This is a genomic window from Pedobacter chitinilyticus (assembly GCF_003313385.1).
GTDB classification, from domain to species: Bacteria; Bacteroidota; Bacteroidia; order Sphingobacteriales; family Sphingobacteriaceae; genus Pedobacter; species Pedobacter chitinilyticus.
Window position 1 is genome coordinate 60,202 of sequence record NZ_QMHN01000004.1, and the last position, 230,686, is coordinate 290,887.

209 protein-coding genes (2 of these 209 running past the window's edge) are annotated in these 230,686 nt (G+C 39.0%); 121 read left to right on the plus strand and 88 right to left on the minus strand.

Annotated features, from left to right (window positions below):
- The 27 genes from DUT70_RS12980 to DUT70_RS13110 form a co-directional block, all read left to right on the plus strand.
- On the plus strand, positions 1 to 169 hold the 3' portion of the coding sequence (locus DUT70_RS12980) for a MotA/TolQ/ExbB proton channel family protein (RefSeq protein ID WP_113647784.1). It extends 716 nt beyond the left edge of the window; the window shows 169 of its 885 coding nt (coding positions 717-885); its start codon lies beyond the left edge, outside the window; its stop codon occupies positions 167 to 169.
- 84 nt (positions 170 to 253) lie between these two features.
- Positions 254 to 871 carry an ExbD/TolR family protein gene (locus DUT70_RS12985; protein WP_113647785.1) on the plus strand — a complete coding sequence of 206 codons (618 nt, stop codon included), beginning with the start codon at positions 254 to 256 and terminating at the stop codon, positions 869 to 871.
- Between the two features lie 10 nt (positions 872 to 881).
- Entirely contained in the window at positions 882 to 1,427 is a 546-nt protein-coding gene (locus DUT70_RS12990) for an ExbD/TolR family protein (protein ID WP_113647786.1), read from the plus strand.
- Positions 1,428 to 1,456: 29 nt separating this feature from the next.
- Positions 1,457 to 2,272 (plus strand): energy transducer TonB, encoded by an 816-nt coding sequence (locus DUT70_RS12995; protein WP_113647787.1) that lies wholly within the window; start codon positions 1,457 to 1,459, stop codon positions 2,270 to 2,272.
- A gap of 6 nt (positions 2,273 to 2,278) precedes the next feature.
- Positions 2,279 to 2,518 (plus strand): hypothetical protein, encoded by a 240-nt coding sequence (locus tag DUT70_RS13000; RefSeq protein WP_113647788.1) that lies wholly within the window; start codon positions 2,279 to 2,281, stop codon positions 2,516 to 2,518.
- The gene (locus DUT70_RS13005) at positions 2,515 to 3,426 is read left to right on the plus strand and encodes a PstS family phosphate ABC transporter substrate-binding protein (RefSeq protein ID WP_113647789.1); all 912 of its coding nucleotides are present in this window, start codon (positions 2,515 to 2,517) and stop codon (positions 3,424 to 3,426) included. The genes DUT70_RS13000 and DUT70_RS13005 overlap by 4 nt, the downstream gene beginning before the upstream one ends.
- Positions 3,427 to 3,511: 85 nt before the next feature.
- A complete protein-coding gene (locus tag DUT70_RS13010) occupies positions 3,512 to 5,239 on the plus strand; it encodes a tetratricopeptide repeat protein (protein WP_240432112.1) in 1,728 nt (575 codons plus the stop codon).
- A gap of 78 nt (positions 5,240 to 5,317) precedes the next feature.
- On the plus strand, positions 5,318 to 5,689 hold the full coding sequence (locus DUT70_RS13015; RefSeq protein WP_113647791.1) for an NADH-quinone oxidoreductase subunit A: 372 nt from the start codon (positions 5,318 to 5,320) through the stop codon (positions 5,687 to 5,689).
- A gap of 123 nt (positions 5,690 to 5,812) precedes the next feature.
- On the plus strand, positions 5,813 to 6,355 hold the full coding sequence (locus DUT70_RS13020) for an NADH-quinone oxidoreductase subunit B (RefSeq protein ID WP_097133603.1): 543 nt from the start codon (positions 5,813 to 5,815) through the stop codon (positions 6,353 to 6,355).
- Positions 6,355 to 6,855 (plus strand): NADH-quinone oxidoreductase subunit C, encoded by a 501-nt coding sequence (locus DUT70_RS13025; RefSeq protein WP_113647792.1) that lies wholly within the window; start codon positions 6,355 to 6,357, stop codon positions 6,853 to 6,855. Before DUT70_RS13020 ends, DUT70_RS13025 begins: the two co-directional genes overlap by 1 nt.
- Before the next feature lie 2 nt (positions 6,856 to 6,857).
- Positions 6,858 to 8,072 (plus strand): NADH-quinone oxidoreductase subunit D, encoded by a 1,215-nt coding sequence (locus tag DUT70_RS13030; protein ID WP_113647793.1) that lies wholly within the window; start codon positions 6,858 to 6,860, stop codon positions 8,070 to 8,072.
- The gene (locus tag DUT70_RS13035; protein ID WP_113647794.1) at positions 8,065 to 8,577 is read left to right on the plus strand and encodes an NADH-quinone oxidoreductase subunit NuoE family protein; all 513 of its coding nucleotides are present in this window, start codon (positions 8,065 to 8,067) and stop codon (positions 8,575 to 8,577) included. The genes DUT70_RS13030 and DUT70_RS13035 overlap by 8 nt, the downstream gene beginning before the upstream one ends.
- Positions 8,577 to 9,941, plus strand: a complete 1,365-nt coding sequence (gene nuoF, locus DUT70_RS13040; protein WP_113647795.1) for an NADH-quinone oxidoreductase subunit NuoF — start codon at positions 8,577 to 8,579, stop codon at positions 9,939 to 9,941. Before DUT70_RS13035 ends, nuoF begins: the two co-directional genes overlap by 1 nt.
- Before the next feature lie 94 nt (positions 9,942 to 10,035).
- The gene (locus DUT70_RS13045; RefSeq protein ID WP_113647796.1) at positions 10,036 to 11,046 is read left to right on the plus strand and encodes a 2Fe-2S iron-sulfur cluster-binding protein; all 1,011 of its coding nucleotides are present in this window, start codon (positions 10,036 to 10,038) and stop codon (positions 11,044 to 11,046) included.
- On the plus strand, positions 11,046 to 12,083 hold the full coding sequence (gene nuoH, locus DUT70_RS13050) for an NADH-quinone oxidoreductase subunit NuoH (RefSeq protein ID WP_113647797.1): 1,038 nt from the start codon (positions 11,046 to 11,048) through the stop codon (positions 12,081 to 12,083). The genes DUT70_RS13045 and nuoH overlap by 1 nt, the downstream gene beginning before the upstream one ends.
- 6 nt (positions 12,084 to 12,089) lie before the next feature.
- Positions 12,090 to 12,602 (plus strand): NuoI/complex I 23 kDa subunit family protein, encoded by a 513-nt coding sequence (locus DUT70_RS13055; protein ID WP_113647798.1) that lies wholly within the window; start codon positions 12,090 to 12,092, stop codon positions 12,600 to 12,602.
- 86 nt (positions 12,603 to 12,688) lie between these two features.
- The gene (locus tag DUT70_RS13060) at positions 12,689 to 13,195 is read left to right on the plus strand and encodes an NADH-quinone oxidoreductase subunit J family protein (protein WP_113647799.1); all 507 of its coding nucleotides are present in this window, start codon (positions 12,689 to 12,691) and stop codon (positions 13,193 to 13,195) included.
- Positions 13,188 to 13,517: an NADH-quinone oxidoreductase subunit NuoK gene (gene nuoK / locus DUT70_RS13065; RefSeq protein ID WP_113638474.1), complete on the plus strand. Its 330-nt coding sequence runs from the start codon at positions 13,188 to 13,190 to the stop codon at positions 13,515 to 13,517. Before DUT70_RS13060 ends, nuoK begins: the two co-directional genes overlap by 8 nt.
- An 18-nt stretch (positions 13,518 to 13,535) precedes the next feature.
- Positions 13,536 to 15,434 (plus strand): NADH-quinone oxidoreductase subunit L, encoded by a 1,899-nt coding sequence (nuoL, locus tag DUT70_RS13070; RefSeq protein ID WP_113648150.1) that lies wholly within the window; start codon positions 13,536 to 13,538, stop codon positions 15,432 to 15,434.
- A gap of 18 nt (positions 15,435 to 15,452) precedes the next feature.
- Positions 15,453 to 16,919, plus strand: a complete 1,467-nt coding sequence (locus DUT70_RS13075) for a complex I subunit 4 family protein (RefSeq protein ID WP_113647800.1) — start codon at positions 15,453 to 15,455, stop codon at positions 16,917 to 16,919.
- A 4-nt stretch (positions 16,920 to 16,923) separates the two neighbouring features.
- Positions 16,924 to 18,297: an NADH-quinone oxidoreductase subunit N gene (locus DUT70_RS13080; RefSeq protein WP_113647801.1), complete on the plus strand. Its 1,374-nt coding sequence runs from the start codon at positions 16,924 to 16,926 to the stop codon at positions 18,295 to 18,297.
- Positions 18,298 to 18,343: 46 nt separating this feature from the next.
- On the plus strand, positions 18,344 to 19,003 hold the full coding sequence (locus DUT70_RS13085; protein WP_113647802.1) for a DedA family protein: 660 nt from the start codon (positions 18,344 to 18,346) through the stop codon (positions 19,001 to 19,003).
- Between the two features lie 7 nt (positions 19,004 to 19,010).
- A complete protein-coding gene (locus tag DUT70_RS13090) occupies positions 19,011 to 19,553 on the plus strand; it encodes an inorganic diphosphatase (protein WP_113647803.1) in 543 nt (180 codons plus the stop codon).
- 105 nt (positions 19,554 to 19,658) lie between these two features.
- Positions 19,659 to 20,978: a hemolysin family protein gene (locus DUT70_RS13095; RefSeq protein WP_394342354.1), complete on the plus strand. Its 1,320-nt coding sequence runs from the start codon at positions 19,659 to 19,661 to the stop codon at positions 20,976 to 20,978.
- A 116-nt stretch (positions 20,979 to 21,094) separates the two neighbouring features.
- The gene (locus tag DUT70_RS13100) at positions 21,095 to 21,802 is read left to right on the plus strand and encodes a 16S rRNA (uracil(1498)-N(3))-methyltransferase (RefSeq protein WP_113647805.1); all 708 of its coding nucleotides are present in this window, start codon (positions 21,095 to 21,097) and stop codon (positions 21,800 to 21,802) included.
- A 10-nt stretch (positions 21,803 to 21,812) separates the two neighbouring features.
- The gene (locus DUT70_RS13105; protein WP_394342355.1) at positions 21,813 to 22,520 is read left to right on the plus strand and encodes a DUF4159 domain-containing protein; all 708 of its coding nucleotides are present in this window, start codon (positions 21,813 to 21,815) and stop codon (positions 22,518 to 22,520) included.
- A 3-nt stretch (positions 22,521 to 22,523) separates the two neighbouring features.
- A complete protein-coding gene (locus DUT70_RS13110) occupies positions 22,524 to 23,024 on the plus strand; it encodes a biotin/lipoyl-containing protein (RefSeq protein WP_113647806.1) in 501 nt (166 codons plus the stop codon).
- A 123-nt stretch (positions 23,025 to 23,147) separates the two neighbouring features.
- Here DUT70_RS13110 and DUT70_RS13115 read toward each other — a convergent pair whose 3' ends face one another.
- Complete coding sequence (locus DUT70_RS13115) at positions 23,148 to 24,722, minus strand: SUMF1/EgtB/PvdO family nonheme iron enzyme (RefSeq protein WP_113647807.1); 1,575 nt, start codon at positions 24,720 to 24,722, stop codon at positions 23,148 to 23,150.
- 442 nt (positions 24,723 to 25,164) lie between these two features.
- Here DUT70_RS13115 and porV point away from each other — a divergent pair, with 442 nt between their 5' ends.
- On the plus strand, positions 25,165 to 26,328 hold the full coding sequence (porV, locus tag DUT70_RS13120) for a type IX secretion system outer membrane channel protein PorV (RefSeq protein WP_113647808.1): 1,164 nt from the start codon (positions 25,165 to 25,167) through the stop codon (positions 26,326 to 26,328).
- Positions 26,328 to 26,807 carry a 2-C-methyl-D-erythritol 2,4-cyclodiphosphate synthase gene (ispF, locus tag DUT70_RS13125; RefSeq protein WP_113647809.1) on the plus strand — a complete coding sequence of 160 codons (480 nt, stop codon included), beginning with the start codon at positions 26,328 to 26,330 and terminating at the stop codon, positions 26,805 to 26,807. The genes porV and ispF overlap by 1 nt, the downstream gene beginning before the upstream one ends.
- Before the next feature lie 73 nt (positions 26,808 to 26,880).
- Here the strand turns inward: ispF and DUT70_RS13130 are convergent, their stop codons facing one another.
- The 10 genes from DUT70_RS13130 to DUT70_RS13175 form a co-directional block, all read right to left on the minus strand.
- Positions 26,881 to 27,756, minus strand: a complete 876-nt coding sequence (locus tag DUT70_RS13130; protein ID WP_113647810.1) for a pirin family protein — start codon at positions 27,754 to 27,756, stop codon at positions 26,881 to 26,883.
- Between the two features lie 18 nt (positions 27,757 to 27,774).
- Positions 27,775 to 28,305 carry a YceI family protein gene (locus DUT70_RS13135; protein ID WP_113647811.1) on the minus strand — a complete coding sequence of 177 codons (531 nt, stop codon included), beginning with the start codon at positions 28,303 to 28,305 and terminating at the stop codon, positions 27,775 to 27,777.
- Between the two features lie 93 nt (positions 28,306 to 28,398).
- Positions 28,399 to 28,986, minus strand: coding sequence for a Crp/Fnr family transcriptional regulator (locus DUT70_RS13140; RefSeq protein WP_113647812.1), 588 nt, complete (start codon positions 28,984 to 28,986; stop codon positions 28,399 to 28,401).
- Complete coding sequence (locus DUT70_RS13145; RefSeq protein WP_113648152.1) at positions 28,987 to 29,151, minus strand: FeoB-associated Cys-rich membrane protein; 165 nt, start codon at positions 29,149 to 29,151, stop codon at positions 28,987 to 28,989. It abuts the gene before it with no gap.
- A 90-nt stretch (positions 29,152 to 29,241) separates the two neighbouring features.
- The gene (locus DUT70_RS13150; protein ID WP_113647813.1) at positions 29,242 to 29,802 is read right to left on the minus strand and encodes a type 1 glutamine amidotransferase domain-containing protein; all 561 of its coding nucleotides are present in this window, start codon (positions 29,800 to 29,802) and stop codon (positions 29,242 to 29,244) included.
- Between the two features lie 101 nt (positions 29,803 to 29,903).
- On the minus strand, positions 29,904 to 30,485 hold the full coding sequence (locus DUT70_RS13155; RefSeq protein WP_113647814.1) for an NAD(P)H-dependent oxidoreductase: 582 nt from the start codon (positions 30,483 to 30,485) through the stop codon (positions 29,904 to 29,906).
- Positions 30,486 to 30,543: 58 nt separating this feature from the next.
- Positions 30,544 to 31,110 (minus strand): Crp/Fnr family transcriptional regulator, encoded by a 567-nt coding sequence (locus DUT70_RS13160; protein ID WP_113647815.1) that lies wholly within the window; start codon positions 31,108 to 31,110, stop codon positions 30,544 to 30,546.
- Complete coding sequence (locus tag DUT70_RS13165; protein WP_113647816.1) at positions 31,103 to 31,852, minus strand: glycosyltransferase family 2 protein; 750 nt, start codon at positions 31,850 to 31,852, stop codon at positions 31,103 to 31,105. Before DUT70_RS13165 ends, DUT70_RS13160 begins: the two co-directional genes overlap by 8 nt.
- 305 nt (positions 31,853 to 32,157) lie before the next feature.
- Complete coding sequence (locus DUT70_RS13170) at positions 32,158 to 32,454, minus strand: GIY-YIG nuclease family protein (RefSeq protein WP_113648153.1); 297 nt, start codon at positions 32,452 to 32,454, stop codon at positions 32,158 to 32,160.
- A 271-nt stretch (positions 32,455 to 32,725) separates the two neighbouring features.
- Entirely contained in the window at positions 32,726 to 34,000 is a 1,275-nt protein-coding gene (locus tag DUT70_RS13175) for a glycosyltransferase (protein ID WP_162926635.1), read from the minus strand.
- 75 nt (positions 34,001 to 34,075) lie between these two features.
- Here DUT70_RS13175 and DUT70_RS13180 point away from each other — a divergent pair, with 75 nt between their 5' ends.
- From DUT70_RS13180 to DUT70_RS13190, 3 genes are all read left to right on the plus strand, one after another.
- Positions 34,076 to 37,252 carry a S41 family peptidase gene (locus DUT70_RS13180; RefSeq protein ID WP_113647818.1) on the plus strand — a complete coding sequence of 1,059 codons (3,177 nt, stop codon included), beginning with the start codon at positions 34,076 to 34,078 and terminating at the stop codon, positions 37,250 to 37,252.
- A 144-nt stretch (positions 37,253 to 37,396) separates the two neighbouring features.
- On the plus strand, positions 37,397 to 38,149 hold the full coding sequence (locus DUT70_RS13185; protein ID WP_113647819.1) for a class I SAM-dependent methyltransferase: 753 nt from the start codon (positions 37,397 to 37,399) through the stop codon (positions 38,147 to 38,149).
- A 15-nt stretch (positions 38,150 to 38,164) separates the two neighbouring features.
- Positions 38,165 to 39,715: a rhomboid family intramembrane serine protease gene (locus tag DUT70_RS13190; RefSeq protein WP_113647820.1), complete on the plus strand. Its 1,551-nt coding sequence runs from the start codon at positions 38,165 to 38,167 to the stop codon at positions 39,713 to 39,715.
- Here DUT70_RS13190 and DUT70_RS13195 read toward each other — a convergent pair.
- The 11 genes from DUT70_RS13195 to DUT70_RS13245 form a co-directional block, all read right to left on the minus strand.
- Positions 39,704 to 41,161: an alpha-L-fucosidase gene (locus DUT70_RS13195; RefSeq protein ID WP_113647821.1), complete on the minus strand. Its 1,458-nt coding sequence runs from the start codon at positions 41,159 to 41,161 to the stop codon at positions 39,704 to 39,706. The two genes, DUT70_RS13190 and DUT70_RS13195, sit on opposite strands and share 12 nt — an antisense overlap.
- Before the next feature lie 204 nt (positions 41,162 to 41,365).
- The gene (locus DUT70_RS13200; protein ID WP_113647822.1) at positions 41,366 to 42,268 is read right to left on the minus strand and encodes a glycosyltransferase; all 903 of its coding nucleotides are present in this window, start codon (positions 42,266 to 42,268) and stop codon (positions 41,366 to 41,368) included.
- A 41-nt stretch (positions 42,269 to 42,309) separates the two neighbouring features.
- Positions 42,310 to 42,957 (minus strand): class I SAM-dependent methyltransferase, encoded by a 648-nt coding sequence (locus tag DUT70_RS13205; protein ID WP_113647823.1) that lies wholly within the window; start codon positions 42,955 to 42,957, stop codon positions 42,310 to 42,312.
- Positions 42,954 to 44,285, minus strand: a complete 1,332-nt coding sequence (locus DUT70_RS13210) for a flippase (protein ID WP_113647824.1) — start codon at positions 44,283 to 44,285, stop codon at positions 42,954 to 42,956. The genes DUT70_RS13205 and DUT70_RS13210 overlap by 4 nt, the downstream gene beginning before the upstream one ends.
- 18 nt (positions 44,286 to 44,303) lie before the next feature.
- Positions 44,304 to 44,828, minus strand: coding sequence for a DinB family protein (locus DUT70_RS13215; protein ID WP_113647825.1), 525 nt, complete (start codon positions 44,826 to 44,828; stop codon positions 44,304 to 44,306).
- Positions 44,829 to 44,843: 15 nt separating this feature from the next.
- Complete coding sequence (locus tag DUT70_RS13220) at positions 44,844 to 45,836, minus strand: DUF4476 domain-containing protein (RefSeq protein WP_113647826.1); 993 nt, start codon at positions 45,834 to 45,836, stop codon at positions 44,844 to 44,846.
- 62 nt (positions 45,837 to 45,898) lie between these two features.
- Entirely contained in the window at positions 45,899 to 46,588 is a 690-nt protein-coding gene (locus tag DUT70_RS13225; protein ID WP_113647827.1) for a YjjG family noncanonical pyrimidine nucleotidase, read from the minus strand.
- 29 nt (positions 46,589 to 46,617) lie between these two features.
- Entirely contained in the window at positions 46,618 to 46,932 is a 315-nt protein-coding gene (locus DUT70_RS13230) for a low molecular weight protein tyrosine phosphatase family protein (protein WP_113647828.1), read from the minus strand.
- 9 nt (positions 46,933 to 46,941) lie between these two features.
- A complete protein-coding gene (gene upp, locus DUT70_RS13235; protein ID WP_113647829.1) occupies positions 46,942 to 47,586 on the minus strand; it encodes a uracil phosphoribosyltransferase in 645 nt (214 codons plus the stop codon).
- Positions 47,587 to 47,618: 32 nt separating this feature from the next.
- A complete protein-coding gene (locus DUT70_RS13240; protein ID WP_113647830.1) occupies positions 47,619 to 48,932 on the minus strand; it encodes a polysaccharide deacetylase family protein in 1,314 nt (437 codons plus the stop codon).
- A 154-nt stretch (positions 48,933 to 49,086) separates the two neighbouring features.
- Positions 49,087 to 51,960 (minus strand): ligand-binding sensor domain-containing protein, encoded by a 2,874-nt coding sequence (locus tag DUT70_RS13245; RefSeq protein ID WP_113647831.1) that lies wholly within the window; start codon positions 51,958 to 51,960, stop codon positions 49,087 to 49,089.
- 178 nt (positions 51,961 to 52,138) lie between these two features.
- On the opposite strand from DUT70_RS13245, the gene DUT70_RS13250 reads away from it, so the two are divergent.
- The 5 genes from DUT70_RS13250 to DUT70_RS13270 all read left to right on the plus strand — a co-directional run bounded on the left by DUT70_RS13250 (position 52,139) and on the right by DUT70_RS13270 (position 60,303).
- Positions 52,139 to 52,972 carry a hypothetical protein gene (locus DUT70_RS13250; RefSeq protein WP_128353364.1) on the plus strand — a complete coding sequence of 278 codons (834 nt, stop codon included), beginning with the start codon at positions 52,139 to 52,141 and terminating at the stop codon, positions 52,970 to 52,972.
- Between the two features lie 44 nt (positions 52,973 to 53,016).
- On the plus strand, positions 53,017 to 56,064 hold the full coding sequence (locus DUT70_RS13255) for a SusC/RagA family TonB-linked outer membrane protein (protein ID WP_113647833.1): 3,048 nt from the start codon (positions 53,017 to 53,019) through the stop codon (positions 56,062 to 56,064).
- Between the two features lie 39 nt (positions 56,065 to 56,103).
- Positions 56,104 to 57,789, plus strand: coding sequence for a RagB/SusD family nutrient uptake outer membrane protein (locus DUT70_RS13260; RefSeq protein ID WP_162926623.1), 1,686 nt, complete (start codon positions 56,104 to 56,106; stop codon positions 57,787 to 57,789).
- Between the two features lie 75 nt (positions 57,790 to 57,864).
- Positions 57,865 to 59,169, plus strand: a complete 1,305-nt coding sequence (locus DUT70_RS13265) for a glycoside hydrolase family 2 TIM barrel-domain containing protein (RefSeq protein WP_162926624.1) — start codon at positions 57,865 to 57,867, stop codon at positions 59,167 to 59,169.
- A 33-nt stretch (positions 59,170 to 59,202) separates the two neighbouring features.
- Complete coding sequence (locus DUT70_RS13270; RefSeq protein WP_113647836.1) at positions 59,203 to 60,303, plus strand: family 16 glycosylhydrolase; 1,101 nt, start codon at positions 59,203 to 59,205, stop codon at positions 60,301 to 60,303.
- 275 nt (positions 60,304 to 60,578) lie between these two features.
- Here DUT70_RS13270 and DUT70_RS13275 read toward each other — a convergent pair whose 3' ends face one another.
- Positions 60,579 to 61,094: a DUF6702 family protein gene (locus tag DUT70_RS13275; protein ID WP_113647837.1), complete on the minus strand. Its 516-nt coding sequence runs from the start codon at positions 61,092 to 61,094 to the stop codon at positions 60,579 to 60,581.
- A 77-nt stretch (positions 61,095 to 61,171) separates the two neighbouring features.
- On the opposite strand from DUT70_RS13275, the gene DUT70_RS13280 reads away from it, so the two are divergent.
- The 6 genes from DUT70_RS13280 to DUT70_RS13305 all read left to right on the plus strand — a co-directional run bounded on the left by DUT70_RS13280 (position 61,172) and on the right by DUT70_RS13305 (position 68,455).
- On the plus strand, positions 61,172 to 61,756 hold the full coding sequence (locus DUT70_RS13280; protein WP_113647838.1) for a HupE/UreJ family protein: 585 nt from the start codon (positions 61,172 to 61,174) through the stop codon (positions 61,754 to 61,756).
- 12 nt (positions 61,757 to 61,768) lie between these two features.
- Positions 61,769 to 64,135, plus strand: coding sequence for a M1 family metallopeptidase (locus DUT70_RS13285; RefSeq protein WP_162926625.1), 2,367 nt, complete (start codon positions 61,769 to 61,771; stop codon positions 64,133 to 64,135).
- A gap of 291 nt (positions 64,136 to 64,426) precedes the next feature.
- Positions 64,427 to 66,466, plus strand: coding sequence for an excinuclease ABC subunit UvrB (uvrB, locus tag DUT70_RS13290; RefSeq protein WP_113647839.1), 2,040 nt, complete (start codon positions 64,427 to 64,429; stop codon positions 66,464 to 66,466).
- A gap of 1 nt (position 66,467) precedes the next feature.
- On the plus strand, positions 66,468 to 67,757 hold the full coding sequence (locus tag DUT70_RS13295) for a DUF3472 domain-containing protein (protein ID WP_113648155.1): 1,290 nt from the start codon (positions 66,468 to 66,470) through the stop codon (positions 67,755 to 67,757).
- 30 nt (positions 67,758 to 67,787) lie between these two features.
- Positions 67,788 to 67,991 (plus strand): YwbE family protein, encoded by a 204-nt coding sequence (locus DUT70_RS13300; RefSeq protein ID WP_113647840.1) that lies wholly within the window; start codon positions 67,788 to 67,790, stop codon positions 67,989 to 67,991.
- A 209-nt stretch (positions 67,992 to 68,200) separates the two neighbouring features.
- A complete protein-coding gene (locus DUT70_RS13305; RefSeq protein WP_113648156.1) occupies positions 68,201 to 68,455 on the plus strand; it encodes a DUF4834 family protein in 255 nt (84 codons plus the stop codon).
- 8 nt (positions 68,456 to 68,463) lie between these two features.
- Here the strand turns inward: DUT70_RS13305 and DUT70_RS13310 are convergent, their stop codons facing one another.
- The 4 genes from DUT70_RS13310 to DUT70_RS13325 form a co-directional block, all read right to left on the minus strand.
- A complete protein-coding gene (locus DUT70_RS13310) occupies positions 68,464 to 69,393 on the minus strand; it encodes a TIGR01777 family oxidoreductase (RefSeq protein ID WP_113647841.1) in 930 nt (309 codons plus the stop codon).
- A 1-nt stretch (position 69,394) separates the two neighbouring features.
- Positions 69,395 to 70,213: a thiol-disulfide oxidoreductase DCC family protein gene (locus DUT70_RS13315; protein WP_113647842.1), complete on the minus strand. Its 819-nt coding sequence runs from the start codon at positions 70,211 to 70,213 to the stop codon at positions 69,395 to 69,397.
- Between the two features lie 81 nt (positions 70,214 to 70,294).
- Positions 70,295 to 70,801, minus strand: a complete 507-nt coding sequence (locus DUT70_RS13320) for a GbsR/MarR family transcriptional regulator (protein ID WP_113647843.1) — start codon at positions 70,799 to 70,801, stop codon at positions 70,295 to 70,297.
- 53 nt (positions 70,802 to 70,854) lie between these two features.
- Positions 70,855 to 71,928 carry an acyltransferase family protein gene (locus DUT70_RS13325; protein ID WP_113648157.1) on the minus strand — a complete coding sequence of 358 codons (1,074 nt, stop codon included), beginning with the start codon at positions 71,926 to 71,928 and terminating at the stop codon, positions 70,855 to 70,857.
- 460 nt (positions 71,929 to 72,388) lie between these two features.
- Between DUT70_RS13325 and DUT70_RS13330 the strand changes: the two genes are divergently transcribed.
- The 13 genes from DUT70_RS13330 to rfbA all read left to right on the plus strand — a co-directional run bounded on the left by DUT70_RS13330 (position 72,389) and on the right by rfbA (position 85,548).
- Positions 72,389 to 73,240: a UDP-2,3-diacylglucosamine diphosphatase gene (locus DUT70_RS13330; protein ID WP_113647844.1), complete on the plus strand. Its 852-nt coding sequence runs from the start codon at positions 72,389 to 72,391 to the stop codon at positions 73,238 to 73,240.
- Between the two features lie 29 nt (positions 73,241 to 73,269).
- The gene (locus DUT70_RS13335; RefSeq protein ID WP_113647845.1) at positions 73,270 to 74,256 is read left to right on the plus strand and encodes a glycosyltransferase family protein; all 987 of its coding nucleotides are present in this window, start codon (positions 73,270 to 73,272) and stop codon (positions 74,254 to 74,256) included.
- 29 nt (positions 74,257 to 74,285) lie between these two features.
- Positions 74,286 to 75,263, plus strand: a complete 978-nt coding sequence (locus DUT70_RS13340) for a DUF6427 family protein (protein WP_113647846.1) — start codon at positions 74,286 to 74,288, stop codon at positions 75,261 to 75,263.
- Positions 75,264 to 75,517: 254 nt separating this feature from the next.
- Positions 75,518 to 76,258, plus strand: coding sequence for a type III pantothenate kinase (locus tag DUT70_RS13345; protein WP_113647847.1), 741 nt, complete (start codon positions 75,518 to 75,520; stop codon positions 76,256 to 76,258).
- The gene (locus tag DUT70_RS13350) at positions 76,239 to 77,570 is read left to right on the plus strand and encodes an outer membrane protein transport protein (RefSeq protein WP_240432114.1); all 1,332 of its coding nucleotides are present in this window, start codon (positions 76,239 to 76,241) and stop codon (positions 77,568 to 77,570) included. Before DUT70_RS13345 ends, DUT70_RS13350 begins: the two co-directional genes overlap by 20 nt.
- Positions 77,571 to 77,639: 69 nt before the next feature.
- On the plus strand, positions 77,640 to 78,251 hold the full coding sequence (locus tag DUT70_RS13355) for an LptA/OstA family protein (protein WP_240432116.1): 612 nt from the start codon (positions 77,640 to 77,642) through the stop codon (positions 78,249 to 78,251).
- Positions 78,252 to 78,391: 140 nt separating this feature from the next.
- On the plus strand, positions 78,392 to 80,491 hold the full coding sequence (locus DUT70_RS13360) for a peptidylprolyl isomerase (protein WP_113647848.1): 2,100 nt from the start codon (positions 78,392 to 78,394) through the stop codon (positions 80,489 to 80,491).
- 120 nt (positions 80,492 to 80,611) lie between these two features.
- Positions 80,612 to 81,127 (plus strand): DUF2480 family protein, encoded by a 516-nt coding sequence (locus tag DUT70_RS13365; protein ID WP_113647849.1) that lies wholly within the window; start codon positions 80,612 to 80,614, stop codon positions 81,125 to 81,127.
- Between the two features lie 128 nt (positions 81,128 to 81,255).
- Positions 81,256 to 82,029, plus strand: a complete 774-nt coding sequence (locus DUT70_RS13370) for a DUF3108 domain-containing protein (RefSeq protein ID WP_113647850.1) — start codon at positions 81,256 to 81,258, stop codon at positions 82,027 to 82,029.
- 78 nt (positions 82,030 to 82,107) lie between these two features.
- Complete coding sequence (locus tag DUT70_RS13375) at positions 82,108 to 82,674, plus strand: DUF3109 family protein (RefSeq protein ID WP_113647851.1); 567 nt, start codon at positions 82,108 to 82,110, stop codon at positions 82,672 to 82,674.
- A gap of 78 nt (positions 82,675 to 82,752) precedes the next feature.
- Positions 82,753 to 83,805: a dTDP-glucose 4,6-dehydratase gene (gene rfbB, locus DUT70_RS13380; protein ID WP_113647852.1), complete on the plus strand. Its 1,053-nt coding sequence runs from the start codon at positions 82,753 to 82,755 to the stop codon at positions 83,803 to 83,805.
- Entirely contained in the window at positions 83,805 to 84,668 is an 864-nt protein-coding gene (rfbD, locus tag DUT70_RS13385) for a dTDP-4-dehydrorhamnose reductase (protein WP_113647853.1), read from the plus strand. The genes rfbB and rfbD overlap by 1 nt, the downstream gene beginning before the upstream one ends.
- 19 nt (positions 84,669 to 84,687) lie before the next feature.
- Positions 84,688 to 85,548, plus strand: a complete 861-nt coding sequence (gene rfbA, locus DUT70_RS13390) for a glucose-1-phosphate thymidylyltransferase RfbA (RefSeq protein ID WP_113647854.1) — start codon at positions 84,688 to 84,690, stop codon at positions 85,546 to 85,548.
- A 149-nt stretch (positions 85,549 to 85,697) separates the two neighbouring features.
- On the opposite strand, the gene DUT70_RS13395 is transcribed toward rfbA, so the two are convergent.
- The 4 genes from DUT70_RS13395 to nagA form a co-directional block, all read right to left on the minus strand.
- Positions 85,698 to 87,437, minus strand: coding sequence for an ABC transporter ATP-binding protein (locus DUT70_RS13395; protein ID WP_113647855.1), 1,740 nt, complete (start codon positions 87,435 to 87,437; stop codon positions 85,698 to 85,700).
- 89 nt (positions 87,438 to 87,526) lie between these two features.
- Positions 87,527 to 88,090: a ribosome recycling factor gene (gene frr / locus DUT70_RS13400; protein WP_113647856.1), complete on the minus strand. Its 564-nt coding sequence runs from the start codon at positions 88,088 to 88,090 to the stop codon at positions 87,527 to 87,529.
- A 46-nt stretch (positions 88,091 to 88,136) separates the two neighbouring features.
- A complete protein-coding gene (gene pyrH / locus DUT70_RS13405) occupies positions 88,137 to 88,844 on the minus strand; it encodes a UMP kinase (RefSeq protein ID WP_113647857.1) in 708 nt (235 codons plus the stop codon).
- A gap of 39 nt (positions 88,845 to 88,883) precedes the next feature.
- Positions 88,884 to 89,981, minus strand: a complete 1,098-nt coding sequence (gene nagA / locus DUT70_RS13410) for an N-acetylglucosamine-6-phosphate deacetylase (RefSeq protein WP_113647858.1) — start codon at positions 89,979 to 89,981, stop codon at positions 88,884 to 88,886.
- 81 nt (positions 89,982 to 90,062) lie between these two features.
- Between nagA and DUT70_RS13415 the strand changes: the two genes are divergently transcribed.
- A complete protein-coding gene (locus DUT70_RS13415; RefSeq protein ID WP_113647859.1) occupies positions 90,063 to 91,268 on the plus strand; it encodes an FN3 domain-containing metallophosphoesterase family protein in 1,206 nt (401 codons plus the stop codon).
- 63 nt (positions 91,269 to 91,331) lie between these two features.
- On the opposite strand, the gene tsf is transcribed toward DUT70_RS13415, so the two are convergent.
- The 7 genes from tsf to DUT70_RS13450 all read right to left on the minus strand — a co-directional run bounded on the left by tsf (position 91,332) and on the right by DUT70_RS13450 (position 96,858).
- Positions 91,332 to 92,177, minus strand: coding sequence for a translation elongation factor Ts (gene tsf / locus DUT70_RS13420; protein WP_113647860.1), 846 nt, complete (start codon positions 92,175 to 92,177; stop codon positions 91,332 to 91,334).
- A 107-nt stretch (positions 92,178 to 92,284) separates the two neighbouring features.
- Entirely contained in the window at positions 92,285 to 93,109 is an 825-nt protein-coding gene (rpsB, locus tag DUT70_RS13425; protein ID WP_113647861.1) for a 30S ribosomal protein S2, read from the minus strand.
- A gap of 18 nt (positions 93,110 to 93,127) precedes the next feature.
- Positions 93,128 to 93,514: a 30S ribosomal protein S9 gene (gene rpsI / locus DUT70_RS13430; RefSeq protein WP_113647862.1), complete on the minus strand. Its 387-nt coding sequence runs from the start codon at positions 93,512 to 93,514 to the stop codon at positions 93,128 to 93,130.
- Positions 93,515 to 93,530: 16 nt separating this feature from the next.
- Positions 93,531 to 93,974 (minus strand): 50S ribosomal protein L13, encoded by a 444-nt coding sequence (rplM, locus tag DUT70_RS13435; RefSeq protein WP_113647863.1) that lies wholly within the window; start codon positions 93,972 to 93,974, stop codon positions 93,531 to 93,533.
- 368 nt (positions 93,975 to 94,342) lie between these two features.
- Positions 94,343 to 94,912, minus strand: coding sequence for an ORF6N domain-containing protein (locus DUT70_RS13440; RefSeq protein ID WP_240432118.1), 570 nt, complete (start codon positions 94,910 to 94,912; stop codon positions 94,343 to 94,345).
- Between the two features lie 106 nt (positions 94,913 to 95,018).
- Complete coding sequence (locus DUT70_RS13445; protein ID WP_113647864.1) at positions 95,019 to 95,663, minus strand: DUF1579 domain-containing protein; 645 nt, start codon at positions 95,661 to 95,663, stop codon at positions 95,019 to 95,021.
- A gap of 109 nt (positions 95,664 to 95,772) precedes the next feature.
- A complete protein-coding gene (locus tag DUT70_RS13450; protein ID WP_113647865.1) occupies positions 95,773 to 96,858 on the minus strand; it encodes a DUF4407 domain-containing protein in 1,086 nt (361 codons plus the stop codon).
- A gap of 176 nt (positions 96,859 to 97,034) precedes the next feature.
- Here DUT70_RS13450 and DUT70_RS13455 point away from each other — a divergent pair, with 176 nt between their 5' ends.
- Together DUT70_RS13455 and DUT70_RS13460 are read left to right on the plus strand one after the other, a co-directional pair.
- Positions 97,035 to 97,352 carry a rhodanese-like domain-containing protein gene (locus tag DUT70_RS13455; protein WP_113647866.1) on the plus strand — a complete coding sequence of 106 codons (318 nt, stop codon included), beginning with the start codon at positions 97,035 to 97,037 and terminating at the stop codon, positions 97,350 to 97,352.
- Positions 97,353 to 97,436: 84 nt separating this feature from the next.
- Positions 97,437 to 97,637 carry a DUF6358 family protein gene (locus DUT70_RS13460; protein WP_113647867.1) on the plus strand — a complete coding sequence of 67 codons (201 nt, stop codon included), beginning with the start codon at positions 97,437 to 97,439 and terminating at the stop codon, positions 97,635 to 97,637.
- A 57-nt stretch (positions 97,638 to 97,694) separates the two neighbouring features.
- On the opposite strand, the gene DUT70_RS13465 is transcribed toward DUT70_RS13460, so the two are convergent.
- From DUT70_RS13465 to dcd, 4 genes are all read right to left on the minus strand, one after another.
- Positions 97,695 to 98,570 carry an SDR family oxidoreductase gene (locus DUT70_RS13465; protein ID WP_113647868.1) on the minus strand — a complete coding sequence of 292 codons (876 nt, stop codon included), beginning with the start codon at positions 98,568 to 98,570 and terminating at the stop codon, positions 97,695 to 97,697.
- Positions 98,571 to 98,626: 56 nt separating this feature from the next.
- The gene (locus DUT70_RS13470) at positions 98,627 to 99,388 is read right to left on the minus strand and encodes an enoyl-CoA hydratase/isomerase family protein (RefSeq protein ID WP_113647869.1); all 762 of its coding nucleotides are present in this window, start codon (positions 99,386 to 99,388) and stop codon (positions 98,627 to 98,629) included.
- Between the two features lie 67 nt (positions 99,389 to 99,455).
- Positions 99,456 to 102,146, minus strand: coding sequence for a carboxypeptidase-like regulatory domain-containing protein (locus tag DUT70_RS13475; protein ID WP_113647870.1), 2,691 nt, complete (start codon positions 102,144 to 102,146; stop codon positions 99,456 to 99,458).
- Positions 102,147 to 102,332: 186 nt separating this feature from the next.
- Positions 102,333 to 102,869: a dCTP deaminase gene (gene dcd / locus DUT70_RS13480; protein WP_113647871.1), complete on the minus strand. Its 537-nt coding sequence runs from the start codon at positions 102,867 to 102,869 to the stop codon at positions 102,333 to 102,335.
- Positions 102,870 to 102,937: 68 nt separating this feature from the next.
- On the opposite strand from dcd, the gene DUT70_RS13485 reads away from it, so the two are divergent.
- The 5 genes from DUT70_RS13485 (at position 102,938) to DUT70_RS13505 (ending at position 105,791) form a co-directional block, all read left to right on the plus strand.
- Positions 102,938 to 103,585, plus strand: coding sequence for a 4'-phosphopantetheinyl transferase family protein (locus tag DUT70_RS13485; protein WP_113647872.1), 648 nt, complete (start codon positions 102,938 to 102,940; stop codon positions 103,583 to 103,585).
- Between the two features lie 7 nt (positions 103,586 to 103,592).
- On the plus strand, positions 103,593 to 104,288 hold the full coding sequence (lipB, locus tag DUT70_RS13490; protein ID WP_113648161.1) for a lipoyl(octanoyl) transferase LipB: 696 nt from the start codon (positions 103,593 to 103,595) through the stop codon (positions 104,286 to 104,288).
- A gap of 82 nt (positions 104,289 to 104,370) precedes the next feature.
- Positions 104,371 to 104,832, plus strand: a complete 462-nt coding sequence (locus DUT70_RS13495) for a DUF5684 domain-containing protein (protein WP_113647873.1) — start codon at positions 104,371 to 104,373, stop codon at positions 104,830 to 104,832.
- A gap of 35 nt (positions 104,833 to 104,867) precedes the next feature.
- On the plus strand, positions 104,868 to 105,173 hold the full coding sequence (locus DUT70_RS21555; protein WP_162926626.1) for a DUF2752 domain-containing protein: 306 nt from the start codon (positions 104,868 to 104,870) through the stop codon (positions 105,171 to 105,173).
- Positions 105,174 to 105,182: 9 nt separating this feature from the next.
- A complete protein-coding gene (locus DUT70_RS13505) occupies positions 105,183 to 105,791 on the plus strand; it encodes an SGNH/GDSL hydrolase family protein (RefSeq protein ID WP_113647875.1) in 609 nt (202 codons plus the stop codon).
- 53 nt (positions 105,792 to 105,844) lie between these two features.
- Here DUT70_RS13505 and DUT70_RS13510 read toward each other — a convergent pair whose 3' ends face one another.
- Positions 105,845 to 106,585, minus strand: a complete 741-nt coding sequence (locus tag DUT70_RS13510; RefSeq protein WP_113647876.1) for an RDD family protein — start codon at positions 106,583 to 106,585, stop codon at positions 105,845 to 105,847.
- Between the two features lie 166 nt (positions 106,586 to 106,751).
- Here DUT70_RS13510 and DUT70_RS13515 point away from each other — a divergent pair, with 166 nt between their 5' ends.
- The 6 genes from DUT70_RS13515 (at position 106,752) to DUT70_RS13540 (ending at position 112,957) form a co-directional block, all read left to right on the plus strand.
- The gene (locus DUT70_RS13515) at positions 106,752 to 107,726 is read left to right on the plus strand and encodes a stage II sporulation protein M (RefSeq protein WP_113647877.1); all 975 of its coding nucleotides are present in this window, start codon (positions 106,752 to 106,754) and stop codon (positions 107,724 to 107,726) included.
- Positions 107,726 to 108,610 carry a hypothetical protein gene (locus DUT70_RS13520; protein ID WP_113647878.1) on the plus strand — a complete coding sequence of 295 codons (885 nt, stop codon included), beginning with the start codon at positions 107,726 to 107,728 and terminating at the stop codon, positions 108,608 to 108,610. Before DUT70_RS13515 ends, DUT70_RS13520 begins: the two co-directional genes overlap by 1 nt.
- A 106-nt stretch (positions 108,611 to 108,716) precedes the next feature.
- The gene (locus DUT70_RS13525; protein ID WP_162926627.1) at positions 108,717 to 109,373 is read left to right on the plus strand and encodes a DUF4129 domain-containing protein; all 657 of its coding nucleotides are present in this window, start codon (positions 108,717 to 108,719) and stop codon (positions 109,371 to 109,373) included.
- Positions 109,370 to 110,560: a DUF4350 domain-containing protein gene (locus DUT70_RS13530; RefSeq protein WP_113647880.1), complete on the plus strand. Its 1,191-nt coding sequence runs from the start codon at positions 109,370 to 109,372 to the stop codon at positions 110,558 to 110,560. Before DUT70_RS13525 ends, DUT70_RS13530 begins: the two co-directional genes overlap by 4 nt.
- Positions 110,561 to 110,603: 43 nt before the next feature.
- A complete protein-coding gene (locus DUT70_RS13535; protein ID WP_113647881.1) occupies positions 110,604 to 111,581 on the plus strand; it encodes an AAA family ATPase in 978 nt (325 codons plus the stop codon).
- 29 nt (positions 111,582 to 111,610) lie between these two features.
- A complete protein-coding gene (locus DUT70_RS13540; RefSeq protein WP_113647882.1) occupies positions 111,611 to 112,957 on the plus strand; it encodes a DUF58 domain-containing protein in 1,347 nt (448 codons plus the stop codon).
- Between the two features lie 117 nt (positions 112,958 to 113,074).
- On the opposite strand, the gene mfd is transcribed toward DUT70_RS13540, so the two are convergent.
- Positions 113,075 to 116,407 carry a transcription-repair coupling factor gene (gene mfd, locus DUT70_RS13545; RefSeq protein ID WP_113647883.1) on the minus strand — a complete coding sequence of 1,111 codons (3,333 nt, stop codon included), beginning with the start codon at positions 116,405 to 116,407 and terminating at the stop codon, positions 113,075 to 113,077.
- Between the two features lie 226 nt (positions 116,408 to 116,633).
- Between mfd and DUT70_RS13550 the strand changes: the two genes are divergently transcribed.
- Positions 116,634 to 116,942, plus strand: a complete 309-nt coding sequence (locus tag DUT70_RS13550) for a DUF2752 domain-containing protein (protein WP_113647884.1) — start codon at positions 116,634 to 116,636, stop codon at positions 116,940 to 116,942.
- A 2-nt stretch (positions 116,943 to 116,944) separates the two neighbouring features.
- Complete coding sequence (locus DUT70_RS13555) at positions 116,945 to 117,304, plus strand: TM2 domain-containing protein (RefSeq protein ID WP_113647885.1); 360 nt, start codon at positions 116,945 to 116,947, stop codon at positions 117,302 to 117,304.
- 248 nt (positions 117,305 to 117,552) lie between these two features.
- Here DUT70_RS13555 and DUT70_RS13560 read toward each other — a convergent pair whose 3' ends face one another.
- The 3 genes from DUT70_RS13560 to DUT70_RS13570 all read right to left on the minus strand — a co-directional run bounded on the left by DUT70_RS13560 (position 117,553) and on the right by DUT70_RS13570 (position 122,672).
- Positions 117,553 to 118,932, minus strand: coding sequence for a glycoside hydrolase family 30 protein (locus tag DUT70_RS13560; RefSeq protein WP_113647886.1), 1,380 nt, complete (start codon positions 118,930 to 118,932; stop codon positions 117,553 to 117,555).
- A gap of 29 nt (positions 118,933 to 118,961) precedes the next feature.
- Positions 118,962 to 120,398 carry a glycoside hydrolase family 30 protein gene (locus DUT70_RS13565; RefSeq protein WP_113647887.1) on the minus strand — a complete coding sequence of 479 codons (1,437 nt, stop codon included), beginning with the start codon at positions 120,396 to 120,398 and terminating at the stop codon, positions 118,962 to 118,964.
- 369 nt (positions 120,399 to 120,767) lie between these two features.
- Entirely contained in the window at positions 120,768 to 122,672 is a 1,905-nt protein-coding gene (locus DUT70_RS13570; protein ID WP_113647888.1) for a 7TM diverse intracellular signaling domain-containing protein, read from the minus strand.
- A gap of 193 nt (positions 122,673 to 122,865) precedes the next feature.
- Here DUT70_RS13570 and DUT70_RS13575 point away from each other — a divergent pair, with 193 nt between their 5' ends.
- On the plus strand, positions 122,866 to 123,963 hold the full coding sequence (locus tag DUT70_RS13575; protein WP_113647889.1) for a Nif3-like dinuclear metal center hexameric protein: 1,098 nt from the start codon (positions 122,866 to 122,868) through the stop codon (positions 123,961 to 123,963).
- Complete coding sequence (locus DUT70_RS13580) at positions 123,963 to 124,706, plus strand: zinc ribbon domain-containing protein (protein ID WP_113647890.1); 744 nt, start codon at positions 123,963 to 123,965, stop codon at positions 124,704 to 124,706. The genes DUT70_RS13575 and DUT70_RS13580 overlap by 1 nt, the downstream gene beginning before the upstream one ends.
- A 120-nt stretch (positions 124,707 to 124,826) precedes the next feature.
- On the opposite strand, the gene DUT70_RS13585 is transcribed toward DUT70_RS13580, so the two are convergent.
- Positions 124,827 to 125,354: a hypothetical protein gene (locus DUT70_RS13585; RefSeq protein ID WP_113647891.1), complete on the minus strand. Its 528-nt coding sequence runs from the start codon at positions 125,352 to 125,354 to the stop codon at positions 124,827 to 124,829.
- Positions 125,355 to 125,587: 233 nt separating this feature from the next.
- Here DUT70_RS13585 and DUT70_RS13590 point away from each other — a divergent pair, with 233 nt between their 5' ends.
- Positions 125,588 to 127,072, plus strand: a complete 1,485-nt coding sequence (locus tag DUT70_RS13590) for a YfgM family protein (protein ID WP_113647892.1) — start codon at positions 125,588 to 125,590, stop codon at positions 127,070 to 127,072.
- Between the two features lie 79 nt (positions 127,073 to 127,151).
- Here the strand turns inward: DUT70_RS13590 and DUT70_RS13595 are convergent, their stop codons facing one another.
- The 4 genes from DUT70_RS13595 to rsfS form a co-directional block, all read right to left on the minus strand.
- Positions 127,152 to 128,222, minus strand: coding sequence for a 3-oxoacyl-ACP synthase III family protein (locus tag DUT70_RS13595; RefSeq protein WP_113647893.1), 1,071 nt, complete (start codon positions 128,220 to 128,222; stop codon positions 127,152 to 127,154).
- 76 nt (positions 128,223 to 128,298) lie between these two features.
- A complete protein-coding gene (locus DUT70_RS13600; RefSeq protein WP_113647894.1) occupies positions 128,299 to 128,943 on the minus strand; it encodes a LutC/YkgG family protein in 645 nt (214 codons plus the stop codon).
- 75 nt (positions 128,944 to 129,018) lie between these two features.
- The gene (ftsH, locus tag DUT70_RS13605; protein WP_113647895.1) at positions 129,019 to 131,118 is read right to left on the minus strand and encodes an ATP-dependent zinc metalloprotease FtsH; all 2,100 of its coding nucleotides are present in this window, start codon (positions 131,116 to 131,118) and stop codon (positions 129,019 to 129,021) included.
- A 24-nt stretch (positions 131,119 to 131,142) separates the two neighbouring features.
- Positions 131,143 to 131,517 carry a ribosome silencing factor gene (gene rsfS / locus DUT70_RS13610; RefSeq protein WP_113647896.1) on the minus strand — a complete coding sequence of 125 codons (375 nt, stop codon included), beginning with the start codon at positions 131,515 to 131,517 and terminating at the stop codon, positions 131,143 to 131,145.
- 44 nt (positions 131,518 to 131,561) lie between these two features.
- Between rsfS and DUT70_RS13615 the strand changes: the two genes are divergently transcribed.
- From DUT70_RS13615 to DUT70_RS13645, 7 genes are all read left to right on the plus strand, one after another.
- Entirely contained in the window at positions 131,562 to 132,332 is a 771-nt protein-coding gene (locus DUT70_RS13615; RefSeq protein WP_113647897.1) for a biotin--[acetyl-CoA-carboxylase] ligase, read from the plus strand.
- 50 nt (positions 132,333 to 132,382) lie between these two features.
- Positions 132,383 to 132,832 carry a protein-disulfide reductase DsbD N-terminal domain-containing protein gene (locus DUT70_RS13620; RefSeq protein ID WP_113648162.1) on the plus strand — a complete coding sequence of 150 codons (450 nt, stop codon included), beginning with the start codon at positions 132,383 to 132,385 and terminating at the stop codon, positions 132,830 to 132,832.
- A 54-nt stretch (positions 132,833 to 132,886) separates the two neighbouring features.
- Positions 132,887 to 133,330 carry a protein-disulfide reductase DsbD domain-containing protein gene (locus DUT70_RS13625; RefSeq protein ID WP_113647898.1) on the plus strand — a complete coding sequence of 148 codons (444 nt, stop codon included), beginning with the start codon at positions 132,887 to 132,889 and terminating at the stop codon, positions 133,328 to 133,330.
- Between the two features lie 75 nt (positions 133,331 to 133,405).
- Entirely contained in the window at positions 133,406 to 135,115 is a 1,710-nt protein-coding gene (locus DUT70_RS13630) for a protein-disulfide reductase DsbD family protein (protein ID WP_113647899.1), read from the plus strand.
- Positions 135,112 to 136,095 carry a 6-phosphofructokinase gene (gene pfkA / locus DUT70_RS13635; RefSeq protein WP_113647900.1) on the plus strand — a complete coding sequence of 328 codons (984 nt, stop codon included), beginning with the start codon at positions 135,112 to 135,114 and terminating at the stop codon, positions 136,093 to 136,095. Before DUT70_RS13630 ends, pfkA begins: the two co-directional genes overlap by 4 nt.
- A 132-nt stretch (positions 136,096 to 136,227) precedes the next feature.
- The gene (locus DUT70_RS13640; RefSeq protein ID WP_113647901.1) at positions 136,228 to 137,766 is read left to right on the plus strand and encodes a YifB family Mg chelatase-like AAA ATPase; all 1,539 of its coding nucleotides are present in this window, start codon (positions 136,228 to 136,230) and stop codon (positions 137,764 to 137,766) included.
- A 322-nt stretch (positions 137,767 to 138,088) separates the two neighbouring features.
- Positions 138,089 to 138,388: a GIY-YIG nuclease family protein gene (locus tag DUT70_RS13645; protein WP_113647902.1), complete on the plus strand. Its 300-nt coding sequence runs from the start codon at positions 138,089 to 138,091 to the stop codon at positions 138,386 to 138,388.
- A gap of 136 nt (positions 138,389 to 138,524) precedes the next feature.
- Here the strand turns inward: DUT70_RS13645 and DUT70_RS13650 are convergent, their stop codons facing one another.
- Genes DUT70_RS13650 through DUT70_RS13660 form a run of 3 tightly spaced genes read right to left on the minus strand, consistent with a single transcriptional unit; the run spans position 138,525 to position 141,970 of the window.
- The gene (locus DUT70_RS13650; RefSeq protein WP_128353366.1) at positions 138,525 to 138,755 is read right to left on the minus strand and encodes a hypothetical protein; all 231 of its coding nucleotides are present in this window, start codon (positions 138,753 to 138,755) and stop codon (positions 138,525 to 138,527) included.
- Positions 138,755 to 139,015, minus strand: a complete 261-nt coding sequence (locus DUT70_RS13655; RefSeq protein ID WP_113647904.1) for a hypothetical protein — start codon at positions 139,013 to 139,015, stop codon at positions 138,755 to 138,757. The genes DUT70_RS13650 and DUT70_RS13655 overlap by 1 nt, the downstream gene beginning before the upstream one ends.
- A 57-nt stretch (positions 139,016 to 139,072) precedes the next feature.
- Positions 139,073 to 141,970, minus strand: coding sequence for a DEAD/DEAH box helicase (locus DUT70_RS13660; protein WP_113647905.1), 2,898 nt, complete (start codon positions 141,968 to 141,970; stop codon positions 139,073 to 139,075).
- 872 nt (positions 141,971 to 142,842) lie between these two features.
- Between DUT70_RS13660 and DUT70_RS13665 the strand changes: the two genes are divergently transcribed.
- The 9 genes from DUT70_RS13665 (at position 142,843) to DUT70_RS13705 (ending at position 150,019) form a co-directional block, all read left to right on the plus strand.
- On the plus strand, positions 142,843 to 143,502 hold the full coding sequence (locus DUT70_RS13665) for a GIN domain-containing protein (protein WP_113647906.1): 660 nt from the start codon (positions 142,843 to 142,845) through the stop codon (positions 143,500 to 143,502).
- Positions 143,503 to 143,634: 132 nt separating this feature from the next.
- A complete protein-coding gene (locus DUT70_RS13670; RefSeq protein WP_128353367.1) occupies positions 143,635 to 144,228 on the plus strand; it encodes a Crp/Fnr family transcriptional regulator in 594 nt (197 codons plus the stop codon).
- Positions 144,229 to 144,306: 78 nt separating this feature from the next.
- Entirely contained in the window at positions 144,307 to 145,017 is a 711-nt protein-coding gene (locus tag DUT70_RS13675; protein WP_113647908.1) for a hypothetical protein, read from the plus strand.
- Between the two features lie 363 nt (positions 145,018 to 145,380).
- A complete protein-coding gene (locus DUT70_RS13680) occupies positions 145,381 to 145,668 on the plus strand; it encodes a hypothetical protein (RefSeq protein ID WP_128353368.1) in 288 nt (95 codons plus the stop codon).
- 26 nt (positions 145,669 to 145,694) lie between these two features.
- A complete protein-coding gene (locus tag DUT70_RS13685) occupies positions 145,695 to 146,246 on the plus strand; it encodes a hypothetical protein (protein ID WP_113647910.1) in 552 nt (183 codons plus the stop codon).
- Between the two features lie 11 nt (positions 146,247 to 146,257).
- On the plus strand, positions 146,258 to 146,800 hold the full coding sequence (locus tag DUT70_RS13690; RefSeq protein WP_113647911.1) for a hypothetical protein: 543 nt from the start codon (positions 146,258 to 146,260) through the stop codon (positions 146,798 to 146,800).
- An 11-nt stretch (positions 146,801 to 146,811) separates the two neighbouring features.
- A complete protein-coding gene (locus DUT70_RS13695; protein ID WP_113647912.1) occupies positions 146,812 to 147,363 on the plus strand; it encodes a hypothetical protein in 552 nt (183 codons plus the stop codon).
- A gap of 11 nt (positions 147,364 to 147,374) precedes the next feature.
- Complete coding sequence (locus DUT70_RS13700; RefSeq protein ID WP_113647913.1) at positions 147,375 to 148,529, plus strand: hypothetical protein; 1,155 nt, start codon at positions 147,375 to 147,377, stop codon at positions 148,527 to 148,529.
- A 26-nt stretch (positions 148,530 to 148,555) separates the two neighbouring features.
- Entirely contained in the window at positions 148,556 to 150,019 is a 1,464-nt protein-coding gene (locus tag DUT70_RS13705; RefSeq protein ID WP_113647914.1) for an FAD-binding oxidoreductase, read from the plus strand.
- Between the two features lie 489 nt (positions 150,020 to 150,508).
- Here the strand turns inward: DUT70_RS13705 and amaB are convergent, their stop codons facing one another.
- Positions 150,509 to 152,050 (minus strand): L-piperidine-6-carboxylate dehydrogenase, encoded by a 1,542-nt coding sequence (gene amaB, locus DUT70_RS13710; protein WP_113647915.1) that lies wholly within the window; start codon positions 152,048 to 152,050, stop codon positions 150,509 to 150,511.
- A 143-nt stretch (positions 152,051 to 152,193) separates the two neighbouring features.
- A complete protein-coding gene (locus DUT70_RS13715; protein WP_113647916.1) occupies positions 152,194 to 152,658 on the minus strand; it encodes a nuclear transport factor 2 family protein in 465 nt (154 codons plus the stop codon).
- Positions 152,659 to 152,898: 240 nt separating this feature from the next.
- Between DUT70_RS13715 and DUT70_RS13720 the strand changes: the two genes are divergently transcribed.
- The 7 genes from DUT70_RS13720 to DUT70_RS13750 all read left to right on the plus strand — a co-directional run bounded on the left by DUT70_RS13720 (position 152,899) and on the right by DUT70_RS13750 (position 159,138).
- Entirely contained in the window at positions 152,899 to 154,302 is a 1,404-nt protein-coding gene (locus DUT70_RS13720) for a tetratricopeptide repeat protein (protein WP_113647917.1), read from the plus strand.
- A gap of 143 nt (positions 154,303 to 154,445) precedes the next feature.
- The gene (locus DUT70_RS13725) at positions 154,446 to 155,207 is read left to right on the plus strand and encodes a phosphosulfolactate synthase (RefSeq protein WP_113647918.1); all 762 of its coding nucleotides are present in this window, start codon (positions 154,446 to 154,448) and stop codon (positions 155,205 to 155,207) included.
- Positions 155,208 to 155,227: 20 nt separating this feature from the next.
- A complete protein-coding gene (locus tag DUT70_RS13730; protein ID WP_317047820.1) occupies positions 155,228 to 156,034 on the plus strand; it encodes a shikimate dehydrogenase family protein in 807 nt (268 codons plus the stop codon).
- 90 nt (positions 156,035 to 156,124) lie between these two features.
- A complete protein-coding gene (gene gldD / locus DUT70_RS13735; protein WP_113647919.1) occupies positions 156,125 to 156,715 on the plus strand; it encodes a gliding motility lipoprotein GldD in 591 nt (196 codons plus the stop codon).
- Between the two features lie 129 nt (positions 156,716 to 156,844).
- The gene (locus tag DUT70_RS13740) at positions 156,845 to 157,483 is read left to right on the plus strand and encodes an MBL fold metallo-hydrolase (protein WP_113647920.1); all 639 of its coding nucleotides are present in this window, start codon (positions 156,845 to 156,847) and stop codon (positions 157,481 to 157,483) included.
- A gap of 32 nt (positions 157,484 to 157,515) precedes the next feature.
- On the plus strand, positions 157,516 to 158,751 hold the full coding sequence (locus DUT70_RS13745; RefSeq protein WP_113647921.1) for an ABC transporter permease: 1,236 nt from the start codon (positions 157,516 to 157,518) through the stop codon (positions 158,749 to 158,751).
- Between the two features lie 3 nt (positions 158,752 to 158,754).
- Positions 158,755 to 159,138, plus strand: a complete 384-nt coding sequence (locus DUT70_RS13750; RefSeq protein WP_113647922.1) for a hypothetical protein — start codon at positions 158,755 to 158,757, stop codon at positions 159,136 to 159,138.
- Positions 159,139 to 159,429: 291 nt separating this feature from the next.
- On the opposite strand, the gene DUT70_RS13755 is transcribed toward DUT70_RS13750, so the two are convergent.
- From DUT70_RS13755 to mqnB, 3 genes are read right to left on the minus strand one after another with little or no spacing between them, the layout of a single operon-like run.
- On the minus strand, positions 159,430 to 160,284 hold the full coding sequence (locus DUT70_RS13755) for a menaquinone biosynthesis family protein (protein ID WP_113647923.1): 855 nt from the start codon (positions 160,282 to 160,284) through the stop codon (positions 159,430 to 159,432).
- A gap of 59 nt (positions 160,285 to 160,343) precedes the next feature.
- Positions 160,344 to 161,204, minus strand: a complete 861-nt coding sequence (locus tag DUT70_RS13760) for a sulfurtransferase (RefSeq protein ID WP_205529802.1) — start codon at positions 161,202 to 161,204, stop codon at positions 160,344 to 160,346.
- Positions 161,205 to 161,209: 5 nt separating this feature from the next.
- The gene (gene mqnB / locus DUT70_RS13765) at positions 161,210 to 161,836 is read right to left on the minus strand and encodes a futalosine hydrolase (RefSeq protein WP_113647924.1); all 627 of its coding nucleotides are present in this window, start codon (positions 161,834 to 161,836) and stop codon (positions 161,210 to 161,212) included.
- Between the two features lie 360 nt (positions 161,837 to 162,196).
- Here mqnB and DUT70_RS13770 point away from each other — a divergent pair, with 360 nt between their 5' ends.
- The 5 genes from DUT70_RS13770 (at position 162,197) to DUT70_RS13790 (ending at position 171,598) form a co-directional block, all read left to right on the plus strand.
- Positions 162,197 to 162,607 carry a 6-pyruvoyl trahydropterin synthase family protein gene (locus tag DUT70_RS13770; protein WP_113647925.1) on the plus strand — a complete coding sequence of 137 codons (411 nt, stop codon included), beginning with the start codon at positions 162,197 to 162,199 and terminating at the stop codon, positions 162,605 to 162,607.
- Between the two features lie 12 nt (positions 162,608 to 162,619).
- Complete coding sequence (folE, locus tag DUT70_RS13775) at positions 162,620 to 163,252, plus strand: GTP cyclohydrolase I FolE (RefSeq protein ID WP_113647926.1); 633 nt, start codon at positions 162,620 to 162,622, stop codon at positions 163,250 to 163,252.
- A gap of 127 nt (positions 163,253 to 163,379) precedes the next feature.
- Complete coding sequence (fabD, locus tag DUT70_RS13780; RefSeq protein ID WP_113647927.1) at positions 163,380 to 164,264, plus strand: ACP S-malonyltransferase; 885 nt, start codon at positions 163,380 to 163,382, stop codon at positions 164,262 to 164,264.
- 160 nt (positions 164,265 to 164,424) lie between these two features.
- A complete protein-coding gene (locus tag DUT70_RS13785; protein WP_240432120.1) occupies positions 164,425 to 168,153 on the plus strand; it encodes a sensor histidine kinase in 3,729 nt (1,242 codons plus the stop codon).
- Positions 168,116 to 171,598: a hypothetical protein gene (locus DUT70_RS13790; RefSeq protein ID WP_240432121.1), complete on the plus strand. Its 3,483-nt coding sequence runs from the start codon at positions 168,116 to 168,118 to the stop codon at positions 171,596 to 171,598. The genes DUT70_RS13785 and DUT70_RS13790 overlap by 38 nt, the downstream gene beginning before the upstream one ends.
- Positions 171,599 to 171,890: 292 nt before the next feature.
- On the opposite strand, the gene DUT70_RS13795 is transcribed toward DUT70_RS13790, so the two are convergent.
- From DUT70_RS13795 to dctA, 5 genes are read right to left on the minus strand one after another with little or no spacing between them, the layout of a single operon-like run.
- Complete coding sequence (locus DUT70_RS13795) at positions 171,891 to 172,661, minus strand: lamin tail domain-containing protein (RefSeq protein ID WP_113647929.1); 771 nt, start codon at positions 172,659 to 172,661, stop codon at positions 171,891 to 171,893.
- 41 nt (positions 172,662 to 172,702) lie between these two features.
- Complete coding sequence (locus tag DUT70_RS13800; RefSeq protein ID WP_128353369.1) at positions 172,703 to 173,971, minus strand: hypothetical protein; 1,269 nt, start codon at positions 173,969 to 173,971, stop codon at positions 172,703 to 172,705.
- Between the two features lie 19 nt (positions 173,972 to 173,990).
- Positions 173,991 to 175,352: a hypothetical protein gene (locus DUT70_RS13805; protein WP_128353370.1), complete on the minus strand. Its 1,362-nt coding sequence runs from the start codon at positions 175,350 to 175,352 to the stop codon at positions 173,991 to 173,993.
- A gap of 6 nt (positions 175,353 to 175,358) precedes the next feature.
- The gene (locus DUT70_RS13810) at positions 175,359 to 176,246 is read right to left on the minus strand and encodes a hypothetical protein (RefSeq protein ID WP_113647932.1); all 888 of its coding nucleotides are present in this window, start codon (positions 176,244 to 176,246) and stop codon (positions 175,359 to 175,361) included.
- 37 nt (positions 176,247 to 176,283) lie between these two features.
- A complete protein-coding gene (gene dctA / locus DUT70_RS13815) occupies positions 176,284 to 177,531 on the minus strand; it encodes a C4-dicarboxylate transporter DctA (protein WP_113647933.1) in 1,248 nt (415 codons plus the stop codon).
- 346 nt (positions 177,532 to 177,877) lie between these two features.
- On the opposite strand from dctA, the gene DUT70_RS13820 reads away from it, so the two are divergent.
- The gene (locus DUT70_RS13820) at positions 177,878 to 179,035 is read left to right on the plus strand and encodes a hypothetical protein (protein ID WP_113647934.1); all 1,158 of its coding nucleotides are present in this window, start codon (positions 177,878 to 177,880) and stop codon (positions 179,033 to 179,035) included.
- Between the two features lie 34 nt (positions 179,036 to 179,069).
- Here the strand turns inward: DUT70_RS13820 and DUT70_RS13825 are convergent, their stop codons facing one another.
- The gene (locus DUT70_RS13825; protein WP_113647935.1) at positions 179,070 to 180,650 is read right to left on the minus strand and encodes a peptide chain release factor 3; all 1,581 of its coding nucleotides are present in this window, start codon (positions 180,648 to 180,650) and stop codon (positions 179,070 to 179,072) included.
- Positions 180,651 to 181,427: 777 nt separating this feature from the next.
- On the opposite strand from DUT70_RS13825, the gene DUT70_RS13830 reads away from it, so the two are divergent.
- Genes DUT70_RS13830 through DUT70_RS13840 form a run of 3 tightly spaced genes read left to right on the plus strand, consistent with a single transcriptional unit; the run spans position 181,428 to position 183,866 of the window.
- The gene (locus DUT70_RS13830) at positions 181,428 to 181,985 is read left to right on the plus strand and encodes a LemA family protein (RefSeq protein WP_113647936.1); all 558 of its coding nucleotides are present in this window, start codon (positions 181,428 to 181,430) and stop codon (positions 181,983 to 181,985) included.
- Positions 181,985 to 182,929 (plus strand): DUF3137 domain-containing protein, encoded by a 945-nt coding sequence (locus DUT70_RS13835; RefSeq protein ID WP_113647937.1) that lies wholly within the window; start codon positions 181,985 to 181,987, stop codon positions 182,927 to 182,929. The genes DUT70_RS13830 and DUT70_RS13835 overlap by 1 nt, the downstream gene beginning before the upstream one ends.
- Before the next feature lie 16 nt (positions 182,930 to 182,945).
- Positions 182,946 to 183,866: a DUF3137 domain-containing protein gene (locus tag DUT70_RS13840; protein WP_113647938.1), complete on the plus strand. Its 921-nt coding sequence runs from the start codon at positions 182,946 to 182,948 to the stop codon at positions 183,864 to 183,866.
- Positions 183,867 to 184,270: 404 nt separating this feature from the next.
- On the opposite strand, the gene carB is transcribed toward DUT70_RS13840, so the two are convergent.
- On the minus strand, positions 184,271 to 187,168 hold the full coding sequence (carB, locus tag DUT70_RS13845) for a carbamoyl-phosphate synthase large subunit (RefSeq protein ID WP_113647939.1): 2,898 nt from the start codon (positions 187,166 to 187,168) through the stop codon (positions 184,271 to 184,273).
- 321 nt (positions 187,169 to 187,489) lie between these two features.
- Between carB and DUT70_RS13850 the strand changes: the two genes are divergently transcribed.
- From DUT70_RS13850 to DUT70_RS13860, 3 genes are all read left to right on the plus strand, one after another.
- A complete protein-coding gene (locus DUT70_RS13850; protein ID WP_113647940.1) occupies positions 187,490 to 188,809 on the plus strand; it encodes a PQQ-dependent sugar dehydrogenase in 1,320 nt (439 codons plus the stop codon).
- Positions 188,810 to 189,354: 545 nt separating this feature from the next.
- Positions 189,355 to 189,972: a nicotinamide riboside transporter PnuC gene (gene pnuC / locus DUT70_RS13855; RefSeq protein WP_113647941.1), complete on the plus strand. Its 618-nt coding sequence runs from the start codon at positions 189,355 to 189,357 to the stop codon at positions 189,970 to 189,972.
- Positions 189,956 to 190,492 carry an AAA family ATPase gene (locus tag DUT70_RS13860; protein WP_113647942.1) on the plus strand — a complete coding sequence of 179 codons (537 nt, stop codon included), beginning with the start codon at positions 189,956 to 189,958 and terminating at the stop codon, positions 190,490 to 190,492. The genes pnuC and DUT70_RS13860 overlap by 17 nt, the downstream gene beginning before the upstream one ends.
- Before the next feature lie 108 nt (positions 190,493 to 190,600).
- Here DUT70_RS13860 and DUT70_RS13865 read toward each other — a convergent pair whose 3' ends face one another.
- The 8 genes from DUT70_RS13865 to DUT70_RS13900 all read right to left on the minus strand — a co-directional run bounded on the left by DUT70_RS13865 (position 190,601) and on the right by DUT70_RS13900 (position 198,322).
- Entirely contained in the window at positions 190,601 to 191,893 is a 1,293-nt protein-coding gene (locus DUT70_RS13865) for an inorganic phosphate transporter (RefSeq protein ID WP_113647943.1), read from the minus strand.
- Between the two features lie 7 nt (positions 191,894 to 191,900).
- Positions 191,901 to 192,542 carry a DUF47 domain-containing protein gene (locus DUT70_RS13870; RefSeq protein WP_138722375.1) on the minus strand — a complete coding sequence of 214 codons (642 nt, stop codon included), beginning with the start codon at positions 192,540 to 192,542 and terminating at the stop codon, positions 191,901 to 191,903.
- A gap of 146 nt (positions 192,543 to 192,688) precedes the next feature.
- Positions 192,689 to 193,741: a sensor histidine kinase gene (locus tag DUT70_RS13875; protein ID WP_113647944.1), complete on the minus strand. Its 1,053-nt coding sequence runs from the start codon at positions 193,739 to 193,741 to the stop codon at positions 192,689 to 192,691.
- A gap of 46 nt (positions 193,742 to 193,787) precedes the next feature.
- On the minus strand, positions 193,788 to 194,543 hold the full coding sequence (locus tag DUT70_RS13880) for a TIGR03915 family putative DNA repair protein (protein ID WP_113647945.1): 756 nt from the start codon (positions 194,541 to 194,543) through the stop codon (positions 193,788 to 193,790).
- A 145-nt stretch (positions 194,544 to 194,688) separates the two neighbouring features.
- Complete coding sequence (locus DUT70_RS13885; RefSeq protein WP_113647946.1) at positions 194,689 to 195,945, minus strand: putative DNA modification/repair radical SAM protein; 1,257 nt, start codon at positions 195,943 to 195,945, stop codon at positions 194,689 to 194,691.
- A gap of 48 nt (positions 195,946 to 195,993) precedes the next feature.
- Positions 195,994 to 196,641: an HD domain-containing protein gene (locus DUT70_RS13890; RefSeq protein ID WP_113647947.1), complete on the minus strand. Its 648-nt coding sequence runs from the start codon at positions 196,639 to 196,641 to the stop codon at positions 195,994 to 195,996.
- A 146-nt stretch (positions 196,642 to 196,787) separates the two neighbouring features.
- Positions 196,788 to 197,021, minus strand: coding sequence for a helix-turn-helix domain-containing protein (locus DUT70_RS13895; RefSeq protein ID WP_113647948.1), 234 nt, complete (start codon positions 197,019 to 197,021; stop codon positions 196,788 to 196,790).
- Positions 197,022 to 197,134: 113 nt separating this feature from the next.
- A complete protein-coding gene (locus tag DUT70_RS13900) occupies positions 197,135 to 198,322 on the minus strand; it encodes a THUMP domain-containing class I SAM-dependent RNA methyltransferase (protein ID WP_113647949.1) in 1,188 nt (395 codons plus the stop codon).
- A 69-nt stretch (positions 198,323 to 198,391) separates the two neighbouring features.
- Here DUT70_RS13900 and DUT70_RS13905 point away from each other — a divergent pair, with 69 nt between their 5' ends.
- From DUT70_RS13905 to DUT70_RS13915, 3 genes are all read left to right on the plus strand, one after another.
- Entirely contained in the window at positions 198,392 to 198,763 is a 372-nt protein-coding gene (locus tag DUT70_RS13905; RefSeq protein WP_113648167.1) for a DUF3127 domain-containing protein, read from the plus strand.
- Positions 198,764 to 199,013: 250 nt separating this feature from the next.
- Positions 199,014 to 200,864, plus strand: a complete 1,851-nt coding sequence (locus DUT70_RS13910) for a sensor histidine kinase (protein WP_113647950.1) — start codon at positions 199,014 to 199,016, stop codon at positions 200,862 to 200,864.
- 1 nt (position 200,865) lies between these two features.
- On the plus strand, positions 200,866 to 201,561 hold the full coding sequence (locus DUT70_RS13915; protein WP_113647951.1) for a response regulator transcription factor: 696 nt from the start codon (positions 200,866 to 200,868) through the stop codon (positions 201,559 to 201,561).
- A gap of 124 nt (positions 201,562 to 201,685) precedes the next feature.
- Here DUT70_RS13915 and DUT70_RS13920 read toward each other — a convergent pair whose 3' ends face one another.
- Together DUT70_RS13920 and DUT70_RS13925 are read right to left on the minus strand one after the other, a co-directional pair.
- On the minus strand, positions 201,686 to 202,471 hold the full coding sequence (locus DUT70_RS13920) for a GLPGLI family protein (RefSeq protein WP_113647952.1): 786 nt from the start codon (positions 202,469 to 202,471) through the stop codon (positions 201,686 to 201,688).
- Between the two features lie 16 nt (positions 202,472 to 202,487).
- Positions 202,488 to 205,268: an outer membrane beta-barrel family protein gene (locus DUT70_RS13925; RefSeq protein ID WP_113647953.1), complete on the minus strand. Its 2,781-nt coding sequence runs from the start codon at positions 205,266 to 205,268 to the stop codon at positions 202,488 to 202,490.
- 134 nt (positions 205,269 to 205,402) lie between these two features.
- Here DUT70_RS13925 and DUT70_RS13930 point away from each other — a divergent pair, with 134 nt between their 5' ends.
- The gene (locus DUT70_RS13930) at positions 205,403 to 207,229 is read left to right on the plus strand and encodes a DUF4153 domain-containing protein (RefSeq protein ID WP_113647954.1); all 1,827 of its coding nucleotides are present in this window, start codon (positions 205,403 to 205,405) and stop codon (positions 207,227 to 207,229) included.
- 1 nt (position 207,230) lies between these two features.
- A complete protein-coding gene (locus tag DUT70_RS13935) occupies positions 207,231 to 209,522 on the plus strand; it encodes a helix-turn-helix domain-containing protein (RefSeq protein ID WP_113647955.1) in 2,292 nt (763 codons plus the stop codon).
- A gap of 378 nt (positions 209,523 to 209,900) precedes the next feature.
- Here the strand turns inward: DUT70_RS13935 and DUT70_RS13940 are convergent, their stop codons facing one another.
- The 5 genes from DUT70_RS13940 to dapF all read right to left on the minus strand — a co-directional run bounded on the left by DUT70_RS13940 (position 209,901) and on the right by dapF (position 217,349).
- The gene (locus DUT70_RS13940) at positions 209,901 to 211,310 is read right to left on the minus strand and encodes an efflux transporter outer membrane subunit (protein ID WP_113647956.1); all 1,410 of its coding nucleotides are present in this window, start codon (positions 211,308 to 211,310) and stop codon (positions 209,901 to 209,903) included.
- Positions 211,311 to 211,324: 14 nt separating this feature from the next.
- Positions 211,325 to 214,501: an efflux RND transporter permease subunit gene (locus DUT70_RS13945; RefSeq protein WP_113647957.1), complete on the minus strand. Its 3,177-nt coding sequence runs from the start codon at positions 214,499 to 214,501 to the stop codon at positions 211,325 to 211,327.
- A 129-nt stretch (positions 214,502 to 214,630) separates the two neighbouring features.
- Positions 214,631 to 215,806 (minus strand): efflux RND transporter periplasmic adaptor subunit, encoded by a 1,176-nt coding sequence (locus DUT70_RS13950; protein ID WP_113647958.1) that lies wholly within the window; start codon positions 215,804 to 215,806, stop codon positions 214,631 to 214,633.
- 24 nt (positions 215,807 to 215,830) lie between these two features.
- Positions 215,831 to 216,403, minus strand: a complete 573-nt coding sequence (locus DUT70_RS13955) for a TetR/AcrR family transcriptional regulator (RefSeq protein WP_113647959.1) — start codon at positions 216,401 to 216,403, stop codon at positions 215,831 to 215,833.
- 157 nt (positions 216,404 to 216,560) lie between these two features.
- A complete protein-coding gene (gene dapF / locus DUT70_RS13960) occupies positions 216,561 to 217,349 on the minus strand; it encodes a diaminopimelate epimerase (protein ID WP_113647960.1) in 789 nt (262 codons plus the stop codon).
- 236 nt (positions 217,350 to 217,585) lie between these two features.
- Here dapF and DUT70_RS13965 point away from each other — a divergent pair, with 236 nt between their 5' ends.
- Positions 217,586 to 219,139 (plus strand): trypsin-like peptidase domain-containing protein, encoded by a 1,554-nt coding sequence (locus DUT70_RS13965; RefSeq protein ID WP_113648168.1) that lies wholly within the window; start codon positions 217,586 to 217,588, stop codon positions 219,137 to 219,139.
- Positions 219,140 to 219,622: 483 nt separating this feature from the next.
- Here DUT70_RS13965 and DUT70_RS13970 read toward each other — a convergent pair whose 3' ends face one another.
- Positions 219,623 to 220,366, minus strand: coding sequence for a DUF4197 domain-containing protein (locus DUT70_RS13970; protein WP_113647961.1), 744 nt, complete (start codon positions 220,364 to 220,366; stop codon positions 219,623 to 219,625).
- Positions 220,367 to 220,394: 28 nt separating this feature from the next.
- Positions 220,395 to 222,302, minus strand: coding sequence for a vWA domain-containing protein (locus DUT70_RS13975; protein WP_113647962.1), 1,908 nt, complete (start codon positions 222,300 to 222,302; stop codon positions 220,395 to 220,397).
- A gap of 173 nt (positions 222,303 to 222,475) precedes the next feature.
- Between DUT70_RS13975 and DUT70_RS13980 the strand changes: the two genes are divergently transcribed.
- From DUT70_RS13980 to DUT70_RS13990, 3 genes are read left to right on the plus strand one after another with little or no spacing between them, the layout of a single operon-like run.
- Positions 222,476 to 223,054 carry an RNA polymerase sigma factor gene (locus DUT70_RS13980; RefSeq protein WP_113647963.1) on the plus strand — a complete coding sequence of 193 codons (579 nt, stop codon included), beginning with the start codon at positions 222,476 to 222,478 and terminating at the stop codon, positions 223,052 to 223,054.
- Positions 223,044 to 224,327 (plus strand): carboxypeptidase-like regulatory domain-containing protein, encoded by a 1,284-nt coding sequence (locus DUT70_RS13985; RefSeq protein WP_113647964.1) that lies wholly within the window; start codon positions 223,044 to 223,046, stop codon positions 224,325 to 224,327. The genes DUT70_RS13980 and DUT70_RS13985 overlap by 11 nt, the downstream gene beginning before the upstream one ends.
- A 1-nt stretch (position 224,328) precedes the next feature.
- On the plus strand, positions 224,329 to 224,940 hold the full coding sequence (locus DUT70_RS13990; protein WP_113647965.1) for an FMN-binding negative transcriptional regulator: 612 nt from the start codon (positions 224,329 to 224,331) through the stop codon (positions 224,938 to 224,940).
- A gap of 250 nt (positions 224,941 to 225,190) precedes the next feature.
- Here DUT70_RS13990 and DUT70_RS13995 read toward each other — a convergent pair whose 3' ends face one another.
- Positions 225,191 to 226,618: an L-serine ammonia-lyase gene (locus DUT70_RS13995; RefSeq protein WP_113647966.1), complete on the minus strand. Its 1,428-nt coding sequence runs from the start codon at positions 226,616 to 226,618 to the stop codon at positions 225,191 to 225,193.
- Between the two features lie 42 nt (positions 226,619 to 226,660).
- Positions 226,661 to 227,314, minus strand: a complete 654-nt coding sequence (locus DUT70_RS14000) for a LexA family transcriptional regulator (RefSeq protein ID WP_113647967.1) — start codon at positions 227,312 to 227,314, stop codon at positions 226,661 to 226,663.
- A 203-nt stretch (positions 227,315 to 227,517) separates the two neighbouring features.
- Here DUT70_RS14000 and DUT70_RS14005 point away from each other — a divergent pair, with 203 nt between their 5' ends.
- Together DUT70_RS14005 and DUT70_RS14010 are read left to right on the plus strand one after the other, a co-directional pair.
- Positions 227,518 to 228,117: a hypothetical protein gene (locus tag DUT70_RS14005; RefSeq protein ID WP_113647968.1), complete on the plus strand. Its 600-nt coding sequence runs from the start codon at positions 227,518 to 227,520 to the stop codon at positions 228,115 to 228,117.
- Positions 228,118 to 228,130: 13 nt separating this feature from the next.
- On the plus strand, positions 228,131 to 228,946 hold the full coding sequence (locus DUT70_RS14010) for a HEPN domain-containing protein (protein WP_113647969.1): 816 nt from the start codon (positions 228,131 to 228,133) through the stop codon (positions 228,944 to 228,946).
- On the opposite strand, the gene DUT70_RS14015 is transcribed toward DUT70_RS14010, so the two are convergent.
- Both DUT70_RS14015 and groL read right to left on the minus strand, forming a co-directional pair.
- Positions 228,929 to 229,588 (minus strand): MgtC/SapB family protein, encoded by a 660-nt coding sequence (locus DUT70_RS14015; protein WP_113647970.1) that lies wholly within the window; start codon positions 229,586 to 229,588, stop codon positions 228,929 to 228,931. The two genes, DUT70_RS14010 and DUT70_RS14015, sit on opposite strands and share 18 nt — an antisense overlap.
- Positions 229,589 to 230,151: 563 nt before the next feature.
- Positions 230,152 to 230,686: the 3' portion of a chaperonin GroEL gene (gene groL / locus DUT70_RS14020; RefSeq protein WP_113647971.1), read on the minus strand. It continues 1,106 nt past the right edge of the window; 535 of the gene's 1,641 nt are visible here — the last part of the coding sequence; the start codon falls outside the window, past its right edge; its stop codon occupies positions 230,152 to 230,154.

A 230,686-nucleotide genomic window follows, 5' to 3' on the forward strand; every position in this document is an offset into this window, starting at 1 on the left:
TGCAACAGGTATTTCTGAGGCACTTATCAATACTGCAACGGGTATCGGTACTTCAACTTTAGCGATTATCATGTATAACATCCTAACTTCTAAAATTGATAAATTAACTTATGCTATTGATGAAGCTGGTTTCAGCATCATCCAAACTTACGCAAGTACACATAAATAAAATTATTGTTATTTTTCTTTTGCCGGCTTTATGGAAAACCGGAACAAATAGCATCATTAGTTAGAATATTTAATAATTTAGATTATGGGTAAAGCAAAAGTTAAAAGAAGTAGTACCTCGATCGATATGACTGCGATGTGCGACGTATCGTTCCTGTTACTTACTTTCTTTATCTTAACAGCCACCGCTCGCCAGCCAGATCCGCTAGAGATCACGACCCCATCTTCTTCAGTGCAGTTTAAAATGCCTGATAAAGATATCTCTATCGTGAGTATTGGTAAAGGTAAAGTGTTCTTAGAGATCATCGGTCAAGATGTGAAAAAAGCAACACTTGCGAGAATGGGAAACCTTTATGGCCAAACGTTTTCTGAAGAGGAGGCAAAAAAATTCGCAGTAGTTTCTGCTTTCGGTGTACCAATGGGTAATATGAAGCAGTTTTTGGCTATGAACGGAGAGCAACGCACAAAGTCGGGCATACAGTCGGGCATTCCAATGGACTCCACTACGAACAATGAATTGTTCAATTGGATTAAAGAAGCCAGATATGCTACTTCAGAGCTACACGGAATAGATATGCGTTTGAGCATTAAAGGAAATGCCAATGAAGAATATCCGACCGTTAGAAAGGTAGTTGACTTATTGCAAAAGCAAAAAATTAACAAATTTAGTTTAATTACATCGTCAGAAGGCGGTGCACAATAGAGATTAAGCAATGGCAGAATTAGATACCTCCGGTAAGGACGGCGGTAAAGGTGGAAAGGTAAGAAGCAAGAAGGCCTCTACTAAAGTTGACTTAACAGCGATGGTAGACTTAGCGTTTCTTTTGATTACCTTCTTCATGTTGACCACGTCTTTATCAAAACCTCAGGCAATGGATATTGCAAAGCCTGATAAGGATGCAAAGGACGAAAACAGGCTTGAGCTTAGAGAGTCGCAGACGATGACCATTTTATTGGGCAAAAATGATAGAATTGCTTGGTATATGGGAGAAGCTGGAAAATCGGCTCCAACAATTGAAGGTTTTAATGATATTAGAGCTTCATTGTTAAAGAACAAGAAGGATGTAAAAGATGCAAGTGGTAGAGATATTGTGATTATTGTTAAGCCTACTGATGGTGCTACTTACAAAAACTTTGTAGACATCATGGACGAGATCAATATCACTAAAACGAACATCAATGCTCCAGCTGTTGACGATGATCCTAAGCATCTTTTAGATAGCGAAAGAGATTTTATGAAATCCAAAGGGATTTTATAACGAGTTGATAACAAATAAAAAATTGAGCAATGTCTAAAATAGATTTATTTAATAAGGAATGGATTGACGTTGTGTTCGCCAAAAAGAACAAGGCTTACGGAGCATATGAGCTTCGTCAGACCAATTCTTGGAACACCACTAAATCACTGTTTATTGCTTCGGCAATATTCATCTTCCTTTTCCTTGCACCAAGGCTGTATGCTTTGTTGAAAGGGATGGTTCCTGAACCTCCACAGGAGACAGTGACCGAGGTGGTTATGCAACCTCCTCCACCAATTAACCCAGAGGTGAAAACTCCACCGCCAGTAGAGCCACCTCCGCCGAAACAAGATCAGGTGAAGTTTCCACCTCCGATTGTTAAACCCGATAACGAGGTGCGTGACGAAAAACCACCAACCATTGAGGATTTGAAAAAGGCTGATCCTGGGCAAAAAACTATTGAAGGTGACCCTACTGCTGAGGTAGTTCAAATTACTGCAGCAGGTGAAGGTCCGAAACAAGCAGTAGTGGTTGAGGATAATACCGTTTACAGTTTTGTAAGTATGGAAAACCCTCCAATGTTCCCAGGCGGTATCGATAAGTTCTATAAATTTTTGGGCGATAATATTAAATATCCTCCAATGGCTGCAGAGAACAATATTCAGGGTAACGTATTCGTTTCTTTTACAGTAGAGAAAGACGGATCGTTAACTGATATCAAAATCGATAGAAAGCTTGGATATGGAACCGATGAAGAAGCAGTTCGTGTTTTGAAACTGAGTAAGCGTTGGAATCCAGGTATGCAAAATGGTAAACCGGTGCGTGTTAAATATAATATCCCAATTAAATTTAGCTTGCAACAATAGTTAAGCATGTTTAATTCAAATACTTTCAGACAGAAATCGCCTCAACAGCGATTTCTGTTTATTTTAGGGGTTGCGATGATTTTCATCTTTTGTGCATTAGCCGTGGTGGTGATGTTTTGGGGTGAACTTTTGAATTTAGACCCTCAAAGATTCCCTCAAAAATACCGTGTAGCTTTTGGTATCGTGCTAATCATCTACGCAACGATTAGATTTTTTAGAATAATTAGAGACAACGAAACAGAATGAGAAAAGCATCGGTTTTGGCGCTCGCACTCCTCTTGACATTTGCCTGTATTTCGTGTAGAAGAAAAACAAACAAAGAAACAGTTAGCGAGTCGCGGACTTCTGGAAAAACAACGATATTGGTTGATGAGACGTACGCTCAAATCCTAGATGATCAGATCTTCATTTTCAAATCTGATTATCCTTCTGCAACAGTAAATGTTATTGCTGGAAATGAAAACGAAATCATGCCCAAGTTTAAAAAGGGTGAAGTGAAGATGTTGGTGCTTTCTAGAATGCTTAAACCTGGCGAAGATAATTTTTATAAGCAAAAACAAAGTCGTATCTATACGGATAGATTTGCAATTGACGGTTTGGCCTTAATTGTAAACAAGGGCGAAGTAGATAGTACTATTACCGTTGAGCAAGCTTATGATATCATGAGAGGAAACTCAAAAACGGGTAAAAAATTGGTTTTCGATAACGCCTACTCAAGTACGATAAGGTACTTTATAGACTCTGCTGGCATCAAAGAATTGCCAAAAGAAGGTGTCTATACACTTAAAACAACCAGCGATGTGATTAAGTATGTGGCAGAAAATAAAGGCTACATTGGAGTAATAGGGGTAAATTGGTTGTTAAAAGATGTTAAAGTTTCATCGCCCTTCTTGTCGGGTGTAAAAACTTTGGCAGTTAAAAATTTGCCTAATAAAAATGGTGCTGATGGCTATTACAAGCCTACTCAGGAGAATTTGATTAATGGAAAATATCCGCTGCTGAGGAATGTTTACATCATTAACGCAGAAGGAACAAACGGTTTAGGCACGGGATTTGCAACTTGGTTATCAAGCCCCCGCGGACAACTAATAGTGCTAAAATCGGGTCTAGGACCTCATAAAATAGCAGAAAGAGAATTTAACCTTAAAAACTAATAATAAAAAGTAATTTATTTTATCAATTTAGAGAAATAGAGCACACTGTATAACAAGCAGTAATAGTTATTTCTAATTTTAACAAATGGAGACAATGAAAATGATTAAGAAGAACATAGCCTTGGCCACGGGCTTATTATTGATGGGTAGCACTGCCTCATTTGCTCAAAGCTTAGCTGATGCTAAAAAAGCTATCGATGCTGAGCAATATCAGAAGGCTACGTCAATGCTTAAAACCTTGGTGGCAAATCAGCCTAAAGAAGGAGATAACTACTTTAACTTAGGGAAAGTATATCTATTGACCGATGATATCGATTCGGCGAGAGCGGCGTTTACCAATGGTACTACTGCAGATCCTAAAAATGCATTGAACTTTGTGGGTTTAGGTCAAGCAGATTTATCACAAGGTAATGCAACCAATGCTAAAACTAACTTCGATAAAGCAATAGGTTTAAAAACCAAAGATTACGCTACTTATTTAGCTATTGGTAGAGCATATATTGATCAAAAAAATGTAGATTATGCACAGGCCTTGCCTAATTTGCAAAAAGCAGATGAACTCGATTCAAAAGATAAGGATCCAGAAACTTTCTTGGCTTTAGCAGATTACTATGCTTTGCAAAGAAAAAATACCGAAGCTTATCCTCAATATTTGAGAGCTTTGGACATTAATCCTAACTTGTATAGGGCTAACGTACAAATTGGCAAGATGTATAAAGATGCATTCGCTTTCCCAGAAGCTGAAGCTGAAATTAAGAAAGTAATTGCCGCTGATCCTAACTATGGCCCAGCTTATAGAGAGCTTGCTGAAACTCAAATGCAATGGTCTTTCGCTGATCCTAAAAACGGTGCAGCTAAAAAAACAGAGGCATTAGAGAACATGAGAAAGTATCTAGATTTAACAGATAAATCTTTTGATTCTCGCTTACGATATGCACAGTTTTTAGTTTATGCTGGTGATTTTGCAACGTTAGAGAAAGAAGTAGCGACGTTAAATGCACCTGATCCCAAAAACCCTAAAACTTTCGTGGTAACTAGGATGAGAGGCTACTCGGCGGTAGAAAACAAAAACTTCGAGCAAGGGATTAAATACATGAACGAGTTATTTGCTAGAACGCAAGATGCTTCTCGTATTATCGGTTCAGATTACCTTTACTTAGGAAGAGCTCAACAAGCTACAGGACAAGATAGTTTAGCATTTATCAATATAGCTAAAGGCGTAGAATTAGATTCTACCAAAGTAGAAGAGTTAGCAACTATTGGCGCAAAGTATTACCAAGCTCAAAACTTCCCTAAAGCAGCAGAAGTTTATAGCAAAGTAGTGACGGTGAATTCAAAGAACCCTAATCTAGCGATGGCTTATTATTATCTAGGTGCGGCTAACTATTTTACTTATGCATTTGCCAGCAGAGATGGAAAAAATCCAAGTAAGGATATATTAGTTAAAGCAGATACTGCTTTTGCTAGTTTAGCTAAATTGGCTCCAGATTATGAAGTAGCTTATTTGTTTAGAGCACGTATTGGTAAAAACCTTGATGATGCCGAAAACTCAAAAAAATTGGCAGTTCCATATTATGAGAAATATATCGAATTAATAACTGCTAAGCCAGAGAAAGCAGCAGCTAGTAAAACGCAGTTGATTGAAGCATATAATTACTTGGGAGCTGTTGCTGCGGTTACAGATAAAGAAAAAGCTAAAGAATATTTTAATAAAGTTTTAGCTATTGATCCTCAAAATGCACTAGCATTGGATAACTTAAAATTCTTAACTGCACCAGCAACGCCAGTTAAGAAAACACCCATTAAAAAGTAGTTTTTAATGTCATAAAGGAAAGGCAGGATTTGTAATCCTGCCTTTTTATTTTAATTTTGCCACCAAATCATTATTGTTATGCAAGCACAAAGTACAGCACAAGATTTCATTCCTATTATATTTCAGGTAATTGTAGCTTTAGGGTTTGTGGTAGTAACTTTGTTTGCTACACATCTTTTAGGACCTAAAAGAAAAACTAACGATAAGTTAACTACTTTCGAATCGGGTATTAAGGTAATAGGAAATGCTCGTCAGCCCTTCTCTATTAAGTACTTTTTGGTAGCCATTTTGTTTGTGTTATTTGATGTTGAGGTGATTTTTATGTACCCTTGGGCCGTTAACTTTAGAGAGTTAGGTTGGAATGGGGTAATAGAGATGTTTGTTTTTATGGGAACACTTCTACTGGGCTTCATCTATATCCTAAAAAAGAAAGCATTAGATTGGCATTAGAAGCCTGCATTCAAATTATTTAGATTGTTTCTAAATGATGATGATGCCGCCCAAATCCTACTAAATGTTGTAAATTTGCTGCTTGTCCTTGTTATAATTGGACAAGCTTTTTTGTTTATAAACATGAGTGAAATCAAAATAGTTGAGGCGCCTCCAGGCATAGAAGGGAATGGCTTTTTCGCTACTTCTCTAGACAAGGCAATTGGCTTGGCCCGTTCACATTCGTTGTGGCCTTTACCTTTCGCAACTTCTTGTTGTGGTATCGAGTTTATGGCAACCATGGGTTCGCATTATGATTTTGGACGTTTCGGATCCGAAAGATTAAGTTTCTCACCTCGCCAAGCTGACGTTTTAATGGTCATGGGTACCATCGCTAAAAAAATGGGACCAGTCTTGAAACAGGTTTATCTTCAAATGGCCGAGCCTCGTTGGGTGATGGCTGTTGGTGCCTGCGCTTCAAGCGGCGGTATTTTTGATACTTATTCGGTATTGCAGGGTATTGATGAGATTATTCCCGTAGACGTTTACGTGCCAGGATGTCCGCCAAGACCAGAAGCTATTTTAGATGGCTTTCAACGCATCCAAGATTTAGTAAAGAATGAATCGGGTAGAAGAAGACATTCTCCTGAATATAAAGAACTGTTAGCGAGTTACGGAATACAATAATGGCTAAAGCAACAAATACTGAATTAGTTGATCTGCTAGGTGAAAAATTTGGCGAACAGCTTTTTGATGTTTCCGAGCCTTATGGCTTGTTGACCTTTTCCACCACTAAGGATAAAGTTATTGACGTGCTGTCTTTCCTAAAAGAAAATGGCCGAATCAATTTTAACTTCCTTACCGATATCACTGCGGTACATTATCCCGAAAAAGAGCAAATTGCTGTGGTTTATCACTTGCATAGCATGGTAAGTGGTATTAGGGTTAGATTAAAAGTTTTCTTAAACGAAAGGGATCCAAAAATTGCCAGTGCCACTGTTTTGTGGAATGGCGCCAATTGGATGGAGAGAGAGACTTACGATTTCTTTGGTGTAAAGTTCGAAGGGCATCCTGATTTGAGAAGGATTTTGAATGTGGACGAGATGACTGTACACCCAATGCTTAAACAATATCCATTGGAAGACCCTAACAGGGTAGATAAAAAAGACGAATTTTTTGGTAGATAGTTATGAGTCACAATCAACCAGTATATACAGATAACGATCCTCAAAGTGAGTTGGTAACTCTAAATTTAGGGCCTACTCATCCGGCTACGCACGGTGTTTTCCAAAACGTGCTGCAAATGGATGGGGAGCGTATAGTCAGTGGAGTTTCTACCATTGGATATATCCATAGGGCTTTTGAAAAAATTGCGGAACACCGTCCTTTTTATCAAATTACGCCACTAACCGACCGCTTGAACTATTGCTCGTCGCCTATTAACAACATGGGCTGGCACATGACGGTTGAGAAACTCTTGAATATCCAAATCCCTAAAAGGGTAGATTATTTGAGGGTGATTATCATGGAGCTTTCACGTATTGCCGATCACATCATCTGTAATACCATTATTGCCCAAGATACAGGTGCAACCACTACTTTCCTTTATCTTTTCCAATACAGAGAGCATATTTACGAGATTTTTGAAGAGATATGTGGCGCCCGTTTAACGACCAATATTGGACGTATAGGCGGATTAGAAAGGGATTTTAATGAAGTTGCATTTGCTAAAATCAATAAATTTTTAAAAGAGTTTCCAGCGGCATTAAGAGAGTTCGAGAGTTTGCTTAACCGTAACCGTATTTTCATTGATCGTACCAAAGGCGTGGCAGAAGTGACTGCAGATACTGCGTTAAGCTACAGCTGGACTGGCCCATTATTGCGTGCTACAGGTATTGATTATGATGTTCGTGTAAGTGAGCCTTATTCATCTTATCAAGATTTTGATTTCGAAATACCAGTAGGTACTAGCGGAGATATTTTTGATAGATATTTGGTGCGTAACGAGGAAATGTGGCAAAGTGTACGCATTATCGAGCAAGCGCTAGAGAAAATAAAATCAGAGCCTAAAGGTGTTTTTCATGCCGACGTTCCTGATTTTTACTTGCCAGGAAAAGAACAAGTGTATAACAATATGGAAGCATTGATCTATCACTTTAAAATTGTGATGGGCGAAATTGATGCTCCTAAAGCTGAAGTTTACCACGCTGTAGAGGGTGGCAACGGAGAGCTTGGTTTTTATTTGATCAATGATGGCGGTAGAAGCCCTTATCGTTTGCACTTTAGAAGACCAAGTTTTATTAACTACCAAATGTATGCGAAAATGAGCGAGGGCATGTTATTGTCTGATGCCATTATCAACATGAGTAGTATGAACATTATTGCAGGAGAATTAGATGCTTAAAGTAGAAGAAACACAGCCTGTAGAATTTTCATCAGCTTTGCTAGCCAAATTTGATGAAATAGTGAAGCGTTATCCAGAAGGAAAGCAAAAATCGGCTTTGCTGCCTTTATTACATTTGGTACAAGCTGAATATGGTTGGACTAGCGTTCCTGCAATGGATAAAGTTGCAGAATACCTTAAAATTCAGCCTATTGAAGTATATGAAGTGGCCAGTTTTTACACCATGTACTTTTTGCAACCAAAAGGAAAATATGTTTTGGAGGTTTGTCGTACTGGGCCTTGTTGCTTAGTTGGCGCCGAAAAAATTATGGATCATATCGAGCAAAAGTTAGGAGTTAAAGAAGGTGAAGTGACGGCTGATGGTTTATTCAGCTGGAGAGGCGTTGAGTGTTTGGCGGCTTGTGGTTTTGGCCCAGTTTTACAAATTGGTCCTGAATATACTTTCTATGAAAACTTAACCGAGCAATCGGTAGATCAATTAATTGACGATTTACGTAAGAAATAATGGGACGTAAACTATTATTAGAACATATCAATGTGCCTGGCATCAACACGCTAGCCGTTTATCGTGAACAAGGCGGTTACCGAGCGGTTGAAAAAGCATTAAAGACCTTAACTCCTGATGATGTTGTTGAAGAAGTTAAGAAATCGGGCTTGAGAGGTCGTGGTGGCGCAGGTTTTCCTACGGGAATGAAATGGAGCTTTTTGGCTAAGCCAGAAGGCGTGCCTCGTTACTTAGTTTGTAACGGCGACGAATCTGAACCAGGTACATTTAAGGATAGATATTTAATGACGCACATTCCTCATGCTTTAATTGAAGGAATGATTGTTTCAAGTTATGCTTTAGGTGCAAATACCTCATATATCTATGTAAGAGGCGAAATGATGCCTCAAATCAGGATATTAGAAAGAGCTATTGAAGAAGCGAAAGCCGCTGGTTGGTTGGGTAAAAATATCCTGGGCACAGGATATGATTTAGAACTTTATGTTCAACCAGGTGGTGGTGCTTATATCTGTGGAGAGGAAACCGCACTTTTAGAATCTCTAGAAGGAAAAAGAGGTAATCCTCGTATTAAACCACCATTCCCAGCCATTGCAGGTTTGTATGGTTGTCCAACGGTAGTAAACAACGTAGAATCAATTGCGGCTGTAGTTCCAATTATCAATGATGGTGGCGATGAGTACGCTAAAATCGGTATTGGTAGAAGCACAGGAACAAAATTGATTTCAGCTTCTGGGAACTTAGTGAAACCAGGAGTTTACGAAATAGAGTTAGGCGTGCCCGTAGAAGAATTTATCTATTCTGACGAATATTGCGGTGGTATTGCTAACGGAAAAAGATTGAAAGCAACGGTTGCTGGTGGTTCTTCGGTGCCAATTTTGCCAGCTAACTTAACCTTGAAATATGCCAATGGCGAGCCTCGTTTAATGAGTTACGAATCACTTTCTGAAGGTGGTTTTGCTACAGGAACGATGTTAGGTTCGGGTGGTTTCATTGCTTTTGATGAAGATCAATGTATCGTTCGTAACACTTGGAATTTCTCTCGTTTCTACCACCACGAAAGTTGTGGACAATGTTCTCCTTGTAGAGAGGGAACTGGATGGATGGAGAAAATCTTGCACAAGCTGGAGCATGGACATGGTACGATGGAGGACATCGATTTATTATGGGATGTTCAACGTAAAATCGAAGGCAATACCATTTGTCCATTAGGTGATGCGGCGGCTTGGCCAGTAGCGAGTGCAATTAGACACTTTAGAGATGAGTTTGAATGGCACGTGAAAGAGCCAATGAAGAGCCAAAGCACCAATTACGGTTTAGCGAATTATGCTAATCCGATTGAGAAAAAGCCTGAGGAAGTAAAATAGTCTTCAAATCGTCCTCCGAGGCGAGTAAATAAAAATGAGATTGCTTCGTGCCTCGCAATGACGGCATGGAGTATAAAAATAGAAATCATCAATTATGAGTGATTTAGTTAAAGTAACCATAGACGGAATAACAGTAGAGGTAGAACCAGGGACTACCATTTTAAATGCTGCCCGACAAATTGGGGGAGAGATTGTACCTCCTGCCATGTGCTATTATTCCAAATTGAAGGGAAGTGGGGGTAAATGCCGTACCTGCATTGTGAAGGTGAGCAAAGGTTCTGAAAAAGACCCTCGCCCAATGCCTAAATTGGTGGCTTCTTGCCGTACTACCGTAATGGATGGGATGGAAGTGTTGAACATTACTTCTCCTGAAGTTTTGGAAGCCCGTGCAGGTGTAGTAGAAATTTTGCTGATTAACCACCCTTTGGATTGCCCTGTTTGCGACCAAGCTGGCGAATGTGATTTGCAGAACTTGGGTTACGAGCATGGCCTACAAAAAACCAGATACGAGTTTGAGCGTCGTACTTTCGACAGAATAGATATTGGAGATAAAATCCAGTTGCACATGAACCGTTGCATTTTGTGCTACCGTTGTGTGTTTACTGCTGACCAAATTACCGACAAACGAGTTCACGGAATCTTAAATCGTGGCGACCATTCTGAAATCTCTACTTACATTCAAAATGCGGTAGATAATGATTTCTCTGGTAACGTAATCGACGTTTGTCCAGTAGGTGCTTTAACTGATAAAACTTTCCGTTTTAAAAACCGTGTATGGTTTACCAAGCCGGTTGATGCGCACAGGAATTGCTCACACGAAAAATGTAACGGTAAGGTAACGCTTTGGTATAAAGGAGACGATGTATTACGTGTTACTGCCAGAAAAGATCAATTTGGAGAGGTAGAAGAGTTTATCTGTAACGAATGCCGTTTCGATAAAAAGAAAACATCTGATTGGACTTTGGAACATCCAACACACATTCCAGATACTTCAGTGATTGCGTCAAATCACTATGAAACATTTAAACCGCTTCCTGTAATCAAGGAAAACTTGGCTTTACAAGAGGCAAACAAACGAGAACTAGAAAAAACGACTAAAATCTAATGGAAATCGATTTCGTTATAGAGAAGTTTATATTGGTTATCGCACTATTTGCAATTAGTTTGTTAATAGCGATGTATTCTACTTATGCAGAGCGTAAGGTCGCAGCCTTTTTGCAAGACAGGCTTGGACCAGATAGAGCGGGACCTTTTGGTATTCTTCAGCCTTTGGCCGATGGGGTAAAAATGTTCATGAAAGAAGAGATTATTCCTGCCAATGCCAATAAATGGTTATTTATGGTTGGTCCTGGTTTAGCCATGTTATGTGCTTGTATTGGTACCGCGGTTATTCCTTGGGGACAGGATATGATGGTAGGGGATAGATTGGTAAAACTACAAGTAACTGATATCAATGTAGGCTTGCTATATATCTTCGGCGTGATTTCATTAGGTGTTTACGGTGTGATGATTGGCGGTTGGGCTTCTAATAATAAATACTCGTTGTTAAGTGCCATCCGTGCTGCCTCTCAAAACATCAGTTACGAAATTGCGATGGGACTTTCTATCATCGCTTTGCTTTTAGTTACCAACTCACTTAGTTTAAGAGAAATTGTATCACAACAACATGGTTTCAATTGGAATGTATGGTATCAGCCATTAGGATTTTTAATCTTCATGGTTTGTGCTTTTGCCGAAACCAACCGTGCTCCATTTGATTTGCCCGAGTGTGAGGCTGAGTTAAATGGTGGTTATCATATGGAATATTCTTCCATGAAATTAGGTTTTTACCTATTTGCGGAGTATATCAACATGTTTGTGTCTTCAACCGTAATGGCAGCATTATACTTTGGAGGTTACAACTATCCAGGAATGGATTATATGGCTGGATTATTGGGCCCAACTTGGGCACCGCTATTCGGTACAGCAATCTTCTTCCTTAAGATATTTGCGTTCATCTTTTTCTTCATGTGGGTACGTTGGACCATTCCACGTTTCCGTTATGACCAGTTGATGAGCTTAGGCTGGAAAGGTTTAATTCCTTTAGCTATTGCAAATATTGTGATTACAGGTATTGTTATTGCATTGACGAATAATTTTTAAAGAGACATGGAATCATTAAGCAATAAGAAAAAAGTATTGGTTTCAAAACCATTGAATTTTGCGGAGAGAATGTATCTTCCAGCTATCGCAAGTGGTTTAACTACGACAATAGGTCACTTCTTTAAGAAACCAGCTACCGTAAAATATCCAGAACAAGAGCGTGAATTCTCTATCAACTGGAGAGGAATGCACTCGTTGAAAAGAGATGAGCAAGGTAGAGAGCGTTGCACAGCATGTGGCTTATGTGCATTGTCTTGTCCTGCGGAAGCCATCACCATGATTGCTGCTGAGCGCAAGAACGATGAGAAGCATTTGTATCGTGAAGAGAAATATGCATCAGTTTACGAAATCAACATGTTACGTTGCATTTTCTGCGGCTTATGCGAAGAGGCTTGTCCTAAAGAGGCCATTTACTTGGATGGACCAATTGTTCCAGCTGATTATTTACGTAAAGACTTTATTTACGGGAAAGATAAATTGGTAGAAGCTCCTTTGGAGAGCGTTTTGGAGGTAAAATAGTTTGTCATTCAGAGCGTAGCGAAGAATCTCTAGGTTGCTTCGTACCTCGCAATGACGGTAAAATTGAAACAACTAAATAAAAATTAATGGGTACATCGGTATTCTATTTTGTGGCAACATTAAGCGTAATCTTTGCGCTGATGGTGGTTTTTGCAAAAAATCCCATCCACAGTGTGCTATACTTAATCCTTACGTTCTTTACGTTTACGATTCACTATGTGCTATTGAATGCACAGTTTTTGGCCGTGGTTAACTTTATTGTTTACATGGGGGCCATCATGGTACTTTTCCTTTTTGTGCTCATGCTCCTCAACTTAAATAAAGACAACGAACCTAATAAATCAGCGCTGCTTAAAGTAGTGGGTATTATTGCTGGCGGATGTTTGGTCGTTACTTTAATTGGTTCTTTAAAATCAGTAGCCATTGCTAATCCTCTGGTGCTTAAAAATCCAAATTTAGGATTGGTAGAAAATCTAGGTAAGGAGTTGTTTGGGCCATTTATGCTGCCGTTCGAATTATCGTCATTACTGTTATTGAGCGCAATGGTTGGAGCCGTACTTTTAACCAAAAAGGAGGAAAAAGCAAATGGGTAGTTTATTCGAAAATATGCAGTCGGTGCCGTTGAACCATTATATTTGGTTCTGTGCCATTATCTTCACCATTGGTGTGGTAGGTGTATTAACACGTAGAAATGCCATCGTGATTTTTATGTCGGTAGAGTTGATGTTAAATGCGGTGAATTTGCTTTTGGCTGCATTTTCAGTACATCACAATGATCCCTCAGGACAGGTATTCGTATTCTTCATTATGGCTTTGGCAGCTGCCGAAGTAGCAGTTGGATTGAGTATCATCGTGATGGTTTATCGCAACACACAATCAATAGATATTAATGTATTAAATCGCCTTAAGTGGTAATTCTAATAAAATAAAATGATTACAAGTTTACTTTGGTTAATACCTGTTCTTCCGCTTTTAGGCTTTGTGATTAACGGCTTAGGTCGTAATACATTGAGCAAAGGTGCTGTAGGCCTTATTGGCAGTGGGGTGGTTTTAGCTTCATTTGTTCTTAGCGTTTGTTTCTTTTTCGAGCTAAGCTCAAGCGTAGAAAAACAATTCACTGTTAACTTTTTCGATTGGATTAGCGTTGGAGATTTAAAAATTCCTTTGTCATTTTTATACGATCCATTGAGCGCAATCATGCTCTTGATCATTACTGGAATTGGCTTCTTAATCCACATTTACTCTACGGCTTATATGCACGAAGACGCTGGCTTTGGCAAGTTCTTCGCTTATTTGAACCTATTCATCTTCTTCATGTTGATATTGGTATTAGGCTCAAACTACATCGTGATGTTTATTGGATGGGAAGGTGTAGGATTGTGTTCATACCTATTAATTGGCTTCTGGTTCACGAACAGCAGTTACGCAAGTGCCGCTAAAAAAGCATTTGTAATGAACCGTATTGGTGACTTAGGTTTCCTTTTAGGGGTGTTTTTAATGTTCCAAGTTTTTGGAAGTTTGGAGTTTGCAAAAGTGTTCCCGCAAGCGGCTAACATGGTGCCAGGAAACAATACCATGGCGATCATCGGTCTATTGTTATTCATCGGCGCCTGTGGTAAATCAGCGCAATTGCCTTTGTTTACTTGGTTACCTGATGCGATGGCAGGCCCCACACCAGTTTCGGCACTCATCCACGCAGCTACCATGGTAACTGCGGGTATTTATATGATTGCTCGTTCAAGCGTAGTGTTTGATTTGGCTCCAATTACACAAAATATCATTGCTATTGTAGGTGCTGCAACGGCATTAATCGCAGCGTTAATTGCGTTGACCCAAACTGATATCAAAAAAGTATTGGCTTATTCAACCGTATCGCAATTAGGTTATATGTTTTTAGGTTTAGGTGTTGGTGCTTACACGGGTTCATTCTTCCACGTGTTGACCCACGCTTTCTTCAAAGCTTTATTGTTCTTGGGCGCGGGTGCGGTCATCCACTCTTTACACCATGAGCAGGATATGCGCCACATGGGTGGATTGAAAGCAAAACTAAAAACCACTTTTGCCACCATGATGATTGGTACCATCGCTATTGCAGGTATCCCACCATTTTCTGGTTTCTTTTCTAAAGATGAAATTTTAGCACACGCTTATCAACATAGTCCGGTACTTTGGGGAATAGGTGTATTGACCGCATTCTTAACGGCATTCTACATGTTCCGTATGATGTTCTTAACTTTCTATGGCAAGTTCAGAGGTTCGCATCATACTGAGGAGCATATTCACGAATCGCCAAAAGCAATGACTATTCCATTGGTAGTATTAGCCGTTTTAGCAGCAATTGGAGGTTTGTTGAACATTCCACATGCCTTTGGCGGTAACGAGTGGTTGGCACATTGGTTAACGGGAGCAAAGGTTACCCAAAACCATTTGGAATTGAATCACACTACAGAATTTACTTTAATGGGTGTATCGGTATTGGCAGCGGTAGTCGCAATTTTGTTAGCTTATAGCAAATACGTGAAAAAAGGTGAAGTACCTGTGGCTGATGAAGCACCTAGAACTGCTTTAGAAAAATTGTCTTATCACAAATTTTATTTGGATGAGATTTATGATACCATCATCAGAAAGCCTTTAGATGCTTTTTCTACCTTCTTCTACAAAATTATCGACAACAAAGTAATAGATGGTTTGGTAAACGGTTTAGGCTGGACTGCCAGCGAAGGAAGTAAAAGTTTGCGCTTATTGCAGTCGGGTAACGTAGGTTACTACATCATGATGATGGTTATTGGTATTGTAGCACTATTGCTGTACACTTATTTGTCTATCGCTTAAATTGTTCAAACGTTATAAATGGAACTTTTAATACTCATATTTCTACCCCTAGTTGGTGCAATTGCCACCGCTTTATTTGCCAAGCAAAACACAGCTAAGGTAGCAGCATTAGCATTTTCAATTTTCTCATTGGCGGTTGCCATTGGTTTATTGTGCAAGTTTACTCCAGATGCGAGTACACAGTTTGAGGTTAACTTTGAATGGATTAAGCAGTTGGGAATTAATTTCCATCTTGGTCTTGATGGCATCAGTATGATTACGGTATTGTTGACCAATGTACTCACACCGCTAATCATTTTGTCGAGCTACAAACACGAATATAAAAATGCCAATGCCTTTTACGCATTGATATTGTTCATGCAAACTGGCTTATTGTTGGTGTTTACAGCACTAGATGCCTTCTTGTTCTACATCGGATGGGAGGCGGCTTTAATTCCAATTTACTTCATTTGTGCCACTTGGGGCGGTAAAGACCGTATCAAAGTAAATATGAAGTTCTTTGTGTATACCATTGCAGGTTCATTGTTCATGCTTTTGGGGATTATTTACCTATACCTTCAAAATCCAGCGAACAATTTTGAACTGGCTGAATTTTACAAGTTAGAATTAGATAACGTACAACAGGGATGGATTTTCTGGGCTTTCTTTATTGCTTTCGCCATTAAGATGCCGATTTTCCCATTCCATACTTGGCAACCAGACACCTATACCACAGCACCAACTCCAGGAACCATGTTACTTTCTGGTATCATGTTAAAAATGGGTATTTATGGTGTGATCAGATGGTTATTACCTATTGTTCCTCACGGCGTACAAGATTGGAGCTGTGTGGTAATGCTATTGGCGGTTATTGGTGTGGTTTACGCAGCCATTATTGCTTTTATGCAAAAAGATGCTAAGCGTCTGGTGGCGTACTCTTCTATTAGTCACGTAGGTTTAATTGCAGCTGGTATCTTCACTTTAAGCCACCAAGGTTTACAGGGAAGTATGGTTCAAATGTTAAGCCATGGTATCAATGTCATTGGTTTGTTTTTTGTGCTGGATATTATCCAATCGCGTTTGGGAACCAACAAAGTTGATGAATTGGGAGGTTTGGCAAAAGTAGCACCGCAATTAGCGATTACTTTCCTTATCATTTTATTGGGAACGGTAGCTTTACCAGGTACTAATGGTTTTATCGGTGAGTTTTTATTGCTGATGAGCGTTTACAACTACAACGCTTGCTTGGGAGCGGTAGCTGGCTTAACCATTATTTTTGGAGCAGTATATATGTTTAGAAGCTACCAAAAAATTATGCTAGGCGAAACGAACGCACTTACAGCAAGTTTTAAAGATATTAACGGAACGGAAAAAGTAGTGTTGTACACCATTTGTGCATTGATTATTGTGATTGGGGTTTATCCAAAACCTTTATTGCAAATATCAGATGCCTCAGTACAACATTTATTGGAACAGATTAATCATAAATTAACAGGGGTTAACTAAGCAAATGAATATTATTATCACCATTGCCGTAACGGCTTTAGTAGTACTTTATGCAGGATTGTTTAAGGCAAAAAAAGCATTGCTGCCTTTAACTTTGCTTGGCCTTTTGGTTTCTTTGGGCTTCACCGTTTGTTCATGGGACCAGCCAACTGTTCATTTTGGAATGATGCAGATTGACAATTTTGCATTAGCTTTTGCGGGCATTTCCATTATTGGTACTTTCTTGATTTTCCTACTTACGCAACGTTATTTTGCAGAAAATAGTCCAAATGTGGCCGAATACTTCACCCTTATCCTATTTGCGTTATGTGGTATTGTAATTATGGTTTCTTACAAAAACCTTTCGATGTTGTTTATCGGGGTCGAAATCATGTCGGTATGTTTGTATATCCTAGCGGGAATTAGAAAGCTCAATTTTGCTTCTAACGAGGCTTCATTGAAGTATTTCTTAATGGGAGCATTCTCTACAGGTTTCTTGCTATTTGGTATCGCTTTGATTTACGGAGCAACAGGCTCTTTCGACATTGATGTCATCCAAAATGTATTGGTTAATAGCGTGAGCAATGTTTCACCATTATTTTATCCAGGTATTATTTTGATGATGGTTGGACTTTGTTTCAAAGTTGGTGCAGCACCTTTCCACTTTTGGACGCCTGATGTTTATGAAGGATCACCTTCATTAATAACAGCATTTATGTCAACGGTAGTTAAAACTGCTGGTTTTGCGGCTTTCTTAAGATTGTTTGCAGGTGCTTTTGAGCCATTGCACGATTTCTGGATGCCAGCGTTAATGGTGATTGTCATCATCACTCTTTGCTTAGGTAACATCACGGCATTATATCAAAAGAACTTCAAAAGAATGCTGGCCTATTCTAGTATCTCTCACGCAGGGTATTTGTTGTTTTCATTAGTGGTATTAACCGCTAACTCAGCAAGCAACGTTTTGGTTTATGCAGCAGCTTATACGTTTGCCAGTATTGTGGCTTTCGCGGTACTGATCAACGTAAAACAAAAAACAGGCAGCGACGATATCGAAAGCTTTAACGGTTTGGCAAAACGCAATCCTTTAGCAGCACTAGCTTTAACCATTGCTATGCTATCTTTGGCAGGTATTCCGTTAACAGCGGGCTTTATTGGGAAGTATGTGATGTTCTTAAACGTATTAGAGAACTATCAGATCATCCTAGTGGTTATTGCGATATTAAATGCCCTTGTTGGTTTCTATTATTATTTCAGAGTAATCATTGCTGTTTACTTTAAAGAAGGCAAAGAAATTGAATTAGATACACCAATGCAGTACAAAGTAGTTTTAGTCGTTTCTACGATAGTAATCTTACTTTTAGGTGTTTATCCATCGTTTATTTTAAACCTTATATAGCTACCGATGTAGAATATTATTTGTAGTTTTACAAATAATTGTAACTATGGAGCAATTTTGGAACCACCTACAGCATCTTATAGATCCTGAAAAACTGCTGCGCGAAGGTGGTTTCTACTTGGTTGTTTTCGTTATTTTTGCTGAAACAGGCCTCTTCTTCGGCTTCTTTTTACCAGGCGATTATCTGCTTTTCCTAGCGGGAATGTTTGTAGCCACAGGTAAGCTAGATGTAAACATTTATGTTTTGGTGTTTTCACTCATCATTGCAGCCATTTCTGGAAATTTTACAGGTTATTGGTTTGGTAGAAAAACTGGACCAGTGCTTCATACCAGAAAAGACACTTTCTTTTTCAAGAAGAAGTTCCTCAAAACAGCCGAAGAATATTATAAAAAACAAGGTGCTTTCGCCCTAATTATGGGCCGATTTGTTCCAATTGTAAGGACATTCGCACCCATAGTAGCAGGAATCATCCGTATGGACTTTAGGAAGTTTGTACTCTACAATGTTTCAGGTGCAATTTTATGGATTTGTTCCTTAACTTTGTTGGGCTATTTTTTGGGTAAAAGTTTCTCCAAACAAGTAGAAGAATATTTAGGTTATATCATCGTGGGCTTCATTGTAATTACTACAATTCCATTGGTGATTACCTTTATTAAAAATAAAATATCAAAGAATACTAGTAATTTAGAAGACACAGAGATTTAAAGAAAAGATGATTAAAGAGGAAACCCATCCGTGGCACAGTGTATCTCCTGGTGAAAATTTGCCAGAAACAGTTAATGCAATTATCGAAATCCCGAAAGGATCAAAAGCAAAATACGAAATAGATAAAGATTCGAACTTAATAAAGTTAGATAGAGTATTATTTTCTTCAGTTATGTACCCAGCCAATTACGGCTTTATTCCACAAACTTATTGCGATGATAAAGATCCATTGGACATTTTGGTACTTTGTTCAGTAGACGTTTACCCAATGACCATCATTGAAGCTAAAGTAATTGGTGTAATGCACATGATTGACAATGGAGAGCAAGATGATAAAATTATTGCGGTAGCTAAAAATGACCCGTCAGTAAATCACATCAATGATTTAGGGGAATTGCCTCCGCATACCATGAAGGAAATTGTAAAATTCTTTCAAGATTATAAAGCATTAGAGAACAAACAAGTAACCATTGAACATTTATTAGGCGTGAGATATGCCCATAAAGTGATCAATGAAAGTATTGAGCTCTATAATAATACATTTAGATAATCCTTAATGATTTACTCCGTCTGTACGCCCCTGGTGGCTTTTTTAACAAATCTTCCAACATCAATATTAGCAGTGGTAACGCCCGCTGACTCCGATGGTGGATCAATAGGGTGGCGCCTATTGTTTGCTTTGTTTTTAGTGTTTTTAAATGGTTTTTTTGTGGCCGCCGAGTTTGCAATTGTAAAAGTAAGAGCCTCGCAAATTGAAATCAAAGCCAAATCTGGTAGCAGATTGGGCAAAATGGCTAAAAATATTGTTCACAATTTAGACGGATATTTAGCAGCTACGCAGCTGGGAATTACCTTGGCATCATTAGGCTTGGGTTGGGTAGGTGAAGGTGTAATGCACACTATTTTCCTTAACATGTTTAACAGCTTTGATATTGCTGTTAGCGATGCATTCCTACATTCTGCAGCAACAGTGGTTGCTTTTTCAATCATTACGGTAATGCACATCGTTTTTGGAGAGCTAGCGCCAAAATCGTTAGCTATCCAAAGACCAGTGGCTACAACTTTATTTGTTGCAGCCCCATTGCAAGGTTTCTATGTCGTTTTCAGGCCATTTATTTGGGCATTGAACGGATTAGCGAGCATTATATTAAAGCCTTTTGGTATTAATACCTCTGGAGGTCATGATTCGATACATAGCAACGAGGAGTTACAATATTTGTTGGATCAAGGCAAAGAAAGTGGCGCCTTGGAAGATAACGAGCACGAACTGATCAAGAATGTGTTTGATTTCAACGAGCGTGTGGTGAAGAACATCATGGTGCCTCGTACCAAAATATCAGGAATTGAGCTGGATACTTCTAAGGACGAAGTGGTTGAGAAGATCATTTCTGAAGGCTACTCTCGTATGCCTGTTTACGATGATATCATTGATAAGATTATTGGTATTATCCATGCCAAAGACGTTTTACCGCTACTAGCAAGTAAAAAGGACTGGACGTTAGCCGATATCATCAGAAAGCCTTATTTTGTTCCAGAAACTAAGAAAATCAACGATCTTTTAAGCGAGTTACAACAAAAGCGCATCCAAATTGCCATAGTATTGGACGAATTTGGAGGTACCGCTGGGATGGTGACTTTAGAGGATATCGTGGAAGAAATTGTTGGAGAAATCCAAGATGAGTACGATGAAGAGAAGCCAATTGTAGAGAAAATTAGCGATATGGAGTTTGTGGTAAATGCCTACGCAACGGTTTACGATGTGAACGAGCACTTACCTCATGATTTACCAGAAGACGAAGATTTTGATACGGTTGGAGGTTTGGTATCACATGCTTTTGGTAAAATTCCAGAAGTGGGTGATAGCGAAGAGTGCTACGGCTACCTATTTACCATCCTTAAAAAGACAGAACAAAATATTGAAACTGTAAAGCTGGAGATTGTCATCAATAAAAGCGATATGGTGGATTTGCATTAACAGTTGCTTTACTATTTAATCGTTTAGAGGTTAATTGTGGGCTGTTCGCATATGTAAATGCTATGGTTTTATTTCAATGCATTTTTACTTTTGGTTTTTGACTTTTAACTTTAGAGATGCATTTATTCTACACCCCAGATATCACTTCTGATACTTATACCTTAAACGAGGAAGAAAGCAATCATTGTAATAAGGTTTTACGCCTAAAGCAGGGTGATACGGTTCATTTGATTGATGGTGTTGGTGGGTTGTACGTAGCGCAAATTTCCGAAACCACCAAAAAGGCGGTGCGACTGAATATTATTGACAAGCAACAAGGTTTTGGTAAACGAAACCACTACCTCCACATTGCCATTGCACCTACTAAAAATATTGATAGGATTGAGTGGTTTTTAGAAAAGGCTACGGAAATTGGGATTGATGAAATAACACCTATTATTTGCGATCGTTCTGAACGTAAAATCGTTAAAGAGGAGCGTTTGGAAAAAGTGGTGACTTCGGCGGTTAAGCAATCGCTTACTGCGTACCATCCTAAAATAAACACTGCCATTGCCTACAAAGATTTTATTAAACAAAGCGATGCCGAGGTTAAAATGATTGCACACTGCATCGATGAAAATAGTAAACAGGCCATTTCAGAATTGATTAAACCTCATCAAAAATACCTGATTTTAATTGGCCCTGAAGGAGACTTTACGCCCAAAGAAATTGAGCTGGCTTTGCAAAATGGATATAAACCAGTAACTTTAGGCAACACCCGCCTGCGTACAGAAACTGCTGGTTTGGCGGCTTGCTTTGAAGTCAATTTTTTAAATAGGGAATAAGTTGTCAGTTATCAGTTGTCAGTTATCGGTTATCAGTGTATTAGTGGGCGTATTTAGATACACGCTTCGCTTTTTACTTTTTACTTTTACCTTTTTACTTTTCGCTGGATTTACCTTTCCGCCCACATATAAAATAGGCAAACTTAAATATGCTGGAGGTGGCGATTGGTATGCTAACAGAACGGCGCTTCCAAATCTCATCGCTTTTTGTAATAAATCCATCTCTACTAATTTTGCTCCAGATGAGAGTATTGTAGAGGTTGGCAGCGCTGAATTATTCAATTATCCTTTTGTGTATATGACTGGCCACGGTAACGTAGCCTTTAACGCACAAGAAATTGCAAATTTGAGGAAGTATCTAATAGGAGGGGGCTTCCTACATATAGATGATAATTACGGTTTGGATAAATTCATCAGACCGCAAATGAAGAAGGTTTTCCCTGAATTGGATTTTGTGGAACTGCCCGCAAATCATAAGATTTATAACCAGAAGTTTAGATTCGCTAATGGTCTACCGAAAATCCATGAGCATGACAATAAACGCCCACAGGGATTTGCGCTGTTATATAAAGGCAGGGTAGTTTGCTTTTACTCGTATGAGTGCGATTTAGGCAATGGTTGGGAAGATTTCGGAACTTACCCTTCCGATACCCAAGAAAGTAGAAATAACGCCCTAAAAATGGGCGCAAATTTAATTCAGTACGCTTTAACCAACTAACTTATGAATAAAGTAACCGTAAACAACCATTTTCAGTTTGACATGGATTTCGTCCAAGAGGTTTTGCAGGTCAACAATCAGCCCGTTGATTTTGATTTGTTGAAGACAGGGACACAATCTAGCCATATCATTCACGACAAGAAATCCTATACCGTTGAAGTGGTAGATTTTGATAAAGCTGAAAAATTAGCCCATATTAAAGTGAATGGCAATGTTTATCAAGTACAAGTAACCACTCAATTAGATTTACTTTTGAAACAATTGGGGATGGATAATCTTGCCAGCAGTAAAATCCTTCAAATTAAGGCACCAATGCCTGGTTTGGTGCTCAACGTATTAGTGGGCGAAGGAACGGAGGTTAAAAAAGGAGATAACCTTTTGGTACTAGAGGCCATGAAAATGGAAAACATGATCAAATCACCAACGGATGGTGTTATTAAAAAGATAGAAGTTAAACAAGGTGATAAGGTGGAGAAGAATGAGTTATTGGTAGTTTTTAGCTAATCAATAATTCTCTTGTCCCTAAGAAAATATAGCATTCATTTTCTTTTTTAACGATGAAGTCAACAACAAAAAAGTCCCGTAGGCATGATGCTTACGGGACTTTTTTATAAAGCGAAACGCTTATTACTTCACCTTAAACGGTTTAGTTGACTTATTTTTAAATTGAGGTTTGCCAGCAGATTTAACTTCTGGTGCACCAAGCATGGTCATTGCACAACGGAAGCCAATATCAGCAGTCGATTCGTCTTCTTGTAGGAATCTTCTGGCCGCAGGATTTAACCACATGGCTTGATCGTTCCAAGAACCACCTTTGAAAACTCTTGACTTATCGTTATATAAAGCAAGCAACTCACCGTTTGGTAAAGTTTTCTCTGCATCCTTGTAACCACGTTGATCTGCTTTGTAAGTTGAATCTACATATTGAGATTGCAATTGGGCCCAGCTTTGTTTTACACCAGTACCAGCTGGTTTCATTACCGGACGGCCTTTGCCATCTATTTTAATCACACTGCTTTGTGGATCTCTTTCTTTATCAGAATATACGTTACCCCTAAAAGGATTTAAGCCTTCAGTAGCTTCAAAAGTGTTAGGACGGTAAACATCTTGTACCCACTCGTTCACGTTTCCAGCCATGTTGTACAAACCAAAATCGTTAGGAGTAAAACTGTGTACAGACTGAGTGATACTACCTTTATCATTCAGTGAACCACCCACACCCATATAGTCACCTTTTCCACGTTTAAAGTTGGCTAAGATCATACCTCTGGTAGATTTTTTAGGAGAAGTAATTCCTAAGCCGTTCCAAGGGTAAACTTTCTTCTCGTTGATGTTAGCATATTGGGTATTTCCAATTAAGCCTAATGCCGCATATTCCCATTCGGCTTCTGTAGGTAAGCGGTATGGTTGGAAAATTTCACCGTCTTCCAATCTAACGTTTCTTTGTGCTTTGTTTTTACCAGTGGTAGCGCCAGCTTCTGCACTTAAATCTAATGGTGCTTTTTTACCAATATCTTTGATTTGACCATTAAGGTAAACGTCAGTGTTAAAGATCGTATCTGGTTTTTTTACTGGTGTGCCACCTTTTGCAGTAGGTTTGTTAAGATCCTTAAAAGTGGTCATCAAGCCTTTTTCTCTTAAGATCAATTCGTTCACCCTATCGGTACGCCATACGGCATAATCAGCAGCTTGTTGCCAAGTTACGCCTACTACAGGATAATCCCCATAAGCTGGGTGTCTTAAATAATTATTTACGTAAGGTTCATTGTATGACAATGGTCTTCTCCAAACCAAGGTATCAGGCAGTGCGGTATAATAATATTCTGCAAGTTCTGGCTTCCCTCTAAAAGTTGTTCTAATCCAATGTAGATACTCTAACCAGTCGGTGTTTGAAACTTCAGTCTCATCCATGTAGAACGAGCTTACGGTTACCTGACGTTTGTAGTTGTAAGAAGTCATGTCCTGACCCGGGATTTCAATAGCGCTACCACCCATGATAAACTCACCACCTTCAATCTCCATTAAACCTGGACCAGGTCCTCTTTTATAGTTCTTTTTTACTTCGAAACCGCCGTTTTCACGCTTGTTGTAAGCATAGCCAGTTTTTTCAGATACTGCAGATCCGCCTTTAGATCCACCGCAGGAACTTAAAGCTCCAACACCGAATAAGGATACTACTGCGTAAAAGTAAATTTTATTCATATATCGCAAATTGCACTTTAGTCGTTAAAAATACACAAAAAAAGACCGAGAAATAAAAAATCTTTTTTATTTGCCCTTTTTTCGTCAAAAATATTGTTGCCGAAAACGTTAAAACGAAAATGGAACAATCTCTTTTTTAGCAAGTAAACGTAAGAAATTAAAAGATATTGTTAGTATCTTTTCAAAAAAATAAATCAAGGAAAATTTTCCCCAAATTGGGGGATTATTAGGTTTTGGATTATCTCTTTTACTCGTTTTTGAGTACTTTGATAAACTATTGGCGACAATTAATCAGAAGCAGGCTTCCTGTTTTTTAAGCTGGTTAAAATGAGAACAATATTACCCGATGTAAAACGTTAAGGAGTGAGAATGCAATTAGCGTAGCGATAAAGCTTTGAAATTAACGAACTCTATACTAAATTGCGCATATATTAGATGTAAAATGAGATTAAACCGCCTAAGTAGCGCTTTGTTGCTTTTATCGTTGTTAGTTGGAAAAAGTGCGCTTGCTCAACAATCTACCGGAAGTAGTGTAACACAAACCAATGGTGTTTATCCCGATGTCCCGTTTTTATTGATTACCCCTGATGCCCGTGCAGGTGCTATGGGTGAAGCGGGTGTAGCGGTAATGCCTGATGGTAACGCAATGAGCATTAACCCAGCGAAGCTTGCTTTTTTGGAGAAACCTTATGGGGTGAGTTTGTCTTATAGTCCTTGGCTTAAAAATTTGGTTCCCGATATTAACTTGGCCTATTTAAGTGGCTATTATCAGTTAGATGATAGAACCGTAATAGGTGCTTCATTAAGATATTTCTCGTTGGGCGAAATTACTTTGGTAGACGAATTTCGAAATAACCAGGGAACTTTTAGCCCTAATGAGTTTGCGATTGATGCGACTTATTCTCGTCGTTTTGGTGATAATTTCTCTTTGGGAACCACTGCTCGTTATATCCGTTCAAACCTAACTACTGGACAAATAGGCGGAAGCCAGCAAAAAGCGGGAAGCGCTGTAGCGGTGGACGTTTCGGCATTCTTTAAAAAACCAACAGTGCTTTTTGGTAAAGATGCCATCGTATCTGCAGGTTTAAATCTTTCCAATATTGGAACGAAAATGAGCTTTGCCGAAACGCAAAATAAAAGATTTTTGCCAGCCAATATGAAGTTAGGTGGGGCTACCACTTTTATCATCGACGATTACAACCAATTTACGATAGCGCTTGATTTCAATAAATTGATGGTTCCTACCGATCCAATCAGGGATGTCGATGGAAATATCATCTCTGGAAAAGACCCATATCGTTCGGTGCCTTCGGGAATTTTAGGCTCTTTTGGTGATGCACCGGGAGGATTTAAGGAGGAGCTTAAAGAAGTGGCTATTTCTACAGGTCTTGAATACACCTACAATCAGCAATTTGCAGTAAGGGCTGGATATTTTTACGAGAATCCTCAAAAAGGTGATAGAAGATATTTCACTTTAGGCGCTGGATTGAAATACAACATGTTCAACCTTGATTTTTCTTATTTGGTTGCTAACGCTCAAAACAGTCCTTTGGCTAATACCTTAAGGTTTAGCTTGTCATGGAATATCGATAAAGTAGGAAAATAATGCGCATTAAGGTAGGTTTTGGTTTTGATGTCCATCAGTTGAAGGACAATCATCCATTTATTGTTGGTGGTGTTAATCTAGAACATCACAGAGGTGCTTTTGGGCATTCGGATGCAGATGTACTTTTACACGCCATTTGTGATGCTTTGCTTGGTGCAGCAAACTTGAGAGATATTGGCTTTCATTTTAAAAATACCGATCCTAGATGGAAAGGAATCAGTAGCTTGATTTTGTTGCAGGAAACAGTGAAGTTATTAAAGGAGAAAAGTTTTGTGGTGGGGAATATAGACGCCATGTTGTGTTTGGAAGCGCCTAAAATCAATCCACATATTCCGCAGATGCAAGAAAACATTGCAAAAGCAATGGGTATTTCTATCGAAGATATTTCTATTAAGGCCACTACGAATGAGCAGATGGGGTTTGTTGGTAGGGAAGAGGGTGTGGTGGCATACGCCGTTTGTTTGATAGAGAAGGTTTAAGAGTTAACAGTTGTGAGTTGCAAGTTACAGGCTTACTCATCTCATAACCCATAACTCGCAATACACAGCCTAATTACTCTTCCAAATAGCCAAATTTTCCAGTGTTGTAATCTTCAATGGCTTGTTGCAATTCTTCTGGCTTATTCATCAAGAAAGGACCGTATTGCGCTATAGGCTCATTAATCGGGTCGCCAGAAAGATATAATACAACGGCATCTTCACTTGCTTCTATGGTTATAGCGTTGCCTTCGTGAGCAAAATGCACCATTTGATTGGTGGTCGCTTTTTCAGTGCCGTTCACCGTAATGCTTCCTTCAATTATCAATAATGCGGTGTTGAAATGAGCTGGTGTTTCCAGATTGGCTTTTGCCCCAGCTTTGAGACGTAGGTTATATAACTCTATCTCTGTAAATGTTGAAGCACTTCCTTTTACACCTTGGTAGTCCCCTGCAATCACTTCAATTTTCCCCTTTTGATTGGGAAGTTCGAAGTTGGCCATTTCGCTATTTGTAACGGACTGATATTTGGGGGCTGTCATTTTATATTTAGCAGGCAGGTTCACCCAAAGCTGCACCATTTGAAAAGGGCCACCTTTTTTGCTGTAGCTTTCCTCATGGTATTCCTTGTGCAATATGCCGCTGGCAGCGGTCATCCATTGAACATCACCTGGGTAAATGACCCCGCTATTCCCTGCACTGTCATGATGCGCTACAGCGCCGTGATAGGCAATGGTTACCGTTTCAAAGCCACGGTGGGGATGTACGCCTACCCCTCTGGGGGTATTGCTTGGCGAAAACTCGAGTTTAGCATTGTAATCGAGTAAATAAAACGGATCCATTTTAATTTTATATCCGCTTGGGAAGAAATTGTGCACTCTAAATCCGTCGCCAACCATGTGTGGGGCTGTCGGATTTAGAATAGCAGCAACTTTTTTGAATGTTGTAGGCATGTTTGCCTCCTTTCTATATTAAGCTTGTTTTACAAACTGTAGTTCGCCTAAGATTTTTACTTCTTCGCTAACCATTACACCACCAGTTTCTAAGGCAGCATTCCAAGTAAGACCAAATTCTGTACGGTTAATTTTTCCACTTAGGGTAAATCCAGCTTTAGTATTTCCCCATGGGTCAGTTGCAATACCTCCAAATTCAGCATTCAATTTTACCGCTTTCGTCACATCTTTAATGGTCAAATCACCTTTTACAATGTAATCGTCGCCATCTTTTTCAACGCTGTTTGAAGTAAAGTTGATGGTTGGGTATTTTTCTGCTTCAAAGAAATCACCACTTTTTAAATGGTTATCTCTATCAGTGTTACCAGTATCTATAGAACTGATGTCGCCAGAGAAAGAAATTGCAGCATTGGTAAAGTCGTCACCTTCGGCATTTAATTCTGCACTAAAAGATTTGATGCTACCAGTTACTGTGGTAATCATTAAGTGTTTTACTTTAAACTGTAGCTCGCTGTGGGTTGGGTCTAAAGCCCATTTTGTTGTTGCCATAATATTTTAATTTTTAGAAGATTAAATTTTATGCAACAAATTTACGGTGGCAATTTTAGTTAGACATTGATGTATGTTAACTAATTAGCTAATTTATTTGAAGTGTTTTTTAGCAAGATCTTTGCGTACACGGCTCAATGATTCAGGAGTGATACCCAAATAAGAGGCAATCATCCATTGAGGAACCCTTAAAGTTAAGTTGGGATAAAGCTTAATGAAATCTAGGTAACGTTCTTCCGCTGTTGCACTCAATAACATGTTAATGCGTTTTTGCATAAACCTGATGGAGTTGTGCAACATCATGATGTTCAACTCTAAGATATGGGGGAGTAGTTTTTGGATGTCTACAAAGAAATGGCTAGGGACAATCAGGGCTTCGGTATTTTCTATGGCATCGATATAAAACACAGATGCTTCGTTAAACACAGAACTGTTTCGGTCTGAAAGCATCCAATTTTCTGGAGCGAATTGTATGATGTGTTCTTTGCCTTTTTCATCGATAGAAAAATAACGCAAAAGACCTTCGTTGATGAAATAGTTGTCTGACCTTAGATCGCCAGGACTTAATAAAACCGTTCCTTTTTTAATGGTTTTGGTCTTCAAACAGCTTGTAGCCTCTTTTGCTTGCTCGTCGGTAATGGCAAGACGTTCTTTTAGATAGGACTGGAATTTTTCTAACATCTACTTGGTATTGGTGTCAGGAATTTTGCTGAAATCAGCCCCACATTTGCCACAGCCTGTTGCGCATGAACCTTTTTTAGGTGCAACACTACGGTAAATAACCCTTCCCACATAAAATAAGGCAGCAACAAAAAGGGCAATCATTAAGATAAACTGAATATCCATGTTTACAAAGTTAGGATTATTTGTTCTTCGGAGTTCAGCAGATTGTAAAATTTGGTTTTGGACCATCATGTCCAAAACCAAAACCAAGTATTAAGCGTGTTGCTTTTCGTGAATGCCTTCGGCAAATTCTTCTACCATTTTATCATTAAAGGCTGGTAAATCTTCAGGACTGCGACTGGTCACCAAACCTTGGTCCACCACCACCTCTTCATCTACCCAATTTGCTCCAGCATTTACCAAATCCTTTTTGATGGATTTGTAGGAGGTCATTTTTCTACCTTCTACAACTTCAGCATTAATCAATGTTTGTGGCCCGTGGCATATCGCTGCTACAGGTTTTCCTTTTCTGAAAAAATCTTTCACAAAGGCAACGGCATTGTTATTGGCTCGCAGTGCATCTGGATTGATGACCCCACCAGGTAGCACCAACCCATCAAAATCATTAACGTTTACTTCTTCAACAGCGTTATCCACTTCAATTTCTCGGCTCCATTGATGGTCTTTCATTCCTTTTATCGAACCCTTTTTGCTGGAAATAATGCGTACGCTGGCGCCTTCTTCTTTCAACCTGTTTAGTGGTTCAAACAATTCAGATTCTTCGAAGCCATTCTCTGATAGAATGGCGATGTTTTTATTGCTCAACTTTCCCATTTTCTTTATGTATTTAATAAAACAATCTTATTTAATACAAGAAATTTGGAGGGATTGTTTAGATAAAAACCAAATCGGTGTGAGATGCACAGGAATTGCCCTTAAGCCTGACGTTTTCCTAATCTATTGATTTTGTGGAGCCATTTTTCTCGTTGATTAGCATTGGCAGTTTTAATAATTCCTAGGGGTGTGGTTTTTACGGGACTTATTCCGCAAAATTGTAACGTCGACTTTTTCAGTTGATTTATGCTCGGTTTGCCAAAAAACAGCCAATAATACCAGCCAGGTTGATCTAAAGTAGTGATAATCCTTGCTGTTTTCCCATTCAGTAGTTTGTTCCAAAAAACGGAGTTTTCACGATAGCTAAATGCCATGCCAGGCAGAAATAGCCTGTCGATAAAACCTTTTGTAATGGCAGGTAATCCGCCCCACCAAACGGGATGTACCCAAACCAAATGATCGGCCCATTTGATGTCCTCCCAAGCATGTAGTAAATCAGGCTCCAGTTCCATCCGTTTTTGGTAGCCAAATTTTAGGTTGGGATCAAATTTTAAGTTGGCAATAGTAATTTCCCGCACTTCGGCGCCACTTAGTTTTGCACCTTCTTGATAAGCTGCTGCAATTCCAAAATTGAAAGCGTTTGGATTGGGATGGCCATTGATGATGACGATTTTCTTGCTCATAAATATCTTCTTGAAGCAAAGATAGATCGAGCAAGTGGTTTAACTTTAGGACAAATGTCTAAAAAGAAACTTCGCTTCTGATACGGCTTAAATGACGTTGGGTAATGCCCAAGAAAGAGGCGAGGTATTGTAGTGGTAATTTTTGAATGTACGTGGGTTGGTTTTCCATTAAAGATTTGTAGCGATTTGAGGCACTATCTCTCTGAAGTTGAAATATCCGATTTTCAAGTTCTAAGTATTGTTGTTCCGCAACGATTTTCAAAAAAGTAGTCCATTTGAGACTATGGATACTGAGTTTCTGTATCACCTCTTTTTTAATGACGAGTATTTGGGCTTTGGTAATGGCTTGTATGTTTTCTACGCTTGGATTCCCCGTGATGAAAGATGAATAGGCTGCAATAAACTGATTGGGAAATCTAAAGCAGTAGGTAATATCTTTTCCTCCTTCAGAAATATAAAAGGAGCGAAATAGGCCATCAATCACAAAGGCTACTTCATTACTGATTTTGCCTTCATTAATAAAAATATCATTCTTGTTTAAATGTCTGACTTCAAATAATTGGACGAGCTGATTGATTTCTTCATCTGAAAAAAGATCAAAACTTTGTAGGTATTGCTCAATCATTCGTTCGTCTATGCTTTAAAAAATAGAAAGCCAAATTGAACGCAATGACGATGTGGTTAATGATGTTTGAAACTAAACCATAGTAATGATTAAAAATTTGGAAGCGTTCTTTTAGGCTCTCGCGGTGCTTTTTCTTGCTCATGCCGCCCACTAGGTATTTGGCCACATATAAGTGGGTGTTGACAATACTAGAGGCTTTTTTGGCAATTTTGATGATCCAATCAATATCTGCACTGTACTTATACTGCAAGTTATATGGTTCTGTTAGGCTACGCTTGATGTAAATGGCTTGATGGCTGATACTCATTCCATATTTGAAACTTTCCCAAGTAAAATGCTCGGGTGCTTGGTGTCTACGCCTGCCTAAGCTGTTCCAATTTTCGTCGTACATTTCGGTTTCGCCGTAGTAAATGTCGGCATTGGGAGTAGTAGCGAAAATCTTTTCAACGGTTTCCAGTTCATATATTTCATCGCCTGAGTTCATGAACAATACGTAATCGCCTGTGGCTAGTCCTAGACCTTTGTTCATGGCATCATAAATGCCTTTGTCTTTTTCGGAAATGAGTTTTGCTATGCGGTGTTCGTATTGGTTGATGACTTCTAAAGTACCATCACTAGAGGCTCCATCGATTACAATGTACTCTATATTGGAATAGGTTTGGTTAAGGATTGAAAGCATGGTGCGTTCAATATCCTTTACATTATTGTATACGATCGTAATGACAGATAATTTGGGAAGCATGGTACAAGTTTAAGAATTTAGTCTGTCATTTGGAATGTGGATAGCGAATCTAATGTTTTAAGTTGGGAGTTAATACTTTGAAGGGAGGGAAGGCCGCCCTTCAAAGTGACAATAATAGTCACGTCATTGCGAGGAGGAACGACGAAGCAATCTCTGAGGATAATGCTTATTTAATTTAACCCATTATAAAATCTTTAAATAATACTTTCCATTCGATTAACTAGGTCAGAGGCTGCTTCGTGCCTCGCAGTGACGTTGCCATTCCCGTAACTATAAGGCAAGAAATAGTCTCTATCGAATAAGGGTTAAATATTTATCTCATCGTATAAATCTTTCCACTGTGGATTTAAACTTTCTATCAATTTTATTTTAGCTAGTCTGCTACCTGCTTTAATACGTTTTTCCGCATCTATGGCTTCTTCGATAGTGGAATAGAAGCAATAGTAAACTAATTTTTTGCAGTTGTATTTAGAGGTGAAACTATTGGGATAAACATGATTTTTATGCTGCCAGATTCTATAGGCGATATCGGAGGTTACCCCAGTGTATAAAACAGCGTTAGATTTATTTGTTAGGATATAAACTAGTCCACCTCTTTCCATGCTCTTATTCATTAATTACCGTGGAGATTGCTTCGTACCTCGCAATGACGCTATAATCTTCCGTTACTGCGAGGTACGAAGCAGTCTCTAAAATAATCAATAAAGTTTTATTTAGCTGATATGAATATTAAGATACTAAACCAATCTTTTTTTATATCTATTGTGATTATAGTTAGGTAGGGGACTGCTTCGTGTCTCGCAGTGACGGCAGGAGTAGTGCGGTGTTAACTTTTAACTCTCTACTTCTTACTTTCTATTCATCACTTTCAATCTACTTCGGCATGTCATCCAGCAGCTTCAAATAAAGCAAAGCATGCTGTTCGGCAATTACTGGTGGGGCGAAAGTACTTAATATAGTTCTACGGGCTTCTTTTTGGATTTCTTCCCTTTGTTCATGGAGAAATAGCCATTCGATGCCGTCTGCCAAGTCAGCGGCGTCTTCGTATTTCGCTAAATAGCCATTTTGAAGGTGTTTCACCATATCAGGAATGCCGCCAGTGGTAAAAGCAATGACTGGTGTGGCGCAGGCTAAACTTTCCATTACGGTGTTGGGCAGGTTGTCTTCCAAAGAAGGTGTAATGAAAGCATCAGCTGCCGCGTAACATTTAGCCAAGTGCTCATCTTTATTAATGGTTCCTAAAAAAGTTGTTTTGAAAGGAAACTTGGGAATGTTTTCTTCATTCTTATTGCCAAAAATTACCAGTTCTATTTGTTCATTAGGAATTTCTGGTCGACGCGATAGTTCAAACAAGGCATCAATCAAATATTGTGTTCCTTTGTGTTTATCATTTTTTGAAGGCATGAAACCGCTCATCAGCACAAATTTTTCGGGTGCTATTTTGAGGATTTTTTTGGCTTCGGCTTTTACGTAAGGTTTAAAAACATCCACCTCAATGGTGTTTGGAATCACCGAAGTATGTCTTAGGCCCAATAAACTACTTTCTTTCACCGATTGTGCCATCCATCTGCTTGGAGCTACCACATGGAAATTTACTTCAGAATAAGCTTTTTGTTTACGCTTCCATGTCTGGTGGGAGATGTCCTTTGGGCCGCTCATTTTTAGCAAAGGACAATTGCCGCATTGCCTATGAAAATTTTCACAACTATAACGAACATGACAGCCTCCAGTGAAAGCATTGCTGTCGTGAAAAGTCCAAACAATGGGTTTCTCCAATTCATCAAGCTGTGCTAAAAACTTGGGGCTTAAAAAACCATGATTAATCCAGTGGATGTGAATGATATCAGCCTCCTTTACCAGCTTGTTTTTGAGTACGCTTTTGCCAAACCACTGTAAGGAGAAAGGTGTTTTTGCCGATTTTTTGGAAAAAAATTTGGCCAAATATCGTTCGACCATGATGTTAAAAACCGCCTTGGCCTTAGCAAAAGGGCTTTTACTTAAGTTATGGATGCTTGGATTGTTGCCGAATTGGTAATATACCAATACCTTCGAATCAATGCCCGCTTGGTTCAGCGCATCGCTTAAACGTAAACACGCTCTACCAGCGCCGCCGTTGCCATCATATGTGTTGAGGTGTACTACTTTCAAAGCAATCAAAAATACATTTTATTGTTTAGGTTTGTAAAACCGTTACTCAAATTAACTAAACTTATCAGTATAAAAATGAAGAATAAAAACCTATTCAGCAAGCTTGCGTTCGCATTTTTGTCGTTGCCGTTAATGGTAAATGCCCAAAACCAAACTTATTTTGCTAGTTGTCCAGCCTTATCTCCAGACGCACAAACTGTAGTATTCAGCTATGATGGTGATATTTGGAAAGTGCCTGTTAAAGGAGGTTTGGCCTCAAGAATTACCGCCATGCAAGGTGATGAAATCAATCCGAAAATTTCGCCAGATGGCAAATGGTTGGCTTTTTCGTCCAATCAGTATGGCAATTTTGATGTTTATCTAATGCCAATGACTGGTGGTGAAATTAAACAATTAACCTTTAACGATGGTACCGATGAAGTGGATAACTGGAGCTGGGATTCGAAAACCATTTATTTTACTTCTAGTCGTTATAACAACTTTTCGAGCTACAAAGTAGGCATTAACGGCGGCACCGCAGTGCGTTTGTTTGAAAACTATTTTAATACTACCCACAATATTGCCGAGTCTCCAGACGGCAGCTTATTTTTTAGCGATACTTGGGAAAGCAGGAACTTTGCTAACCGTAAGCGCTACAAAGGTGCTTTCAATCCGGACATCCAGTCGTATAATCCTAAAACCAAAGCGTATAAACGTTATACCGATTATATAGGTAAGGATTTTTGGACTAGTGTAGATCAAAAAGGAAATATCTACTTTGTTTCGGATGAAGCTAACGACGAATACAACCTTTACACTTTTGTGGGGGGTAAAAAAACAGCGCTTACTAGGTTTGATACTTCTATTAAACGTCCTTTTGTGGCGGCTAATGGCAATTCGGTTGTTTTTGAAAAAGATTATCAACTGTATGTATATGATGTTGCTTCCAAAAAAGCGGAAAAAATCAACATCAGTTCTTTCAGAAATCAGGTATTGACCAAAGAACAAGAGTATGAAGTGAAAGCAAATATCTTCAACTTCGACGTATCGCCAGATGGCAAAAAAATGGCTTTTATTTCAAGGGGAGAATTGTTTGTGAGCGATGTCGACGGAAAGTTCATCCGTCAGATTAGCAATAGTGGCGAGCGTGCATTGGAACTGAAATGGTTGGCAGATAACAAAACCATCCTTTTCAACCAAACTGTTAATGGTTACCAGAACTGGTTTACGGTAGTAGGTGATGGAAAATCGACCCCAAAGCAGCTTACAAATGACAAAGCCAATAATAGGGCGCTAGCTTTTAACAAAACCAAAACCCAAGCAGTTTATTTAAGTGGTAGAAACGAATTGCGGTTAATGGACCTGAAAACCTTCCAAAGCAAAACAGTCCTAAAAGATGAGTTTTGGGCTATTCAAGAGTCGGCACCTAGTTTCTCGCCAAATGACCAATATTTGCTTTTTACAGTTTACCGTAATTTTGAGCAGGATATTTTGGTACACGACCTTAAGGCCAATCAAACCACTAATTTAACCAATACTGGAGTAACCGAATCGAGTCCAATTTGGTCGCCAGATGGAAAGTATATCTATTTTACCAGTAATCGTACCAAACCTTCTTACCCTTTTGGAATGCAAGATGCGCACGTTTATCGCATCGCCTTGGATTACTACGATGCACCTTATCGTGCAGATAAGTTTGATGAATTGTTTAAGGAAAATCCGCCAGTAGCTCCAAAAGAAACGGCACCAGCAAAAGACGCTAAAAAACCTGTAGATACTGCTAAAAAGAAAGCGGAGACTAAACCTGCCGCTAAGCCGATTACCATCAATACTGAACGTATTTTAGACAGAGTGGAGTTGGTAAGTCCAGCCTTTGGAACGCAATATTTGACCGATGTTTTGGCCAAAGGCGATAAAACCTATGTGTTTTACACTTCGAGCCACGAAGGTGTACCGATGAGTACCTACAGAACGGTTATTGAACCTTTTGAGAACAATAAAATAGAAAAGGTAGCGGCTGGTGGTTTTGGCATTGCCGAAGCTGCTGGGAAACATTTTGTGTTGGCTAGGGGAGTGCTTAACAAATACAATATTGATATGAATAAGCTGGATGCGATGGATTATAGCTACAAATTCAGTAAAAACCTGAATGCCGAGTTTAATCAAATGTTTTATGAGACTTGGGTAGGTTTGGATGAAAACTTCTATGATGACGATTTCCACGGAGTAGATTGGGCGAAAATGAAAACTCGCTATGCGGCCTATTTGCCGTATGTGAACAACCGCTCTGACCTACGTATCTTATTAAATGACATGTTGGGCGAGCTAAATTCTTCTCATTTGGGCTTTAACAGCTTTGGTGCCGAAGAACGTAAAAGCATGAACTATTTTACCAATGAAACGGGGATCATTTTTAATAACGAAAAACCTTATCAGGTAGATAGAATTGTAGCCAAAAGTAGTGCGGCCCTATTGGGAGGTAAAGTTGCCAGCGGAGATATTTTAACGCATGTAAATGGCGTAAAAGTAGATGAAACGATGGATAGGGATTACTATTTCAGCAAACCATCTATTGATAGGGAAATGAATTTAACGTTCTCCCGTAATGGAAAGCCTGTCAATGTGAACGTCCACCCACAAAATACCGTCAACTTAAAATCTAATTTGTATGATGAATGGATTGCCAATAACCGTAAAAATGTAGATAATTGGGGTAAAAATCGCATCGCTTACTCTTATATGAAAAACATGAGTACTGGGGAGTTGCAAACCTTCTTATTGGATATGGTAGAGCAAGAAAATAACAAGGATGCAATTATTTTGGATTTGAGATATAACACTGGCGGAAATGTGCACGACGAAGTGCTGCGCTTTTTATCGCAACGCCCGTATTTGAAATGGAAATACCGTGGCGGTAAGTTAACTACTCAAAGTAATTTCGGCCCTGCCGTAAAACCTATTGTTTTGTTGATTAACGAACAATCGTTAAGTGATGCCGAAATGACCGCCGCAGGATTTAAGCAATTAAAGTTGGGCAAAATTATCGGTACAGAAACTTATCGTTGGATCATCTTTACCTCAGCTAAGGGTTTGGTTGATGGTTCATCTTATCGCTTACCATCGTGGGGTTGCTACACCATGGACGGAAAGAATTTAGAGAAAGAAGGTGTTGCACCAGATATTACGGTGAAAAACACTTTCGAAGATAGATTGGCGGGTAGAGACCCACAATTGGAAAGAGCTGTGGCAGAAATTATGAAAGATTTAAAATAACAGCTTCAATTGTTGGATTGTTTTCTTGTCCGCATCGAAGCAATCCGACAATAAAGCACAAAGAAGCTTACGAAGTTTTTAGTGATAAAGCGCTTGAAAACTACAGGCAATTAACGTTAAACTTCGTAAGTTTACTTCTACAAAATGGCAAACTTACTTACCGACAGAGATTTTTGGGTGAAATATTGGGAAAGCAAAACAGATCTTTCCGTTACCATTCCAGAAAATTATTTATTCCATCAGCAATTAAAGGAAATCGCTAAACAAAATCAGGTTCAAACTGCCATTGAGCTTGGCGGCTTTCCTGGATATTATGCAGTTTTTTTAAAGAAGTATCTCAAGCTTGACGTTACTTTACTTGATTACTTTGTTCATCAACCCATTACGCATCAGCTGTTGCAGGCTAATGGACTAGCCAAAGATGATATTCACATCATTGAAACGGATTTGTTTAATTATGAGCCAGCACAGCACTATGATTTGGTATTGAGCTGCGGATTGATTGAGCATTTTAACGATACTGAAGACATTATTCGAAGACACATTTCATTTCTAAAACCAGGAGGGACTTTGTTCATCACCCTGCCAAATTTTAAAGCGGTTAATGGTTGGTTCCAGAAAAACTTCGATAAAGAAAATTACGACAAGCATAACATTAACTGCATGGATCCTCAACTGCTGAAGCAGATCGTCGAAAATGCAGGGCTTAAAGTTTCAAGTGCCAAATATTTTGGTAAATTTAGTATCTGGTTAGAGAACGAAAAGGAAAAATCGGCAGGGGTGAGGATGTTTAAGAAAGCTTCTTGGCTAATTGGCAAGGTTTTTACCAAAATATTCCCTTTTGATTCCAAACAATTATCGCCTTATATCGTGATCGAAGCCAAAAGGACAAACTAAAAATAATTAACGCTCATGAGTATCAGTTGGGGATATTCTCCCAAAGTTGAAAAGTTTATTCCCTTATCTGATTTTCCTTCAGACAAGTATTTAATTATTGTTAGGCAGGCTTTCGAAAACTTAGGCTGGAAGTTGAGCCATGTCTCCGAATCAGGCATTATTGCTTACACGCCACTTTCATTTCAATCTTACAGTGAAGAAGTAACGGTACGCATTCACGGAAACTTTGCTGTAGTAAAGAGCGAATGTGTGGGCATGCAATTGCTTTTTAACGACTACGGAAAGAACGAAGCCAATTTAGAAAAGCTTTTTCACGAATTTGAGTATGTACAATATCATTTGAGCGATCAATGGGAGGAGCAGGTGCGTGCTTTTCATGAATTTGCGGAAAAGCAAGATGACCACTATTTTGAAAAAGCACCCTTGGCGGTAAAGGATAAGATGAAGAATGTCTTTTATCTGTTTGCTCCTAGAAAAGGTTACATCGCTGCGCCAATTCTACTGGGATTGAATATACTTTGTTTCTTCGCTTGGATTGGCCTACTGATTGCCACACCCATGTTTTTGGTTGCTAGACAAGTACCCCCTGAAGAAATTACCAGGCTCTTTACGGAGCTTAATGTAATGGGCTCACTCAATAGAAAGCTAGTGCTAGAAGGAGATTACTGGCGCTTACTTAGTTACCAGTTTTTACATGGTTCCTTTAGGCATCTTTTCTTCAATATGTATGCGTTTGTTTATTTGGGGCTCATGTTGGAAAACAAAATTGGGTGGAAAAAATTTCTATTGATCTACGTGCTAAGCGGAATTTGCGCAGGTTTAACCAGTATTGCCTACCACGAGAATATTTATACCGTAGGTGCTTCGGGAGCAATTATGGGGCTTTTCGGTGCCATGCTGGCTTTGTTGCTAAACAAATTTTTTGAAAGCAACGCCAACAAAGCATTACTAGTAAGTACTGTTTTTGTACTGGGCATCATGTTAATCAACGGCAGTTTGAGCGCAAGGGTTGATAATGCCTGCCATTTGGGTGGTCTAATTTCTGGCTTTGTTATTACTTATCTATTGGTTTTCGACCATCGATGGAGCGTCAATAGGGTTTATCCTGCAATAAAATACGCTTCGGTGGTTGTGCTGTTCGGTGTGTTTAGTTATGTTATTTTCGCTTTCACTACCGTTTATCAACATGAGGAATTTTTTAAGCTAAAAAAGCAATTTGACATCAATGCGTTTATTTTTAATCGAGTGCTTTGGATGAAGGCCGACTACGCTAAGGACCAAAAAATTCAGCATGTTTATTCCTTTGGCATTAGACCAAGCAAAGCAAATTTGGCAGTGGTAGAAAAAATGGGTAAGCTAAAGCTCAATGATCACCTTACGCTAGATAGAAAACTGAGAACAGCAATTGCCAAGGAAACCTATGAAGCCGCTGAGCTTTTGATGAAAGATGTTAAAAGCGATCATCAATACAGAAAACAGGTGTCTGAGAAGATTACCAACCTCATGAAAATGCAGGCTAAGTTTAGGGACAGTTTGGGGCGTATCTCATCACCGTTACCTCAATAAAAAGAGACCTATTTCGCTCAGCGTAATTGCTACGGGACACTTGGTGATATTTATCCTTATCGACTGCGTAGAGATTAGTTGCTCCAATTTAATTAAACGTTTGGCTCCAATGCTTTCTCCTTTTGCTATTTGTTGCCATTTGCCCTCTATTAAGGCTTCAATATTGTATTGCTCAATCCTTTGGCCCAGTGGAATATATTCTTGAAGGCTAATAATGTCAAAAGTGATGGGGATTTTAAAGTTCAGGGAAATAGTTGCGTTTTTTACACCGTCGGCTGTTGCCCAGTAGGTGCTTTTATGATTATCCTTTAGATAGCTAGTTTTAAATTGTGAACCTCTAGTATTACTGGCTACTATTGTTGCTCGGGAAGCTAAATTATTTGAAAAAGTTTTGGCGAGTGTACTTCCAAATTTATTCAAGGCATTTACATCATCTTCATGCAAAAGCCCTCTTTTGTCGGGGGCAAGACCTAAATCTAATCCAGCACCTCTTCCAACACTTTTTATATACAGGTCAAACAGCTGTTCGGGTGTTTTAGGCTTTTCGTTGGGGTGATAGAACCAGCCTTTTCTTAAAGGCACATCACATTCTGCAGGCATCCAAAACTTTCCATTTCTAATTCCACTTGGGCTTTCAGGATAGTTGGCTTGGCCTGGTACTGCAACATTTTTTCCTTGTGGCGGCATAGGTGTAAAAGTGGCCCAACTCGTTTCCGCAGCTGTTCCGTTTTCGTTACCCACCCAACGTACATCAAGACCAACATCACTAAAAATATTTGCTGTAGGCTGTAGTTTTCTTGTGATTTTCCAAGTATTATTCCAGTCGTAGTAGGTGGTATTATCAATAGAACGTTTTTCCCTTGCACCTCCATAATAGCCATCGCCGCCATTAGCACCGTCATGCCAGCTCATAAAAAGCGGTCCATAGTTAGTATAAAGTTCTCTTAATTGCTCCTGATAAATAGCGAGATACTTTTCTGTTCCGTAATATGGATTGTTTCTGTCCCAAGGCGAACAATAAACCCCAAATTTAAGCCCATGTTTTCTGGCTGCGGTTTCAAACTCCTTCACTACATCGGCTTTGCCATTTTTATAAGGGCTTTTAGAAATGTTATAAGGAGTGGTTTTTGTTGGCCACAAAGCAAAACCATCGTGGTGCTTTGCCACTAAAATAATGGCTCTCAATCCACCCGCTTTTGCCGCTAAAACAATCTGCTCTGCATTAAATGATGTTGGATTGAACATTTCGGGATCGGCGTCGCCATATCCCCATTCTTTGTCCTCAAAAGTAGTGGGAGTAAAGTGTATCAAGCCATAAAGTTCAACATTGTGCCATGCCAATTGTCGTTTAGAAGGGATTGCACCATAGGGCTTAGGTGGAGTATTTTGTGCAAATAAGGTAGTGCACAATATCAAATTCAGGTAGATGATTGTAAATAATTTCATAGTAGGTTTTGGTTAGGTAAAGTTATAGGCACGGCAAGTAAAGCGGAGAAACGGCAGCGTATGTGATTCCTAAGGTAGCGATAAGAATGAAATTTAACAACAAAATTCCTTTTCAAACATCTTGAGCATTAGGGTAGTGTGGCCTGACCCCAAAAGTATCCATACATTGTTTATTAGAAATAGAAGCGTAGGATGGTTACTTAATTATTTACGTAATTTTTCGTTGAGGTAACGTTTGATTCGAGTCCATAGACTACCTTTTCTGCTGGCTAGAAAGCTTTTGATTGCCACATAAGCATTTTTGTCCTCCACAATTTGCTTTGGGAAAACGGTAATGGGTTTTGGATTGATAATGACGTTGTAAATATCGTTAATGCCAGAGTGTACGCCTGTGCCATCATGACCAATATTGTTCACTAAGGATTGAGATGGATTTAGGGTTAAACCTCCCTTTAGGAAGATGGAGGCATACCAACGAATGGCCCAGGAGTTGTTTCTGCCACGTTTAAAATCCTGCATCTGTTTCCAGAAATTCATAGTGCCTTCAATCGAAAACTCATGGATTTTGCGGGCATTAAATTGCTTTAGTAATGTATCGATATTGGGTTCGAAATGTTGCCAAGCCCTTTGCCACGTTGCCCAGCCCCAACTGGTAGCCGCTCTATAAAAGAAACTCTCAGGTAAGTTTTCTTCTTTTAAGTGGTACATGTAAGCCCCAATGTGCATCACTTTTTCTTCATTTCTGTAAATATTGAGGGCCTCGTTAAAATAAGTTAAGGTATGCGGAGAGGAAACCAAATCATCTTCAAAAACAATAACCTGTCCGTAGCTTTGGTTCAATTGGCTAACTCCTTCTATGACCGAATTTGCTAAGCCTTTGTTTACCTTGCTTTCGATAATTTTTACAGATTTAAAACCTTCTACGGTTTTGATGAAGCTTCTTACTTCATTTACTTTTTCCTCATCGTTTGAAGTTTTTGGCCCGTCAGAAAAAATATATAAACGACTGTCGGCCGCAAGCAGATTTTGCTGTAAGAATTTAACGGTACGCTCTGTATGCTGCGGACGGTTGTAAACAAATAGAGCTATTGGCGCCAGATTTTGCATAAATCAAATTAATTCTAAAAAAATACCTGAATGCTTAACGGCTAGATGTCCAAACAGTTTTTTGGTTTGTAAAAAACAGAGGTTGCTTTGTTATAAAAAAGTCCAGGAGAAATACCAGAGAAAGAGAGTTCTTTAAAGCCTTCTGCCTTCAAAAAGGTTCTAGCTTCTTCGTAAACCTCACGTTCCGAATCGTCTAAAACCAATACACCACTTTCAGTTAGTGCACTAATACTGTGTTTGCAACAGTTTACCCGGTCTCTTCCATCCACAATAATCACGTCAAATTTTTCACCTAGTAGTTTGGCTTTTTGGCTATATTCTCCATTCGGTTCAAGCTTGGTGAAAATCATTTCGGCATTTGGGGCTTTTTGGTTCACAATCTTCTTGTACCAAGCTTCATCATGCTCTACTGAAACTACTCGTTTTACATGCTTGGCATAAAAAAGGGTAGAATTGCCCGAGCCATATTCAAATACAGATAAGTTTTTGTTCAATCTGTATTTGATAAAATCGATGAACGAATAAGTTACCCAAGGAATAGGTTGATTGTGCGCATCTACTGCTTGGCGGTTATCAAAAGCTGTAAACCATCCAATACTAGCCAAATAGCCTTTATGGCCATACGATAAAAGGGCAGACAAACGCTTTGGTTTGGATAGAAGTGTTGCTAGTGCTTGTAGTTTGTTCAACGTTTAAAAATTTTTTGAAATAAAGAAACCAAAAATAATGATTTTAACATCATTAAACCTTGTCGGTGTGTTTTTGGGATCACAAGGATAAAGAAAGTTGCGACAAAATAGGCCGCAAGTGTAGCCATTGCTGCACCCATAATTCCAAATTTGGGAATTAGATAGATATTTAGTGCAATATTTACGGCAGCTCCAACGGCAGTTCTGATTAAAGAAATTTTAGTATAGCCTTCTGCAATAAGATATTGGCCACTTGCAGAGCCCAGAAATACGAAAATTCCTGCCCATACATGTACGGAAAGTACATGTGCGCCAGTCCAAAATTCTTCTTTATAAATGATCCTATAAGCCAAAGGCGATATCAAGGTGGTGACTATAGCGATACTTAAGCTCATCCAAACCATTAGATCATACATATTTTGTAACCTCTTTTGGTACCTTTCTGGATCATCACGTTTGGCATTCATAATCGCTGGAAAAACCGATGTAACAATGGCCACTGGGATAAAATACCAACTCTCGCTTAGCTGAACAACAGTGGAGTATATGCCTAACTGTCCTGAGCCTAAATAATTATCTACCATGAGTTGGTCTATTTTCATGTATAATGAAACAAGAATAGCAGAAAATGCTAAAGGCCAAGCGTTAGAAAGTAGATGTTTGGCAATATTTTTTTTGTATTTCCATTTGAACAAACTACCAGCCTTTTTGTGGTAAAAATAGAAATAGCCAAAAGCTAAAATGACGGTATCGAAGAATATAGCCCAAATGAACCAAATCAGTTCTGCATGATTCAAAATCAATAGCAATTTGATTAATGCAGAAATAATATTTCCAAATACTTGTGTAAACGTTACATATTTGGCCTGTACTGTAGCTTGGAAATAACTATCGGTAATATAAAAAGCTTGTGTGATGCCACTTAGTCCAATGATCAAAATATAGCTTAATGGCGTTTGTGTAGGCGTAAAAAAGTTTTGGTTAACGAGATAGCCAATATAGATCAACGGCATTGCTAATAGACCGCCAACTAATTTTAAACTTAATGCGGTTCCTAAAAGTTCATTCTTTTTTTCGGGATGTTTTAAAAGTTCTCTCGTTGTAAAGCCGTCTAGGCCTAAGGCCGCCGCCGCTATGAAAAAAGCGATGAATGCTTGAGGATAATTTAATAAGCCATTTTGATCTTTGCCCAAGTAATTGGCAATAGCAAATCCAACTAAAACTTTGATCAACAAGCTACCAACACGAGCAAGTATTAGCCAGCCTGTATTCTTAAAATACTTGTGTAGGGCATCTTGGTCAAAACCTTTAATGTGGGGCAGCTTCATTGGCTCAAAGATGCAAAATTAGCTTTGTTGCTTAAAACTATTTTCGATACGTTTCAATTGTGCTAGATGATGCTTAAGGTGTATCTCAATAAATCGTAGCCAGTGTTTGGCATTTAGATAACCTATTACTGGATGTTTAGCCTTAATTTTTGGATCAGCATTCTTGATTTTTGGATAGGCTAAGGCGAGCTGTAGCTCAAAATCGGTGATGAACTGCTGTGCCGCTGCGGGACTTATTTTCTTTACCCTCTCGGCCATTTTAGGAGGCGCTTTATATTTCCTGCCTGGTGGAAGCATCCCTAGCCATAAAATGAACTTTACCGCCAGGGCAGTAGGTTTTACTTGACCATCTCCTTTAATACAGTTGTTCATCGCTAATAACGATAGCAAGCTCGAGTCGAAAATATGCGAATAAACCTCGCTATAGCTCCAGCCACTAATGGGCGGCTCTTGCTGAAAATCAGCTGGGCCTAAGTGGTGGAGCATTTGTTGATAGGCATCAACGGTTTTCAAGATAGATTGATATACTTTTTCGACTTTCATGTCATTAATTCGATGCTATTTTTGCTTGCTAATGAAATCTAATAATGCCTGTTTATTACTTTGAAATTTAAATTTATCAGCAAGGGTATAATAATTCTCTTTATCAAAGGTAATCCTGAATGCCCATTTGGCAAAATCCAAGCCTTTGTCTTCAAAACTATAGCAAGCAATCAGTTCTTTCACCTGTTCGCTGGTAAGTTTTATATTTATTAACGCAACTTTAGCCAATTCAGTTTTATTGTCGTCAAAAGCTTCACTTTTAAATCGTTTGTAAAAGGCCGCAAAATCGTTTGCAGACATTGGCCTGTTTCTAACCTGTTCTGTTTTTTGTGCTTCTAAAAACTTCATAAATTCATCCTTGGTGCTCATAAAAGTAAAGGAGTCCTTCAGTAAATAAAATTGATGCGGGTCTACGACATATTGAAACTCCTGCTTGGCGAGGAGTAGTTTACTTTCATCCTTAAAAAACAGCGGTAATAGTTGACCAATTTGCTTGGTACTAAGGGCCGCATAATTAGAATAAGCGGTAATCACTTTCAGCTTTTGGTCATCAAAAGCTTCTTGTTTTACACGGACAACTAGGGCGTCGAAATCATTGCTATATTGCGGCTGACCTGGTCTGTTTGGCGAAACAACAGCGTCTACATATTCATCAAAGTCATCCAAAGCATAAACGTTGTTGATGTAAATGTTGAGTTCTTTTAGGAGGGTTAAGCCACTTCTTCTCGAAAAATTGAAAACAAGCCTTTTGTTGGGAATGACATTAATTTCTCTCGAAAAAACTTTTTCCGAGCCTGCAAGAATCGTAAGTATAGGTCGGGTATTATAAACGTCGTAAAATCGAAATCTTCCAGTGGCGGAACTGATTAATTCATCGTCTAGATAAACTTTGAAATGGCCACGTTCTGCCACTTGTACAAAAACTTCGGCTTTGCCACGGGTTCTTTGTGCAAAGGCAAGGCTAATGGACAGTAAAGCCATTAAACCTAGTAGGATTAACTTCTTCATATGAATTCATTTGTGTGTGGTTTGGTCAAAGCCAAAATCAATCCAATATCTGTTAAGGAAAGTTAAAAATGGTCAAGCAGTTCTTCCAAATGATGAATTTGCTGGGCTACATCGCTGGGTTTAGTAGCTTTAAGAGGGTTAAAGAAAATGGCTTTCATGCCAAAATTTTGTGCACCATAAATGTCAGCTTCAAGGCTATCGCCAATCATGATGCTTTCGTGTTTGCTAGCCTGCGCTAAATTTAAGGCATATTCAAAGATGGCTTGGTCTGGTTTATTGACTCCTACATCTTCAGAAATCACCACATTTTTAAAATAGGGATTGAGGTTGGATACTTTCATTTTGGTAAGTACCGCTTCTTTAAACCCATTGGAAATGATGTGTAAAGGATATTTCTGTTGCAAATAACTGAGCACCTTTTCTGCACTTTCAAAAAGATTGGTTTTGGTGGGGCCTATGCTTACATAATCTTTCTCAAAATTTTCAGGAACAAGCTCTGGACTTAAACCAAGGTCTATAAATGTTTTTCTGAAACGTTCCTCTCGCAGCGCTTGCTTACTGATTTTACCTACATGGTATTGTGCCCAAAGCTGATGATTGTTTACGGTATAAGTGCTGATAAATTGCTCTGCAGAGTTGATTCCAAGTTCTTTGAGCTTATAAGCTTCGTACAGTTCCAACAAAGTTTCATGGGCATTGCGGTCAAAATCCCAAATGGTATGGTCAAGGTCGAAGAAAATGTGCTTAATCATGTATCGAAGTTTAAATGCAAAGGTAAGCATTATAAATAAGGAGCTACCTTGGTTTTAAGCTCATTGATGAGTTCTTCATCCATGTATTGATACTCGTCTTCGATATTTAAAATGACTGTTTTTTGTCTAACGCTATTCCCAAATTTCTGTTCAATAAGCTGCAGGTGCTTTTTCTCCATGACAAAAATAACCTCGGCCCAATCGACATGCTTTTGATTGATTTTTATTCTGGCGGAAGGCGATGTTCCAGCAGACCTGGCAAAGATAGTAGGGTGGTTTTTGTAGATAGCTTCTCCCGTTGGACTTCTCCATTCATTTCTACTGCATACAAAAAGGATATTCATCGAGCTAATTTACTGCTTTATCCCGTAAGCTAAATCTCCAGCATCACCTAAGCCAGGTACGATGTAACTTTTGCTAGTCATTTCACTATCAATAGCGCCTAGCCATAAACTGGCTTTGGGCAAATTGGCTTTTACATGGGCTACACCTTCGGTACTGGCAATGGCCGCAACAATATGCAACTTTTCGATTTTGTAGGAGTTGATGAGCTCTTTTGCGCAAAGAACAATACTTAAGCCTGTAGCTAACATTGGGTCAACTAAAATGACGGTTTTGCCTTCCAAATCAGGCGCTGAGATATGTTCCATTTGAATCACGAAATCGCCATTTTTCTTCGTCTTACGATAAGCCGTAATAAAAGCCGATTCGGCTTGGTCAAAAACACTCAACATGCCTTGGTGCATTGGAATACCCGCCCGTAAAATAGTCGCTAAAACAGGGGCTTGGACCAATACTTGGCTTGTGGCAATGCCTAATGGTGTTTGCGTTTCTACTTCCTGATATTTTAGCGTTTTGCTTATTTCGTAGGCAAAGAAAGCTCCTAAACGCTCCATATTTTTACGGAAACGCATGGCGTCCTTTTGTATTTGCTCGTCTCTTAACTCGGCAATAAAGGTGTTGGCAATGCAATTGTTTTTGCTTAGGTCGTATATCATGTTATAAATATAACCAAATACGCTCTAAATTGTTACGGGTTTTTGGAGAATGCAAGCATTTTTTCGTACACCTGTTTCCAGTCTTTCCAGTGGCCCGTTTCCGAAAGGCTTTCGTTGTGCCACAAACTATAAAAGGTGCCATCTACAATCTTTACGCTTTCCATTAAATCGTGGATAAGCATTACCGCTTGGGTTGGATTTAGCTTGAGGTATTTACGTAAGGTACTGTCCATTACCGCAAACGGATGAATTTTAAGGTGGGATTGCTTATCGAGCTGTAAATCATACCAAAAAAAAGGAGTACATGTCCCAGCTCTAAAACCCACTTGCGAGGCATATCCCATGGTGTAGTCGTGATTAATGCCTACTTTGATAAGTTGTAAATACGTTTTTGGCAAATGTAGTTTAAGGTAATGCTGTCTCGAGCTATCTACGCTTTTATGTAGTACTGATTCTAATAATTCCTTTTCTTCTCTCAACTTAATTACATGACTATTGGAAGCATAGGAAGGATGAAGGCCGACTTTAGCTTCTTTGACCGTATTTTCAATCAGCTGTTGTAACAATTCGTCGTTGGGATGAATGTTCACATCATGTGTTCGATGCCCTTTGTAGGAGAGGAGGAAGAAGAAAATGGCATTCAAACCATGTTTTTGGTGTATTTGATGTAGAAACTGGTAGGTGTCAAACGGGTCCTTTCGTTTGCCCAAACCCGTACGGATAATGTTGCTGAACTTTTCCGTATCGCCTTTGGTCAAGGCTCTTACCAAACGGGCAGCATTTTTAATGATTCCGCTCGATTTGAAATGGTAAGCTCGGTCAATATCGATAGTAGGGATAAATTCAAATTTTCTGCTTCCAAAATGTAAATCCGAAAGCTTGTTGATGAGCAGGTTTTTTAGGATAATTCCCCATTGGTCAATTACTGGGACTTTTAGAAGACCCAATTGAAATTGTAAACTCAATTTGGCGGGAAATCTCAAATGCTCGTCGGGCTCAAAAGGAAGATATTCTTCGTACCTGCTCAAAAAATAGAATGATGCCGCAAAAATATCAAAAGGCAAAGCACTTCCTTTTACGGCAAAGGGCACCCGTTCATTTCCAAAATCAGTAATGTCGATCGTTAAGGGTTGGATGTTGTTTTTGGAAAGTAGGCCATCTGCTTTAAAAAAAAGTTCACCTGCCAAAGGAACTTCCGCATAAGTAAATTTCGGGCCATTGTAATCCACAAATTGTTGGGCTACGCTGGTGAAATCGAAGTCGCAACGCAAAACCTCTCTGAAAATAAAATTAAAGATGTATTTGGTACGTGGAGTAACCTGTGGAGAGAAAACGAGCAGTTGCATATTTACTAAGATAGTGAATATGCATTTTTAAACAGAAAATTTAAGATGTTTTTTGTTTAGGGCACTGTTGATGTGCTGTTGAGCTTGTCGAAACATTGATAGAGGCCTTCGACAAGCTCAGGCTGACAGGTGATGGTTTTGGACCGACAGGTAACTAAAAAGCATTGAAAAACTCAAACAAGTTCACATTCCCATTAATGTTCAGCTTTTTCCTTAGTCGATATCGCCCAATTTCCACACCACGTGGCGAAATCTTCATCAATTTGGCAATTTCCTTAGTAGAAAGATTCATTTTAAGGTAAGCAGAAAGTCGTAATTCGTTGCTGCTAATAGAGGGATAGGCATCTTTCAGATGCTTCAAGAAATCGACGTGTACTTTATCAAAATGAACGGTAAACTGTTCCCAACTTTCGTCTGATTTTTCTTCGGCATTAAGTAACCTGATGATTTTGTTAAAATCGGCAGCCTGCTCATCATCTTTAAGCTCTTTTTTTAGCTTGAAAAGCTCTGTTTTAATCTTCGACATGAGGTCTGCCTTTTGCACTAAGTGCATGGTGTTGGAAGCAAGTTCTGAGTTTTTGGTTTCTATTTCCAGCTCGAGTTTCTCATTTTTTAGTTTGATGATTTCCTTATCCGACTTGTCCATTTCCAATTGGTGCATGTATTTCACATGTTCCTGTTCCCTTTGAAAGGCAATACGCTGGTTGGTGATTTTACGTTGCTGCCTTTTGTAAACAAGGTAGATGATCCCGAAGAAAATCAAGACGTACACCACGTAGGCGACAATGCTTTGGTACCACGGTGGTAAAATGGTAAACTCATAGGTAGCCGCAAGCGATTCGTTGCCCAAATTGTCCTGCGTTTTAACCATAAAAGTATAGTTGCCAGCGGGAAGGTTGGTATAATCCTTTTCGGTTTTTTTATCTAATGCCGACCAATTATCATCAAAGCCTTTTAGGTAGCAAGTGTAAAAGGTGTTTGCCTTGTTTTTAGTAAAGGTAGAAGAATATTCGAAATGGAAGGAATTTAGGCTATGTTTAATACGGTGTTTGACGGTTTGGCTGGCATTTGCATTTACATCGCCAAAGTAGCCGCCAAACAATAAACTATCGGTTTTTCCCGAGGCTTTAACCAAGCTAATGCGTACTTGTTGTTTGCCATATCTGCCCAAATATTTCTCAAAATTAAGATGGTAGAAACCTTTTTGGGCACCAATAATAATGTTGTTCTTGTCGACACAATTGATATGCTCAAAGCCACCAAGGGTTTTGCCATTCAATTCGGGAATGTAGAGCAATCTGTAGTTTTTTCCATCAAACTGTGCCACCCCAAGTTTTTTTTCTTCAATGAACCAAATGTTGCCTTGAGCATCTTCTTTAAGATAACGCACATATCGTTCGCCAAAAATAGGCGTAAAAAAATTCGAGACTTCAAATCGGTCTGTTTCGGGATTGTACTCATAAACGCCTTTTTCCGTACCCACGGCAATACGATTTTTAACACGGTAGATGTGGTTGTTAAAGGTAGAAGGCAGTCCTTTTTTGTTGGTATAAAGCGATACGCTGGTGGTTTTTAATCCCGATAGGGTAATTTTATAAACACCTTTGTAAGGATGTGATACCCAAATTTTGTTCCCATCTGGAATGACAAAACGGGCAGATTCACTGAAATTTGCAATATTGCCTACTACTTTGAACTGACTACTCTGATAGTTGAATATTGAGATTCCGTTATAGTTGCCAGAAAGGATCCAACTATTGGAAGGGTCGGCGGTAGGGAAGTCAACAAAATTCCAATAGCCTCTTCCCGTAGCAATTGGCACCGCTTGATTGTTCACCGCTTCAAAAGCACCCTCGTGTCTGCCCAAAAGTAATTTGTTATTGAGCACGTTCATGCCCCAAGCTTGGCCTCCCGCATTGGCTACAGGTGTAAAATTAGCTTGTGCCAAACTAATGTCGCCGCGATGTGCTAACGGAAGCTTATAAATGCCGTTGGATAGGCCTACGTATAAATTGTTTTGGTAAATGATGGAAGTGTGTCCACCTGCGTTATCAAAAATCGGTGGGTTAATGTGTTTTAGCGCGTTTCCACTGGCAATAAAACTAATACCATCGGCTAGACCTAACCAGATGTTATTGTTGTTGTCCTTAAATAAACTTAATACCGAATTGTTTTGAAGTCCAGCGTTTTTAGACAAATGGTACAGCTCTTTGCCATTTTCCTCCATGAGGAAAAAGCCATTATTTAAGGTGGCAAGGCCAAGGGTGCTTTCATTGACATTGCAGGTATTGGTGATATTAGGAATATGCGCAGCTTCTTTAATCGGTGTCATTTGACCACCGTTAATGACTTGTAAACCGTGCGATAGAGAGCTTACCAGTATGCCGCCATTTCCATAAGGACACATTGAACTAATGGTAAAATAAGGAGAGATAGGTTCTTTAAGTAGTGGTAACCAATTGTTACCGACTAATTTCAGGAGTCCTTTTGTTTTATCGTGCGCAATAATTTCGTTGTTGGCCATTCCTAGGTACAGCCATTTGGAATTGGTGCCAAAAACAGTAATCTCATTATTATACCATCTGAAAATGGCGTTTTCGGTTCTAAAAAATACTGCTTTGCCAGCATACTGTATGTTCCAGATATCGGCAAAAGAGCTATAGCTTTTAGGGATTTTGGGTTTTAAACTGTTGAAAGTGAGCTTTCCGTTCTCGTCTGGAGCAAAATACCCAAAGTCGCCCTGGCCACCTGCGTATATCTTATGATCGGCAGCGATCTTAATTGACCTTACAATGGTTTTGTTCGGAAGAGGATAGATTTTCCAACGGCTACCGTCAAAAGTGAGCAGTCCTTCATCGTTGGCAAAATAGAGCACGCCATTTTTGTCTTGTTGAATATCCCAGTTGTGAGTCCCCCCTCCATAAGTAGTATTGTCATAGTTGACAATGTCGGGCATGCCAATTGGGTTTTGAGCAAAACTCAATAAGCAGCTAAACAAAAATAGAATAAGTGATATTTGGCGTTTCATTAACAAAATAAAAGTAGACAAAATCTGTGTTTCTTCAAATGATGTAGGTGAAATCCTTTATATTGGTGCTTTTTAAGCGGTTTTGATGTAGTTTTGATGGGGTTGTAAATTTGGAGCTTGGTAGCCATCGGTAATACATTTGTGTTAATTAACCCGATAACCAAATAATAAAAATCGTATGAACTACAAGTCGTTTGTAAGGCATCATTGTCTTTTGTTGTTGGCTTGTCTTACACTTTTAAGCTATGGCTGTAAAGATGAAGACTATGCCGATAAATTAGGAACTCCTGCTAAAGCATCTTTTAAGGTGACCAAAGTACAGGGCAAAGTAAATACCTATCTATTAGAAAGCACTTCTCAAAATGCTTACCGTTACCAATGGGATTTTGGCTTGAACGAAGGGCCTAAACCTGCGGGTGCTTCTACCGAAGCTTATTTCATTTCTAAAGGAACCTACAATGTAAAGCTTTATGCTTACGGTGAAGGGGGCTATGACATCGCTACACAGCCAGTGGTGGTAGACCAAGATGATTTTACGCCAACCTTGAACAATCCTATTTTCCAACAGTTGGTAGCACATGCTTGGAAGCTAGACCCAGCATCAACGGCGCCTATTACCGTAGGTACTGAGAACAACCCAGCAGAATATTTTGGTGGCGGCGCTTTGGCCAATTGTCAGGTTGATGATGATTACACTTTCAGCTTTGCTAATAACGCGTTTAAGTTAAGTTACAAAGCCAACGGACAAACCTTTAATGCGGGAAATATTGCTCCAAACTACAGTTGTGCGGCAGATAGATCTTATGATTCTGCTTTTACTTTTAGCACAACGGTTCAAGGTGCAGGGATTGCTACCATCACCATTCCAGGTAATGTGCCAGATAGATTTATTGGTGTAACCGATGTTGCTTCTAATAATTATCGTATCATTTCTATTTCAGCTACTGAAATGGTATTGCGTTCTGGAAAATCAAATGAAACAGTGCACCAAATGCGTTTCGTGAAAAAATAGTGCGCCGTTAACGGTATTGTGAAATTAAAAGACCAAATATAAATATGAAAAAAATTCGACTATTAATCGTATTGCTAATTTGTTCGTTTGCGCTGCAGAGCGCATTCGCACAGAACTTTACTGTTTCTGGTGTGGTGAAGGACAGATTGGGCAAAGAAGTTCCAGGAGTTTCGGTAATCATTAAGGGCACCACTAACGGAGTTTCTACGACGGCAGATGGTAAGTATTCCATTACTGTCCCTAAAGCTGGTACTACCTTGGTATTTTCTTTTATTGGAATGACCACTCAAGAGTTCTTAATCACCAAGTCAGAAACCATTAATGTGGTGCTAGACGAGAGTGCCAACTCACTTAACGATGTGGTGATTGTGGGTTTTGGTACTCAAAAGAGAAGTAATGTAACGGGTTCCGTATCTACTGTAAACAATAAACAATTGGTTCAAACACCAGTTGGAGATTTGAGTAATGCGCTTGCAGGTCGTACGCCTGGGGTAATTACCAAACAACCTTCTGGTGAGCCAGGAGCTGATGGTACCCAAATCTACATCAGAGGTAACTCTACTTTTGGTGGTGGTAGCATGGAACCATTATTTGTCATTGATGGTGTGGTGCGTTCTGGCCGTGATTTCGGTCAGATGGACCCGAATGAAATCGAAAGCGTAAGTATTTTAAAAGATGCTTCTTCGGCCGCAATTTTTGGGGTAAAAGGAGCTAACGGTGTTGTTTTGGTCACTACAAAACGTGGAAAGGCTGGACAAATTACCACCAATTATTCATTCAACTACGGCTTTTCTAAAGTAACCAGACTGCCTGATGCTTTAGGCTCTTATGAGTATGCCGTGTTATACAATGAAGCGAAATTAAACGACAATCCAAACGCAACGCCAGAGTTTTCATTGGAGCGTTTGGAAGCTTTTAAAAATGGAACTGATCCAGACGCAAATCCTAATACCGATTGGATGGATTTAGTACTTGGAGGTACTGCACCAAGAATGCAGCACAACCTATCATTAGCAGGTGGTAGCGAAAAAATCAAATACTTCACCTCTTTCGGTTATTTAAACGAAGACGGTTTGTACAGTTCTTTAAATTATAAGAGATATAACGTAAGAAGCAACGTGGATATCCAAGCTACTTCTACTACAAAAATCTCTATTGATTTATCAGGCAGGTTAGAGAACAAACAATCTCCGCCAGCAAGTATCGATAACATTTTTGAGCACACCATGCGTAACCCGCCAGTGCAACCTGCTAGATTTTCTAACGGTTTGTTAGCGGCGCCAGGTGTATATCCAAATCCACTGGCATTGATTAGTGAAGAAAGCGGCTACAACAGAAATTCTGCGAGTTATTTCATGAGTAATTTTCAAGTGGTACAACAAATACCAGGTGTAGAAGGACTTTCTATTAAGGGAGTTTTAGCTTTCGATAGAAACTTCAACCAAAATAAAATTTGGAATCAGTGGGTGCCACTTTATGTGAGAAATAATGATGGAACTTACACCGTGAACTCTCAATCAAAATCATCGCTTTCTAAAGGATACGGTGAAGGACAAAGCACTGAATTGCAAGGTCACATTAACTACGACAGAAGGTTTGGTAAACACGGTATCTCTGCATTGGCTTTGGTATTACAAAAACAAAATCAAGGCACAGGAATTTATGGCGCTAGAAATTCTTACGAAAGTTCCGCTTTACAGATTTTAAATTTCGGTCCAGCTTTAAATGAGGTATTGAGCGATGGCGAAGATAAAACAGCTTTGCGTAGTGCTGCAGTTCGTGTCAACTATGACTACGATGGTAAATACCTTTTCCAAGCGAGTTTAAGAAGAGATGAGTCAGAGAACTTTGCGCCAAAAGAAAGAACAGGCTATTTCCCTGCATTTTCTGCGGGTTGGTTAATCACCAGAGAAAATTTCATGCAAAATGTAAAGTTTATCGATTTCTTAAAACTGAAAGCTTCTTACGGTACTTTGGGTAGCGACCGTATTCCAAGCCGTTTTGGTTACTACAACCGTTATAACCTAGTGCCTAACGTGTACCCATTTGGTGGTAATTTTGTAACAGGTTTAACCCCTGGAGCTATTGCCAACGAAAATTTAACTTGGGAAACTTCTGTTAAAATGGATGCTGGTATTGAAGCTAAATTCTTTAAAAGCCAACTAAGTGTTGATTTCACTGTTTTTAAAGAAAGAAGAAAAGACATTTTAGCGACAAGGTCATTATCTGTTCCATTGAGTTTTGGAGCTGCTTTGCCTGCTGAAAACTTCGGTATTGTTGACAATAAAGGTTTTGAGTTAGTGTTAAACCATACCAAACAGTTAACTAATGATTTGTCGTACTTCATTGGAGGTAACTTCACTTACGCAAAAAACAAAATTGTAGAAGCGGCAGAAGCTTCTAATATTCCTGAATATAGACGTATTACAGGAAGACCAAACGGTGGGATTTATGGTTACAAAGCAGTAGGCATTTTTAAAGATGCAGCAGATTACGCAGCTTCACCAAAACATACGGCATATTTAAGTTCTACAGGCCCTGGTGATATCAAATATCAAGATATTAACGGTGATGGAGTAATCAATGATGACGACATCACTTATTTAGGCAACGGCTCATTACCACAAATTCTTTATGGTATTAATGGCGGGGTGAATTTCAAAGGTTTTGAATTGAACTTCTTGTTCCAGGGAGCGGCCCAATCTCAACAATTGTACACACAAAATGCGGCATGGGCTTTCCACAATGGAGGTCGTGTAAATGCGGAATGGTTAGACAGATGGACTCCAGCTCGTCCTGATGCACCACTTCCTCGCTTAACCTTAAACACCAACGGTAACAACTATTTGGTAAGCAGTTTTTGGGTGCAAAACTCTAGCTACATCAGGTTGAAAAATGTGGAGTTTGCTTATACCCTTAAAAACAAATTGTTGTCTAAAATTGGGGCCAATAGCCTGAGAGTTTATGCTCAAGGACAGAACTTGTTCACCATTACCGATTTGATTAACCTCGATCCAGAGAATACAAACGGTATCGGTAGATATTATCCTCAACAAAAGACTTACACTTTTGGGGTTAACATACAGTTCTAATTACCAATCGTCGATATGATTACTATTAAAAGAAAAGAAATGAACAAAAGATATAAATGGTTGGTCGGCGTAATGGTAATTACGCTTACAACTTTCTCATGTAAAAAAGGTCTATTGGATATTAAACCAATCGATTTCGTATCTGATGCAGCTGTTTTTCAAGATATCACCCTAACCAATCAGTTTGTTAACGATATCTACGGCTCCTTGTTAAGTGGGTTTGAGCGTAGAGATTTTGGTTACGACCAAGATTGGGCACGTGGTTTCTCTAACTTGGATATGATGACAGATGATATCGAAGGTCACAATGATTTGCCAATGAACAGAGTGCAAGCGGGAGACCTAAACGCTCACTTTTCGGAAGGCACGCAGTTATGGGCGGTTAACTATAGCTTAATTAGAAAGGCAAATACCCTGATTGCCCGTATTGACGGTGTACCTACCACTAATACAGCATTGAGAGACCGTTTAAAGGCAGAAACCAAATTTTTAAGAGCATTTGCTTATGCAGATTTAGTGAAATCGTTTGGTGGTGTTCCTTTGATCACTACAGAGCAAAACGTGAATGATAATTTGGAAGTACCTAGAAATACCTACGACGAGTGTGTGGCATTTATCATTAAAGAATGTGATGAGGCAGCTGCGGTATTACTACCAAGTTATCCAGATGCAGAATTGGGTAGGGCTACAAAAGGAGCAGCGTTAGCCTTAAAAGCAAGAGTATTGCTTTACCATGCGAGTCCATTAAATAACCCAAATAACATTGTTTCTAGATGGGATGATGCCGCAAAAGCAGCGCAACAAGTGATGGCTTTGGCACCTGCAACTTATGATCTTCATCCAGATTACTATCAGTTATTCATGACTAAAGCTGGTAACAAGGAAGTGATTTTTGCAAAAAAATTCGGTCGTCCAAATCGTACACACCAAAGTGCTTGGATGTTGCACATGAGCTTCACCCCAACAGGTTGGGGAGGCTGGGGTGCTTTTCATGCCACACAAAACTTGGTAGATGCTTTTGAAATGAGAACTACAGGCTTACGTCCTGATGAGCCTGGTTCTGGATATGACCCACAAAATCCTTATGCAAATCGTGATACCCGTTTAGACAAAGCCATGTTGATGAATGGTTCACAATTTAAAGGCATTACGGTAGAAACTTTCCAAAGTGCTGATCTTGCAGTTTTTCCTGATGGTAATGCCAATAGCCGTACCAATGGCGATAGAACTAAAACTGGTTATGGTTTGCGCAAGTTCATCGACGAAAAAAATATGACTGCTGATGCGGTGTACCAAGGAGGAGATAACGATTGGATTTACATGCGTTATGCAGAAGTATTGTTAAACTATGCAGAAGCTAAAAATGAGTTTAGTGGACCAGATGGTACAGTGTATGATGCTTTAGACAAAGTACGTTCAAGAGGTGGATTGCCGCCAATTACCAGAAACTTTTCTCAAATCACTTTGAGAGAGAAAATTCGTAATGAGCGTAGAGTAGAGCTTTGTTTTGAAGAACAACGTGTTTATGATGTGCGCCGTTGGAAAACTGGAATGACCTATTTTAACGGTCCAGTTTACAGAATGAATGTGATTAAAAACACCAATGGTTCTATCACCTATACCAAGGCAGTATTAGAGAACAGGGTTTATAAAGAAAGCTATAACCTTTTCCCTATCCCTCAAATAGAAATGGAGAGAAACAGAAAATTAACTCCTAATCCGTAAAAATTTAATAGAAATGGCATTTTATTTCCCCCTGCGATGGGGGAAATTTTAATGCACAGGTTTAATCCTGATAATATGCAGAAAAAACTTTATAGCACTATTGTCATATGTGCGGCAGTCTGTAGCAATCTTTTTGCTGCCGAAAAAAAGCTAAGTAACGAGCCGCTTCAGCCGTTAAAAGTGGAAGTGAAAAAAACCGAAAAAGGTTTCGAGCTACTTAGAGATGGCAAACCCTATTTCGTTAAAGGTGCTGGCGGCACTTCTTATTACCATAAAGTGGCAGCCTACGGAGGAAATTCTGTTCGTACGTGGAGCACCAATGGTGCAAAAAGCATTCTAGACTCTGCTCAAAAAAACGGATTAACCGTGATGATGGGCCTACCTGTTACTGCAGAACGTCATGGTTTTAATTACGATGATCCCGTTGCAGTTAAAAAGCAGTTGGAGCGAGTGAAAGCAGAGGTGCTGAAATACAAAGACCATCCAGCACTATTAACTTGGGGCATTGGGAATGAACTTAACCTATCGTACAAAAATCCAAAGGTATGGGAGGCTGTTAACGACATTGCCAAAATGATTAAGGAAGTTGACCCTAACCATTTGGTGACTACCGTATTGGCAGGTGTCAACAAAAAAGAAATAGAACACATTAAAGCTACTGCACCAGCCATTGAGCTTTTGGCCATCAATACTTATGGTGGCTTGGCAGAGCTTCCTGCAAAAATTAAAGCGGCGGGTTGGAATGGGCCTTATATGGTGACCGAATGGGGGCCTACAGGCCATTGGGAAGGTTTACAAACAGATTGGAATGCTCCCGTAGAAGAAACAAGCACTGAAAAAGCAGCTGTTTATCAAAACCGTTACCAATATGGTATCGAAAGAGATAAAACCAATTGCTTAGGATCTTACGTGTTTTTATGGGGTCAAAAGCAAGAAAGAACACCTACTTGGTATGGTCTTTTTACTGCCAAAGGCGAAGAAAATGAAGTGGTAGACATGATGCATTACCTTTGGAAAGGAGCTTTTCCAAAAAACAAAGCACCGCACTTGTATGGTTTCCTGTTAAACAACCAAAAAGCTAACCAAAGCGTGTACTTAAAACCAGGAGTGAATTACGAAGCAGAAGTAATGGCTACAGATCCAGACAATGACCGCTTGAACTACCGTTGGGAATTACTCCCCGAAGCAACCAAAGTAGGAGAGGGCGGTGATCATGAGGACAAACCAACAGCTTTACAAATGGTGCATACCAATAAAGGCAACGGAAAAATTAGCCTTACCGCACCAAAAACTAGCGGGGCATACCGTTTATTTGTGTATGTAGAAGATGGAAAGAATAAGGTAGCGACTGCTAATATTCCATTTTTTGTGAAAGAGTAATTGCCTAAATTGTTAATATAAAGAAACTGAAAGATGAAAGTAGAGATAAGCTTGTTTAGAAACTGGTTACTTATGGGTTTGATGCTGACCATGAGCCTAAGTTGTAAAAAAGAGGCAAAGGCTGTTGAGCCAAGCAATCTTCAATTGGTGGCCACTGTAAGTACTGATGGCTCAGGTAGAGTTGACTTTGTAGCCACGGCAACGAACGCAGATCGTTACTTCTTTAATTTCGGTCAAGGCAGCAATGAGAGCATTAAGTCTAACGATGGTAAAGCGGTAACCATTTATACCCAAGGAGGAACTTACACCGTAAAGGTAACCGCATATTCATCGAGCGATAAATCGATTGAGTTGACCCAAAAAATAACTGTAGATATAGATGAAGTGATTGATAACACGGGCTATATTTCTCCTGAAAGCTATCCCGGAATGACCCTTGTTTGGCGAGATGAATTTAATGGCGATGCTTTAGATACCAAATTTTGGAACTTTGAAGAAGGCAATGGCGTAGAAGGATGGGGCAACTGGGAGTTACAATACTATCGTAAAGAGAACACCAGAGTACATAATGGTTATTTGACCATTACCGCTAAAAAAGAATCCTATGGTGGAAAAGAATATACTTCTTCAAGATTAACCACACAAGACAAAAAAGACTTCCTTTATGGTCGTATCGATTTTAGAGCGAAATTGCCTAAAGGGCAAGGAATTTGGCCAGCATTTTGGGCTCTGGGCGCAAACATCCGTACTTCGCCGTGGCCGTTTTCGGGAGAAATTGACATCATGGAAATGGTAGGCGGTGGCCCAGGAAAAGACAATACCGTTCATGGTACCGTGCATTATGAGGACGGTGGACACAAATACATTGGAGGTTCAACTACGTTAACTTCAGGAGACTTTTACGATAAGTTCCACGTATTTTCTTTAGTGTGGACCGCTGCTTCTTTAAAATGGTATGTAGACAATGTGGAGTTTTACACGTTTGATACCACTGGTGCAAATAAGGATGAGTTCAGACGTTCCTATTTCCTACTTATTAATCTCGCTGTTGGTGGAAACTGGCCAGGCGCACCAAATGCCAACACCGTTTTCCCACAGAAATATATTGTAGACTATGTTAGAGTTTTTCAATAGAAAAATCATCCGTTAATAGTTAATATTGTTTGTGAAGTCCCGCATTTGCGGGACTTTTTTTGTTAGACTTGTAAATATCAAAGATGTATGGTATCATATGAGGTGCGAATATGGGAAAGAGTTTTTCCTCCCCCTTTAATTCCCCTCCAGCGGGGAAACATAGCGCTTTAAGCATTTTGCATATCCCCCTCTTTGAGGGGGTAGGGGGAGGAAGATAGGTTGAATCTCCTAAAACACTGCCCCATTGGCACTCCCTCTACGAGAGGGAAATTTACTTAAAAAGAAACAGCCATCTTCCTTTCTGGAAAGCTTGCTTTGGTGCTTTTTCTATTGCCATTTTTCTCCACGTGGAGAATATTCATTTGGTCCTCAAACAAATCATACAAAATACTATTGTCAACACTTAGTGTTTTAAAAGCGGCAGAGTTCCCAATTTCAAGATAAACATTGGTGGCTTCGTGATCATTTTCGAAACCTAAATAATTGTACTTCATCGATTTTTCGTCGATAACGAATTTCAAAGTGCTTTCTAAATAATTTTTCACAAAAGCACTCATCTCCTTTTCCTGGCTTTTCGAATACAGATCGATCTTACTTTTAAATCGCTTGCTCAATACATTCTCAAAGTCATCCGTAAAAATTTTACAAGTAATTTCTAGCGATTTATTTTTAGCGTTGTAAGCAACTTCAGTGTTGCTGACGTGAAAAGGATGTTTTTTTACTTCTTCTTTTGGAGAAAAGCTGAAAGGAAGCAGTAAAACAAGTAACAATTTTGAAAATATTGGATTCATTTTTTAAACTAAGCCTTAAAAGTAACAGAAAGAACCTAACTTAGGTTCAATTAACTAGCTAAAATTAAAAATCCTACATGTCGTTTTCCGATTTTCTATTCTATTTTGAGCTGGGTTGGTCGCATATTGTAAGTTTAGATGCTTTAGATCATCAACTATTCATCTTGGCACTTATTGCGGTTTACACCTCTAAACAGGTCAAGCAAATATTGATATTGGTTACTGCATTTACGGTTGGACACTCTATTACATTAGCCCTAAGTACTTTCGATATCATCCGCTTTGATAGCAAATGGGTAGAGTTTTTAATTCCATGCACCATTTTTGTCACGGCAATTGCCAACCTGTTTAAGAACGACAAACGGAAAAAAAATGTACAACTGAATTACTATTTGGCGCTGTTTTTTGGTTTAATTCATGGAATGGGCTTTGCAAATTCGGTCCGTATGATGCTGGCAAAAGACCAATATATAGGTTGGGGTTTATTTGGCTTCAACTTAGGGCTAGAAGTTGGACAGATTATTTTTGTTGTTTTAACCATGTTGATCTCAGGGATCTTCCTGTATTTTTTCAAAGTACGACAAAGAGATTGGGTCATATTTGTATCGTCCGCTGTTTTTGCCTTAGCTTTGCAAATGGCTTTGCAGCGAATACCTTTTTAAAATAAAAAACAAATGAAAAGATTTTACGGTTTCTGTTTAAGTGCTACCTTACTTGCTTCGGCTGCTATGGCACAAAACATCCAAAATAATCCAGGAAGTAACCACGGAAACAAGTTTGAACAGCTAGGCACCATATTACCTACGCCTAACGAACAGCGTACAGCAAGCGGTGCTCCTGGAGTAAAATATTGGCAACAACGTGCCGATTACGACATTAAATGCGAACTGGATGAAAACACGCAAACTTTAAAAGGAAGCGAAACCATCACCTATTACAACAATTCGCCAGATCCACTTACCTACATTTGGATCCAGCTCGATGAAAATCAGCATAACAACCTTAAAAATGCCAATTACCAAAGTGCAACTAAAATGCCTCAAAGCGCAACGGATAAACAGGTGGAGGGTTTCGAACTAAAAACAGCTGACAACGGCTTTGGGTTTAATATCCTAAAAATTACCGATGCACAAGGTAAAAGTCTAAAATACACGGTTAATAAAACCATGATGCGAATTGAAACGCCAGTGCTAAAATCTGGAGATAAATTCGTTTTCAATATCGATTGGAATTACAAAATTGTGGACAGGATTGCAAAAGGCGGCAGGGGTGGTTACGAGTACTTCCCAGCTGATGGCAACTATTTGTTCACCATGGCGCAATGGTATCCTCGTCTTTGTGTTTACAGCGATTTTCAGGGATGGCAGAACCACCAATTTACGGGCAGAGGCGAATTTGCTTTAACCTTCGGCGATTTCAAAGTGCAAATGACCGTGCCAGCAGATCATGTAGTGGGTTCTACAGGCGAATGCCAAAACTACGCCCAAGTACTTACGCCCACTCAACTATCGAGATTTAATACAGCAAAAGCGGCTAAGGCACCAGTGGAAATTGTAACCTTGGCCGAAGCAAAAGCTGCTGAAACGAAGAAGTCGACCGCTAAAAAAACTTGGATTTTCCACGCTAAAGATGTTCGGGATTTCGCTTGGACTTCCTCTCGTAAATACATTTGGGATGCCATGAACCAAAAGATGTCAAACAAAGATGTACTTTGCATGAGTTTCTACGGAAAAGAAGCCTACAATCTTTACAGCAGATATTCTACCAGAGTGGTAGCGCACAGCATCAAAACCTACTCAGATTTTACCATTCCTTATCCATATCCAGTAGCGCAAAGTATTGAAGCTGCAAACGGAATGGAATACCCGATGATCTGTTTCAACTATGGCAGAACCAATGAAGATGGCACCTACAGCGAAACCGTAAAAAACGGAATGATCGGTGTAGTTATCCACGAGGTGGGACATAACTTTTTCCCAATGATCATCAATAGCGACGAGCGTCAGTGGTCGTGGATGGACGAAGGACTGAACACTTTTACACAGTTTATAACCGAATCATCTTGGGACAATAAATTCCCGAGCAAACGTGGCCCAGCTTATGCCATTGTGCCTTACATGCAATTACCAAAAGATCAACTGGAGCCCATCATGTCCAATTCAGAAAACATTGTGCAGTTTGGTCCAAATGCTTACGCTAAACCTGCCACGGGTTTAAATATCCTTCGTGAAACCATTATGGGCCGCGAGCTTTTCGACTATGCTTTCAAAGAATATTCGAGAAGGTGGGCTTTTAAACATCCCACACCAGCCGATTTCTTTAGAACCATGGAAGATGCGAGTGGTGAAGATTTAGATTGGTTTTGGAGAGGCTGGTTTTACAGTACCGATGTTTGCGATATCTCTTTAGATGAAGTGAAATATGCAAAAGCTGATTTTCCTCAACCTGCAAAAACTAAAACAGAAAAACCAATGGTGGGTAAACCTATCTTAACCGATGACGATATTAGCAAGCAAAGAAACAGAGAAGACAAAACAATTAAGTTCTATACCGATCAAGATTTAGAAGCCCGTGATTTCTACTGGAAATATGCCAGAGGTTTGGTGCAGGTAGATAGCAGTAAGGTGAAAACCAAGGAAATAAGATTGCCTGCAGAAGAATTTACGAGTGAAGAAAAAGCAAAATATAGCAACAAACATTTTTATGAACTTAACTTTAGCAATAAAGGCGGTTTAGTAATGCCAATTATTGTGGAGTTTACTTTTAAGGATGGTACCAAAACCGTAGATAGAATACCCGCACAAATATGGAGGCTGAACGAATTGAAAACCTCTAAATTTTATGCTTTAGATAAAGAAGTGGCAGCCATTAAAGTAGATCCTTTTCGCGAAACTGCCGATATCAATGAAAGTAACAACACTTGGGGAGCGGTAGAAGCTGCGCCATCTAAATTCCAAATGTTTAAAGCGGCCCAAGCCGCAGGCCGGGGACAATCGGAAGGCGTTAATCCAATGCAGTTTGAAGTAAAAAAAGGGAAATAATTATGCTTTGATTATACCTGAAGTCCCGCTCCTGCGGGACTTTCTTTTTTGATAACATTTGATCGCGGTAGCTGTTTAGTATTCGTTTTTGCGAGGTTTTGCACTCGTCATTTCGACGATAGGAGAATTGAAAATCAACAGAGTTAAATCTAACAACATATTAATTGCACATCGAAAGATCTCTCCGCTCGCTTAGCTGCGGTCGAGATGACGAAACTTTTATGCAGCGAAAGAATACAAAAACTTACTGCTTATATTTAGGTTAATCCTTAAACCGTATCTTTGTTCATCATGAAGTTCAAACTAATTTCCGATTATAAACCCACTGGCGATCAACCTGGAGCAATTGCCCAACTGGTTGAAGGCGTGAATGCTGGCGACCACTATCAAACCCTTTTAGGAGTAACAGGTTCAGGTAAAACATTTACGGTAGCCAATGTAATTGAACAAACCCAGCGGCCAACGTTGATCCTTAGTCATAACAAGACTTTGGCGGCGCAACTATATGGCGAAATGAAACAGTTCTTCCCCGAAAATGCAGTGAACTACTTCGTGTCGTACTACGACTACTATCAACCAGAGGCGTACATGCCCACCACTAATACTTACATTGAAAAAGATTTACAGATCAATGAGGAAATAGAAAAATTGAGATTGAGATCTACCTCGGCCTTAATTTCGGGGCGCAGAGACGTGATCATTGTATCTTCCATTTCTTGTATTTATGGTATGGGTAATCCCGAAGATTTTTCGAAATCGGTATATCGCTTTGGCGTAGGTACCCGAGTAAGTAGAAATGCTTTTTTACACCATCTGGTGGAAATTTTATATGCCCGTACCATCAATGATTTTAAACGTGGAACTTTCCGTGTAAAAGGAGATACTGTCGATATCTATCCAGCCTACATGGACCATGCCTACCGCATTTCTTTCTTTGGAGATGATATCGAAGAACTGTCTGCCATTGACCCAGTAACGGGAAAAACCATTGAAAAACTGGAGGACATCGCGATCTATCCAGCTAACCTTTTCGTTACACCAAAAGATCGCTTTAACCAATCCATTTGGGGAATACAGGAAGAACTAGAGGTACGTAAAAATCAATTATTGAATGATGGTTTACTTCTGGAAGCTAAACGTTTGGAAGAAAGGGTAAATTTCGACATCGAAATGATGAAAGAGTTGGGTTACTGCTCTGGAATTGAAAACTATTCTCGTTTTTTTGATGGTCGTACACCAGGAATGAGACCCTTCTGTTTGTTAGATTATTTTCCAGACGATTATTTGATGGTGATTGATGAAAGCCACGTAACGGTGCCGCAAATTAGGGCCATGTACGGAGGCGATAGGTCCCGTAAATTGTCGTTGGTAGAATATGGTTTCCGTTTGCCTTCAGCTTTGGATAACCGACCATTAAACTTTGAAGAATTTGAGAACTTAGCCCCTCAAACCATTTATGTGAGCGCTACACCAGCCGATTACGAACTTCAAAAATCAGATGGGGTAGTGATTGAGCAGGTGATCAGACCAACAGGTTTGTTAGATCCAGTAATTGAAATCCGCCCAGCCATTAATCAAGTGGACGACCTTTTGGATGAAATCGATAAAACCATCAAACAAGGAGACCGAGTTTTGGTGACTACGTTGACCAAACGCATGGCTGAAGAATTGACCAAATACATGGACAGATTGAATATCAAATGTCGTTATATCCATTCCGAAGTAAAAACATTAGAAAGGGTAGAAATTTTACGGGGATTGCGTTTAGGAGAGTTTGATGTTTTGGTAGGGATCAACCTTTTGAGAGAGGGGCTAGATTTGCCAGAAGTAAGTTTGGTGGCTATTTTAGATGCCGATAAAGAAGGCTTCTTACGTTCAGATAGAGCGTTGATCCAAACCATTGGTCGTGCAGCCCGTAACGATAGGGGAAGAGTAATCATGTACGCAGACGACATTACCGACTCTATGGAGCGTACCATTACGGAAACTAATCGACGTAGGGAAAAACAAATTGCTTACAATTTGGAGCATGGCATTACCCCTAAAACTGTAGGTAAATCGAAAGCTGAAATTATGGAGCAAACCTCTGTATTGGAAGTTTCGGAGAAACAGAAAGCAAGGGCAAAAGCTTATGTAGAAGTGGACGAAGTAAGTATGGCAGCCGATCCAGTAGTACAATATATGACCAAACCCGAGATGCAAAAAGCCATTGATAAATCTCGGAAGGATATGCAAAAAGCAGCCAAGGAGATGGACTTTTTGTTGGCCGCTCGTTTGCGCGACGAGATGTTTGCACTCGAAAAAGTTTTTGAAGAAAGATTTAGTAAATAAGATGAATAAGAAATTATTAAGCATTGTATTGATTTGTGTAAGTAATTTGCTTTTTGCACAAAGTGAATATCAAATTGTTGTCCCTATGGGTGGTAACGCCTATACCAACATTGAAAATGATAAGACCATTACCCGTAATGGAATTGCCAATTGGAATAATAGCAATATCATTTATAAGGTGTACGTTCGTTTAAAACAGCCTGGAGAACTAAAAGTAGCTTTTGATAAAATAACCAAGGTGGAAGGAAATAGTCAGCTTAGCATGGGAATCAACAACAAATTCCAAACGGTTGAGGTGGCAGAAGGAAAAGATACTCCCAAAGAAATAGGTTCATGGCAAATAAAGGATACAGGTTACGTAGCCATTACCCTTAAAGGACTGAAAAAGACAGGCGGAAAATTCCCTGATATTGGAGGATTGATTTTATCAGGAAGTGCCATTACCGCACAAACATCCTATGTAAAAAATAATGAAGGCAATTTTTTCCATTGGGGAAGAAGAGGCCCATCTGTGCATCTGAATTATCAATTGCCAGCTCAAATCGAAGCGGAATGGTTTTACAATGAATTAACGGTACCAAAGGGAGAAGATGTCATCGGCTCGTATTTTATGGCCAATGGGTTTGGTGAAGGCTATTTTGGTATCCAAGTGAACTCCGCTACCGAAAGGCGAGTATTGTTTTCTGTTTGGAGCCCATTTACCACCGATAACCCCAAAGATATTCCAGATAGCCATAAAATCTTGATGTTAAAAAAAGGGAAAGAGGTGCACACGGGTGAATTTGGGAATGAAGGCTCGGGTGGACAGAGCTATCTTAAATACAACTGGAAAGCAGGGAATACCTATAAGTTTCTGTTGCGGGTTACACCAAGTCCAAACGTTAAAGATAGCACTACCACGTATACCGCTTACTTTTTTGCTCCAGAACTTAACGAATGGCAATTGGTGGCATCTTTTAAAAGACCAAAAACCCAAACCCATTTAAAAAGACCACATTCTTTTTTGGAGAATTTTATTCCAGCTTACGGCGACCGTTCCAGAAAAGTGTTGTTTAACAATCAGTGGGTGTGCGATACTAAAGGCAACTGGATTTCTCTAAATACTGCACGTTTTACTGTCGATAACACAGGCAATGTAAATTACCGTAAGGACTATGCTGGAGGCTTAGATGGCGACAGTTTTTATCTAATGAACGGAGGTTTCTTTAATCATTTTACGCCTGCCAAAACCATGTTCAGCAGGAAAGCAACCAATAAAAAACCTCAAATTGATTTTAGCAAACTCCCATAACCATTGGTCAGGAGTTGATAACATAATAAAATGCAAGGACAGCATAGAAAAGATATTTACCCAGGTTTAGAAGTGGGGATCATCCTTAAAAAAGACCAAAGGAGTGGGAATGTAACTTATGGCGTAGTTAAGAATTTATTGACCTCGGCTACGTTCCATTCAAGAGGGATAAAAGTACGTTTGGAAGATGGGCAAATCGGTCGAGTTTGCGAAATTGTAGAGGAAGACTGTTGATAAGAATTATCCGCTATCAAACACCTATGTGTTTATGTGATTATGTTTTTGGGAATCTAAATGAACCACTTAAGTAATAGGATAAGTTCTTTTTTCGCTATAGTAAAAGTTATATCATTAATTTCGAATTGTAATGAAATTGCAATGAAAAGCGTTATTTGAAACAAAAAGCTGTAGGCAAAGTCTATATTTGTAATAAGAGTAAAAAAATGGGATACATATTAAATTTTCTATTAATAGCGATAATTGTTTTATGGGTAATTAGATTACTGGTAAGGATGATATTCCCTGCTGTAATTAGAAACGCCTTTGGCAATATGCAAAAACAAGCTCAACAGCAGCAACAACAAAGATCTAACCGTCCAGAGGGTTCAATCTCTATAGACTACATGCCACAAAAGGATAAGAAAAAAGGCAACGCCGATAAGTTAGGGGACTTTGTGGACTACGAAGAGGTGAAGTAGTCATCACTTTATTTCCTTAAACTTAGCAAATCTCTAGTCGCTACTCCTATCGTTGGATATTGGAACTTAAATCCACTTTCTTCCAGCACCTTTGGATAAACCCACCTGCTTTTTAAGATAAGTTCGGTTTCAGTGCCAATTAACCATGCGCCAAAAGTTAGCATCCAAGTTGGACAAGGTAAGCCTAGTGAAATTCCATAGGTGGTTCTAATTGTTTTCATCAATTCCGTGTTTTTGATAGCGTTTGGTGCGGTGCAATTTACAATGCCACTGATGCTTTCGTTTTCCAAAATCCATTGTGTGCTTAATGCCGCATCCTGTTCGTGTATCCAGCTTACATACTGCTCTCCATCGCCCTGACGACCGCCTAATCCAATTTTAACAAGGTTGAGTAATCGAGGAAACGCTCCATCAGCTCTACCAAAAACAATGCCCATACGGAGTGCAACTTTTCTAGTTTTGGGCGTTGAGATTCTAAAAAAGCTTTCTTCCCATTGTTTACAAACATCAATAGAAAAGCCGTAACCAATTTCGCCGTCAATTTCGTTTTGCGGCTGGTCTTCAGCATGTCGGTAAATAGTGGCAGAAGTTACATTGATCCAAACCCTAGGCGGATTTTCAATTTTCTCTATCACCCTGTTGAGTAGGAGCGTAGGAGTTACCCTAGATTCGATGATGGCGGTTTGGTTCTTCTGGGTATATCTGCAATTTACATTCTTGCCGCACAAATTAATTAACAAGTCGGCATTGCTCAAGTGTTCGCACCAGTCGCCTACGGTTTTTCCGTCCCAGCTAATGTACATGATATTCCCAGTTCCTTTTTGTTTTCTTCTCGCCAGGATGATAACTTCATTGGCCAAATCACCATAATGTTTCGCCAATACCTGGCCCAGATACCCGCTGCCGCCAGCAAGTACAATTTTTTTGAACTTTTTCATTTTATATATGAGTTATCATTAAACCTAAAACCAAAAGACGATAGACCACCCAGCTAATGCTCAGCAACAAGCCTAATTCCAATATTTTACTTCTTCTTAAGTGTTCTAAAAGCATTAAACCAGCGGTGAACATGAAATAGGCGATGTAGGGCAGAGAACTTAAATTGAAGACACTTCCAATCCATAGCATGGGAAGAAGTAAAAGACTTCCTGCTAATGAAATGGTCATCATGTTACCAAGGTAATCCCAAGTTTTCGCTGGGCGATAAAAGAGACAAATAATGCTTTGAAAAACCAACTGCCCACCACAGATCAGGTATTCTCTATAAGCATTACCCAAAGGCACCGTGGGACTCATTGCTTTGGCATAATGAGTTAGTATGCAAGCTACAGTCAACCAGCTTAAAAAGAGATAAATTAATCTGTATTGAAGTTTGAAGTCTGGTAAATGCTCATTTATTTTAGGTTTGGCTGGAACAATGACCTTCCTGTTAAAGGAAATTAAAGCGTAACATTTGCTCATGAGCCAAATAAATGGTTTGAAACCAAACAGCGGTTTAAATATAGGCATGGTATTGCCTAATATTTTGAAGATGCTGGCAATGCCATAGCTCACCTGCCCTGTTTCCTTGTTTACCAAAGCAATCTCGTTTACAGCTCGGTTCATATCCACATAAGGGCAAAGATTTGTTGGGATTTCCTGATACGGGCTTCTGCCATTAACATCCAACATTTTTGTCTTCACAAAAGCAGCCGTATAGATGTTGCACATTGGACAATTGGCGTCATAAAGAATCACGTGGTTGGCTAAAGGTTTCATGATTTTATTTTTTGAAGTTTCAGTAAAAAATGAAAGTTTGAATTAAAAAATAAAGCTGGTTAAGGCTTTGGTACTGTTTGTTTATTTGAATATTTTAAGGACGGAACCCCAAAACCAGCTCTCTTCTGCTTTTAACATGGTGTCAATCATCCTATCCGCATTGTTGGCCAACTTGTTAATGTCTGTTACCGATTTGTTGAACGTGGCGTAGGCTTTATCATTTTGATCACCCTCAACTGTTGAAAGCTCTTTTAAAACCTTAAGCATGGGTTCTAGTTCACGTTTTTTACGTTCTTTGGCTACCTGCCTCGCTACATTCCAAATGTCCTTATCAGCGGCAAAATATTCTTTTCTTTCCCCTGGTTTATGTTGTTTTTCTACCAGTCCCCAGTTAATGAGGTCACGTAAAGTCATATTGGCGTTTCCTCTGGAAATGTTAAGTTCGTCCATTACCTCTTCCGTGGTAAGGGCATCAGGACTGATGAGCAATAAAGCATGAACTTGCGCCATGGTTCTATTAATCCCCCATTCAGAGCCTATTCTGCCCCAAGCTTCAATAAATTTTTGCTTACCTTCTGCTAATTCCATGCTCAAAGGTAATTTTATTTTCTAAACTTTCAAATATTATTGAAAATAAAATATTATTTCTTCGGTGACAACCATTTCCTAATCGGTAAGTCATAAAATTTCATGGCTAAATAAGCCACTACCAACTGCATGGCAATGAGTGATGGAATAACCCATGTCAAGGTTTGCGTACTTGGTTGGGCTTGTCCGTAATAGTTTCCAAATGACCAAAGCACAAAATAGTGGGTAATGTAAAGTGGGTAGGAAATTTGCCCCGAGAACCTGCAAACGCCTTGATGCGTTGGATTTAAAGTAGCCCCCGCACCTAGAGAAACCAGTAGTGGGAAATAAACCACAATCATCAAAGGTTCGGTAATCAAGTTCCATTCGTCTCTAAAAGGCACAAAAAAGCTGGCGGCTAATAATAACGCCAATAATGGAAAACCTAAGCCATTTTTAATGATGAGCTGGTAGCGGAAAATGTACATACCCGCTAAAAAGGAGAAGGCAACCCTAGCACCACCATGCCAAAAATTATCTTTTGACCAACCTCCACTGATATTCCCTGCTGAATTTGCCACATAGAAAAGGCCAATTGCGGCTAATATAGCCAATAGCAATAACCAAATTCTTTTAAGGCGATGTAACACCAATGCGTAGGCAATGTTGGCTACATATTCCCAAAAAAGTGTCCATGCTGGAGCGTTTAAACCAAAATTATTGAAAGCTCTTTCGCCAATAATAGGATAAGGAATCATCAAAATGGATGCTAAAAAAAGCACCATTAATTTCCAACCGCTATAAGCTTCCCATTGGTTGCCAAAAGGATCGAAAATGAATGCCAGCAAACCCAATATAGAGCCCAATACCACTAGAGGATGCAACCTAACCAACCTTGATTTGAAAAATGTTTTTAATCCCATTTGGGGCAATCTGTCATCGTAGGCATAGGCCACCACAAATCCCGAAAGGCAGAAGAAAAAATCAACGGCTAAATAGGCATGGGCGATTAAATCTTTAGGATGAGGCGTGTACATTTCAATAAAATGGAACACCACCACGCCGAGGGCAGCAATGCCACGCAGGCCATCTAAAATTTCAAAATGTGTTTTGGTTTTTAAGGTCGGTTGCTGGGCAAATGCACTCATTTTAGTTCGGTTGAGTTTCAATATTAAGTATTACTGTTGGTTTGGGCAAAATTTTGGTGTATGTACGTTGTTACATAAACCCGATAGAGGCGTAAATACTTTTTGTTAAACTTTATGCTGTCATTCCGAGGAACGAGGAATCTGCTACTGAACAGCTTAACTAAGCAGATCCTTCGCTAACGCTCAGGATGACACCACCAAACAAAAAGATTGTAGCAAATAGCGGGGCTTTCATTTGCCAAGAATTTCAGACCTGGCTTTTCCAAATCCAAGAAAAACATAATGATGTGTTAACAATCAGTTAATCAGTGTGCTGCAATTTTGTATCAGATAATATTCTCAAAAGATGCTTGAACTATTTCTATTGGTATGCTTAATTGTTTTTGTGGCGTTTTTCTTTAGTCCGTACGAGTTAACTGTTGGCGAAGACGAAGATTAATTACTGTTCCCAAAATAATTTATGGAGAAAAGGAATGTAGAAATTGTGGTTATTTCTGATGTACATTTAGGTACGTATGGCTGCCACGCTAAAGAATTGCTGAAATACTTAAAAAGCATTAGACCCAAAACGCTGATTTTAAATGGCGATATCATAGACATTTGGCAGTTCAGCAAGCGTTATTGGCCCGAAACACACATGAAAATTTTACGCAAGCTGATGAAATTTGTGGTAGAGGGAGTGGATGTGTACTATTTGACGGGAAATCACGACGAATTGTTGCGCAAGTTTGCCGATATGAGCTTGGGATCTTTTTACCTGCAAAACAAACTGATTTTGGAAATTGATGGAAAAAAGGCCTGGTTTTTTCACGGAGATATTTTTGATGTGACCATGCAGCACTCTAAATGGCTGGCTAAACTGGGTGCCATTGGTTACGACAGTTTGATTTTATTGAACAGTATGGTGAATTGGGGCTTGAATTTGTTGGGAAGGGAAAAAATGAGTTTCTCTAAAAAAATCAAAGCCAAGTTTAAGGATGCGGTGAAATTTATCAATAGTTTTGAAGATACCGCGGCAGAACTGGCGATTGAGAACGGTTATCATTATGTGGTTTGTGGACATATTCACCAACCTGAAAAAAGAAATATTTTGGCCGAAGGTGGTGAAGTGATGTATTTGAACAGTGGTGATTGGGTAGAAAACCTTACGGCTTTAGAATACAATCACGGACAATGGGAAGTGTTTAAATACGAAGCCAAGAATTTTGAGAAGGATGAAGTGGAACTGGGTGAACTTTCGGATGGTGAAGACTTACATGGTAAGCTTGACGTGAATATTTTATTGCAAAAAATTAAACTCGGAATTGGCTAGTGCCTAAAAAATATTGATATTAGGAGCCAATGAAGATACTTTACGCGATACAGGGAACGGGCAATGGGCATGTAAGCAGGGCAAGGGAAATTATCCCGCTTTTACAGCAACATGGCGAAGTAGATTTATTGATCTCGGGCACACAGGTTGATGTGAAATTGGCTTATGAGATTAAATATCGCTTTCATGGTTTCAGCTTTATCTTCGGGAAAAAGGGTGGGGTAGATCACTACAAAACATGGAAAAACATGGACCTCTTTCAGTTTAGGAGAGATATGAAATCTATTCCATTGCAGGACTACAACCTTATCCTAAATGATTTTGAACCCATTTCTGCCTGGGCTTGTAAGTTGCAGGGAATCGAAAGTGTATCCTTAAGTCATCAAGCTTCATTTAAATCTAAAAAAGTACCACGCCCTAAAACCGTTGATTGGGGAAAGCTTATTTTGAGCAGGTACGCACCTACTACGCATCATATTGGTTTTCACTTTGACAGATATGACGATTTTATCTATAAACCTGTCATCAGAAGCGAAATTAGACAGTTGGTTGCTTCTAATCAGGGACATTATACGGTTTATTTGCCCGCCATTGATGATAAGGATTTGGTAAATGTGTTGAAACAAATTCCGCAAGTACGCTGGGAAGTCTTCTCTAAACATGCCAAGGTAGCTTATCATGATGCAAATGTGTTTGTAGAGCCAGTGAATAACGAAAAATTTAATGCAAGCATGGCGAGTTGTGAGGGTGTTTTTACAGGTGGTGGGTTTGAAGGACCAGCTGAAGCTTTACATTTGGGCAAGAAGTTGTTGGTAGCGCCAATGCGTTTTCAATACGAACAACAGTGCAATGCCTATGCTTTAAAACAATTCGGATTGCCTGTCATTTGGGGAAGTAACCGTAATTGGGTGCCTATCTTGAAAGAGTTTGTAGCCAATCCGCAAGAGCATCAATTTGATTTCCCAGACGAGACTGCTGCAATTATTGCAAATGCAGTAAACACTTTTGCCAGATAAATTTCTTTACTTTGCCTTCGTAATTTGGCATGATTAATCAGTTTAGAAGCTTACACCCTATTAACCTATTGTTATTGGTTGCCTATACCGTTTTAATGCGGTTGGCTATCTTTTTCAATTTACCTGCCGAACTTAATTTCGAAATACTCGAATCGTACACCAAGTTTTTCATCAACATTCCCAATAATGCGCTATCGCCAGAAGCCAATGTTTTTTTTGCTGCGGTAGTCGTATTGGTGCAAGCCTTAATTTTCAATCGGATTATCAATAACCATGGTTTGTTAAATAAACCGAGTTACCTGCCTGCGTTGATGTACATTTCGGGAACGAGTTTATTTCTGCAATTTTTGGTGCTTAGCCCAGCATTAATTTGCAACTTCCTGATGATAGTGGTGATCGATAAGTTTTTAAAACTTGCCAAAACTTCAAACGCCATGAGCATTATGTTTGATTCGGGGATGGTGATTGCTATTGGCACATTGATTTACTTTCCCTTCATCATGTTGTTGTTGATGTTGTGGCTCAGTTTGTTGTTGTACAGACCTTTTAACTGGCGGGAATGGGTTTCTGGAATCATTGGATTTTTGACCATTTTTATGTTTGTGGCTGTCTTTTACTATTGGAACGATAGCATCGATCGTTTTTTTGATATTTGGCAGCCTTTAACCAATAAGTTTCCAATCAACCTGCAAATTAACTATAACGATTACTTGGTACTTATCCCTGTAGGTTTAATCATGATCATGGCAGTGATTCAGCTGCGGGAAAACTTCTTTAGGAGCTTTATCAGTACCCGTAAAGCTTTTCAAATGCTGTTTTTTATGTTCGTCATCAGCATTGTTAGTTTTTACACCAAAAGAGGCGTTACCGTAGCACATTTTGTGCTGTGTGTGCCATCTGGTGCCATATTGCTTGCCTACTATTTTTCAAACGCAAAAAAGAGGTGGTTTTACGAAACACTTTTTCTGATTTTAGTGGTGTGCATCCAATACTTTTTGTTTGTTTAAACATCACCACAAATACACAGATTAAATAGAAATGTATGGGTAGTTTAAAGGCCCGCATTGGGTTTATTTTTTGAAGTTGAAATTTGAAAATGGGTGTATCTGTGGCTCAAATATATTCTACAAATAATTGGAGTTTAACCTTTTTTAACAAAATGATACCTCGAAACTTGCCAAAGATGGTTAGCTTTGTGACATGAAACTGTTGACAATGTTTCTTTCTATTCGTAATTCGTTGTTGGTAATGTAAATATTTGATGAATAATCTAGTCATAGATATTGGCAATACCTATAGCAAACTAGCAGTCTTTGAGCAAAAAGAACTCCTCTATTTCGAGCAGCTTGAAAAAATAGAAGAGGCTAACCTCTTAAAACTAATTACCGAATATAAGATTGTGAGTTCAACGGTTTCTAGCGTGAGAAACCAGATAGACGATTTGGAAAAACTGCTAAAACAACATACTACTTATGTGCGCTTTAGTACCCAAATTGTAGGCGGAGTAAAGAGTTATTACGAAAGCCCACAAACTTTGGGTTTGGACAGATGGGCAAAAGTAATTGCGGCGCATTGTTTATACGCTAGTCAAAATACACTTATGATTGATGCGGGAACCTGTATTACTTATGATGTACTTACGGCCAACAATGAATACTTTGGAGGAAGTATAAGTTTGGGTTTGAATATGCGTTTTAAAGCATTGAACCATTATACGGGGCGTTTGCCCTTGGTGATTTGGGATAATAAAACGCAGGAAGTGATAGAAGAAGGGACCAATACCCAAAAGGCCATTAAACGAGGCGTATTACAGGGTGCGGTAAATGAAATAGAAGGTTTTATTGCCTTAGAACAGCAAAGAAACCCCAATTTAAAAGTGGTATTAACTGGAGGTGATTCGGTTTTTTTGAACAAGCAATTAAAAAATAGCATATTTGCCGCCCAGATTACTCATGAACCCTATTTGGTTTTAAAAGGATTGAATGAAGTTATTACATTATAAAATGAACAAAAAAATGAAGCATGTTTATGTTGCTTGCTTACTAATGGCTTCTTTCGGAGCTTATGCGCAAACAACCGTGCAGTCGCCATATTCTAAATTTGGTTTAGGAAACCTTAAAGGTTCGGTTTTGCCTAACCAAAGAGCTATGGGTGGAATTTCTGCTGGTGTTTTTAGGTCGAGCTACATCAATAATATCAACATGCAAAACCCGGCTTCTTACGCAGGGATTAATTTAACCACTTTGGATATTGGTATGTCGGGAAGCTTTGCTAATTTAAAAACCAATACCTTAAGCGAAAATAGCTTCAACTCTTCATTGAGTCATTTGGCAATGGCCTTCCCAGTAACCATGAAATCGGCATTAAGTGTTGGTATTTTGCCTTACTCGGAACTGGGCTACAATTTCAGTAACCGAATGACTGTAGGTACAACTACCGACAATACTAAGACGGTAGATTATTTGTATAGTGGCGAGGGAGGTTTGTCCAAAGCCTATATTGGTTACGGTATTCAATTTGGCGACCACTTTAGGGTTGGTGCTAATGCAGAATATCTATTTGGTAACTTAATCCAAAACCGTTCAACAGAATATGTGAATGAGGCGGGCGCCATCAATTCACGTGATCAATTGAAAAATAGTGTTGCTGGTTTTAACTTTAGCTACGGTGCACAATACGATTTTCGCTTGGGAAATAAAACTTCATTAGTGTTGGGCTACTCTGGTTCTTCAGCTTCGAAGTTAAATTCAGAAAAGAGCCAGTACATTACCATTTATCAAAAAGATTCACAAGGTAATGAACTATCAGCCTTAGATACCTTGTCGGCTGTTGAAAATGGAAAAACTAATCTGAAATTGCCTTTGGTACATAATTTTGGATTTACCTTGGTGAAAGAAAATAAATGGTTAATCGGGGCGGATTATCGTACAGGTAAATGGTCAGAAATGTCTATCGACAATGTTAACCAAAACCTGAAAGATACTTACGGATTTTCTGTAGGGGGACAATTTACACCTGATGTTACGGCTATTAACGGTTATTTCAAAAGGGTAGATTATCGTTTGGGCTTTACCTACGACAAGACTTATATCCAGATGAATAATCAAGATGTGAAGCAAATGGCATTAACGGTTGGTTTAGGCTTGCCTTTACAACCTGCTTATGCAAGATCATCATTCTATAAAATGAACATTTCTGCAGAAATTGGAAGAAGAGGAAAAGTAAGTAATGGCTTAATTCAAGAGCGTTACGTAAACCTTCACTTAGGTTTCATGTTGAACGATAAGTGGTTCCAAAGATTTAGGTTCGATTAAGAGGCATTATTCGATTGTTGAATTGTGGCAAATAAAGGTCAAGGTTTAAAGGTTAATAGTCGATGGTCAATGAGCCCTCTTCACTCAAACTCAGGTTTTGCTACTCAACCTTTCCGATTTCCTCTTTTCCCTTCCTATGTTCTGTTTGCCGCTTTATGCTTATTGCTTTCGGCCTGCGAAGGTGACGACCTTAAGAAAGTTTCGGCCATTGCAGCAAATAAAATTACGCTAAGCAGAGAACGTACTTATGGTGTAGAGATCGTTTACAGCGATTCGGCCAAAGTAAAAGCCAAAGGTTATGCGCCTATTTTAGATAAAGTAACACCATCTGCTGGTGCTAATTACAGTGAGATGCCTAAAGGCGTAAAAATTTATTTTTACGACGAATTTATGAAAACCAAGGGTAGTATTACCTCTGGTTACGCGATCAATAAAGAAACCGAAAGGATCACTATTTTTAGGAAAAACGTTATAGTGGTAACCGATAATATGACCTTTAATACAGAGGAATTGATTTGGAATGAGAATACCAAAATGTACAATTCGCCAACAGGGACAGTAACCACCAAAGATGGGAATGTGCTGAGAGGAACCAGTTTTTCGGCCCCCCAGGATTTCAGTACTTATAGCATTACTTTACCTTCTGCGGACGCTTATATCGAGAACGGAAAACTGCCATAGAACCACAAAATTTTCACGGATATCTGCCTAGTTTTCAAGTCGAAAAACAATTGAAATTTAATATTTTCTAATTTGTCGCAAATTTGTATCTTGCGCCCTCTTAAAATTTACTAACAAAATAAAGATTTATAAAGAATAATATGGGTTTAATGACTTTCATGCGTACCAAAATGGGCTACTTTTTAGTGGGTGGTATCGCAGTGGTGCTGGCGTTATTTGTTTTAGAGCCATTGTTGCAACAAGGTTCAGCAATATTTGGTGCGGCATCAAGAACAGTTGTAGGAAGCATTGATGGCGAAGACGTAAAGTATGACGCATTCAATACAAAAGTAGAACAAACTTCTGCTCAGTTTAAACAACAGTACGGTGGCGTGATGAATGCCCAAATGCAATCAATGGCAGTAGACCAAGCTTGGCAAGCCGAAATTGCCAATGTAGTGCTAGGTAAAGAATTCGAACGTGTTGGATTAGCAGTTTCTTCTGATGAGCTTTTTGATTTGGTTCAAGGTAAAAACCCAAGTCCGCTGATTACGCAATACTTTGGTAATCCACAAACAGGTGAGTTTGATAGAACTGCGGTAATGACTTCTTTGAAAAGCAGAGATAAAAATCCTCAGCTAGCACAACAATGGTTGATGTTGGAAAACGAAATCGAAAAACAAGCGCTTCAAGCAAAATATACCAAATTAGTAAGCAACTCTGTTTACGTAACTACTTTGGAAGCAAATGATGAGTATATCAACCGTAACAAGTTGGTAAACTTTAAATATGTAAACCTTGATTATAGCTCTATTTTAGATGCAAATGTTAAATTGACTGATGCAGACTACAAAGAGTACTATGACGAGAACAAAAAACGTTTTGACAATCCAGCAGAAAGAAGAGATTTCAAATATGTTTCTTTCAGTATTTTACCTACTGCTGCAGATAGCGCTATTGTAAAAACCCAAATCGAGAAATTAGCGGCTGATTTCAAAACAACGCCTAATGATTCGTTGTTCGCAGCAAATAACTCAGACGTTAAAGTTCCTTATACTTACCTTTCAAAAGGTAAATTAGATCCAGCAGTTGATTCAGTAATCTTCAACTATCCAGCAGGAAGTTTCTATGGACCAAAATTCTCTGGAAACTCTTATAAGTTGGTTAAGGTGATTGATAGCCGTTTTTCTCCAGATTCAGTTAAAGCAGCGCACATTTTAATTAACCCAGCGCAAGTTGGTGGCGAAGACAAAGCTTTCAAATTAGCTGACTCTTTAAAATCATTAGCTCAAGGTGGTAGCAACTTTGGCGAATTAGCTAAAAAATTCAGTGTTGATGGTTCAAAAGACCAAGGCGGTGATTTAGGTACTTTTGCTCGAGGAGCAATGGTGGCAGAATTTGAAAATGCAGCTTTCAATGGTAAAGCAGGTGACATCAAAGTGGTTAAATCTCAATTTGGTGTACACGTGATCAAAATCGAAAAACAAGTAGGTTCATCTAAAGTGGTGAAATTAGCCTACATCGAGAAAAACTTAGCGCCTAGCCAAAAAACAAGAGATGCAGCTTACAAAAAAGCAACAGCTTTCTTAGCTGAAGTGAAATCTGATAACTTCACCACTTTAGCTCAAAAACAAGGTTACACCGTTGGTGTCGCTGATGCAATTACAGCTACTCAAGGATATGCGCCAGGTTTGGATAATCCACGTCAACTAATTAGAGAAGGTTACGAAGCCGATAAAGGTGATGTATTGCCACAGGTTTACACCATGGACAATGCTTATGTAGTAGCTCAATTAACAGGCATTAAACCAAAAGGTCAATTATCTTTAGAAGATGTGAAGAAACAAATTGAGCCTCAAGTGTTAAATGCGAAAAAAGCTAAAATGTTGACCGAGAAATTTGACAAAGCATTAGCTGGAGCTTCTAGTATTGATGTAGTAGCACAAAAAGTAGGTAAAACAGCTACTCCAGTTCAAAATATGGTATTTGCTAATCCTATTATTCCAGGCTTATCGCAAGAGAATAAAGTGATTGGAACAGTGTTTGGTTCACAAGTTGGCAAACTTTCTAAAGCTGTTAGTGGCGACAGAGGCGTATACGTTTTTGTAGTAGAAGGTTTCACCAATCCAGCACCTTTAGCAAATACATTCAAGCAAAAAGAAGGGATGTTGATGAACATCAGCCAACGTGCGTTAGGCGGAGCATTCCAAGCTTTGCAAGAAAAAGCAGACATAAAAGACAATAGGGTGAAATTCTATTAATCTTATTTACTTAATTTTGTAACCGTCCAAGCTTCAAACTTGGGCGGTTTTTTGTTTTAAAGGAAGTTAGCAGGCTTTAGCTCTTTTAACTTTTGATTTTACACTTTTTGACTTAGCAAAATGGATATTCAAGAAAACATCGTTAATAAAGTTGCCGCTAGCGGATTAATCACTTTTAATTTGGAAGATTATCTAGAAAATGGTGAACGTTTGCTGTACGATATCAAAGACAACCTTTTTCACGGACTAATGTTGAGAGAAAAAGATTTTCGTGAATTTGTAAAGGAACATGATTGGCAACAATATCAGGATAAGAATATCGCTATAACCTGTACCGCAGATGCCATTGTGCCTACTTGGGCTTATATGTTGCTGGCCAATAAAATGAAGCCTTTTGCAAATGAAGTAGTTTTCGGTAATTTGGATACTTTGGAAACCCAGTTGTTTTCAAAAGCCTTGGCAAAAGTTAATTTGGAAGAATATGCAGGACAAAGGGTGGTGGTTAAAGGTTGTGCAAATCCTCAAATTCCAATTTCAGCTTATGTGGAAATTACGGCACTGTTAACACCCGTGGTTAAAAGTTTGATGTATGGTGAGCCGTGCTCTACCGTACCGCTTTACAAAAGGAAAGATTAGCCATTTTGTTTTTGTGAAAGCGTATATTTGCCTAGATTTTATTCTCTGGTTTATGCGTTTTAACAAATGTTAACATCTGCTCTGTTATATTTTTTAAAAATTGGATTACTTTTTGTTTTAACTAGGGCATGAGAAAATTAGCGTTAATATTAGCGATAGTTGCTTGTGGGAAGTTTTCCCTTGCCCAAGAGCTCCCCATTAAAAAGGAAACTGCTTTTAAGGAAGGAGAAGTACTCAGCTATAAACTAAAGTACGGTTTTATCACGGCTGCCGAGGCGACCATTAAAGTAGAAGCTTCGGATATGAAGTTTGATGGAAATCCAACCTATCGTTTGGTGGTTGATGCACGCACATCGGGTACTTTCGATATTTTTTATAAAATCAGGGACCATTATGATTCCTACATCCATAAAACGGAACTTACCCCTTACTTTTATCAGGAGGACGTTAGAGAAGCAAATTATCGTAGGCAAGATAAAGCAAGGTTCTATCAAGATGGCAAAAAGGTAGTGGCTAACAGAGGAACCTTTACTACCCCAACTACACAAACTTTTGATTTAGTTTCTGCCTACTACTTTGCTCGTAGCCTAGATATTTCCAAATTAAAAATCAACGATACCTTTAAGCTCAATTATTTTTTGGGTGATGAAATTTCGTCCCTTGAAATACAATACATTGGTAAAGAAACCATAAAATCTAAACTCGGTAAAATCAACTGTCTTAAATTTAGTCCGTCAATTAAGCCAGGACGTATTTTTAGAAAGGATAGTAAATTGTACCTTTGGATTACCGATGACGGAAACCGAGTTCCTGTAAAAGCACAGGTAGAAATATTAGTCGGTTCGGTAACACTAGAAATTAAATCGGCCGAAGGCCTAAAATACCCAATTGGAAAAGGTTAATTGTTTAATCGTTTAATTGGTATTGATGATTTAATAACAGTTAACCGATTTATACAATGCAACGATTAAACATAAATAATGATTGAAGTTCAAAGTACCTTATTACATGAAGATCTTATTAAAGAAGATTTTGTATGTAATTTAAGCAAGTGTAAAGGAATTTGTTGTGTGGAAGGAGATGCAGGTGCTCCACTTGAGCAAGCAGAAAAGGAAATATTAGAGGAGATATACCCTAAAATAAAGCATTTACTAGCTCCAAAAGGCATTGCTGCCATCGAAGAATACGGTACTTCAGTGTTGGATTTGGATGGAGATTTAACTACCCCTTGTGTAGACGGCCATAAAGAATGTGCTTACGTAACCTTTGAGAATGGCATCACCAAATGTGCTATTGAAAAGGCTTATGAACAAGGTTTGGTAGATTGGAAAAAGCCAATTTCATGCCACTTGTATCCAATAAGAATTACCCAATATCCAGAATTTGAAGTGCTGAACTACGATAGGTGGCATATTTGCAAAGATGCTTGTACTTTCGGGAGAGAACTAAAAGTGCCCGTTTATAAGTTTCTTAAAGACCCTCTGATTAGAAAATACGGAGAAGACTGGTATACAGAACTCGAAGAGAATTTAGCAAACAATAGCTAAATCAATTCCTTAATTATTTTAACTTTAGATAAATAGAGACATTCTTATATTTTTGTAGGAACAACATACATTATTGCTTTGAAGAAAATACTAATCACAGGCGGTGCCGGCTTTATTGGCTCTCACGTAGTACGTAGGTTTGTAAATACCTATCCAAACTATCAAATCGTAAACTTGGATAAATTAACCTATGCGGGGAATTTAGCCAACCTTAAGGACGTTGAAAACCAGCCCAATTATCGATTTGTTAAAATAGATATTATAGATGCGCAGGCCATTAATGAATTATTTGCTGAGGAGAACTTTGATGCGGTAATACATTTGGCTGCCGAAAGTCATGTAGATCGTTCAATTGTTGATCCTACAGCTTTTGTAATGACCAATGTGATTGGAACTGTAAATCTTTTAAATGCAGCCAGAGAGTATTGGAAAGGTGCTTATGATCAAAAGCGGTTTTACCATGTAAGTACCGATGAGGTATATGGTGCTTTGGGAGAAACAGGTATGTTCACAGAAACAACCGCTTATGACCCACACAGTCCTTACTCCGCTTCAAAAGCAAGCTCCGATCATTTTGTAAGAGCCTACCACGATACGTACGGAATGGATTGCGTGATCTCTAACTGCTCTAATAACTATGGTTCGCATCATTTCCCTGAAAAGTTAATTCCTTTGGCTATTAACAATATCAAAAACAACAAACCAGTACCTGTTTATGGTAAAGGTGAAAATGTTAGAGATTGGCTTTGGGTAGAAGATCACGCAAGAGCCATTGATGTGATTTTTCATCAAGCAAAAACAGGTGAGACCTATAACATTGGCGGGCATAACGAATGGAAAAACATTGATCTTATTCATTTGCTTTGCAAAATCATGGATAAAAAGCTAGGACGTAAAGAAGGGGAGTCAGCTGAGCTCATCACTTTCGTTACCGATAGAGCTGGCCATGATTTGCGTTATGCTATTGATTCAACCAAACTACAAAAAGAATTGGATTGGGTGCCAAGTCTACAATTTGAAGAAGGATTGGAGAAAACCGTAGATTGGTACTTGGCTAATGACGAATGGTTAAACAATGTGACTTCTGGTAATTATCAGTCTTATTACGAAAAACAGTACAAGAACAGATAATGGGTAATATCGTTGTGATAGGGGCAGGTGGTCAATTAGGCCAGTGCATCAAAAAAATAGTAGGTTTAAGAGCTGTTGAAAATGTAGTATTTCCTGAGGAAAATACCGCTAACATTTTGGACGTTCCTGCTTTAGAACTTCTATTTGAACAAACCAGCCCTGCTTATGTGATCAATTGCGCAGCCTATACTGCCGTTGATAAGGCCGAAGATGAAGCAGCTATTGCCAAAGCGGTAAATGAAACAGGCGCTAGAAATTTAGCTCAACTTTGTAAAAAGCATCAAGCCACACTCATCCATATTTCTACTGATTTTGTATTTGAAGGTACAGAAGTAAAGCTATTGAAAGAAGATGACAAGGCCCATCCAATTAGCGTTTATGGCGCAACAAAGTTGGATGGAGAACTAGCAATCATCAACGAATTGGATAATCATGTCATTATTCGTACCAGTTGGTTGTATTCAGAGTTTGCCAATAACTTTGTGAAAACCATGTTAAAGCTAGGTGCTGATCGCGATGAGTTGAGTATTATTGCCGACCAAGTAGGCACACCTACGTATGCGATTGACCTTGCCAATGCGATATTTGACATCATTCAATATCCAGAAAAGAAATACGGTACTTATCACTTCAGTAATGAAGGCGTCACCTCATGGTATGATTTTGCAAAAGCGATATTCGACCTGAGTGGCACAAAAGTGAAGGTAAATCCAATACCAACAAGCGCTTATCCAACCAAAGCAAAAAGGCCTCCTTTTTCGGTAATGGATAAAACCAAAATAAAAGCCGACTACGACGTTCAAGTGCCCTACTGGCTAGATAGTTTAAAGGTTTGCATTGAGGCGCTTAAATCTAATCATTAATCAAAAAAAAAGACTCTATATGAAAGGGATAATATTAGCTGGCGGAAGCGGCACCAGATTGCATCCATTAACCTTGGCTTGCAGCAAGCAAATGATGCCAGTTTATGATAAGCCAATGATCTACTATCCATTGTCGACCTTGATGCTGGCTGGGATCAATGAAATTCTGATCATTTCAACCCCTCATGATTTGCCTAATTTTCAGAAGCTGCTTGGCGATGGAACTTCTTTAGGTTGTAAATTTAGTTATGCAGTGCAACCAGAACCTAACGGATTGGCACAAGCCTTTGTAATAGGAGAGGAATTTATCGGTAAGGATAAAGTGGCTTTAGTATTAGGCGATAATATTTTTTATGGCGATGGCATGGCCAAGCTTTTGCAAAGCAGTGCCAATCCAGAAGGAGGTGTTGTTTTCGCTTACCAAGTGTCAGACCCAGAACGATATGGTGTGGTTGAGTTTGATAAGGACAACCAGGTGATTTCTATTGAAGAGAAACCTACGCAGCCAAAATCAGATTATGCGGTGCCAGGTTTATATTTCTACGACAACGAAGTGGTAGAAATCGCCAAAAATATCAAACCTTCTCCCCGTGGAGAATATGAAATTACTGATGTTAACAAGGTTTATTTAGAGAGAGGAAAATTGAAGGTAGGCGTGTTAAGTCGCGGGACAGCTTGGTTAGATACTGGAACCTTTGCCTCGTTGATGCAAGCTGGACAATTTGTGCAGATTATTGAAGAAAGACAAGGTTTAAAGATTGGCTGTATTGAAGAAATCGCCTATCGAATGGGATTTATCACGGCAGACCAATTAAAGGAAATTGCCAAACCCTTAGTGAAAAGCGGTTACGGCGAATATTTATTGAAGATCGTAAAATAAAAGATAAAGGCCACGAGTATTCGTGGCCTTTATCATAACCCGTCATTTCGAAGGAGGAACGACTGAGAAATCTAACGATTAGGATTAGCATGATGCTAGATTTCTCCATTCGCTGCGCTGCAGTCGAAATGACGAATCAATATTAAGTTTTACCTCTCCCCAACTTGCTGTCTCCACATGGCGTAGTACAGCCCTTTTTCTTCCAGTAAATCTTCATGTTTGCCCTGCTCGGTAATCTGACCCTTCTCCAGAACATAAATTCTATCAGCATGACGAATGGTAGACAAACGGTGAGCAATTAAAATGGTAATCTGTTCACTCAATTTAGATACATCTTTAATCGTTGCCGTAATTTCTTCTTCGGTAATCGAGTCTAATGAAGAAGTAGCCTCATCAAACACTAAAATATCTGGATTACGCAATAATGCTCTGGCAATAGATAGTCGTTGCTTTTCACCGCCAGAAACTTTTACACCGCCTTCACCAATAACACTATCTAAGCCTTTGTCGGCTCTGGCCAATAAAGTATGGCAAGCTGCTTGACGAAGTACTTTTAAACATTCCTCATCGCTGGCATTAGGCTTCACAAACTGTAAGTTCTCCCTAATCGTTCCTGAAAATAGTTGGGTGTCTTGAGTGACAAAGCCAATTTTTTCCCTCAATTGGTCAAGGTTGATTTCCTTGCCAGAAATATTATTGTAGAATACATTTCCTTCTACAGGTTGATAAAGACCAACCAACAGTTTCACTAAAGTAGTTTTGCCAGAACCAGACGGGCCAACAAAAGCAATGGTTTCTCCTTTGCTCACACTGAAGTTGATATGGTTCAAGGCATTGTTCTTGCCCGTAAGGTGTTTAAAACTGATATCGTTAAAGGTAAGCTGCTCAATTTTATGGAGCGGTTTCGGATTATCTGGTTTTTTGTCAATAGGAGTGCTCAGAATCGCTTTGAATCTGCCCAATGATACTTCGGCCTCTCTCCATGCTAAAATCACATTACCGAGCTCCTGTAGTGGTCCAAACAAGAAGAACGAGTAGAATAGGAAAGAGAAGTACTGTCCAGGAGAAATAGTATTGTCGAAAATTAGAATTAACAACACAACAATCATCACGCTGCGCACTAAATTAACCGTAGTGCCCTGTACAAAGCTCATGCTCCTTACAAACTTTACTTTTTTAAGCTCTAAACCTAGAATCTTGTAAGTGGTTTTATTTAGCCTTTCAATTTCCTGATTGGCCAAGCCTAAGCTTTTAACCAATTCAATGTTTCTAAGCGATTCTGTGGTGGAACCTGCCAATGCAGTAGTTTCAGCAACAATAGAACGTTGTATGGTTTTGATTTTTCGGCTTAAAAACCAACTGATAAAAGCAATAACTGGAATAGATGCAGTGTAAATTAAAGTCACTTTGTAACTCACCGATAAGGAGTAAACGATCACGAAAACCATTCCGATTAAACTCACAAATAGGATGCTGATGAAGGAAGTGATGAATTTTTCGCAATCAATCCTCACCTTTTGTAAAATACCTAGTGTTTCACCACTACGTTGGTCTTCAAAAACTTGATAGGGTAGTTCCAAAGAATGTTTCAGGCCATCAGCATACATTTTAGCGCCTACTTTTTGTACAATGATGTTGGTGAAATAATCTTGAAAGTTCTTCGCAATTCTGGAAACCATGGCGGCGCCAATAGCCAAGCCCACTAAACCCAGTACGCCCCAGATATATTCCGTACGTTCAAGGTTGTCTTTCCTTTCAATAAAACGGTCAACAATTTGACCTGTAAAATATGGGTCCATAAGGGAGAAGCCGATATTTACTGCAGCTAAAAATAGTGCAAGTACTACCACCCACTTATGCGCTTTGAGGTACTCGAGTAATAAATTCATTTTTGTTTTGTTGTGATTGGGATGCAAAAATAAAAAAAGGGAATGTAGCTGAGTTACATTCCCTTTTATATTACAATTTAACGATATTGTTAAACCGTCATGATGTCTTTTTCCTTCAGTTCTGCGTGTTTGTCTACCTTAAGGATATAATTGTCGGTAACTTTTTGTACTTCTGCCTCACCAACTTTGATTTCGTCATCAGATACGCTCTCTGCTTTCAATTTCTTGATTTTCTCGTTGGCATCTTTACGGATATTACGGATGGCGATTTTCCCTTTTTCAGCCTCTTCCTTCACCTTTTTTACCAGCTCTTTTCTACGCTCTTCAGTTAAAGGAGGAACAACCAAACGGATAATGGAACCATCATTTTGAGGATTGATTCCGATATTAGCTTCCATAATTGCTCTTTCAATAGGAATCAACATGTTTTTCTCCCATGGTTGGATAATCAAAGTACGAGCGTCTGGAGTATTAATTGCTCCAACTTGTGCCAAAGGTGTTGGGTTACCATAATAGTCAACCATAATGCCATCTAACATACCAGCAGAAGCTTTTCCTGCTCTAATTTTAGTCAATTCAGATTCACAGTGTGCAATTGCTTTATCCATATTGGCTTGAGCATCTGTGATCTGTTTCTTTATGAGGTCATTCATTGTTCTGAGTGATTTATATGCAAAAATATAAAATAAAGGGCAACATTTAACCTTTTACCAAAGTGCCAATTTCTTTGCCTTTAGCAATTTTCATGAAATTTCCAGCCTTGTTCATATCAAAGACGATAATTGGAAGATCGTTTTCCTCACACAAAGTAAAGGCCGTCATGTCCATTACATTAAGGTCTTTATCATAAACTTCTTTGAAAGATAATGTTTGGTATTTGGTAGCTGTTGGATCTTTTTCAGGATCGGCAGTGTAAATACCATCCACACGGGTACCTTTAAGCACTACGTCTGCATTGATTTCAATGGCTCTTAATGCCGCTGCCGAATCAGTAGTGAAGTAAGGGTTTCCTGTACCAGCACCAAAAATAACTACACGCCCTTTTTCCAAGTGCCTAACTGCTCTTCTTCTTACAAAAGGCTCGCAGATTTGCTCCATTTTAATGGCCGAAAGTAAACGGGTTTTTAAACCTACTTTTTCCAGTGCATCTTGTAGTGCCATGCTATTGATTACCGTGGCCAACATGCCCATGTAATCTGCTTGAGCTCTATCCATCCCAGATTTTTCAGCACTTAAACCTCTAAAAATATTGCCACCGCCTATCACAATTGCTATTTCTAGTCCTTCGTCGTGTACCGCTTTGATATCTTCTGCGTATTGCTTAACTCTTTCGTTATCAATGCCGTATTGCTTTTCGCCCATTAGCGATTCGCCACTCAGTTTAAGTAAAATCCGTTTATATTTCATAAAAGGCAAAATTATCAAGTTTTTTTAATTTGCTGGTGCTTAATTCAGTTTAATTTCCGCTCCTCTGAAAAATACTTGTTGCAATTCCATTTTTTCGTTTATCCTCACTAAGTTCGCTTCTGCATTAACAACAAGTTGCCCAATTTCGTTTTCTTTTTTGATCAGCTTTGCTGGATTTAAGGTGGCCATGTTAATGGCTTCCGTTAATGAAATGTCGCAATGCTTCACGCAGTTTTTAATGGATTGTAACATCGTCATTGCTGAGCCAGATAAAGTGCCGTCAGGCATTACAAACTTACCGTCTATCGCATGGTGCTGATATGGACCTGAATTACATTCCGCTACCGCATCGGTAATGAGGAACAAGCGTTCTTTCATCATCTTTGCTGCAATTTTTACCACTTCGAAATCTACATGCAATCCGTCTGCAATAATGCTGGCCATTGCTGTTGGATGGCTAAACACAGCGGTAGGAATGCCTGGCGCACGATGTTGGATCGGCGACATGGCATTAAACAAATGAGTAGTAGTTTGTATGCCTTGGTTATAGGCGGTCGTCGCTTGTTTAAAATTGGCGTTGCTATGTCCCAATGAGAGGACCACTTCATGATCTAATAAATATTGGATCACTTCATCATCCTGAAGTTCAGGGGCAAGTGTCATCATTTTGATGGTACCATCGCCAAAATCCAATAGCTGTTTAATTTCATCTAAGCTTGCTTTGCGAATGTATTCTTTAACGTGAGCACCTCTTTTTTCGGGATTGATAAAAGGTCCTTCCAAATGTAAGCCCATACAATTTCTGGAATCTTTCTCGTATTCCTTAATCACCGAGATACATTCATTGAATACTTCTGGCGTGTTTGTCGCTAAACAGATCAGAAAACTAGTTGTCCCCTCTCTTAAAAGTTGGTCTTCTATGATACGGATACTTTCCAGGCTGGGTTCAGCAGAAAAAAGCTTGCCAGCAGCACCGTAAATCTGTAAATCGATAAAACCAGGTAATAACAAGTCTGTGTCCGAATCTTTATTAATGGCATCTGCAATGTACTGTATTTTGCCATTTTGGATTTCAATATGTTGGTGTTTATGGATCTGGCCATTTGTAAAAACATCGATATCATCAAACGTTTGCATGGAAATTCTTAGTGTTTTAATTTTAAAGGTAGCATTTAGAAAGGGTATTATTGTGTTATTAAACTTAAAACAACTATAAAGATGAAAAAGCAAACGGCGGAACACGGTAGACGGGCTTTCTTAAAATCTAGCTTGGCTTTTGGAGCTGTAAGTATGGTTGCTCCCGTCACATCGGTTGCTGCAGTAAGTGAAATTGAAGACGAATTTAAGGTGATTGCAGGACCTTGTCTGCAAACCTCGTTCAACAATGCCATATCTGTGTTATGGGTAACGAATAAAAATGCTGCAAGTTGGGTAGAGTATGGACTGTCTCCCAATAATTTAGATAAAAAAGCCTATGGCAAGTCAGAATTTGGGTTAAAGCCAATTGGTACCATTAATGTTGTGCAATTAAACAATCTACAGCCTGGTGCTAACTATTATTATCGAGTGGTATCTAAAGAAATAAAAGAATTTCAGCCTTATAAGCTCACCTATGGTACTGTTTTGAATGCTGATGTTCAGTCTTTTATAAATACAGACACGAACAAGGCCGAAGTTAATTTCGTGATGCTGAACGATATACACGACCGACCTCAATCTATTCCAACTTTGTTAGATTTAGATAAAGGAACGAAGCATGATTTTGTATTTTTCAATGGAGATATATTCGATTATCAAACTAACGAGCCTCAAATTATAGATCATTTTTTGCAACCCTGCACCAATGCTTTCGCTAAAAATATTCCATTTGTTTATGTTCGCGGAAACCATGAAACCCGTGGTAAGTACTGTCGTGAACTTCCACAATATTTTGCAAGTGTAGGTTATGATGCTTTTACACTTGGCCCGGTAAGATTTGTAATTTTAGACACTGGAGAAGATAAGGAGGATACTCATCCCGTTTATGCTGGTATTGTAGATTTTGATGAATATCGTAGAGAGCAAGCGGCGCTATTAAAAAAGGAAATAGAAAGTAGGGCATTTAAGAAGGCTAAATTTAGGGTAGTAATGATGCATATTCCGCCACGGTTTTCTGGTGAGGCTCATGGCCCACTACATTGTACCGAGGTTTTTGAGCCTTTGTTAAATAGGGGTAAAGTAGATTTGGTGTTAAGCGGACACACACATCGTTACAAAATTCACCAGCCTGGGGAAGGGCCAAATCAGTATCCTTTAGTAATAGGTGGCGGCCCTAAAGAAGGTGCCAGAACGTTAACAAAAGTTAGGATAACCCCTAATGAGCTAACTTTAAAGCTGATTAAAGATGATGGAACGGAGGTAGGCAGTTACTCCATTAAAAAATAAATACCTTATTAAACAAAAAAGTCCCGTATGCACAGGACTTTTCTATATAGATTAAGCTTAAAATTAAGCTCCTAATTGTACGCGTTTGAAAGCAGTAACCGTTAATCCTTTAGCAGTGTTGTCTAAGAATTTACGAACATCTATAGAACCATCTTTTACAAACTCTTGGTTTAATAAAGTACTGTCTTTGTAGAATTTGTTCAATTTACCAGCTGCAATTTTCTCAACCATTTCTTCTGGTTTGCCTTCTTGACGGATCACATCTTTAGCAATCTCGATTTCACGCTCGATTGTTGCAGGATCAACGCCATCTTTATCAACAGCAATTGGATTCATAGCAGCAATCTGCATCGCAACATCTTTACCAGCTTCAGTAATATCAGCACCGTTAGCACCTTCAAATACCACTAAAACGCCCATTTTGCCATTAGAGTGGATATAAGAAACGATTTTCTCGCCAGAGATATTTGCATATTCTTGAATAACGATTTTCTCGCCAATTTTACCAGTTAGTTCAGTGATCGTTTCAGCAACTGTACGTCCATCTTCTAAAGCAATCGCCGACAATTCTTCAGCAGAAGCAGGATTATTAGCAACTGCAGCAGCTAAAACAACTTGAGCTAGATTACGGAAATCTTCAACTTTAGAAACTGGCTCAGTCTCACAAGCTAAAGCAACTAATTTTCCATTTGTGCCATCTGCCGATACATTGATTAATACTAATCCTTCAGAAGTAGCATTACCAGAACGAGCAGCCGATACTTTTTGACCTTTTTTGCGCAATAAATCAACAGCAGCTTCGAAATCGCCATTGGCTTCTACTAATGCTTTTTTGCAATCCATCATGCCGGCACCTGTTTGTTGACGTAATTTGTTTACGTCTGCCGCAGAAATTTGTACTGTAGACATCTCTTTTTAAATATTTTGAATTTCTATAAAATGTTATAAGTTGCAAGTAATAGGTTATAAGGCTGTTTAAAACCTAATAACTTACAACCCACAACTTACAACTTCAATTAAGCTTCTGTGTTATCTTCTGATGAAGTTTCTGCTTCAGCAGTTTCTTTTTTAGCTTTTTTAGCTGGAGCTTCAGGAGCATCAGCAGCAGTTTTAGCCGCTACAGCTTCTTTTTCAGCTTCTTCGTCTTTCTCACGTTTACGCTCATCTAAACCCTCTTCGATAGCTTTAACCATAATGTCAGTAATCAAAGAGATTGATTTTGTAGCATCATCGTTAGCTGGAATAGGGAAATCGATGTTTGAAGGATCAGAGTTAGTATCAACCATTGCAAAAGTAGGAATGTTTAATTTCAAAGCCTCAGCAACAGCGATGTGCTCTTTCTTCACGTCAATTAAAAAGATCGCCGCAGGTAAACGGTTCAAATCAGCGATACCACCTAAAAGGTTTTCTAATTTGATACGCTCACGTTGGATCATTAAACGCTCTTTTTTAGAAAGAATCGCGTAAGTACCGTCTTTAGTCATTTTATCGATGTTAGCCATCTTTTTAATTGACTTACGCACGGTAGCGAAGTTAGTTAACATACCACCTAACCAACGCTCGGTTACGAAAGGCATGTTTACTTTCTTAGCTTGTTCTGCAACAATTTCTTTAGCTTGTTTCTTAGTCGCTACAAATAAGATCTTACGACCAGATTTTACGATTTGTTTAATCGCTGCAGCAGCTTCTTCAGTTTTAGCTAAAGTTTTGTTTAAATCTATAATGTGGATACCATTGCGCTCCATGAAAATGTAAGGAGCCATTTTTGGATTCCATTTGCGGGTAAGGTGACCAAAGTGTACACCTGCATCCAATAAGTCTTGATATGTTGTTCTTGCCATTGTATTGTCTCCTTAAGATTAACGTTTACTGAATTGGAATCTCTTACGAGCTTTCGCACGTCCTGGTTTCTTACGTTCAACCATACGCATGTCACGGGTCATTAAACCTTTAGCACGTAACGCAGATTTTTTCTCAGCATCTAACTCAACAATAGCTTTAGCAATTGCCAAACGAACAGCCTCAGCTTGTCCTTTAACACCACCACCAGCTACATTTACTTGTACATCATATTTACCAGCAACTTCCGCAACTTCGAAAGCTTGGTTAACAATGTATTGTAAAGGTAGGGTTGGGAAATATACTTTATAATCTTTACCGTTTACGGTAATAGCGCCATTGCCATCTTTCAAATAGATACGGGCAACCGCTGTTTTTCTTCTACCAGAAGTATTTGTTGTTGACATTTCTTTTCTCTTTTAATTAAAGTTTGATGGTTTTTGGCGATTGTGCAGCATGAGGATGCTCAGCACCAGCATAAACAAATAAATTAGTATATAATTTTTTGCCTAATTTGGTTTTAGGTAACATACCACGAACCGCTTTCTCTACCACACGTCTTGGGTGTTTTTCCAATAACTCTTTCGGAGAAATAAAACGTTGACCACCTGGGTAACCAGTGTAACGAACATAGGTCTTATCAACCATTTTGCTTCCTGTCAACTTAACTTTGTCTGCATTGATAACAATAACGTTATCACCACAGTCTACGTGTGGGGTATACTCTGGCTTGTTTTTACCTCTAATAATCATCGCGATTTTAGAAGACAAGCGCCCCAAAATCTCTCCTTCAGCATCAACTACAACCCATTGTTTGTTAACGGTTTTAGCATTCGCAGAGACAGTTTTGTAACTTAACGTATTCACTTGCTTTTATTTAATTTGTTAAAAAATTTATTATTCCCAGTTTTTTAGGGACTGCAAAGATACGGAGAATAGTTTAAATACCAAATAGTTGAAAGAAAAAGTTTTGGATTGCGAGTGATGTGTTATAGGATTTTTTTTTGAAAAGCAATTTCAGTAGTTCTTCTGTTCCGAAAGTCCCGCTTTTCGTTACAATCTTTTTGCGAATGTTACTGCGTTAAACCTCGTAGGTTTGAAAACCTACGAGGTTTGGTTAAGGATTACAACAAAAAGTATTTTCACTTCAATCGGGTTTGATCACCGTAGCACATCTGTTAATCGCAAATTTCTAGGACAGCCCTTAACCTTTTGTAATGACAAATCTATTTGAACTACAATTCATCAGGCTTAAAGCCAATTCTTCTTCTCGGTGCCGCCTTCTTTTCTATGAGTTCGTCTAAGTAAGTAAAAACTAGCTCAATATTCTTATCATGGTTTTGCAGGTGCCTTTTAATTTCTGAAATCTCAATTTTCAATTTACTATGGTTATCCAGTAATTTGCGTAAGCGAGAAAAAATCCTAACAATTTGAATGTTGACTTGTATCGCTTGAGGACTATTTAAAACACTTGACAGCATTAATACGCCATATTCAGTAAAAACAAATGGAGGTTTTCGAAGACCCAACTTTTCTCGATTGGATATCACAATTTGTGACTTCCAATTTTCTAATTCTTCAGGACTAAGTTGGAACATAAAATCTTCAGGAAATCGATTAATATTACGTTTTACTGCTTGATTTAAAACTCTCGTTTCAACGCCATAAAGTTCAGCCAAATCACGGTCCAACATCACTTTTTGGTTTCTTATTTCATAAATTTTGTTGACCACAATATCATCAGATATGATGGGGAGTATTTGTTTTGCTGCCATAGGTAAATCAAATATAATAAAATCTAACATGTTTTGAAGCCACAAATTGAGCCCTCAAAAACCGATAATGGGCAGTTACATTAATAAAAAAAGCGTTGACACTGGCCAACGCTTTCAAATAGATTTAAATCGAATTTCACTTTCTTACCAACTTGATTGACATGGTTTTGGCTTCCTTGCCATCTTTGGTATCGTACATTTCCATCAGTTGGTTGTTGTCATCAACAATAGTGAATGTTTCTCTGAATGGAATTTGTTTGCCAGATGCAGCATCCGTAGCAGTTCCTTTAAAAGTCATTACTTTATGATCATTATCGAATTTACCTTCCGCATACATCAATCCTGTGCCCATATTGTCTATCCAAGTGCTGATATAAACTTTTCTAGCATTATCATAGGCCATGGTATTGATTCCTTCGAATGGCATTCCATCCATCATACCTTTATAGTTAGATTGTAAGTAACGTCCTCCCAAAACCATTTTGGTTTCGGCTTTAATGCCAGGACTGGTAGACATGACAGAACCATCTGGCTTATAAAAAGAACATTCGGCTTCCCAATTGCCCGCAGTTTTTGCCATCCATTGATGCTCGTTTCCAGGAGTCATGTAAGCTTCCCAGGCTTTCATCATCTCAGCCGAATCTACTGGTTTAGAAGTATCGTTGTTTTTAGTGATAGAAGTGTCGATGGTAGTGCTATCAGTGGTACTACTTTTTTTCTCGCTATTGCAGGCCGTAGCAAACAATAGCATGAGGCCAGCGGCCATCATTAAATTTTTCATTCGAACTTAAATTAGTTTAATATTTATTTGATTGTCTTGTGATTAACAATATACGATAAACTTTGTTTCAAATGAAAAACGCTTAGAGAAAGAGAAAAATATAGCTAATTTAAACAGATCTTAGTTCATCTATTTTCTGCTGTGCCTTTACACTAATTTTAGTGTCCTGAATTTGATCAGCAACCGTAATGTCTGCATCTCTGTCTTTATCCGAAAGATGAGTTTGCACTTTCTCTGCATTTTCAATCGCATGGTCGTAAGAACCTCTAGCACTCATCAGTTTTACAAAAACAGGCAGACATTCGAAGAAAATAAAGAGTAGTCCAATAAAGGTAACCGCCAAAGATGTATTGAAATCTTTGGAGCCATCTGGATTGAAACTTAGTTGCCCCAATGCCCAGTTTCTATCGGCGAAGCCCGCAATATTAGCTAAACTATCTAGTTGCTTAGAGGTGAATAGCTTTTCGCTCATCAAACCATCAAACTGTTTCCTCCCGTCAACAAATTTCTCCATTTGCCTAACGTCTACATTAAGCGTGTCTAAATTTTGCTCACGTTGTTTCAGTTCAGCTTCCTTGCGTTTGGCATAAGGCCCATAACCCATTACTCCCGAAGTTTCGGTAGTTTTATTGCCGAAAATCTCATAGTTGAGCTTTTGCCTATCGCTTTTAATGGCTGCCGCTAGCGAATCGCGTTGCGCTTTTAGTTCGTTCAGCTTTCCAATTTCAATGGTGTACTTTTTATCAAAAGCTTTATTTAAGGTGTCAATTTTTGAACGCTGGCCATTCAGGTAGCTTACTTTCAGCTTTTCTTTAATTTCTTTATCGAAAATCTTCAATTCCAACGGACGTGAAATCACAATGCCAATCATGATGGCTAGTAGGATACGAGGTGTCGCCTGTAAAAGCTGTTTGTTAGAACTTGCATTCTTATCCAAACTTCCCACAATATAGCGGTCCATGTTAAAAATGGCCAAACCCCAAATTAGACCGAAAAATATAGAAAATAGCCAAGCCAAATCGCCACCTTTAAAAACAAAGTACATGGCATAACCACCCGAAAGAGCCGCAAAGAGACCTGTAAAAAAGATAGTGGCACCAATGCCTATATATTTATTATGATCTGTAGGATGTTTTTCGAGCGTAGCAATGTGAGCTCCAGAGCAAAACCAAAGGAAGCGGGAAACGCGGTTCATATTAACCAAATTTAAAATTCTATAGTTAAACGACTGGCAATCTCAAATGTTACAGTTCTTTGAGAATTAATTATTTCTGTTTAACTGAAGGTAGCAGAAAAGTAAAAATACCGTTTGAGTTTTGCGATGAAAGTAATTAATAACGTAATTCGTATCTTTGATCAAAACACAAAAAAATGAAAGAAGTTACAGTTCAAGACTTAAAACAAAAAATAGATAACAATGAGCCTTTCCAACTGATTGATGTTAGAGAGACTTTTGAATACGAAACCTCTAACCTTGACGGGTTGAATATCCCTTTGGGTGGTATTTTAATAGAGGCTGATAAAATTGACAGAGATAAACCTGTAATTGTACAATGCCGTAGTGGCAAACGTAGCGCTGCTGCTATTATGCAGTTGGAGCAGATTCACGGTTTTGATAACCTTTATAACCTAAAAGGTGGAATTTTGGCTTGGCAAGAGGCTTTTGATCCTAACATGCCAGTGTACTAAAAAATGATTGAATTTCGAATGAGGGAATGATTGGATATTGCAAATTCGATAGTTCAACATTCAGCCATTCTATCATTAATAAATATGAAAAAGAAAATATTTTTAAATGCCTTTTACAACTTGGCATTGATTCTTTGTATCCTTGGAGCCTTTTGGGCTTTTGAGAATAAAAGTCCATTAATTGCCATTTTTCTAATTGCTGCTTTGGCGGCGTTTCTTTTCTTCAAAATAAAATTGATTAAAGAATTAAATAAGGAATTTAGGCAAGGACCGCCTAGAAAGTAAAGCATAAAAAAAGCCATTAGCATTTATACTAATGGCTTTTTTTATGCTTGATTGATATTAACTTCCTTTCGCGGATCTGGTCATTTGCTCCAACATATCCCACATTTCTGATGGGATGGCTTCCAAACCATTCATTTGTCCTGCACCTTGCAACCATTCGCCGCCATCAATGGTAATCACTTCTCCGTTGATGTAATTAGAGAAATCACTCACTAAAAATGCCGCCAAATTTGCCAGTTCCTGATGGTCGCCTACACGTTTTAAAGGAACACGATTTTTAAAGTCAAATTTCTCAGCTAAATCACCTGGTAGCAATCGGTCCCAAGCACCTTTGGTTGGAAAAGGACCAGGGGCAATGGCATTGCTTCTAATCCCGTATTTGCCCCATTCTACCGCTAACGATCGGGTTAGCGCTAATACACCGCCTTTAGCACAGGCTGAAGGAACCACATAAGCAGAACCTGTAAACGCATAAGTGGTCACAATATTTAATACACTCGCGGCCTGTTTTTGCTTGATCCAATGTTTGCCAAAAGCCAAGGTGCAATTAACGGTGCCCTTAAGTACAATATCTATAATGCTAGAAAAGGCATTTGCCGATAAACGTTCGGTAGGGGAGATGAAGTTTCCTGCAGCATTGTTAACCAATACATCTATACTGCCAAATTTGGAGATGGTTTCTGCGAGTACATTTTCTACTTGTTCATATTCTCTTACGTCACACTGTACTGCCAAAACTTTTCCCCCAGTTTCGCTTTCCATTTCCTGAGCGGTTTTTTGCAATACTTCTATTTTTCTGCTGGTGATGACCAAGTTGGCGCCCAATTTTAAAAAGTAGGTAGCCATGGCTTTACCAAGGCCTGTGCCTCCGCCAGTAACAACAATGGTTTTGCCTTTTAAGGCATCATCTTTTAGCATGGGTTGGTTATACATTTGCTCGTATTTAGGGGTGATTTATTAGTGTTTATGGGGATGCTAAATAAAACGAATTACTTTTTCTGTAAGCTATCTACCAATGATTTTAAGATAGCCCTAGTCGCTGGTGCCCACCATTGCTTTAACATTATTTCTAAATCTTTACTTTGATCGGCGCTGGTTGCAGCAATTAGATCTTTGCGCAAATTGAGTTTGCTTTGTTGCCAGGTGTTCGCTTCAAAAGCCATGTATTTTCTAACCTTTCTTTCTGCGGCAGTTAAAATACTTTCTGGCTTTACCACCTCATCCACTAAGCCTACAGCATAAGCTTCTTCTGGAGAAAATAATTTTCCTTCCAACAGATTACGATAAGCATTGGCATTCCCCAACCAAAAGCTGTACAATTTGAAAATGCTATTTGGAACGATAATGCCTACTGGAACTTCATTGAGACCAATGATATATTTCCCTTCTGCCATTACTCTTGCATCGCAGGCTAAAGCGATTACACAGCCACCAGCTGGGCTATGGCCATTAATGGCAGCAACCAGTGGTTTTTTAAAAGCGGTGATTTTTGCAGTAAAATTCAAGAAGAGATGCCAGAAACTAAGTGCTTCTTCTTCGTTATAATGATAAAGTTCTATTAAATCTAGCCCCGCAGAAAAGAAATTTTCCTTGCCAGTAATCAATACACCACCTATGTTATCATCGTTTTCGATGTTGTGTAACATGTCCTGTAATTCGGTAACCATTTCTCGGTTCAACGAATTGGATTTGCCACGGTTTAGGGTAATAATGGCAAGTCTATCTTTAATGGTGGTTGAAATCGTATTCATTCCTCTTAGCTTTACATTTATATTTTTATAAAGCTAAGAGGTTCGAATTTATTATGCAAGCATAAAATTATTTTACTTCGTAGGTCAGTACTTTTCTGGCCAAGCTTCCATTAATATCTATGCCTTCAATCACAATACGGTAAACTCCCGGTACATCGGTATTGAAATAGCTTACTTTAGCCTTTCCATTGACGTCACTTGCCATTTGAGGTTCCCAGAAAACGGTGGTTCTTAAATCAGGTCTGCTATCTGGTTTTACATCGTATTTTGGAGAATAAAACTCCCTTACTACCGCATATCCTTTTGGAGAAAAATTAATTAAACCTGGGGTGTAAGTATTGGTCGATCTTAGGCCGTCACCACGTTTGGTGTTGATCACAATTACGCCTGAACCACCTTGCATACCATAAATAGCCGTAGTGGCTGCACTTTTTAAAATCTCTACGGTTTCAATGTCCTGAACTACGATGTCATCTAGGTTAAAGTCTTCTCCTCCTAGGTTCATTCCGTCAACAATAACAGCCATTGGGGATTGGCTGCCACGAGCGAATGCTTGCCCATTTCTAATTTGTACTCCAGCTATTCGTCCTTGCAGATACTGAGAAAGCGAAAAAGCGGTTTCCAATTCTTTTGCGGTAATTACGGCATCTGCATTGCCTGCCCCGCCTAAATTAGAGGAGTTGTGAGAAGGTTTACGTTTCTCTACAATCGTTACTTCATCTAACAAAATAGTTCTGTTCAATAACCCTCTTTTGGTTTGGTCGTCAAAGTATTTCCCGCTTTCCTGCAAATACGCAGCTAACGATTGGTTGACGTTTACTTCAATGTCTCCTGTATTTGGATTCTTAGTGGTCACTTGACCTGGAACTACATCCATTACAATCTCAACATATTTTTTGTCTTTGTCGGTTCTGGCCTGTACTACGAATTTGGTGCTGTCCAAAAATTCTATCTTATCAAAATTGAAACGACCTTTGTCATCGGTCAAGGTGTCCGTCATAAAGAAACCCCCAGAAAAAGATACTAAAGAAACTTTTCCCTTAACTACTGGTTTTCCTCCTTTGGTAACCGTTCCGCTAATTTGCAATCTTTTTTCTACAGGATATTTAGCAACTGGCTCTGTACCATCTACCACTTGCTTCCAATTGATTTTTCTCCAGCCCTGTGTAAGCAAAAGGTTGTCTAAATCATAGCGGGTATTTCTATCATTGTTGAGGAAATAATAATTCGGTTTTTCTACGTAGCCTACTAAATCCGAAGTAAGTAGCAGCCTTGTAAGGATGTTGGTCTCATTTTCTGGATCGGGTTTAACCGCTGACGTATTGGTTACCGCTACCGAAAAACTTCCTTGCACAGGCTTATTGTCATTGGTAGCTGCTACAGACAAATCTACTTTTGCTCGTTTGCCGTAACTTGGTTTTAAAGTCTCTGGCGTAATTTCAATTTTATCTTTTAAATTGTTAACGAATACAATACGCTCATTTAGCGGTGCAAACGTAGAAGATAATAAGGAGATTTGTACAATTCCAGAAGGTAAGCTGTCTTTAGGAACGGTAAGCGCAACCACCTGTTTGCTGGAAGCAATTTTGGCTGAAAAATAGGTGGCACCATTATGTTGTGCAATGAGATTATATTCTTCTTTGGCGATCAAATCTTCAGAAATATAAACTTTGATCGATATTTTTGTGCTATCAGTATTAGATACTGAAAGTACTAAGCCACTTTTTTCTGCTGCAGGAAGGTTTACGGTCTTTTTAGTGCCATCGGGGAAGCTAAGCATTGCTTTATAAGTCTGCCCTGCAACGGGGTTAAGGAAAAAAGATCCCATTCCTAATTTATTGGTTTCGAATTGAGATATCTCTGTGCCATCATTGGTAATAATCACTCCCTTTGCGCTTTCGCCCAAACCACTGCTATTGATGGCTTTAATACCTACTTTGTTAGGTAGGTTTTCTACCAATTTACCTCCCTCAGGGAAAAACTGTACATCAAACTCCTTAGAAGTCGTTTTCAATGGAATTTCTTTAGCAATTATCTGTTTGTTAGGTAAGGTAATGTTGGCTATAATAGAACCACTTTTTAAAGCATCTGGTTGTTTGTTCGTCGCTTCAATGGTAATTTCACCTTGGTTATTGGTCACACCTTTGCCTCTCTCAATTGTTTTTTGACCAAGCTTTACTTCGTAGTTTACTTGACAGTTGGTATAGGGTGAATTTTGTTTATCTGTAAACTGTATGGTCGTACTTATTTTTTGCTGGTTGTTTTCTGTGCTAAGTACATTGCTTGATTTGGTGAATACCTTGTTTGCCCACGAATTTCCTATCTTGATGGTTTTGTCGAAATAGAACTCTGGTCCAGCGTTTCTCATCCATTGCGTATATGCCCTGATACGATAGTTGCCTTCGCTCAATGAATCGATTAGCTTAAAATCTCCCCAAGTAATGCCGCTCTTCATGGGCAGCTTCAGTTGCTTGGTTACTGAATCTTTTTCGTTGACCAGCTCAACATACAACAGCCCGCTGATGGTCGAAGGTAGTCCAGTCTTTGCATTAATGGTATAAGCCTTAAACCAGATGTCATCGCCCACGGCATAATAAGGCTTGTCTAAGTGTAAGTATACCTTTTCTTGTGCTTGCTTGTTCGTGGATTCGTCTAATTTTTTAAGGAAACTGCTCAAATTGGCGTCTTGTGCCCAAAGAGAAGACGCGCTAATGATGCTTAAAAGAGCAACGCCCAGCGTTAGGAATTTAATTTTCATTGGAGTATTTTCATTTTAATGGCAAAGAAACCTATGAAAAGCTTCCTTACGCTATAGTGGTTCATTTGTGTTAAAGCTTCCTCTTTTGGGTTGATTTATTGAGGTTTATCGTAAGTCAAGATACAAAAAAGCTAACCTTGTAACAAACTATAGACTATTATTTTAGTTACAAGGTTCAAAAGGTGACTAGAAATTATTTTTCCACATCATGCTTTCTACTGGGCGAGTGGTTTTATTGCTGTATTTCGCATTGTCTTTAGTGTTGTACATCTTTTCTATTTGCCCTTCAACTACAAAGTAAATGAGTTGGCCAATTGGCATGCCTGCGTAAATTCTTACGGGTTGTACACACGAAATCTCTAAAGTCCAGGTATTGCAAAAGCCAACATCTCCCTTTCCAGCGGTGGCATGTATGTCAATACCTAAACGGCCAGTGCTGCTTTTCCCTTCTAAAAAAGGGACATGGCCATGAGTTTCTGTGTATTCTACGGTTACGCCTAGGTATAAAGTTCCTGGTTGAAGTACAAAACCTTCCTTTGGTATTTCAAAATGTTCTATTTTATTGTGAGCTTTTGCATCTAATACACGGTCCTTGTAAGTTGCCAAATACTTTCCCAAATGCACATCGTATGAATTGGTGCCCAAACATTCTGGCTTAAAGGGTTCTATAATAATGGTGCCTTTGTCTATCTCCTCAAGTATCCGTTTGTCTGATAATATCATTTTTAAAGTTTTTTGGTCTAAATTATGATTAATTTAAGATACTTTTGTATTGATTTTCTAAATAGAGGATGCCCGTAGTTTTTGATTTAAAAATTGATGCCCATACCGAACTCGCCGTATGGAAAATTGAAGAAAGCCATGATCAATTGATGGCAGGTCTACAACTTAAACAGCACGAACTTGAAATTATCGATTCTTTTAAGAGCGACAAGAGGGCGCTACAGTGGCTAAGTACGCGTTTACTGCTTAGAACCATGCTGGATACCAAGGAGTATATCGATTGCCAAATGGATGACCAAGGGAAACCTTACTTGGTAAACTACGATTATCACATCTCGTTAAGCCATTCTTATGACTATGCAGCAGTAATGATCAGTAGAGACCCGCAAAAGAAGGTTGGGTTGGATATGGAAATAATCAAGCATAAAATCAAATTGATCAGGCATAAATTCCTATCAGATGTAGAATTGGCACAAAAACAAATTGGCGACAATATTCATGGACTTTACGTTTGTTGGTGTGCCAAAGAGGCCATCTACAAATGGCATGGGCGAAAGGAATTAGAGTTTAAACGTGACATACACATCAAGCCTTTTAAATTAAGAGACGAAGGAGAGCTTACCGCGGTGGTTGACTTACCAAAAGGAGTAAAAGAGCTCAATGTAAATTATTTTAAGACAGATGACGGCTACATGCTGGGTTATGTGATTGGGTAAGGAAGATATGAACAAGGAAGTAAAATTTATTGATTGGGGTTTAACAGATTATCAAAAAGCTTGGGATAAACAAGAGCAAATTTTTGAACAAACCGTTGCCCTAAAAGTGAAAAATCGTACGGAAAATACCCAGGAGCCAACACCGAACTATCTCGTTTTTTGTGAGCATCCACACGTATACACACTCGGAAAAAGTGGCCATCTAGAAAATTTATTGCTAGACGATCAGGGACTAAAAGAAAAAGAGGCTACCTACTATAAAATTAACCGCGGCGGTGATATAACGTATCATGGCCCTGGGCAGATTGTAGGCTATCCGATATTAGATTTAGATAATTTCTTTACCGATATCCATCTTTACCTGCGAACTTTGGAAGAGGCTATTATTTTGACTTTGGCCGATTATGGCATTGCGGCAGGTAGGTATGAAGGCTATACAGGTGTTTGGCTGGATGCAGATAATGAAAAGGCTCGTAAAATATGTGCCATGGGAGTACGTTGTAGCCGTTGGGTAACCATGCACGGCTTTGCCTTTAACGTAAATACTGATCTGGATTATTTTAAAAATATTGTTCCTTGTGGAATTGATGACAAGGACGTTACTTCTATGCAGCGTGAACTAGGAATGGTGCTGGATATGGACGAGGTAAAAGAAAAATTGAAAAACCATATTGCCAAGCTTTTTGGAATGCAATTGAAATAGTATTCGAAAAAACTTTAGTTAAGATTTTGATTTTTAGGCATAAGTCCTATCTTTATCTTAACTAAAATTAAAAGCTAAAAACATGGATTACTCATCTGATTACTCTTCTGGAGGCATCGGTATCTTGGCGGGTATTGGTGCAACTTTCTTCTTTATTTATTTGGCAATTCTCATTGTAGCAATAGCTGGTATGTGGAAAACCTTTGAAAAAGCTGGCAAACCAGGCTGGGCTGCCATCATCCCAATCTATAATATTTATATTATGATTGAGATTGTAGGTAAGCCAAGTATTTGGTTGTTATGGTGTATCATTCCTTGTGTGAATATCGTTTTTTCTATTTGGTTGATTAACCTGATGAGCAAAAGCTTTGGCAAAGAAGAAGGATTTACTGTTGGCTTGGTTTTGTTAGGTTTCATTTTTTGGCCAATCTTAGGATTTGGAAGTGCTAAATATCTAGGTCCATCAGCGGCTGAAGCACAGCAAGGAGGCTTTGGCAATAATCAATTCGGTAATCCGAACAATCCGCCATTTAACCAACCTTAAGAAACTTGTTTTTTTTAAATTTATATCAGTCCGCGTTGCTACTTTTAGGCAAGGCGGACTTTTTTTTACTGCCCTGTCCTTTTAAATATCTGTTTGGGATTGATTGTCCAGGCTGTGGTTTTCAACGTTCGGTGTTGGCACTGTTGCAAGGCGATTTTTCACTGAGCTTTAAACTTTACCCGCCAACGGTACCTTTATTAATTTGTTTCTTTGCTGCAGCTTGCACGTGGTTGCTGAAACTTAATCAAAATGCTTTGGCTCTTAAGGTGATGTATTTTGTTACGGGCTTTTTCATCTTCTTCAATTATATTTACAAGATGCTGTTTCAGCATATTCACTAAACAATTAGCATGGCAACACTTTCTTATTTGGCACTTGGCGATTCATATACCATAGGCGAAGCAGTAGAAGCAAATGAATCTTTTCCCTACCAACTAGTGGAGCTTTTAAAAGCGAAGCAGTTTGATTTTGCCGCACCTAAAATTATTGCAAAAACAGGGTGGACTACTGATGAACTGCGTCATGCTATACAACAGGAACAGCTTGCCGATAACTTTGATTTGGTGACCTTGTTGATTGGTGTCAATAATCAGTACAGAGGTTACTCACAAGATACTTATCGCAAGGAGTTTGCTGAACTACTCGAAATGGCTATAGGTTTTGCAGGTGGAAATAGGGCTAATGTGTATGTCGTTTCCATTCCAGATTGGGGCGTAACTGAGTTTGCGAAACAAAGTGGTCGAGACTTAAAAAGCATCAGCAATGAAATAGATGCTTTTAACGAAATCAATAGACAAGAAACCGAAGCTAAACAAGTTACCTACGTGGATATTACACCCGGCTCTAGACAAGCCTTGAAAAAGCAAACACTAATTGCGTCTGATGGTTTACACCCATCGGGTAAAATGTATGCGGAATGGGCGAAACAAATCGCCGAAAAACTTTTGGAAAAGATTTAGCTGATGAAGTCCTCCCGTTGCTTATTTAATGAGTTGTTATGCTAGTTCTTTTTTTAAACTGCTCTAGAGGTCAGATAAATATAATCGGCTGAAATAGTCTTTAAAAATTGCATTTCATTCATTCCTTCTGGAATAGTTGCCCCTAAGTGCCCGGAAACTTTTGCAGCCATTTGATAAATTAACTGAGCGTTTCGAGTGATATAATAAGTTTGAACTACTTCATGAATAAGTTCTATATCTCTATCGTTTAGTATGGTAACATTTTCAAAGGTAGCCGTATACTCCTCATCTTCTACTGGATGAAATGCAATGTGTTGCATTTTAGTTGCAGGAGTGGTTTTAATAAGTGTTGTGCCCGCAACAATATCGCCAATACGTTGTTTTTTGTCAGAAACAGCCACGCTGATGAATCCCAGTAAATTAGCGGTCAGCGAAAAATCAACAATTCTAAATACCCAGCGCATAAAGTATTGCCCGATACTGGCTTGTCCGCCGTCTAAACTCACGACCTTTATTTTTAACAGTTTTTTGCCTAGGCTTTGGCCATTAAATGCGACTTCACATAGCAAGTCGTAAAAGACATAGCAAATTCCAAATATAACAATCAGAATAACCATGGTGCTGTTGTTAAGGCTATTTTCTAATCCTGTAATGGCAAGAGCAATCAGTGCAAAAAAATAGATGATAAGGAACATGCCGAAATCTATGAGATAGGCTGCCACTCGTTCTCCTAAACCTGCTACTGGATAATCTATTTCGATGTGTTGGCTAGTGTTAATTTTGATGGTTTCCATTACCTCAAATATAAATTTTTAACCAAAAAATCTACAAAAATAAATTGTACTCACTTTTGTAAGTAGTTTAAGAAAGTTAAAGTTGTAAAAAAACGATTGCCTATATGGTTATCAATATTTTTTGTTTTATTTTAAGAGCAATTATCTATTGAACCAGAAATTAGCTATGAAAGAAGCGCTCTTTGTTAAGCAAAATGCTGAAAAATGGAAGAACTACGAGGCGCTAGTCACAGATAGTCCCGATGAACTTGCCCAGCGTTTTGTTGACATCACCAACGATTTGGCCTATGCGAAGACTTTTTATCCGAAGTCTAAAACTACGGCTTATCTAAACGGTTTGGCATCTGTGCTGCACCAAGCAATTTACAAGAATAAAAAAGAAGAAAAAGGGAGGTTTTTTAGTTATTGGAAATTCGAATTGCCCTTGTTTTTTTATACCTATCGTAAGCAAATTCTCTACTCATTTATTTTTTTTGTGTTGGCGGTAAGCATTGGTGTACTGTCTGCAAAATATGATGACAGGATGATCAGGTTGGTTACCAGTGATAGGTATGTGGATATGACCAACGAGAATATTGCTAAAGGAGATCCTTTTGGTGTATATAAGCAAACAAACGAGTTCAGGATGTTTTTTGAAATTGCTGTGAATAACATTTTCGTATCCTTCGTCATGTTTGTTAGCGGCGTGCTGTTTTCTATCGGTCCAGTGTTTTACCTGTTGCGTAACGGCGTAATGTTGGGTGCTTTTCAATACTACTTTTTCAGTAAGGGATTGGGTGCAGAATCTATTTTGGTTATCTGGATACATGGTACTTTAGAAATATTATCGATTGTTGTTGTTGGTGGAGCGGGTTTGGTACTGGGGCACGGCCTGCTTTTTCCCAAAACCTATACCCGTTTACAGGCTTTTAAAAGAAGTGGAAAAGATGCGACCAAAATAGCCGTAGGCATTGTCCCAATTATTTTGCTAGCGGCATTTGTAGAAGGTTTTGTTACACGACATACTGGAATGCCTATTTGGTTAAGTGTCTCGATACTAACAACTTCATTAGTATTTATGGTTTGGTATATCGTCATTTATCCACATCAATTAGCTAGAAAATTAACGATACAAACGCAAGAAAATTCAAATCATTTATAATGAAAGAGCATATAGAATTTAGGAAAATAAGAGAGTTTGAAGGAATAATTTCTGGAACGCTCTTGTTTATCAAGCAGAATATGAAGCCTTTATTAAAAACATTCTTCTCTCTCTGCGGCATTTTCATCTTAGGTGGATTGATTTCTAACATTTTTATGCAGTTGCATATGACAGATGTAAGAGAGAATATCCAAGCTGGAAATTATGACGGGTTTGGAGTTTGGAGCTATATGGCAAGTTGGCGTTACCTCTTGGTCATTGTATTTTCGGTACTTAACTATACGGCGATGTATACCGCTGTACTCAGTTTTATTGCTCTGTATATTGCCAAAGGTAATGTAGCGCCAACAGTAGAAGAAGTGTGGAGTTACTTTAAGTATTATTTTTTTAGGGTAATGTGGAGTTGTATCCTCATTTATGTGCTCTGGATCATCAGCGCAATGGCGTGTCTTATTCCAGGGGTATTTGTAACCCCTGCGTTTTCTATCTTTTTCGCGATCATGGTTTTAGAGAATGCTGATTTTGGAACGGCGTTCGGACGTGCCTTTGCATTAGTAAAACAAAATTGGTGGGCTACTTTTGCAACACTTTTGGTGGTGGGTATCATCACCTCTATATTTATGACGGTTGTTTATGCGCCGGCCTACATTTTAATGATGATTAGTGCTTTTTCTGGAGGAGATCTACAGATTTTAAAAGGATACCAGATTTTTACTTCCATTTCACAAAGTCTGTCGCAGGTGTTTATGATTATTCCAATGGTCTCAATGGCTCTCATTTATGCTAATTTGGCTGAACGAAAAGAAAGTCAAGGTTTGTTGAGTAGAATTGAAGCGTTTGGTAATGAAACGGCTCCAGTGTCGCACCCCGACGAAGATTATTAGTATGCGCATATTGCTGTTGACTGTTTTGTTGTTTTTTTCGATGGGTTTGCTAGCGCAGAAGAATCCACGATTTGTGATTGGGAAGCCAACTCAAGATACTATTGCCTTGAAATTAGACAGCAGTAAAACTCAAATCCGTGAATTTGATAATGAAGCTATTCAAAAATACAAGGCAGAAAAGGCGTTTCAATATGGCGAGGAAGACTCAAAAGAGCTTGGTTGGTGGGATAGGTTTTGGCGAAGCTTTTGGGATTGGATAGATAGCCTTTTTGGAGAAAGACAGATCACAGGCTCAAAGGCATCTGTTTGGCCTACGGTTTTAAAATATGTAACTATAGGTGTTTGTATAGGTATTATTGTATTTGTGATATTTAAATTAGCTGGCATAGATTTTAAATGGCTTGCTGGTAAATCTAAAGCCATTGAAGTGCCTTATGATGAAAGCCTAGAAAATATACATGAAATTAGCTTTGATGACGAAATTGAGAACACCCTTCAAAATGGGAACTACCGGCTTGCAGTTCGCTTGCTTTATCTGCAAACATTAAAGCATTTGAGTGATAAAGGTGTCATTGATTGGTTACCAAATAAAACAAATCTTGCTTATGTAAAAGAAGTACAGAAGCAGGGTAAAGGTTACGAAGCGTTTGTAAGCTTAACCAATCAGTTTGAATATATTTGGTACGGTGATTTTAGTGTCGACAAAGCTACTTTTGCTCATATCCAACAATCTTTTCAACAATTTAATGAGGACTTGAGATGAACGGATTGAAAAGATATATGATTTTTGGAGGGCTTTTGTTGGTACTATACCTCATTGCGCAATATACCAAGCCAGCGGAAGTTAATTGGACTACTACCTATTTGCCCGAAGATAAAAATCCTTTTGGGACGTATATCTTACGCCAACATGCAGAAGAGATATTCCCAAAAGCAGCGCAAAAAGTTTATCAAACGAATATCTACAATACCTTAAAAACCCCTCCTCAAGGAAATTCTAACTATTTGATTATTGCTTCAAACCTAGATGTATCCGAGCCAGATTTTAAGGTCATGAGAGAATATATGGAGGCAGGCAATCATATTTTAATTGCGGCTTTTCACATGGATGGTGCGCTGGCCGACAGTCTTAAGGTTCAACTTGGTTCTAATTTTGATGCGCAAAATAAAACCAAATATCCTATCAACTTTACATCGCCATATTTAAAACGAGATATGGACTATTATTTTGAAAAGGGAATTGCAGCACAGTATTTTAGTAGTATAGATACTACTAAAGCGTTGGTGCTTGGTAGAAAATATGACGAACATCCAAATCTTATCCAATATCGTTTTGGTAAGGGAGCCTTGTTACTATGCCCAAACCCACAATTGTTTACTAATTATAGTTTATTGAACGAAAATGGGGCAAATTATGTGGCTAAGGTATTTTCTTATTTGCCACAAAATAAAACACTAATATGGGATGAGTATTACACTAGGCCAGTCGTTAATAGTCAATCGGTATTGCGTGTGCTATTTAGTTATGAAACGCTGCGTTGGGCTTACTATTTGGCACTATTTGGTTTGGTGATATTTGTGTTGTACGAAATGAAACGCAGACAGCGAATCATTCCAGTTTTAGATCCGCTTAAAAACAGTTCGGTAGAATTTGCACAAACCATAGGTAGGGTATATTACCAACAACGAAATCACCACGATATCATCGAAAAAAAGATCAGTTATTTCCTAGAGTACTTAAGAAATAAATACAGAATAAAAACCACTGACCTAGATCAGGAATTTATAGAGACTTTGACCAATATTACTGGCGTTGATCCAGTGCTAATTTTGCAATTGAGAGATTACATATTGGCTTTCAATCAAATAGATAAAAAGGATAAGATTAATGACCAGTACCTCATTGCGTTTAATCAACTCATAGAACAATTTTATAAACTAGACAAATAAAGCTTTGCCTGCTATAATGGGTGAAGATTATAAATGAACATACATGGAACAAGAGATGTTTAACCAACGTACCGATTTAAGCCAATTGAGCCAAGCGGTAGAACAAATTAGGCTACAACTATCGAAGATAATTGTGGGTCAGCAAAACACCATCGATTTGCTCATTGCAGGTTTGTTGGCCAACGGACATTTGCTATTGGAGGGGGTGCCTGGTGTAGCAAAAACTTTAAGTGCAAAATTAGTGGCAAAAAGTATTGATGCTACTTTTTCTCGTATACAGTTTACACCAGACTTAATGCCTTCTGACGTATTGGGTACAGCAGTGTTTAGTCCAAAAACTGCGGAATTTCAATTTAGGCAAGGTCCAATATTTGGTAATATTATTTTAGTGGATGAGATCAACCGAGCACCCGCAAAAACCCAATCGGCCTTGTTTGAAGCCATGGAAGAGCGCCAGGTTACGGTAGACGGGCATACCTACAAACTAGCGGAGCCATTTATGGTATTGGCCACACAAAATCCAGTGGAGCAAGAAGGAACATATCGTTTGCCAGAGGCTCAATTGGACCGCTTTCTGTTCAAGATCGAAATCAAATATCCCACATTAGAAGAAGAAATTGAGATTTTGACCCAACAGCATCAGCAAGATACCCAGCACCAGTTAGAAGATGTTAAACCAGTGTTGGATGTGAAGCAGATTATGGCTTTGCGAGCAGTGATCAAATCGTTGTTTGTAGAACCTAAGCTGTTGGCCTACGCGGCGCAAATTGTGCATGAAACCCGTGAGAACAAGTCCTTGTATTTAGGGGCATCGCCAAGAGCTTCTCTAGCAATGATCAATAGTGCTAAAGCCATCGCAGCCATGGCGGGTAGAGATTTTGTAACACCAGATGATATTGTAAAGGTAGCGACGCCAGTATTGGCACATAGGGTGATGTTGAGCCCAGAAAAAGAAATGGAAGGGCTAACGACGGCAGATATCATTGCCCAAATTATTAAAAAGATAGAAGTGCCGAGGTAAGCGGCAAGCTTAGGGCTTAAAGCAGGAACATGAAAAAACTATTTAGAAAACTCTATACCGATCTGTTTTTAGAAAACAGGCTTTTCATCGCGCTGGGCATTTGCTCGGCCATGTTTCTGTTTGCCTTCTTTTTACCCATCTTGGGTGATTTGCCTTACATCGCTTTTGGCGTTTTACTATTATTGATTTTAATTGATATTTATTTACTTCATTCGTCAAAAAAAGCAGTCTTTTTAAGAAGGGATGTGCCAGAAAGATTAAGTAACGGTGACGACAACGAACTTAAAATCTATCTCGAAAATTTCTATCCTTTTCAGGTAGCTATTGGAATTATTGATGAAATTCCTTTCCAGTTTCAAAAGCGAGACTTATGGTTTAACACCACCTTGAAATCGAGGGAGCAAAAAATCATCAATTACTTTTTACGACCCACCAAACGTGGCCAATACGATTTCGGTTTTACCCGTCTGTTTGTGAAATCGCCATTGGGCTTAGTGAGTAGAAGGTTTAATGTGGCTGGTAAGGAAATGGTGCCTGTATATCCTTCTTTCCTCAAACTCAGAGAATATGAACTGATGGCCATTTCCAACCGTTTAACCGATGTTGGGATTAAGAAAATTAGAAGGGTTGGGCATAGCATGGAGTTTGACCAAGTGAAGAACTATGTAGCTGGTGATGATTTTAGGACCATCAACTGGAAAGCAACAGCTCGTAGGGCCGATTTTATGGTGAATACTTACACAGAAGAACGTTCGCAACATATCTATTGCGTCATCGACAAATCTAGGGCCATGAAAATGCCTTTTGAAGGAATGAGTTTGTTGGATTATGCCATCAATGCCAGTTTGATTTTATCGAGCGTAGCTTTAATTAAACAAGATAAGGCGGGGTTGATTACGATTGCCGAGAAGACCAAAAATGTGGTATTGGCAGATAAGCGTCCAACACAGTTGAATAAAATAATGGAAGTGCTGTACAAGGAGAAAACCCGTTATTTGGAAACAGATATGGAAGCACTTTTTGTAAGCTTACGTTCGGCTTTAAAACAACGCAGTTTGGTCGTTTTCTTCACTAACTTCGAAAGCATGTCGGCGTTAGAAAGACAGTTGCCTTACCTTAAACGAATTGCTAAATATCACTTATTGTTGGTGGTGTTTTTTGAAAATACCACGCTTAGAACTTTGAGCGATGAACAGGCCAAAGATGTGGAAGGTATTTATATTAAAACCATTGCCGAAAAATTTGCTTACGAAAAACGTTTAATGGTAAAAGAGTTAAGCAAGCATGGTATTTTGACACTACTCACCGCACCACAAAATCTAACCGTTAATGTGGTCAATAGATACCTGGCCATTAAGGCAAGGCAACAATTGTAATGCTATTTGTCATGCTGAACATAGTAAAGAATCTATTTTTAGACTAGTAGATTCCCCCTTGCTATATCAAAAAAATGTCCCTTCTCAAGGAGAGGGGATTTTAAAAGCTCCAATGGATCAAATCAATTCCAACATTTCTATCGCTTCATCAATATTGTTGATGTTGTCGAATGAAATGCGCAAGCTATCCTTTACTTCCTTAAGGTTACATAAACGAGGATGTAATTGTGCGAAAGCCAATACACGGTTAAAGGTTTCCGAATCGAAGAACTTTGATTGCTTATCACTCACAAAATAACCACGCAGGATGTTTTTCTTATAACTTACCTTTTCAAAACCTAAAGTTTTAGCAATCCATTGTAGGCGCACTACTTTTAGCATCGCCAATACCTGTGAAGGCACGGGACCAAATCGATCTCGTAAACGTTTCTCGAAATGGCTGATTTGTTGTTCGGTTTCCAGTTTGGATATTTCTGTATACAGGTTGTAGCGCTCGGTAATATTGGTGACATAGCTGTCTGGAATATGCATTTCCACATCGGTATCTACTTGCGTAAAACTCACGTAAGGACGTTCGGGCTGATCTTTAAATAAATCCTTGAACTCATCGTCTTTCAACTCTTGAATCGCCTCATCCAAAATTTTGTTATACATCTCGAACCCAATTTCAGCAATAAAACCGCTTTGCTCACCACCTAATAAATTTCCACTACCACGGATATCCAAATCACGCATAGCGATGTTGAACCCGCTGCCTAGGTCGGAAAACTCTTCAATGGCACTTAAGCGTTTGCGGGCTTCATCTGTTAATGTCGACAAAGGCAAGCTCAATAAATAACAAAATGCTTTTTTGTTGGAGCGACCCACACGACCACGCATTTGGTGCAAATCACTTAATCCAAACATGTGTGCATGGTTAATGATAATCGTGTTGGCATTTGGTACATCCAACCCCGTTTCGATAATGGTAGTGGCCACCAAAACATCTTTCTCACCGTTAATGAAATCGAGCATTACATCTTCCAACTGATCACCATCTAGCTGACCATGGGCAATGCCAATACGCGCCGTTGGTACCAGGGTTTGGATCAAGCCTGCCAATTGTTTTAAATCCTGCACTCGGTTATGCACAAAGAAAACCTGTCCACCGCGGTCTAACTCAAACTGTATGGCTTCTTGTAATAGTTTATCATTAAAAACATGCAATTCGGTCGTTACCGATTGTCTGTTTGGTGGTGGTGTATTGATGATGGACAAATCTCGAGCACCCATCAACGAGAAATGCAGGGTACGTGGAATTGGTGTGGCCGTTAAGGTTAGCGTATCTACACTTACACGTAAGGCACGTAATTTTTCCTTCGCGGCTACGCCAAATTTCTGCTCCTCATCTATTACCATTAAACCCAAGTCTTTAAACTTTACATCCTTGCTTAAAAGACGGTGGGTTCCAATAATGATGTCTATTTTGCCTTGAGCTAATTTTTCCAAGCTTTCTTTAACTTGTTTGGAGGTTTTAAAACGATTGATATAATCTACCGTACAAGGAAAATCCTTCAACCTCGAAGAAAACGTCTTGAAATGTTGTAAGGCTAAAATGGTGGTAGGTACTAAAACGGCTACTTGTTTTCCGTTAGCAACGGCTTTGAAAGCTGCACGAAGTGCCACTTCGGTTTTGCCAAAGCCAACGTCGCCACAAACCAAGCGATCCATGGGGTGAGGGGCCTCCATATCCTTTTTTACATCGTTGGTGGCCTTCATCTGGTCGGGAGTATCTTCGTAAATGAAAGAGGCCTCCAGCTCGGTATCTAAATAACTATCAGGAGCAAATGCAGTACCTGCTTGTGCTTTACGCAAGGCATAAAGCTTAATAAGGTCGCGGGCTATGTCCTTAACTTTTTTTTTAGTGCTTTTTTTTAGCTTGTCCCAGGCTTCAGTGCCTAGTTTATTCATTTTGGGTGGCGTGCCATCCTTACCGCTGTATTTAGCAATACGATTTAGGGAGTTGATGTTCACGTATAGCAAATCATTGTCTGCATAAACCAAACGGATCATTTCCTGCATTTTGCCGTTGGTTTCTACCTTTTCTAAACCCGCATATTTCCCAATACCATGGTCTATATGCGTTACAAAATCACCAGGTTTTAAATCCCTTAGCTCTTTTAAGGTAATGGCTTGGCTACGTTGATAGCCTTTCTTTAACTGGTATTTGTAGAAACGGTCAAAAATCTGGTGGTCGGTATAAAAAGCTACCTTTTGCGTAAAATCAACAAAGCCTTCACGTAAAGGAATATGGATGGGAATAAATTTTACGCTTTTATCAATGTCATCTAAAATGGCATATAAACGCTCTACCTGTTTGGCCGAATTGGTGAAAATGAAATTATTAACGCCCTGCTTTTCGTTCTCCTTGAAGTTGTGGATAAGCAGATTGAAATCTTTGTTGAAAGAAGGCTGCGGTTTGGTGTCGAAGTTAAAAACATCATCCGTCTGGTAGAAAAACTGCTTTCCAAATTCCACAAGGGTGAAATCATGCAGTAGGTCTGAAAGCATTTTTTCGTCTGAAAAGGCAAACTTAGGGTCTAACCAATTCGGATTTTGTTGTTTCTCCGTTGCTGGTAATGCTTTCCAAAGTTCGGTGGCTTTTTTGTAGCCTGTTTTCACTACATCAAGCGCAAAAGCCACATCTTTAAACCAAAGTTGAGTATCTTTTTCAATATAATCTAGCAAACTAATATTGTTCTCGGTAAGGAACTTGGCTTGCACATTAGGGACAATGGTCAGTGTTTTTACATCATCTACCGATAGTTGGCTTTCAATTTCGAAAGTTCTGATGCTTTCTACAGTATCGCCAAAAAACTCGATACGGTAGGGGAGGTCGTGAGAAAAAGAAAAAATATCGACAATACCACCTCTGATAGAGAATTGTCCAGGTTCATAAACAAATTCTGAACGCTCAAAGTCGTATTCGAACAAAAATTCATTGATGAAATCTATTCCAAGCGTGGCACCTACCGTAATTTCCAAGGTGTTTTTCTCCAATACGCTGCGATCAATTACCTTTTCGGCCAAAGCTTCAGGGTAGGTTACTACAATTTGTCCGTATTCCGATTGGTGGTTAAGTTCGTTTAGCACTTCGGCACGGGCCAACACATTAGATGTATCTACCTGTGTGAACTCAAAAGGTTTGCGGAATGAGGAAGGGAATAGTAAAATCTCCTTGCCCAAAATACTTTCAAGGTCAGAAGAAAAATAAGCAGCTTCTTCTCTATTGGGTAATACGAAAAGTTGCGGTTTATGCTGTAGAAAATAGGTTGTAAGTGCAATTACGGCATCAGAAGAACCCACCAATCCCTTGATTTGAGTTTTGCTCTTGCTGTTGTTCAGCGATTTTGCGATAGCAAGAACTCGTTGGTCGGTTTTAAATCTATTAATTAAATCTCTAACGTTCACTATTCAAAGATACACATTGTATTATTGTTAAATTGTCAAATAGTCTTTAAAGTTAGCGAGGCGGGGTAGTTGGTAAGTTTTTGACATAGCGCTCATTTGCTTATGATCAAATCATCATATTCATTTTAGGTTTGGTCGGGATTTATTTCCAGTTTGTCGAAATTGCTTTCATAACAAGTAACATAAAGCTTATAATTGTTTCTTAATATTACAAAACGCGAAACAAATGATGAGTAATAAGGGAAAATATGTAGAATTTGGGTTTTGGGTTTTAGCACTAACGTTACTGGCCACTGCTAATCCTCACGAACATCATTTCACCTTATGTCCCTTAGCTAATCTGGGTTTCGATTGGTGTCCAGGATGTGGTTTAGGAAGATCCATCACGGCCATCTTTAACGCTGATTTTGAAGCGAGTTTTAGGCATCATTGGTTCGGAATTCCAGCCCTTTTGATTATCCTCTACCGCATTTATCAGTTAGGTAAACAATTAATTATTAAACAAAGCAAACAATTAAAATATAAGGAGATTTAGCCATGTTCGATCAAAATTTCATGTCATTGCCAGGCATCACCCCACAAGAATATTCTTACCTACAGTCTGCTACACAAGGTTTAAACGAGCAGCAGCTACGCACTTTCTTGATGATTTATTCGGGAAAACGTAAAAACCCAAGCGATATGTTATTGTTCTGTATCATTGGTCTATTTTTGGTGCCAGGTTTACAACGCTTTATTATCGGTCAAATAGGGATGGGTATTCTTTATTTGCTTACAGGTGGTCTTTGTTTAATTGGTTCAATCATCGACATTGTTAACCATAAAACTTTAGCCTTTGAACATAACCAACGCATGGTTTTTGAAAGCATGCAAATGGTTAGAATGAGCAACTTTTAAATTTTATTAACATAAACGAGACAGCCCCTTATGCTTCGAGCTAAGGGGCTGTTGATTTTTTATAACTTGAGTTCGATTATTATATAGCCATTTTGTAATTGTCTGGCGTATGGCTGACCCTGAAATAAATTTGCTTTGCAGCTACTTCGTGGTCAGGGTGACGCTAAATCAACGTTCCGTCATGCTGAATTTATTTCAGCATCAGTTTTATGGGTTAACCACCAGTAAGTAGAAGTTCAGGTTGATATTTACCACACCAATGTAGCTGCGGCGTTAGGCGCTAGCGAATAAGAAGTTTTCTCATTTTTAAGTGCAACGGTAAAAGCCTTTTGCTCTTTTCCAACGTTGAGTACAATTAAAACTGTTTTCCCTTCTGGAGTTTTAAAAGCAACATTGGCCAACCCATCAATTTCGTTAGAAGCAATTCTAACCGATCCAGGTCTTACAAATTTTGCAGCTTGGGCAATAATGTAGTAAGCAGGATTTCGGGTTACTTTATTACCTTCTATAGTGACGGCTCCCAAACATCTGTCACAACCGCCAGGTGTATGTGGTTTGTAGTTGCCATCTGCTGCCAAGTTCCATTCCAGTACCGTTTTTGCCCAGTTTCTGGTCGCACCAATAATAAGGTGCTTTACATGGAATGGAAAATCGCCAGCCATGTTTCCAGGGGCACCTACCCATTGCTCGGTGAAATAAATGTTCTTATCGGGATGGGCTTCATGAACTTTGCTTAATGCCTCAATTTTGCCGCCGTATAAGTGAAATGCCGAACCATCGATGTAAGGTTTTGCTTCTTTATCATCTAAAATACTGATAGGATAATCGGGTCTATCTGCATTGTGGTCATATACAATAATTTTGGTGCTGATTTTGTGTTGCTTAAAGACTGGACCTAAATGCTTTTTAACAAAAATAGCTTGGTCTGCCGCAAGCATCAATAAACTTGGGTTGTTGCCAGGATGTAATGGCTCATTTTGTACGGTGATGGCATCAATGGTGATCCCATTTGCTTTCATCGCTTGGATATACTTAACAAAGTACAAAGCATAGGCATCATAAAATTCAGGTTTTAAGCTGCCGCCTTTAGTCGCATTGTTGGTTTTCATCCAAGCTGGAGGCGACCAAGGAGAGCCCATCAATTTGACTTTTGGATTAATGGCTAGGATTTCTTTCAATACTGGAATGATCTCTTTTTTATCGGGACCCAAATCAAACTTACTCATCGACAAATCGGTTTCACCTTCTGGTAAATCGTTATACGAAAATACCTGTTCATTAAGGTCAGATGCGCCAATGCTCAAACGAAGGTAACTGGTGCCAATATTGTTTTGGTCGGTCGCAAATAGCTCAGTCAAGATTGCTTTTCGGGCAGATTTTTCCATGGCCAGCAAATGCTGTGCACTTCCACCAGTAAGCGTGTAGCCAAAACCATCAATGCTTTGATAGCTTTTGCTAGGGTCTATGCTAATCGTGTTTTCGCCAGTGGCTAAATTTTCAGCTTTGTTATTCTGCTGTACAAATAGAAGGTTTTGCTTTACATCAGTAAGCCAAACTTGGGGTTGCTTTTGAGCCTGTAAGCTGCCCCAGCAAAGGCAGCTCAAGGTCAAGATAAAGTACTTCTTCATCTGGGTGTTCAAATTGTGCGTTAATTAAATTAGTTGACAATAAAGGTGCTGATAGAATGTGGTTGACTTTGTGTTTTTGCCACTTCTCCGTTTAACCATAGTTGATAATCGAGGTTTTTATCACTCGTATTCATCACCACAATCACAATTTTACCATCGGGATTAAGGAAACCTGAAGTTTGCAAAATATCTCTCGTAGAGGAAGTGATGATGCGTTTAGCGCCAGGTTTAATGAATTTAGAGAAATGTCCTAAGTAGTAATAAGCATTGGTGTAAATCAACTTGCCTGTGCGGGTATCGGCATGGATAGGGGCGAAGCAATAATTCTGTACATGGTTAGGTCCTCCTTTTTCATCTAAAAGGATATTCCAGTCGGTCCATGCGGCGGTTCCGTTATTAAAATCATTGATCATTGAATGACCGTATCGCTCACCTAAAGACCAATTATTGATGCTGTCTAGGCTGAATTTTTCTTTACAACCTTCGGTAAAAATCAATTGCTTGTCTGGAAAGCTCTCGTTTACTTTTCTTAGGTTGTCGAATTGCATTTTGCTGCCTGTCCATGTTTCATACCAGTGAAAACCAATGCCCCAAACATATTTTGAAGCTTGTGGGTCGTTCAAAATGGTGCTGGCCCTGTGGTAGATTAAATCGCGGTTGTGGTCCCAAGCAATTAGCTTTTTATTGGCCATGCCAGATTTATGCAAGGTTGGGCCTAAATAGTTTTTAATGAAATCTCTCTCTTCTTCGGCAGTATAAATGCATGATTCCCATCTTTGCTTAGCCATGGGTTCATTTTGCATGGTTAACCCCCAAATAGGGATATTTCTTTTCTCGTATTCTTGGATAAATTTGATGTAATAATTAGCCCAAGCCTGCTGGTATTCCGCTTTTAACTTGCCGCCTTGTAACATGCTGTTATTGGTTTTCATAAAAGCTGGTGGCGACCAAGGGCTTACATAGGTGGTTAGTTTTCCACCTGCAGCTGCAATGGCTTTTTTAATCAAAGGAATTTTGAATTGCTCATCAGGTGCAACGCTGAAGGTTTTTAAGTCTTTATCGTTTTCCTTTACATAAGTATAACTGCTCGAAGAAAAATCGCAGCTATTGATATTGGTACGTAATAAATTATATCCGATGCCTTTTTCTTTATCGTAATAAGCAGTTAAAAATTCTTTTTGTTGCTCCGCTGGTAGTTTGGCAAAAACCTCAGCAGAAGCATCAGTTATCGCTCCGCCTATGCCGACCATGGTTTGAAAGGTTTTATTGGTGTTGATGAACACCGTAGGCTCGGTTTCCAGCGGTTGGCTGTAAGGGGTGAAATTGAGCTTTCCCTCATTGCTGATACGCAGATTGGTGTTCTCGGCGGTGGTGAACTTCTCCGCTTGTTTGGCGCTGGTTTTTGGCTTATCTGTAGAAACAAGTAGAAAAGCGAGCACTAAGGTAAATAGGTTGGCTTGATACATATTTGATTAATAATGGAATACTTGGTGTTTTCTGATTTTGCCCCGTGTCCGTAAATTATGGTTTAGGTTTTACGGACAAGGGCGTATTTAAGGTTTGTATTTGGTTAGATTAATGGTGCTTTTGAAAGCAGTTTTTTCGCCGTTGCGTTATGCAAAGTAGATTAAACTATTGCTAAAAACCAAGCATTTTAACTTTAAATATTTAATTAAATATCTGTAAAACAGATTGTTGTGTTAATTTTGATACGTTTTGATGCCGAAAGCCCAGAAGATGAAATTCCTTGCCAAGGCTGTTGCCAAGCCTGTTTTTTGGCTAAATTGAGTAAAGGTGTTTGATACGTTTGAGTACCAGTATGATTTTTTCGAATTTTAGCTCAATACGAGCTTGCTCCAGCCCATATCTCCAGCATTTTTTAATTCTTTTTTCCTGCTTTCCATTACTTTTTTGATTTTGTTGCCATAGTTTAAGCAAGTGTTTTGCCTAATGCCCAAAATTTCCGAAAGCTTGTGCGAAGAGATTTTTCCTTGAGAAGAATAGATGAGGAAAACCATGTAGAAGGATTTGGTAATGGAGATGCGGCTATTTTGAAAGATGGTGTCAATCAGTACCGACTCTTCATAGCTACATTTTTTGCAGCGTCTGCTATGGGAAGTGTGCCCAGGAATGTAATCACTAGTACCGCATTTTTTGCATTGATAGCCTTTGCTCCATTTTAAATTGGCCAAAAACTCAAAACAACTTTCCTTATCTGGATAGATCTTACTGAACTCCTCAAAACCTACCTCGGTTGACATTACCCGTGCTCTAGTCACTTTTTCAATATCCACTTTAAGCTCTTGGTTGTCGTTGGTAAGCAAGGCATTCATCTTACTGATTTCTTCTGCCTGTTGTGCCAAACGAAGATTCGATTCTGTAAGCTGTATATTCTGGGCCTCAATCACTGCCGATTTTTCAAATACTTCCTTGGTTCGCTCGGCCACTTTTCCTTCCAGTTCTTTGTTAAGCGTATCCTTAAGTTCGGCATTAATGGTCATTTGTTTGATGGTTTCCTGCTGGGCCAAATCCTTTTGTTGTTTCAGCCATCGCACTTTATCGCCAATAGCTAAAGAAAGAAACATCATTTCCAATACAAAACTGATACTTAGGCCATAATAACTTACTGCACTTACGTTGAGCCAGTCAAAGCCAATTGAAATCAGGAATTTGAGCAAGAAACCCAAAAATAGAAAGCTGTAACCCAACACAAAGTACCTCGCGGGTTTATATCCCTTTGAATAGATGTAAATACCAGTAGCGTAAGCAAGCGTTAAGGGGATAATCTCAATTACCTTGTATTTGAACAAATCTTGATTAAAGAAGAAGGTAGATGTAAACAAGGCAATCCTTAGGATAATTACCAAATTAATGATGCGATATAGGGAGGGCGCTTTCTCTTTTACTTGCAGAAGTCGTTGCGAAAAGAGCAGCGCGAAAACACTGGCAGAACATAAGGCGATGGCATAGGCAATTTGGTTCCATTGTGGACTGTTGGGCCAAAGGTATTGGTAGGCAATACCATCGGTGCTCATCTCATAAATGGCAATGCTAATGTTGTAGAAAACGTAATACAAATACTGCCTTTTCCTAATGTAAATAAACATTAGCAGGTTGTAGAAGCTGAAAATGGCAATCATGCCATAAAAAACACCAAACGAAAAATACTCATTAATGGCATATTGTATAAACCAATGAACCGAGCGTAAAACCAATATGACATCGGCAGTTTGTTGCGACTGTACCCTAAAGTAGAAGACCCTATTCTGATTGGGAATGTTTTCAAGGAAGATTTCGAAATTTTTGTGCTGTAGTGCACGCTCACCAAATGCATAACGGTCGCCTAGCAACAGGCTGTCGTAGCCGCCATGTTGGTTGGGGATGTAAGCAACAATATCATCAATGGTTTGGTCAAAAAATTCTAGCAAAAAACTTTTGTTAAGCGGCTTGGTCTGATTGATGGAAATTCTATACCAATGTGCTGCGGCTTTGTTATTTTTTTTAGGCGTGCTGGAGATACTTGGCTTAAAAGATTGTAAATGCTGGGGCAATAAAATTTCCTCGAAAGTCAGTTTGCCAGTAGGGTCCTCGAGTTGTTCAATTTCTTCAAAAGAGAAGATATGCTGTTTTGTGTTTTCTGTGATCCAAACTGTTTTTTGGGCAAAAGCATTTCCAAAAGCAGTGAAAAAGGCCGCTTGTAAAAGAAACAGTTTAACGTGAAACAAGATTGAATTTCTCATTAATTTGGTTTGGGATAATAAGTTTAACCATACTGAACAGGCGAAAAACTTATATCCTTAGTGTCAAAGATACAATTTGCTTGTGCAAAAGAAATACGTCAGAAAACTTTGAACTGATTGCGATGCCATGTTGAGCTTGTTGAAACATTTTTTGCAATATGTTTTATTAAAAGCTTATGGTTAACTTTAACCAATGAAATTAAAGAAGCTAATTGAAAGTTTAGAGCAATGGGCACCGCTCAATTATCAGGAAGATTACGACAACTCTGGTCTGATTGTGGGAAGCCCAGATGATGAAATCCATGCCGCTTTGGTTTCGCTGGATTGTACAGAACAGATAGTTAACGAAGCCATTGAAAAGAATTGCAATCTGATTATTTCTCATCATCCGATCGTATTTAAAGGTCTGAAGAAGCTGAACGGAAAAAACTACGTGGAACGGGTGGTCATGAAGGCTATCAAGAATAACATTGCGCTGTATGCCATCCATACCAATTTAGATAGTGTGGCGACTGGTGTAAATGCGAAAATATGTGAGCGCTTGGGGGTTGAAAATACCCAGATTTTAGTGCCCAAATCAGGTATTTTAAAAAAACTGGTTACTTTTTGCGAACATAAAGACGCAGAGTCATTGCGTAATGCTTTGTTTGCAGCAGGCGGGGGTAATATCAGTCATTATAGTGATTGTAGTTTTAACCTAGAGGGCATGGGTACTTTTAAGGGTGATGAGCAATCGAATCCAACTTTAGGCAAAGCTGGCGTGAGAGAATATGCCAATGAAACCCGTATCGAGGTCATCTTTAAAGTGCAGGATGAACGCAGGTTATTGTCGGCTTTGTTTGAAAACCATCCTTACGAAGAAGTAGCTTACGATATTTATGCGTTGGAAAATAAATTGCAAAGTGTAGGTTCGGGCATGGTGGGGGAATTACCAGAAGAAATAAACGGTACAGATTTCCTACGTTTGGTGAAAACGCAAATGGGTGCGAGTGTTTTAAGACATACCGACCTGTTGCACAAAAAGATAAAAAAAGTTGCCGTGTGTGGAGGTTCTGGAAGTTTTCTGTTAAAAAATGCCATAGCGGCAGGTGCGGATGCTTTTGTAACAGCGGATTTTAAGTACCACGAATTTTTCGATGCAGAAGATAAAATTGTGATTGTAGATATCGGACATTTTGAAAGTGAACAATTTACATCTAATTTGTTGATAGATAATATTCAAGAAAAATTTCCTAACTTTGCAATCCGTTTAACGGAGCATAACACAAACCCCATAAATTATTTCATTTAATGGAACAAACAGTAGAGCAGAAGCTAAAGGCTTTATACGAATTACAAAACATACATACCAAGATTGATAAAATACGCCAAATTAGAGGCGAGTTGCCAATTGAGGTTGCCGATTTGGAAGATGAGGTAGCTGGTTTGGAAACCCGTATCCAAAAGATTAAAGCAGAGTTGGATGATACGGAAGATGCTATTGTAAATCGTAAAAATATGATCAAGGAAGCTCAAAACTTGATTAAAAAATATGATACACAACTTAAGGATGTAAAAAACAACCGTGAGTACGATGCCTTAACTAAAGAGATTGAAATCCAAAACTTAGATATTCAAGTAAGCGAGAAAAAGATTAGAGAATTTGGTTTCGAGATTAACAATAAAACTGAAATTTACGAAAAAGCTAAAGCTAATCTTGATTTAAGAAAAGGTGATTTAGAAGCGAAGAAAACTGAGCTAGAAACCATCACTTCTGAAACGGAGAAAGAAGAGCAAGCTTTGGTGAAAAAAGCTGAAAAAGCACAAGAAAACATCGAAGAACGTTTGTTGTTTGCTTACGACAGATTGAGAAAAAATGCAGTGAATGGTTTAGCTGTAGTAACTATCGATAGAGATTCTTGTTCAGGTTGCTTCAACAAAATTCCACCTCAACGTCAACTAGATATCCGTCAGCGCAAAAAGGTAATTGTTTGCGAGCACTGTGGTCGTATCTTGGTTGATGAAGCTTTAACGCACGAATTGGCAGAAGCTTAATTAAGTATCCAACCAACCAAATATAAAATTAGCCCCGTACGTACGGGGCTTTTTGTTTTTCTAAAGCCAGGGGTAAACCCAACTTATACATTTTATTTGTCAGTTTGAGCCTGTCCAATACTACTTGAAAGGTACACTAAATGAACCATTCTCCACCGTAATGGTTTCTAGCGTAGTTAGACCAGAACCAATCACAAGCGTGCCTGTAAACTTACCTTCTACAACATTGTTGTCAATTTTGGTGATCTCTAGATTAAATAGGTCTGGCCATACCGTTGCTCTTGATGCAGTATAATTCTTTTGCGTATTGTTTTCGATCAAGGTGTAAGTGGTTAAAAGAGAAAACGGTGTGTTGTCATCTAAGTTGTACTTGCCGATGGGTACCCTCGTGGTTTGGTTTAATACGGTAATGGTAAGCCACTCGTTGCTAGAAACCCTTCCAGTAATTTCTAGGTAATTGCCACCATCTACCCATCTTGCTCTAAGATCGCTGAAGGTCCTATCTTTCGATCCTATTTTGGCATTTAAATGGAAGCTGCCATCATTAGTAGCATCGTCATCTTTCTTACTACAACTGGTAATGGTTAAAGTGGTAAGCAAAACCGTCAGCATCATTAAAAAGGGTTTTTTAAAGTTTAGCATCTGCATATTTATTATATTAAGGTTTAAAATTTCGATATGTCAAAATATTAAGTCCAAAGCGATTGCTTTTGTTTGAATAGAAACATCATTTAGGTGAAATTTATTGTTTTGAAAAATAATGTATTAGCGGAGTTTGGCCAATTTGAGGCTAAAATTTGGCTGGTTTTTAAAAACAACCAATAAATAAATACGTTATATAGCTTTGTTTAGCTAAATTGTCATCTATAACCATAACACCCTTGAAACTGATTTCCCGTCTTTCCATTCTCTTCTTTCTTTTATCCCCATTTGCAGCATCAGCCAATTTTGATTTCAATGCAAATTGCGTAAAAGCCTACCAAAGTATTTTCGAACTAAAACTTACTACTGCAAAACAGCTGATTGCTGCGGAGAAAAAAGTGAGACCTAATAATTCCATCATTCCCCTGTTAGAAAATTACGTAGATTATTTTTACTTACTTACTACCGAGAGCAAGGCAGAGTTTGAAAAACTGGAACCCAATAAGGCCAACCGCTTAGACCAAATCAGTAGAGACGATAAAAATTCGCCTTATTATTTGTATGCACAAGCCGAGATCAATTTGCAATGGGCATTAATTAGAAGCCGATACGGTGCTTATTTTGCCGCTTCACGTGAAATAAACAGGGCCAATGGTTTACTTAAGGACAATCAGAAAAAATTCCCATCATTTCATTTGAATGACAAGGGTTTGGGCTTGATTAACGTGGTGATTGGTGCTTTGCCCGATGGTTTCATGAAGTCTGCCTTGTCTACTTTTGGTGTGAAGGGCGACGTACAAACTGGGTTAGCGCAATTAGATCGTCTAGCGGAAAATCTGCCAAAATCCACCTACGAACCGTTTTATGAGGAGGTGATTTTTTATTATGCCTATCTATTATCAGATGTTGCCAAAAGCCCGCAAGCTTATGCTAAAACCATGAAGTATACCGCTCGTATAGCTGACAGTAGTTTGTTGAAAAGCTACATGCAGGCTTATGTATGTGCTCGAAATGGAAAAAGTGAACAGGCTATTGAAATTTTGGAAAGCAGACCTAAGGGAAGTGCTTACCAGCCTTTTGCCTATTTGGATTATTTGCTTGGAGTGGCACGACTAAACAAGCTTGATATGGGTGCTTCTTCCAATTTTAATCAGTTTTTGCAGCATAATCGAGGGGTTAACTATATCAAAGATACCTATTTGCATATGGCTTGGATTGCGCTGTTGAAGGAAGATACAACGGGCTTTAATCATTTCATCAACCAAGTAAAAAGTAAAGGAAATACTTATGCCGAAAAGGATAAGCAGGCACTTAATGAAGCTAATGCCTCTAGACCACAATTGGTGTTGTTAAAAGCTCGTTTGTTGTACGATGGAGGTTATTTAAATAAAGCGCTTGAAGTGTTAAATGGCAGCAAAGCGGATAATTTTAACAATCATAAAGACAAAACAGAATACGCGTATAGACTGGCCCGTGTAAATGATGATTTAGGGAAGGATGATGCAGCCCTCGTTCAATATCAAAATGCCATTAATTTGGGCAAAGGACTTAAATATTATTATGCTGCGAAATCAGCAGTGCTTGCTGGAAATGTCTACGAAAGGAAAAAGAATTTTGCGAAGGCCAAAGCTTGTTTCCGTTTAGCAATAGATATGAAAGGTCATGAATACGAAAACAGTATTGAGAACGAAGCGAAGCAGGCTTTAAAAAGGATAGAGGAGTAATTAAAGATAAAGGAACAAAGAGCAAGGAATAAAGACTACGAATCGTTATTCCTTGCTCTTTGTTCCTTATTCTTATTCGTTAAAATTTATAAACGATGGCGTTGATGTGCATACCTGCACCTACAGATGCAAATACGGCATGATCGCCTTCTTTAATTTCATATCCGTCTACTTTGTTTTTTAATACCAAATCTATCAAAGTAGGAACGGTGGCCACCGAACTATTTCCCAACCAGGAGATGGTCATAGGAACCAGCTTTTCAGGAATAGTATCTTCTCCATAAAGTTTAAATAGACGTTTCATAATGGCATGGTCCATTTTGCCATTGGCTTGATGGATAAATACCATTTTGATTTGCTTAACATCTACGCCAGACTTGTCTATCGCTTGTTTTACTAATTGCGGAACTGTGACTACTGCAAATTCGTAAAGCTTACGGCCTTTCATTTTAATATAGGTATTGCCGTTGTTTTCTGCTGGATTATTACTACCTCCCATAATGAGCATATCGGCATGGCTGGCGTAAGTTTGTGCCTTGTGCGCTAAAATACCCTTAGACTCGTCATTGGTTGCTGCACTTAAAACAGTAGCACCTGCGCCATCTGCAAATATCATGCTGTCGCGATCGTGAGGGTCTACAATTCTTGACAAGGTTTCAGAGCCAATCACCAATACATGCTTTGCATCTCCAGAACGGATCAAATAATCAGCCTGTATCATGCCCTGTACCCAACCTGGACAACCAAAAATCAAGTCGAAGGCAACACAGTCTGGATTGTTAATGCCCAATTGAAGTTTTACTTTTGCGGCCAGAGCAGGCAGCAAGTCTATACGATTGCTATTGTGTTTTACGTCACCAAAGTTGTGACAGAATATAATGTAATCTAAGCTTTCTTTATCGATTTTGGCATCTTCTATGGCTCGCTGTGCTGCAATAAGGCCAATATCATGGTTGAGTTGGTCGTCATTAATATAACGTCGTTCGTTAATCTCGGTGATATCACTAAACTTCTGGATAATTTCTTCGTTGTCTTTGTCAATCTTTACCCCACCATCAAAAAAGGTATGCTCAAGGAAATGTTTGCCAGAGATAGTTTTTTCAGGAATATAGCTGCCCGTACCGGTAATCACCGATCGAATTTTGTTCATAGTTATTAAATTACACTTTAAACCAATTTGGTATTTAGTATAAATTTAAGACTATTGAATGATTAAACAAAATAGTTTAATTGAAATCATCAATTAGAAATACAAAAAGTTCTTTAGGGCCATGGGCGCCTAGTACTAAAGTTTTTTCAATATCAGCCGTACGGCTAGGTCCTGTAATGGTGCTGACCATGGATGGGATTTGATGCCCATATTTGGTTTTTAACAATTGGAAAGCATCTTTTAGGTCTAAAACCAACTGTCCCGTTCTGGCAATTACGATATGATGGTGAGGGAAAATACTTAACCTTCTGCCTGCTGCATTTTGATTGCTTACCATAACCGAACCATTCCTGGCAATAAGCGCTTCACACATGGTGATGCCCACTTCTGCTTGCTCAAAATCCTTGTCGGTTTGGTAAAAAGGAAACTCGTAATTGCTCAGCAGTGCCTGTAGCTCGGGCTCCCAGCAGTAAATTTTTCGCCATTTAAATTGGTCGGCAAGCACCAGAATGTTTTCAATGAAATCAACACCGTTTTCACAAAAGATGAAATTACCAGAAACGGCTCCCAATTGTTCGGCAAATAAGATTTCTAACTCTTCTTCATTTTGCTGATATAACGGCGTCTCTTCCAGATGAGGATAGGGATTATCTCGTTTTTCGAGCAGCGCCTTCCTAATCTTTTTGAGCATAAGCTCTTTTGGGGTAATATTATCTTTCATCAACGGACTGATTTAAAAACAAAAATAGGCAAGCTTATGATAAAAGCCTGCCTATTTCTTATTAAAAATTAAATCTTATTTGCTTTCTTCTGTTGGATTAATGATGGTAGCACTTTCATCGGTTTGTTCCGTATGGTTTACTACAATTTCCTCTGGTTTGGGCTCAATCACCGTTGCTCCGTTTACAAATTCGTCATAAGTAGTACGGCTGTCAAACGGACGTTTGCCCAAGAGCTCTTCTAAATCTGTTTGGAATAAGATTTCTTTTTCCAATAGTTTCTGAGCAAGTTTCTCTAAACCTTCTTGGTTCGCAATCAACAATTGTTTCGTACGATCATAAACTTCGTTGGTTAAGTTACGTACCTCAATGTCAATCATTTCTGCAGTCCTATCAGAATAAGGTTTGTCAAAATTGTATTCGTTATGCGGATCGTAGAAAGATACGTTACCTACATTTTTGTTCATACCGTAAATCTTCACCATGCCGTAAGCAATACGGGTAATGTGCTCCAAATCGCTTAATGCACCAGTTGAAATTTTATTGAAGATGATATCCTCAGCAACTCTTCCGCCCATGGTCATGCACATATCGTCCATTAACTGTTCAGTGGTATATAAGAACTGCTCTTTTGGCAGATATTGTGCGTAACCTAATGCCGCAACGCCACGAGGAACAATAGATACCTTTACCAATGGATTGGCGTGCTCTAAGAACCAGCCTGCAATGGCGTGACCAGCTTCGTGGTAAGCCACAATTTTCTTTTCTTCTGGAGAGATAATCTTGTTTTTCTTCTCTAAACCTCCAATCACACGGTCAATTGCATCTTGGAAATCTTGCATATCTACCATCTCTTTATTGCGACGAGCAGCAATTAATGCAGCTTCGTTACATACATTGGCAATTTCTGCACCTGCAAAACCTGGTGTTTGAGCCGATAGTTTTTTGGCTTCTACATCAGGAGCAGTTTTAATAGGCTTTAAGTGTACTTTGAAAATTTGTTCACGGCCCACCAAGTCAGGTTTGTCAATAGAAATCTGTCTATCAAAACGACCTGGGCGCATTAAAGCCGAGTCTAATACATCAGGACGGTTGGTTGCTGCTAGGATAATGATACCTGAATCGGTTCCAAAACCATCCATTTCTACTAGTAATTGGTTAAGGGTGTTTTCACGCTCATCATTACCGCCCATCACACTACCTTTACCACGAGCACGTCCAATGGCATCAATCTCATCAATAAAAATGATACAAGGTGCTTTATCTTTAGCTTGTTTAAACAAATCACGTACTCTGGAAGCACCAACACCAACAAACATTTCCACAAAATCAGAACCTGATAAAGAGAAAAATGGTACTTGCGCTTCGCCTGCTACGGCTTTTGCCAATAAGGTTTTACCTGTACCAGGTGAACCTACCAATAGTGCTCCTTTAGGGATTTTACCACCTAAATTAGTGTATTTCTTAGGGTTTTTAAGGAAATCTACAATTTCCATTACCTCTGTTTTTGCTTCTTCTAAACCTGCAACATCGTTAAAAGTGATATTCACTTGGCTCTCTTTATCGAATAAAGTTGCCTTTGATTTACCAATGTTGAAGATTTGGCCGCCACCGCCGCCACCGCCACCGCTCATGCGGCGCATCATGAAGATCCAAAGACCGGCGAACAATAACAATGGCAATATCACTTGAACGAAAATACCTGTCCATGCACTAGATTTAGAGATGGTTTCTACAGGGATTTGGTTTTCAGCAGGAACATTGGCTTGTGATTTTTCCAATTGTTTGCTCAAAATTTCAGGAGATGGCGCATTGAAGGTAACCATAGGTCCCGTATCACGACCAAAACTACTTCTGTTTTTATATTTTTTGTATTTAGGATCTTCTTTTTTGCTGTCCTTAATGTAAACTTCGGCCTTTACAATATCGTCGGCCTTATAGGTTACAATCTTTTGTACATCCCCAGGGATTAGCATTTCTTGCTCAAAAGTTTTGTAGGATATTTGTTGTGCATTGTCTGAGCTAAACAAAAACTGAATAGCTAGCAGACCAATAATGATCGCCGCATAAACCCAAAATATATTGAATTTTGGAGCTTTTTGAGGGCGTTTAGGGATATTTGGCATTCGCTTTCCAGGTTTGTTGGGCTTATCGTTTGAATTATTTTCTTGTTTCATGCTAGTAAAATATTGTTAAGAGGGTTATGCGCTTTTGTATGTGGTTGCTTCAGCGTCTCCCCATAAATCTTCTATTCCGTAAAAATCACGTTTCTCGGTTCTAAATATATGGACAACAATGTCAAGATAGTCTAAAATAATCCATTCTGCATTGTCTTGTCCTTCTTTTCTCCAAGGGTGGGATTGTGTTAATTTATAGATTTCATCTTCTACACTATCGGCTATTGCTTTGACTTGGGTAGAAGAATCTGCATTGCAGATGACAAAATAGTCAGAAACTGAGCTGTTCAGTTCCCTTAAATCCAATCTCACTATATCGCTTCCTTTTTTTTCTTGAATGCCTTGTACGGCTATTTCAGATAGGTATGTAGAAAGGTTTTCATTTTTCTTTTTTACCATTAAAAAAATTAATTTTGGTCTTCAATAAATTATAAAATCAACACTTGCAAAATAACACTTTTTCAACATTATTTGTTGGTCAAAATCTTATCAAATTATCAGCGGTTGATTCTACTAATAATTATTTAAAGAATTTAGCTTCAAATTCCGAGCCATTGCCCGAAGGAACTGTAATAATGGCAGACCATCAATATGCGGGTAGGGGGATGCAAGGTAACGTTTGGTTGGCACAGCCAGGTAAAAGCCTTACATTTAGTTTGTTGTTAAGGCCAACTTTTATCACGGCTGATCGACAGTTTGAATTGAATATGTTGGTCTCAGTGGCCGTAAACAATGTTTTGTCGAAGTATTTAAAAGACAGCCTTAGTATTAAGTGGCCAAACGATGTTTATGTGGGAAATCAGAAAATTGGTGGGGTGCTAATTGAGAATGTCATAGCTGGCAGTCAGTTAAAACAAAGCATTATTGGCATAGGAATAAACGTAAATCAGGGTGAATTTGAAGAAGAATTAGCAGGACGGCCAGTGTCTTTATCGCAAATTTTACATCAAAATGTGAATTTAATGGTGCTTTTAAATGAGATTTGTGTTCAAATTGAGCAACTTTATCTAAAACTGAAGCTTGGGAAAAGTACAAAACTTAGAGAGTTGTACGTTAATAACCTTTACCGCCTTCATAAGGTATCAACCTATGAGCAAAATGGTAGGGTATTTGAAGGAATAATAGAAGGAATCAGTGAAACTGGCTTATTAAGGCTCAGACCTTTGGGTGGAGAAACACTCGAATTTGGATTTAAAGAAGTTGCTTTTATTTAGGAATATTAATGAAACATTGTAATTTTAACAAACTAACTTATAAAAAACAAATGAAAAAAATCACCTTAGTTTTAGCGATGGTTGTAATGGCAACCGTTAGTGCATTTGCCCAACTAGAGAATCCAGTTAACTGGCAATATGCTGCGAAAAAGATTAACAAAAATGAAGCGGTGCTTTATATCAAAGCAACCATCGATCCAAATTGGCACCTTTACTCTCAAAACCTTAAACCTGGAGGGCCAAACAAAACTGAGTTTACTTTCGTGAGTTCTAAAGATTTCTCATTGGTAGGAAAAACTACTGAGCCTAAACCCATTACTAAATATGAAAAAGTATTTAAAATGGATGTAAGCTATTTTGAGGATCAAGTTGTTTTTCAGCAAAAAATAAAGCTGAATAAAGCAACCACAACAGTAAAAGGTAAGGTTGAATTTATGGTGTGCGACGATAAGCAATGTTTACCGCCTAGCGAAGTGAGCTTTAGCATCCCCGTAAAATAATTAAATGAAATAAGGAATGCCAACGGTGTTCCTTATTTTTTATCTAGTGCTATAATGAAAACAAGATTATTCCTCTTTCTTTTATTAAGCAGTTTTTTTGCTCATGCGCAGTTGCTTGAACCAGTCAAATGGTCTTATCTGTCTAAAAAGATCAACAACAACGAAGCCGAAGTTTATATTAAAGCTAGCATTGCTCCTGGATGGCATATTTATGCGATGCAGTTTAACGAGCCACCAATGAGTACGAGTTTTCGTTTTACGCCATCTCCGTCATATGCTTTAATAGGTAAAGTTAGAGAGCCCAAATCTGTAGCGAAATACGATAAGAATTTCAAGAAGAACCTATATTTTTTTGAAAAAGAAGTGATTTTCACACAGAAGGTAAAATTGCTTAAAGGTAAGGGTTCAGTTAATGGCGTTTTGGAGTTTATGGCCTGCAATGATAAAAGTTGTCTTCCTGCGAAAGAGGTTTCTTTTCAGATTCCTGTTTCCCGTTAAGCCCTTATACCCTATGCGTTGAGGTGATAAATAGAAAATTATCGCTAACTTCACGCTCACAACACAAACACACAAATGAAAAAAACTAACTTATTATTGGTGCTTTTAATAGCGCTTTTTACCATCTTTTATTCCTCTGATGGCTATGCCCAGCAAGCCAAGGAAGACACGACTTCGGCCAGTGCAGATATTGGCGATCTTGAATTTACCACTATCGGCTCAAAAGAAGATAGTGTAGCGAACAACATTAAGCCCGATTCTTCAACTGCGGTGAATACTGCTACAGACACCACTAAAAAAGCGGCTGAAGCAGCTCCAGTTTCTTCTCAAAACAAAGAGAAAACACTTTGGCAAACATTTATTGAAGGACTTTTTGGAGGTTTCTTGGCCTTTTTAATGCCATGTATTTTTCCAATGGTTCCGCTAACGGTAAGTTATTTTACCAAGAGAGCAGGCAGCAAACAAAAAGGAATTGCTCAAGCCATTATTTATGGTTTGTCTATTATCGTAATTTATGTAGCCGTAGGTTTATTGATCACTATTTTATTCGGTTCGTCGAAACTAAACGAATTGAGTAGCAGTGGTATTTTTAATATCCTTTTCTTCCTTCTGCTGGTGGTTTTTGCCATGTCATTTTTTGGAGCTTTCGAAATTACCCTTCCAAGTTCCTTTGTCAATAAAATTGATCAAAAGGCAGATAATAGTAGAGGATTGGGCGGGATTTTCTTTATGGCCGCTTCTTTGGCATTGGTTTCATTTTCATGTACAGGACCTATTATCGGAACATTATTGGTGCAAGCCAGTTCTAAAGGTGAAATTTTAGCGCCAGCGGTGGGTATGTTTGGTTTTGCGCTAGCATTAGCCTTGCCATTTACCTTGTCGGCAATTTTCCCAGGCTTCTTAAATAGCATGCCAAAATCAGGTGGTTGGTTAAACAGCGTGAAAGTTTGTTTGGGCTTTTTAGAATTAGCCTTGGCACTTAAATTTTTATCATCCGCAGATTTAGTTTGGCACTGGGAATGGTTTGACAGAGAAATATTCTTGGTATTGTGGATCGTGATATTTGCCATGATGGGCTTCTACCTGCTCGGTAAACTAAGGTTTTCGCACGATAGTAAATTAGAATACATCAGCGTTCCTCGGTTAGTGCTGGCCATTATATCTATTTCCTTTGCCGTTTATATGGTGCCTGGACTCTGGGGTGCACCTTTGAAAGTATTAAGTGGCTTAGCTCCACCAATGCACACTCAGGATTTTATCCTTAGCAATAACGAACATGCAGCACCCGCGGTGTCGTCAGACTTTCCTGCCAAAGTTAAATACGGAGAGGTACTTCCCGCACCACACGGTTTCAAAGTGTTTTTTGATTTAGATGAAGGGGTGGAGTACGCCAAGAAGGTAAATAAACCGATTATGCTCGACTTTACAGGATGGACATGTGTTAACTGTAGAAAAATGGAAGATGACATTTGGGTAGACCCAACGGTAGGAAATATCATTCGTGATAAATATGTTTTGATCCAACTTTATGTGGATGAAAGAAAAGTAAAAATGCCCGCAGATAAAGTACATTATTCGAAATACCTAAAAGGAGATACAGATAATTTAGGTAGGTGGAACCAAGATTTTCAAGCCACTAAATATGGGGCTAATTCTCAGCCTTATTATGTGCTTGTAGATCATCAATTAAACCCATTGGTGCCAGCACAGGGTGCTATTTTCAATGCAAAGGAATATGCTGCTTTCTTGCAAAGTGGTGTAGATAAGTTTAACTTAGCCGAATGAGTAAGATACAAAATATAGGCGTGCTGACTTCTGGTGGTGATGCTCCTGGAATGAATGCCGCAATTAGAGCCGTAGTTAGAGGTAGTTTATATTACAAATTAAAAGTTACTGGTATTTTAAGAGGCTATGATGGTTTAATCAATGCCGATTTTATGCCAATGGATGGTAAATCGGTAGCCAATATTATACAACGTGGGGGAACTATTTTAAAAACCGCTCGTTGCGACGACTTTAGAACAGTGGAGGGAAGAGCAAAGGCCTATCAAAACTTGGTTGATAATGGTATTGATGCTTTGGTGGTGATTGGTGGTGATGGTACTTTTACTGGGGCAGATATTTTCTCGCAAGAATATGACTTTCCCATTATCGGTTTACCAGGAACTATTGACAATGATTTGGAAGGTACAGATTTAACCATCGGTTACGATACGGCTATTAATACTGTGGTTAATGCGGTTGATAAAATCAGAGATACTGCCGAATCACATGACAGATTGTTTATTGTGGAGGTAATGGGTCGTGACTCTGGACTGATTGCTTTAAGAAGCGGGATTGGTGTAGGTGCAGAAGCGATTTTAATCCCAGAAGCCAAAACAACCGTTTCCGATTTGGTTTATCGCATAGAGCACGGACGTAAGGACAAGGCTTCTAAAATTATTGTAGTCGCCGAAGGTGATGAAGCTGGCGGTGCTTACAATGTTGGAGAAACTTTAAAGAAGAAATTTCCTCACCATGATATTCGTGTTTCGGTATTAGGCCATATCCAACGTGGGGGTAAGCCTAGTTGCATGGACAGGGTATTGGCTAGCCGTTTAGGTGTTGCTGCTGTAGAGGGTTTGCTTGAGGGGAAATCAAAGGTAATGGTTGGACAAATCAATAAAGAAATCGTATTTACGCCATTTGCTAAAGCCATTAAACATATTGACGCTGCGCAAATTACACCTGGGTGGTTGCGTTTGGCAGAGATTTTATCTCTATAAGTTCTTTTAGGAGCAAAGCATTTTAAAGCCAGCGAAAGCTGGCTTTTTTGTTGGTGTTGTAATGTATTAGGGTATAGATATTTGTAGAAATGATCGAGGTTTTATAACTTACCTTTGAAAAACATCTGCCTTATGCTTATAAAAACCTATGGAAGCGCCGTTTACGGTGTAGACGCTATTACCATTACTATTGAAATAAATATTGGTCCTGGTAATAAATATTTTATGGTGGGCCTGCCCGACAATGCCGTAAAAGAAAGTCTTTTTAGGGTAGAAAGCGCCATTCGAATTGCAGGCTACCATATGCCACGCCAAAAAATCCTCGTCAATTTAGCTCCAGCTGATATCAGGAAAGAAGGCTCGGCTTATGACCTACCCATTGCTATAGGTATCCTAGCAGCTTCGGGACAACTTGATGCTACTTTATTGGAACAATATGTAGTGATGGGCGAACTGTCGCTGGACGGTGGCTTACAAAGCATTAAAGGTGCACTGCCCATTGCCATACAAGCTAGGAAAGAAGGTTTTAAAGGCTTAATACTACCTGCTGCAAATGCCAATGAAGCAGCAATTGTGAACGACATGCAAGTTTACGGGATGGCAAACTTGCTGGAGGTGATCAATTTCTTTAGCGGAAAGGAAAAGCCACAGCCTGTTTTTGTTGACACCAGAAAGGAATTCTTTAAGCAGATTAATAACTATGAGCAAGACTTCGCCGATGTGAAAGGACAGGAAAATATCAAAAGAGCTTTGGAAATTGCCGCGGCCGGAGGGCACAATGTGATTTTGATTGGTCCACCAGGAGCTGGAAAAACCATGTTGGCTAAACGTTTGCCAACCATATTGCCTCCCTTGAACCTAAATGAGGCATTAGAAAGTACCAAAATCTATTCGGTAGCTGGCCGTTTGTTAAGCAATAATGCCTTAATGACCGAGAGACCTTTTCGTTCGCCCCATCATACCATTTCAGACGTGGCTTTGGTTGGCGGGGGAATGAATCCACAACCAGGAGAGATTTCATTGGCACATAACGGAGTGCTGTTTTTAGATGAGCTGCCTGAATTTAAGAGAACAGTTTTGGAAGTAATGCGCCAACCTTTGGAAGATCGTAAGGTGAGTATTTCCAGAGCGAAGTTTTCGGTAGAATACCCAGCTAGTTTTATGTTGGTTGCTTCTATGAATCCGTGTCCCTGTGGCTTTTATAACCATCCAGAGAAGGATTGTGTGTGTGCCCCAGGGGTAGTGCAAAAGTATTTAAGCAAAATATCTGGTCCTTTGTTGGATAGAATTGATTTGCATGTAGAAGTTACCCCAGTAAACTTTTCCGAATTGTCATCATCTCGTTTAGCGGAAAAAAGTGATTTGATCAGGGAGCGGGTAATAAAGGCAAGGGCCGTACAAGATGCTCGGTTTGCAGAGCTAGAAGAGATTCATGCCAATGCACAGATGAGTGCCAATATGGTAAGAAATATTTGTCAGATAGGTGAACAAGGGCGTTCGTTGATTAAACAGGCAATGGAAAAACTAGGTTTGTCTGCCAGAGCTTACGACAGGATTTTGAAAGTGGCGCGTACCATCGCTGATTTGGCCGATAGTGAAGATATTGAAATCGAACATCTAGCCGAGGCCATCCATTATCGAAGTCTGGACAGGGAAAGCTGGTCTGGATAGACCACCCGTCATTTCGACCTTGTGGAGAAATCTTTGGACATGCAATTGGAATAGATAAATGAAAGACTATGCTGGTTAGCAAAGTTCAAAGATCTCTCCGTTGCGCTACGCTCCAGTCGAGATGACGGGGTAGGATAGCTTGGTTCGTCATTTCGACCTTGTGGAGAAATCTTTGGATATGCAGTAGAGATATGTAAATGAAAGACTATGCTGGTTAGCAAAGTTCAAAGATCTCTCCGTTCCGCTGTGCTCCAGTCGAGATGACGGACAAGGATAGGCAATTCGTAAATAATAAAAGACAATTTTTTAATCCAAAAGGAACATGGTAAGAGGCGGCTGTATTTATATCACGACTAATTATCAAAGAAGTACACTGTATATTGGAGTAACTTCTGATTTACCATACAGGATTTATCAGCATCGATCAAAAGTTTATCCCGCTTCATTTACAGCAAAATATGATTTAACTTTATGTGTTTATTACGAAGTATTTACAACTATTCAGGAAGCTATAGCAAGAGAGAAACAATTAAAAAGATGGAGCAGGACCAAAAAGGAGATGTTGATTAATCAAATAAATAGGGAATGGAAAGATTTAAGCTCAGAAATATTGGAATGGTGATGGCAGTTAGCTCGTTATTTAGAGCGTAGCTAAGAACGGAAGCTTAACGAAGTTAAATCTTGCATATGAATATTTGCAGCAAAGTTCAAAGATCTCTCCGTTACGCTACGCTCCAGTCGAGATGACGGTTAGTGGTTTACTTCAAAAAATGTTGGTCAATCACAGCACCAATATCTTCTACCTCATCATTCTCCTCTACTACAGGAAGGTCAGTTTTATAATCAATGCGCATCCATTTATGGTTGCTGTTCTTTAGAATTTGTAGATACTCAGCGCCCATTTTAAAAATGGTGTAAGTATTCTCTTCTTCGGGAATAACCTCGTAAATGGCACCGCGAAGTTTAAAATGAAAAGATTCTCCCATCATTAAAATTCCTCTTCATTATCCTCATCCTCTTCCTCTGGTTCTTCTTTATATGCGGCAATTAGTTTGCCCAAAGCATTTACTTCCTCATCAGGTTCAAATACAGGGGTGCCCGTTTCTTTGTCGAATTTAATCCATTGTTCTCCATCATCCTTCTGGATCTGAAGATATTCTTTCCCATCTTTGTAAATGGTGTAAGTTTCGTCCCCTTCTGGGAAAACAGCATAATCAACGTTGTTGAATGTTAAATCGAATGGCTGCATGTTTAAGTAAAAAGTTTAAAGTCAAAGGTAAGAAATAGCAAATACTAATTGCGATGATTAAGCCAAAAGTTCCTGGATATCTTCTTTGCTTAATGATTTAAAGAAGCTCTCTTCAGTAGTGATTAACGAGCTGGCCAGCGATTTTTTACGTTGTTGTAAGGCCAGTATTTTTTCCTCCACCGTGTCCTTAGAGATGAACTTGTAAATGAACACTTTTTTCTCCTGTCCAATACGATGTGTACGGTCAATGGCTTGTTGTTCAATAGCAGGATTCCACCACGGGTCTAAAATAAACACATAATCCGCCTGTGTAAGGTTTAAACCTACACCACCCGCTTTAATAGAAATTAAGAAAACTTTTATTTCCTCGTTCTGCTGAAAATCAGCTACAATCTCCCCACGGTTTTTGGTACTTCCATCAAGATAGCTATAATTGATTTGCTGTTTGTCCAGATGCTTTCTGAAAATTTCCAGGTGTTTTACAAATTGAGAGAAAATGAGCACTTTATGGCCACCGACAAGCACATTGTCCAAAGTGTGCATTACGTTCTCAAATTTGCCCGAATCAGAAGTATAAGCCTCGTCAATCATCACAGGGTGATTAGCTAATTGGCGCAAGGCCGTTAAACCTTGCAAAATCTGGATCTGCTTTTTGGCATAGGTGCCATTATCCATATTGCTCAGCAAATCATTACGGTAGGCCGATTTGGTTTTTTCGTAATAACTGGCCTGATCCTCGCTCATATCACAATAAAAGATATGTTCCGTTTTAGGAGGTAGTTCTGCCGCTACCTGCTCTTTAGTACGACGCAACACAAAAGGCTTAATAATGGCTTGTAGTTTCCTGGCTTTGTCCTCATCCTTGCGTTTTTCAATGGCCTGCACATACTCCTCGTTAAAAAAGGATTGCGTACCCAACAAACCAGGATTTAAGAAAGTAAGCTGCGTCCAAAGGTCGCTTACCGAGTTTTCTATCGGTGTACCGCTCAGTACCAGCTTATGTCTCGATTTTAAGGTTCTTACCGCTTTGAAAGATTTAGAAGAAGGATTTTTAATGTTCTGGCTTTCGTCTAAAATAATGTAGTTGAAATAAAATCCCTGTAATAAATCCACATCCACACGGGTAACACCGTAAGTGGTGACCACCACATCATATTTGTCTAAATGCGCAAGGTCTTTATTACGATTAGTACCTGTATGAGATAATATTTTTAACGCAGGCGTAAATTTTTTTGCCTCATTAAGCCAGTTGTAAATCAAAGAAGTAGGCATGATGATCAGCGAAGTGCTATGCTTTTCTGCCAACACATCTTCCTCCTTTATTTTTTGAAGCATGGCCAAAGTTTGAATGGTTTTACCCAAACCCATATCGTCGGCCAAGCAGCCACCAAAGTTATATTCGCGTAAAAAACTGAACCAATTGTAGCCCGCTTTTTGGTAGTGACGCAAATCGCCCTTGAAATTCTCGGGCATCGAAAAATCATCGATTTGCTCAAAATCGTTCAGCTTTTGAAGTTTGCGGTCAAGCGTTACGTTGGCAATGCTATCCTCTGCCAAATCGTTAATTAAACCAATGTGAAACTTCTTCAGCTTCAGATGCTTGTTGCCATCGGCCAAACTAAATAGGCTACTATATTGTGTAAACCACTTTTCAGGAATAATGGCAATATCCCCATCAGGCAAAATAAACTCCCTTTTTTTATGTAGGATATGTTGTTTTAAGGAAATAAAAGGAATAGGATGAATGCCAAAGTAAACAATGGCATTAATGTCAAACCAGTCATTGTCTTCTTTAATTTCGAAATCAATTTTATTGCTGCCCAGCACAAAACGTTTGGCACTGCTGGCCTGTTCTATGTCAAAACCTTTTTCCTTTAGCGTATCAATATGCTCATTTACCCAACTAATAATGGCGTAAGAAGCATTGTGGTTCTCATTAAGATTGGGCAGTTCCAAATGATGGAAAAGCGCACTCACTTTTTTCAAACCTAAACCAGTCAAGAAATCAAACTGCTGTTTTTCCCATTCAATATTTCGCTTAATGCGGATAAAGGTATAGTTATCGCCATCCTTTTGCAGCCTAACGGTCACTTTGTGCTCGTTGCCCATGGCAAAAGAATAGCTGCCATATTTAAAATACAGCTGTATTTGAGAAACGCCGTTCTCTACATAAATGACCTTTATCGTGGCTTTCGCCTCATGCTTTTCGGTTTTAATTTCAAAACCCTCGGCATAAACGTGGTACTTCTCAATCAACGGTGCTACAAACTTTTCAAAGTAAGTTGCCTCCGTCGCTTTAGGAATGGTGATGTAACGTTTGTTGAGGAAAGGAGTCAGTTTTTTGCCTTCAAAATCCTGCTCAAAAAAGTACAGTACATCATTAAGCAATAGCCAAGCGGGCTGATTACAAATGACCTGTGCCTCCTTAAACATAAAATCAATGCGCATCCCTTGGTATTTAATGGTAGGGAAATAGCGGGTTTCCACTTCGTTTCTCCTGAAGTGGAACAAAATGGTCGAGGCTTCGATAGCCAGTTCAATTTTTCGCTCCGCAGGCCAGCCGTCTTTATCCATCAGGTAAAGACCGCCTTTGGTTTTAAGGATCTCCAGTACTTCTGTCAGTTTCTTTTCAATTTTAGGACGTACCGAATCATAAAACTTTTGGTCGTAAAACTTGCTGAAAAACTCGAAGGGCCTGATGGCTTTTTTGTGATATTTTTTGATGATAAAATCCTGTTCGGTTTCATCAAGGATTTTAATCAACTTAAAATCCAGCTCGGTTAAATGTTTGGCAAACTCCTGCGCCGTATGTGTAAACAAACGCTGGTAGGTCAACGAAAAATCGCCTTGTGGATTGAGCTGAACAATATGTGGTTCAATTAAATAGCCCAGGTAATCGTGTTTGCATAAAGAATACACAATTTGACAAGGAGCTGAACTATTTACTCGTAACATTAATTAAAGGCTAAAACAATTAAAAGGTAAGCTGTTAAAAAATTTTAAACTTACAGCAAATACTTGTTTTTTCAAAGCAAAGCCTAAAAATTATGTTACCATAGGAATGGATAAGGATCAACCTCGTAGGTTTAACTTTTGTTTAATATTGTTTTTTATCGGTAAGGTTGAGGGCTTCGCCGTTTAAAAACCTGCGAGGTTTGGTGGGATGGTTTTATTTGGAATGTTTAAGAGGTTTTCATTTGAAAAGCAATTTGCTACTACTATTTAAGTTCAGCCCCGCTGACCTGTCCTGATATTTCGGGATCCATTCCAAAGCCGCACTTGCTTTGCTCGCTTGCGGGTTTTCCATTGCTGTCGGGTTTAGTTGGCAAGGGCATTGCACAGATGATTGCTTGTCATCCTGAACACTAGTGAAGGATCTATTGGTTAAGTGGTAATCATGCTTTGCGTCACTTTGCTAATACTTCAAATCGTTTTGCGGTTAAATTTTAACGCAAAGAAAAAGGATAGTGACGCTAAGAACGCAAAGCTGGGATTTTTAAACTTATGCGCTTTAGGAGATCCTTCGCTGCGCTCTAGATAACACTACCAACAATTGCGCTACAAGTAGATGACTACCTGATAAAGAATTTCTTCTCCAAAAAAAATCTATCTCCATGTTCATTACTTTAAGTTGAACGCAAAATCTTAAAAAAATTAGTTGGCGTTCGTCGAAAAATTACAGGCGTTGGTCTAAGGTTAATTGCTTATGGTATAAAACACTAAATATGCATGCAACCTTTTGGTGTTCAGTAAGTCTTATTATCGAAAGCTTTCCAAAATGGATGGCACCCAAAAAAAGAAATTAAAGACATTAAAATAAGAACATCATGAAAACTTCTATTAAAAATTTATTCGCAGCTGTATTAGGTTTAGTAGTAATGAGCAGCTCAGCTTTCGCAACCGAAAGCGGTAAAAACAACAACAATACTAACGCTAAAGAAAAAAACTTTACCATTTTAAACGAGGTAAAAAACATCAACAAAATTGTGGCTACTGGCAACGTTGAAGTTTTTGTAGTACAAGCGTCAACTGAAAGCGTAAAAGTGTACGACAGCTACTATTCGAAAAATGCGTTGGTACAACAAAAAGATGGCGTGTTGCGCATCAGCTCTTTCGAAAAGGAGCCACTATCGGTAACGGTTTATGTCCGCAACTTAACTGCTATTGAGGCTGGAAACAATGCAGTAGTAAAAACTTTTGGTAAAGTAAGCTTCCTAACTTTGGATGTGGTGTTGAAAGATAAAGCAACTGCCGATATCAATGCTAAAACCGTTAACCTTTACACTTCCGTAACAGATAACGCCAGCTTAAAATTAAGCGGTTCAACTGAAGAGCACTTCGCTTTAATGGGAACCTCAGCTAAAATGAGCACAGGACAGTTCATTGCAGGTACTTCAGATATCAAATCTATTGCACCTAAATATGTGGCGCAAGCTAAAGTGGCTACACCTACTTTAGAAAGCATTGCTGCTGATTTGGCAAAATAAAATCCGCTCCCGCAAAGGGCTCTACATAAATGTAAAAGGGCAGTTCGAATATTGGACTGCCCTTTTTGGTTTTTTGGCGAGATTGGTTTTTCAAGCCTATTTAATTATCTTGCATTAAACTACCTTGAAATCATGCTAAATTTATCTACCTCAGAAAGCTACGAGCGGCTATTCGCTGTGTTTTCGCAATTCCATCCTTTATCTCAATCGCTTAAAGACGCTATTGTTAGCCATAGTAAGTTGATTGATGCCTCCAAAAAAGAGCTACTGCTAATTGAGGGCGAAAAAAGTGACAAGATCTATTTTATTGTAAAGGGCGCAATAAGGATATACTACCTCAATAAAGATGGGCACGAAAAAAACACTTGGTTTTTGTTCGAAAACGAATTGGTGGTCTCTGTGTATAGTTTTTTTGCCTCGCAAGCTAGCTTCGAGTACGTTAAAACCATGGAAGACTGCTCGCTCATTGTACTGAGCAGAAAAAAGCTGGAGCAGCTTTACGAGAAATTTCTATCGTTTAATATCATTGGCCGAAAGCTCACTGAGCTTTATTATATCCGTAACGAAGCGCAGGCCAATTCACTGCGCATGCACTCTGCAAAGGAACGCTATGGCCAGTTATTAGCCTCTCAACCGCAAATTTTACAAAGGGTTTCGCTAGGGCACATTGCCTCTTATTTGGGCATTTCTGCCGAAACCCTGAGCCGTATCAGAAGCCAACGTTAATTATTTTCATTTTTTGACATTTGTCAAAAAACGGGCAGAGGTACTTTGATAGTTTTGGGATACAAAAATCTCTGAATTATGAAAAAACATCTATTGAAAATCAGTGTCTTGCTGTTGCTTGTGGCGGCGGTATGGTCCTGTAGAAAAGAACATGCAGTACCTGCTGCCAACGTGCTGGCCAGCTACAAAGGCAGCGACAAAAACGTACTTAAAATTATTGAGGAGCTGAAAAAGCCCGAAAACAACACGCTGTTGGCCAACCTTAACCAACAGGGCGAGGTAGATTGGCAAAATTACCAAGCCATGCTCACCTCAGATTTTATGCAGGGCCTAACACTAAGGTTTTATCAAGGTCCCGACAGCAACTATTTTGATGCGCAGCTTAACCTCGAAACAAAGGACTTAAGACTGCTTAGTAAAGCACAAAAACGAGTAGAGCGGGAGCAGGCTTTAGAAAAACTAAAGGTAGAAAGCAAAACCAAGGGAAAATCGACAACGACTTACGCCAGTATTTCTTGTAAAGCTATTGTCAATTTCGAGTATGTTTTAATGATAAATAGAACAACTTTTAACATTTATGATCTTGATGATGACTATATAGCCTTTTCACGTATATACTACCAGTTTATAGAGAATGTACGGATGCAATTGCTTACATATGGGTTTGCTATTAACCCAATGTCTTACACTATGTATTCTGATAGGGGCTCCATGTCAATATTAGAATATTCCAATGAAGTCTTTGACAAGCTTAAGCTAAGCTTTTACTGGGCATTAGCTGACCTGTAATACAGTCCAATCGCCAGTAGCTACTTTATAAATGGGTTCCTTGGACGATTTAGTATAGGACCTCCAACATGTACTACATCAGGTAGTGGAAGTGGTGGAGGTGGAAGTGGTGGAAGTGACGGCGGGGGTACAGGTGGTGGAGATGAAGAACCCGCATCCTATAACTGGCGTAATAAACTGACCTCAGATAATTGGAGTGCATATCTTAACCAAGAGCCACCACATAGAATTCTTGACGCTAATGGCGATGAAATCGCTAATCCAGAATCTTTCAATTGCCATTATTATACATTCCATGACGTAGACCCTACCGCATTGAGGGGATCGCAAGCTTCAGACGGTTGGCCAAAAATATTTGATAATGTGGCGTTGCAAACCTGGCAGCAAGTAACCGACAACATTAAGGTGGGCGATGTAGTGCTTTATTTAAGGGAAGGAGCCAATGGACCCAATACACTTGCCCATTCTGGCAGGGTAGTTGGAGTAGATGCACGAGGTAAAGCCACGCTAATCAGCAGTAAAATGGGGATTTATCAAATCATTACCCACCATCCAAGGGATATCCCTGTAAGCTATGGTAGTAACCAGGCTAACTATACTGCTACAAATGGAATTACTTATCCGTCAAGAATTTACTTTAGAAAAAAATAAAATATTTACTTTTAATTTTATAACCAATGAAATACTTATTAATCCTATCGCTTTTATTATCGGGCCTATTTGGTTTTGGCCAAAAGCCAGCCAATAACCCCATTGACATCGAACTTAGTCTGTTAATTAGCCGAAAGGCACAGTATGAAAGATGGCGGCAGTTTGCAAAAGAACCATCGGATATTGCTGGAGCCAATAAATATGCGTATAAGCGAGACTCTGTATATCAGCTTTACATGGAGATGATCAAAAAAGTTAAGAGCTCTCCAAAAGTATATTTGGTACATATCAACAAAGCCATAAAAGCTGGCAAGGTAGATTACGATGGGGCCTACAGAATTATTTACAATTATTTTAACGAATCCCTGTCCTATCTTGATAGAGACCTGTACTTTTTAACTCGTTTAGAAGCTTATAAAGTAATTAAGCGTAGCTTATTTGAAAAAAATGAGCGCCAACTACCCGAAAGAACAGATTTATATATTCAAAGGGGAGGAAAGGACCGTATCAGATTTTCTGTTCCACCGATTGATGCAAAGGATACCCTTAAGTCAAGAGGAGATCAAGAAATCCATTAGGCTTGATTGCTATGAAATACTTATTAATCCTATCGCTTTTATTATCGGGCCTATTTGGTTTTGGCCAAAAGCCAGCCAATAACCCCATTGACATGGAACTAAGTTTGCTAGTTAACAGAAAAATGCAATACGAAAAATGGTTGGATATGGCCCAGCGATCACGAAGTACTCTGTATACAACTAAAAAAGATTCTGTATATCAGCTTTATATGGGCATGATCAAAACTGTTAAGAGTTGCCCAAAGGTTTACTTGACACATATTAATAAGGCTATAAAGGCTGGTAAGGTAGAATATGATGGTCCTGAAAGGATTGAATATAACTATTTTAATCCAGGTCCATTGCCCTTTGATTCAGATCTTTATTTTCTTTCCCGTTTAGAGGCTTATAAGGTAATTAAGCGTAGCCTATTTGAGAAAAATGAAAGCCAACTACCCGAAAGGACAGAGTTGTATATTAAAAAAGGTGGTAAAGGACGTGGTTTTCCAATTCCAATCCTTCCTCCACGGGATAAAAAAGATACAATTTGGGGAGGAGATCAAGAAATCCATTAGGCTTAACTATTATGAAATATTTATTAATCCTATCGCTTTTATTATCTAGTCTATCTGGTTTTGCCCAAAAGCCAGCCAATAACCCCATTGACATCGAACTTAGTCTGTTAATTAGCCGAAAGGCACAATATGAAAGGTGGCGAGATTTTGCTAAAGAAATATCGGATGCTTCTTATGCCAATAAATATGCGTATAAACGAGATTCTGTATGTCAGCTTTATATGGATATGATCAGAACAATCAAAAAATCTCGAGAAGTTTATCTAGTGCATATTAACAAAGCTATAAAAGCAGGAAAGGTAGATTATGATGGAGCAAAAGGGATTCTTTACAATTATTTTAACCAGTCTCTATCGAGTAATGATTGGGACCTGTACTTTTTACCCCGTTTAGAAGCTTATAAGATAATCAAGCGTAGCCTATTTGAGAAAAATGAGCGCCAATTGCCCGAAAGAACAGATTTATACACAAAAAAAGGAGGTAAGGGGCGTGTTGGCTTCACTGTTCCACCGATTGATGCAAAGGATACCCTTAAGTCAAGAGGAGATCAAGAAATCCATTAAGCTTGATTGCTATGAAATACTTATTAATCCTATCGCTTTTATTATCTAGTCTATCTGGTTTTGCCCAAAAGCCAACCAATAATACAATTGGTACAAAATTTAAAAATGAATTAAGGGCAGCTTTAGCACTTGGGATCACCAATCAAATGGCAGATAGTTTAATCTTTAAAAACTACGGTGACCTACTTTGGTTTTATGACATTTCATCTGATGTAAAAGCGTACCCTTTACAGGAAATGTTAAATGATGAGTTATATCAAAATAGCTTACCGAAGCTTTTTGCCGATACTGGGAAAAGTATAAATACTTTGGCTTGTTTGATGGCGGCTGCCGCTAAAGATACTTCGCAGATAAGTAATATAGAGCAGATTTTGAAGCAAAATAATTATAGGAATTTATTTGCGGCTAAATCCTTGCTGATGTTAAATCCTACTGCTTTATTGCCCGTAGCGAAATGTATTAAGGCCTATGGTTTTGATGAACGGGTTCAATATTTAACCATCGATTTCCTCCATATTAAAGAGTCCGTTTTAGAGCAGTTTGCAAGAGATAGCATTTTTAGTAACGACAAGGCAATGCAATATTTGTCCATTAAAGCGATGCATGTAATTACGGTTAAAGATGCAAATGAAAAGCTGCTCAAGCAAGCAGTGTCCAGATATGATACTTTAATGAAAGGCTGGCCGATAGCGGTACTCGCTGAATATAAAGCCTCTGGAATTTATGAGCTGTTAAAGCCCTACATTAATCATGAGGAGTTAAGGCAGGTAAGTTTAAAGGCATTGGCCAGAAGCAACGATGCTTACGATAAAATACAATTTTTAAAACTCTTAGATACAAAGCTAGTAGATGCTGATCTGTTAAACGCACTGTTAAATTCTGAACAGGAAGCATACACAGAGAAATGGTTATCCTTATTTAAAGATGGGATGTTTCCAGTCGATTATTTTTTCAGCTATCATCAAGGTTTAAGTCAGCCAAAGTATTTTCAAATCATTATTGATATCATAGATACGAATGCAAACGCCACTCATTTATATAGTTTAATGGAATATTTTAAGAGTAACAGAGATGAACTAACCAAAGCTTTTCTAGAGAAGTGTTTGAAGCATCGTTTTGAGGGGATTAGAGAAGAAGCGGAGATACTGTTGAGGAATGAATTTTAAAATCAAACTGAAATAGCCTAAACCACATGAAGAAAAAATACTTTTGGATTGCTGCATTACTCATCCTAGTAAGCTTTCTTGCCATTCCAGCCTTTCATATCCTTAAAACTAAATGGAGGGAAGATACTCCTGCGGCTGCCATTCCCAAAGGTTATGCAAATGATGCGAGCCAGCTGAACTTAACCAAGTTAGATACCGTTTTTCAAGTTCCCAGCAGTAAAAAGGAAATGGAGAGACAGCTTAGGAACATCTTAAAATATGCTCGAACAAAGCAACTGAAAATGTCTATTGCTGGCGCCAGACATAGCATGGGCGGGCACACCATTTACCCCAATGGCGTAGTGTTAAATATGCTTCCTTATCAGCAAATGACTCTGGATACCGTCAATAACATATTAACTATTGGCGCTGGAGCTTTGTGGGAAGATGCCATAAAGTACCTGGACAAATACGGAAAATCCATTGCCGTTATGCAATCGTTCAGTTCTTTTTCTATTGGAGGTTCCATTAGCGTAAATGGGCACGGCTGGCAAAAAGATTCGCCTCCAATTTCGGCGAGCGTAATGTCTTTTACTTTAATGAAAGCCAATGGCGAAATCATTAATTGTAGTAGGCAGGAAAATACGGAGCTTTTCCATTTGGTTATTGGCGGTTATGGCTTGTTTGGAATTATTTTAGAGGTGAAGCTAAAAGTGACAGACAACAATGCGCTTAAGTTTAAATACATTCGGCTAAGCCCACAAAACTATGTGAACTACTACAAAAAGTACGTGTCGGCAAACCCCAATGTGCATATGGCCTTTGGAAGGCTACGGATTTCAGACAAACGGTTCTTGGAAGAGGCTACCTTGAACTTCTTTGAAAAAGCGGCAGAGCCTGTGCAGCCATTATCGGGCCAAGCAAGTGTAGAAGCAAAAAGGTTGGTGTTTAGGGGAAGCGTAAACAGTGAATATGGCAAAAGGTTACGCTGGGATTTAGAAACAACAGCTGGTAAAGTATTGACGAATCTAACTTATTCAAGAAATGAGTTGTTGCATGAAGATGCATCCCTGATCGAAAATAAAGATCTTTCTTCCACCGATTTACTGCAGGAATATTTCATCCCCGAGAGAAATTTTAATCAATACTTGAAAGAAATCAGGCCCATCCTTAAAAATACCAAAATAGATTTACTGAACATCACCATCCGTGGGGTTCAGCGGGATAAAGATGGCTATTTGAACTATGCCAGAGAAAATGTTTTTGGCTTCGTGTTTTTGTTTAATCAAAAGAAAACCGATGAACAGGAACAGCAAATGAAAGCATTAACCAACCAATTGGTAGATGTAGCATTGAAAAATAAAGGAACGTTTTATTTGCCTTACCGTTTGCACATTGACCGATACAAAATGAGAAAATCTTATCCTCAGGCAGATGATTTTTTTCGGCTGAAATTAAAATATGATCCCGAAGAGTTGTTTAGCAACAAGTTTTATCAGCACTATAAGTAAAATCATGCCACTTATGTGATAGACTTACGAAGTTTTTATTATTTATAAATGTTTTAACTGATAGCTGTTATAGCTGTAAGTTTTCCGCCCAAAGTTGGAGGCTTGTTAGTTTGCAACGGAGGTTTGTTGATCAACAAAGGAGTCTTGCTAGTTTGCAAAGAAATTTTTCTATCTGAAAAGAAGTTTTGCTAATCAACAAAGAAGTTTTGCTGGTTAACAAAAGAGCTTTGCTGGCCTGCAAAATCATTTTTCCAACTAGCAAAGAAGTTTTTTCAATTGGAAAACTTGCCATGTAGATTTGAAAAACAATCAGTTTGTCAAGAAATCTTTAGCCTTTAACAGCAATTTTTGATTTTAGATGAGCACAGTTAAGCCTTTATATGGCTATCTAGCAACTTTAATTGTAAAGATAAGCGGTAAGAGCGACCTGATCGGCAATCGATATAAAATCCCTACGAAGCTTGATCAACTTCGTAGGGATTACAATGATTACAAATCAAATTTAATGCCTTGCGCCAGTGGCAAAGTATCAGAATAGTTAATGGTATTGGTTTGACGGCGCATGTAAGCTTTCCAAGCATCGGAGCCACTCTCTCTGCCACCTCCAGTTTCTTTTTCGCCACCAAAAGCGCCACCAATCTCAGCACCTGAAGTGCCAATGTTGACGTTGGCAATACCACAATCAGAACCCTGTGCCGAAAGGAAAATTTCTGCCTCCCTTAAGTTTAGGGTCATAATGGCAGAGGATAGCCCTTGAGGAACGCCGTTTTGCAAGGCAATGGCCTCTTCCAAATCATTATATTTAATGAGGTAAAGAATCGGTGCAAAAGTTTCGTGTTGTACAATCTCGTAATCGTTTTCTACTTCGGCAATACAAGGTTTTACATAACAGCCCGAGTGGTAGGCATCACCCTCCAATACGCCACCTTCTACCACAAAATTACCACCTTCGGCTTTACATTTTTCAATAGAAGCGAGGTAGGCTTTTACCGCATCCTTATCAATCAGCGGACCCACATGGTTGTTTTGGTCCAAAGGATTACCTATGCGTAATTGTCCGTAAGCTTTTACCAATTTAGCTTTAAAAGTTTCATAAACACTTTCGTGGATAATGAGCCTACGTGTGCTGGTGCAACGTTGTCCAGCAGTACCTACTGCGCCAAAAACTGCCCCAATTAACGACATGTCCAAATCGGCATCTTTAGAGATGATAATGGAGTTGTTGCCGCCCAGTTCTAAAATAGATTTACCTAAACGGTTAGCTACCTGCATGGCAACTGATTTTCCCATTCGGGTAGAACCTGTGGCCGAAATCAAAGGTACCCTAGTGTCGCTACTCAACAATTCCCCAATTTCCCTGTCACCTATAATTAAGCATGAAACACCCTCTGGAATATCGTTGGCGGCAAAAACTTCTTCCACAATGCGCTGACAGGCAATCGCCGTAATGGGTGTTTTCTCCGAAGGTTTCCAAACGCACACATTTCCGCAAACCCAGGCTAGTGCAGCATTCCAGCTCCATACCGCTACAGGAAAGTTAAAGGCCGAAATAATGCCTACCACTCCTAGTGGATGCCATTGCTCATACATACGGTGGTTTGGCCTTTCGCTGTGCATGGTCAAACCATATAGCTGACGAGAAAGTCCTACCGCAAAATCACAGATATCAATCATCTCTTGTACTTCGCCCAAGCCTTCCTGTAAGCTTTTGCCCATTTCATAAGAAACCAGCGTGCCCAAGGCCGTTTTTTGTTTTCTTAAGGCATCACCCAATTGACGCACTATTTCTCCGCGTTTAGGCGCTGGCACTTTGTTCCAATATTTGTAAGCTTCTTGCGCAGTAGTAATCACCTGGTCGTATTCTTTAATGGATGCTGCAAAAACCGAAGCAATTTTTTCGCCATCTACAGGCGACATGCTGTGGATATGTGCACCATCTGCCGCATGGCTCCATTTACTTCCAGTACTGTATGATGGATTAAATCCAGCAATGCCCAATTGGGCTAAAATTGAACTGATATCTGGTTTCATAATTCTGTATTTTAAAACGGATGTCTACAAATCAACAAAAAATAAGAGAGATAATAGAGGCTTTATTGAATTTGCCATAGATGCACAGATGATTTATGACTTTATAGATAAAATCTGTGTATCTGTGGCTGTTAAAACTGTTGTTAGTTGCAGTTTTCCTTCCTTCTGGTGTCAATCAAGTAAACGATCTTCCAATCGTTGTTCACTTTTACCAACTGAAAAGAGTTTACGCCACAGTGGCTAAACTTATCACCAATGTAAAATTGATAATCCGTCCATACACTTGCCAAAGCATCGTCTATTAAAATCTTCGTGAACACAATCCTTTCATCGTAAATTTCTGCGTGAGGTTTTGCAATACTCTTGATAAAAAGATTTAAATCAGTGCTTCTTACCTCGGTAGCTCCCGCTTTGGTTTTTACAATGGTTTGCAAAATGGCCTGTGGGTTAAAAGCGGTTCTCATTAAGGTGCTGTCTGATTTGCGCATGCCATCAAACAATGCGTTAATTGCTTTTTTAATGCCCTCTTCCTCATTGTTTTTCTGTCCGTAAACAATATTTGCCAATGTAAATAGCGCCAGGGTAAAGGCAATGCGTAAGTAATTCATGACTTTAGTTTTACTGTTTTAAAACTAAATATATCGAAATTTGTAGTGAAGTAAAGAAAGAGCCCTTCTGGCGTTACAAGACATCCACACCCTAGATTGCCTAAATCTTTTATTTATAAACATTTGAGCTACATATTGTGTGTATGTTGATAATTATTTTTTTGCCCTATTTAATAAATAGCGTAAACTTATGATGTAATGCTAAACAAACAGGGACTGTTCTTTTAAATATTCAAAGATATGGAAGAGGAATTTGAATTTGAATTTAATGAAGATGCGCAAAATTCAGTAGAACGTTATGAAGAAATGATCCGCAATGAGGATCAGTATTTTTTTGATGCGCAAGCTTTTGAATATATCATAGACAATTATATTGAAAAGAATGATCCTGTAAAGGCGCTGCAAGTGATTGACTATGCGTTAAATCAGCATCCTTATGCAGCCGTTTTTTTGGTGAAACAAGCGCAATTGCTGTTGTTTACTAATCAGGTAGACCGTGCTTTTGCGGCGCTTGAAAAAGCGGAGATGTTGGAGCCTTCTGAAGCGGATATTTATGTGTTGAGGGGAAATATCTACCAAAATATGGACCGCCACTCGGAAGCCTTGGAGAATTATGAAAAGGCACTGACCTTGGCAGAAACCACTGATGAAATTTTATTACAGATTGCGTACGTGTACCAAAATATGCACGACTACGAAAATGCCATTGTTTACATCAAGCGCAGCTTAGAGCAAAACATGGAGAACAAAGATGGGCTTTATGAGCTGGCGTTCTGTTATGATATATTGGACAAGCAGGAGGAAAGCATCCAGTTTTATCAGGAATACATCGATAATGACCCATACTCTTATGCCGCTTGGTATAATTTAGCCAATTCTTATCATAAATTGGAGCTTTTCGAAAAAGCCATTGATGCTTATGATTACGCCATTTTAATTAAGGAGAACTTTGCTTCGGCCTATTTTAACAAGGGAAATGCTTTGGTGCAACTTGATAAATATGAAGAAGCTATTGAAGTTTATAAACAGACTTTTGAGTATGAACCACCTAATGCCGATACTTATTGTGCTATTGGCGAATGCTACGAGAAATTAGAGCAAATGGGAGAGGCCAGGTCTTACTACAAGAAGTCGGTAAAGATGGACCCTAAAATGGCTGATGCCTGGTTTGGAATTGGCGTGACCTTAAACTTTGAGGAACGTTATTTCGAATCGTTGCATTTCTACAAAAAGGCCCTAGACCTTGATGAAGAAAACGCAGATTTTTGGTTCGCCATGGCTGACGCCCATTATAAACTTGGTCAGATAGAAGAGTCGATAGAGGCTTATTACAAAGTGGTAGAATTTAACCCTGTGGATGTAGAGGCTTGGTTAGATTTCTCGACGGTGCTTTACGAGCAAGGTAAGCTGGTTGAAGCTTCTGAAACCATGGCCGAAGCCATTAAGAACAATCCTGACGCTGCGGAACTGTACTACAGGATGGTGGCCTATATGTTTGCTTTGGGTAAAAGTCAGGAAGGGGTAGATTATCTGGAAAATGCTTTGCAAATCGATCCGCAAAAGCACTATATCTTGTTCGAATACCTGCCGCAACTGTCAAATAATAGCACAATTGTTACTATTATCAGTAAATACATCAAATAAAAACAAAAACTTAAACTTGGTGTGTGCCTAAAAAAAGGCAGAGTTTTTTAACTTTGCAGCCAATTGGATATGCAATAAACCATGGTGTTGTTGCGTATTCAATGAAAGCTCCATCTTGCTGATGGAAATACAACACGAAATAGATGAATTATACTTTAAACGACATTCCTGAACGTACTAGCAAGCCACGCCACAAAGGAATTACGATGGTAATGGATAAAGGCTTAAGTTTAAGGCAGGTTGAGGACTTTATAGAGGTTGCTGGCGTACACACAGATATTGTGAAATTAGGTTGGGCAACTTCTTATGTTACCCCAAACTTAAAAGAAAAGCTGGCCTTATACCGCAGTGCTGGCATTCCCGTATATTTTGGAGGTACTCTTTTTGAAGCTTTTGCCATTAGAAACCAATTTGAAGATTATCAGCGTGTATTGGATGAATTTGGGATGGAATATGCAGAGGTTTCTGACGGTTCAATGGACATTGTTCACGAAGAAAAGTGCGAATACATTGCCAAGTTAGCTAAACAGGTAACCGTAATTTCTGAAGTAGGTTCTAAGGACGCCACCAAAATTTTTGCTCCTTATAAATGGATTCAGTTGATGAAAGCTGAAATTGAAGCGGGATCATGGAAGGTAATTGCCGAAGCAAGAGAGGGTGGAAATGTAGGGATCTATCGTGGTACAGGAGAAGTGAGGGAAGGTTTGGTAGATGAAATTTTGACCCAAATTCCTGACGAACGCATCATATGGGAAGCTCCGCAAAAAGAGCAACAAGTATGGTTCATTAAACTCATTGGCACTAATGTTAACTTGGGAAATATTGCTCCAGCAGAGGTGATTCCTTTGGAAACCATTCGTTTAGGCCTACGTGGTGATACTTTTGATTATTTCTTGAACAAATAATAAATGCATTTTTGCGAGTGTTGACTTTAATTCATGAAGTTGCTCCCGCAGAAATCAGCGCAATACAAACTACTTTTATGAGAACTTTTGGTTTAATAGGTTTTCCATTGTCGGCGTCGTTTTCTAAGCAGTTTTTTGCAGATAAATTTAAGACTGAAGGCATAAAGGATTGTAAGTATGAACTTCATCCTGTACCTCAGGCAAAAGACATGCTTGATTTGATTGAAGCCGATCCTTTGCTATGCGGATTAAACGTAACTATTCCGCATAAGGTGAGCGTGATGCCTTTTATGACGGAGTTAGATGATGCTGCCGAAAAGATTGGAGCAGTAAACTGTATCTCTATCGATCAATCTGGAGATAAACCCCGTTTAAAGGGCTACAATACGGATGTTTATGGTTTCGAAGAGTCTTTAAAACCATTGTTAAAAGCTCATCACAAAAAGGCTTTGATATTTGGCGATGGCGGTGCCGCAATGGCAGTTAAATACGTATTTAATAAGCTGCAAATCCCATTTATTTCGGTGGTGAGAAATGCGCATCCAAATGCCGTACTCTATTCTAGCGTAACCAAAGATGTATTGGAAGAATACACGATTTTGGTAAATACTACCCCTTTGGGCATGTTCCCTAATATCGATTCGTTTCCACCAATTCCTTATCAACACTTAAGCGAACAACATTTGGCTTACGATTTGGTTTACAACCCTGAAGAAACCCAGTTTTTAGCCAAAGCCAAAGCGCAAGGTGCTGCTATAAAGAACGGATTAGAAATGCTACATTTACAGGCAGAGCGTTCTTGGGATATTTGGAATGCAGAAATTTGATAATTAGCAGAGGTGATGATTGGTTAATGTGAGGTTTGGCGAAATGCCTTTCATCATCACATTCTCATATGATCACATTATCACATAAATATGAGTATATCGCTTCGAAATTTTTGTCTGATATTGTTGTTGGCGGTTTTATCGGCCTGTAATGGCGAAAAGGTAGCTACCCCAAAGCCGAAAGGCTATTTTCGGATCAATTTCCCTGAAAGAAAATATCAGGTTTTTAATGATGGATGTGCTTATAGCTTCAGTTATCCAACTTATGCGAAATTAACCAACGATACCGATAAGAATGCACAGCCTTGTTGGAAAAACCTTGAGTTTACGCCCTTCAACGGTGTGTTGCACATTACTTACTACGATGTTTTTTCGCTAGAAACTTATAATGAAATGACTGAAAATGCTCGTACTTTGGCCATGAAGCACACCATTAAGGCCGAAGCCATAGATCAGCGCATCATCAATTATCCAGACAAAAAAGTATATGGTATTTACTATAGCATAGAAGGTAATACCGCTTCTTCTGTACAGTTTTTTCTCACCGATAGTTTAAACCATTACCTACGTGGAGCGTTATATTTCAATGAACGTCCGCAATACGATTCTATTCAGCCAGTAGTTAAATTTATCAAAAAAGATATCGATAGCTTAATTGCTAGCTTTAAATGGAAGAAATGAAAGTTGTGAGTTTTACGTTATAGGTTTTAAGTTTGCATTAAGTATAAATAGTGAAACTTATAAACGAACTTAATATCCAACTTTAATATTTCACTGACGTATTACCTATTACTTAAAACTTATAACCCAATGATCCATATTCAACAGTTCACTTTTAACCCATACCAAGAAAATACTTACGTTTTATTCGATGAAACCAGCGAGTGTGTCATTATCGATCCTGGAATGTACGAAGGGAGCGAGCAGAATGAGTTGGTGCGATTTATTAAAGATAAAGGACTAAACCCTGTGCTGTTGTTAAATACGCACTGCCATATTGACCATGTGCTGGGCAACAAATTTGTATTTGACCAATGGGGACTAAAGCCACAGTTTCATAAAGGAGAGTTGCCTTTGTTGCACAGGGTAGTGAGCTATGCTCCGCAAATGGGATTTCAATATGAAGTTTCGCCAGAGCCCGAAATCTTCTTAGAAGAAACGGGTACGATATCTTTTGGTAATAGCCAGTTAGAACTGATTTTTGCGCCAGGTCATTCGCCAGCGCACTTATGTTTTTACGCAAAAAATGAGAACTTCCTTATTGGTGGCGATGTGCTATTTTTTAGAAGCATTGGTCGTACCGATTTACCTGGAGGGAATCACCAGCAACTTATTGAGAGCATAAAAAATAATGTATTTGTACTGCCAAACGATTGTGAGGTACATCCTGGACATGGTCCAAGTACCACCATTGGCTATGAAAAATTAAACAATCCGTTTTTGGTATAACATCTTATCGCTGCTAAGCTTATCTTTACTAAGTGAACACTGCACTCTATATCGCCCGTAGGTATCTTTTTGCCAAGAAATCTACCAATGCCATCAACATCATTTCGGCCATTTCAATGGTAGGTGTTTTGGTGGGTAGTGCCGCGTTAATCATTATTCTTTCTGTATTCAACGGATTTGAAGAAATGGTGTTGAAGATGTTTAATAGCATCACTCCGCAAGTGGTCGTTACACCTGCTAAAGGAAAGACTTTTAATCCCAATACCGCCTATTTCAATCAATTGCGGAAGGATGAAAAGGTTTATTCATTTACGGAGGTGTTGAGTGAAAATGCTTTGGTAAGGTATGATACCAAGCAAACTCCCGCGATGATTAAAGGAGTTAGCAATGATTTCCTTAAAAACAAAAGCTTGGATACCATTATGGTGGAGGGAACTTTTGTGTTGGAAAGCAGAGCGGGGCAACCACAAGCGGTATTAGGCTCGGCATTACAGGCATTTTTGAGCGTAAATCCTGCCGATCCTTTTGAGCAATTGCAAATCTATTCGCCCAAAAAAGGTGCTCAAGGAAATTCGGTGAATCCTTTGGATGATTTCACGATGTTGAGCATTTCGCCCGCAGGTATTTTCGAGGTGCAGCAGGATTTTGACAACCTGCTCATTGTTCCGCTTAGTTTTGCCAGAGAGTTGCTTGGTGAGTCAACAGAGGTGTCGTCCATTGAAATTAATGTAAACACGGGAGTGGATGCGGAAGCCTTTAAGAAAAAGGTTGAGAATGATTTGGGCAGCAGCTATGTCGTGAAAAACAGGATCGAACAAAATCAAGCACTTTACAATGTTTTAGGTTCAGAAAAATGGATGGTGTATATTATACTGACCTTTATTTTGATCATCGCAATTTTTAATATCATTGGCTCGTTAACCATGTTAGTGATCGATAAGCAAAAAGATATATCAGTGCTAAGCAGCCTAGGCGCAGGAAAGAAACTGATCAAGCGAATTTTTTTAGCAGAAGGCATGATGATAACACTTACAGGTTGTATCTTTGGAGTATTAATAGGATTGATTTTTTGCTTGCTACAGCAGCGTTTCGGCTGGATTAAAATGGGCGATGCAAATTTTATGTTTTCTAATGCTTACCCTATTGCCCTAAAGTGGAAAGATTTTGTGCTGGTTTTTGCCACTGTAAGTTTTTTTTCTTTTATAGCGGCAGGTTTGGCATCAAATTTAAGCGTTAAAAAGATAGATCGTATTAATCAAGATCTCTAGCATATGTGTACCAGGAAAAAGTTAGTTTGTGTAGTATTGTTGGCCATGGGTCTTTTATGGGCTTGTAGCGGCAACAAAGGTTCAGAGCAAGAAAAAGGTAAATCTTTAACTTTAAAAGGCCTGTATAGTTATGGTCCAGAAGTGAAATCGTTTACCGATTGCGATGAAGGCCGTGAATATTGGGTAGCCGATAGCGCAAAGAACTTAGAGCTGGAATATACCAATTTAGGTTTCGAAAAACCGTACACGCCCGTGTATATAGAAGTGGAATGTCATTTGGTAAAATCAGACACTACGACCGTTACTGGTGGTTATGATTCGACCATGGTGGTAACCAAAGTACTTAAAATGAGCAAAGAAATTCCAGAGGGGCCTTGTAATCAGTAACTAGGAATTAGTTGCTAGGAGCTAGTTGTTAGGTCAACAGTCTGTTTTTGGCGTAATATCAGTGTTTTTTTCGTCATTTCGAACACTAGAGAGAAATCTAACAATTAGTTCGTTTTATACTGGATTTTACCTTTGTTGGTATATCAGTACGTAACAAAGGTTTTAACAGTTAATTTTCTTTAAGCTAGGTTTAACTTAGTTGATTTTCAATTCTCATTCTTCGTCAAAATGATGTGTTGTTTTCAGGGTAGCTTAATAAAGTCTTTGCTCTTTAATCCTTGTTCCTTTATCCTAAGCACTTACATACAAGCTTTTCCCAATCGGTGGGATGACTTCGTTTTTGGTGGCGATATCGAATAAGGTATCAATCGCTTTGCGACCTTCAATGCCTAAATCTACCGAGTATTGATTAACGTACAACTTAATATGTTTGTACATCACTTCCTCCTCCATGGCTTGCGCATGCTCACGGATAAACTCGATGCCTGATTTAGGGTTTTCAAAAGCATATTCTACCGATTTTCTGACCAAGCGATTAACCTTTTTCTGAACTTCCAAAGGTAAATTTCTATTCACTACGATGCCTCCTAGCGGAATGGCACAGCCTGAAAACTTTTCCCAGTAGGCACCTAAGTCAATTACTTTATGCAATCCTTTGGCTTGGTAGGTAAAACGGTTCTCATGAATGATTAAACCAAGGTCTATTTCGTCGTTTAACAAAGCATCTTCAATTTCCGAAAACACCATTTCTTGTTTGTTGGTCAGCTGCGGATAAGCGACGCCCAACAAGAAGTTTGCTGTGGTATATTTGCCAGGAATGCCTGTTTTTAGCTCAAAGCTTCCATTTTTCAATTGGCTTTCTATACGTTCGGCATTTTCCTTTTTACAGATTAATAAGGGGCCAACGCCAAAACCCAGAGCGCTACCCGAGTCTAGCAAAGCGTATCGTTCGGCAACATACGCAAAAGCATGAAAACTCAATTTGGTGATGTCTAGTTCACCACGCAGGGCCTTTTGATTTAAGGTTTCTACATCGTCAAAAAATACGTTGAAGCTTAAGCCTTCTGTATCTATTTTACCATGAATTAAGGCATCAAAGATAAAAGTGTCGTTAGGGCAGGGCGAAAAACCAAGTGTAAGTTCCATGTGGTAAATTTACGGGATGAAATAAATTTAAGCGTCATTTGAGCTTCAATTATTCTTTTTTAAAGCTTTTCAATTGGTTTATGGTTTCTACTCCATTCGCTCCAAGAACCTGGATATAATTTAGGAATGTTAAACCCAGCATATGACATGGCCAACAGTGAATGGCATGCGGTTACACCAGAACCACAATGAACGATGATTTGATCATTGCCGAATTCATTAAATATGTCCTGATACTTTTCCCTTAACTTTTTGGGCGCTTTAAATAGTCCGTCTTCTTCGAGGTTATCTGTAAAAGGAATGTTGACGGCGTTGGGAATATGTCCTGCAATTAAATCAATGGGTTCAAATTCTCCATTGTAACGAGGTTTTTCTCGTACATCTATAATTAAATGCTTTTTACTTTTGGATGCTAAATCAACTTCTTCTAAATCAACCACTGGTAATTGCCAATCCGTAACAGAGGTATGATAGGCTGCTTTTTTAGGAACAGGAACATGGTTGTTAATTGGATAGTTTCTTCTTTCGGCTTCTTGGAAACCACCATTTAGCACCTGTACATTTTTATGCCCAACTGACTTCATCATCCACCAAAATCTAGCTGCTGCATTTGCGCCATTTTTGTAATCGTAAATGATCACGTGGCTGTTTGGTGAAATGCCAATTCCCGATAAAAAGTCTAGAAAATTTGCTATTTGTGGTAGCGGATGTCGCCCACCGAGAGCTAAATCCGTTTTAATATCCGCGAGGTCTTTGTTTAGATCTAGAAATATGGCGCTGTCTAAATGTTGTTGTAGGTAATTTTCTTTGGCATTCTTTTCATTGCTTACCTCTACAATCACAACATCGGTAGATTCGTGGACGAGTAGTTTTAGTTCATCTACGTCAATTATTGGGCTCAATTCATTTTGGTTTGCCATGATGCTTAGTTAGAAGACTTATTGATGAATTCGATTAGCCAGTCATTCAAATTTTTAACGGCTAAGCCAATTTGCCAGCTTTCTCTGTTGCGAGGTTCTACATAGTTAGAAATGCTGCGGATTTGCATGGCAGGAATATTCAATTGTTGGCAAGCATAAAAAACAGCAGCACCTTCCATACTTTCTGTTTGGGGTTGGTGTAGTTGAATGGTTTTCTCAATACTGTGAGCGTTGCCATGCACTTTGTTCACAGTAATGCCTTTCACTTTTTTCAAGCCCAAGGTTGTTTCTGTATTGGAAGAAAAAGCATTTTCGCCAAAGCCTAATTGCGGTAAAGTGATAAAATCGTCGTGGTCTTCGGCGCCCAGTTCCGCAAAAGTGTCGTGGGTAATATTTACCACTTCTCCCAACGCAATGTTCCTGTCGAAACTGCCTGCAATGCCTACATTGAGTACTAGGTTGTATTGGTTGCTTAACTGCTTTCCTAATGAAAAAGCGGTGGCGACCATACCTACGCCAGTAATGAGCAGGTCAAAGTTTTCGGTTTCGATAAAGTTGTTTGAAGCAATTCCAAAATGTGCTAGCGTAGGTGCTATTTCAGCTTGGGTTGCTGCCACTACCAGAAGTTTCATAGCACTAAGTAACGATTATTTTTTGGTTGTTTGTTGAACGGTTGCAGAGGTTTTAGCCTAGTAGCAGGGGATTTGGTGAGTTAAACCCGATTGTAGTGGAAATACTTTTTGTTTGATGGTGTCATCCTGAACGCTAGTGAGGGATCTGTTTGGTTAAGCTGTTTAGGAGTGGATTCCTCGTTCCTCGGAATGACAACAAGGGCAAACAAAAAGATTGTAACGGAAAGCGGGACTGACATGGCTATGGTAAGTGTACATTGCTTTTCAAAATAGTAAGTACATTTTCATATTTTAACTTCCATTCAATATCAAGGTTAGGCTATTGACTTTATCTGTATATTTGCGTTTTATTTTTTAAAGATGATTTATATTACACGTAGGGAGAGCTTTAATGCCGCTCATAAACTTGCTCGTCCAGATTGGAGTGAGGATGAAAATACTGCAGTTTTTGGCAAATGTGCAAACCCGAACTGGCATGGACATAACTACCAACTGTTTGTAACGGTTAAGGGTGAAGTAAATCCAGAAACTGGTTTTTTGGTGGATTTGAAATGGCTGAAACAGGTGATCAACAAGCATGTGATTGATAAGGTAGACCACAAAAACCTGAACTTGGACGTGGATTTCATGAAAGGCAAACTGGCTTCTACAGAGAACTTGGCTATTGCCATTTGGGATATATTGGCTCCTCATGTTGGCGAAAGTGGCGCTCAACTTCATTGCATTAAAATTTACGAAACAGATAACAACTATGTCGAGTATTTCGGCTAATACATCTCATTTATGGCACACGAACACGACCACGAAGAAGAACTATTGGGCTACCAAAAAATAGAACGATATGACGAGGATAAAATTAATGGTGTAGCGGTACATTATAAAGATATTTTGGAACGTTTGGGTGAAGACCCGGAGCGTGAAGGTTTGGTGAAAACCCCTGAGCGTGTGGCCAAAGCTTTGCAGTATCTTACCCATGGTTATGATATTAAGCCTGAACAGATTTTAAAATCGGCCATGTTTAAGGAAGATTATAGCCAAATGGTAGTGGTAAAGGATATTGAGGTTTTCTCGATGTGTGAACACCACATGTTGCCATTTTTTGGTAAAGCGCATATTGCCTATATCCCTAATGGACATATTGTTGGTTTGAGTAAAATTCCAAGAGTGGTGGATGCCTTTGCCCGTCGTTTACAGGTACAGGAGCGTTTGACCAACGAAATCAGGGATTGTATCCAAAATACCTTGTCTCCTGCTGGCGTTGCAGTAGTAATTGAATGTAAGCACTTGTGTATGGCCATGCGTGGTGTACAAAAACAAAATTCGGTGACTACTACCTCAGCTTTTACTGGCGAGTTTATGAAAAACGATAAAACTAGGGCCGAGTTTTTAAGGTTAATTACCGCAAGCTTAGATTAAAGGATTTACGATTTTAGATTACGAAATACGATTTAACCGTGAAAGTGATCACACCAAACGGTTTTAGATGGTGGTTTGTATCAATACATCAATTTAACAATAGAACAACCAACAATATTTAAAGGGTATGAAGGCATATATTTTTCCTGGGCAAGGTGCTCAGTTTGTAGGCATGGGCAAAGATTTGTACGAAAACAGTCCATTGGCTAAAGAACTTTTTGAAAAGGCAAATGAAATCATTGGTTTTCGCATTAGCGATATTATGTTTAGCGGAACTGATGAAGAATTAAAACAAACGAATGTAACTCAGCCAGCAATTTTCTTGCATTCGGTAATATTGGCTAAAGTTTTAGGAGATGATTTTCAACCAAACATGGTTGCTGGACACTCTTTGGGTGAGTTTTCTGCCCTAGTTGCGGCTAACGCTTTATCTTTTGAAGATGGTTTGAAATTGGTTATTGCCCGTGCCAATGCAATGCAAAAAGCTTGCGAGCTTCAACCTTCAACCATGGCCGCTATTTTGGGCTTGGCTGATGAGGTGGTAGAACAAATTTGTGCTGAAGTAGAAGAGGTAGTGGTGCCTGCAAATTATAACTGCCCTGGTCAATTGGTGATTTCTGGGACCATTGAAGGGATAGATAAGGCTTGTGAGAAATTAACTGCTGCAGGTGCTAAAAGAGCATTGAAATTAAATGTAGGCGGAGCGTTTCACTCGCCATTAATGGAGCCAGCAAAAGTGGAATTGCAGGCGGCAATTGAAGCAACTGCCATTAATGCACCAGTTTGTCCGATATATCAAAACGTAAATGCATTGCCAACCAGCGATCCAGCGGTGATTAAAGAAAATTTAATTGCGCAGCTTACAGGAGCGGTGAGGTGGACACAAACGGCCACCAATATGATTGCCGACGGTGGTAATGATTTTGTAGAAGTGGGACCAGGTAATGTGCTACAGGGATTGGTTAAAAAAGTGAGCAGAGATGTTCAAACCAGTAGTGCGGCAATTGCCTAATAGCTAAATTAATCAGATGTTGCGCAAGCAACTTCAATCGATATAGAAAAAGTTATCCTCATTTAATGGATAACTTTTTCTGTGTTTATACGTTGGGAATAAAGATTTTGCTTTTAAGACAGCCCCATTTCTGTATATTTATATTTTAAAGCTGCCGAATTTGAATACAGGACTAAAAATTAGGTTATTGATGTTGCTATTGGGTCTTTGCTGTTTTGTAACGGCAATATCCTTGCGTAACTCAATCACCCGTCAAGACCTGTTACATCACGAAGCCAATGAACTGCAAGAGAATTTGTTGGCCAGAGAACGTATCGTTTACGACTATCTCACACTACCCATAAAATTAGAAGAACTTAAAAAGTTCAGTGTTGATGAAGGTTTGGCTAACGGTTTTATCACGACTTATAGGTCAAGCGGTATCAATGTTTTTGTCTATAAAAACCACGAGTTACAATATTGGAGTACCTATAAAGCGCTGCCTTCAAATATAGAAAAGGTAAAGGAAGGAACTTCTCTTGTGCTACTTCCCAACGGTCATTATGAGCTGATTAAAAAAACGGTAGGGCAGTATGTATTTGTTTTTATGATTACTGTAAAAGCACAATACGCTATTGAAAACCAATACCTAAAAAACGAAATTTGGCCTGGGCTTTACGATAAAAAAACACTAGAAATAGCCTCCTTTACCGATAAGGAAACTACAGAGATTTTCAGCCTCAATAAGGATTATCTCTTTACGGTTAAGCTAAGTAATAACTACACCGATAATGTTTATACCAGTTCGGAGTTATGGTTGTGGATTATTGGGGTGATTTTTGTAAGTCTTTTTGTAAACTCATGTGGATTGGCCTTGGCCAGAAGCGGAAAGTTGCTTTGGGGCACTGCGCTTATCATTTTTTACTTCGTTGCTTTAAGGCTCACAGATTTGAAGTTCTTTTGGTTCAACCATCAGTTTGACCTTCGGATATTTGACCCGAGTATTTATGCCGAAAGTGATTTCTTACCCTCTTTGGGGGATTTATTATTAAATGTATTGGCGTTTACCTGTATCTGGATATTCATTTATGCCCACAGAAAGGAATATCAGTTGCCCGAATGGATTGTCCGTAAGAAATTTGCAAACTATTTGCTGTTTATTCTTTTTGCGGTAGCGCTTGGAGGAATAGGTTTTTTAACCGAAGACCTGTTTTTTGGGGTAGTGTACTATTCCAAAATAGATTTTAATATCAGCAACATTATCAATTTAGGATGGATCAGTTGGCTGAGTATTTTTATACTATGTTTGGTATGGCTTAACATTTATTTGATGGTGAGCGCCATGGTGGCGCTTTGTACCCATTTTGTAATCAGCACCCGACAAAAGTTGTATGTGTTTTTAATCCTGCTAACAGGATATACCATTTACATGCTGGCCACAGATTATACTGTCTTTTATCTTGTGTATGCGTTACTGATTTTCATGATTGCCTATCATCAGTATACCAGAAAAAATAGGTTGTCAGTATCCGTTATGGCAGTCATATTTTTATGCATGGCCACCATTACTTCAATCAAATACATCAAGTTTGAAGATATCAAAGAAAGGACCACCCGTTCGGGGATTGCTAGAAAATTGATGAATGAGGATGATCCAAAAGTGATGAACTCCATTGAGGTTTTGGAACATGGTTTAACCATCGATTCACAAGTGGTGAGCTACTTTAAACAGCCTTTGCTCACCCAAACTTCTAATTTCCACAACTACATTTCAAAAAATTATCTTGATGGCTATTTGTCGAGGTTTGAGTATAAGATTTTTGAATACAATAGTGATGATCAATCCTTAAAAAGTGCGGAAAGTTTACCGATCAATAAGTATAAAAGCTTGGTAAAATTTGGAGCGGTAAAAACACAGCAGGCAAATTACTTTTATCGTATCAATGATACCTTCGGCTTTCAAAATTATTTCGGAATCATTCCTGTTTTTGACGGCGATAGCTTTTTGGGGACTATGGTGGTGGAGTTGATTTCGAGACCTTACGATTATAGCAGTTTTTTCCCAGATTTGCTGATTGATGGTAAACTGAAAAGTGATGAGGATCTGAGTAATTATTCGCTGGCGTTTTACAAGCAAAATCAACTTTTTGGTCAATCTGGTAAGTACGTTTATCCCATGTTCAATACCGTGTTTAAGGGTGAAAGGGATAACATCGAATTTGTAAATGAATATACAGATGCGGGCTCTTACAGTCATGCAATATACAAGCCCGCAAATAACCGTTTAATCGTCATCAGTATCGAAAAGGTAGATTTCACTGTTCGTTTGGCTACCTTATCTTTCTTCTTTTTAATTTTTATCATTTTTGGTGTGTTGGTTTACATCATTACATGGTTGGCGGTAAACATTAGCGATAGCCGTGGGGGCCTGTTTAATTTGAACCGGTATTTGATGATCAATGCCAACAAAATCCTTTACAAAACACGGATACAGTTTTCTATTGTATTATCTGTGGTGGCTACCTTAGTGATTGTTGGATGGACAACCTTTTTCAATATCAGCCATCAATATTTAGAGCAGCAAACCGAACAGGTTAGGGAGAAGTTAAGAAAGGTACAGCTAGCTTATGAAAAGCATATTGCCTTGCCTGGAACCATTAGTAACAATAGCGAAGCACAATTTGAGTTTAATCAGTTTGCCGACGTAAATGGGGTTTACCTTAATCTTTTTGATATTGAGGGTAATTTGTATTTAACCTCCTTGCCAAAACTGTATGATTTAGGTATTATTGGGCGTAAAATGGGACCAATGGCTTACATGCAGTTAGCGGTACAGCAAAAGTCAGAGTACATTAATCCAGTCGAAAAAATTGGGGATTTTACTTATGCAGCGGCTTATGCGCCTGTTAGAAACGCCAATAATCAAGTGGTGGGTTATTTAAGTATCCCTTACTATTCAAATGAGGAAGATTATCAGGCGAAAATTGGTTTGTTCATCAACACCTTAATCAATATTTATGCGCTGGTGTTTGTGCTCATTGGCGTACTGGCGGTTTTCTTAGCTAACCAAATCACCAGCCCACTAACTTTTATCCAAGAAAATATTAGAAGAACTAAACTGGGACAGACCAATCAACCCATTGTTTGGCACAGACAGGATGAGATAGGAGTATTGATTAAGGAATACAATAAAATGATAGCCGAGCTGGAGATTAGTGCAAATAAATTGGCCCGAAGTGAAAGGGAAAGTGCATGGCGGGAGATGGCCAAACAGGTGGCTCATGAAATTAAAAATCCGTTAACTCCATTGAAATTAGGTGTACAATTACTAGAAAAATCTTGGAAAGAAAAAGATCCTAATTTCGAAAAGAAGTTTGCCAGTTTCAACAAATCTTTTGTAGAGCAAATTGATAGTTTGGCCACCATTGCATCAGAGTTCTCCAACTTTGCGAAAATGCCAGACACCAAGCTGGAACATATTGCATTGCTGCCTATTATTGAGCAAGCAAAGGAAGTTTTCAGTTCGGTAGATCATGTAGAAATCCATGTGTTGAATAGAAGCAATAAAGAAGTTTTGGTATTGGGTGATAAAGATCAATTGCTCCGATCATTTAATAACCTGTTCAAAAACGCTATAGAAGCGGCAGATGGAAAAGAAAAATGTGTAATTAAGGTGCATGTTGCTAACGATGAAAGACAGGCTTTTGTGGAGGTAGAAGATAATGGGAAAGGAATTGATCCAAGCTTGCAAAGCAGTATTTTTAGGGCCAACTTTACCACTAAGTCTTCTGGTACAGGGTTAGGTTTGGCTTTTGTTAAACAGGCGATAGAAAATGCTGGCGGAAAAGTAGAATTCACCTCAGTGTTGAACAATGGTACGATATTCTACCTTACCTTCCCTTTGGTTTAAAATGTTCAAGTGGGGCTTCATATCGCTTTTAGTGATGTTGATGAGTACTGATTTAAATGCGCAGCTCAACACTAACCAAAGACTCAAAAAAATAACCAGTTCCCACACCGTTATTTCCCTAGATAGTTTAAGTATTGTTCCGCAAACCTTCACCGTTAAGTACAATGAAAACGTTAATGCCGATACCTCACTTTATCAGATAGATTATGCCAAAGCAACTTTTTTATGGAAGGGTACCGAAGGTATTTCTTTGGAGTTGCGTTACAAGGTTTTTCCTATCCTGTTCTCCAAAACGTATCAGCACAAAGATATTAAGAGGCTAGAACAATCGGTGATTAGTGGGAGCGATAGTTACGTTTATAAACCCCAAACGGCAGAAAATACACTCTTCTCCATGAAAGGGTTAAACAAAAGTGGAAGTATCTCGAGAGGGATTATGTTTGGTAACAATCAAAACCTGTCCGTTAACTCCAACATGGTGCTGCAAATGTCGGGTAAAATTGCCAATGATATTGAGATCCTCGCCGCCATTTCCGACGATAACTTGCCCGTTCAGCCAGAAGGAAATACCCAACAATTGAACGAATTTGACAGGGTGTTTGTGCAGATCAAAAAAGATAGCACGGTACTCACCGCGGGCGACTATGAACTGAAACGTCCTGATAGTTATTTCATGAACTTCTACAAGCGTACGCAGGGCGCCATGATTAACCATCAGTTTAAAACGGAGAAAGGTATTCGTTTTAGTACTACGGTAGCTGCTGCGGTAGCCAAAGGCCGTTCCGCCCGTAACCAAATCATGGGGCAGGAAGGCAATCAAGGACCTTATCGCTTGATAGGAAATAATGGAGAAACTTACATTGTAGTGATTGCGGGAACTGAACGTGTTTACATTGATGGTATGCCTTTGTTGCGTGGACAGGATAATGATTACGTGATTGATTATAATACGGCCGAAATTACCTTTACAGCAAAGCAGCTCATTAATTTGAATACCCGTATTTCGGTGGAGTTTGAATATTCCGATAAGAATTACTCCCGTTCGTTAACTTATTTAAATCAAAAGATAGAAACGGAACAGCTTGCTTTTCGACTGAACTATTATAATGAGAAAGATAATCGAAACCAGCCTTTCCTTCAAACCTTAAACGATGCGCAAAAGCAGTTTATGGCGGGTTTGGGGCAGGACATTTCGCAGGCTTATTATCCAAATGTAACGGAAGTGCCTTTTAATGAAAACGAAATTTTGTATGAGAAGTTGGTTTCTGTTGGTAACATTGAATATTATCGTTATTCTACCGACCCATCTTTGGCCAAGTATCGGGTAGGTTTTTCTTATGTAGGCGAAGGAAAAGGCAATTACCGAATCAATAACCAATCGGCGGCCAATGGAAAGGTTTACGAATTTGTAGAGCCAGTGGGAGGTACTATGCAAGGGAGTTATGAGCCCATTACTTTGCTGGTTACCCCAAAGCAACAGCAGCTCATTACCATTGCGGCCGATTACAAGCCTAAAAAACAAAGTATTTTCAGCAGCGAATTTGCCATTAGCAATAACAATGTCAACCTATTTGCCGACAAAAGTGTCGCAAACGTAAGCGGCTACGGTTTAAAGTTGGATGCGCTACATCCATTTGAGTTGAACCAAAAAGGACTTAAACTCAATACCTCTGCCAATTACGAATATGTCAGCAAAACTTTTAAACCTATTGAAATGTACAGGATGGTGGAGTTTAACCGTGATTTTAACCTCGATGCCGTTACTGTTCCCGCAACAGAGCATTTGTTCTCGGTAGGTGCACAATTGTACAATAATCAACAGCAGCATATTTCTTATACGCTGAATACTTTTAGCAGAGAAGCAAAATATCAAGGTTATTTACATAAAGTGAGCGCTTTGTACAAACAAGGGAAATATGGTTTAAAGTATGATGGTAGTTTGCTGAATTCGGATGCTACGGCTAACAACGGTACTTTCTTTAAGCACTATTTAGATGTGAATAGAGAGGTTTTTAGTCTAGTGGCAGGATTTGTGTTTGAACAGCAACATAATCTCACTAGCGATAAGCAAACCGATGTTTTAACGGGTAACAGTTTCTCTTATCACATCTATAAGTTGTACCTGCAAAGTAAGGCAGGTCAAAGCAATCGATATAAGTTGGATTACAGTTACAGGCAGGATCAATTGCCGAGAGGTACTGAGTTGCTGAACAGTTCCCACTCACAGAATGTAAATTTTGGAGTAGATTTAACTAAAAATGCCAATTCCGTGTTAAGCCTTACTTCTGGCTATCGTAAAACGGATTATGCCAATGGCTTTGCTTCGGTGAATAGCGATGAAAGTTTAGTAGGCAGGTTGGATTATAACTTGAATGCCTTGAAAGGTTTTATCAATACTTCGCTGTATTACGAAGTGGGAAATGGACAGGAACCACGAAGGGAAATTACTTATTTGGAAGTACTACCTGGGCAAGGTGTTTACGCATGGAATGACTACAATGGCAATGGCATTAAAGAGCTGAACGAATTTGAGATTTCCCGCTTTCCCGACCAAGCAAAATATATCCGCGTTTTTACGGCTGGTACTGAATATATTCGTACTAATTTCACAGGGATTAACCAAAGCATTCGGATTACCCCAAGTGCGATTTTAAAAGACTCAAAAGGCTTTAACAAACTATTGGGCAAATTCACCAACCAGCTTTCTTATAAAATAGATCGAAAGATTTTAGCTAGTAAGGGCTTGGAAGTTTATAATCCATTCAATACAGGCATTGATGCCGAAAATCTCGTTTCGTTAAGTTCTTTTTTAAGGAATACGCTATTTTTTGACAGGAACAATCCAAAGTTTGGCGTAGATTTTAATTACCTTACGGATGGAGGAAGGAGCTTTTTGAGCAATGGATTTGATAGTCGTAAACGTAATGAGGCAGGACTGCGAATAAGAACTGCTCCCGTAAGAAGCGCCAATCTTAATTTGACCGTTAACCAAGGACGGAAAAAATATCAATCAGAATTATTCTCGCAGCGAAATTATCAAATCACTTATTTGGATTTGTTACCCGAATTCAACTATCAGTTTAATACAGATTTTAGGCTTACTTTCCTTGGCGTGTATGGGAACCAGCGTAATGCTGCGGAGCTAGGAGGGGAGAAGAATACCAATATCACTTTCACGACCGAGAGCCGTTATAATGTACTGAAAAGAGGTGTGCTCACGGGAAAGATTAGTTACATCAACAATAAGTTTACGGGTAATGGCAACAGCACTATTGGCTATGAAATGCTATCAGGATTGCAGGTAGGTAATAATTATACTTGGGGCTTGGCGCTGCAACGAACCATTGGCAATGGTGTACAGTTGAACGTGAGTTACGAAGGCCGTAAATCGCCAACGGTAAATACCGTACATACAGGCAATATGCAGGTAAGGGCATATTTTTAGCCTAGCTGTTGTTGCGAGGGACTCCACAATAGCACCAATTTTAAAAACAAAAAAATGCGAAAACGAATGAACTTCGCTTTCGCATTAATGGTATTAAATAACGTGAATTATGGATGTTTTTCATTCAATATCAGCTGATTAAGATATTTGTCATATGATATTTTGATCAGAATATCCTTAAAAGCTGATGCTGATCCCGAATGTTCGGGACAGCATGACGAAACGCCCATTTAACGTCACCCTGAATTTATTTCAGGGTCTGTTAGACCAAATTTAACACCCAAAACTCACATTATTTAGTCGGTAAGCCAAGGTTAGTATAATCCCAAGCTCTGTCAGCCGAAATTTGCCACTCGCTATCTGCAACTGTTGTTCCTTTCGCTTTCGCCCAGTCTGTGGTAGGATTGTGAACGGTTGCTTTTCTGAAAAATGTTCTGTTGCGTGTGTCAGCAACTTCCCCTGCTACGGTCCACATGAAATTATTACGGGCACTACTTGAACCTGTACTGGTTACCCTAGCCACTTGCGGGCTCCCAAATACATCAATGATTTTATAGGCGCTTCCGCTAAGCATAATGGTGCCAGCGGCATCTTTTTTTAGCAAGGCAATGGCACTATTTCCACTTAATTGTAGTGGTACGCTGGCATTGGCATTGGTGCTGCTGGTAGTTCCCCAAGTCACATCGCTTTTAATCACTGTCGCATCTGCTTGAGGGGAAGCTATTACATAGCATTTGCCTTTTGCTATAGAGGTAGACAAGAGGAAGAAATTTCCAGTAGGGAAGGCCCAATTGACTAACGTATTGGCATCTGTACTGGCCATATAGCCAATCGCATAACTGGTTAAATCTACGTTGGCACTGGTGCCGTTGTAAATTTCTACGTAATGTGGTCGTGTACCTGCCGCATTGGCGTCGGTATTAATTGCAGTAGAGATTTCTGAAATCAATAAATCGGAATTATCGTTGGTTGGTGGCGGAGTAACTGGCGTAAACTCAATTTCAGAAGAGCAACCACAAATAACCGCGATGATGAAAAGTATAATTGGAAAATATGTTTTCATGTTTTGTTTCTTTAATAATGATAAAAAGGACGATGAATCGCTTATAAAACAATTTGAACCGCTAAATTATTAATCCATTTTTTTGAGCTAAAAGCAGGTGAGCTGTTCTCAATATAGTTGGTGTTGATACCAATTCTTAAAGCGTTGTTTTTAATGAATTTGTTGATACCAAAACTGGCCCACTTTTGATCAGTAATTCTTGAACCAGTAATGTTAAATTCAGGTTTCACTATCGCATATTTGCCATCAATAGCCCATCCAGATTTAAATACATAAGACGATTGGATATTAAATGCACTACCAATGTTATAATAAGAACTGGCTACTTCGGCAGTTAACTGGTTAGTGGCCGCAACATTGGTAAATAAATCTTTACCTGTTACTGTGCTCACTACATACTCGCCAATTAAAGCAAATCCAGAAGTCTTAAAGGCAAAGTCTGCCACCAATTTTCTATAATCAGCAAATTTAGCTACGCCAGCATTATCGTAAATTCCCGTAATTAAACCAGTTTCGCTACCTATTGGACTGCTCGCTTTTTGATTATAGCTTGCGGCCACACCTATCGCTAATTTTGGTTTTGCTTCGCGATAAATATCATGAGCGATATAAGCATTGTTTTTAGTGAAATCTCCCAAAGGCATAATATCTAACCTTCCGCCATATTTGAAACCCATGTTGCCTTGTGAAGTGAAGAAATTTTGTCCCTCGCCAGTGGTGATAGAGAAAGAAGGGTAAATTCTCATGGTGTTGATGCTGAAATTCGTTTCTACAAACAAACCTCCCTCACGAGTAGCACCTACAAAGTTTTGCATCAAGCCACCATAGGCAATGCCATCATTGGATTTACCCGCAATGGTTTGTCCCATGGTTTGAGCATAACGTTCATCGGCCATGGCCAAACGGTTATTGGTATGGGTTTGTTTCTGTCCCAAAACCAATTTAATCCTTTTGTTAAAGTCATAAGCAATCCAGCCTTCTAATATGGGCGATGTTCCAGTAAAATCAGTCACCATACCTGCCGAAACGCCGTACCTTGTATTGGTAGCCGTTAAGTATATTCTAGCCAAGTTTAGGCTCATGTTGCTGTTGTTGGTTTTTTTAGATAAGGAATCAAGACGACCATATTGAACTCCCGATTGAAGTGCGCCCAATAAATTGATAACCGTGCCTTCGCCCTTGCCCAATTTGATAAAAGTACCCTCACCATTCACGTAGGTGAAGGTAGAGTCGGGTTGTACCAGCTGCCCCATGACATCAATATGGATGAATGATAGTGCAAGGCAAAAGAAAAATAATATTTTTTTCATGTCTCAGAATATTTTAGAGTTATAGTTGAATGGTAAATTGTAATTGGCTGTAGTAATTGCCGTTTTGTGTACTTGTTTTTAGGGCTTCCTTCAGTTGGCTATAGCCTAGCTCAAACTGTATTTTTAACGCATGGCCCGATAAATATTTGGTGGTTACGAAAGTGTAGCTCCTGTCGTAATCAGAAAAAGAGGCAGTAACATTATTTTCGTTTAAGGTAGAGTACCTTGCACCCACAGCCCAATTTACAGGGAATAAGTAGCCAGCTTGTACATTAAAGCCTTTGCCTAAATTCAATCGAGATAACACCCTGTCTTTAATTTGTTGTGCCGTTTGCGATGTGGCATAGGCATTAAAAGAACCATCTAACCTAAACTCGCCTGCAATGTTCGATGGAACTTTGGCTTGAGTAAGTACAAAGCCGCCCATCGAATACCATCCATTGTATTTAAAAAGATAATCTGCCCCAAATTTACTATAGCTTGGCAGCAATATGTTTTGATTGGCATCGCCGTAAAGCCAACGACCACCATTGGTGCCTTTGGCAGAGGTTGCGCCATCATTATAGCTATAAACTACCCCAACAACCAGTTTTGGTTTTTCTTCTCTGTACATGTCGTCCATATAAAATTCGCCACCACGAGAAAACTTGTCGAAGGGCAGGTAATCTAATCGGACACCATATTTAAAACCACCATAGTTTTTTTGTAGCGCACTTCTGCCATCGCCAGTGGTGAACGACAAATAGGGTTTCAGCAAATGCTTTCCGCCCAGCCTATAATTACCTTTGTAGCGAATCCCAAAATCAAAAATGGCATCAAAAGCATCAGACAGCAGACTTCGGTCAATAAAGCCAATACTTTCTCCTTCTATCCTTGTTTCCCTACCATCAACATAATCGGCCCTTAAACCAAAATTAAATACGTGTGTACGGTTGGGGCGGTATTCTATATTCGCTTCTTGAAGTACCGTGTTAAACGATCTATTGCCTGTAGTGGCACTGGCATAATTTGCTGCAAAATTTAACCTTGCAGATAAACTTACTTTGTTATCGAACAGATTTGAAAACACATTTAACCTTGCCCTGTTAATGGCGAAAGTGGAATTTGGCGATGATAAATTTTTATTGGTCGAGTTAACCAAATAAAGGGTTTGTAGGGAAGGGCTAAGGTTAAAATTCCCCTTTCCCGAAATAAAGGTAATCCCATCGCCTAGGAGATAGCCTTTTTTTAACCTCAAGAGACTTACGTTTCCCGAGGTTTCACTGAATGTATAGGTCGAATCTCTGTTGTAGAGTTCATCGCTTTGCGCAAAAGCAAATTGTGCCATGCAAAAACAAAGACAAATACCTATCAGTGTGATGAGTTTTGTTTGTTTGGTCATATTTGGTTATTGTTGGATGTTCATAAAGAAATTAGCGAAGGCAAACTTTCCCATGTTGCCATTATCGTGGCCCACATTCGGGACATATATTTCTGTCCAGTTTAAAGGAAGTCTCATTTCTTCGGCTTTAGCCTTTACTGTTTTGTAGTAGTATTGGCCACGCTCAAAACGGGTCTTGCCTTGTGCCTCTGCCTCATCTGTGGTATTGTAAGATTTTTCGTCGGTCAAGGTGTCGTTCATGCCCAGCAATACATAAACTTTGGTCGAAAAAAAGCGAGCAAGCTGTGCTTGGTCTACTGGAGAATTTTTAATGCCAAACGGGAATTCAGTATTCATATCAGGAAGTGTGTACCATCCCGCATTCGCAAACGCCGCCTTTATGACACGGTGCTGGTTCACAAACATTAAGAAGCGATGTACAAATTGAGCACCTCCAGAATGGCCATATAAATAGTAACCTTTGTTGTTGCTTTTAATTTGCCCTACCACGTGATCAAACAAAGGTTCAATTAAGGAGAAACTCCATTTTTCAGGACTTAAAAAGGTTTTCTTGTTCTTTTCGTAAACATTGCCCAGGTTGTATTTTTCGGCACCACGATAATCTTCTTGATCAAACTCTGGCGCAATAATCCTACAGCCAAAAACCGTTGCAGCATTTACTAAATCATCCATGTAGGCTGATGCATCTCGGTTTGCACCATGTAACATCACCACAATAGGCATATCGGGATTGTTGGCTTTTGGGCTAAAGTAAAAAACCTTAATTGGGCTTTTAAGTTTACCCTTGTTATCAAAATAGAACATTTGTTTGCCAACAGTGCCACTGTTGATTTGTGCAAATGAAGAGGCGATGCTAGATAAGGCGATGAATGTTAAACACAAAAAATATTTCATAACTTTTATTTTTAAAGGATAAAAATAACCAATGGTTTTATGCCTGTTCCGCTTTCTCAACAATTAATCGATATTGTTGCATATCAATTTCTTTTTCGCTTTTAGAAATGATTACTGTGGCTACGGTGTTCCCAATCACGTTGATAATGGCCCTTCCTTCACTCATAAACCTGTCTACGCCAACTAGCAATGCCATGCCTTCTAATGGAATAATATTTAAGATGGTTAGGGTAGAAGTAAGCACTAAAAAACCACTTCCTGTGACGCCTGCAGCACCTTTGCTGGTTAATAGTAAAATACCTATCACGGTAAGTTCTTGCCCCAGGGTTAAATTAACGCCAAATACCTGCGCCAAGAAAATGATGGCCAAACTTAAATAGATACTGGTGCCGTCTAAATTAAAGCTGTATCCAGAAGGAATGATTAAACCAACCACATTACGGCTACAGCCAGCTTTTTCCAGCTTTTCCATGATATTGGGCAATACCGCTTCACTACTGCTAGAGCCTAGCACAATCAACAATTCTGCTTTAATGTAGCCCAACAATTTCCAAAGGCTAAAGCCATTAAATTTTAAGATGAGGTAAAGAATCACGAAAATGAATAGGAAACCTGTGATGTAGAAAGTGATCAATAATTTCCCTAGTACGAACAGCGTAGAAAAACCAAACTTTCCTATGGTATAGGCCATACCTCCAAAGGCACCAATGGGTGAAATTTTAATCACCATGTGCAAAATGTTGAACAGGATTTTGTTAATTTTCTCGAAACCAGCAATCACCGATTTGCCTTTTTCGCCCATTTTGGCTAGAGCTACGGCAAATAAAATCCCGAAAAACAATACTTGGATAATATCGCCTTTGGCAAAAGCGGCAATGGCATTATCTGGTACGATATGTTTAATGAACTCTGTCCAATCAATACCTACCGAAGATGCTGCCTTTGTTACGGGTTCTGCATGTACCGCATTACTTTGAACGCCGCTACCAGGTTTAATGACATTGCCAACAATTAAACCGATGACAATGGCGGCAGTAGTGACGATTTCGAAATAGATGAGGCCCTTTATGCCTACTCTACCTACCTTTTTTAAATCGCCAGCACCTGCAATGCCCAATACAATACTGATGAAAATTACTGGAGCAATAATCATCTTAATCATATTGATAAACATATCGGCCAATAATTTGGCAGTTACGGAAAAGCCAGGGAAAAAATGTCCGACAATTACGCCTAATACAATGGCTATTAAGACCTGTACATACAAGATTTTAAGATACTTCAATGGAGTTCTTTTTATTAGGTTAATATTTGGTTTGTTCAACAAGCTGTTGGCTTTTGGATGCCGTTTTGGTCAGCTGGTTTTAAACTAAAGTTAGAGAAGTAGTAGCCCGTTTAGCCATCCAATTGGTTTTAGAAAATTTATTTTTGATTTCTGAAAATCACTCCTGTTTTTCGGAAATATTTGCATCTTTTTGATATATAGAGATTTGTGTTGTTTTTCGGCGGTGTGGTGGTATTGCTAATTTGTACTTTTTATTAATATCTTTAAGGTTCAATAACCAAACCGAAGAATAGAACACGAGCCAATTTGCTGAGGTGTTTAATTTTTGAATAGAAGAATATCACGTATGGCATTAAAATCTGGGAAGGATGAGATTGAATATTTACTGCGACAAGTTTTTAAGAAATATGAACTAGAGACAGGGAATAAGCTGAACTTAAATACCAATCGCAGGAACTATGAAGACATCGCCAAGATGCTGAGTGGTATTAGTAATCAACTGCCTTACACTTCAAAGGAATTTGGCCATAGTCCTTATCCAGAAGACCGAAACTCCAAAGCAACCGAATATCCTTACTTAAAATACGACATCACTGGTGGACAGATTAAAGATGCTTTTAATGGATTGGTGGCAAAACCTCGCCCTTTTTTAGTAGATGCCTGTTATATTTATTTATATGGAGTTGCCCGCAATAAGTTTGAGGAAAACATATTAGACCCGAATTTAATTGCCACTGAATTGGATGATTTAACTGATGACACTAAACCCTCTGGATTTAAAAGAAAAAGTAGCTTCTCCCTTATTTTTATTTTATTGGTGTTACTTGGGGTAGCTATTTTCAAGTGGATAGATACGAGCAATAAAATGTCATCCTTAAAGGCAGATTTAGTAATTACACCCTATCAACCTAGCCAAGCAGAAATAGATAGCTTAGAAGGGATTTGGATGGTATACATCGGTTCGCCGCAAGCCCGCAAGTCCGATAAAAACCGTTACCATAAGTTTGTGAGAAACATCATGAACGTAAAATATAAAGACGGGTATTTCACATTTACGAGATACGGTGCTGGATTTGACCACTACGGATACATGCAATATGAAAGTCCGCAGGTGGTTTCCATCCGTTCATATGTGAAAGGCAGCGAAAATAAGATAGAAGCACCACGACTTTCGTTAATGCGGTTGTCTCAAAATAAAGATAAGATTATGGTGGTTTCTGCCTCTTGGAACTTTGATGCAGGCGAAAACAATGATATTATAGGTATTCGCGAGGTGTACATCAAACAGGGACGAGGAGGCGAAATTAAGGAAGTGATTAATACGATGGATAATCACGCCTGCAATTGCAAAATTGTACAGTGGAAAAATGGTAAGGGCGATAGAACCTTTTACCTTAGAAATGAACTGCTCGATACCATTAAAGATGAAACCTTGAAAAAGCTGATCGACGAAAGCAGTATTTTATTGAGGTATCCAGATAGTGTGACGATTTTGAAAAACTAAAAAAGCCTTCCGAAATTTCGAAAGGCCAATCTTTTTATTTGTGTTCACTTGTGGTGTGAAAATCAATATCTGGATAATCACGTTTGGTCATCTCAATCATAAAATCATTGTCTGACAAATAAACAGGGTTTCCCTCCTTGTCCGTTCCAATATGTTGTTGCTTGCGTTTTACAAACTCGTCCAATTTCTTCTTGTCATCAGAAGTTACCCAACGTGAGCGACTATAGGTTAAGGTACGGAAACGACATTTTGCGCCATACTCATGTTCCAAACGGAAGTTAATTACCTCAAATTGTAATTCACCCACGGCACCAATCACTTTACGATTACCAGGCTGCATCACAAAAAGCTGTGCTACTCCTTCATCAGTTAATTGCTCAATGCCTTTTTCCAACTGCTTGGTACGCATTGGATCCATATTCTCAACCTCCTTAAAAATAGCAGGAGAGAAGCTCGGAATACCTTTAAACTGCAGTTTTTCGCCCTCAGTTAACGTATCGCCAATTTTAAAGTTGCCACTATCATATAAACCCACCACGTCTCCAGGCCAAGCTTCTTCTACCAAGCTTTTTTCATTGGCCATAAAGTCCATTGGGTTGGCAAATTTCATTTTCTTATCCTGACGGGTATGATAATAAAATTTGTTACGTTCAAATTTACCCGAGCAAATACGCAAAAAGGCAATCCTGTCACGGTGTTTAGGGTCTAAGTTGGCGTGGATTTTAAATACAAAGCCACTGAAATTTTTCTCTTCCACCAACACGTCACGTTCTTCCGCCTCACGATGTCTTGGACTAGGTGCAATTTCAATAAACGTATCCAAAAGCTCTTTAATCCCAAAGTTGTTAATGGCCGACCCAAAGAATACTGGTGCTAATAAGCCTTCCTTGTATAAAGAAACATCCAAATCGCCATAAACACCATTCACCAATTCAGTTTCGTCTTTTAAAGTGCTTACTTCTTTTTCTTGCAGATAATCAAGTAATGCATCATCGTTCAGATCGTTCACCTTTACTACCGAATCCGTTACTTTGGTTTTATCAGAGTGGAAAAGGTTCAATTGGTTGTGGTAAATACTATAAACACCTTTGAAAGTATGTCCTTGCCCAATAGGCCACGATTGTGGGCACAAACTGATGTTCAGTTTATCCTCAATTTCATCTAGTAGGTCAAATGCTTCCTTACCCTCACGGTCCATTTTGTTAATGAAAATAATTACAGGCGTGTTACGCATTCTACAAACCGACATCAATTTTTCGGTTTGTTCCTCTACACCCTTCACGCAATCAACCACCAATACCACACTGTCCACTGCCGAAAGCGTACGGTAAGTATCTTCCGCAAAATCCTTGTGACCAGGGGTGTCTAAAATATTGATGCGTTTGCCGCTATACTCAAAACCCATTACCGATGTAGCCACGGAAATACCACGTTGGCGCTCAATTTCCATAAAATCGGAAGTATTGCTTTGGTTGGCCTTATTTCTCTTTACAGCACCAGCGGTGTTAATGGCACCACCAAAAAGCAGGAACTTTTCCGTAAGGGTCGTTTTACCGGCGTCGGGGTGACTAATAATAGCAAATGTTTTTCTTTTTTCTATCTCTGGGTGAAGCATACAATATTGGATTTGTGAAACTTAGAATAATACGGCAATGGTTATAAAAACCTTAATGCGAATAATATAGCCGTGTAATGTTTCATTGGCGCAAAGATACAATAGATTTACGATTTTATCCCGTATGTACGGTAACGATTTTAGATTTAGTTCCCATAACTAGAAATACTGCATCAGCTTTGCCAATTTCATAGACAGACTTACGAAGTTTTCGAAACTTCGTAAGTCTTGTAATGCTCGCCTCATTTTTAGAAAAGCAATTTCAGTATTACTTAGGGTCCGAAAGCCCCGCTTTCCGTTCAATCTTTTTGTTTAATATCCATGCTGTTATTCCGAGGAACGAGGAATCTACTTCTAAACAGCCCAATCAGACAGATCCTTCACTAACGTTCAGGATGACACAAAAGCACAAAAAGGATTTTACTTCAATCGGGTTTAGCTTACAAAGGCCTATGCATTAAAACTTAAATCCTCCCCCCTTGCCTTCTCCTAAGGGGTAATACTTTCCTATCAACGTCATCTCGACGATAGGAGAGATCTAGCAACTGTGGGTAACTTTGTCAATCTTAACCTGCAACCTGCTGATCAGATTGACAAAGTTTTAGCACGACAAAGATAAAACCTCGCAGGTTTCTCAAACCTACGAGGTTTGCCAACAAAATTTAAAACTTACGAAGTTTTCAAAACGTTGTAAGTTTCCTAAAGCACAAAAGCAATTCGTAAAAACTTAATATTTACATCTCAATCTTGTATCTTTAGTCCTAAAACCAACTTACTATGATTATTTTAGGAATTATCGCCATCGTTGTATTGCTTATCGGTATAGGTGTTTACAACTCTTTAATTGGGAAAAAGAACCAAGTAACCAATGCATTCTCTGCTATTGATGTCATGCTAAAAAAACGTTACGACCTGATTCCAAATTTAGTGGAAACCATTAAGCAGTACATGCAGTACGAAAGCGAAACGCTCACCAAAATCACGCAAATGCGTACACAAGGTACAAATGCAAGCCTATCTGATGCCGAAAAAGTACAGCTAGACCAACAGCTTGGAACGGCCGTAAGAGGAGTAATGGTGAACGTAGAAAACTATCCAGACTTAAAGGCAAATACCAACTTCATTAATTTACAAAGCACTTGGACAGAAAGCGAAGAGCAAATTGCTGCTGCTCGAAGAACCTATAATGCTGCGGTAACTAGCTATAACAATGCGGTGATGATGTTCCCGAGCAGTATTTTTGCGGGCATGATGGGCTATCAAACCATGCCTGTGTTAGAAACTCCAGCTGAAGAACGTAAAAACATTAGCGCAAAAGAATTATTTAATAACTAATGCAACTTCATAGCCGTCCAGAAATGGTTTCAGTTTTTAATGAACTGGAAACGTCACGACTGTATATCGCAAAGCAGCATTCTAGAGCTTATTGGAGTGTAGGTATAGGTGCAGCTTGCCTGCTTGCTGGATTTGTTTTCGGGTTGCTGGGAATTGGATTTTTTATATTTATCGTAGGCCTAGTTACTGGGTTTGTGCTATTTTTCCGCGTAAGTAAAAAAGCTGATGTCTATAAGCTAGATTTTAAGTACAAGATTATTGGCGCAGGTTTAAGACAGCTGAACGAGAATTTACAAATTAACCCACTATCGGGAATAAGTGAGGGCGATTTTATCAACAGCTGCCTGTTCTCGCAAACTCCAGACCGATATAAAACAGAAGATTTGGTGTATGGTAAAATAGATAAAACACAAATTCATTTTGCCGAAGTTCATGCAGAGTACAAAACCGAAACCCAAACTAAAAATGGGAAGCAAACCCACTGGCACGACATTTTCAAAGGGATTATCTTTTGTGCAGATTTCAATAAAAATTTTAATGGATTAACGGTAGTAAGGCCTAAGGGCTTTGGAGGTGCTTTTGGAAAATGGCTTTCTCAAAATGTAATGGGTAATAAGCGTATTGTTGAGCTTGAAAACGTAAACTTCGATAAGATGTTTATTACCGAGAGCGGCGACCAAGTAGAAGCTCGCTATATTTTAACACCATCCTTAATGGAGAAGCTACTGGAGCTAAACCAATATGCCAATTCTACCATCTCCGTATCTTTCATTTGGTCTAGTGTTTACATCGCATTCCCTTTAAATCATAATTACTTTGAAGCCCCAGTTTTTAAATCATTGCTAAACGCCGAAGTGCTGGAAAAGGATTTGAATATGCTACAGCTAATGTTGCACGTGGTAGAAGAGCTGGATTTAAACACCCGTATTTGGACTAAGCAGTAGTAAATTCAATTTCAAAATGTCAACGTCTCAACCTTCTAAAATTCAGATCTTATTAGAAGAACTGGAAACTGCTCGGCTGAAAATTGCTAGGAAATATTACGCCGCATATTGGTGTATAGGTTTAGGCATAATCACTTTTGTAATTTGTTTCTATTTAGGGGCGTTTCTTGTGGCTTTAATTGAAATACTGATACTGATTGTGATGGCAATTGTGGTATGCAGCTTGGGAAATAAGGATAGAAAGCTATATAGATTGCACTATAAGCAAGGAGTTATGGTAAATATGCTGGAAGGTATTGATGGTAATTTGCAAATTAATCCGAACTCTGGGATAAGCCCTACTGATTTTGTAGATAGCTTTTTATTCGGAGAGAAGCCTGATGCCTATAAAACCGAAGACCTGGTGCATGGCGAAATAGGTAAAACTACCATTCATTTTGCGGAAGTAGTAGCACAGGCTCGCGGAAACCGAGCTTATGTAGATATTTTCAAAGGAATATTGTTTTGTGCAAGCTTTAACAAGCATTTTGATGGTTTAACATTGGTTAGGCCCAAGCATTATACTGGAAGCATGGTTAATTGGGTGAGCAGGCAAGTTTCAGGAGATGCTAGGGTTGTAGATTTGGAGAATACTGAGTTTAATAGTACTTTTTTTACCCAAGCAAGTAACCAAGTAGAAGCTCGTTATCTATTAACTCCTGCTATGATGGAAAGGTTGCTGGTCCTCAATCAGTTTGCTGAATCAGATATTTTCGTGTCTTTTGTTTGGTCAAACATATATATCGCCTTTCCTTTAAAACATGATTATTTCGAACCGCCAGTTTTTAAATCACTTTTAAACCAAGATTTGTTAAAGAAAGATATAGAGCTTTTGAAGCTTATGTATGGCATAGTGGAAGAGTTGGATTTGAACACCAGAATTTGGACTAAGCAGTAGTTTGTTTACTGTCAGGCAGATTCTCGTAAACCTCATAGGTTTATGGGTATGTTGTAAAGAAACCTATGAGGTTTATCCTAAAGCCCAAAAATTAAAATCTTCCCCTACCTCTCAAAACGGGACAGACGTTATTCCGCAATGCTTCGTAAAAGCCCGTGTTAAATAGCCCTGATTGTAGCGATATCCTTTTTTGTCCTCTTGAGCTTCCCGAATAATCGGGACAAGTTGTCGAAGGATAAAAAAGATAAAGCGGAAAGCAGGACTGCCCGTAAATCATTTTGCTGTATGTGCGCTTCGAAAAAATCGATTCTTCGCTGCGCTCTGAATGACATTGTAAAAAAAGTCCCTTAACTTAATGCTAAGGGACTTAAATCTTTTCAGACTTTCGGTCTTACTGACTATTTCTATTTAGACAAATACATCGATTTATCTTTCACTAGCTTCAAGAAATAAGGGTCTTCCAAATCTTTGATGAAACGGATGGCTTCACCTGTAGATTTCATTTCTGGGCCTAATTCTTTAGTGATCTCTGGAAATTTATTATGAGAGAAAACAGGTTCTTTAATTGCAAATCCCTTAAGCTTACGTTCGATGTTAAAATCTTTCAATTTATTTACGCCTAACATTACTCTAGCCGCAATGTTAATGTAAGGCACATCGTAAGCTTTAGCGATGAAAGGCACTGTACGAGAAGCACGTGGATTGGCTTCAATGACATATACTTTATCATCTTTAACTGCAAATTGGATGTTCAATAAACCAATTACATTTAGCGCTTTAGCAATTTTTTTCGAGTAATTTTCCATGTCGGCAATTACCTTGTCAGACAAGCTGAATGGAGGCAATACCGCACTTGAGTCGCCCGAGTGAATCCCTGCAGGTTCAATGTGCTCCATTAAACCAACAATGTGCACATCTTCGCCATCGCAAATCGAGTCAGACTCAGTTTCTTCTGCTCTGTCCAAGAAATGGTCAATCAATACACGGTTTCCTGGTAAATCACCTAGTAATTTAACTACGGCTTTTTCTAAGTCTTCGTCGTTAATGACAATGCTCATGCCTTGTCCGCCTAATACATAACTAGGACGAACCAATACTGGATAACCTACTTCGTTAGCTACTTTAATGGCCTCTTCAGCGTTTTCAGCAACTCCGTATCTTGGATATGGAATGTCTAGTTCTTTCAATAAGTCAGAGAAACTACCACGATCTTCAGCTATATCCATGTTCTCGTAAGAAGTACCAATGATGCGGATGTTGTTCTCGTGAAGTTTTTCAGCCATTTTTAAGGCCGTTTGACCACCCAACTGAACAATTACCCCAACTGGGTTTTCCAAATCGATGATTTCACGTACGTGCTCCCAGAAAACAGGCTCGAAATATAATTTATCGGCCATGTTAAAGTCTGTACTTACCGTTTCAGGGTTACAGTTAATCATGATGGCTTCGAAACCACTTTCTTTCGCTGCTAACAAGCCGTGTACACAAGAGTAATCAAATTCAATCCCTTGACCGATACGGTTAGGTCCAGAACCTAATACAATGACTTTTTTCCTGTCAGAAACAATTGATTCGTTAGTACCTAGCTCATCTCCGTCCGATAAAACTTCGCCAGTTACCAAAGAGATTTGTTGTGGCGCTTCTTCAAAAGTAGAGTAGAAATATGGTGTTTGTGCAGCAAACTCGGCAGCACAAGTATCTACCATTTTATAAGCTCTTCTGATGTTCAGTTCCTTGCGACGGTTGTATACATCGTCTTCGGTTACATTGCCTAAAATGAAGGCAATTTGAATATCAGAGAAACCTTTTTGTTTAAGGTTGAAGAAGAAATCTCTAGGGATATTATTTAGTGAGTAGCGTTTTAATTCAGTTTCTAAAGCCACTAACTCTTGAATTTGGTTTAAGAACCACTTATCAATTTTGGTTACCTTGCGGATAGACTCCAATGGTACACCCATGCTCATGGCATCTTTGATCAAGAACACACGGTTCCAGCTTGGATGCTGTAAGCCATGCATAATTTCTTCGATATCACGTTTTTGACGACCATCTGAACCAATTCCAGCGCGGCCAATCTCTAAACTTTGACAAGCTTTTTGCAAAGCTTCGATAAAGTTACGACCGATACCCATTACTTCACCTACAGCTTTCATTTGTAAGCCCAGCTCCATGTTGGCACCTTTAAACTTGTCGAAGTTAAAGCGAGGGATTTTTACAATCACGTAATCTAAAGTTGGCTCGAAGTAAGCTGAAGTAGTTTTCGTGATTTGGTTTTCGATTTCATCTAAGTTGTACCCGATAGCCAATTTAGCAGCAATTTTCGCAATTGGATATCCAGTTGCCTTACTAGCTAAAGCTGATGAACGTGATACACGAGGGTTGATCTCGATGGCGATGATGTCGTCGTTTTCAGGATTTACCGAGAATTGTACGTTACAGCCACCTGCAAAGTTGCCAATGGCACGCATCATTTTGATTGCCTGATTACGCATTTCTTGGTAGCAACGATCTGATAAGGTCATTGCTGGCGCCACCGTAATCGAGTCACCAGTGTGGATACCCATTGGGTCAAAGTTTTCGATAGAGCAGATGATAATTACGTTATCATTGCTATCTCTCAATAACTCTAACTCATATTCTTTCCAGCCTAAAACCGCTTGCTCTACCAAAACCTCATGGGTTGGCGAAGCTTCTAAGCCACGTTTAAGGGCTGCGTCAAAATCTTCTTTTTTATGTACGAAACCACCACCGTAACCTCCAAGTGTATACGAAGGGCGAATTACTAGCGGGAAGCCAATTTCTTGCGCTGCTTCTTTGCCTTCTAAAAACGAATTGGCAATTTTAGAAGTAGCCACACCAACGCCTATATCAACCATTAATTGGCGGAAAGACTCTCTGTTTTCGGTTTTATCGATAGCGGCAACGTCTACCCCGATAATCCTAACATTGTGTTTCTTCCACAAACCTCTTTCTTCTGCATCTACGCAAAGGTTCAATGCTGTTTGTCCGCCCATAGTTGGTAAAACCGCATCAATAGTAGGTAAGTTAGGATTGTTTTTGTGTTCCGTTAAAATCTCGTCAATCGATTCGAGGGTTAGAGGTTTTAAATAAACATGGTCACCAATTACCTTGTCGGTCATAATGGTAGCCGGGTTAGAGTTGATAATCGAAACTTTTACTCCTTCTTCTTTTAAAGAAAGTGCGGCTTGTGAACCAGAATAATCAAATTCGCAGGCTTGTCCAATAATAATAGGTCCAGATCCGATAATCAATACTGAATTGATGGAAGTGTCTTTAGGCATGTGGGATTTTTAAAAAAGTCTAAAGTGATAGTCTAAATTGACCGATAGCTGGGAGAATTCCTCTGCTATGAAACGAAAATCCCAACATCTCTGTCGGGATGCAAAGATACAATTTGCTGATCAATTTTTGGGCGATTATTTTAAAATATATTGAGATACCCAAATGACGCAGAATAAGCCATTTGATGGGCGGTATTTTGAATGCTTTAAAAAGGTTTTGTTGGCAGGTGGCGTATGCTTTCTTTGTGTAACCAGCTGGTTTAGTGAAAACAACTTTATCACTTGGCTGTTTAAATAGGCAGTGCTAAAAAAACTAAAGATATGAGAACAAAATCCCTATTCCTTCTAATTCTTTCTGCCTCGCTGTTTGCGGCCTGTAACAGTTCAAATAAAAAAACTGAAACCGCTGATACGGTACATGCGGCCACGGAGATAGATACCTTGAATCTGCCAGCGCCAGATACTACCGCTTCAAAAAATAATTTCAGTAAAGTAATCGACTGGCCTGCCAATAAAATACCTCAGGCACCAGAGGGCTTTGTGGTAAGCAAATTTGCAAATCAAATGAAAAGCCCGCGAAATATTGTGATTGCACCTAATGGAGATATTTTAGTCGCTTTGTCTAACTCTGAACGTAGTGTAGCAGAGCAAGTGGTCAATAAAATTTCAGGAAAAGCTAAATCCGAAGTTTCTGGGAAAAGTGTAAATACGATTTTGCTATTTAGAGATAGTAATCAGGATGGAGTGCCAGAAGTTAAAACCACGTTTTTAACAGGGCTTAACCAACCTTATGGAATGGCCTTTATTGAGAATTCCTTTTATGTGGCCAATACGGATGGGCTTTGGGTTTTTCCATATAAATCTGGAGACACTAAAATTACTGGAGTGGGTAAAAAGATCGTAGACTTGCCTGCTGGTGGCTATAATAACCATTGGACAAGAAACCTTTTAGTGAGCAAGAACAAGGATAAAATTTATATCTCGGTGGGGTCTGGTAGTAATGTGGGAGAGAACGGAATGGAACACGAAGTAAGGAGAGCAGCCATTTTGGAAGTAAATCCCGATGGAACAGGCGAACGTATTTTCGCCAGTGGATTACGTAATCCTGTAGGAATGGATTGGGCGCCTACCACCAATATGTTATGGACTGCCGTGAACGAACGTGATGGTTTAGGCGATGATTTAGTCCCTGACTATATCACCAGTGTTAAACAAGGGGCTTTTTATGGTTGGCCTTACGCTTATTTTGGACAGCACGAAGATCCTAGATTAAAAGGCGCTAATCCAGAATTGGTGAAGAAAACAATTGTACCTGACGTTGCGGTAGGTTCGCATACGGCTTCTCTTGGATTGGCTTTTTATACGAATAACAAGTTCCCTGTAAAATATCATGGCGGTGCTTTTATCGGACAACACGGTTCGTGGAACCGTTCGAAATTTAGTGGCTATAAAGTAGCCTTTGTGCCCTTTAAGGATGGTAAGCCAACTGGACCTTTGCAGGATTTTTTAACAGGATTTATTGCTGATGGGAATAAAAGTGAGGTTTACGGTAGGCCTGTAGGTGTCGCTGTTGCTCCCGACGGGGCACTTTTAGTGGCAGATGATGTAAGCGGTATCATTTGGCGAGTGGCCGTGAAATAGAACAATATTCTTGTATGTTTTATAATACACTGTCCGTTTTATAGGGCTATATGTCAGTCTCTGTCAAACAAACAATGTTAAACTGGCAGTGGACAAAAAAATGATCTTTTAAAAGTTTGAAAAAATAAAAATGCTATAGTGTGCTTTAAACACGATGTGCTACGTTTGAAGGTCATGTTAGCGTCATGAAATAGGTGATTTTTAAAGATTGGCAAAAATGTTGTAATAAAAGGAAACAAATAGAGTTTTATAATTGTTGTTGAAACAGATTGATGATTAAGACAGCAATATAAATTGAAAATTTGATCTAAAGCATCCTCGCAAGAGGGTATTCTTCATAAATAGTTTGTTTGGTTTATTTTCCGGTAGGGGTTGTTCCCTACCGGAATTCTTTTTTATAGACCTTTTGGTTTTTTACTTTGCAACAGATGCACAGATTTTTATTTTTAACAAGTTAAATACTAGTATCTGTTAGGTTGGACAAAATATGCAAGAAAAATCTGTGCATTTGTGGCGAAAAGATAACTTACCTATATATTTGATTAATGTTAATCCTCGAAGCCAATTTTTGGCAGCAATTGCTTCAACAGTTTCAGCACACCTCATGGCTTGAGTGGCTTGGGTTTGTAAGTACAATAGCCTGCATTTATTTGGCAGCTAGGGAAAATATATGGAACTGGCCAATTTCTATCTTGAGTATTGTGATTAGCGCCATCCTTTTTTTTGAAAGCCATCTGTTTGGCGATTTTGCCCTACAGTTTTATTTTCTTTTCACCGCATTTTACGGTTGGTGGTTTTGGTTGAAGAAAAAGAAGGAAGACACCAAGCCAGTAGTGAGCATTGGATGGAGACACTGGATTTATGCCATTTTGTCTATAATGGTTCTTACGGTGGTATTGGGTTATTTTTTAGATCGCTATACACCTACTAACGTGCCTTACGAGGATGGCTTTTGCACTGCAATGAGTTTCGTGGCGCAAATTATGCTCACGCGAAAGATCCTAGAGAATTGGATTTTGTGGATTGTGGTTGATATTTGTTACATACCCTTATTAATTTATAAAGAGCTTAATCTCTATGCCGTATTATACGCTATTTTAGTCATTATAGCTTTGAATGGGTATTTAGATTGGAGAAAGACTTATCGTGAACAAGCAAATTAAAAAAGTGGCCATTGTTGGCCCCGAAAGCACTGGAAAATCTACTATTTCGTTGCAATTGGCTAAATACTATCAAGTACCATGGGTACCAGAATATGCTCGTTATTATTGTGAGGCATTAACGGAGCCCTGCACTTTGCAAGATGAAGTGAATATGTTTCATGGACAGCTAGCCCTTGAAGAGTCTGTTTTGGCAATGACCGAAACAGATTTTGTGATATGTGATACAACGTTTTTAACAGTAAAGATTTGGAGTGATGCCTTTTTTGGACATACGCCACAAATTGTATTGGATGCCCTTAAAAATCGTCCTTACGACTTTTATATTCTGTTAGATATTGATTTGCCTTGGCAAGATGATCCTTTGAGAGATTTCCCGAACCAACGGGAACATTTTATGGAAGTTTGGCACAAGGAACTTAAGGCATTGGGTGCTAAATATGCTGTGGTATCTGGTATAGGAGAGCGGCGCTTCAAGCATGCTGTTGAAGCGATTGATGAGTTTTTGCTGGGCACTATGTAAAAATTTTCGTCATTGCGAGGCATGAAGATGCAATGACATAATGCGTAAGGTTTAAAAAACAAAGGCGGCTATCATACAATAGCCGCCTTGTTATGTTGTTTTATGCTGTTAGATAAACAGGCTTAAAATGTAATACAAGATTGCCGCCAAAGCTGCAGATACAGGAATGGTTAAAACCCAAGCCCAAACAAGCTTAACGGTAACACCCCATTTTACTGCAGAAGTTCCTTTGGTTAAACCAGAACCAATGATAGAACCAGTAATGGTGTGCGTGGTACTTACAGGGATTTTCAAGTGCTCAGTAAAGTAAAGTGTTAATGCACCTGCAGTTTCTGCAGTTACACCTTCAAATGGCGTTACTTTAGTGATTTTAGAACCCATTGTTTTTACGATTTTCCATCCACCGCTTAAAGTTCCTATTGAAATAGCTGTATAACAGGCTAATGGAATCCATGGTGGCATATGTGCCGCTATTTCGTCGCCATTGGCATCTTTAGACGGCAATACCACGTGTAACCAGTCTGGCATACTGCTCATAGAAACACCACTTTGGTGTACATAAACCAATACCGCTGCCGCAATAATCCCCATTACTTTTTGCGAATCGTTACCACCGTGGCCCAAACTGAACGCCGCAGAAGATAATAATTGCATTTTTCTAAGCCATTTAGTTGATTGGTGATGACTTAAGAAACTGAAGATTAAACAAAACGAGCTAATGGTAAGTACAATAAAGGCAACTAAGAACCATTTGATGTTATGCGATTCAAATACGACACTCCAGAAATGAGATTCAAAACGAGGTTTATGAATCTTATCGTATGGGATCATTTGGAGATATACAAAAACTACGGTGGCAATCATCAAACCAAGCGTAAAAAGCTTTGGTCCAATGCTCTTTTTGGCCGAATGTAAAAGCCAGACAGAAATACAGTAGGAAACAATGGCGCCAATTAATGGAGCTAGGACAATAAACCCTACAATCACCAAAACGCCTGTTGGCATTTCGCCTGCTTTACCTTCTTTGTACCAATTTACTACGTCTAAGCCCGCATGAGCTACAGCAGCACCCGCAAAACCACCAATTAAAGTGTGAGATGAACTAGAAGGTATGCCGAACCACCAAGTTAATAAATTCCAAATAATGGCCGCAATAACCCCCGCTAGAATTACCGTAAGGTTAATTTCCATGGTATTGGCTGTTTTTGCAACGGTATCGGCAACGCCGAAACCAAATACCCAGTAGGCCAAGAAATTAAAAAAAGCAGCCCATACTACAGCTTGAAAAGGTGTAAGCACCTTTGTAGCTACGATGGTTGCAATTGCATTAGCAGCATCGTGAAAACCATTGATGTAATCAAAGATGAGGGCTAAAACAATAATTAAGAGAAGTATGGTCATAATGGTCTTATGCGTTTTTAACCAAGATAGATTCTAGCACGTTGGCCGCATCTTCACATTTATCAGTCGCAATTTCTAAGGTTTGTAACACCTCTTTTTGCTTAATTAATTCTATCGCATTGGTTTCAAACTCGAACAAACGAGCAATGGCAAGGTTACAAGTATAATCTGCTTGGTTTTCCGCACTGTTGATTCTCACGCAAGCATCTGCAATTACCCTGATGTTTTTAAAGCTTCTCAATTCTTTGATCGCTTTTTCAAGGTCACCACACATTTCAACCAATAACTCGGCAAGTTTTACCATTGGCTCGCCAATGTTAGTCACGTTGTAAAGTTCAATGTTTCCTGCTGATGCATGGATATAATCTGCAATATCGTCGATAGCACTCGCCAATGAGTGGATGTCTTCTCTATCAAAAGGAGTGATAAAGTTTTTGCTCAACTCAATAAAGATCGTGTGCGTAATGTCGTCACCTACGTGCTCCAAACGTTCAACCTCTTTAATGGCTTCTTTTCTTTTTTCGATGTCGTCGGTAGTTACTACTACTAAAAGTGCTTCTGCAATTTTCCTAACGTTACTTCCTGCTTGTTCAAACAATGGCTGGAACTTTTTGTCTTTAGGGGTAAAGAAGCTGAATATATTGCTCATACTTATTTTAAATATGATGCAAAAGTAAAACCGCAATGTTAAGTTAATGTTAACTTTGGCGACAATTTTACTTGATTGTTAAGTGATAACGGATTGTAGCCTAATAAAATGGCCTCCATTAATCTTAAAGAAGGATATGCGGCGAATTATTTTTTACCGTAGTTCAACAAAGGTTCGTTGTTTTTTTGAAGCGTAAAAGCAAAAGTGGTCCCAATGCTTGGCGTACTACGTACCGAAATAGTTTGTTGGTGAGCTTCTAAGATGTGTTTTACAATGGCTAAACCTAATCCAGTTCCACCTTCTTTTCTAGAACGGTGAGAGTCTATCCTGTAAAAACGTTCAAATAAGCGAGGAAGATGTTTTTCCTCAATGCCCATTCCGTCGTCGGTTACCTCTATTAAATATTGATCGTGAAGCTCAAAGATTTTGATTGAGGTGGAGCCATTCTCTTTGCCGTACTTGATGGAATTCTGAATAAGGTTGATTAACACCTGTCTAATTTTCTCCCTATCGGCGTACACCATTGTAGGGGTAGTGTATTTGTCTTTAAAGATGAATTTGGTTTTGTTATCGGCAGCTTTGTCTTCCAAAATGTCAAGAACTTCCTTAATTAAGGGAACAATATCAAAGCGAACATAGTTGATTGGAATTTCTCCCGTTTCTAGTTTGGAAATTGAATCTAAATCTTTGATGAGATAGCTTAAACGTTCAATATTGTTTTCGGCTTTCTTTAAAAACTTTACAGCCATCTCTGGATCATCTGAAATACAATCTTGAAGCGTTTCTATATAACCCTGTATAGCAAACAAAGGCGTTTTAAATTCATGCGATACATTGGAAAGAAATTCTCTTCTAAATTGTTCCTGCTTTTTTAACAATTCAATTTCTTTCTTTTTGGCGCCTGCCCATTCCTCTACTTCTTGTTGTACATCATTAATAGGATCCGAACTCACATATTCTCCAAGGGCTTCTTTCAAATCCTTACCAAGCTTTAGGTTGTGAATCAACTTATAAATAAGCTTAATTTTGCTGTAGATGTATTTTTCAAGTAAATAGTAGAATACCAAAAAACTGGTTCCGAAGGAAATTCCGAACGAAATCAGCAGGTAGTACCAGCTTCCCTGAAAATGGTAGTTCACTAAGCCAATAGACAAGCCCACGGCCAATGCTGTAATTAAAACCAGTACGCTAAATTTCATATGGCTAAATTACAGCTAATAAGTTAAGATAATGTTAACACACTGGCTATAATTTTTCTGTTAGATATTTCCAATAGCGTTTGGGTACATGTTGGGTATGCAGTTTGGTGTTTTTTCTTGCTACAATATTCGTGCTTTTAAAATAGTTCTTCCATAAATCTGCATATAGATTTTCCTTTTCATCTAGCAGATTTTGGTTTGTTTTTTTTAGCAGGCTGATGTCTATATCCATTTCAATTTCTTCTACGGTTTGGAGGTCGTAAAAAATGCCATAGTGTCTTTTTAGATCGTAAATGATCCATTGTTGGTCGGCGTAACGGTTTTTAAAATGATTAACTAGTAATGGGATCACATTAAAGTCGGGATCTATACCGCAGTAAAACATTCCATCGGCAGTTTTCTGGAAGCGTATAAAAGCCTCCATCCTGTGCTTTTCCCGTTCTACCTTTCTGGCCGTTTGCGTAATGCTTAACACTTGCGGATGCCCATAATTTTGCTCGGCACCGCTGGGACTTTGGAAAATATAGATGATGAACTGAAAAAGATCGTGGTGGATTTGCGGGAGTTCGGAGAGATAGGAACAATAAGCTCTGCGCATCCAAGCCCTATCCAATTTCTTGGCCATGCCTTTCCACACCCTGTCTGCTTTTTCCCTGTCGGTTAACACTTCAAAGCTGGGCATGAAAGCATCTGGCTGATGGATTTCCTTGGATTTCAATATTGCTGGTCCAGGTTTTCGCTCAAACCATTCAAATACTGCGGTGAGTAGGCCTTCTAAAGTTCCATCGAAAATGTAAATCATAGTTTTAAATAATATTATAAACCATCTAAGACACCTAAGTACATTTTAGACAATCCCCTTAAATGCTCTTAAATGTCTAAGGTGGTAATAGAGCGGGGTAGGTCAAAAACCTTAATGTCCCTTTATGCCTTAATGTTAAACATCATTAAAAAAGTAAAAGCTGCTCATTAGGTGTCTTCAAATACTTGCTCTGGCTTTCGGCTAAAATAAATCCCTTAATTTGGTGCGACTGAAAATCTTTTAACTGAAAAGGGGTATCGGCGCAGGTTATAAAGTGTTTAGCCCTGTTGTAGGCAATGCCGATTTTTTTCAACTGATGGATATAAAGTTTTCCAAATTTGCGAGCTTGTATAATTTTTTGTGCAGAGCCAACACCAATACCTGGAATGCGTAAAATCATCTGATAATCGGCAGTATTAATGTCAATAGGGAATAAGTGCATGTTGCGTAAAGCCCAGCTTAATTTTGGATCGATATCGGTATCTAAGTGTGGGTTGTTGTCATTTAGCAACTCTTTTACATCAAATCCATAAAAGCGCATGAGCCAATCCGTTTGGTATAACCTGTTCTCCCGTAAAAGTGGTGGTTGTGAGCCCAAAATAGGCATTCGGCTATCATTGCTAATAGGGATATAACCAGAATAATAAACTCGTTTTAAGGAAAAGCTCTTATAAAAATTGGCAGCGGTATACATAATGTCCTTATCTGTTTCTGGAGTAGCGCCCACCACCATTTGGGTGCTTTGCCCTGCAGGAACGAATTTAGGCACGCTCTTGATCAGTTTCTTTTCCTCTTTAAATTGTACAATCTGGTTTTTGATAAAACCCAAAGGCTTGATCACATCTTGATGGCTTTTTTCTGGTGCCAAAAGCTTTAGACCTACTTCGGTGGGCATCTCCAAGTTAATACTCATTCTATCTACATAAAGTCCAGCTTCTGTAATTAGTTCGTCGCTAGCTCCAGGGATTGTTTTTAGATGGATGTAGCCATTGTAGTTTTCTTCAAGTCTTAATTTCTTCACTACCCTAAGCAATCGCTCCATGGTAAAATCAGCATTCTTAAAAATTCCAGAACTTAAAAATAGCCCTTCAATGTAATTCCTCCGATAGAAATTCATGGTCAGTTCCACCACTTCGTCTACCGTAAAAGCTGCACGTTCAATATCATTGCTGCGCCTCGAAACGCAGTAGGCACAATCGAAGATACAATGATTGGTAAGGAGTATTTTTAATAGAGATACACAGCGGCCATCTTCGGTATAGGTATGGCAAATACCCGATTGATGTCCGTTACCAACACCTTTATTGGTGTTTTTTCTATCGCTACCGCTTGATGAGCAAGATACATCGTACTTTGCGGCATCGGCCAGTATATTGAGTTTTTGAATTAACCTTTCAGACATGACTAGCTATTTTACTAACAAATATAGTAAAATAGCTAATATTTTTAGTTATTTTTTGCCTTCCCACTCTGAATAGAACTGCTCCAGATAGGTCACCATAAATTGATGTCTTTGTTCGGCCATTGCTTTACCTGTTTCTGTCTTCATCAAATCTTTTAGCAACAGCAGTTTTTCGTAGAAATGGTTGATGGTGGGAGAGGTGGTGTTTTTATACTGCTCTTTGTTCATCTGTAGGTTAGGTTTGATTTCGGGATTGTACAACACCCTATTCTTAAAACCTCCGTAAGTAAATGCTCTAGCAATACCAATGGCGCCAATGGCATCTAATCTGTCGGCATCCTGAACTACATCTAATTCTTTAGAGAAGTACGAAATTTCGCCAAAGCTAGCTTTAAAAGAAAGGTTTTTGATGATCAATTTTACTTCCTCAATAATTTTGGGCTCAAGGCCAATGCTTGCTAAGAAATCACCTGCTTTCTGGGGGCCAATTTCTTCATCGCCACCATTAAACTTACTATCGGCAATGTCATGTAAAAGTGCAGCCAAGGCTACAATTAATTCATCTGCCTGCTCGGTACTATTAATGTGCTTTGCTGTTTTATACACACGTTCAATATGGAACCAGTCGTGGCCAGCTTCGGCATCGGCAAGGGTGTTTTTAACAAAGTTGATGGTAAGGTCTAAAATCTGTTGCATATATGCTAAAGTAAGGGTTAACTTTTAGCTTCTTTAACTACAGCTTGTGAAAAAAAATCACATAAAGATAAATGACTGACTGCTAAATAAAAAGAAATGCTCAATGTAATGATGAACACTGAGCATTTTGTTTGGTTCGGCAAATACTAGTAAGCACGCCTTGAAGCCAATAGCTCTAGGGTGTCTACTTCAAGCAGTTTGGCAATGAGGAAAAGTCGATCGAGGCTGATTTTACTGTAACCCAATTCAATTTTGCTGTAGGCATTTTGGGAAATTCCGATTTTAGAAGCTAATTCTTGTTGCGAAATTTTTTTAAACTCGCGAACTTTCCTGATTCTTTTAGCGATGCGGTGCATCTCTTTTTTGTATTTTTCATTCATGGGGCAGATAGTTAGTTGGGGATAAATCTATGCAAATATTTTACAGTTTGCAAGTTTATTCCCTAGTAATCATCTGGTTACAACTTTTTTGTTTATGAAAAATAGAGGTTTTTTTATCGGTTTGGGCGCTCATTTTCAGGCCTTCTACTGCCATCGTAAAGCTCATATTCTAGCATTCTACAATCTAGTTTTCCATTGTAAAATTCTATCTTTTTATCGGCCTTTAAACCGATTTTTTTTGCTAAATCAGGATTGCCTGTAAAAATGTACCCGTGGTAACCTTTACAATCTGTTTTCATGAAATCGCCCATACGTTTGTAGGTGAGCTCCAATTTACTATGGGTGCCTAATCTTTCGCCATATTCGGGATTAAAAACAACGACTCCTTTTTGTCCTTCAGGCACAGTAGTTTCAGCAAAATCTCCCACCTCAAATTGGATAAGTTGATCGACACCTGCAGTTTTTGCATTTTTCCTGCTCACATCAACAGCATCTTCAGAAAGGTCTGAAGCAATGATTTGTAGATCTACATTTTTAATCACCTGATCTTTTAGGATCCGTCTTTCCTGAAAAAATACTTCTTCATCATAGCCAATGATGTGCATAAAACCATAATTCATCCTATACAAGCCTGGGCGACGGTTGGTGGCTAATAAAGCAGCTTCGATAGCTAATGTGCCTGAACCGCACATTGGGTTAACGAAAGGCGATTTTCTATCCCATTTGGTCGCCATGATCACACTTGTAGCCAAAGCTTCTAACATAGGCGCTTTTCCTGGGATTTTTCGATAGCCGTGCTTACTCAATGTCTCTCCGCTAGTATCAATAAATATAGTGGCATCCGCATCTTTCCAATACAAATGAATTACAGTTTTATTAGCATCAGCACCGCTATTTGGACGAATGCCTTTTTTTGATTTAATGCGGTCTACAATGGCATCCTTTACCTTTAGATTGGCAAAAAGCGGAGTCGTAATAAAAGGATTATCAACATTTGACGTCACTGAAAAATAGCCCGAAAAATCAATGAGTTCTTCCCAAGCAATATCTACTAAAGTTTGGTAAAGTTCTTCAGGGTTTTTGGCCTCGAAACTCTTTAAACTATATAGAATTTGACTTGCACAACGCAGATTGAGATTAAGTTTTATACACTCAGTAAGGGTAATGTTAAGCTCTACACCAGTAGAAAAGGCTCTTTCAATGGTATAGCCCAGTTCCTCTACTTCTGTTTGGAGGTAGGATGATAGTCTTTTATTACAGGTGATAATTACCTTGCTCTTGGTGTGGAAAACTTGTGTCATATGATTTGCGAAGTTATCAATAAAAATATAGAGATTTGGATGGAAGAAGAGAAATATATTAGTATTGATATGGAAATTAAAGGGAAGGTACACGAAATTGGTGCCATACAGCAGGTGAGCGAAACGTTTAAGAAACGTGATTTAATTGTAGAATACGCAGAAAATCCGACTTATCCGGAATATATTAGATTTGAGGCGTTACAAGATAAAACAGCTTTATTTGATAGCTTAAAGCCTGGAGATGAGATTGAGGTTTCGTTCAATTTACGTGGTCGTCCGTGGACTAACAAAGATGGTGTTACTTCGTATTTTAACAGTTTGGTAGTATGGCGTCTTACTGCATTAACAGGCACTGCTCCTGCAGCTGGTGATGCACCGCAATATGCTGCTCCAGTTGACGTAAATACCGCTGCTGGTGAGGATGACGATTTGCCTTTTTAATATCGCTTTTTAAGAAAACAATGATAATTAGAAGCCGCTTGGATAACCAAGTGGCTTTTTTCATGCTCTTTTAAAACTTAACGTTGTAACAAAAGCTTGCGTCTTTTATGCTGCTGTTGTTAGGTTGAGTTTGCTTTTGAGGCTGTTAATCGCTGAAAATGAGCTTTTATTGAGCCCGATTTTACTGTTAAAAAGTGTTAAAGGGTAGTGGTGTTTATTAAAGTGTTCGTTAACTTTGAATTGAAACGGCATGAAAAAGAGGAGCCTTTGGATAATTACCGCACTAATGACCTTTGCGTTGTTAGGTGTTTTTGTAATGCAGATGTATTACGTTAGGGAATCTTATAACCTTAAATCACAGCTTTTTGAGCAGGATGTAAATCAAGCACTAAGTGCCGTGGTTAATAAGATACAGAAGAAGAATGTCATTCGACATATCAACCAAAAAGATATAGAATTTCAGGAATTGGAGGTAAGTAATATCCGTAGTAAAACGGATAGTATTGTTGCGTTTAAAGAACGGTATAAGGAAAATAAGGCTCGTAGGCGAATGAAACTGCAGCAACAGATTTTGCAGTATTTAAATGAACAGGATAGCATTATCCATAGTAATTACGTTAAGCCTCAAATTATAAGTCAGGAAGATTATGCAATTCTGTCTAATCCAAATCCAAACAACAAAAACACCCTAAATTATAAAATAGATGAGTTTAGAACGCCCGATGGCATAGTCCTTAGTCGTAAACTTTCGTCTAATTACGAACGAAAACGACCAATTATTAGGTTGGATAAACTACCTGATTCAATTATTTACCTCGCTCTTAGCCCAGCTGACTTAAGACCGCAGTTCATTATTTTACCTACGATGGACCCAGACTTAAAAACTAAGTTTGAACTAGAGGACGTAAAGGCGGAGCATCGATATAAAATGGAACTTGAGCGGCTTTATGCTGATACCGTTACACTAGTGGGCAACAATGGCCGTAATGTAATGCTATTGCAAGATGTAGCCAAGGAGATGGCCAATAAGAATATTCCTTTGGAAGAAAGAATCCCGAGCCAAGAGACTGTAGATACGTTGATCAAACGAGAACTGCTCAGCAAGAATATTAATTTAGATTATAACTATTGGGTAACGCCTTCCAAAAATACCGATAAGGTCATTTATCAAAATGTATCCTTACAAGAGGCAGAAATATTGCCCAAAAATACCTTCAGTAAAATCATTTTCAGTAATGATTTGATGATTAAAGATCCAGGAATGTTGTACGTGAGTTTCCCTAATAAAAACTCATTAATTTTTAACAACATGTTTGTCACCCTTATTTCTTCTGTAGGCTTATTGTTGGTGTTGGTTTTCATTTTTGCTTATACCATTTACGCCATCATCAGACAGAAAAAAATCACGGAGATGAAGACGGACTTTATCAATAACATGACCCACGAGTTTAAAACGCCAGTGGCTACCATCATGATTGCCAGCGAAGCTTTAAAAGACCCTGATTTGAATGCGGATAAAGCGAGGATCAACCGTTTAGCGGGTATTATTTACGACGAAAACGTACGATTGGGTAACCATATTGAACGGGTATTAAATGTTGCTAAATTGGAGAAGAAGGAACTGAAGTTGGAGCGCCAACCAGTGGCTGTAAACGAGCTCATTTCTTTGGTGGTAGATAGTATGAGCCTTCAATTGCAGAAGAAGGACGCCGAGGTTACTTTGGCATTGGATGCAGAGAAGGATGTGTTGATTGGTGATGAACTACATTTGTCTAATGTGATTTATAACCTGATCGACAATGCCAACAAATACAGTCCGTCAAATCCTAAAATTACCATTAAAACCAGAAACCACGCAAACGGCATTGACATAGAAATAAGCGACGAAGGTATTGGAATGACCAAAGAGCAAACCAAACGTATCTTTGATCAGTTTTATAGAGTACCTACAGGCAATTTACATGATGTAAAGGGCTTTGGCTTGGGCTTAAGCTACGTAAATGATATTGTTGCTCAAATGAATGGAAGCATCAAAGTGAATAGTGAGAAGGATAAAGGAACGACGTTTACCATCCATATACCATTTAAATTAAACAATTGATATGAAGAAGATACTTTTGGTTGAAGACGACCCGAACTTAGGGTTGTTATTGCAGGACTACCTACAGATTAAAGGCAATTTTGAAGTGGTGCTGTGCACTGATGGTGACGAAGGATATAAAGCTTTTGGCAAGGATGATTTTGACCTTTGTATACTGGATGTGATGATGCCTAAAAAGGATGGATTCACTTTAGGAAAGGAAATAAGAAAAGCCAATGAGCATGTGCCTATCATTTTCGCTACGGCCAAATCGATGATGGAAGACAAGTCGCTGGCTTATGATTTAGGTGGGGACGATTATATTACCAAGCCTTTCAGGATAGAGGAACTTTTACTTCGTATCAATGCACTTTTAAAGAGAGCATCTTTGAAACAAAATGTAGCACAAGAAGAGGCACCAAGTCAGTTTGAAATTGGTAGCTATCGTTTTGACTATACTACTCAAATTATCCATTTTAATGGTGGACAGCAAAAGTTATCTACTAAAGAGGCTGAATTGTTACGCTTGTTGTGCTTAAAGAAAAATGGTGTGCTTACCAGAGAAGAAGCGTTGCTTAGCATTTGGCATGATGATAATTATTTTAACGGGCGCAGTATGGATGTGTTTTTGAGCAAGCTTCGCAAGTACTTGAAAGAAGATCCAAAGGTGGAAATTATCAATGTTCACGGAAAAGGATATAAACTGGTAGTGAACTAATAATGCACAGTTAACGGTGTAGTGAGCTCATCGTTTTCGTTAACAAGTGTAGAAATAAAAAATCGGTTAACCGCTGCTTATCAACAGTTAACCGATTTTTCAGTTTAAACAGTTAAACTAATCTTTACATCATCGCCCACTTAAAAGTTTGGTAGGCCGATTTTCCCCAGCCTTTTAAAGCTCCTTTTAAAATATCGTACAATTGTTTTTGGTTAACTGGTTTGCCTTTGGTAGGGATTTTTATCTTATCTGGGCTAACCGCTTCGTCAGTTACCGAAGTGGCAAACCACGTCACATGGTCATGTGGAAGTGCCAAACCTAATATCATTCCCGGTAAACCGCTAAACGATTCTGGACCTCCGCTAACGGCTATTTCTTCGCTGTAAAAAGCCACTACATATACTGAATCCATCACCAGTGCATTTGCCCTTCGGCAGTTATAGCCTGCAATATTTCTGAACTCATCTGTAATCTTCCAGTTGATTTTCCTAATGCTATCACTCAAAAGATAAGTTTCTTCGTAGATTTTCTTTTGTGTTTTGCTAGTCCCTGCATTCAAATCACTTAAAATAGAATTGGCTTGTTGAAATTCAATCATGTTAGCAAACCAGTTATTTGACACGGGAGTATTCTCTTCGATAGGTATAAACGCGGTAGTTTGATTGTTAAACGATAGTTTACTTTTTTGTATTTTAAACTGTGGATTGTTCTTTTGGTAGCTTTCCAGTGCTTGAGTACTGAAGGCATTGTCTTCTCCCCATGACTTAAGTTGTTGCTTGATTAAGGCATAAGCGTTTACGCGTTTTTCGTATTCAATAGTGCCCTGTGTAACAAAACGGGCATGTTGTGCGCTGCTGCTTAGCACAAAAAAAGTGAAGGAAGCGGCAATGATATATTTTAGTGTTTTCATGTGTCTGTAGGTTAAATTAGTTTGTTTTTGGAGCTCCACCCATCTTGTTAAAATCCCATATTAGCGAGAACATGAAATAACGACTGATGTTATTGTAGCTGGTTTGGGTGATTGAGTTGGTTGAAGCAGACCTTGAGAAACCAACGTTTTGTTTCAGAATGTCGTTGGCGCTAAACATTAATTTCAAGCTTTCTTCTTTAAAAAATGCCTTCGTTACTGCAGCATTGATTACGAAACGTTCAAAGCTATTATCAAATGAAGCAGAACTAGGTTGGTAGGTATATTCAGCATCAGATCTAATGGTGATTTTTTTAGGTAGTTTAAAACTTAAATCCATGTAACCATTGTAGCCCCAACCTTTGTTATTGGTCTGTTTTTGTAAAGAGGCTTCTTGTACAAAATATCTAGGACCAAAAGACATATAAAATTGATTTTTGTCTCCGTAGCTGCTTAAGTTTAAGGAAGGACTAATGCTTTGGTTGTCAGTAGTGTTTAAATTGCCATTTACGTAATTATAAGAACGAGACCCATTTCCACCTAGGTTTAAGCCTGCATTTATATTGCCCAGAAAAGCAAACTTCCTTGAATAACCCACATAAGCATTATAGTTATACGGTAATTTATCTTCCAAGTTCACTGTTCTGTACGTAGTTTTACCGCCGTCGTCAGTGGTGTTATTGCTCACAATTTGATTGTTGGTGAAATTGAAGCCTCCACTTACGTAGAAATTTCGACTTGTAAGTACCTTGTAAGTATTATATCTAATGTTGAATCGGTTATTGTAAGCAGGTTTTAACTGGTCGTTACCTTCCACAATGTTCAATGGGTCGTCGTTGGTTCTTACAGGTTGTAATTGGTTTACACTAGGCTGTGTATTTGAACCATTATAGTTAATGCTGAAAGACTTTTGAGCCGAAAACTTGTACTGATAGGAGGCTTGAGGTAGCCAGTTGGTGAAATTCCTTTTTAACCTCTGATTGCTGTAAACCTCTGTTTGGTCGAAGTTGATAAAGCTGGTTTTAGTACCCAAGTTAATTACTGTTTTCCCTTTTTTGTAGTTGAAAATAGCACCTACTTGATTCAGTAATTGGTCGGCTTCAAAGTTATTGCTAAACTCGCTGTTGAACTGATCGTAAACGCCAGGAGTAGAAGCATCGTAAGTTATCCTATCTGCTTTATTAATGGTGTAGGTTAAACCATAGTTGGCCACTAAACTAAGCGATTTACTTAGCGGCTCGGTAAATGTAACATTGGATGACAAGCGATTTGTTAAAATGCTATTGTCTTTCAATTGGTCAATTTTTTCGGTGCTTGTTAAATCTTCATTTTCGTCGAAGAAATTGTTGATGGATTTCAAAAATCCGTCACTATTAGATTTGTTGTAAGCTTGGCTTAAATTAATCGAAAAATTACGCCCGGCTTTTTTCAGTTTTTTTGTGTAAAAAGCACTTAGGTTAAATACTTGTTGCTTGGTTTTATTATCGGTTTTTCTGTCCGCTGTGTTTAATAAAGAATTGTCACCTCTTCTACCCACTGAATTATCGATAACGTCACTTTCTGAATTTTTCAAAGTCCCATCAATGGTTACTTTTAAGTTAGAAGTTGTATCCAATTTAATGTTATAGGTAGCATCAATTTTCTGCCTAAACATATCGTTTTCAGTATTAGCAGTGCTATTGGTATTAAAGATAGCGTCAGGAAGGTTACGTTGGTTGATGGTGTTTTTATTGATTTTCACGTTAAGAGAACCTGCCTTGTAGTTGGTGTTAATGCTTTCTTTATCGTTGTTCCACTTGTTTTCGTAGTGTACACCTCCATTGTGGGCAATAGGAATACCTTCTCCCCAATAACGACCACCACCATCAAGTTCGTCACTGCTCGACATGAAGATCATCCCGTCGTCAGTCACTTCCATATTGCCGCTACTTCCATATTTGTTAGCATCATCCCATCCAAGGCCAGTTTTTCCTGTATTACTTGAAGTGAAATAACCAGCTATCTTCTCTTTTTTCTTAAACTTGTTAAACATGGCCTGTACCTGATAAAAATCATCTGTACCATAACCCGCATCAATTTTACCAAAGTAGCCTTGTTTTTTGTCCTCTTTCAGCACAATATTTAAGGTTTGTTTCTTTTGGCCGTCATCAACGCCAGTAAAGGCAGCTTGGTCACTTGATTTCTCAAATAATTGCACCTTGTCAACCATATCAGCTCGTAGGTTTTTGGTCACCAAAGTAGGGTCATCGCCAAAAAACTCTTCACCGTCAACCAATACCTTTTCTACCGTTTTACCTTGAGCAGTAATTTTACCCTGCGCATCAACCGTTACCCCTGGGAATTTTTTTAATAAGTCCTCTACTCGGTCGTTTGGCTGTATTTTATATGCAGAAGCATTAAACTCAGTGGTATCACCTTTAATCTTGATGGCTGCCGCTTGTCCTTTAATGATCACTTCATTCAGCAATTTGGCTTTGGTTTTCATATCGATTACTTTAAAATCGAAAGATTTATTGGCCGAATCTAAACTGAATTTATTCACAAAATCAGCATATTCTGGATAGGTAATTAATAGGATAAAGTTCCCATTTTTCATGTTTTGAAAACTGAAATTGCCATCCGCATTAGCTCTAGTGAACTTATACAGGGTTGAATCTTTTGCGTTTAAAACACTAACGGTTGCATTGTGAAGCTTTGCATTTGAAGAAAGGTCTGCAGCAACGCCTTTAATAGAATTTGTTTGTGAACGAGCTACGGAGAATGTCAGTATCAGCGCTAGTAGGAGTAACGTTCTTTTCATGTTAATTGTTTGGTGTGCTACTAAAGTATGAACTAAAAAAATAGTTTACAACTTAAAACGCTATTTTTAACATTTTTTAAGATAGTTGCAGGAGTTAGCTATCTTAGAGTGAATGATTTTAATCCTTAAAGCTTATGAAATTACCTTCGATAGGTGTGCTTTGGCAAAACTTTAAAAGCGTTGTTGTTCGTTTCCCCTTACAAGTGCTCGTTGCTTTGGTAGCTACAGGATTGTGGTATTATCTTGCTGGTCGTGGGGTCAAGATGGATTTGAACCAAAATCTGCTCAAGCTATTGCTTCTTTGTAATTTGGGCTTGACCTTACTGTTGGCATTGGATACTTATGCAGAGAGTCACTCTTTAAATTTAAGGTCCAAATGGATCATGCGGGCATCAGGATTAGCGTTCCTAGCCGCTTTGTACTTTCTCATAGACCCTGTTAAGTATTTGACAGATGTTTTTAGGATGGCACTTTTTGCTTTTGCCTTTCACTTGCTGGTGGCCTTTGCGCCTTTCATTAAACGGGGGAATTTGAATGGTTTTTGGCAGTACAATAAAACCTTGTTTTTAAGATTTCTGATATCGGCATTTTATGCTGCAGTGCTTTATGCTGGTTTGGCCATTGCGTTATTTGCTATTGATGGTTTGTTTAATGTTACCATTCATTCAGAAGTCTATCTCAGACTTTTTATTGTGCTGAGCGCTGGTTTCACAACTGTTTTCTTTTTAGCGGGAGTGCCCATCAATTTTCAAGAGCTAGATGAGGAGCAGAGCTATCCAAAAGGATTAAAAATATTTACGCAATACGTTCTGATTCCTTTAATGACCATTTACTTGGCCATATTGTTAGTGTATGAAGTTAAAATAGCCATCAACTGGGAATTGCCCAAAGGATTGGTATCTACGCTGATTTTGGGCTATGCGGTATTTGGTGTGCTGTCGTTACTTTTAATTTATCCCATTAAGGAGAAAGACGGTAATGGTTGGATTAAACTATTTTCCCGTTTCTTTTACCTCATGATGATTCCGTTAATTGTATTGCTCATTTTGGCTGTAATTAAGCGAGTAGGTAATTATGGAATTACAGAATCGAGGTATATTTTAATCATTTTAGCCGCTTGGCTTACAGGTATTACGGGCTATTTTCTATTCAGCAAAAAGCAAAATATTAAAGTAATTCCTGTTAGTTTGTTTGCTCTGGCTATACTGTCTATTTATGGACCTCAAAGTGCTTTTTCTATTTCGAAAGTTTCCCAAGCGGCTAGGCTTAAAAAATTGATAGCGAGCAAAAATGCGGTCGATAAAGAAGAAATTCCTGCGGTGGTACGTTACTTAGTAGATAGGCATGGCCTTGCTTCGTTACAAGGTTTTACCTCTGCAAATCTCAAAGAGGTGGAAGAAAAGATTTACGTTAAAGCGAAAAAGAACAAATCACGGAGTTACGAGATAGATAATGAGAAGATTGATACTGCTTTTGCACTTTTAAAGGTAAAAGACATTGATAATTCTGTTTGGTCTAAATATATGACCTTTAACAGTGCCGATGGTGTGGTTAATTTGCAGGGATATGAAGTGATGATTGATTTGAATGACTATTTGCAGCAGCCAAGTATTTTTAATGGCGACAAGTTTGAAGTTGAAAAAGGAGAAAGGGAAGAGGTCAAAGCACATCATAAGCGTAAAGTGGAAAAATTAACGCTAAAAATTTCAGGTAAAGAAGAAGTGTTATTTAATGTAGATAGTTTAGCTAGGGATTTAGTATTAAAACACGATCAGCAACCTTTTGCAAAAGCAGGGCATGAAACCTTCACGGTGCCATCTGCTTTGTTGCAGCTTCCACAGAAAACCCGAAAATATAATTTTACTTTTGTGGTAAGAAATCTTAGCGGAAATTACCAGAAGAATGAGAAATCTTTTAATTGGCTAAATTTCAACGGCTACCTATTGATAAAAAAGAATTGATTTGGAAGAAAACGAACATCTACAACAACCTGCCGAACTTGCCGCTAGATTTATTAACCATACTTCGAGGCATATTTTTCTTACTGGAAAAGCAGGTACTGGAAAAACAACCTTTTTAAGGAATATCATTGCCAAAACGCACAAACGGGCAGTAATTGTGGCACCTACGGGTATTGCGGCCATTAACGCATCAGGGGTAACCATTCATTCACTTTTTCAATTGCCCTTTGGTGCTTTCGTGCCACGTATTGTACCTGGCCAAATTTTGCCATCGGGTGTGCCTTACAACACCCCTAAAAGTTTGGTGAGGCATTTGAGCATGAACGCCATTAAGCGACGTATTTTGTTAGATATGGAGCTTTTGGTAATTGATGAAGTGAGTATGCTCCGTGCCGATTTGTTAGATGCCATCGATTTCGTGCTGCGTTTTGTGAGAAAGAATAACCATCACTTTGGTGGGGTGCAGATGCTTTTTATTGGCGATTTATATCAACTTCCGCCAGTGGTTAAAAATCAGGAACAGGAGCTGTTGAGTAAATTTTATCAAAGTCCTTTTTTCTTCGATGCCCTGAGCTTAAAGCCCAATCCGCCAATTTACATCGAGTTGGAGAAAATCTACCGTCAGTCTGACCAGGTTTTTGTGGATTTGCTCAATAATCTGCGCAATAACATTACCACCGAGCAGGACATCGCTTTGCTAAAGCAACATTATCAGGCCAACTTTAAACCTGACCTCAACGATAATTACATTACCCTTACTACCCATAATAGCAAGGCAGATGCCATGAATCGTAGCAGCTTGAATGAGCTGAAAGGCAAATCGTATTTCTACCAAGCTACTATTGATAAGGAATTTGCAGAAAGTGCCTACCCCATTGAAAAAACTTTGGAACTAAAAGTAGGTGCGCAAGTGATGTTTGTTAAAAATGACCCAAAGGGAGAACAGCGATTCTTCAACGGGAAACTTGCCGTAGTGAGCAAATTGGGAGATGATTTTATTGAGGTACTGCCCGAAGGGAACAAATATCCCATCGTGATTGAACAGTACGCTTGGAAAAATATTAGATATACCACCAACAAGCACACCAACGAAATAGAAGAGGAGGAAATAGGAACCTTTACGCAATATCCATTAAAGCTGGCTTGGGCCATCACGGTGCACAAAAGCCAGGGATTAACTTTTGACAGGGCTATTGTGGATATTGGCGATGCTTTTGCTCCAGGACAAATTTATGTGGCGCTATCGCGATTACGTTCTTTGGATGGATTGATATTGACTTCCAACCTTAATAGCAGAGGCTTAAAAGCTGACCAAAACGTGGCCTACTATTCCCGCACCAAAGACCAACAGGAAAGCCTCCATAGCCAGATTACCAAAGAAGCCGAGCTGTTTTTGAAACAATTATTGGTACAGGCTTTTGATTTTACCCTATTGGATAATTTTGTTTATGAACATGTATTCAGTTACAGTAAAGATGAAAAACGTTCGATAAAGCAAACTCATTTATCTTGGGCCGTAAAGCTACAACAAGAGTTGATGGCTGCTAAAGTGCATGCCGATAAGTTTTTGAAACAGATTGATAAGTGGATCCAGTCAGGTCAAACGTCTGATTTATCGCACATGATTGAACGTTCCACTGCCGCTGGAAACTATTTTAGCCCTATTTTAGTTGCGCAAAGTGCGGCTGTATTTGAGCACATAGAAACCGTAAAGCAGCAAAAACAAACCAAAGAATATTTGTATGAACTGATAGATTTGGAGGCGATGTTTTATGAGCAGTTTAAGAAAATTGTACGGGCAAATGCCATGTTAAAAGCCAAAGCAAATAATGAGGATATTGGTAAGGATGACCTTAATGAATTATACGGTTTGGCTAAAAGGGAAGAGCAAATGCGCAGAGCTTACAGTTTGCCTAATAAAGAGGAACTGGAAAGGGCAGGAGATGAGCAAAAACCTCGTAGCAAAAAGAAAGTAGTTAAGGAAAAACAGCCCAAGGTAGATACCAAAGAAGTGACCTTGGCTTTATTTAAAGAAGGTAAAACTCCAACTGAAATTGCATTGGAGCGAAAAATGACGAGAGGAACGATTGAAGGGCATTTGGCGCATTACATTGTGAAGCAAGAAATCAGTGCGGATAAGGTAATCTCTAAACAGAAACTAGAGGTTTTATTAAACGCGATCAGAGATTTAAAAAGTGTAAAACTTAATGAAATCCGTGACCATGTTGGTAAAGCTTATGATTTTGGAGAAATTAAAATTGCCATTGCGGCTTTCATGGCGGAAGGGGAGTAGCCTTAATCGTCATTTCGCTGCATAGCCTGCCGCGACTCTTAGGGGGACCGCGTCATTTCGACGATAGGAGAAATCTAGCAATATAATAGTTTAGTCTTTAGATTTAACTACGTTGATTTTCAATTCTCTCTCGAATCTTGCTGGACTTCGCTGCGGCCGAAATGACGAAATTCTTAAAGACTTACGAAGTTTTTAAAACTTCGTAAGTCTGGCCTGCATCAATCTAGCACATCCAAAGATTTAACTTCGTTGAGCTTCGGTTCTCCATTATGCTGCGCTTCAGTCGAAATGACGCGGTGCCAAGCATAAATAATATGTAGAAAACAAAAAAGCTCCGAGCAAAACTCGAAGCTTAAATTATAATAGGTGTATTTGCGTTTACTCTTTCCAACCGCCACCAAGTGCACGGTACAAATTCACAATAGATTGTAGCTTTTGTAACCTGTCGTTAACGCCACTCAATTGTGCCGCTAATAAACTTTGCTCTGAAGTTAACACATCAGTGTAGTTGGTTGCAGAACTGTATTTTAGTAATTCCTTCGTATAGTCTACTGCTTTTTCCAACGAGGCAATTTGCTTTGCTCTTGAAGTTTCTTTTTCTACTGCAGCTTGATAAGCGTAAAGTGCGTTAGAAACTTCCGAACCAGCGTTCAACATAGTCTTTTGGAAAGTATAGAAAGATTCCTGTTGTGCGGCTTTGGCAGAGGTTAACCTCGCTTTATTTTGACCTCTATTAAAAATAGGTTGTGTTAAGCCTGCTGCAAAATTGTAAAAGATAGAGTTAGTGAAAAGGTTCTCTATGGTTAACGATGAAATACCGCCATTAGCTGTTAAAGTCAACTGTGGGTAGAAATAAGTTTTCGCCAAATTGGTATTTTCAAAAGCCACTTTGAAAGCAAACTCCGCTTGTTCTACATCGGGTCTGTTTTTAAGTAACAAAGAAGGAATACCTACTTTTAAATCCTTATAATCTTGCTGTGCTTCCAATGAACCCCTGGTTACCGTGCCAGGCCCTTTGCCTAAAAGAACATTCAAGGTATTCTCTGTTTCTCTGATGCTTCTTTTCAAGTCAGGAATGGTTACCTCAGCAGCATACCTATTGGCTTCACTTTGTACCACTGCGGCACCATTAACAATGCCTGCTTCTTTTAAAGATTTAATGGCCTCCACATTCTTGATGCGGCTTTCTAGCGTTTGCTGTGTGATTTTCAATTGTAAGTCAAGCGCTAACAAAGTGTAGTAGTTATTGGCAATAGAACTTACCAATTGCGTTTGTACAGCACGTTTTGCAGCATCTGTTTGTAAAAACGAAGCCACTGCCGAACGTTTTGCGCTCCCTAATTTGCCCCATACATCAATTTCCCAAGAAGCACTCAACTGCGCCCTATATAATTGGGTTTCGGTATTGATGTTAATTCCTGGAGGAAAGTTCAACGCTGCTCTTGATTGCTTGTTGTCTGCGGCCGAAAGGTCTGCGCTTAAACTAGGCAAAAATGCCGCTTTGCTCAATCTTAAATTTGCCTCTGCACTTTTCATGCGCTCAATGGCACTTTTAAGATCAAGGTTGTTTTCAACACCTTCCTTAATTAACGCTTGCAATTGCGGGTCGGTAAACAAAGTTGAGGTCGGTAAATCTGCCATACTGGTGGTGTCGGTGCTATTCGCATCTCTGTACAACCCCTCCGTTTTTAGCTCGGCAGGCCTCTCATATTTTTGAGTAACACAGGCCCCTAAACTTAAAAGTAGGGAACCTGTAATGAATATCGATATTTTTTGATTTCGTGTCATTTTGATAAGCTGAATTAGTCTTCAGGGTCTTTTATTTGTTCAAAATTCAGGTGAGTTTGTTGCTCCAACACGCTAGGGTCAAAAGGAGATTTGCTGCTCACTTTTTCTTGTAGGGTTTGGAAAACAATGAATAGTACTGGAATAACGAAAACCCCAAATATGGTTCCGAATAACATACCACCTACAGCGCCTGTACCAATAGAGTTGTTACCCGCGGCACCTACACCAAAAGATAACATCAAAGGTAAAATACCTAAGATAAAGGCAAATGAGGTCATCAGGATTGGTCTTAACCTTGCTGTTGCTCCCTCAAGTGCTGCTTGCATGATAGTCATTCCTTTTCTTCTTCGTTCTACGGCAAATTCCACAATCAAAATCGCGTTTTTGGCCAAAAGTCCAATTAACATGATTAAAGTAATTTGGGTGTAGATATTGTTATCGATACCAAAAATCTTATCGAAAATAAATACCCCCGCCAAACCAACTGGAAGCGATAAAATTACCGCCAATGGCAACACGTAACTTTCGTATTGCGCACAAAGAAGGAAGTAAACAAAGATCAAACACAATAAGAAGATAAATACCGTTTGGTTTCCACTAGATTGCTCTTCTCGTGATAAACCAGAGAACTCGTAACCATAACCTTGTGGCAATATCTTGGCTGCTTCTTCCTGTACCGCTTTTAAGGCATCACCAGAACTGTAGCCTGGTTTAGGGTTTCCTGTAACCGCAATAGAGGTATAAAGGTTAAACCTTGAAATAGCCTGTGGCCCGTAAACTCTTTCGGTAGAAATGAAACCTGTGATAGGCGCCATGGTACCGCTAGGCGTACGTACATATACTTTGTTCAAGCTTTCCAAGTTAGAGCGATATTGAGGGTCGGCTTGGTAAACTACCCTGTATTGCTTACCAAACTTATTAAAGTTAGAAGCATAAACACCACCGTAGTAACCTTGCATTACACTCATTACATCGTTTACGTTTAAGCCAGCCTGCTTAATTTTAGCCACGTTAGCCGTAATCAAATATTGCGGAAAGTTAGGGTTAAACGAAGTTGCCGCATATTGTATCTCTGGACGTTGATTTAGCGCTGCCAAAAACTGATTGGCAATTTGCGAGAAGTTATTGATGGTACCACCAGTTTTGTCCTGCAATTGGAATTCGAAACCACCACCAGTACCAAAACCTTGGATGGTTGGAGGAGCAAAAAAGATAATTTTAGCCTCTTTCATATTTGCTGTTTTGGCAAACAACTCTCCAATAATGGTTTTTACATCACGCTTACGTTCGTCCCAAGGTTTTAGACGGCTAATTACCATCCCATAAGAACTACCCGAACCACTAATCATGGCTCTACCTACTACTTTAAGTGTAAGTCTTACTTCTGGAACCGTTCTTACAATACTGTCAATTTTACTCACTACCTCATCCGTACGTTCTTGCGAAGTTCCTGGAGGCAGAGAAATATCAGACATGATAGCACCTAAATCTTCATTAGGTACAAATCCTTTTGGTGTGGTGTTAAAGGCCCAAACAAATGCCGCTACGAAAGCCAATAAACCTAAACCTGCAAGCCATTTTTTCTTCGATAAGAAATAAACCGAACCTTTGTATTTGCGGGTCATGGTTTCAAACGAAGTATTGAAAGCGGCATAAAAACGTTTCATAAAACCTTTTTTCTCCTCATGGTCATCTTTGTGCGGTTTAAGTAACAAAGCACATAATGCGGGACTTAAGGTTAAGGCATTAATGGCCGATAGGATAATGGAGATGGCCAGCGTTAAACCAAACTGTTTAAAGAATACACCTGATGAACCGCTGATAAAACTTACGGGAACAAACACCGCCGCCATTACCAAGGTAATAGAGATGATGGCACCAGTAATTTCATCCATCGCATCAAGGGTTGCTTTTCTGGCCGATTTATAGCCTTTGTCGAGCTTGGCATGCACGGCCTCCACGACCACAATCGCGTCATCCACCACAATACCGATGGCGAGCACGAGTGCGAAGAGGGTAAGCAAGTTAATGGTAAAGCCAAATAAACTTAGGAAGAAGAAGGTACCCACAATAGCTACTGGTACTGAAATGGCTGGAATTAAAGTAGATTTAAAATCTTGAAGGAAGATAAATACTACGATAAATACAAGGATAAATGCTTCTACCAAAGTGTGTAATACTTTCTCAATAGAGGCATCAAGGAAATCGTTAACGTTGGTTAAAACTTCATAATTAACACCTTTTGGGAAATCAGCTTTAGCGGTTTCCAATGCTTTTAAAGCACCGTCAATTACCTCTTTTGCATTTGAACCTGCTGTTTGGTTTACCGCAAAACCTAGGGCGGCTTTACCATTCAGTTTTACTGATGAAGCATAGCTCTGTGCACCCAGCTCAATACGGGCAATATCTTTCAGTTTTAAAATCTGACCATTATCGGCGGTTCTAATAATGATGTCTCCAAATTGAGTTTCATCTTTTAACCTCCCTGTGTATTTTAAGGTATATTGGAAAGATTGCTGTGCTTGTTCACCCAATTGACCTGGCGCTGCTTCAATGTTTTGGTCGGCTAAGGCTGCATTAATATCGCTAGGAACCAAACCATAGGCCGCCATTACATCTGGTTTTAACCACAAACGCATGGTGTAAATTGATTGGCCAAAGGCGTTTACGTCACCTACACCAGTTACCCTTTTAATTTGAGGAATGACGTTGATTTCGGCATAGTTCTGCAAGAATTTTTGGTCATAAGCAGGGTCATCGCTGTACAAACCAAAAATCAATACGTTACTGGATTGTCTTTTGGCAGTAATTACACCCGCACGGGTTACCTCGGCAGGTAGCAAGCTGGTGGCACGTGCCACACGGTTTTGTACGTTTACCGCTGCCAAATCTGGATTGGTACCCAATTTAAAGTTAACGGTAATGGTTGCCGAGCCATCGTTACCAGCAGAAGAAGTCATGTAGGTCATGTCTTCCACACCGTTAATTTGCTCTTCCAGCGGAACCACTACACTACTCATAACTACGTCGGCATTGGCACCTTGGTAGGAGGCAGAAACTTGCACCGTTGGTGGTGCAATTTCTGGATATTGCGAAATCGGCAACGTTACAATACCTAAAACCCCTAAAATTAAAATAATGATAGAGACTACGGTAGAAAGTACGGGCCTTTCGATAAATTTCTTAAACATACTATCGATTTACGATTTTAAGATTTATGATTAGACTGCGTCATTTCGAACGCAGAGAGAAATCTAGCAGGTTGAATAATTAATGTCGTTAGATTTCTCCTCGTTCCTCGTCGAAATGGCGGAAATTAGTTACTTGTTTTTCGCTTCTGCAAATACAGAGTCAGCGGGCTTAGGCGTAGGTTTTACTTTATCTCCATCTTTTAGAGAAGCAAAACCTTCTAGTATGAACTTATCTCCAGCTTTTAAGCCTTTAGTTACTACATAGTAATTACCTTTAGTTAATTCCATAATCTCGATATTGGTGCTTTTTACACCACCAGTGTCGTTAACCAAGTAAACAAACTTCTTACCTTGGATATCCGTAGTTGATTTTTGCGGAACCAACAAGGCATTTTGTAAGTGTTGTGGAATACGAACAGAAGCACTAGAGCCCGAGCGCAGCAAACCATTTGGGTTAGGGAAAGTTGCTCTTAAGCTAGATGAACCTGTTTGCGTATTGATTTGTCCGCTGATGGTTTCAATTTTACCTAGTTCAGGATAAATAGAGCCATCTGCTAATACCAAAGTTACGGCTGGAATTTGCTTGATTTTGTCTTCCAAGGTGCGGCCTTTGGTATCTCTAGAAATTTGTAGCAATTGTTTTTCGTTCAATGAAAAGTATGCATAAACTTTACTGATACTTGAAACCGTAGTTAAGGCTTGTTGACTAGTACTGCTCACCAAAGCACCAACTTTGTAAGGAATGGTTCCAATGACACCATTTACAGGACTGTTGACTACGGTATAGCCTAAATTAACCTTGGCGTTAACCAACGCTGCTTTAGCTTGTGCCAATGCTGCTTTTCTAGAGGTTAGGGTTAGGGCTGCGTTTTCTAAGTCAAACTTGCTGATGATGTCTTTTTCTACCAACGGCTTGGTTTTGTTGTACTGTAGCTGTGCGGCGTTTACGTCAGCTTCAGCACTTCTAATCGCAGCTTCGGCAGTTCTAACTGCCTGCTCATATTGTGGCGCATTAATTTTAAATAACGGCTGGCCCAACTTTACTGTGGCGCCTTCATCTACATATATCTTTTCGATGAAGCCATCAATTTTTGGTCTGATATCTACATTTTGCTGTCCTTCCAAGGTAGCTGGATAGTCGCTCTCTAAAGTAGTATTGAGGGCATTAATTTCCACCACTGGGTAGGCTTGCGGACCCGTAGGTTTACCCGCTGCAGCTTTAGGGTCTTTACCACCTGAACCGCATGATGCTATAAATAGGCTTGTAATGCCCATTAGCGAGAATAAAAGTGAGGATTGTTTCATTATATGTTGAGAATTGAAGGTTTTTTAATTAAAAATTTTTTCTAAAATCAATTGTTTTCTTTCGGCAATAAGTGTTTTGTATTTTTCCTTGGAGATGTCTAGCAGCTTCTGGTAAAGCGGCGTCATAATTACTGGGAAGGACATTAACGCGAAAAGGTCAAAGACGAAATGTATCGGGTCTCCTTTTTTGAGGGTGCCTTTTTCCATCTCTTCTGCAATTTCTTTAAGAAAATGGGCTAGGGCAGCACTTTTTTTCTTTTCCTTAAGGGCAAAGTTTTTACTGCATATTTCGGTAATGAGGAACGACTCCCGATAAGGGTATTTCAGTAGTTCCTTCATGTAAACATCTATAAAAATATTTAATTTTTCTTTGAACGGGATTTTGTCATACAGAACCTTGTCCAATTGTGATTTCAAACTTTCTACTGCTTCGCGATACACCGTTTGAAAAAGTAAATCCCTTGAACGGAAATAATAATTAATGAGCGAACGGTTCACGCCTGCTGCGTCGGCAATTTCTTGCGTAGTTGCATGCAGGTATCCTTTGTTAAAGAATAGGTCCTTTGCTGTTTGTTTAATGAGTTCTTCTTTGTTCAAGACTGACGATTAACTTTTGTGTTTAACAATTTTGTTAACAAAAGTAGATTCAGAATGCCTTTTAAAAGTCAGGGAAATCTCATTTAATCATTTGATTAAATTTTGTTACAAACGATAGAGGGTTGCATTATGATGTAGATTGTCGTTTGAGAAAGGCTTATAATTGGTCTATCTCCCCTACAAAAACTCTTTCGGCTGGGCCGCATAAAAATACGTCAGTAAATTTTTGGCCATCGTAATTAAAGTTAATTTGTAGATCGCCGCCTAATACTTTAATAGGTGTTTCAATTTTACCTACCTGATTTTGTTTTTTGGCCATGGCCATGGCTACTGCAGTAACGCCTGTTCCGCAAGCATAGGTTTCGTCTTCTACGCCACGCTCAAAAGTGCGCACAAATAAGTGATTGGGTTTTTGCTCTATAAAATTGACGTTAATGCCATCGCGTTGGTAGGTTTGGTTGTTACGAATGTTGTAGCCCTCGGTATAAACATCCATTTGCTCCAAGCTGCTCACTTCTTTTACGTAATGTGGTGAGCCTGTGTTCAGTACAAACGCTTCCCCATCTTGCTGAATATCGTCTACGTCAATCATTTGTAGTTCCACCCAGTTGCCTTCTGCTGAAATTTTGGCATAATGTGCGCCATCTACTGCCAAAAAATTAGTTTCACTGTCAATCACGCCCAAGTGCTTTGCAAATGCCACGATACACCTGCCTCCATTGCCGCACATACTGCCCAAATTGCCATCAGCGTTGTAGTAAACCATTTCAAAATCATAGTCTGGATGGCTTAAAAGAAACATCAAACCATCGGCCCCAATACCAAATCTACGATCGCAAAGTTTGGCTACAAGCTTTGTATCAATGTTTTTCAGCGCACTTTCTCTGTGATCAATCAATACAAAATCGTTTCCAGCACCTTGGTATTTATAGAACTTAATTTTCATTATGAAATACAATAAATTTGTAACAATCGTTAGGTAAAAAACGTCAACATACTGTTGTAATGGCTTTTAACATTTTTTAACATGTCTTTAGACGTGATTATGATACAAATATCGTTCATATGGTATTAAATTTGAAATGTATTTCAAGTATTAATACACAACATGCAATAACCTTGGAATCGTTGTAGATTTGTCGAGAACGGTTTCAGACCTAAAAAGTATAAATAATTATGCAAATGAAAAAAATAGGATTGATTGTAGTGGCTGCCTCTTTCTTAGGCGGTGCATTAGCAATTGGCGCCTATAAATTATTAGAGCGCCCAAGTGACCATTCAACATTGGCCGATAAGCAGAATACCATGTTTGCCAGTAATGTGGTAAGAGCATCTTCTGCTGGGGCTCCTGATTTTGTGCAGGCTGCGGCGATGGTATCTCCAGCGGTAGTACACATTAAAACAACCTACGAAAATAAATCGAGCAGGGGCAATGGTGGTGGAATGGAAGATATGTTTGAACAGTTTTTTGGTTTTGGCGGTGGCATGCAACGAGGCCCACGTCAACCACAAGCAGCTTCAGGTTCTGGAGTAATTTTAACGCCAGATGGATATATCGTAACCAACAACCATGTAGTGGATAAGGCTGATAAAATTGAAGTGATTTTAGCTAACAGGCGCAAAGTAACTGCAAAAGTTATTGGTAAAGATGCCAACACAGATTTAGCTTTAATTAAAGTAGATGCAAATGATTTGCCTTATGTGAAAATGGGTAATTCAGACAATGTACAGGTAGGTGAGTGGGTTTTAGCAGTAGGCTTCCCTCTTGATTTACAAACTACGGTAACTGCTGGTATTGTAAGTGCCAAGGCTCGTAACATTGGTATCTTAAACCGTGAAAGCGGAATGATGACCGAAGAGGAGTATGATGAATACAGAAGAACGGGACAAAAACCAACACGTACCAATAACTCTATCGAATCTTTTATCCAAACTGATGCTGCCATTAACCCTGGTAATAGCGGTGGCGCTTTGGTGAATGCCAATGGAGAGTTAGTGGGTATCAATGCCGCTATCGCTTCTCAAACGGGTAGAAACGAAGGTTATGGTTTTGCTATTCCAGTAAACCTAGCGAAGAAAATTTTAGAAGATTTCAAGAAATTCGGTTCGGTAAAACGTGGTTATATCGGCGTTAACTTTGTAGCCTTAGATGCTGATGTAGCTGAAGAACTTAAAGTAAAAGAAAACACTGGTTTATATGTGAGCGATGTAATGCCTAACGGTGCAGCAGCAGCAGCAGGTATTAAACAAGGTGATATCATTAAAAAAGTAGAAGGTTTAGCCATCTATGATTCTCCAGATTTGCAAGAACGCATTGGCCGTATGAGCCCTGGTGATAAGGTAGCTTTAACGGTTTTAAAAGCAGATGGTACTACTAAAAATGTGAATGTGACCTTAAAAGGTGAAAGCTCTGTTGCTTTAGCCGCCACTAAATCTGATAATAAAAATACTGGTGCTAGCATCAGCAAATTAGGTGCAAGCTTTGCTCCGGCATCGGATGCTTTGAAAGCTAAATACGGTGTGAAAAATGGTGTAGTGGTAACTAGTGTAGCTCCTGGTCAACTGTTTGACTACTGGGGTGTTAAAAAAGGCCTAGTCATTACTAAAGTAAATGGTATAGCAGTAAGTAGTGCAGCAGATATTGAGAAGGCGTTGCCAACTTCTAGAGATGGTAGAACTACCATTTCGGGAGTGAGTGAAGAGGGTGCTGTTACTTTCTCGTTCAACGGAAACTAATCACAACACATAGATGATTTTGTTAGAGGATACTCGTAATGGGTATCCTCTTTTTTTCCATAGCATTTTGTCAAGCTGAGCTTATGGAAGGTCTATTTCTGAATGCTGTAAATCCTTCGGCAACTTGTCCCGATTATTTGAGAAGCCCAGGATGACATAAGCGGCTACATGCGATTTGCCTTTGCGTTCTTTACGAATTCTTAAAAAATCTTTGCGGTGATAAAAATTAACGCGAAGGGAAAAAGAGTTACGCGAAGAACGCAAAGAAGGGTTAGCTTTTCAAGCAGTTAAAAGATATAAAAACAAAAAAGCACCCAAAATACTGGATGCTTTTTCTATATAGTTAACCTATTTATGCTGTGCCTGCCCTACGTGGATAGCCCACTCACAGGACTTTTTTATCTACTTTGTTTTCGTATAACAAGCTAGCAAAAAATTGGTTTTGTTTTGTCAAGATTTTATTAACAAATCAACAAATGTGTATTATTTCTTAGCATCGGCGTAACCAAATACCTTTTGTAAGAGGCCTGTAGAACGGGCGTTCACGTTATCTCTAATTTTCAATTCTTCCTGTGCTACCTGAACAAACATGCCTTCAATGGCTTTTTCGGTTACGTAGCTGGTTAAATTGGTGTTTACTGGTTTTACCAAAGGAATTTTATTATAGGCAGAAGCAGCATCAGTCCAATATTTGGTAGCGCCAACCTTGCTTAAACTATTGGCAATTACTGGTGAAAATTTTTCCGTCAATTGGGCAGTGGTTACTCTTTTGAAATACTGCGTTGCCGCGTCTTTAGTGTTACCTAATAAAATGTTGGTCGCATCGGCAATGGTCATTTGCTTAATGGCATTCACAAAAATGGGTTTAGCTTCCTTTGCGGCATCTTCGGCGGCACGGTTCAAACTCAAAATTACATTATCAGCTAATGAATTTAAGCCTAAGCTACGCAAACCTTTTTCTACTTTTTGGGCTTCAGTAGGAAACAAGATTTTGATGGCCATGTTACCAAAAAAGCCATCTTTAGCCGATAGTTTATCTGCTCCAGCAGAGGTGCCTATTTCTAGTGCCTGTTTTAAGGCATTTCCTATTTCTAAACTGGTGGGCGTGCCCGTCGCACCAGTAGCCACTTTGTTTAAAATGTTGCCTAGTTTACCTTGGCTTTGCGCATCGCAACTGTTTAAAGCTAACGCTGATGCGGTGAGTAGGAATAATCCGATTTTTTTCATTTAAATGCTAATTAAACAGAGGTAGTGATTACTTATCACTACCTACCTTAGCAAAATTACGTAAATCTTTTGCCATTAATTGCGCACTCTTTGCCAATTTAATATATTCTGCTCGGTAACCTTCTTTATCTGTACCTTTTGCCCCTTCAGCTAAGGCAATGGTTTGTTCAAAACTGCATTCCTGTACAAAATCTGATTGACGTAACAACATGCCTAGCATGGCTACAGAAGCCGAAAACCTAAAATTATCACTGGTTTTGCTAAGCTTATCTTGGTATTTGTCTAACACTGCCTGTTGCAATAATTTACTTTTATTCCCGTCAGGGTCTTTGTAGCGAAGTTTAACCGTTAACATCTCATGAGCGTAATTAGAGGATGAGGAGTTCTTCTGATATTTGAGATCATCGGTTTTTTTAATGAACTTGCTTTCTACCCCAACTGGAATAATTTCATAAAGAGCAGTAACGGTATGGCCAGCGCCCATTTCACCTGCATCTTTTTGGTCATCATTAAAATCTTCATTATTTAGTAAGCGATTTTCGTAACCAATTAAACGGTAGGCTTGTACTTTTTTGGGATTAAATTCAATCTGCAATTTCACATCTTTAGCTACGGTAAAAAGTGTTCCGCCAAATTCATTAATCAATACCTTTCTCGCTTCGTTGATATTGTCGATATAAGCATAATTGCCATTGCCTTTGTTGGCCAGCACTTCCATTTTACTATCCTTATAGTTGCCCATGCCAAAGCCCAATACCGTTAAAAACACACCACTTTTGCGTTTTTCCTCAATAAGCGTCTGCATGTCGGCATCACTGCTAGAGCCAACGTTGAAATCGCCATCAGTGGCTAAAATAATTCTGTTGTTGCCACCTTTGATAAAATTATCGGCAGCCACTTTGTAAGCCAGATTAATGCCTGCACCACCAGCTGTAGAACCACCAGCACTTAATTTATTCAAGGCATCTTTAATGGCTTGTTTGTCTTCGCCAGAGGTAGAAGGCAGCACCAAGCCCGAGTTGCCTGCATAAACCACAATGGCCACTTTGTCCTGTTCGCGTAAGTTATCCGTAAGTAGACGTAGGGAGCTAACTAATAATGGTAATTTGTTGGGAGATTCCATAGAACCTGAAACATCTATCAGGAAAACCAAGTTTGAGGCTGGTAAATGTTGATTGGGAATGGTTTTGGCTTGAAGACCAATATGCACCAATCGGTGTTGCGGGTTCCAAGGGGCGGTGCCAATTTCGGTAACAATGTTTACGGGGTCACTGCCTTTAGGTTGTTCATATTCATAGTCGAAATAGTTGATCATTTCTTCAATCCTAACCGCATCTTTTGGAGGTAAATTGCCTGTATTGATGAACCTGCGAATGTTGCTATAAGAAGCTGCATCCACATCTATGGAAAAGGTAGAAAGTGGGTCATCGCCAGCTTTCTTAAAAGCATTTTCGGTAATGTGGGCATAGTTTTCGGTGTTTTGTGGAAGAGGGTAGTATTTCTCTTTGCGATTTTGAATAACACTTATTCCCGCTACACTACCATTTAGCGCTGGTGAAGAAATGTACGTAGATGAAGCAGTGATTGACGTTTTGGCTTGTACACCGTAACCCACTACAGCAACTTCATTTAAGGCTTTGATGTCTTCTTCTAATTTAATGTCGATAACATTCTGTTTACCCAATTTAATGTTTTGAGTTTTAAAGCCAAGGTAGCTGATGAGCAAATATGTATCCGTATTTGGAGCTTTTAAACTGTACTTTCCGTTGGCATTGGTAGCTACACTGGTTTTACTGGGCATGCTTTGAACCTTTACATTGGGTAAAGCTAATCCGTCTGCAGCGCTGGTTATCGTTCCAGTGATTTGTTTGTTAGGTGTTTTTTCGTATCCCAAAAATAGCATCAGGATAATAATAGGAGTTAGTAGGGTTTTCATATCAAATTACTTACAGGTGAATAATTGGGTAGTTAAAAAGCTCGTCTTTCTTCCCTATTGCTTTCGCGCTTTCGAACTTTGGGTTAAAAGCTAGATGTGCAATGACATAATTTTCCATACCCTTCTCGAAAAATATTTTTATACTTGAAAGAAATTTAGGCATTACTACGCGTTTGAGGTTTATTAAGAATACATCTAGGATTGAAGAGCAAGACGATTTGTCGCTGGTTGCTGCTTATCAAAAAAGTGGCGATTTAGAGGTATTGGGTGAGCTTTATAACAAGTATATGCATTTGGTGTATGGTGTTTGCTTCAACTATTTTAAAGATGAGGAGCCAAGTAAAGATGCCGTAATGCAAATTTTTGAAGAATTGGTTTCGAAACTGCGCATTCATCAAGTGCAAAATTTTAAAAGTTGGCTGCATGTGCTTACCCGCAACCATTGTTTAATGGCCTTACGGAAGTCGTCTAGAAACCCGACGGTAACCATGGAAGATAATTTTGTGGAAAACAGTGACTTTGTGCATCTAGATATCGACGACACAAAAGAAACACAGTTAACCATCATGGAAAAATGCATGGAAACCCTTTCGGAAGAACAACGAAGAAGCGTAGATTTATTCTATCTTCAAGAAAAATGCTATAAAGAAGTTGCCGATATTACGGGATATGATATGTTGAAAGTGAAAAGCTATATCCAAAATGGTAAACGGAATTTGAAAATTTGTATAGAGAAAAACAGTGGGCAATAACGAATGGTTAGATATTGAAATATTGGACGACTACCTTGAGGGGAAGTTGGATGCCAGTATGATGCATAAGGTAGAGCGTATTTCGCTTGAAGACCCCTTTGTTGCCCAGGCTTTAGCTGGTTTAACGGAGGCCAAAAAGCGTACCCAAACTCTTTCTATCTTACAAAGGCAATTGCAGGAGCGTGTAGCCGAAAAACCTGTAGAACGCAAAATGTGGCGCATGGCCTCGCACCGTTTAAGTATTGCGGCAACTGCTGCGGTATTGTTTTTAACGGTGAGCGTATTGTTTTGGATGCGCGAAAACCAACGTCAGCAACAAGCAGAACTTGCAGCCAATAAGGCAAAAAATGTAGAAATTGATTTGAAACCACAGGTAGCTGCGGCAGTGCCGTCTGTTGACAGTACAGCCGCTCCAGTGGCGGCTACTGCAGTAGATAAAAAGAAAGTGGAGCAAGCATTGGACAAAACCTTAAATAAAGGTAGCCAAGCCATTGCAAGTAATCGTTCAAAGAATGTGGTAGCTGCTTCTTCACAAGCCCCTGTTTTGTTAGATAAACAACCTGCAGCGGCCAGTTTTAAACGTGAACATGCCGAAAGTCCAATGTCTGTAGTGGGGACGGTTAAATCTGTTCCAGCGCCACCCGTGCAAGCTTTAGAAAGTAGAGCAGAGGGTGTTCAGCCACAAACCAGTTATGCGACAGTGAGGGGCAAAGTGTATGATTATTTAGGGAGACCTATTCCTGGTGCAAATGTGAAAATGGTGGGTGAAGATGCAAGGGCAATTACCAATAGTAGTGGCGAATTTGTATTGTCTACGGAAAAGAAGGTAGATAAAGTTTCTTTAGAAGTGGCATCGCTTGGCTACGACAGGAAAAGTATAGAGGCTAAAGCCAATGAAAAACTGAATATCCGTTTAGAGGAAAGTACTAATGCTTTAAATGAGGTGGCGATAGTAAGTTATGGCGAGGCAAAAAAGAAAGCTGCGGTTACTGCAAAAAATGTTGCTGACGAAGTAATTATTGGTGTTCCAGAGATTGGCTGGAAAGCTTATAGCGATTACTTGCAAAAAAATAATAAGCTATACGCTGATGGCACTAAAACGGTAGTGCTTGGCTTTAAGATTTTGGCTGATGGCACTCCGAGTGATGTGAAAGTTGTAAAATCAGAAGGAAAGGCAATGGATGACGAAGCTATTAGGTTGCTAAAAGATGGCGGGAAGTGGAAATTGCCTACAGGCAGAATAACTCAAACATCGATAAGTATCAAGTTTTAGGATGTATAAGGTTGGTCACTTTTTAGAGAAGGATACAGCGAAGCTTATTCCTTTCATTCAGGCTCATCCATTTGCGGTGCTGATTGGTGCAAATAACCATATTCCTTCTGCCGCTCAAATTCCGCTTCAGGTAAAAATTGTTGGTGATGAAATTAAATTGATTGGTCATGTAATGAGGAAGACTGATCATCATTTGGCTTTTGCTGCTAATGAAAACGTATTGGCATTATTTCAAGGAGCTCATGCTTATGTGAGTGCATCGGTTTATGAGAATCCCGCCTCGGCTTCTACTTGGAATTATAGCAGTGTGCAAGTTAGAGGTACAATTAAGTTGTTGGATGAAGCTGGCACTAGAAAGGCTATCGAAGATTTGACCAATCAGTACGAAAAAGAACATAGTCCCGCGGCGTTTCACCAGATGTCTGAAGAATATATTGCTCATCATTTAAAGGCAATTGTTGGCGTTGAAATTACAGTAACGGAGTTGGAAGGTGTTTTTAAATTGAGCCAAAATCATTCAGAAGCCAATAAAGAAAAAATTATCGATTACTTGTTGGAAAGTGATGACGTGCAAGCGCATGAGGTTGCTGAGCAGATGAGAAAAGGAAATTGATAATTGGAATGGGATTATTCCTGCGGAGGTTTAGTCTTTCCCGCTGATAACGGTGATTTTTTCCGCTGATTTTATACACAGATGCCCTTCCCAAGAGCTTTTCTCTTCCTTTTAGGGAGAGATGCCGAAGGCAGAGAGGGTTTTATATGTAATCTATTCCCAACCTTTCCGAAGAATAGGCACAGGTATTCTCCTAAAAATGAGTGGCGATTTGCTGTTTAAAACTTTTAACTCGCAACTCGCAACTCCACTAACACTCTGGTAAACTAATAGGCACTTTTGTTGCCAAACCACCATCAGAAGTTTCTTTGTATTTGACGTTCATATCTAAAGCGGTTTCCCACATGGTATTTACCACAGCATCTAAACTTACTTTAGCTTTATCTGGATTACTTTGTAGGGCCAATTGACTTGCCGTGATGGCTTTAATGGCTCCCATAGTATTGCGTTCGATACAAGGGATTTGCACTAGGCCGCCAATTGGATCACAAGTTAGACCTAAGTGGTGCTCCATGGCTATTTCTGCAGCCATAAGCACCTGCCTTTGCGAGCCGCCTAAACATTCGGTTAAAGCTGCTGCTGCCATTGCTGATGATACGCCAATCTCTGCCTGACAGCCACCCATCGCTGCAGAAATGGTTGCTCCTTTTTTAAAGATGCTGCCAATTTCGCTGGCACAAGCAATAAACTGAATAATCTTATCTTCGGTATAGCCGTTGCAAAAGGTAATGAAATATTGTAATACCGCTGGAATAACGCCCGATGCGCCATTGGTAGGAGCGGTTACCACTCGTCCAAAAGCAGCATTTTCTTCGTTCACAGCTAGGGCAAAACAACTTACCCAGTCTAAAATATAATTGAAACCCATTCCGCCGTTGCGAATTGCGGTAATCCAGCTGTCATAGTCATGATAGGTTTGTTGGCCAATTAAGCGTTGGTTCAACTTTGCTGCTCTACGCGCAACCTCTAAACCACCTGGTAAAAACCCCGAAGTATGGCAACCTCTATAGATACATTCGTTAATTACTTTAAAATGTTGCAAAATGCCTTTTTTGGTTTCGGCTTCTGGACGCCAAGCTGCCTCATTTTCCATCACAATTTCGCTCACCTTTAAGCCTGTGGTTAAGCACCAATGCAAAAGCTCGCTGGCCTTTTCAACAGGAAATGGCAGTTCAACTTGTTCCTTCTCACTGCTGTCTTGTCCTTCTTTTACCACAAATCCGCCACCTATGCTATAGTAGGTTTCAGATATCGCTTTTCCGGTAGATAAAAAGGCTTGAAAGGTTACCGCATTAGGGTGAAATGGTAAGCTTTCGGCAAATAGAAAAATAAGGTCTTCTTGATAAGAAAAATCAATGTTGAAATGACCTGCAAGCCTTAACTTTTGCTCATCTTTAATTTGAGCAATAGTGCTATCAATGGCATTTACATCAAATGTTACGGGGTCGCCGCCAGCCAACCCCAATAAAATGGCGATATCAGTTCCGTGTCCCTTTCCAGTTTTGGCTAAGGATCCGTACAGTAAAATTTTCACTTGCTCCACATCGGCCAATACACCTTGGGCAGCTAAACTGCTGGTAAATTGTTGTGCAGCTCGCCAAGGGCCAAGCGTGTGCGAACTGGATGGGCCAATCCCTATCTTAAAGATGTCAAAAACTGATATTTGTTCATTTGGCATAAAGCAAAGCTATGAACTTTTTAATACAAAACGCTATCAGCGCTAAATCATATTTCGGGTAATTTTTCCTTTAATGATATAAAGAGAAACGATTTCCTTTTTGTTGATGATGGTATCCCCTTTAAAGTTTGGATTTGAAGATCTTAGGATAATTTTATTTGGATCTGGATGTTCATGTAAGATTTTGATGGTTCTTAAGCTATTGGAGTTTTCGCTGGTCATGATGACATAAGCTTCGCCCCATTGTATTATCTCATGGTTGGTAATTTCTTTTACGGCAATGATTTCTCCAGAAGCATATTTAGGGTACATACTATCGCCATACACTGGTAAATATGCTGCACAATCATTAAAAGGGCGGTAGTTTACGAAGTAATCAGGCTTTTCTTCCATCACTTTTAGGTTTTCACCTTTGGTTTCAGAAAGATTAATATTGTAATATGGCACGCCTACGCCTTCGCTGATCTTAGGACCAGTCGCAAGAAAAGGTTCGCCAGTTCCATTCTCCAGCCAATCAATATTTACATGTAAACTTTGGCTTAGCTTATACTTAATTGAAGCTGATATTTTCAAGCCTCCTTTTGCCCTCAAAATATCAGAAAGTGAACCTGGTTGAATGCCTAAGCGATAAGCAAAATCTTTTTGGCTAAGATTTAGTTCGCTAATTATAAATTTTAGTCGTTGATTTTCAGTCAATTGGTAGTTGTGTTAGTAAAAATTCTAATTTTAATTAGATTTTATTAGAAAAATCTAATTATGTTTATCCTATGCAAATTAGTAAAAATTGCAATTAAAATAAAGCCGTTCCCCACAAAGCAAGTTTTACCGCCTCTTCAAATATTTTAATTGCAATGATAGCTGCTACCTACTAGTAAAATCATTAATTAAAATATACTCCTATGGAACAGAAAGATCTTAATCTGGATTTAATGACGCTTTATGCTGCCAAATATGATGAAGCAAGGCTGAAAACTGTGGTTTTTGACGATTATTTGGATCCTTATCTATTGTTTAAGGACTTCTTTAGCGTGTCAACCATTGATGAACATTTGCTGGCCCTTAAAAAGATGTATCGCAGCGCTATTCGCTTAACCCGCATAAAGGCAGCTCCAGCCGATGTAATTTTTGACAGAGAGCTTTTTAGCTGTTTGTTAAATGCTGCTTGGGTGATTGACCAAACTGGGATCAGATTTGCGCAAACTAATGTAAAGTATGAATGTGTTGGCCAGAGTGGGGGAGCGTTGAGCAGTGAAAAAATAGCACGTTATTTAACTGATGTTGAAGTTGCGGATCCTTACTTGGGCATTAATACTGTGTTTAAGGAAATGGATTTGCAGAAATTGCATTTGGTGTTGAACGAATGGCTTAAGTTGGCCTTATGTAAAAATGAGTTTGAAGAGGATTATAGGGGTAGGCGAAAGCTTTATAAAGGTATAGTGAAGGTGTTTATTTGTTGCTGGTTAATTTACGAAGGCGAGATTGTTTCATTGAATTTTTAATAGGCTAGTGTTTATGGAAAATACATTTTTATTAGCCCAGCCCCAAAATAACAGGTTACGTAAGATATTGGATTTAATGACTAACGTGATGCCTATTGGAATGATTTTTAATGTGAGTAAAAAGGTTGATTATTTTGATTTGATTGTGGTTTTAGATAGGCATTGTACTTATGTTTCGAAAAGTATTGATGTTTTGATGGAACCTGCCTTACTTCGTTTTTCGAATTGTGTTTACTCTTTGCATACTTTTTCGAGTGTTAGCCAGCAAATACAGGGAGGTAATTTGTTTTATTGTACTGTGTGTGTACCTGAAAATGTGATCTATAAAACAGAAGCCACGACTTTACAATTGCCTTTTAATTCTCAAGTCTTTAAGCAGCAGGTATTGAGTTATCATAGGGCTTTTGAAAAGGAAATGGAGATTGGAAAGCAGTTTTTAAATGGTGCGGTTTGGTATATTGAGCGTAAGATTTTAGGCTTGGCTACCTTTATGTTGCATCAAGCAACGGAGCTGGTTTATCGTTCATTTTTAAGTGCGCTTGGAGATAAAGTAGTTAGAACGCATGATTTAAATAAGTTGAGAAAATATTTACAACGGTTTGTGCCTGAAATATTAGGCGTTTTTGATGAGGATGAAATGATGGAAACAAGGCTTTTGAGCTTGCTGGAGAAAGCTTATTGCGATGCTCGATATCATGCACTTTATCAAATTTCGTTTGCTAGGGTAAACAAATTGTTGGAAGGGGTTAAACGCTTGCACGAAAGGGCTATTGCTGCCCATAACAACCAGATGTTTAGCTGGACTGGCAACTTAGAAATCGAACTCTAAAATACTGCTGTCTTGCAGCATCGCTTCTACAAATTCGTGGTGGTTGGTGGGGCTTCCTATCACATCCCAAGTACCTGTAATGATACCGTTTGCTAGTTGGTGTTTGCCCCGACTAGGTTTTAGTTTGTGCTGTTTAAAGATAAGTTCGTAGTTGTCCAGATCTTTGTTTTGATATTTTTTGGCAATGCGGTAAGTGCGTTTGGTGAAGCGGCGATCGGCAATGTTTTCTACATAAGGAAATACCAGTAGCGAGATTACGACTACGCCTGTTACGCCAATGGCCTGAATGAAGTAGCCTGAACCTACGGCCATACCTATGGCGGCCACAATCCAGATTACGCAGGCGGTGGTTAGGCCTTTTACTCGGTTTTCTTCCTTAAATATTACGCCAGCTCCTAAGAAGCCAATACCTGTTACAATATTGGAGGCAATTCTATCGTGACTTACGTCGCCAATTTTAACAGAAAGTACGGTAAATAGGGCAGAGCCTAGGCCAATCATGATCATGGTTTTTAAGCCTGCCGATTTGCTGCGGTACTCACGTTCGGCGCCAATAATGCCACATAGCAAAATGGCCAATAAAAATTTATTGACTTCTGCTATTGTTAAAAATTGGTTTCTATCGCCTAGTATTTCCCACATGTGATAAATGTAAAGAGTAAAAAGTTAAAAGTGAAAAGTTTTTTGATAGTTCCGTAAGTTAGGAGGAACAAAGAGTAAGGAGCAAAGAATAAGGACTGGGTATGAACTGCATGATTGAAAACCTGCGAGGTTTAGGTGCGGTGCGAAGGTCTGGGATTGTTGTGCAATGTTTTTGCTCAGTAGCCCCGATTGCAGCGGAAATACTTTTTTGTATTTGCTGTTCTTTAATATGCTGTCATGCTGAGGAACGAGGCATCTGTTGGCTATGGAAATTCTTCGACAGGCTAAGGATGACAGTGGTTAACAAAAAAGATTGAAGCGGAAAGCGGGAGTGGCGGAGGATAGTAGCAGGGAGATTGTGCTTCTAAATTTTAGTATATCTTGAGATTGCTTTCCCGAATGGTCGGGATAAACTGTGCCTGGCAATGACGATTGTGGGGATAAAAAAATCCCTCAAAACTTTCGCTCTGAGGGATTTTCGTATGTTTTGTCATTTTGACGATAGGAGTAATCTGTATGAGATTCTTCGCTTCGCTCTGAATGACAGCAACGTCGGGATAATCTTACATCATGCCGCCCATGCCACCGCCCATTGGAGGGTGTGAATGTGCTCCAGCACCTGCTTCTTCTGGCTCGTCTGCCAATACTACCTCGGTAGTTAACAACATTGCGGCAATTGAAGCTGCGTTTTCCAAAGCTACACGAGATACTTTAGTTGGGTCGATAACGCCCGCACCAATTAAGTTCTCGTAAACATCTGTACGTGCATTGTAACCGAAATCGGCTTTGCCTTCTTTTACTTTTTGTACCACGATTGATCCTTCGATACCTGCGTTTTCGCAGATTTGGCGCAATGGCTCTTCGATAGCACGTTTAACGATGGCGATACCAGTAGTTTCGTCTTCGTTGTCGCCTTTTAGGTTAGCTAAAGCTTCTACCGCACGTATGAAAGCCACACCACCACCAGCAACAATACCTTCTTCTACCGCTGCACGAGTGGCATGTAAAGCATCGTCAACACGGTCTTTTTTCTCTTTCATTTCTACTTCCGAAGCAGCACCTACGTAAAGTACGGCAACACCACCAGAAAGTTTAGCT

Excerpts from the sequence above, each read along its gene's own strand:
- DUT70_RS13360 (WP_113647848.1), top strand. The coding sequence starts at position 78,392 with ATGGGTTTAATGACTTTCATGCGTACCAAAATGGGCTACTTTTTAGTG.
- DUT70_RS13640 (WP_113647901.1), top strand. The coding sequence starts at position 136,228 with ATGCTTATAAAAACCTATGGAAGCGCCGTTTACGGTGTAGACGCTATT.
- DUT70_RS13530 (WP_113647880.1), top strand. The coding sequence starts at position 109,370 with ATGAACGGATTGAAAAGATATATGATTTTTGGAGGGCTTTTGTTGGTA.
- DUT70_RS13185 (WP_113647819.1), top strand. The coding sequence starts at position 37,397 with ATGGCAAACTTACTTACCGACAGAGATTTTTGGGTGAAATATTGGGAA.
- DUT70_RS13110 (WP_113647806.1), top strand. The coding sequence starts at position 22,524 with ATGAATAAAGTAACCGTAAACAACCATTTTCAGTTTGACATGGATTTC.
- DUT70_RS13280 (WP_113647838.1), top strand. The coding sequence starts at position 61,172 with ATGTCGTTTTCCGATTTTCTATTCTATTTTGAGCTGGGTTGGTCGCAT.
- DUT70_RS13560 (WP_113647886.1), bottom strand. The coding sequence starts at position 118,932 with ATGAAGAAGTACTTTATCTTGACCTTGAGCTGCCTTTGCTGGGGCAGC.
- DUT70_RS13940 (WP_113647956.1), bottom strand. The coding sequence starts at position 211,310 with ATGACACGAAATCAAAAAATATCGATATTCATTACAGGTTCCCTACTT.
- DUT70_RS13550 (WP_113647884.1), top strand. The coding sequence starts at position 116,634 with ATGATGAGTAATAAGGGAAAATATGTAGAATTTGGGTTTTGGGTTTTA.
- DUT70_RS13670 (WP_128353367.1), top strand. The coding sequence starts at position 143,635 with ATGCTAAATTTATCTACCTCAGAAAGCTACGAGCGGCTATTCGCTGTG.
- folE (WP_113647926.1), top strand. The coding sequence starts at position 162,620 with ATGGCACACGAACACGACCACGAAGAAGAACTATTGGGCTACCAAAAA.
- DUT70_RS13270 (WP_113647836.1), top strand. The coding sequence starts at position 59,203 with ATGAAAGTAGAGATAAGCTTGTTTAGAAACTGGTTACTTATGGGTTTG.
- DUT70_RS12995 (WP_113647787.1), top strand. The coding sequence starts at position 1,457 with ATGTCTAAAATAGATTTATTTAATAAGGAATGGATTGACGTTGTGTTC.
- DUT70_RS13370 (WP_113647850.1), top strand. The coding sequence starts at position 81,256 with ATGAGAAAATTAGCGTTAATATTAGCGATAGTTGCTTGTGGGAAGTTT.
- DUT70_RS13285 (WP_162926625.1), top strand. The coding sequence starts at position 61,769 with ATGAAAAGATTTTACGGTTTCTGTTTAAGTGCTACCTTACTTGCTTCG.
- DUT70_RS13055 (WP_113647798.1), top strand. The coding sequence starts at position 12,090 with ATGGAATCATTAAGCAATAAGAAAAAAGTATTGGTTTCAAAACCATTG.
- DUT70_RS13255 (WP_113647833.1), top strand. The coding sequence starts at position 53,017 with ATGAAAAAAATTCGACTATTAATCGTATTGCTAATTTGTTCGTTTGCG.
- gldD (WP_113647919.1), top strand. The coding sequence starts at position 156,125 with ATGAGTATATCGCTTCGAAATTTTTGTCTGATATTGTTGTTGGCGGTT.
- DUT70_RS13930 (WP_113647954.1), top strand. The coding sequence starts at position 205,403 with ATGAAATTACCTTCGATAGGTGTGCTTTGGCAAAACTTTAAAAGCGTT.
- DUT70_RS13685 (WP_113647910.1), top strand. The coding sequence starts at position 145,695 with ATGAAATACTTATTAATCCTATCGCTTTTATTATCGGGCCTATTTGGT.
- DUT70_RS13170 (WP_113648153.1), bottom strand. The coding sequence starts at position 32,454 with ATGGAAAGAGGTGGACTAGTTTATATCCTAACAAATAAATCTAACGCT.
- mqnB (WP_113647924.1), bottom strand. The coding sequence starts at position 161,836 with ATGAAACTTCTGGTAGTGGCAGCAACCCAAGCTGAAATAGCACCTACG.
- DUT70_RS13520 (WP_113647878.1), top strand. The coding sequence starts at position 107,726 with ATGAAAGAGCATATAGAATTTAGGAAAATAAGAGAGTTTGAAGGAATA.
- DUT70_RS13155 (WP_113647814.1), bottom strand. The coding sequence starts at position 30,485 with ATGAGCAAGAAAATCGTCATCATCAATGGCCATCCCAATCCAAACGCT.
- DUT70_RS13650 (WP_128353366.1), bottom strand. The coding sequence starts at position 138,755 with ATGATGGGAGAATCTTTTCATTTTAAACTTCGCGGTGCCATTTACGAG.
- DUT70_RS13060 (WP_113647799.1), top strand. The coding sequence starts at position 12,689 with ATGGGTACATCGGTATTCTATTTTGTGGCAACATTAAGCGTAATCTTT.
- DUT70_RS13975 (WP_113647962.1), bottom strand. The coding sequence starts at position 222,302 with ATGAAAACCCTACTAACTCCTATTATTATCCTGATGCTATTTTTGGGA.
- nuoF (WP_113647795.1), top strand. The coding sequence starts at position 8,577 with ATGGGACGTAAACTATTATTAGAACATATCAATGTGCCTGGCATCAAC.
- DUT70_RS13810 (WP_113647932.1), bottom strand. The coding sequence starts at position 176,246 with ATGAAATATTTTTTGTGTTTAACATTCATCGCCTTATCTAGCATCGCC.
- DUT70_RS13295 (WP_113648155.1), top strand. The coding sequence starts at position 66,468 with ATGAATAAGAAATTATTAAGCATTGTATTGATTTGTGTAAGTAATTTG.
- DUT70_RS13240 (WP_113647830.1), bottom strand. The coding sequence starts at position 48,932 with ATGCAACTGCTCGTTTTCTCTCCACAGGTTACTCCACGTACCAAATAC.
- carB (WP_113647939.1), bottom strand. The coding sequence starts at position 187,168 with ATGCCTAAAGACACTTCCATCAATTCAGTATTGATTATCGGATCTGGA.
- DUT70_RS13210 (WP_113647824.1), bottom strand. The coding sequence starts at position 44,285 with ATGAAGCTGCCCCACATTAAAGGTTTTGACCAAGATGCCCTACACAAG.
- DUT70_RS13925 (WP_113647953.1), bottom strand. The coding sequence starts at position 205,268 with ATGAAAAGAACGTTACTCCTACTAGCGCTGATACTGACATTCTCCGTA.
- DUT70_RS13115 (WP_113647807.1), bottom strand. The coding sequence starts at position 24,722 with ATGAATAAAATTTACTTTTACGCAGTAGTATCCTTATTCGGTGTTGGA.
- DUT70_RS13325 (WP_113648157.1), bottom strand. The coding sequence starts at position 71,928 with ATGAGTGCATTTGCCCAGCAACCGACCTTAAAAACCAAAACACATTTT.
- lipB (WP_113648161.1), top strand. The coding sequence starts at position 103,593 with ATGAACAAGGAAGTAAAATTTATTGATTGGGGTTTAACAGATTATCAA.
- DUT70_RS13455 (WP_113647866.1), top strand. The coding sequence starts at position 97,035 with ATGAAAGAAGTTACAGTTCAAGACTTAAAACAAAAAATAGATAACAAT.
- DUT70_RS13995 (WP_113647966.1), bottom strand. The coding sequence starts at position 226,618 with ATGCCAAATGAACAAATATCAGTTTTTGACATCTTTAAGATAGGGATT.
- DUT70_RS13725 (WP_113647918.1), top strand. The coding sequence starts at position 154,446 with ATGAATTATACTTTAAACGACATTCCTGAACGTACTAGCAAGCCACGC.
- DUT70_RS13800 (WP_128353369.1), bottom strand. The coding sequence starts at position 173,971 with ATGAAAAAAATATTATTTTTCTTTTGCCTTGCACTATCATTCATCCAT.
- DUT70_RS13840 (WP_113647938.1), top strand. The coding sequence starts at position 182,946 with ATGTCAACGTCTCAACCTTCTAAAATTCAGATCTTATTAGAAGAACTG.
- DUT70_RS13335 (WP_113647845.1), top strand. The coding sequence starts at position 73,270 with ATGAAGATACTTTACGCGATACAGGGAACGGGCAATGGGCATGTAAGC.
- DUT70_RS13505 (WP_113647875.1), top strand. The coding sequence starts at position 105,183 with ATGGCAACACTTTCTTATTTGGCACTTGGCGATTCATATACCATAGGC.
- DUT70_RS13245 (WP_113647831.1), bottom strand. The coding sequence starts at position 51,960 with ATGAAACGCCAAATATCACTTATTCTATTTTTGTTTAGCTGCTTATTG.
- DUT70_RS13740 (WP_113647920.1), top strand. The coding sequence starts at position 156,845 with ATGATCCATATTCAACAGTTCACTTTTAACCCATACCAAGAAAATACT.
- nuoK (WP_113638474.1), top strand. The coding sequence starts at position 13,188 with ATGGGTAGTTTATTCGAAAATATGCAGTCGGTGCCGTTGAACCATTAT.
- DUT70_RS13305 (WP_113648156.1), top strand. The coding sequence starts at position 68,201 with ATGGGATACATATTAAATTTTCTATTAATAGCGATAATTGTTTTATGG.
- DUT70_RS13660 (WP_113647905.1), bottom strand. The coding sequence starts at position 141,970 with ATGTTACGAGTAAATAGTTCAGCTCCTTGTCAAATTGTGTATTCTTTA.
- DUT70_RS13945 (WP_113647957.1), bottom strand. The coding sequence starts at position 214,501 with ATGTTTAAGAAATTTATCGAAAGGCCCGTACTTTCTACCGTAGTCTCT.
- DUT70_RS13700 (WP_113647913.1), top strand. The coding sequence starts at position 147,375 with ATGAAATACTTATTAATCCTATCGCTTTTATTATCTAGTCTATCTGGT.
- DUT70_RS13445 (WP_113647864.1), bottom strand. The coding sequence starts at position 95,663 with ATGAAAAATTTAATGATGGCCGCTGGCCTCATGCTATTGTTTGCTACG.
- DUT70_RS13675 (WP_113647908.1), top strand. The coding sequence starts at position 144,307 with ATGAAAAAACATCTATTGAAAATCAGTGTCTTGCTGTTGCTTGTGGCG.
- DUT70_RS13320 (WP_113647843.1), bottom strand. The coding sequence starts at position 70,801 with ATGGAATTAGCAGAAGGTAAGCAAAAATTTATTGAAGCTTGGGGCAGA.
- DUT70_RS13395 (WP_113647855.1), bottom strand. The coding sequence starts at position 87,437 with ATGAATTTATTACTCGAGTACCTCAAAGCGCATAAGTGGGTGGTAGTA.
- DUT70_RS13470 (WP_113647869.1), bottom strand. The coding sequence starts at position 99,388 with ATGAATACGATTTCAACCACCATTAAAGATAGACTTGCCATTATTACC.
- DUT70_RS13965 (WP_113648168.1), top strand. The coding sequence starts at position 217,586 with ATGAAAAAAATAGGATTGATTGTAGTGGCTGCCTCTTTCTTAGGCGGT.
- porV (WP_113647808.1), top strand. The coding sequence starts at position 25,165 with ATGAGATTAAACCGCCTAAGTAGCGCTTTGTTGCTTTTATCGTTGTTA.
- DUT70_RS13665 (WP_113647906.1), top strand. The coding sequence starts at position 142,843 with ATGAAAACTTCTATTAAAAATTTATTCGCAGCTGTATTAGGTTTAGTA.
- DUT70_RS13875 (WP_113647944.1), bottom strand. The coding sequence starts at position 193,741 with ATGAAATTTAGCGTACTGGTTTTAATTACAGCATTGGCCGTGGGCTTG.
- DUT70_RS13440 (WP_240432118.1), bottom strand. The coding sequence starts at position 94,912 with ATGTTAGATTTTATTATATTTGATTTACCTATGGCAGCAAAACAAATA.
- DUT70_RS13890 (WP_113647947.1), bottom strand. The coding sequence starts at position 196,641 with ATGCAACAGATTTTAGACCTTACCATCAACTTTGTTAAAAACACCCTT.
- DUT70_RS14010 (WP_113647969.1), top strand. The coding sequence starts at position 228,131 with ATGGAAAATACATTTTTATTAGCCCAGCCCCAAAATAACAGGTTACGT.
- pfkA (WP_113647900.1), top strand. The coding sequence starts at position 135,112 with ATGAGTAAGATACAAAATATAGGCGTGCTGACTTCTGGTGGTGATGCT.
- DUT70_RS13005 (WP_113647789.1), top strand. The coding sequence starts at position 2,515 with ATGAGAAAAGCATCGGTTTTGGCGCTCGCACTCCTCTTGACATTTGCC.
- DUT70_RS13475 (WP_113647870.1), bottom strand. The coding sequence starts at position 102,146 with ATGAAAATTAAATTCCTAACGCTGGGCGTTGCTCTTTTAAGCATCATT.
- DUT70_RS13555 (WP_113647885.1), top strand. The coding sequence starts at position 116,945 with ATGTTCGATCAAAATTTCATGTCATTGCCAGGCATCACCCCACAAGAA.
- DUT70_RS13145 (WP_113648152.1), bottom strand. The coding sequence starts at position 29,151 with ATGGATATTCAGTTTATCTTAATGATTGCCCTTTTTGTTGCTGCCTTA.
- DUT70_RS13000 (WP_113647788.1), top strand. The coding sequence starts at position 2,279 with ATGTTTAATTCAAATACTTTCAGACAGAAATCGCCTCAACAGCGATTT.
- DUT70_RS13045 (WP_113647796.1), top strand. The coding sequence starts at position 10,036 with ATGAGTGATTTAGTTAAAGTAACCATAGACGGAATAACAGTAGAGGTA.
- DUT70_RS12990 (WP_113647786.1), top strand. The coding sequence starts at position 882 with ATGGCAGAATTAGATACCTCCGGTAAGGACGGCGGTAAAGGTGGAAAG.
- DUT70_RS14015 (WP_113647970.1), bottom strand. The coding sequence starts at position 229,588 with ATGTGGGAAATACTAGGCGATAGAAACCAATTTTTAACAATAGCAGAA.
- DUT70_RS13570 (WP_113647888.1), bottom strand. The coding sequence starts at position 122,672 with ATGAGAAATTCAATCTTGTTTCACGTTAAACTGTTTCTTTTACAAGCG.
- DUT70_RS13580 (WP_113647890.1), top strand. The coding sequence starts at position 123,963 with ATGGAACAAACAGTAGAGCAGAAGCTAAAGGCTTTATACGAATTACAA.
- DUT70_RS13460 (WP_113647867.1), top strand. The coding sequence starts at position 97,437 with ATGAAAAAGAAAATATTTTTAAATGCCTTTTACAACTTGGCATTGATT.
- DUT70_RS13850 (WP_113647940.1), top strand. The coding sequence starts at position 187,490 with ATGAGAACAAAATCCCTATTCCTTCTAATTCTTTCTGCCTCGCTGTTT.
- DUT70_RS13190 (WP_113647820.1), top strand. The coding sequence starts at position 38,165 with ATGAGTATCAGTTGGGGATATTCTCCCAAAGTTGAAAAGTTTATTCCC.
- DUT70_RS13565 (WP_113647887.1), bottom strand. The coding sequence starts at position 120,398 with ATGTATCAAGCCAACCTATTTACCTTAGTGCTCGCTTTTCTACTTGTT.
- DUT70_RS13230 (WP_113647828.1), bottom strand. The coding sequence starts at position 46,932 with ATGAATATCCTTTTTGTATGCAGTAGAAATGAATGGAGAAGTCCAACG.
- DUT70_RS13085 (WP_113647802.1), top strand. The coding sequence starts at position 18,344 with ATGGAGCAATTTTGGAACCACCTACAGCATCTTATAGATCCTGAAAAA.
- DUT70_RS13895 (WP_113647948.1), bottom strand. The coding sequence starts at position 197,021 with ATGAATGAAAAATACAAAAAAGAGATGCACCGCATCGCTAAAAGAATC.
- DUT70_RS13900 (WP_113647949.1), bottom strand. The coding sequence starts at position 198,322 with ATGACACAAGTTTTCCACACCAAGAGCAAGGTAATTATCACCTGTAAT.
- DUT70_RS13795 (WP_113647929.1), bottom strand. The coding sequence starts at position 172,661 with ATGAAAACATATTTTCCAATTATACTTTTCATCATCGCGGTTATTTGT.
- DUT70_RS13630 (WP_113647899.1), top strand. The coding sequence starts at position 133,406 with ATGAAAAAAACTAACTTATTATTGGTGCTTTTAATAGCGCTTTTTACC.
- DUT70_RS13540 (WP_113647882.1), top strand. The coding sequence starts at position 111,611 with ATGAAAAAACTATTTAGAAAACTCTATACCGATCTGTTTTTAGAAAAC.
- DUT70_RS13835 (WP_113647937.1), top strand. The coding sequence starts at position 181,985 with ATGCAACTTCATAGCCGTCCAGAAATGGTTTCAGTTTTTAATGAACTG.
- DUT70_RS13595 (WP_113647893.1), bottom strand. The coding sequence starts at position 128,222 with ATGAACAAAATTCGATCGGTGATTACCGGTACGGGCAGCTATATTCCT.
- pnuC (WP_113647941.1), top strand. The coding sequence starts at position 189,355 with ATGTTAATCCTCGAAGCCAATTTTTGGCAGCAATTGCTTCAACAGTTT.
- DUT70_RS13265 (WP_162926624.1), top strand. The coding sequence starts at position 57,865 with ATGCAGAAAAAACTTTATAGCACTATTGTCATATGTGCGGCAGTCTGT.
- DUT70_RS13715 (WP_113647916.1), bottom strand. The coding sequence starts at position 152,658 with ATGAATTACTTACGCATTGCCTTTACCCTGGCGCTATTTACATTGGCA.
- DUT70_RS13025 (WP_113647792.1), top strand. The coding sequence starts at position 6,355 with ATGGCTAAAGCAACAAATACTGAATTAGTTGATCTGCTAGGTGAAAAA.
- DUT70_RS13355 (WP_240432116.1), top strand. The coding sequence starts at position 77,640 with ATGAGCCCTCTTCACTCAAACTCAGGTTTTGCTACTCAACCTTTCCGA.
- fabD (WP_113647927.1), top strand. The coding sequence starts at position 163,380 with ATGAAGGCATATATTTTTCCTGGGCAAGGTGCTCAGTTTGTAGGCATG.
- DUT70_RS13035 (WP_113647794.1), top strand. The coding sequence starts at position 8,065 with ATGCTTAAAGTAGAAGAAACACAGCCTGTAGAATTTTCATCAGCTTTG.
- DUT70_RS13140 (WP_113647812.1), bottom strand. The coding sequence starts at position 28,986 with ATGTTAGAAAAATTCCAGTCCTATCTAAAAGAACGTCTTGCCATTACC.
- DUT70_RS13750 (WP_113647922.1), top strand. The coding sequence starts at position 158,755 with ATGTGTACCAGGAAAAAGTTAGTTTGTGTAGTATTGTTGGCCATGGGT.
- DUT70_RS13345 (WP_113647847.1), top strand. The coding sequence starts at position 75,518 with ATGAATAATCTAGTCATAGATATTGGCAATACCTATAGCAAACTAGCA.
- DUT70_RS13915 (WP_113647951.1), top strand. The coding sequence starts at position 200,866 with ATGAAGAAGATACTTTTGGTTGAAGACGACCCGAACTTAGGGTTGTTA.
- DUT70_RS13030 (WP_113647793.1), top strand. The coding sequence starts at position 6,858 with ATGAGTCACAATCAACCAGTATATACAGATAACGATCCTCAAAGTGAG.
- upp (WP_113647829.1), bottom strand. The coding sequence starts at position 47,586 with ATGATATACGACCTAAGCAAAAACAATTGCATTGCCAACACCTTTATT.
- DUT70_RS13625 (WP_113647898.1), top strand. The coding sequence starts at position 132,887 with ATGAAAACAAGATTATTCCTCTTTCTTTTATTAAGCAGTTTTTTTGCT.
- DUT70_RS13535 (WP_113647881.1), top strand. The coding sequence starts at position 110,604 with ATGGAACAAGAGATGTTTAACCAACGTACCGATTTAAGCCAATTGAGC.
- DUT70_RS13575 (WP_113647889.1), top strand. The coding sequence starts at position 122,866 with ATGAAATTAAAGAAGCTAATTGAAAGTTTAGAGCAATGGGCACCGCTC.
- DUT70_RS13825 (WP_113647935.1), bottom strand. The coding sequence starts at position 180,650 with ATGCTTCACCCAGAGATAGAAAAAAGAAAAACATTTGCTATTATTAGT.
- rsfS (WP_113647896.1), bottom strand. The coding sequence starts at position 131,517 with ATGGTAAAAAAGAAAAATGAAAACCTTTCTACATACCTATCTGAAATA.
- DUT70_RS13150 (WP_113647813.1), bottom strand. The coding sequence starts at position 29,802 with ATGGGAAAGTTGAGCAATAAAAACATCGCCATTCTATCAGAGAATGGC.
- DUT70_RS13350 (WP_240432114.1), top strand. The coding sequence starts at position 76,239 with ATGAAGTTATTACATTATAAAATGAACAAAAAAATGAAGCATGTTTAT.
- DUT70_RS13620 (WP_113648162.1), top strand. The coding sequence starts at position 132,383 with ATGAAAAAAATCACCTTAGTTTTAGCGATGGTTGTAATGGCAACCGTT.
- DUT70_RS13485 (WP_113647872.1), top strand. The coding sequence starts at position 102,938 with ATGCCCGTAGTTTTTGATTTAAAAATTGATGCCCATACCGAACTCGCC.
- DUT70_RS13510 (WP_113647876.1), bottom strand. The coding sequence starts at position 106,585 with ATGGAAACCATCAAAATTAACACTAGCCAACACATCGAAATAGATTAT.
- DUT70_RS13215 (WP_113647825.1), bottom strand. The coding sequence starts at position 44,828 with ATGAAAGTCGAAAAAGTATATCAATCTATCTTGAAAACCGTTGATGCC.
- DUT70_RS13830 (WP_113647936.1), top strand. The coding sequence starts at position 181,428 with ATGATTATTTTAGGAATTATCGCCATCGTTGTATTGCTTATCGGTATA.
- rpsI (WP_113647862.1), bottom strand. The coding sequence starts at position 93,514 with ATGTCAACAACAAATACTTCTGGTAGAAGAAAAACAGCGGTTGCCCGT.
- dapF (WP_113647960.1), bottom strand. The coding sequence starts at position 217,349 with ATGAAAATTAAGTTCTATAAATACCAAGGTGCTGGAAACGATTTTGTA.
- DUT70_RS13920 (WP_113647952.1), bottom strand. The coding sequence starts at position 202,471 with ATGAAAACACTAAAATATATCATTGCCGCTTCCTTCACTTTTTTTGTG.
- DUT70_RS13340 (WP_113647846.1), top strand. The coding sequence starts at position 74,286 with ATGATTAATCAGTTTAGAAGCTTACACCCTATTAACCTATTGTTATTG.
- DUT70_RS13315 (WP_113647842.1), bottom strand. The coding sequence starts at position 70,213 with ATGAAACCTTTAGCCAACCACGTGATTCTTTATGACGCCAATTGTCCA.
- DUT70_RS13950 (WP_113647958.1), bottom strand. The coding sequence starts at position 215,806 with ATGAAACAATCCTCACTTTTATTCTCGCTAATGGGCATTACAAGCCTA.
- DUT70_RS13885 (WP_113647946.1), bottom strand. The coding sequence starts at position 195,945 with ATGTCTGAAAGGTTAATTCAAAAACTCAATATACTGGCCGATGCCGCA.
- DUT70_RS13180 (WP_113647818.1), top strand. The coding sequence starts at position 34,076 with ATGAAGAATAAAAACCTATTCAGCAAGCTTGCGTTCGCATTTTTGTCG.
- DUT70_RS13820 (WP_113647934.1), top strand. The coding sequence starts at position 177,878 with ATGGCATTAAAATCTGGGAAGGATGAGATTGAATATTTACTGCGACAA.
- DUT70_RS13135 (WP_113647811.1), bottom strand. The coding sequence starts at position 28,305 with ATGGCAACAACAAAATGGGCTTTAGACCCAACCCACAGCGAGCTACAG.
- DUT70_RS13705 (WP_113647914.1), top strand. The coding sequence starts at position 148,556 with ATGAAGAAAAAATACTTTTGGATTGCTGCATTACTCATCCTAGTAAGC.
- DUT70_RS13770 (WP_113647925.1), top strand. The coding sequence starts at position 162,197 with ATGATTTATATTACACGTAGGGAGAGCTTTAATGCCGCTCATAAACTT.
- rpsB (WP_113647861.1), bottom strand. The coding sequence starts at position 93,109 with ATGGCAAGAACAACATATCAAGACTTATTGGATGCAGGTGTACACTTT.
- DUT70_RS13080 (WP_113647801.1), top strand. The coding sequence starts at position 16,924 with ATGAATATTATTATCACCATTGCCGTAACGGCTTTAGTAGTACTTTAT.
- pyrH (WP_113647857.1), bottom strand. The coding sequence starts at position 88,844 with ATGAAATATAAACGGATTTTACTTAAACTGAGTGGCGAATCGCTAATG.
- DUT70_RS13330 (WP_113647844.1), top strand. The coding sequence starts at position 72,389 with ATGGAGAAAAGGAATGTAGAAATTGTGGTTATTTCTGATGTACATTTA.
- DUT70_RS13970 (WP_113647961.1), bottom strand. The coding sequence starts at position 220,366 with ATGAAAAAAATCGGATTATTCCTACTCACCGCATCAGCGTTAGCTTTA.
- frr (WP_113647856.1), bottom strand. The coding sequence starts at position 88,090 with ATGAATGACCTCATAAAGAAACAGATCACAGATGCTCAAGCCAATATG.
- DUT70_RS13790 (WP_240432121.1), top strand. The coding sequence starts at position 168,116 with ATGGTACGATATTCTACCTTACCTTCCCTTTGGTTTAAAATGTTCAAG.
- DUT70_RS13090 (WP_113647803.1), top strand. The coding sequence starts at position 19,011 with ATGATTAAAGAGGAAACCCATCCGTGGCACAGTGTATCTCCTGGTGAA.
- uvrB (WP_113647839.1), top strand. The coding sequence starts at position 64,427 with ATGAAGTTCAAACTAATTTCCGATTATAAACCCACTGGCGATCAACCT.
- DUT70_RS13865 (WP_113647943.1), bottom strand. The coding sequence starts at position 191,893 with ATGACCATACTTCTCTTAATTATTGTTTTAGCCCTCATCTTTGATTAC.
- DUT70_RS13495 (WP_113647873.1), top strand. The coding sequence starts at position 104,371 with ATGGATTACTCATCTGATTACTCTTCTGGAGGCATCGGTATCTTGGCG.
- DUT70_RS13225 (WP_113647827.1), bottom strand. The coding sequence starts at position 46,588 with ATGATTAAGCACATTTTCTTCGACCTTGACCATACCATTTGGGATTTT.
- DUT70_RS13760 (WP_205529802.1), bottom strand. The coding sequence starts at position 161,204 with ATGGCAAACCAAAATGAATTGAGCCCAATAATTGACGTAGATGAACTA.
- DUT70_RS13515 (WP_113647877.1), top strand. The coding sequence starts at position 106,752 with ATGAAAGAAGCGCTCTTTGTTAAGCAAAATGCTGAAAAATGGAAGAAC.
- DUT70_RS14005 (WP_113647968.1), top strand. The coding sequence starts at position 227,518 with ATGGAACAGAAAGATCTTAATCTGGATTTAATGACGCTTTATGCTGCC.
- DUT70_RS13805 (WP_128353370.1), bottom strand. The coding sequence starts at position 175,352 with ATGACCAAACAAACAAAACTCATCACACTGATAGGTATTTGTCTTTGT.
- nuoH (WP_113647797.1), top strand. The coding sequence starts at position 11,046 with ATGGAAATCGATTTCGTTATAGAGAAGTTTATATTGGTTATCGCACTA.
- DUT70_RS13250 (WP_128353364.1), top strand. The coding sequence starts at position 52,139 with ATGAACTACAAGTCGTTTGTAAGGCATCATTGTCTTTTGTTGTTGGCT.
- DUT70_RS13450 (WP_113647865.1), bottom strand. The coding sequence starts at position 96,858 with ATGAACCGCGTTTCCCGCTTCCTTTGGTTTTGCTCTGGAGCTCACATT.
- DUT70_RS13365 (WP_113647849.1), top strand. The coding sequence starts at position 80,612 with ATGGATATTCAAGAAAACATCGTTAATAAAGTTGCCGCTAGCGGATTA.
- DUT70_RS13010 (WP_240432112.1), top strand. The coding sequence starts at position 3,512 with ATGGAGACAATGAAAATGATTAAGAAGAACATAGCCTTGGCCACGGGC.
- DUT70_RS13275 (WP_113647837.1), bottom strand. The coding sequence starts at position 61,094 with ATGAATCCAATATTTTCAAAATTGTTACTTGTTTTACTGCTTCCTTTC.
- DUT70_RS13260 (WP_162926623.1), top strand. The coding sequence starts at position 56,104 with ATGAACAAAAGATATAAATGGTTGGTCGGCGTAATGGTAATTACGCTT.
- DUT70_RS13720 (WP_113647917.1), top strand. The coding sequence starts at position 152,899 with ATGGAAGAGGAATTTGAATTTGAATTTAATGAAGATGCGCAAAATTCA.
- DUT70_RS13465 (WP_113647868.1), bottom strand. The coding sequence starts at position 98,570 with ATGTATAACCAACCCATGCTAAAAGATGATGCCTTAAAAGGCAAAACC.
- DUT70_RS12985 (WP_113647785.1), top strand. The coding sequence starts at position 254 with ATGGGTAAAGCAAAAGTTAAAAGAAGTAGTACCTCGATCGATATGACT.
- ispF (WP_113647809.1), top strand. The coding sequence starts at position 26,328 with ATGCGCATTAAGGTAGGTTTTGGTTTTGATGTCCATCAGTTGAAGGAC.
- tsf (WP_113647860.1), bottom strand. The coding sequence starts at position 92,177 with ATGTCTACAGTACAAATTTCTGCGGCAGACGTAAACAAATTACGTCAA.
- rfbA (WP_113647854.1), top strand. The coding sequence starts at position 84,688 with ATGAAAGGGATAATATTAGCTGGCGGAAGCGGCACCAGATTGCATCCA.
- DUT70_RS13905 (WP_113648167.1), top strand. The coding sequence starts at position 198,392 with ATGGAAATTAAAGGGAAGGTACACGAAATTGGTGCCATACAGCAGGTG.
- DUT70_RS13220 (WP_113647826.1), bottom strand. The coding sequence starts at position 45,836 with ATGAAGAAGTTAATCCTACTAGGTTTAATGGCTTTACTGTCCATTAGC.
- DUT70_RS13375 (WP_113647851.1), top strand. The coding sequence starts at position 82,108 with ATGATTGAAGTTCAAAGTACCTTATTACATGAAGATCTTATTAAAGAA.
- DUT70_RS13755 (WP_113647923.1), bottom strand. The coding sequence starts at position 160,284 with ATGGAACTTACACTTGGTTTTTCGCCCTGCCCTAACGACACTTTTATC.
- DUT70_RS13870 (WP_138722375.1), bottom strand. The coding sequence starts at position 192,542 with ATGAGCAATATATTCAGCTTCTTTACCCCTAAAGACAAAAAGTTCCAG.
- DUT70_RS13130 (WP_113647810.1), bottom strand. The coding sequence starts at position 27,756 with ATGCCTACAACATTCAAAAAAGTTGCTGCTATTCTAAATCCGACAGCC.
- DUT70_RS13015 (WP_113647791.1), top strand. The coding sequence starts at position 5,318 with ATGCAAGCACAAAGTACAGCACAAGATTTCATTCCTATTATATTTCAG.
- DUT70_RS13020 (WP_097133603.1), top strand. The coding sequence starts at position 5,813 with ATGAGTGAAATCAAAATAGTTGAGGCGCCTCCAGGCATAGAAGGGAAT.
- rfbD (WP_113647853.1), top strand. The coding sequence starts at position 83,805 with ATGGGTAATATCGTTGTGATAGGGGCAGGTGGTCAATTAGGCCAGTGC.
- DUT70_RS13655 (WP_113647904.1), bottom strand. The coding sequence starts at position 139,015 with ATGCAGCCATTCGATTTAACATTCAACAACGTTGATTATGCTGTTTTC.
- nagA (WP_113647858.1), bottom strand. The coding sequence starts at position 89,981 with ATGCAAACGTTTGATGATATCGATGTTTTTACAAATGGCCAGATCCAT.
- amaB (WP_113647915.1), bottom strand. The coding sequence starts at position 152,050 with ATGAAACCAGATATCAGTTCAATTTTAGCCCAATTGGGCATTGCTGGA.
- DUT70_RS13300 (WP_113647840.1), top strand. The coding sequence starts at position 67,788 with ATGCAAGGACAGCATAGAAAAGATATTTACCCAGGTTTAGAAGTGGGG.
- DUT70_RS13695 (WP_113647912.1), top strand. The coding sequence starts at position 146,812 with ATGAAATATTTATTAATCCTATCGCTTTTATTATCTAGTCTATCTGGT.
- DUT70_RS13585 (WP_113647891.1), bottom strand. The coding sequence starts at position 125,354 with ATGCAGATGCTAAACTTTAAAAAACCCTTTTTAATGATGCTGACGGTT.
- DUT70_RS13415 (WP_113647859.1), top strand. The coding sequence starts at position 90,063 with ATGAAAAAGCAAACGGCGGAACACGGTAGACGGGCTTTCTTAAAATCT.
- ftsH (WP_113647895.1), bottom strand. The coding sequence starts at position 131,118 with ATGAAACAAGAAAATAATTCAAACGATAAGCCCAACAAACCTGGAAAG.
- DUT70_RS13160 (WP_113647815.1), bottom strand. The coding sequence starts at position 31,110 with ATGATTGAGCAATACCTACAAAGTTTTGATCTTTTTTCAGATGAAGAA.
- DUT70_RS13600 (WP_113647894.1), bottom strand. The coding sequence starts at position 128,943 with ATGAAAGATAATATTACCCCAAAAGAGCTTATGCTCAAAAAGATTAGG.
- dcd (WP_113647871.1), bottom strand. The coding sequence starts at position 102,869 with ATGATATTATCAGACAAACGGATACTTGAGGAGATAGACAAAGGCACC.
- DUT70_RS13910 (WP_113647950.1), top strand. The coding sequence starts at position 199,014 with ATGAAAAAGAGGAGCCTTTGGATAATTACCGCACTAATGACCTTTGCG.
- DUT70_RS13310 (WP_113647841.1), bottom strand. The coding sequence starts at position 69,393 with ATGAAAAAGTTCAAAAAAATTGTACTTGCTGGCGGCAGCGGGTATCTG.
- DUT70_RS13100 (WP_113647805.1), top strand. The coding sequence starts at position 21,095 with ATGCATTTATTCTACACCCCAGATATCACTTCTGATACTTATACCTTA.
- DUT70_RS13165 (WP_113647816.1), bottom strand. The coding sequence starts at position 31,852 with ATGCTTCCCAAATTATCTGTCATTACGATCGTATACAATAATGTAAAG.
- DUT70_RS13690 (WP_113647911.1), top strand. The coding sequence starts at position 146,258 with ATGAAATACTTATTAATCCTATCGCTTTTATTATCGGGCCTATTTGGT.
- DUT70_RS13200 (WP_113647822.1), bottom strand. The coding sequence starts at position 42,268 with ATGCAAAATCTGGCGCCAATAGCTCTATTTGTTTACAACCGTCCGCAG.
- DUT70_RS13880 (WP_113647945.1), bottom strand. The coding sequence starts at position 194,543 with ATGATTTACATTTTCGATGGAACTTTAGAAGGCCTACTCACCGCAGTA.
- DUT70_RS13195 (WP_113647821.1), bottom strand. The coding sequence starts at position 41,161 with ATGAAATTATTTACAATCATCTACCTGAATTTGATATTGTGCACTACC.
- DUT70_RS13645 (WP_113647902.1), top strand. The coding sequence starts at position 138,089 with ATGGTAAGAGGCGGCTGTATTTATATCACGACTAATTATCAAAGAAGT.
- DUT70_RS13990 (WP_113647965.1), top strand. The coding sequence starts at position 224,329 with ATGTATAAGGTTGGTCACTTTTTAGAGAAGGATACAGCGAAGCTTATT.
- DUT70_RS13075 (WP_113647800.1), top strand. The coding sequence starts at position 15,453 with ATGGAACTTTTAATACTCATATTTCTACCCCTAGTTGGTGCAATTGCC.